Consider the following 228382-nt stretch of genomic DNA (forward strand, 5'->3'; position numbering starts at 1 on the left):
GGCCGGCCGGCGATCGCCATAAGCTTGCGACCCGTCGCGGGTCGTCTCGCGGAGGTGGTGGCCGCGACATTTGGACGGCAAGGTCCGCGACTGACTGCTGGCATCGGCCTGGCTGCGCTTGCTTTTGCCTTCGCTGCATCGACCGCAATTTTCAACGCGACCTATGAGGCTCAGGCTCGGGTCGACGCTGAACTCACCAACGGGGCCGACGTCACCGTCACGGGCACATCCACCGCGCCCGCATCCCGGGCGTTCGACCGCCTTTCCAGGCTGCCGGGCGTGGCGGCCGCCCAGTCGATGCAGCACCGATATGCATATGTGGGAACCGACCTTCAGGATCTCTATGGCATCGATCCGGCGCGTATCGGATCGGTCACGGCGATGTCCGACGCCTATTTCGCCAATGGCGACGCCAGGGCGACACTCACCAACCTGGCACAAACGCCCGACGGCGTGCTCGTATCGCAGGAAACGGTCAACGACTATCAGCTGAGCCGCGGCGACAGCATCAATATTCGCCTGCAAAACGCGGCCGATCACCAATACCGCGTCGTGCCCTTCCACATTGTGGGCGTGGTGCGCGAATTCCCGACTGCGCCGAAGGATTCGTTTCTGGTCGCCAATGCCGCTTACATTGCGAAGCAGACAGGTTCCGCGGAAAGCGAGATCGTTCTCATCCGGTCGAGCGGCGATCCGGCGCGTATCGCACGGGCCGCCCAAAGCGCGACTGCGGGCCTTCCCGGGCTCAAGGTCAGTCAGATCGGTGATGTGGTCGCCTTGATCGGGTCGAGCCTCACCGCAGTTGATCTCGCCGGTCTAACACGGCTGGAACTTATCTTCGCGCTTGTCATGCTGGCCGCGTCGGGCGGACTGGTACTTGGTCTCGGCTTTGCCGACCGCGAACGCTCCTTCGCAGTCCTCGTCGCTCTCGGGGCCAGACCACGACAACTCGGCGCGTTCGTTTGGAGCGAAGCCGCACTGGTCATCGGTAGCGGCATGTTCCTGGGTCTCCCGGCTGGCGCCCTGATTGCCTATGTGCTCGTCAAGCTGCTGACCGGCGTGTTCGACCCGCCGCCCGAGGTGCTTTCCGTGCCTTGGTTCTATCTCGCCGCTCTCGTCGTCACGGCGGCCGGCGCCGCTTTGCTGGCCGCGACCGGTGAGACAATGCGCAGCCGGACACACGTCGCGGAGAAGCTCAGAGGCGAATGAGAACCTGCTTTCCTCGCAACTCATGTCGCCATTGCGGGAAACGATAGATATCGGCGGCAGAAACCTTGAAAGGAAAAAGACAATGAAATCGCGAATGATTATTACCGCGATGCTGGTCCTGTCGCCGATCAGTGCCGCATTCGCCGCCCAGGTGTCCGGCACGATCACCGCAATCAGCAAGAATGCCGATACGATCACGCTGTCGGGCGGCAAAACCTACACCCTGCCCGAAGGGATTGAAGACACCAAGCTCCGAGTCGGCGAGAAGGTCCGGCTAACCTATGCGAATAAGGGCGGTAAGGCGGTCGTCTCGCATCTGGTTCCGCAGAAGTGAGGGTTGCGGCGGCCGGTGTCATTACCGGCCGCCGCTTTCGCGCGCGATTGGCAACTGACCGATTGTCCCCCGGCACCACGCCGACCTCCGTCCTAATTCTCAGCTAATTGAACCCGCGTAATCACGGTGGGCGAACCGACCGTCAACGGCAGAGCAGCGAGCGTATCGCGCTACCGCGGGCGGGCCATTCAACCGGCGAACGGAAGTGATGCCTTCCTTGCATCGCCAGAATTCAGGGGAAATCCACCGATGAGACAGATTTTTCTTGCCATCGCGCTCATCGCCGTTCCGGTGGCGGCCTTTACGAGTTTTGAACTTTACGCCAGTACCGCACCCGCCAAAACGGCGAGCCTCGGCGATCTGTCGCCATTCAAGACGATCATAGCTGATGTCCAGACCCTCGCTTCCAAAGGCGACCTCCCCAGCGCTGCAAAGCGCATCACAGACTATGAAACGGCGTGGGACCAGGCCGAGACCGCAATCCGGCCGCTAAACCAGAATGACTGGAACAATATAGACGCCGCCTCTGACGCGGCGCTGAAGGCACTGCGTCAATCCGCTCCGTCGGCTGACAAAGTCAACAAAACGCTCGCCGCTCTTATGGCGGTTCTCAACAATCCTGCTCAGCCTGCTCAATAGGCGGGCGGCGAACAGCATCACCCCCGCGCCGGAACGGCCCTCCGAGACATTCGACACCCATCCGAGGATACTTGTCATGCCTGCACCGACCGCTAAAGCTGTTGTTTACAATCGCGTTCCTCGCGTCACGGCCGACTTCTGGCTCATCAAACTGATGGCCGTCACCATGGGTGAAACGGCGGCCGACTATCTCAATGTGCAGATGGGGTTAGGGCTAACGGTGACGTCGCTGGTTATGTCCGCAATTCTGGCGGTCGCATTGGTCTGGCAGTTTGCGCAGAGGAAATATGTTCCCGCCGCCTATTGGCTTTCCGTGGTACTGATCAGCATTGTTGGCACATTGATTACCGACAATCTGGTCGACAACTTCCATGTGGCACTGATGGCTACGACGATTGCATTCTCGATCGCCCTGGCGCTGACTTTCCTATTGTGGTTCCAGAAGGAGCGGACGCTTTCGATCCACTCGATATTCACCGGCCGGCGTGAGGCCTTCTATTGGCTCGCTATCCTGTTCACCTTCGCGCTCGGCACGGCGGCGGGCGATCTGGTGGCCGAGCAGTTCGCGCTGGGTTATCTGGCGACCGGCGTTCTGTTCGGGATGATGATCATCTCGCTCAGTATCGGCTACTTCTTCCTCGGTCTCGACCCGATACTCGGCTTCTGGCTGGTCTACATCCTGACCAGGCCTCTGGGTGCTTCGTTCGGCGATCTGATGTCTCAACCTGCGCAATATGGCGGCCTCGGTCTTGGCACGGTCATAACAAGTGTAATCTTTCTCGCCGCGATCGTCACGATCGTAGTCTTCATGAGCATGGGGCATGAAGGCGAGGAACTGGTTGGCGTCGAAGAGGATGGGGAACGGGCAAAGGCCAGCCGAAGCGAGACGTTTACTGTTGCCGAAGAAGAACTCTAAAGCGGCCCCGTACCGTTGTCATCGGGGCGGATCCGTACTTCTCGACCTTTGTGAGCATCGCGCATACCCGATTGGTAGCTAAGGGCTTCCCTATACGCCTGTGTCGGCTTGCAGGCTCTGACATGGATATTCCAGCGGAAGCTTAGCTTAGACCAAAGAGGTGGACGCGCTCCATACCGAGTTAAAGTGCCCCCGGATCCTGCGACCAAACGCATCGCGCTTTGACGGCGGCTGAAGGGAATGGGCGCCGTCTATCTCCAGTACGGGGTCTGCTTGCTACCGAAGACCGACGATCATGTCCGACGCCTGAAGATGCTCGAGAACGATGTTTCTAAAATGGGCGGTGAATCCGTTATCCTGGAGACAATCGCCCTCGACCGCGCGCAAGAGGACAAGGTCTCCCGCTTCAAAGCCGATCGCGACGATCGGTATCGGGAGTTTCTGGGACGGTGCGCCGATTTCGAGGCCGAGATCGCAAAGGAGATCGCGATCAACAAGTTTACTTATGCCGAACTGGAAGAGGAAGACACCGATTTAAGGAAGCTCCAGGGCTGGCTGGAAAAGATCAAGAAGCTCGATTTTTACGGGGCCACGCTCGCGGCAGAGGCGAGCGAGCGCTTGCGAGGTATCGTTCGATGGCTACGCGCAAAGGATCTTCGATGCTCATGACGAGAACCGGTAAATGAGCGGTCAACTGGACAGGCCTGACCGAGCCACGGCGAGCACCGGCAGCTGGCTTATCCGCAGTTCCGGTCTCCCGACGGGGATCTGGGTCCTCGGGTTCGTCTCGATGCTCATGGATATATCCTCCGAGATGATCCACGCTCTGTTACCCATCTACATGGTTACAGTGCTCGGGACGTCAGTATTGAGCGTCGGCATCATCGAAGGTATTGCCGAGGCGACCGCCTCAATCACGAAGGTCTTTTCCGGTGCGCTCAGTGACTGGCTCGGCAAGCGCAAGCTGCTGGCGGCGATCGGCTATGGCTTGGCCGCCTTCACCAAGCCCATTTTCCCGCTGGCTGCATCAATCGAATGGCTCATCGCCGCGCGGTTCATCGACCGTGTCGGCAAGGGCATTCGAGGGGCGCCACGCGACGCCCTCGTCGCCGACATCGCCCCACCCGATCTGCGTGGCGCCAGCTTTGGCCTTAGGCAATCCCTCGATACGGTCGGCGCCTTCCTCGGACCGCTGTTCGCCATTGGCTTGATGTGGCTAACAGCCGACCAATTCCGGGCGGTGTTTTGGAGCGCGGTTATCCCGGCGTTCCTCTCCGTTGGTCTGATCGTCATCGCGGTCAAGGAGCCGGATCGGCCCAAGGAGCAGCGTCGTGTCCGGATGCCGCTGCATCGCGATGAACTGCGCGGATTGGGAGCGACTTATTGGTGGGTGGTCGCGGTCGCGGCTGTCTTCACGCTCGCCCGTTTCAGCGAAGCACTTTTGATCTTGCGGGCACAGTCCATCGGCTTCTCGGTAACGGTGATCCCCGTTGTCCTGGTCGTCATGAGCCTCGCCTATTTCCTTTCCGCCTATCCCATTGGCGTGCTGTCGGATCGCGTCAATCGCACGACGCTTCTGGCAACCGGGCTCGTCCTTCTGCTCGGAGCCGACCTCGCGCTCGCCTTCGCATCAGATCTCGTTTGGGTTGGGGTGGGTATCGTGCTCTGGGGCCTTCATATGGGTTTCACCCAAGGTCTGCTGGCAACATTGATTGCCGAGAGCGCTCCCGCCGAGCTGCGGGGAACCGCCTTCGGCGTGTTCAACCTGGTGACAGGGGTCGCACTGCTCGTAGCCAGCATCGTCGCCGGTGCTCTTTGGGACATGACGGGGCCGCGGGGCACATTCCTTGCGGGAGCCGCTTTCACCATGATGACTCTCGTCGGCTTGTTCATCGTCCGCGTCCGGCTGGGAGATCGGACCCATGTTTGAGCACCTGCCGTCCGCGTGTAATCCCGTCAAATAAATCACAAAGGCAGCGCGTCTTGGGCTGCTTGGGTCAAACTGGAGACTGCCAATGTATGAACTCGACGCCGCTTTAACGCATGCGACCAACGGACTGGCAGGACGCAGCGCTGCTCTCGATCTTCTGATGATCTGGATCTCCAGTGTTGGTGTTCCGCTTATGGTTCTGGCGGTCGCCGTTCAGTGGTGGCGGAGGCCCGACAGACCGCACATACGGCATGTCCTCGTCGCGGCCGGGTTCTCGTTTCTACTGGGGCTCGGCATCAACCAGCTCATTCTTCTCTTCATTCACAGGGCCCGCCCCTATGACGGCGGAATAACCAACCTGCTGATAGAACGAAGCGCCGACTTTTCGTTCCCCTCCGACCATGCAACGGCGACCTTCGCCATTGCGGCAGCCTTTCTCATTCATGGCTCGCGACGAGCCGGACTTGCTTTCCTTGCCGTAGCCTGCCTAATCACTTTCTCCCGTATTTATATCGGCACCCACTATGCCAGCGACGTTCTCGGCGGCGCGCTGACCGGGGTTATCGCAGCGCTCATTGTCCGTGCGGTGTATCGGGAAGGCACCAGGGCCGACCGACTGATCACCAGCATCCTATAGGACGACGGCAATGGCGTCCTTGGTCTCATCGGTAATCGACTGGCTAAGCGCGCATTCGCACATTGCCTATTTCGCAGTGTTCCTGCTTGCGCTCTCCGAGTCGATCCCAATGATCGGTGTCATCGTTCCAGGCACGGCGGTGATACTGGCGCTCAGCGCTCTCGTGCCGAGTGGTGTCTTGGTGCTGTGGCCTTTGCTGGCCGCAGCGACAGTAGGCGCGATCGTCGGGGATGGTGTCTCCTTCTGGCTTGGCCATCGATACCACCGCGAGATTCTTGGGCGCTGGCCATTGAACAGGTACCCGGAACTGATCGAGCGCAGCGAGGCCTTCTTCAAGCGGCACGGCGACAAGAGTGTCTTTATCGCCCGCTTTGCGCCGGGGGTTCGCGCCTTCGTCCCACTTCTCGCTGGGATGCTTGGAATGTCGGTGAGACGGTTCTATGCCGTCAACATCGCGTCGGCCCTTGTCTGGGCGCCGTCACACATTTTGCCGGGCGTTCTCGTCGGCGCCACATTCGGCGCTCTCGGCGCAGCGTCAAAACCACTGGCGATCCTTTTGATCATTCTGCTCGCAGCGGGCTGGGTAACGTGGCGTCTTGTGCACTGGACAATGAGGCGCGCTGTTCCGCTTCTGGACGTTGGCATCGCAGAGATGCGGAGCTGGGCTGAGACCCGCGATACATGGCTCAGCCGCAGTATCGCCAGCCTGCTCGACCCGGAACGTTCCGAAGCGCGGGTCCTCGCCTTGATGCTTGCCCTCCTCGGCGGCGTGGCGTGGCTGTTCTTCGGGGTTCTGGAGGACGTGATCAACGGTGATCCGCTGGTTCTCGCCGATAGCGCCATCTACCATGCACTGCAAGAGGTTCGCACGCCAGCCGGCGATGCGGTCATGGTCGGCATCACAGAGCTTGGCGACACCAGAGTCGTAGTGGCGGTCACGGCGATCGTGTTCCTATGGCTCCTGTGGAAACGTGCATGGCGCACGGCTGTTTTTTGGCTGGTTGCTGTCGCAGGGGCGTCGGCCCTCAACACCGTCATCAAAGTTACACTCCACAGAGCCAGACCAGATGAGCTGCTTTATTCCGGATGGAGTGCATTTTCCTTCCCGAGCGGCCATAGCACGACGAACATGGTGCTCTACGGTTTTCTTGCATTTCTTATTGCCCGCGAGCTTCGTCCCGCGCCGCAGTTGTCCGTCGCCCTGGGCGCAGCGGCCCTGATCTTCCTGATCGCGTTCTCCCGTCTGTACCTCGGTGCGCATTGGTTTTCCGACGTGGTCGGCGGGGCGGCATTCGGATCAGCTTGGTTGATCCTGCTTGGCCTCTTTTATCTGCGGCGTCCGGCCGAACGAATAGGATCCCCAGCATTGCTTGTTGCGGCGTCCGTAGCACTTCTCCTTGCCGGCGGAGGCAACGTTTATCGAAGCCATGCGACGGATGTGGAACGGTATGCAGCCAAGAGCGCGACACAGATCACGGCTGTTGCCGACTGGTGGGCGACAGGTTGGCAGACGTTACCTGAGCGGCGGATCGATCTCACCGGCGAAGTGGAGGAACCGCTGACGTTCCAGTGGGCGGGCAGTCTGCAGGATTTGGAGAATATTTTGCAGCAAGATGGTTGGGCGCCATCCATCGGTTGGACGTCGGCGACCGCCCTCAAATGGCTCACTGCATCCACCGACGCTGCTACTGTTCCTGTAGTTCCTCTGTTTGCAAGCGGCCGTCTTCCGTATCTCACGTTCGTGCGATCTGCTGGCACGACAACCGCGGCCAGTTCGCGTCTCGTTCTTAGACTGTGGGCAACCGGGCTGGGGGTCACAAACGGACAGACCGTACCGCTTTGGATCGGCTCGGTCACGGAAGAGCGTATCTATCACCCCCTCTCGCTGATCACTCTGGTTTCGACGCAACCCGACCTCAACGCGCCGCGGCAGGCGCTAGCGCAATCTTTAGAGGGCGGCAGCCTCGTGTCACGCGCTGCCGATCAAGCAAATGCTGAGTGGGACGGGCGTGTTTTGTTGGCGCACCAAAAATAGCAAAAGATCACGCTGTAGATGCCGTGCAGGAAGAAGTTGCCGCATCGCGAGGCGGCGACGCCAATGTGGACGAGGAATCCCGTTCTATCGAGTGAATAGTGCGGGCTCCGGACGGCTAGCCATCAGCATCGGACTGACGATCATCGCCAGCGAGCGACAGCGAGAAACCAACGTTCGCTACCATGAACGGCGGGACAAACGGCGCCGTCGACGAGCAGGCCCGGGCTCAATCGTGCACTCTCGACTGAAAAGAGTGCCGGCTGCGGCTAAGGTACCAAGGAAATCCTAGATCGACGGTTCTGTTCGAGCTGGCCGGGGCCGAGGGTTTTCCATCAAACTCAAGTAGGCTGTCAGCAAACCGGAAAGCTCGGTCGTCGGCTGCGGGCGTTTCGTGGGAAGGTGCCGTAGCCCTTTGCGCTCAAGGGCGTTCGCAAGCAGGCCGATCAAGGAAGCATGTCCATCCGCCGACAGGATGGACCGTCGCCAAAGCGCGACCACAGCATTGTCATCCTCTATCAGCCAGTCATTCGGTCGCATCGCCAGGCGCACGAAACATCGAATGCGCGCTGACGTGGACAGGCTGACGAGAGATGCCGCCGGATATTGGCTGCAAATGTCCGGAATGGCGAGCAGGCGCCGGATAAGGGAATTACTGGGCACCGCACCGGTGATCGCCTCCAGCCTGCAGATATCGTGAATGCATTGGTCCAGCGACCGCACGGATGGACTGACAGAAACCTTCGAAGCCTGTCGCAGATCGTACCCACAGGTGACACAAAAATGCTGTGGAACGAGCTCAACCTGGTTGAAAGCCGCAATGCGACTGCGACAGGACGGGCATCGATCACGCAATCCACATCGGTGATGCGGGCAAGAGATCCTCGTCGACAAGCGCCATTGCCGGCGAAAATACGGCTGGGGGTCCTCCGCCAGACATTGTGGGCAGAGTTGCAGCCAAGCCGAACTGCGGCGGCGTCCATCATCGCGAAGGGGAAGGAGCAGGCGCTTCAGCGGCGATCCCTTCAGGGACATCGTGAAAAGTTTCGGCAGGGAGATACCGGTGTGCGCGCTGAGGATGTTGACGGCGTCGGTCTGGAAATTCATGTCGAGGGAAGGAGACCACATCCCGGCGCTGAAGCCGAGCACACGACCAAATGGCCGAGGGGCAATGCCGTTCGCGAATGCGAGCCGATGCACCCAACTCGAGAGCAACTCGCCGGGCTGAGGTCGGACGACGACCGGCCATCGGTCCGAAACGAGTTCATCGTAGCGCGCGCGGATGGCGATCGTCGGCCCGCCTTCGAAGGTTGTCATAGCAGGCTCTCGCGCAGCGCGGCATTGCGCCGCTGCGAGATCGGGACATAGCGGAGTTCGTCGAGGCCGGCCTTGGTAACACGTTCCGCTCCCGAGCTTATCGCGGCGATCACCGCCTTCGTGACGATGGTGACCGTCTCGCCGATCAATCCTTCCGACAGGTTGAATATGCGTCGCGCCAAGCGCTCACTGGACAAATCCGAAACCTGCATCAGAGGCAAGGCCGCTTCCAGGCTGTCGAGGAGCATGAGATATTCTTCGCCATATTGCCACCGCGGAACGGCGCAAAAGTCAAACCGGCTTGCCATCTCGCTGGTGGCATTGATGAAGTCGTAGACGGCCACCTCGCCGATTAGCACCGGGGATATATCGTACTGGCGCCCGATCCGCCGCAGGAAGGCAAAGACGGCCTCGACGTCGCGCGTGCGTCCGCGCAGCACATTGTGGAACTCGTCGAAAATCAGCATCCTCGGTTTGAGGGTGGCCAGCAGGTGATCGAGTTGCTCGGCCTTGCGCCCGACGTTGTGAAAGTCGCCGCCAGGGGCTCGCAACGCTTGGAGAATGCTGCCGTAAAAGTGTCCGAGCCCAGCGCCCTCGCGAGTCTGGATCATCCATATTCTTTGTTCGGGCGAGCGCCTCAAATGTTCGACAGCGAACCGCTCGGCAATCATCGTCTTGCCATTGGCGTACGGTCCGACCAGCATCAGACCCTGCGTGCGCAACGATGGTGGTCGCGATAGCAAGTCCTCCAGCCGCCGATGAGCGTGTTGCGCCACCTGATGTCCGATCCATCGCGAAGCACGGACATAGCCGACGCGTTCTTCCAGGTCACGATCCAGATAGGAGCGCGCATGCTCGATGAGATGGTCCGCCATGACTGGTCACCAATCCTCGATCGGCAGGATGCGTTTCGGCCGGACAGGATGGCCATCCGACGCCGGTCCTTGCGGCTGCATGGCTGAATGGGGCTTTACCGCCGCAGCGGCATGTGCGCTGCGAACGGCATCGCGAAGTTGGCTCTTCGAAGGTTTTGCGGCCGTCGCAATGCCGGCGATTTCCCGGCGAAACGCCACCTGTTGGACGCTCGAGCGCTGGTTTGCCGCGCGCCGACGGGCGCGCTCCGCCTCAAACTCCCACAGCGTCAGCGACGTCAGTCGACCATCACGCCGCTCGACAGACCGATATTGCCGGGTTTCCGGGTCTCGGACGTAGACATGGCTGATGTCGCGGGGATCGTATCGGATCTCCAGTTTTCCAAGCCGGTCGCGCTGCGGAACGAGAACGCCAAGCCAAGGTGCATAATAGTCCAGGGCGAACATGCTGATGCCCTGCGGGGACAATTGTCTCTCCGTTCCCGGCAGAAACGACAACAACACACGTTGCGGGTCGTCATCGAAGCGCGGCAAGTTCTTGCTGTTCTGCCGCCATTCCATGATCGGCACCTTCAGCGTCTTGGAATTTTCCTGAAGATTGTGATCGATTACGGCCAGAGCGACGCAACGCTCCAGATCCGTAAAACTCAGTCGGGCGTGCTGCCCGGCAGGGTACCCGTCACGATCGGCCACCGATCGGCCGGACGACCCCGGATAGGTGGTGAGAACCGCGTTGAGCTTGCCCAGAAGGCGTTCGACCACGCCGCCCTGATGTACCCGGCCGCGATCACGGTAGCGGATCCGGATGCCATAGTCGTCGCAGCCGCGTTGGAACGCGTGCCCCTTGAATTCTTTTGCCGAGTCCGTGACGAGCAGCCGCGGCCGACCGAACGTCGGCCATGGGTGATCAAAGTTCCGTGCGGCAAGCCAAGCCTCCTTCGGGCACATGGCATGGGCGAGGCAAAGCGCGACAGACAGGACCGACGGCTTTTCCAGCGTTAGGCAGAAGCCGAGGATCGATCGTGTCGCGACGTCCGTGACGATCGTCAGATAGGGACGACCGACAAACACCCCGCTTGTGTCGATGACCTCCACGAAATTGATATCGGCCGGCGTATGGTCGATTTGACAGACGTCCAGCGGGTGCGCTGCGTGGATGTAACCCGGCCGAGGTTTCAGGCGCAGCAGGTGCTTTGGGTTGGCCGATCGCTTCCTGGCGATTTCTTCGGGTCCGAACAATGCCGGAATTCGCCGGGCGACGGAAACGTAAGACGGCAGGACCAGGCCGGCTTCTTCGCAGCGGGCACGGATTTCGGCAACGACGGGCGCAAGAGGCGGCGCCTCCAGTACCAGCCATTGCTCGCGCAACGTTGCGCTGATGATCGCCTCCACTTCGGCCGGAAGCCGCATGCGCCGGGTCTCGGCGGTGCGTGGCAGCAACGCCGTCACTGTACGGGCAACGCGATAGCGTGCGAGCAGATTGTAGACTTGTCGGGTGGTCAGGCGCAGCTCGGCCGCGGCCCGGGCGATAGCTTTTTGCCTTGGACCACCATCATCGAGAACCTTATCCAATTCACGGGCGGCACGTCGCGCTGCCGACCATTGTTCGTCCGTGACCGTCGGGGCCGCCTTGGTTGCTCGATCGCGCAATTGCTTTGGCAAACGGCAACTCTCGCTGAAGTCGTTAGCGGAAAATCGCGTCGTATTTACCGGCTAAACTTAACAGAGGCGTGACATTTTCTAAATTGAAATAGCAAGGTAAAAGCCACAGTCGCTCTCACCCGTCTCGACGAGCGGATTGCCCGCTCGCCGGTCGGTCAGGGATGGGTCGAACGCCAAAACTTCGCCGATGCCTGCGCCTCGCTGTGGATCGACGGCGAGCTCGTCCATCTCGAAGACCTCGTCCTCCATGACGCCACCCGCGATATCCGCACGCCGACCCACGAACTCACCATCGCCCGCGACGTTCTTCGCACCCGCCGGCGCATTTCTGGCCAGACACCAAAGTGGGCCCTATCGCCTGACGGTTTGCGGACGCTCCGGCAGACATCGGAAATCACATCGGTCGTCCCTAACGATGCGCCGAAGGCCGACATCATCCGGCGCGCAGTTCCAGAGCGCACGGAAGGGGAGGGGGATGATGGTGATGACGCCAAAGATCTGCCCGGTGTCGACTATGCCGCCATCGATGCGGTGCTCGCCCGATCGGAGGCCGCGATCGAGGACGCCAAGCGGCCTGGCCGTGGAAGCGTTCAAGACAAAGATCCGATGATTTACGATCTCGATTGGGACGAGGACGCCCGGCTCAACGAATGGCGCGGCGTATTGCGCCAGGCCGAAACCATGCCGGCGATATTGCAGGCCATCGTCGCCCTCGATGCCTGGAACGAACTGTCCGTGCTTCAGCACGCGCCCTGGCTCGGCCGCCTGTTGTCTGCGTCGATCCTTCGGGAAGCCGGCATCACCAGCGGCTCTAATCTCGCCGCCATCAATCTTGGCCTGAAAACCATTCCCGTCGATCGGCGCCGCCATCGCGACCGAGAGACAAGGCTGCTCGCCATCGCCCACGGGCTTTTGGCGGGCGCCGAGATCGGCATGAAGGAACATGACCGACTCGCCTTGGCTCGGCAGCTGATGGAACGGAAATTGTCGGGAAGACGAACGTCGTCAAAATTGCCGGAGCTGGTCGAGCTGGTGATGGCAAAACCACTGGTGTCGGCCGGGATTGTGGCGAAGACGCTGGATGTGACGCCGCAGGCGGCGCGGCGGATCGTGATGGAGCTCGGCCTCAGGGAGATGACGGGGAGGGGGAGGTTTCGGGCATGGGGGATCGTTTGATGGCCCTATCGAGGGGCCAATATGAAATTGGCTTTGTTTGTGACCTAAAATGGCAATGGTTCACGCACTAAAGAAATCTTTATTTCATCCTTTCCATAATTCAATAAATCCAGCTTGTCGGAAAGCTGGAAATCATTATATTGATCTAATCCGATGACTGCGCGAACTCTTTGCATGAGGTTTCAAGATTGGCTCAGGCAGACAAAGATAACGTTCGCGACGTGGCTGACGCGGATAGCAAGTCTCTCAATTTCAAAGTAAGCGACGATTTCAAACGTGAGTTCAAGGGCTTTGCCGTTGCTCATGGAATAACGATGACGGACCTCCTGAAAGAAGGGTTCGAGCTGGTCAAGATGAGGCGCAAAGGTGCTTGATCGTCTTCGCCAAACACCGCGCAGCGACGTACTTTTGGTGCGGTCATGACGCCGGTCGCTGATGCAGCCGCTGCAAAGTCGGCTGAGTGGCTTTTGCCATCGGTGAAAACAACACTCTCCCTCCCGTTGATGGGTTGGTCGCTGTCAGAGACTTTGACGCGACGAGTCACCTGCCAGAGGTCGTCGCAGTAATCGAGCGTGCTCGCAGCTACGGTGCTCGGGCCGTGTTTTTCGAAGCGCAGCGAAACGGCCGTCCTCCTATCGCTCAAGCATTAATATTCGACGCAAAAGATCATCCTGACGAAAAGCAATTCGCCGAGCTCCATAAGCGTCTTTGGAGCTGGGGGGGCGTTCCACTGCTGTATCGGGTTGGACCTGGAGTGATCCAGCTGTTCAGGTGCGCGCATGCGCCGGACTTCTTGGGGCCGAACGATGTCCCCGTTTGCAATCCTATCCGAACGCTCCAGTTGGGTGCCGATATCACCGCGGCGGAAATCTGGTGGGATGCGAAACGGATTCGCAACGGCGCCATCTGGGACGATCCTGACGCTTGCGAGTTAATGCTCTCGGCCACAAAGTCAGCACATCGCAAGCTAGTGGCTGGAGTACGGGTGCTGGCTGGTCAGCTCACAGATAGCCATCTCCTCGATGCACAGCTGCGCCGCCGGCTGCTTATCCTTACCTTGTTGATCGCATATTTGGAGGAACGGTCGGTCTTGCTTCCCGATGATTTCGGGAAAGTGCTTCCTGGCGCGGAGCATTTCTTTCAGGTGCTGGCTGACGCTCCGGCCTTAATAAAGCTCTTGGAGATGCTGGAGGCGCGGTTTAACGGACATGTCTTCCGACTGCAGGACGAGGAGCGCGTTGCGCTGCAGAGAAGCGTGGACTTATCTCGTTATGCGAAGCTTGTGCAAGGATACGAGGATGAGAACGGGCAAGGCAATTTTTGGCGGCTCTATTCGTTTCGAGACCTACCCGTCGAGCTTATAAGCAATATCTATCAGCTCTTCGTCAAAGACGCCGCGAGTTCTATATACACCCCGCCAGCACTCGTTCGGCTTATGCTTGAAGAGGCACTCAGCTGGGATAGGTTGGATGAGCTCATGGCGAGCGACGGCGTGTTGCTCGATCCGGCATGTGGCTCGGGTGTTTTTCTCGTCGAAGCATATAAGAGGCTTGTCCTTCATTGGCGATCGCGCCACGGCTGGAGAAAGCCAGACGTCGGTACACTCCGACAATTGTTGCTTCGTATACACGGTATCGATTTAGAAGATGGCGCGGTCGAGCTCGCTGCGTTCAGCCTATGCCTGAGCTTATGCGACGCGCTTGACCCCGAGGAGATCCGAGCAAGCATCAAGCTTTTTCCGCAATTGAACGGTGTCTCATTGCATGGAAGCTGTTTCTTCGAGGCCCGAGAGAAAGGTCTCCTCACAGACCACGTAGCCGTAATTGTTGGCAACCCTCCGTTTGAGTCTTCTCTAACCACTGACGGTGCGAAGCGCGCGTACAAGCGTTACAGTGAACAATACGGCGCTCTAGCTGACAATCAACTTGCCTACCTTTTCCTGCATGAGGCGATGGTTTCTTTGCGGCCCGGCGGCATCTTGGCGATGATTGAGCCAGCAGGATTTCTTTACAATCAAAACGTTTCTTCGTTCCGAAAACGCTTTTTCGCGAATTGGCGTGTACGAGAAATTCTGGATTTCGTTTCGGTTCGAGGACTGTTCAAAAAAGGCGAGGCGGATCCGAAAATCGTTGTGGTTTTAGCTGAAGCGCAAGAGGCGACCCCTGACGGCAAGCTGCTACATGCTGTGTTTCGCCGTAACGGCAGAGCCACCGCTGAACAGGGCTTTGATATTGATTACTACGATCTTCATTGGCTGAGGAATGCGGACATCGGTGCATCTGGCGATGTCTGGCGCGCAAATCTGCTAGGCGGAAGTCGCGTGAGAGTCTTGATTGAACGGTTGCGGAAGTTCCCCACGCTGCGCGACTATGCAGTTGAACATGGATGGGACTTCGGTGAAGGTTACATTGCTGGTCTGAAAGGGATCTCGAGGCCGGCTGATCACTTGGTGGGAAAACCCCTCCTGCCGACGGAGGCCCTCTCGGAGGACGGTATTGACACTGAGGCAATCGTCAGTGTTCCCGATCGGCCAATCAAGGATACCAAAACCGCGCGAAGATTTACGCCGCCTTATCTCTTGATCAAAGAAAACGAAGACCTTCATCACGGGCTTTGGGAAGGTCATTACCTCGCGTACAAGCATCGTATCGTCGGCATAGCTTCTGGCCGAAACGACTTGTCCCAACTGAAGGCGATCGAGTCGTGGCTACAGAAAGAGCGTGTCGTGTTGAAAGCTTACGTTGCAGGCGTGAGTGCAAGCTTGTTCGTCCAGCGAGCCACGGCGATTTTGAGCGCGGATATACTGTCTCTCCCCTATCCCGCTGATCACGACCTTGATCTAAGCGAAAATGAGCGGATCATTGCCGAGGATATCGTTGAGTTTCAGCGCGATTTCATTCGTCGCGGGACAGACGCCGCCCTGATGCGCAGGGCTCCGGAGCAGGCCCTTGTTTCGTTCGATAAGATTTTGGCAGGGCAAGTAAATGCCGTCTATCGGCGCAATCCACTGCGGTCGTTGCATAGCTATCACTGGGCTGGAGCTATCTGCAAAGCCTATGCTTTCGGCGATGGTGCCGTCGATTGGTCGGGCGCGGAAGAGCTTCATCTGAAGCTGGATAAGTTATTGCATGAGCGCCGGCAGTCCGGGCTTACGATTGCGAGGGTGATGAGGCTCTATGATCGCAACTTCGTCTTCCTTTTGAAGCCGGACCGTCACCGGTTTTGGACACGTTCTGTAGCGTTGCGCGACGCTGACGATATGCTCGCCGATTTAAGGGCTCAAGGTTTCTGATATGCTGGCCGAAAACGGGGAGTATTCAAGCCAAGCCGGCGCTCTTAATGCCGACGTTCAGGTTACCGGCGAGTGGCTTTCGTCCCTTCTTGAGTTCATCGCTGCCGCATTACCCGCCTGGCGAGATGATCCTGCGCGGGAAACCGTTCATGGTGAGACCCGATTGACGGCACAACTGTGCGCAAGACTGAACAGCCTGACCCGTCATTCTCCAGGCTGGGATATTCTTCAGTTCCGCCGTGAAGAGCCAGACGACACTGATGCGAGACGCGCGGTTGATCTGGTCGCCGCGCCGCGAGGCCAGATCATCTGGTTAGCGGGGCGTGAGTACAACGAATATCAGACGCTCCTTCCAATTGAGTGCAAGCGGCTGCCAACTCCACCAGGCGTCGATCGTGATGAGCGCGAGTACCTGATCAGCCAGTACACTTCCACTGGCGGAGTCCAACGCTTCAAGGCGGGTCACCACGGCGCAGCTCACTCACGGGCGGCAATGATAGGCTACATTCAAGAAGGCGATGTCCATCACTGGGTTCGGCAAATAGATGCTTGGATTGATGCCATCGTCGCTGAGCCGACGGTCGGATGGTCCGCAGACGATAAACTCGCGTTGATCCAGAGTTATGACCCTGAACGTGTGTCTGCATTGCAGTCGAAGCACGTTCGTCGATCAGGCCTTCAGCCGATTAGGATTGACCACCTCTGGATAGAAATGTGATCCGACGTCTCGCGCCGCGTTGCAGCCGTTTGCAACCCGTCGCCACCAGATCTCTGGTTCGGACGCGAACGTTTCCAATATCTACCGGCGGGATAGAGTTAGCAACCTTTGGAACCGAATATCCGACTCAAGACGCGGGCTCTTCGAAGCGATATGCTTTAGGGCTTTATCGAGTCCATTCGGGATAATTGCGCCATCCTCAGCACCAACCGTTTTATCCAGTACTGATAGCAAAGCGCTCGCATCTCTCGCGGAATCTACACCCGTGATTGTTCGCTCATCAGCACTGCGGTCAAGTATCCCGTAATCCCAGAGCGACCAACACTGAAATGGTGTAAGATACGGCAGGATGAGTTCGGTGGCCTCAGCGTAGTTGTCGCCGGCTGCCGCCGGGAAATCGGCGAAAGCGTCCGACAATGTCGGAGATGAGAGCGTCAATTCCTTTGGCCAAACTTCCTGAAAGAGCTTCTTGACTATCCCAAACTTTTCACCGGGATCCTTTGGCTCTGCCTTGTCGTCTTTGAGATAATTTTTCATCGCATCGAGCGCACGGGTTCGTACCGGATCTCCCCCGATACGCAGCATCTGCTGCGTCAGGTGAGAGGGAATTGTCAGCTTCTGGCCGTCGCGCATATCAATGATCGTCGAAAACACCACCCGCTGGCTGAGCGAGCCCCGAGCTTCGTCCAGCAATTCGTCTCCTGCCGCCGCGGCGATCATGTGCGGTCCCAACTCTTCCAGGACGCTTTTCGGAGGCAGGAAGCGACTGTGGACGAAACCATGCCAGAGTTCGATACTCGCACCAGCGGCCGAGATCAGAGGCTCAAGGAGGTTCACTCGTGACCAAACTTCGTCGGCCGCCCAGTAGTAATTGAAGCTGCTGAGCAACTGATATTGTGCCTGTAGCTTCGCTTCGCCTTCCGTCTGTTCGATGCCGGCCAACGCGTCGCGCCATGGTGAGTCAGATAGCGGTTTCGTGTCTTTCTTGAAGCTCGGGCACGCTTGCATAAAAGCAGAAACGAGATTGCCGACAGCGCTAGAGTAGCTGCGGTCTCGCAGGGGAACATTCCTTTCGGCGTTTTGGTTCGTCTTTTTAACTGCGATGGGCCAAAGAGCCAACCAAGCCCGGATGAGATCGTCCTCGCCACTCAATAGCCGGGCCCAGATCGACATCCAGGACGAGAGTCCCTGGAGCGCGTTTTCGATCGTCGCCTCGTCTAGACGGGCAATCTCGATACAGGCTTTGAGGGCCACGGGGATCAGCTCTTTATCTTCAGGGCTTGTCGTGTCGATCGTAACATTCAGATCGGAGGGCCTGAAACCATAGCCGAAGGCCTGCCACACCTTTTCACGAGCCAGCGACTTCGGCGCTTCGGCAAGAAGATCAAGAATCAGATCAGGATTCCGTCCAATGAAGTCTGAAGCGGCGCGGCTTTTGCCTTCCCATCCTTCGTCACTCAGATGACGCGCAAGTTCGTCAATAAGTTTTGCAGAAGGAACATCTCCAAAGGTTGGATCGCCGCTTCGATCGTCGATTAGTGTTCTAACGCCAGGATTGAAGCCGTCGGTGACGGAGGCCACGTCACCTTCTCGGGGGTGCTGAAGAAGAGTCTTCGCTAGCCATGCTTCAGTCGGTATCGAAAGATGACCACCCCCAGCCTTAATTCGCTGCAATTCGGTGACGCTCCTGCGCGCAACCGCTCTTTGGGCGTTGTCTTTTCCCATTCTCTTTTTCAGTCTTGCAATCGGTTCGCCATTGACGAGCCGCCGCTCGATTGGCGCAACCACATCATCGGGAAGCGAAGACCATCGGACTGCACGGAGTTCCGCAAACTCGGGAAACGCATCCGTCCACCAGAACTCAATATCGTCCAAGGAAGCCAGGAATCGACCGACCTCGGTGGCGCTGACGAGGGCTTCATCTCGGGCAGCAGCTGCCCAAAGCCGCTTGTACAATTTCCAGCGATCGGCATCCCAGACTGTCATTACCCGCAGTGCAGCTGGACGATCAATCTCGCCCAAGCGTTCGAAAACCGCGTAAAGCAGCTTTGTGGTCGGTGCAAACCCTTTGCCGTAGCGGTCCGGTTCTCCTCCTCCTTCAGCAAACTGACCCGCGGGCACGAAATAGACGCGATGAACGAGCCAGACCGTCGAGTCCGCATCGCTAGCAATCATCCCGATCCGCCGCGCTTGGTTAAGCCCAGTGAGCAGAACAGCGTTTAGCGCGGTCGCCAGCTCGAAGAGAAAGTCGCGGTCGTTGATCTCCGCCAAACCAATCTCTTCGGGGGTAAGCCGCTCCCCGCCATCAATCGAAACCCAGAAGATATCTCCTACGGTTTTGGGATGCTTTGCGCGCTTGCGGCCGAACGCTTCGTATTTTTGGCCGCTCTGGACTTTTATCCGCGGCCGAACAGCTTCGGCAATGAGCTTGATTATTTGAGATGGAGAGGCGCCTGATTTCAGTTCTCGTTTAAGAAGCAGCCGATCATATGCACCGTCAGTCGTTGAATCGTCCCAATACTCGAGTAGGTAAACCCAAGCCTGCCTGTATGGTTCTGCAACATCTGCGACGCGGAACTCGAGAAGGTCCTTGAGGGCAGCGCGTTCCGCCAGCTGATCGTACCGCAACGCGAGCGCCCATTCGAGGAATTCGCGGTCTTCGAGACGTTCCATCGCAAACACGCGCGTGTTCTGCGCGATGATTGCATCGTTATCCGACAATCGCGGTGCTCTCACCTAACGTCTCCTCGGCGCATCGCGAACCACCTGGTTCATCGTCGTGAGCCATTTCGGTGATGCCTTGCAGGAGGCAAGGAGCCGCGCGAGTTCTGCTTGTTCGCTTGGGTTGCACCGGCTGATATAGTATCGAAGGAAGGATTGGGCTGCGACCCCGTCTGGCCCATCAGGATCCAGCTTGGCGACGGTTTTCAGATAGGTTTGCACGCGCGCCGTGTTGCGCTTGTCCGGGATGATCTCCGACCACCGTGACAATACCTCAGTCAACGCCTTATGTTTATTGGCTCGATCGTAGGGTATCGGCGTAATACCGCGCGACTGCCATTCGATCGCCGTGCGGTCATCTCCCGGTGCGCAACCGACGAACGCGTAACGAGGCTTGAGGTCATTGAAGTGCCTCTCGTCGGCGGCAATAGCGTTCAGTAGGTAGCGCACGGGGGAGTCATTGGCGCTGTAGCCGACTAGAACTAGGTGAAAGATGCGGGCTGCGTCGTAGAGAAAGGATGTGACGATATGGCGCCTGAGATATGCGTCGCCAAAGTCCTGGTCCGTGAGTATCAGCGCCGAGCCCCTTTGCGATTTGAGCGGCAGCATTCCGTGGACGTGCAGAATTCCTGCAAATTCAGTGTTTCGGCTGGGATTTGGAATCTCACCGAGGGCAAAGGCGGAATCCGAATATCTTTCGCGTCTAGCGGCTATGCTAAGAAGACGATCGAAGTTGGTCGTCACTAGCAGCGTCTGGCCGAAGCGTTGACCAAGACGCACGAGGGCCGAGTGCAGGGGGTTAGGCTCGACCGTCCGGTCTAGCACCGTCTGCGCTGCCCGCCGAAGCGTACTGGCTTTGCTCGGGTCGCCATCAATGCGACGCTCCAGCATGCCAAGAACAACATCATATTCGTGTTGCGCAAAAAACTTTAGCTCCGTGCGCTGTTGGTGGGTTAGAAGATCCGGCACGGTGTCCCAGCTAGGGCCGCCCTTCTTCTGCACGGCCGCGAGTGGTCCGCTCATCGCGGGATCTACTTCCGCGTAGATGTCTGCGACCAAACCGCCGAAATCCGGAAGTGAGGAGGGGGCCGGGTAAGAGGCTCCGGCGCCGACAATGAACAACACTTCGCCATGATCTCTCGCCGTGAGCAAATCCATGGGCAGGGGCGGAAGGTCTTTGCCGAGAACAATGGAGGTGGTCACGTGCGGCTTTCGTGTGAGAGGGGATGTGGTTGCACCTTAGACGCGAGCAGCGCTGTCCGCAACGCAGTGGATGGTATTCCTCTCGTTGAACCCAAATCGCTTTGATCCGCTCGTGGACAAGCGGGAGCAAGATTTTTCAATAGTTTGGTAGTGCTGAACAGCGGGTCGCTGGTTCTGATTCCTTCAAGAGCATTGCAACCAAGTCCGCTGCCACTTCCCTTATTCAGCTTCTTTAAAGCGCACGTCCCAAGGCGTCGGGTTTGGGAAGATCTCCGCCAGAAAGGCAACGAATGCCTTGACGTTTGGATTGCTGCGCCGGCTTTCGGACCAGTAGGCACTGATATGGCTGCGGTCGACGGAAAACTCTTTCAGGATCGGCACGAGCCTGCCGTTTTCCAAAAACGGTGCCGCAATATATGTAGGAGAAATGCCGATCCCGCCACCGGCGGCAACCACAGATGCAACAGCATCACTGTTGTCCAGGATGGTGACCGCATTCGGAATGATCTCAAGAACCTTGTCACCGATCTTGAAGGGCCAACGCAGGGTTTGGCCGCTGCTTTGATAGCGGAAGTTCACGCAGTCGTGGTCGATGAGGTCCTCTGGCTTTTGCGGTACGCCGCGAGCGGCAAGGTAAGCGGGTGACGCGAACGCGCAGATCCTATTCGGCGCCAGCTTCTTGGCGACTAGCCGGGAGTCTGCCGGCTCTCCGACCCGGATGGCGACATCAATTCCTTCCTCGACCAGATCGGTGAACCGGTCTCCAAGACGAAGATCGACGATCACCTTAGGATATCTTTGCCTGAACGCGGGTAATGCCGGCGCGATCAGATGGACTCCGATCGGGAGCGGCGCCGTCACCTTCATGAAGCCCGACGGTTCCGCGCGTGCGGCAACAGCGGCCTGTTCGATGTCCTCGGCTTCCCGCAACAAGCGCAATGCTCTCTCATGGAGATCCCGTCCCTCCGGGGTTAGCGTGAGGGATCGGGTCGTTCGTGTGAACAGGCTTATGCCGAACTGCTGTTCGAGCCTCTGGACGCTTTTGCTGACTGCCGACGGCGACACGGCCAATGATCGCGCCGCTGCCGCAAAACTGCCAAGCGAAGCTGTCCGCGCAAACGCGATAACACCGGTTAGTCTGTCGAATTGAATTCGTTCCACCATGGAAGGAGTAAAGCGAATTCGAGCCTGATTATCAAGATCGATTACCCGGTCTACCTTCTCTCCATCGCGCCAGAAAAGGCGCCAAATGGAGATCGAGATGTCTGGCAATCGGCGCCGGTCGAGTGGGCGTGCGCCTCTCCCCGAATGGCGAAACACAAGGGGTACGGGATAGCGACCCGCTCCCGCTCTTCACGAAGGCCCTTGAGACACTCTCCGAAATTGGCATCGCCCATGTCGAATTGAGGGAGCCGCCGGTCGATGGGACATTCGGCGTCGGAGAGATCGATCCACTGGCGCGGTATCTGCGGCCGGCATTCAAGGGGCCGTTGATCCTGAACTCGGATTTTGACGCGACCCGTGCCCAAGCAGAGCTTGATGCCGGAATAGGTGACGCGGTGGCCTTTGGCCGACCGTTTATTGCAAACCCGGATTTTCCAAGACGCGTGGCTGAAGGTCTGCCGCTGGCACAGGATGACCCCCAAACATGGTTTACACAAGGAACGGAAGGCTATCTGGACTACACCAATTGAGCCGGTGATGTTTCTGCGGCGGCGACGTGCATTGAGGGGATCGAACGGCTCTTGCGTTGGTATGGCATTTCAGCCTGCGGGGTAAGGGCGGGCTCTTGTAGTGGAATCGTGATGTGACCGAGGACGCGCTGCTGTCGCCGACGGAATCGGGCTCCAGCTACTGAAGCAGACCATCGGCGTCGAACTCTTGCCAACCAGGCAAATCGCTGGCCTCGGCATCAGACAGGCTCTCGGCCGTCTTTGGCTTCTTCACCGCCTTCTTGAGCGAACGGGTAATCTTCGCCCGGTAGGCGGCCTGCCTTCTATTCTCCGCTCTCGCGGCGATATCCTCTTCACGCCATTCATCGACGACGGCCCGGTCAAGCAGATCCTCCACAACACGGGGATCGAACACATGGAAGGTGATCTGCCTTGCGCGGCCGCTCAGTCGAACAGTGCGTGTTCCGGCGCTCGGAAGGCGGCCGTCCTTCAGCCAGCGATGCCGCTCGCTTGCGGAGATACCAAGTATGTCTTGGATTTCGCGCGGAATGACCGGGAGGTTTTCGATCCCCTCCAGCGCCCAGGTGACGGCTGCTGACGTCGAGGCGAACTCGTGCTCGCTGTCTTCCGCCATCCCAAGAACGAGAGACATGCCGCTTACTTCGAGAGATTTCCGAACGGCCACGGGCAGACGAGCCCGGACTTCCAGAAGAATACCTTTGGCGCGGACAAAGGAGCCGAAAGTGGCGGCGGGCGACAGTGTCCAGGTCTCCATGAGCGCGGGAGCGATGATGATCTTCTGTTTCGGCATCCAGCGTAGATGGGTTTGGCGTTGCTCGGGATCAACAAGGAAAACGCGGTAGTTCCGACAGGCGTTTTCGCAGCATCAACACCAGGGAACTTCGAAGAGGGCATATCAAGGTTGTCATCTTGAGATCGCCGCCGGCGTAACTATCTCGAGTCATATCCTCGACCTGGAGCATCGAGATGGAAGAAGACACCCTACGCCTCTTCGAAGACGCCGAGATTGAGATTCTGCCGCCGCCGGAGACCCTTTCGGCTGATCCGGCGATTCCCTCATGCGCCTGTTGCGGAGGGCCCGCATCGACCGAGGAAGACTGTTACGGGATCTGCGAGGAATGTCTATCGCCGTGATTTTCACGCGCCGGGCGTCATCGCCCCAAGTTGGCGATCGTTGATCGCTCTCCTGAAATTAGGGCGGCCACTAAGCTGATTTCATTGCGAAAAGACCTTGCTGCGACCATCTCACGCTATACATTGAGCACTGGGACGAACGTTTGCGACGTCGCAACGATTTAGAGTGGGCGCCGATGCAGAACGAAACGGGGAAAATTTTCTCGGGGCAAGACGAAATTTCTCGAATGCTTGAGCGGGGAGACTGGGACCAGTCCATGCTTGGCCCGCCTTCGGTTTGGCCTCCGTGCCTGAGATCCGCTGTCGACATTATGCTGCCTTCCATGGCGCAGATCGTTTTGTTCTGGGGGCCGGACTTCGTCGCCCTGTACAACGCACCCTATGCACCGTCGATCGGACAACGGCACCCGAAGGCTTTCGGTCGCCCGGCACGAGAAAACTGGAGCGAGCTATGGGACGACCTCGAACCGCTCCTGCGCCAGGTCTTGGATAGAGGCGAGACAGTCGCCGCCAAGGACCGCCCATTTTATATCGAGCGGCACGGTTACCCGGAGACTGTCTATTTTGACATTTCTTATTCGCCTATCCGCGATGAAAACGGGATCGTTCGCGGGGTCTTCTGCATCGTCAACGAGACGACGGACCGGGTTCGCGCCGATCGAGCGCTCCAGGCAAGCGAAGAACGCCTGCGGGCGGTAATATCGCAGTCGGCGGCCGGCATCGGCCAGGCGAGCCTCACTGGCGAGATCCTGCACGTCAACAATCGGTTTTGCGAGATCGTCGGCTACGAGGAGCAGGAGCTGCTCGGCAAAAACATCCGCGACATCACCTACGCTGACGATATGCCCGAGCAGACCCAATTGTACCAGCGGCTTGTACAGACCGGTGAGAGCTTCGACCTCGAAAAGCGATATGTCCGAAAAGATGGCAGTCTCGTCTGGGTGAACAATACCGTCTCGCCGCTTCGAGACGATAGCGGCAGGATTCGCCAGGTTGCGGTCGTCTCGATCGATATAAGCGAACGCAAAAAAGGGCAGGAGGTCGAGCGCCAGCTGGCGTCCATCATCGCATCTTCCAATGATGCCATCCTAGGCATCGATCTCGATATGACTATCACGTCCTGGAACGCCTCGGCGGAGAGGCTCTACGGTTACAAGGCGGACGAGATCATCGGTCAGTCTGTACTGATCCTTGTGCCTGCTGATCGGATCGACGAGGAGCCGACGCTGTTGAGCCGCGTCAGGGCAGGATCGACGGTGGAGCCTTACGAAACCAGACGCCGTCACAAAGATGGCCATCTCGTCGATGTTCTTCTCAGCGTGTCGCCAATCTACGACAGCGTCGGCCGGATCATCGGCGCATCTAAGATCGCTCACGATATTTCTGCGAAAAAGGAAGCGGATCGGCTTCAGGCAGTGCTAATTGGCGAGTTGCACCACCGGGTGAAGAATGTCTTTGCGACGGTCATGGCGATTGCCCGTCAGACCTTGGCAAAAGATGCTGAGGCCAGCGGTGCGGTTACCGCTTTCGAGGCTCGCCTTTCGGCCATGGCACATGCCCACGACCTTCTTGCAGAGGGGCATTGGCAGAGTGCCGATCTCAAGGCTGTGGTAGAGCAGGCTATCGCTCCGTATCCTTCAGAGCGGTTTGATGTTTCTGGTGATCCCGTCTTGCTGCCGCAAAAAGTCGTTGCCTCCCTCTCGCTCGCTCTGCACGAACTCGGCACAAATGCTGCCAAATACGGTGCACTCTCCAGTCCGACAGGCAGAATTGCCATCAGCTGGTGCTACGCTGAAGAGACCGGAGATCTCCGCCTCGTCTGGAGAGAGATGGGCGGACCAAATGTCGTTGCCCCGACACGGAAGGGTTTCGGATCTCGCCTTGTAGAACGCTTGTTGGCCGCAGAGCTGAACGGCAAATCGACAATCACCTATGATCCGTCGGGTGTGATTTGCGAGATCAAGGCGACGCTAAATTCTTTGCAGTGACAAGGACGGGAACCAATTCATTTGTCGCAGCATTTGTCGCCCGACAAACGAGCAGGACCTCCATGCAAGAAAAGGATCAATATCGGACCGATGCCCGCAACGCCGGCGACCGTCTCGTCGCCGGACATGTAAGCGAGGATCCATTTGCGGCCGCGTTCAAGGCAACCCGCATGCCAATGATCGTCACCGATCCGAACCAGTCCGACAATCCGATCATCTTCTGCAACGAGGCTTTCCGAAGGCTGACGGGCTACAGAGATGACGAGATAATCGGGCGCAATTGCCGTTTCCTGCAGGGTCCAGAGACTGACAAAGCAACGATAGCGAGGATCCGAGAGGGCATCGCGGCCGGCCACGATGTTGCTGTCGATATCCTCAATTATCGAAAAGACGGCACTACGTTTTGGAACGCGGTATTCATCAGCCCCGTCCGGGACGAGGCAGGGACAATCATCTATTTCTTTGCGTCCCAGCTCGATTTCACAACGGTCAAGAGCCGGGAAGCTGACCTGGCGGCTGCGCGCCATGAGGCGGAGGCGGAGGTGGCAAAAAACACCGCGACCCTTCAGGCGGCGCTGGAGGCTCGCTCGCTGCTTGTCCATGAGGTCGATCATCGGGTGAAGAACAACCTGCTGACGATGGCTTCCATCGTAAAAATGCAGGCACGCATCACCACCGATTATCGGCAAAGGCAGACACTCATGTCGGTCCTCAACCGAATAGAGGCCCTCAGTACAGTTCAGCGAAAGCTGTTCACGCTCGACGACGTGTCGAAGTTCGATATCTCAGAGTTCACAAAGGAATTGGTGACAGATCTTGTCGATGCCACTGGCCGTAACGACATCCGTCTGTCTTGGGATCTTTCGCCGCTGCTCGTGCCCGCTGTCAAAGCCACGCCTTTGTCGCTGATCGTCAATGAGCTGGTCGGCGATGCAGTTCGACGGGGCCTCATGGACGGCGGCGGCGACATCCACGTGCTGGTCAAACGCCTCAACGGTCATTTTCTGATCCGTGTCGAGGACACATCCGAACCAGTTGAGCCTGATATTGAAAGCACCGAGCTCGGACGCATGTTGATCGAGGCGTCTGCTTTGCAGCTCGGCGCCGAAATCGAACGTAAACAAGATGGACGAAAGACGGTTGTCGATGTGGTGCTGCTTGTCGGCGACCATCAGGAGAATACACATTGAAAGTTATGATCGTCGAAGACGAAATGCTGCTCGCCATGGAGCTTGAAAGCGAGGTGGAGATGGCGGGCCATCAGGTTACAGGCCTCGCCATGAGCAGCATCCAGGCGCGCGAGCAGATCAACGCGTCGAAGCCTGATTTCGCATTCGTCGATATCCATCTCATGGATGGCCCGACCGGGATCGACGTGGGTCGCGAACTAGCAGCTGCGGGCATCCCCTATGTCTTCGTGAGCGGCAATATCAAGAAGATCCCGGAAGGGTTTGCCGGCGCACTCGGTGCAATCGAAAAGCCCTATACCATGAACGGAATGAAAAATGCCCTGACTTACATTTCCGCAATCGTCGGAGGCGACGAGAGTGGGTCGCCGCCCGCAAGTCTGGTTTTGGCAGATGACGCGAATGCAGGGAAGCGGTTTGGCTAAGACCCAAGGAGGAGCGTCGGCCAACACGGAGCAAAAATGGGAGGAATTGATGAGTGACAACCAAAACATTTTGAAAGAGGTCAGACCGAGGCTGCACGCGTTGATCGATGAGCTCGTCGCTAAAGGTGCCGAGAGATCCGCGGTGATCTACATGATCGAGAAGGAATCTGCCCAGCTTCGTGATACGATGGAGATCCCAGATCATCAGATCGACGAGCCCTCAAACGATTGGCCGTCGGCGACCAACTAAGCTTGCCTTGCCTGCCTTCAAGGTAATGATCGCATCGGGCATCATGGTGGCGGTTGCGATTTGCAGAGTTGCTAGCATCGGCATCCTTGGCTTGACGGTCTCGCTCAGCTTAGGACCTCATCGTGTTAGATCATTTCGCGTATCGCGTGAATCACACGTGACGGATCATAGGGCTTACTGAAAAAGCGGCCGACGAACGGAAGGGTATCGTCGCTCATGTGGCGATGACCCGATGTCACGATGATCTTGACAGGTGGCCATCGATCTCGAACCGCGGCCGCAAGTTTCAAGCCATCCATGCTGCCAAGCATATCGATATCGGTGAACATCAGACGAACCTCCGGATGTGCGTCGAGCAGGCTGATGGCGTCGTCAGCGTTCGATGCTTCCAGCACATAAAAACCTTCGTCCTCTAGCAATAGCGCAATGTCCATCCGAACGAGAGCCTCGTCCTCCACGACAAGGACCGTTATACCGTTGCCGCCCATCCCCAACGCTCCATCATGATTTACAGGCAGATAAAATGGTCCAAGAGTATGATAGCGTCTCTCGTACGAATATGATCCGCCAGGTTCGGGAATGTCTTCAGTAAGGTGTTTAACTCTTTCAATGACGGATACTGTATCAAACAGCTTCCGCCGGCTGCCGCACAAGTCTTGCTAGCGGACCCGCGGCTTGGCATCGAAATCCATTACGATCGAACGTGATCGTTGGCGCTGCCCCCAAGAGCGAGGCGAGAGCCGAGCGAACATACTTTGTGCCGTAGCCCTGCCGCGTCGGTTGCACGACTTCGGGGCCGCCGGATTCGGTCCAGTTCATAGAAAAGACCGGCGGATATTCCTCCGAAACGGACCAGGCAATGTTTATGCTGCCATCGCCCTGAGACAGTGCGCCGTACTTGATCGCATTCGTCGTGAGTTCGTGGAGGCAAAGGGCGATGGTCGTCGCAGCGATCCGTCCGACAAGGAGGTCTGGGCCAACAATATCAATCCGCTTCAGGCTATCACCGTTATAGGGTGCGACGGTTGCCGCGATCACGGATAAAAGTGAGATTTCGTCTCCGCCTGCTTCGAACACTGCGGTGTGGACGTCGGACAGAGCACGAAGCCGGCCTGTGAAATCTGCCGCAAGCTCATCAACCGTACACGCGCCGCGTCGCGTCATTTGAAAGATCGAGGTGACGCTGGCAACAATGTTCTTAATCCGATGATTGAGCTCCAGCCGCAGCTCGACCTCGCGCTCAATGGCATCGCGCACCTGTTTCTGGCGCAACCGGACGAGCAGATTGGTCTGGATGCTATTGGCCAGCTCCAGTCGCGCGACTGGGCGTGTATAGAATTGGAGGCGAGCGCTCGGCCAGGCGTTTTGAAGCTGAGTGCGGATCCGTGCAACGGGAGCCGCGCGCTCAAGCAGGACCAGGATTGGGACTTCGGACCAATCAGGCTGGCCGGCGAGATGATCGCCAATGGTTGCGACGACGGGCGGGCTCAGCGCCTCATGGGTGATGAGGATGACGCCCGGCGAAAGCGCTAAATTTTCAGTCAAATCCTCGCCAATCTGGCCATGCCTGACTGCGACGTTCTGCTCCTGCAAGGACGCCGCGATGTAGTCGGCATCCTTGCGAAACGGGGCAAGTATGAGCACCCAATCCAGTTCACTCGGCGTTTCATTCATTTCGGGTCAGGAAGGGGGTTGTAGGAAACGACGCTGACACTGCCGCTTTCTATCAGCAGTTCCTGAATGTTAAGATCATGTGGACCGTGGCGCTTTTTGACAACGGTGATGTTACGGCGCAGCCGACCTTCATGCTCCATGATCCGCAGAAGAAGCACGGTGTCGCCGAGGAAGCTGACATCCACGTCGATGCCGACATTCTGACCGATCAGGCCGTGCTGAGCGACAATTAGCATCGTCAGCACACCCGAACGAGCCAGGAATTTGAGAAGGGATTGGATGTCGCGGACCGCCTTTTCCCGATGAGGTAGCGAGTTCAGATAGCCGGTCAGGCTATCGATGACGACGACGCGGACCTTGTTTTGCGTCACCGCGTCCTGGACGATCTGCCCAAATTCACCCGGTGAGATTTCGTTCGGATTGAAATCCCGCAGGATGAGCTTGCCATCCTTATGGAACTGCCGAAGCTGCATTCCCAGGCCTTCCGACCGGCGGAAGAACGTTTCCATCCTCTCTTCGAACAAGAACAGCGCAACGTTCTCGCCGCGGTCGAGTGCTGCGGTAGCATAGAGTGACGACATGGTCGACTTGCCAGTGCCCGACTGTCCTATGACCAGCGTCGTGGTTCCAGCCTCCTGGCCGCCGCCAAACATGTCGTCGAGCGCTGCGACACCTGACTTGATCAGTTGCGGCTTGGTGGTCTCCGACGCAGTATTGGGCATAATGCGAGGAAAAACGATGACCCCTTCACCTTCCCGGATTGCCATGTCGTGATAACCATCGGCAACGGGGACACCGCGCATCTTGGAAACTTCCACACGACGCCGCACAGCGCCGTACTCCTCCAGTGACTTGTCGAAACGGATGACCCCATGAGCAAGCCCCTCTACTTCCTCGCCACTGCGGTCATAGCCGGTTGTCTAGGTGTCAAGAAGAAGTGCGACGACGTTGCGCTTGGCCAGAAAGGACTTGAAACCGATCAGTTCACGACGAAACCTAGGAGAGTCACCGGTGATCAGGCGGATTTCGAGGAGGGAGTCGTAAACAAGGCGCCGCGGCTTGTGTTCGTCGATCGCTGCCTCGATCGCCTTTCGCGTCTCGTCGAGCCTGAGGTCTGCAGTCAGAAATATGCTCTGGTCATCGGCTTCGCTGACCGAGCCGGATGTCGACAGTTCTTCGACCCGAATGCCATCGAGTGTCCAGCCGTGTGAGACAGCAATGGCTTCGAGCTCTGCCGCCGTCTGCGACAGTGTCACGTAAATACAGCTCTCTCCCGCTTCCACCCCGGCGCGAAGGAACTGTAGCGCTGCTGTCGTCTTTCCGGAGCCCGGAGCGCCTTGCAGCATATAGAGATTGGATGCCGGCAGACCACCACGCAGAATTTCGTTCAATCCGGAGATGCCTGTGCTGACAACCGCTGGCGCTTTTCGTTTCGGCATAACTCATCTTTCAAAACTGTTAGCGTGATCCGGGCCGGAGCGCGCGCATCATCGTCGTTGAAAGATGCCTGCTCGTTATATTTAGGTTTCTCGAAACATCAATGACAGGCTGGTTGTGGTGAAGCCGCAGACCTGCCTAAAGGTAGTGTTACGGCTTTACAGCAGGCTCGCTCTCATCGCGGCGGACGAACCTCGTCCTCGCGCTCATCGTTCTTGTCCAACGTCTCCAGCGCCTCAATGGTGTCGTCATAGGAACATCCGCCACGAGATTGCTTTCTTACCTGCCGCGAATCCTCTCACATTCGCCAAATGGTGTGGAGCTTGTCCAGAGCTGCTACCAAACGTTGTTGGACTGCAACATCCTCTCCGCTGACGACCGTTACGATGTCGCGCATCGCGCCGCGCATGCCGTGAAGCTGGTCGACAAGATCCATGACAATATCAACTCCGGCTTCGTTGACGCCCATGCCGTGCGTCAGATCTAGGATCAGCCGGGCGCGAGCTAGATCGGCATCCCGGAAGCGCCGTTGGTGCTCGGCGATCTGCGGCGCCAGCCAACCTTCCCGGATCCACAGTTCGAGCTCGGTTACTTCGATTTTGAGGCGAAGACAGAATTCATGATCGTCCATGGTCAGCCCTCCATGCCCTTTCTCGGATTTTGTGTCGTTCCAGAAGCCCAGCGTTTGATGAAGCTGGTCAGCTCTTCGTCCGGACGGTCGGGCAACACGACCTTCACAGTCACATAGACGTCACCGGCGCTGCCATTTCCGCGCGGCACACCCTTGCCCTTGATACGCAAGACCTTGCCGCTGCTGGAATTGGGGGGGAGGGCTAGGTCGATTGGGCCGGAGGGAGTGGGCACGCGCACCTTGCCGCCAAGCACGGCCTCGCTGAGCGTGACCGGAAGTTCGAGGCGGATGTCGTCACCGTCGCGCGTGAAAAAGCGGTGAGGCCGCACCCTGATAACGATCAGCGCGTCGCCGGCGGCACCGCCCCCGAACCCGGGTTCGCCTTTGCCCCGCAGCCGCAGCGTTTGGCCATCACGTGTCCCGGGGGGAACCTGCACTTCGATAGCCGGACCCTCGGGTAGCTTAACCTGGGTTTTGGTACCCTTCATCGCATCGAGAAAATCGATCTCCATCGAGAAATGGCGGTCACGTCCGGGAGCGCGGAACGGGGACCCGCCGCCAGGGCCGGCGCGGCGCGAGAAGAAGCTCGCGAAAATATCGTCCGAATCGCCAAAATCGGCAAACCCGCCGCTATTGTGGTAGGGCTCACCGGGACCGCTGGCCGAGGCATAGTCGCGATAGAAGTTGCGGGGCGCCTGTTCGGCCCCCGTCATATCGATCTCGCCACGGTCGAAGCGGGCGCGCTTCTGCTCATCGCTCAAAAGCTCGTAGGCCGCGGAAATCTCCTTGAACCTGGCCTCGGCATTTTTATCGCCGGGGTTCAAGTCGGGATGCAGCTTCTTGGCCAGCTTGCGGAATGCACTCTGGATTTCCTTTTGCGGCGCATCCCGTTTCACGCCCAGAAGCTCATATGGATCTCGGCTCATGCATATCTCCTGTCACAGGTAACATACACTGCGATCAATTCTCCTCTCATATAGGCGGCGGCCCGGTTTCCGGTTGGAGGGCAAGACGAAAGGTCGATTGGGTCCCACTTCGCAAGTGAGCGGGACCGTTTAATCATCGCTCCGCTATCGGACGACGAGAAGGAGAGGATCGCCATCTCGGATCAGTTCAAGCGCGAGGATTGCCGGTTTGTCGGCAAGCGCCTTACGCAAATCCGCGACGGAAGAGACCGGCGAGCGATTGGCCGCCACGATTATGTCACCGGCCTGCAGTCCGCTGCGGGCCGCCATGCTACCTGAGCCGAGACCCTCGATCACAACGCCGGGGGCACCGGCCTGGCGAGCCTCTTCGGCAGATGCTTCCCGCATTTTGGCGCCATCGAGGGGCGTGCCGGAGAGGTCGGCGGACGACCGGTCTTCCGATGTGATCGCGACGGCGATCACCCGCTCGCCATCGCCGCGCTTTACCGTCACATTGATCCTGGTTCCGATCGGGGTGAGGCCGATCCGGTTCCTGAGATCCGTTGCACTGTGGACGGGGCGATTGTCGATCGCGGTAACCACGTCGCCGGTCCTCAATCCGGCCCGCGCGGCCGCTGAGCCAGATTCGACGCTGCCAATCAGTGCGCCGCGCAGCTCACCGAGCTTGAGTGCCTCGGCGACGTCGGGCGTCAGGTCCTGGATGCCGATGCCGAGTCTGCCGCGGCGCACCTCGCCTTGGGTCGCCAGTTGGTTCATCACCGATAGCACCATGTCGCTCGGGACTGCGAAGCCGATGCCGACATTGGCGCCGGCCGGGCTGAGGATCGCAGTGTTGATCCCGATCAGCATGCCGTCGAGCGTCACGAGCGCCCCACCGGAATTGCCGGGGTTTATCGAGGCATCGGTCTGGATGAAGTCCTCATAGCCTTCGATATTGAGCCCGCTGCGACCGAGTGCGCTGACGATGCCAGAGGTAACCGTCTGACCAAGTCCGAAGGGATTGCCGATGGCGACGACATAGTCCCCGACCTTAAGGGCATCGGAATCCCCGATCTGAATGGCTGTGAGGTTTTTGGCATTGATCTGGAGCAGGGCAATGTCGGTCTCCTTGTCGCTGCCAATCAGTTTTGCCGGGAGCTGTCGGCCATCCTTCAGCGTGACCGAGATTTTTGATCCGCCGTCGACGACGTGATGGTTGGTCAGCACATATCCTTTGTTGGCGTCGACGATGACACCGGAGCCGGCGCTCATCCGAGCCTGCTGCTGTTGCTCCGGCAGATTGAAGAACCTTCGGAAGTTGGGATCGCTATAGAGCGGGTTGTCTTGCGCCGGCGCTCGGGAGACGACCGCGATATTGACGACGGCGGGTGTGACCTGTTCCAGCATCGGCGCCAGCGTCGGCAGGCCGGTGGACGAAGAAGCCTGTCCTGTCATTTGCGCAGGCAATGGGCTTGTGGTGAAGAAAATGGCTCCGGCGGCGACGGCTGCGGAAATGGCAATCGTGCGAAGCCTCGGGGTGAGATCGAACATCGGTTGCTCCTTGAATCTGATGATGGGTGTGCCTCCTGGCGTGACCGACGGAGGATTGAAAAAAGAGGCGGGTCCGGATGTCCAGATCCGCCTCTCTTGATCGGCTCACGCAGTCGAGAGCGGGCGGCTATGGCTGAACCAGATGTTGCCGGCGGCGAGCACCGCGACGACAAGACCGGCAACAACATGGACCCACGTTGCGGCCGTCACGGCCGAGAAGCCGAGAACCCATGGAGCAGCTACCGCCCAAATGCCGAGCACTAGGTTGACCCATTCCTCCGCCTCATAGAAGGCATAGAGAGCCACAGCGGCGATCACGGCGATGGCCGCGCCGACGAGCCAGGCATTCCAGGCGGCATAGGTTTCAGCGGCGAAGCCAATTAGCCACGGTGAGACAAGAAGACCAAGACCGGCAACGATATTGACGATATCGAAAGCGGTCCGGTTGTTGGAAGACAGGGACTTCAGCATCGTTCATTTCTCCTCATCGGTTGGTTGCATCATCATTGAACCGTCTCCTGCGGACAGAAGGCGGGTGCGGCGGCGGCGCTTGCCGCGCCGTCGCCGCGAAGCTCGGTTGTGGTTGGATTAGGAGCCGGAGGAAGCGTTGTTGCTGCCAATTCGGGCAAGAACGGCGCGAGCTCGTCGTGGCTGAACGCGCCACGGGCGATCTCATGCAGCGCAAGATCGCTTACACTGGCATGCGGCAGATCAAGCCTCGGCCCCGCACCGCGGTTGAGGGCACGGGCACGGGCAGCTGCGGCCATCGTCAGCGTAAACCTGTTCGGCACAATCTCCTGGCAACCGAAAACGACATGCGGGTCCATGGGTGCACCTCATGCAGCTTTCCGATCGGCAGTGGTACGGTCCTGCCTGCGCTCAACGTCTCCTTCGAGCGCAAGCAGCGCCTGCTCGACCTCATTAAGGCGGGACGGACGATTGTTCACCGGCATGCCTTCGTTGGTCGCCTGGTCGATCAGATATTCGATCCATGCCCAGTTCATCAGGATCGAGCGCTTTGCTTCGAGAGACAGCGTCGGATCACGGATGACATCTATGGGCGATGACCATGTGGCGGGACCGGAAGCATCGTGCCGTTCCGCCGCCTCGACCATTGCCTGACCGTAGCTCTCCTGAAGCGCGGCGAGGCCGAGCCGCTCCAATGTCGCATCGGAGAGGGCGTGAGATGGCCGGTTCAATCGGCGACGAATTCCTTTCTTTGTCAGGGCCGCAGCTTTGCTTGCCGAACCCTGCACGACATAGGTCAGGCCTTGCCGCTCGGCATAGCGGATGGCGGATCGCAGCGTTGGAAACTCCAGCTCCACCTGCGTCAGCGTATCTGTGGTGCCCGTATAGCCCATCAAAGGCTCAATGAACGGCGCGCTGCGGCGCTCGAAGACAAGCAGCCAGCCGTTCATTCGTGCTTTGCCCGATGTCATCACCGAGTGTGATGGTCTGAAGATGCGGGCGCCGACGTCTTCGGGAAACACGGAGCGGCCGAAAGCGAGACGCTTCCGCCGGTTATCATTGGAGGCCTGGCTAACGGAAGCGAGGCTTTTGCTTGGTTTGGTGTGTGTCTCTCTAATAATCTCCATCATTTTATCCCTCCCTATTGGCGAAGGATGCCGGCGGCCCCCCAATAAGGCCGGCCGCCGGGCAGGCTGGTTCGGTTAGCTCTTGATGGCGATGCGCTTGACCTGCGTCTGCGCCTTCTCGGTCTTCGGCAGGGTCACGGTCAAAACGCCGTTCCTGAAGCTGGCATCGACCTTGTCTTCATCGACCTCGACGCCGAGCGGGATGCGGCGCTCGAAACGGCCGTAGTAGCGCTCGGAGAACTGACGATCCTTGTCTTCGTTCTCGGAGCGCTTCTCACCTCTCAGCGTCAGCACGCCGTCGTTGAGCAGGACTTCGATGTCCTTTTCTTCAAGGCCGGGCACCTCGGCGGTCACCTTGATCTCCTTGTCGGTATCGGCGATCTCGACGTTCGGCCAGCCGGCGCCGAAGGCAGAAGCGCTTCCGAAGGCCGGCAGGCCGGAGCCGAAGCCGCGGAAGACGTCGTCGAACAGGCGGTTCACCTCGCGATGCAGCGACAGGAAGGGATCCCGGTCGTCGTCGCGCAGGACAGTTGGGGCCTGGTTGCCATTGTTTCGGCCCCAGGGAATCAGATCACGAACACTCATGGTTTTCTCCTTTCCGTTGGTTCGATTGGCAAAGCTTCTCTGGTGGCGCCGGACGATATACCCGGCGCCGTCTTTCCCGACTATGCTGTTGCTGGAGCTTAAGCCGCGTGCTTCTCTGCTTCGATCTGCTTGATCTCGGCCTGCGGCATAGCCGTGTCGGTCGAAATCGCGATCTGGCGCGGCCTCATCGCTTCAGGGATTTCGCGCTTGAGATCGATGGTCAGCAGACCGTTGACGAGACCGGCGCCGACGACCTTGACGTGGTCGGCAAGTTCGAACCGGCGCTGGAACGAGCGGCCGGCGATGCCGCGATGCAGATACTGCACATCGTCGGCATTCGCCTTCTGACCCGATACGAAGAGCATGTTCTGCTCTTGCGTGATCGTCAGTTCGTCCTGCGTGAAGCCCGCCACTGCCATGGCAATGCGGTACTCATCCTCACCGGTCTTGACGATGTCGTAAGGCGGCCAGTTGTCGATCGTCTCGATGCGGCTTGCAGCCTCGAGCGCGTTCAGCATTCGGTCGAAGCCGATGCTCGACCGGAACAGGGGAGAAAAATCGAGGTTTGTCCTCATAACCATATCCTCCTTGTAAGCAACATGGATACAAGGAGGCGCCAAGAGCACAATGGCGCCTCCTGGACCTGTCGATCCCATTGGGCGATCGAACAATATCAATATAATTCAGTGGCTTGCAGTTTCAAGAGCTGTGGAATTGCCTGGTGTAAAAAATTTGATTTTTTTGTTTGGGCCACCAGATTCGTGTGGTGATACAAAAGGAGGAATCGGCATGACAATGACCTCCGAAGACGTCATCGACATCCTCGGACCTGTCGACGAAACTTTGATAGCTGATGTCGTGGCCACTGGTGCCAGTCAGGCTGAACTGGCGGAAGCTTTCGCATGGGTCAACAATGACGAAGCGTTGATGAATGAACGACGGCCGCCACCCACGGGCAAAATCGCCTTGTTGATTGACCTGCTGGTCTCAGACAACGACGAACTGGACTAGGCAAGACGCCTGTCTGGAAGCGGCTTGCCTAAGCGGTGGTCAGTACGCGAACCTCGCCCCGTCGACCGAGGGTGTCTACCACGGCGCTGCGTCCCGAGCGGCGTAAGGCAATGTCGGCCGAGCCGTTTCCGACCTGCAGGTGTCGGAGGATCACCTCATCCATGAAGGAGGGCAGTTGCGGCTCCGTGAAGCTGATGAGCAGGGCGTTCGGTTCGAAGTCCAGGCCGAGGCAGGATTGCAGAAGAAGCAGCGGTGCTGCGGCCGCCCACGCCTGCGGAGAGCAAGCAACAGGATAGAAGGTCGGTCCCTGAGCCCGCTGGCGTGGCAAGCCGCAGAAGAGTTCCGGAAGGCGGCGCAGGTCGATATATGTCGACGAGGCAAAGAGCCCCTCGAAAATGCGCGCCGCTTCAGCCCGGTAGCCATATCGGGCGAGACCGCTGGCGATCATTGCATTGTCATGCGGCCAAACCGAGCCATTGTGATAGCTCATCGGATTGTAGCGTGCCTCGGTGGAGGCGATGGTTCGGATGCCCCAACCGCAGAAGGACGAGGCGCTCATCAGTGTCCTGGCAACCTGGACGGCTCGCTCGGGATAGGCGATACCGGTGAACAGGGCATGACCGGCATTGGAAGAGCGGACCCTGCAAGGCCGCTTATTCCCATCGAGCGCGAGCACAAAGGTGCCGAGTTCCTCATCGAAGAAACTCGTATCGAAGGCACGACGCAGGCCTTCGGCCCGTGCCAGGAACTTTGCCGCGCGTTCAGGTCTGCCGAGCCGGCGGAAGATCTCGGCTGCGGACTGCCAGGCACCGTAGACGTAGGCCTGAACCTCGGCAATGGCGATCGGGCCTTTGGCGAGCGTACCATCGGCGTGGAATACCGAGTCGTGGCTGTCTTTCCAGGCCTGATTGATTAAGCCTTCTTGCGTTAACCGCCCGTATTCCACGAAACCATCGCCGTCGCGATCGCCGTGCGCGTCGATCCAGGTGAGCGCTGCCTCGATATTCGGCAGAAGATGGTTGATCGTGGCAAGGTCGCCTGTTCGCTTCAGGTACTCCCCTGCCAGCAGGACGAACAATGGCGTGGAATCGATGCTGCCGTAATAGCGGCGGAAGGGCACTTCACCCAGTTCAGCCATTTCGCCATAGCGCACTTCGTGGAGGATCTTTCCAGGTTCGGCGTCTGCAGCCGGATCGACTTCCGTGGCCTGGTTTGCGGCCAAATGGGCAAGGACACCGCGGGCAATGTGCGGATCAAGCCACAGCGTTTCGAGCGCGGTAATCAGCGCATCACGTCCGAAAACAGTGCTAAACCAGGGGATGCCGGCATAGGGGTAGGGACCTTCGGGCTTATCGGTCGTTAGCATATATAGATCGGAGACACTGCGCCGCGCCACCTCGTTGAATATTTCGTTGGACGTGACGATCGATGCCGCGCGGGAGGAAGAGGAGCGCAATGCACGGCGCGCATCCCGTAGGCCCAGAAAGAAAGACTGGTAGCCGAGAGGCCGGTCTTTGTCTTGGTCGCAGCAGATCTGGATGAACAGCGACCGCGTTTCATGTGGCGCCAGATCAAGATCATAAATGACATGATCACTCCCAAGTTCGTCTGGGCGGGGATCGAACGACAACTGCGTGACGCGCTTCAGATCGTCGAGGCCGATATAAGAGAGAAGAACGCGATCCTGTTCCATCACGGACGGAAGATGGCGGCCCCTCCTCGCCCTGACGGTTCCGCGAACTTCGAACAGATCGGCGAAGTCCGCCCCGAACGAAATTTCGATACGCACTTGTTGTCGTCGCTCGTCGTAGTTCCTTACGGCCAAGCGCTCGTAACAACCGGCATTCCACAGAAAGCGTGTCCTGCGCATATGAATGAGATCATGCTCAAGTGTGAGCTTCCCCGTCTCATCAAAGAGGTCGGGGTTGGTGAGATCGCAGGTCAGCGTCGCATTGTCGTCGCGCAGCGTCGACGAGAGAAGCATCGGGCGCTTGCCGTTGATCGTCAGATGGAGATGGGAGAGGTACCGCGTGTCCCGATGGAAAACGCCTTCCGGGCTGCCGGGCCCAGAAAGCGCGTCACCATTGTGGTCGAAGACGGCGAATGTATCGCCGTGCTTCAGGGTGCGCGGCCGTCGCTCTTGCAGTGATGCTGTGGCCGGAATGAAAAATTGCGCCATCGGTGCCTGCCCACCTGCTGGCGCGGAAGCGTCGTGTACAGAAGCGATCGACATGCTACTGGCCTCCGGATTATGCAACGACCTGCAGATCGAGGTCCTGCCCGTTGGCACGGCGCAGTGGGGCCGCCTTGGTGCGCACGCCAGGAAGGTTCCGGTAGATGTCCAGATAATCTCGTGCCATCCGCTCGGCGCTGAAACGCGCCTCGAATGTCGCGCGGACTTTCTTTCGATCCATCTTGAGCGCCCATTCGATGTTCTCGGCCGCGTCGGCCACGCTATCGATGAGGATTCCAGAGATACCGTTGTCGATGACCTCCGGCACGGAGCCGCATCCGAACGCGATGACGGGCGTGCCACAGGCCATCGCTTCGATCATCACCAGTCCGAACGGCTCGGGCCAGTCGATCGGGAAGAGCAAGGCGCCGGCGTTGCCGAGGAAATCGGCCTTCTGATGCTCGTTGATCTCGCCGATGAATTCGACGTTCGGATGGCTCCTGACCATCGGCTCGATCACCGTTTCCCAATAGACCTTGTCAGCATTGTCGATCTTTGCGGCCATCTTTAAGGGCATGCCAACTTTCGCAGCGATTTCGATTGCCCGGTCAGGCCGTTTCTCCGGCGATATTCGTCCGAGGAAAGCGAGATAATTGCCCTTCGGCTTTTCGGTGAACGGCAGAAGATTGGCGGGCAGGCCATGATAGACCGTTCCGGTCCAATTGACCGGCGGCATCGGGCGGCGCTGATCGTTGGAGATCGATACCAGCGGAATGTCGGGGAATGCCTTGTAGAAAGGCTTGAGGTCCGGCAGGTCGAGCCGGCCATGCAGCGTCGTGACCGTGCGGTCTGCAAAGTCCCGGATCAGCGGGAAATGTAGTAGATCGATGTGGAAGTGCAGCACATCGAATTCGTGCGCCCGCCGGCGAATTTCCTCCAACATCACAACCTGATGGGGCAGATGATCTTTAACGGCAGGATTAAGACGGAGCGCCACATCTGAGCACGATACGAGCTTCGCGGCGGTGATCGAATCTCCGCTGGCAAAAAGTGTGACGTCGTGACCTTGGGCGACGAGTGCGTCAGTGAGATAGGATACGATGCGTTCGGTACCGCCATAGAGCTTGGGCGGAACACTTTCGGCAAGTGGTGCGATCTGAGCGATCTTCATCGGCAAAACCTCCTCTATTGAGCAAAGAGTCGTCGGCAAAAACCAGATCCGCGTCCTCAAAGAGGCACGCGGCACGTCAGATTGGATTTCTATATCTCGAATGGTTGTCGGTGGCGTCCTCCTTTCCGATAGCTGCACAGACCAAGGCCGCCAAACCGACGTGATTGAACTCGGCGACGGCGGCATCTTTGATTGTCTTGATTACGGGATGCGTCCTGCTTTCCGGGCAGCATATCAGACCGGTCCAACGTCTTCAGCGCTTCGATGATCTCGTCATAGGAGACGGCCTTATCCGTACCTGGATAAAGGCGAAGGGCCGGAATGGATTCGATGGCGAAGATGTCGGATGCCCAGGACGCAAGAATGGCGCGTTTCTCGTCCCTGCCGATTTCGTCGGCCGCAAGAACGTCGCGCGGATGAGCAAAATGCCTGCCCGGATGCAGCAGATGAGCAGCGCTGATTGCTGCTGCCGCGTTCACTGGTGTTGAATTTTCGAAGCTTTCCTTTCTCATAGCTTGACCCCATGTGATGCCAAATTGACGTTGTTGTTTGGCTCAGCTTTGTAAAATTCCCTGGCGCCCGAACAGACCTCGCGCGGACTCGACCATTGTTCTGAGATGGCGCGGCTCGCGAACACCTTGCCTGTACAATTCTATCGTTATGGCCGCCATGCGCTCCGCTTCCTCGGACTCCTTCGCAATCCCAGCGCCCGACCGGATTTCATCGAAAACCCTCTGGCAGACGGCGAGATCACGGCTGTCGAAGGGAGTTGGCAAAGGTTTTGTTATTGCATGAACCATTCTTTCACCTCCTTATCGGAGCTCGCCCGCGTCGACGGGCGAGCCCCAGCCATTACCTCTTAGAAGTCCATGCCGGCGCCAGCGGGCAGTGCAGGTGAGGCGTCCTTCTTGGGCTTCTCGGCGATCATCGCTTCCGTGGTCACCAGCAGACCGGCGACCGAAGCAGCATCCTGGAGTGCGGTCCGCACGACCTTGGCTGGATCGATGACGCCCTGAGCATAGAGATCACCATATTCGCCGGTCTGCGCATTCCATCCGAAGGAGAAGTCGGTTTTCTCGCGGAGCTTGCCGACAATCACGGAGCCTTCCGCGCCAGCGTTTTCGGCGATCTGGCGCACCGGGGCTTCGATGGCGCGGCGGACAATCTCGATGCCAACCTTCTGATCCTGGTTGGCGGTTGCAAGATTGTCGAGTGCCTTGACGGCCCGCAACAACGCAACACCACCACCCGGCAGGATGCCTTCCTCGACGGCAGCGCGGGTCGCATGAAGGGCGTCGTCGACGCGATCCTTCTTCTCCTTGACCTCGACTTCGGTCGAGCCACCGACACGAATGACGGCGACACCACCAGCGAGCTTTGCGAGACGCTCCTGCAGCTTCTCGCGGTCATAGTCGGAAGTGGTCTCCTCGATCTGCGCCCGGATCTGCGCCACGCGGCCGTCGATCTCTGCCTTGGAACCAACGCCGTCGATGATCGTGGTGTTTTCCTTCTCGATCGCCACCTTCTTGGCGCGGCCGAGCATGTTCAATGTGACGTTCTCCAGCTTGATGCCCAGGTCTTCGGAGATGACGGTGCCGCCGGTCAGGATGGCGATATCTTCGAGCATCGCCTTGCGGCGATCGCCGAACCCCGGCGCCTTGACGGCAGCAATCTTCAGACCACCGCGCAGTTTGTTGACGACGAGCGTAGCAAGAGCTTCGCCCTCGACGTCTTCCGCGATAATCAGCAGCGGTTTGGAGGACTGCACGACGGCTTCGAGGACCGGCAGCAAGGACTGAAGGTTCGACAGCTTTTTCTCGTGGATGAGGATATAGGGGTCCTCGAACTCGACGCGCATCTTGTCCTGATTGGTTACGAAGTACGGCGAGAGGTAACCGCGGTCGAATTGCATGCCTTCGACAACTTCGAGCTCGGTCTCGGCGGTCTTGGCTTCCTCGACGGTGATGACGCCTTCGTTGCCGACCTTTTCCATCGCCTCTGCTAGATATTTACCGATCTCTTCGTCGCCGTTGGCCGAGATGGTGCCGACCTGGGCGATTTCGGAATTGCTGGTGATCTTGCGGGCGTTGGTCTTCAGTTCCTTAACGACAGCGTCGACGGCAATATCGATGCCGCGCTTAAGGTCCATCGGGTTCAGACCGGAGGCGACGGCCTTGGCGCCTTCCTTGACGATCGCCTGGGCGAGGACAGTTGCGGTGGTGGTACCGTCGCCGGCGAGATCGTTGGTCTTCGATGCCACCTCGCGCAGCATCTGGGCGCCCATGTTCTCGAACTTGTCTTCTAGTTCAATTTCCTTGGCGACCGAAACACCGTCCTTGGTAATGCGCGGCGCGCCGTAGGACTTGTCGATGACAACGTTGCGGCCTTTTGGGCCAAGCGTGACCTTCACGGCGTTGGCAAGGACATCGACCCCACGCAGCATGCGTTCGCGTGCATCGGTGTTGAATTTGACTTCTTTCGCAGCCATTTGTTCACTCCTTCAATAGGCAGCTTTTTGACTGATGGGCGGTAATGCGTGATTACGCGGCCCGCTTCTGCTCGGCCTGAGCTTCTATAATGCCCAGGACGTCGCTTTCCTTCATGATCAGCAGATCTTCGCCGTTGATCTTGATTTCGGTGCCGGACCATTTGCCGAACAGAATGCGGTCGCCAGCCTTGACGTCGAGCGCCTGGATCTGGCCAGCCTCGTTGCGTGCACCAGGGCCAGCGGCGACAACTTCGCCTTCCTGTGGCTTTTCCTTGGCAGTGTCAGGGATGATGATCCCGCCCTTGGTCTTTTCTTCGGATTCGACCCGGCGGACAAGAATGCGATCATGAAGCGGTCGGAACGACATGTTTTCCTCCATTGGACAAAAAAGATGACGCAAAATCCCCTACCGGACCGGGTGACCAATCCGGACGGGGGCGAACCTCACTCGAGCGTTCGCGGGGAAAATTTATTTTCGGGATTTTTTGATTTCAAGGGGGCAGGAGAAAAAATTAGCACTCGATGTCGTTGGCTGCTAACATGCTGGAAAGGAACAATAAACGCCTTTGATGGTTTAAGAATACCGTTGATAGATGGATGATTTTACGTCACCTTCGCAGTGTCATGAAACGGAGATGAAGCATGCAATTCTCGTCGGATCTGGAGCGTCAACTCAACGGCTACGGTCTCACCACCGCGCACATCCTCTACCGCATTCCCGATTTTGAATCCGTCCTGCAAACCTACGTTTGGCAAGACTACGATCTCGCTCCTGATTTTCCCGAAATGCGCAAGTTCCTGGACTTCTGGCGCGACAGCCTCGACGGACCGCTGCACTCCGTCCGCTATACACACCAGCGTCTGATCGGACCGAACGAATGGCGACGTGTTGAGGGCGAGTTCAAGCTGAACTAAGCTCTTGAAACGGAAATTTCCGCTTCCTAGCTCACCCGGCGATCGGGGCTTGATCAGTCCGGTCACTTTCCACGTCTATCCGGAGTGAGATCGAGAATGGAAGAGAAGATCAAAATCATCGAAGACCTCAGCATCGAGGAGCGCGAAGTGGTCTTTGCCGATATCGCGCATGTCCTGGAGGCAGCTGCACGCGAGGCATATGTCGAAGGCAACCGCCATTTTGCCGCGCTTTCCGCCAATATGGCACAGGCGATCTTCATCAATGCTGACGAACTGGCGCGTGACGACGAGCGTAAAGCCGAGCGCGTGTTGCAGCAAGCAACCGCCATGATCTCGCAGTTCAAGGCCGTGCATCCTTATCGTATGGTGAGCCACGCAGGCCACTAGAGGTGTGAAACCGCTAGGCTTCTGATGCCGTCTCAATCCCGAATGAAGACCAATGTTGTGACGGCGATATCGGTTTCGGCGCTCCGGGGTGAGGATGGCCGGATCCGACAAGTTGGGTTCATTGCCATCGACATCTCGGCAAGCAAGAATGCGCAGGAGGCTGAACGCCACCTGGCTGCCATCATCGAGTCCTCGAATGACGCGATCCTTGGCATCGATCTCGACTTGACGATTACCAGCTGGAATGCCCCCGCCGAGAAGCTTTACGGTATTGACTGGCGAGCTCAATCATCGCGTGAAGAACGTCTTTGCCACCGTCATCGCAATCTCGAAACAGACCCTGGGGCGGGAGGGGACGGGGCAGGACGAAGTAGACGCCTTCCGGGAACGGCTGACCTCTATGGCGAAGGCGCATGATCTCCTTACACATCGAGACTGGCAGCGCGCCGATCTTTCAGCGCTGGTCAGGCAAGTCCTGGAGCCCTATCCCGCAGAATGTTTCGAGATCGAAGGCATCCCTGTGCTTCTGCCGCAGAAGGCAGTCGTCTCGTTTTCTTTGGCTATCCACGAGCTCGCGACGAATGCTGCAAAGTACGGCATTGTCGGTTGCTCAACGCAAGATCTCGATCTCCTGGCGGCTTGGCGACGGTGATGAGAGCACGAAAGCAAGGCTACATTTCAGGTGGGCAGAACACGGTGGTCCCGCAGTGAAGCCCCCAACGAAAGGGTTTCGGATCGCGTCTGGTTGAGAGGCTTCTTGCCGCCGAGCTGAACGGCCGGTCGACAATCAGTTACAACCCCGCCGGGGTCGTCTGCGACATCGACGCGGTGCTGGATATAGATGCATGATCAGCAGACGATCCGGCTGAGTGGCGACGACCGGTGCCTCGCGCATCGGCCGTCGCCCCAGGTCCACCGCGAGCTCAAGGAGCGCTTCTTGGTACGCTTTGGCTTCAGATCTGTGAATCCCTGAATTCGAGAATTTTTGGCCGGTTGCCACTCCCGGCAGTCGTAAGTTGGTAGTCTACCGGCTGAACCCCTGCAGGACACAGTCAAAACGCGCTGCGGCGGGGGACGATGGAACTTTCATTTCTTGCCTCAGTTAGCTTCGATCATAGGAGGAAGCGAACATGGGTATGAATTCACCAAAGGACGGGGCTCCGGGCACGACGGATCAGTCACCACGCTGGGAAGGTCCCCAGGAAAATACTCCGAGGGGCTACCTTCGCGCGAAGGACGATCCCGACCGGGACCGGGATGCGAATGGCGAAAGCAACAGCGACCCTGAGGTCAAAAAGGTTTCTGACGCTTTCAAGACGAAAGACGACTGATCTTGTCACACTCGGGAGCTGCGCGACCTCGGGCTATGAATTTTGCCCCGGCCACGCTCGGGAAAATGGCTCTCGTCGCCATTTTGTGCGCCGGCACCGTGGTTGCGGCCGGCTGGTATATAAGCGCAGCCCGCCCGCCGTTTTCCCAAGGCGATCCGCAGTTCAAGGGTGCCGGTGACGCGGTGCACGGGCAACTGATCTTCGCGGCTGGCGATTGTGCGTCCTGCCATGCGACCCCTGGCGAACCCGATCGACTGCGACTTGGGGGCGGCATGGCGCTCGGCTCACCGTTCGGCACCTTTCGGCCGCCTAACATTTCTCCGGATCCGGTGGACGGCATCGGCAGATGGACGGCCGTCGATCTGGCGAACGCGCTCGTCGGCGGGGTGTCGCCTGAGCAAGAGCATTATTATCCCGCTTTTCCCTATACGAGCTTCACTGGAATGACGGCTGGCGACATCCGGGACCTCTACGCGTATCTCATGACGCTTCCCAAAGTCTCGGGGCGGGCACCGCCGCATCACCCGTCTATCCTGTTTCGCATTCGCCGGTTCGTCGGATTTTGGAAGCTGCTGTTTTTTCGAGAGGGCCAATCGGAGGCCCGACTGAGTGGCGAGCCGATCCATGATCGCGGCGCTTATCTAGTCGAGAACGTATCCCACTGCGCCGAATGCCACTCCAGTCGGAACGTCTTCGGTGCCATCAAACCCGACACCCGGTTTGCCGGAGGAGTCGATCCGCAAGGGACGGGGTTCGTGCCCAACATCACGCAGCAGAACCTGGGCAAGTGGACCGAGCGAGACATTGCAACAATGCTAAAAACAGGCGACACGCCTGACCATGGCCGTGTCGGATCGTCGATGGCCGACGTCGTGACCAACACGGCCATGTTGCCCGACAGCGATCGTGATGCGATTGCGCGCTACATCAAGGCCCTCCCGGCCTTGCCGACGCCCCATCCCTAACCTCAATGTGCGTAGAGATAGGCGGCCAGGTCCTTAGCTTCCTGCTCTGAGATGCCCGTCTTGGGCATCGCCGTCTGCGGCGAAAAGCTCTGCGGCGAAACGATCCATGCAACAAGGTTGTCGGAGCGGTTTTCCAGCACACCGGCAATATAGACGTGTTTGGATAACCCGGTGAGTGGCGCGCCGGTTTGGCCGTCCGCCCCCGGTATGCCCGGAATGGTATGGCAACCCGAACAACCATAGCGACGAAAGAGTGCGGGAGCGCGCGCCGGATCGCCACCGGTCAGCGCCACAGCTGCGGCCGTCCTTGTCTGACTGTCGCGTATTGTATTGGTAACCACAAAGGCGCTCAGCCCGGCAGCAACAGCGGCGGCAACCCAGACTATGGGGCGAGGGGCCAAGCCGGCAACATCAGGCATTTCGCGCTCCTCTCTCGCTGGAACCGCGGATCCAGAGCGCCAGCATCGTCATCGCCGCAGCTGCATAGATGGTACCGGCCGGCACCCACATGATCATGCCGGCCAGTTGCTGATCCTCCAGGGGTGTCAGCCCCCAGGCAGAATCGGTTTGCGTCTGGGCGATATAGAGAACGCGCGGTGCCAGCGCCATCAAGGCGCCGAGGATGCTCGTGTGTAACATCGTCAGGAACATGTGCCAGGCAGCGGCGCCGTAGTCGCTTTTCCAAACGACCGCCCACCAGAACAGGACCGCCGTTGCAAAAAAACTGAGGTGCTGGAGGCGATGCATAGCGGTATTGGTCACGGCTGCGTCGAACAGGAAGGGCAGGTGCCAGCCCCAGATGGCGACACCATGGATGGCGGTGGCGCTGGTCGCTCCCGTGCTCCAGTCCCATGACCGCCGGATGAGGGGAGTTCGCATGGCAGCGCCTAAGCCAAGACGCGCTCGTTTTGGCAGACCCCATAGAAGGAGGCCGACCGGGCGCGCAAGCACGATCAACGGTGCCGAGACGGCCATGACGATCTCGTGTTCGATCATATGAAAGGTAAAAAGGTGTTCTCCGAGCCAGTGGAGCGGCGAGATCAGCGCGCCCGCGAGAGTCAGCATGCCGCTGTAGAAGAACAAGCTTTGGCGGTGCCTCGCTCCAAGCCGGCGCGCCCGACCTGAAAGCCTCACGATGCCGAACGTGTAGAGTGCGCTGATCACGGTGATTGGTAGCACGATCCACGGATCGAATGTCCATGCCGACGCAGCCGTATGAGGATCGTCTCCATGGGCCAGCGCCGGAGCGGCCATCATCAGTGAGATCAAGGTGCAGATCAGCGCTGACATGGGTCCAGCAGCATCGACGCCGCCCCCTGCAATAGCAGCGCAAAGACAAAGGCGGAGGCGATCACAAATCCCGCATCGATGACAAACCGCTCGGTCCGGCCGACGGGTCTTGGCGCGAGACGAGAGGCAGCAGCCCCTGCAATCGACATCAACAAGAGGGCCGAGCAAAGGGCGGGTGTCCAAACCATCTGTCGCCGGCAATCGAGGTAGGGGGTGATCTGCCCAAGCTGCGTCCCCACGGCCCAGGCCAGCGGCGGCACGACAAGTCCGCCATATCGCATCCAGGTTCTGGTCATAGGCGCGGTACCCAGTAGAGACAGACATACATTGGCAACCAGGTTGCCACCACGAAGTTCCAGTACATGGCGTTGTCGCTGACATCGCCGTAGCGCCGCGGATTGTCGCCATGCCTGGAAAACATCAGGCAGGTCAGCACCAGCGTGTCGAGCAGGTCGGTTATGATATGGGTCGTGTGCAGTCCAAGCATCACCCAAACGATCGAGCCGTAGGCATTCTGGTCCCACGAGACGTGCATGGCCGGAAATTCGAAGATACGAACGATGAGCGGCGCCACCCCCAGCAGCGACATGATGATCAGGCCGACACGGACCTTCGCCAAATTCTGCTGCCGTGCCCAGCGGGCAATCAGGACGTTGGGAAGCAGGCTGGCAATCAGCAACGCCGTCAAGGCCGTTCCGGGCAGCAGATCGGGGGGCGGTGCATTCGACGGCCAGTGCGGTGCCAGGCTCATGAGGTAGAGGTAGACAACGATCGAAAGCGCAAAGCCTGTTCCCTCGATCAGCATGAAGGCAAGCGTTCCCCACCAGGTCAGGCTTGCGGTGCCAAGCCCATGCGGGGGCAGTTTCGTGAGATCGAGTACGACGGATTGTTTCATGAGTCGTCCTCCGGAGTGCCTTTCGGCCAGAACCATCCGATCAGGGCAATCGACACAGGGATCGATCCCCAGACGACTGCCCAGGGCGTGAAGATCGACCAGATCAACAGCACCGTGGTTGCGAGTGCCGACCAGAGCGGCCAGATCGAGTTGTCAGGTGACGACTCGCGCGCCTCTGGAAGCGCTTCGACGACGCTGCTGACGATCAATTCGCGACGGTCGACCGACAGGCCGGAGGCAACGGGAAGCGTTTCTGATTTCTCTGACAAGGGCGCGAGACTACTGACCACCGGCAAGCGCGAGAAATTATAGGATGGCGGCGGCGACGAGGTCGACCATTCGAGCGTCGATGCGTCCCAGGGATTGTCAGGCGCGGCCGCACCGGAGACGGCGCTACGGATGGCATCGATAAAGAACAGCAGGAAACCGGCCGCAAGGATGACGGCACTCAGGCTAACGAACATGTTCAAGGCAGACCACGGCATTTCCGGCTGATAGGTATAGATGCGGCGCGGCATGCCCTGCAGCCCGAGGATATGCATGGGAAAGAAGGTCAGGTTGAAGCCGGTAAAGATCAGGCCGAACGCCCAGCGACCGAGCCTCTCGCTCATCATTCGGCCGGTGATCTTTGGGAACCAGTAATAAATCGCCCCGAGCAGCGGAAAGACCGCGCCACCCACAAGAACGTAATGGAAGTGAGCAACCACGAAATAGGTGTCGTGAACCTGCGTGTCGAAGGGCACGGAGGCCACCATGACGCCTGTCATCCCGCCGATGACGAATATCACCATGAAGCCGATGACGAACAGGAACGGCGTCTTAAACACCGGTCTGCCGGCCCACATCGTCGCCAGCCAGCAGAATATTTGCAGACCAGCAGGAATGGCGATCGCCATGCTCGACGCCGTAAAGAAGCTTTCGCCCAGACGCGGCAGCCCGGCGACGAACATATGATGCACCCAGAGTCCGAAGGCCAGAACCCCTGTCGCGACCAAAGCCATTACCATGGCAAGATAACCAAACACGGGGCGCCGCGTAAAGGTCGCGACGATCGTCGAGACCATGCCGACGGCCGGCAGGAAGATGATGTAGACCTCCGGGTGGCCGAAGAACCAGAACAGGTGCTGCCACAGCAGTACGTCGCCGCCCTCGGCCGGATTGAAGAAGTGCGTGCCGACCAGCCGGTCGAGGATCAGCGCCGAGCTGGCGATCATGATTGCCGGCATCGCCATGATGATCAGAAAGGATGTGACCAGCATCGACCAGACGAACAATGGGATCCGGTCGAGCGACATGCCGGGTGCGCGTTGCTTGAACACGGTGACAACGATCTCGACCGCGACGGCCAGCGCCGAGACTTCGGTAAACGTGATCATCTGCGCCCAAATGTCGGCGCGTTTTCCAGCAGCATATTGCGGTCCAGATAGCGGCACGTAGGCAAACCAGCCGACGTCAGGGCCAGTATCGACCGCAAAGGCGATCCACAGCAGCAGCCCGCCGGCCAGATACATCCAGTAGGAAAACGCGTTGAGGCGCGGGAAGGCGATGTTGCGGGTGCCGACCATCAGGGGCACGAGATAGACCGCCATCGCCTCCATGACTGGCACGGCAAACAGAAACATCATGTTCGTGCCGTGCATGGTAAAAATCTGATTGTAGCGATCGGGACCGATAAACCGCGCTTCGGGCTCGGATAGTTGCAGCCGCATCGCCATCGCCAGGAGCCCACCGAGCGCCAGAAACACGAAGGCCGTCACGATGTATCGGCGGCCGATGATTTTATGGTCGACGGTCGAAAGCGCGCCCCACACCCCCGCAGGTGTCGACCAGGTCTGTGAGAGACGGCGGTCGAGCTCGATCTCGCCCAATCCGGTATCGCGCAGATCCTGGCCGTCCTCCTTGATGGTCATTTAAGGCTCTCCATATAGGCGGAGATATTCCGGAGCTCCACGCTTGTTAGGGGAACCATCGGCATGTTGTTGCCCGGCTTGAGGGTCTGCGGATCGGCAATCCAGGCCGCGAGCGACCCGCGTGTGGTTTCGAGAAGCCCGGCCGCAATCGTCTGACGGCTGCCGACATGGGTCAGGTCGGGGCCGGTGGTGCCGATGGCCGGAGTACCGCGAACCGTATGGCATGCAGCACAAGGTTTTGACAGAAAAGCGAGCTTTCCGGCGGCAGCCTCGGGGTCCGTCGGCATCACGCCGTTTTCGCGTTGGACCGCAATCCACCGCTGATAATCCGCAGGCTCATCGGCAATGACCATCATCGCCATGTGAGTGTGCTGCAGGCCGCAAAATTCGGCGCACTGGCCGCGATAGTTGCCGGGCCGTTCCGCTCGCAGAAGAAGACTGTTGCTGCGGCCCGGCACGAGATCCTGTTTGCCCGCAAGGCTCGGCACCCAGAACGAGTGCACAACATCCGCACTTTCGAGCTGGATCCGAACATCCTGACCGACCGGGATATGGATTTCGTTGGCAGTCTGGAAGCTGAGCGCCGGATTGGCGTCGGCATAGATGACCTGCCACCACCACTGCTGCCCCCTGACGGTGATCGTCAGCGCTGCGTTTTCCGGCAAACCGATGCCGCGTGTGGTGTAAAAGCTTGCGATCGTCAGACCTGCGATAATCATGACCGTCGCGGCAACGGCACTGCCAACGCTCATCGTCAAGGGCCGTTCACGGGCCTCGCCGCCGTCGCCGGACCGTTTCCGCAGCAGTGCCCAGCCGAGCACGATCATGACCAGTAGCCAGACGACCGTGCAGATGACGGTTATGCCGATGATCAGGTGCTCGACATGGATCGCCGGAGCGCCCTGAGGATCCAGAGCCGACTGGTTGCCGCTACAGCCAGCGACAGCAGCAATCATCGACAGCGCAAGGATCCGAGCGGTTCTCAAGGGGAGGGCCCCTGGTCTGGGTGGGCGCCGACCGGTCCTTCGTTGAACAGGATCTTCGCCGGCGCCCGGTTTTCGGCCGGCCGCGTGTGGCGGTCGTCCCTGCGACCCGTCGCCGCCATTTTGGCCGAATAGTCGCCGATGGTCTGGACATAACCGGCCAGTTGCCAGATTTGCTCGATCGTCATCCGGTCACGAAAGGCCGGCATGCCGTGCGGGCGACCGTCGCGGATCGACGCGACAATCGACACCATCTCCGGACCATACAGCCACCAACCGTCGAGGAAGGAAGGACCTACGTTTCCGCGCCCGTCGCCGTGACACTCTTGGCAGCGGAACCAGCTATAGAGTCGCTGGCCCTGGCCGAGATTATACGCGTCGCTTTCGTAAGGTTTCCCCTCAGCGAAATAACTCTCGGGCGGCGCACCGCTGATGCCATTGGACATTAGCCGGAACCGGTCGAGGTCGGCGACGACGGGTGGATCCGTACGGAGTTCCCGCGGCTGCCGAGCCCAGCCGAGAAGCGCGGCCCCGGCGGCGACCAGCAGAAAGGTTGCCAGAAACGACCACTTTGCGTCGTTGATGCTCCCGAACATCATGTGCTCACCCGGTCACCCCCTCAATCATCTGGAACTTCTAAGGATCGACCGAGACGCACCGGAAGGAGCTTGTAGGAGGGCGTTTTCGATTTCGGATCATGGTGAGCCAGCGGAAAGAGCGGGTTCGTCTCAGGATAATACGCGCCGCAACATCCCCTGGGAATATCATAGGCAACGATCCTCAACGCCGTCACAGTCCGAACGTAGTCTGTATCGATAGCAGTGGTCAGATCGACACTGTCGCCATCCTTGAAACCAAACCGAAGGATATCCTCCGGGTTCATGAACACCACCTTGCGAGTGCCTTCCACACCGCGAAATCTGTCGCTGTACCCATAAATCGTGGTGTTGAACTGGTCGTTAGATCGCAGCGTCGCCAGGTGGAGGACGTCGGTGCTCCGCGCCGTCGAAAATTCCGGAAAGAGTTTCTCCGGCGTCAGGAAGTTCGCCTTGCCGCTCTTCGTCACCCACTTGCGTTCGCGCGCCGGCAGCGGCCTGACAAACCCACCCGGCGTAAACAGGCGTTTATTGAAATCCTTGAACGTCTCCGGGTAGGTTCGCTCGATCGCATCGCGGATCTCCGCGTAATTCCCGACCCAGCTTTCCCAGGGTACCTTGGTTTCGCCGAGGGTCGCCTTGGCAATGCCGGCGACGATTGCCGGCTCCGAAAGGAGTTCCGGGCTTGCCGGTCTCGTCTTGCCGCGGGAGCCGTGGAAATGGGCGATGGAACTCTCCATCGATACGGCCTGCGGACCGGTCGCCTGCTCGTCCAGTTCGATGCGACCGAGACACGGCAGCAGATAGGCAATCTCGCCATGGACGACATGGCTGCGATTGAGCTTGGTGGCGATCTGCACGCTAAGCCGCAGCCTACGCCACCCTTTTTCCATGGCAATCGTGTCGGGGACGGCTCTCAGGAAGTTGCCGCCGAGACTGATGAAGGCTCGCGACTGCCCGCTCATGATCGCCTCACAGGTCTCCACCGTCGAGCGGCCCGTCCAGCGCGGCGGTTCGAAGCCGTAGAGTTCAGAGAGCTTGTCCAGCGGCGCTAAGCCCGGCTTCTCGGTGATGCCGACAGTCCGCTGTCCCTGGACGTTGGAGTGACCGCGGACGGCACAGATGTTGGCGCCCGGTTTGCCGATATTGCCGCGCAACAGTGCCAGATTGCAGACCATATGGACGTTCTGGACGCCCATAAGCTGTTGCGTCAAACCCATGCCATAAACCAGCATCACCGCCTCGGATTCGGCGTAGGTGGCCGCTGCCTGCGTCATCTCATCACGGCTGAGACCTGAAACCCGCTCCAGCTCCTCCCACCGATGGCCGCGTGCGGCGTTGGCGAATTCCTCGAAGCCGGTGGTGTGCTCCTTGATGAAGTCATGGTCGAGGACATGCTTCTTGTCGGCGGCCGCAATCGAGGCCGCAAAGGCAACCATTGCAGCGTTATCTGGATCCTTTGGTTTGCCGTCGTCACCGGCGACACGGCTTTGATGGGAGGCTTTCAAGGCATCGTCGGCTTCGATCAGCGCCTTGCAGACGCCAAATAGTGCGGCGATATCGCCACCGTTGTTGACCTGATAATATTCGGAGGAAATCTTCGTTTCGTTGCCGGTGAGCATCTGCGTCGGCGACTGCGGGTTGACGAACCGCTCAAGGCCGCGTTCGCGCAACAGATTGAAAGTGACGATCTTGACGCCGCGATCGACGGCATCCTGGAGATCGTGCAGCAAGCGCGGCGACGACGTACCAACGTTCTGCGCGATGTAGAAGATGCAGTCGGTATTCTGGAAGTCCGAAAGGACGGCTGTTCCAACAGCGGCCCCGATGCTTTCCGGAAGAGCGACCGATGAGCTCTCGTGACACATGTTGGAGCTGTCGGGCATGTTATTGCTGCCGTACATGCGCGCAAACAGCTGGTACATGTAACTCGTTTCGAGCGATGCCCGACCCGACGTGTAGAAATCGACCTGATGCGGGTCGAGAGCGCGTAGCTCCCGACCGATCTCTTCGAACGCCTCGGCCCAGGTGACCGGAAGATATTGATCGGTGGCTGCGTCCCAGCGCATCGGATGCGTCAAACGACCTTGTTCTTCGAGGTCGTGATCGTTCCAAAGCTCCAATTCGCGAAGAGGATGTTTATCGAAGAATGCCCGGTCGGCACGTCGCGATGTCACCTCCCAGGCTGTGGCTTTGGCCCCATTCTCGCAGAACTCAAGAGGGTGAGTCTTGGCAGGTTTTGCCCAGGCGCAACTCACGCACATATAACCTTCCGGCTTGTTCTGCGCCGATAGCAGCTTCGGCCCACGCAGAGCGACATGCTCTTTCAGGGTGATCTCGGCCACGGATTTTGCAGAACCCCATCCGCCCGCAGGTCCGGAATAGGGCTTGATTTTGGGAGAGCGTGTTTTCGACGTCATGGATGCCTCAAGAGATACCACGAGGCGAGCCATCTCGGTTGAGGCTCCTCGGTTATAGTAAACCTTCGATGTCGCACCAAGTTCCGCTGCGCCGGGAAGGCGCAGCTTGCTTCATAGCTCTATCCTCGAAACTCGCCCTCGTTCATGTCGCGCTCGTCATAATTGATGTGCCAGTCCGCGGAGTCTTTGCCCTTGCCGGGCGTTTTCTTGTTGACCGTCGCGTCGTCGGAATGAGTGATCACGCGCGGCTTGGCGCTGCTGACGCCGTTGTTGGATCCACCAGCATGGTTGCTTTCGGACTGCCCTCTGGCGTCCTGTTCAATCTGCGCCTTGGACGGTTTGCCATTTTTTGTCATGATTGAGCTCCTGAGCGTTCGGACCGGCGGTTTCTCACATCCTCCTCGGCCTGCGTCTCGCCCACCGCGCGGCGCAGTCCCTTTTCTGCCTCTCGAGCCAGACGCGTGCGACGCCGGGCGGCGGTCGGATTATCCGCAGCGCGAGAAGCATCCGTTTCGGCTGGAACCGTCTCGAGATCATTATTTTCGAGTGCCCCCCATGACGGATCCCATTCGACGCCTTCTGTCAGCTCCACGAAGATCGGCTCGCCGCAACCTCCATTGTGGGATTGGGCCAGTTCGAAAGCAGCCTCCGGCTCCATCTCCTCACCAGGAAATATCGAATCGTCTTGCCCGGTCTCGGCGATCTTGCGGACATATCCGCGAACTTGATTGCCGGAATGATAGAACTTGATCACCAGTGACCCGGCAGACGCCGCGCCAGCAGAGTAAGGCATGTAGTGAGCGCCTTGACCTGTAGCGCTGGCCTCGCCGTCTGCCGCCTGATACCAGTGCGCAAGATCCCGTCCTTCCGGCCGCCCCTCGCTTTCCCAGATCTGATAGGCGCGCAGTCTTTTTTCCTCTTCGTCGATCATGACTGCCTCCTGACTTTTTCACAGCACTACTTGTTGAGGTCCTTTGCCATCATCAGATGGTGTTCCAGAGCTGGACGTGTACTGGCGGCCCACGCTTTCAAATCGGCATTGTCGCCTTCATCGCCATATCGCTTGAACAGATCGACCGCATCTTCATGCACGGACTCCTGATCAGAGTGGTATTGCTTGTTGAAGTCGGCGCCCTGAAGGCCGTTCAGCTTGTCGAGCATGCTTTGCTGACTGGATGTCATCGCTGCCGGAAGCGGTGCTTTGACCTTGCCGCTGGTCACCAAGCCCTTGAGTTCATCCGTGGTCTTCTGGTGATCGGTAAGCATCTGCTGGGCAAAGGCTTTCGTTGCTTCGTCACCACGCTCCAGGGCAAGCTTGCTCGAGGCGATCTCGAACATATCGCTGGTGGCGGCTTCCTTGACGAAGTCTTCCGTCTTCGGCGCGACGCCCATCAGCGAATTGACGCCTGTTTTTTCGGCGGCAGATTGCGCGAAGGCCGGACCGGCAAGCACGAGGGCAAGCGAAGCGATAGCAAGATGTTTCATAGGGATCTCCTGAATTGTCATCGCCTAAAAACGGATTTGCCAGCCTGACTGTTCCACGGAAAATCGACCGAGCGGAGCGCGGTGCCCGCTGCCAAGATATCGACAAGAGAGACGCGCCCGGATGAAGGGTCTCCAGGTGCGCCTCCAGATCGGTGGATTAATCCACGACTTTCAGAACGACCTTGCCGCGGATATGGTTCTCCTTGAGGGCTGCCTGCGCTTTTGCGGCCTCGCGAAGCTCAAAGGTGCTCGCGATCACCACCTTGACCTTGCTCTCATCGATCAAGTCCGCGATTTGCTGCAATTGAGCGCCGTTCGGCTGCGCGGTGTAACGGGCAGCGCGAATGTTGCAATCAGCAGCGCGCGCCTCGTCCGGCTCCTGCAGCGTGGAAATCAACGCGCCTCCCGGTTTCACGACTTTGAAGCTGCGCTCCTGGGTCTCACCGCCGACCAGGTCGAACACGAGGTCCACAGGCTCAACGAGGTCCTCGAATTTTTCGGACTTGTAATCGATCACCTGATCGGCGCCGAGGTCTCTGGCGAACTCTTTGTCGGACGCCGATACAGTGGTTGCGACCCAGGCGCCCTTTGCCTTGGCGAACTGAATGGCGAAATGTCCGACCCCGCCGGCGCCACCGTGGATAAGAACGCGCTGGCCCTGCCGCAGACCGCCCTGGTCGAAGAGACCCTGCCAGGCGGTGATGCCGGCAAGCGGCACGGCGGCCGCGCCGACCGCATCCAGTGATTTTGGCTTCGCGGCGACTTCGTCAACTCGTGCTAGGACGAATTCCTCGTAGCCGCCATGTTCTGGCGAGAGAAACGCAAAGACCTCGTCGCCGATGAGGAAGCTTGAGACATCGTCGCCGGCGGCCGCGATTTGTCCGCTGACATCGCGCCCGAGCACATAGGGCAAGTCCTTCTCGGTAACCACAGGACATTTCCCTTCGCGCATCTTGGCATCGACCGGATTTGACGCTTGCGGCAAAGACTTTGATGAGGACTTCGTTAGCAGACGGGATCGGACGGTCAATTCCCTCGATTGCCATGACCTCCGGTCCGCCGAAGCGATGAATGCGCACAGCCTGCATGATGAAACTCCTTTGATGTTCGGGATTTTTTGTTGTTCAAAACGGAAACCGCACCGCAATGCGATCGTTCCCTTGCAGTCGGCGCGCAGGGAACAACTCGGCTGATGATCGGTTTCGCTTTGCGAGTTGGAGGTACCAACGCTTCCCGAACATCAGGCTGTTGGAACAGCCGGCCCATTTTCACAGCAGGAGCAACTATGTCTTTGAAAGCACTTGCCTTGAACGGCACTCTGAAATCCTCGGATGCCTCAGAGCCATCCTCCACCGGCAAATTGCTCGAACTCATTGCCGAAGAGTTCAAGACGCACGGCGTCGAAACCGAGAGCATTCGGCTTTCCGATCATAACATCAAGCCGGGCGTGACGTCGGACGAAGGCGAAGGAGACGCGTGGCCAGCCATCCGCAAAAAGGTTCTGGAAGCCGATATTCTGCTGATCGGCACGCCGATTTGGCTCGGGCAGCCGGGAAGCGTTTGCAAGCGGGCTCTCGAGCGGATGGACGCGTTTCTCGAAGAGACCGACGATCAGGGCCGCATGGTGTCCTATGGCAAGGTCGCAGCAGTTGCGGTGGTCGGTAACGAGGATGGCGCCCACCTCGTTTCCGCGGAAGTGTTTCAGGCCCTCAACGATGTCGGCTTCACGATTCCGGCCAATGCGGTTGCCTACTGGGTCGGCGAGGCCATGGGATCGACGAACTTTGTCGATCTCAAAAAGACCCCGGAGGCGGTTCAGACGATGATATCGATGCTGGCGCGCAATACGGTTCATCTCGCCAAGCTTCTGAAGAAATCCCAATATCCGGGCGAGGAGGGCTAGCAGGCAATGCCGACGACCACCCGCAAGGCGCAGGTCCCGCCTGCTCTTGCAGAACCCCATCCACAGGCAACAAGTTTGAGCGCGTTGCGGCACCAAGCTGAGGCCTGTGAACGCTGTGATCTCTACCGGGATGCTACCCAAACCGTGTTCGGCGAAGGCCCGTCCGAGGCAAGGGTTGTGCTGATTGGCGAGCAACCGGGAGATCAGGAGGACATCGCCGGCAAGCCTTTCGTCGGCCCCGCGGGTAGGCTGCTCGACGAATGTCTGCAGGAAGCCGGCGTTGATCGATCACTCTGCTACGTGACCAATGCGGTCAAGCACTTCAAGTTCGAACGACGCGGCAAACGGCGCCTTCATGCCAAGCCGAACGCCGGTGAGATACAACGTTGCGCCTGGTGGCTGAGCGGCGAACTTGAGCTCCTGCGGCCTGACCTTATCGTGGCGCTCGGGGCGACAGCCCTCTACACTCTGATGGGTCGATCGGTCGGACTGACCAAGGAACGAGGCCACGTTCTACCGGCGGCAAGCGGCACGCCTGTCCTGGTCACGATCCATCCGTCCTATCTGCTCCGGATCCGCGATCACGATGATCGTGAGAGCGAGCGCCAGCGCTTTATCAGCGACCTCAAGAGCATTGGCGACCATCTGAATGCGTCACTGATAACGGCACGGCAAAATGCTTAAGGATCGAAACTCCCGACGGCCGGTAGTTCCGGTTGCGGTCCGAGCTGTTCCTCATCGGTCCAAAGGTTATCGGCGAGATCGCCCAGCGATTGCAGCACGAGGCGGCGGGGCCAGCCGGCAGCAACGGCTTCCTCGATGATCGACAGAAACGACGGTTCCAAAGCCTGCTGGCATTCGAGATCGTCGTCGCGCGGATTGTCATTCGGCGCTTTTATGACCGGCATAGCCACTCTCCCTTCAGCATCAAACGAGAGGCTCTTTAGCGCTTCGGCTGCTTGCCAAAGTCCTTGCGCAACTCGTCCTTGGCGCGATTGAGGGTCGCCAGGCGTGATCGAGACAACTGCTTACCGGCACGATTGATATAGAAGGTAAGCATCGACATCGCAGACTGGAAAGGGCTGGCCTTTCGCCGCGGGCTTTCCTCCGCGGAATGCTTGAGCGAATCCGCGATCTTCTTGGCGCTGCGCTGCTTGAACACCCCGCCTTCGAGGTCCATCGCATCGCTGTTGTCGGTCACGTCCTGCGACCATTTCTGCTTGGGTTTCTTTTTCGGCATCGGATCCTCCGCATGTGAAGCGGCGCCCTGGGTCAGGCGCCATATCAGGGTCAATGATGGGCGTGGTGCTCATTGCGTTTGCGAGTGGCAGCGGCCTTTTTGGCCGAAGCGGAACGCTCTTCCTTGGTCCGCGATGCAGCAGCGGCACCACCCCTGCGCCCGCCTTTTTCGGAGGATGCATGGTTTTCGGCATGGCCACGGCCCGATCCGGACTTCTTGCCACCGCCGCTCTCCTTGTTGACGGTGGCCCAGGCGCGGCGCTCGGCTTCCTTTTCGGAAACGCCACTATCTTTATAGCCTTCCTCGATATGCTCGGCCTTGCGCTTCTGCTTGTCGGTATAGGCGGACTTGTCACCTTGGGGCATGGAACATCTCCTTGACTGACATGAGATTTGACGCAGGGAAAACTGCGGTTTTCGACCAAAGTTCCGCTGACTGTGAATTGTGATCGCGTCTCTGCGACTGACGCTCAGGACGTCCGGATCGAACCGCTCCAGATCGGATTTTCGGAGCAGAAGGGATCTGCCGCCATTGCGGAACCAACACCCGGAAACAAGGGTTTGTTGCAGACCTATTTTGATGTGACCCAAGAGGCATCGATATGACACAGACCGTCGGCGATTTCGTCGTTTCCCGTCTTCACGTGTGGGGCGTCCGCCGCATGTTCGGCTATCCCGGCGATGGCATCAACGGCGTGTTCGGCGCGCTGAACCGTGCCGGCGACAAGATCGAGTTCATCCAGGCACGCCATGAGGAGATGGCCGCGTTCATGGCGTCTGCCTATGCGAAATTTTCCGGCGAGCTCGGCGTATGTATCGCGACCTCAGGCCCAGGGGCGGCACATCTCGTGACAGGCATGTACGATGCGCGAGCCGATCATCAGCCGCTTCTTGCCATCGTCGGCCAGCAGGCAAGGGGTGCACTTGGCGGACACTACCAGCAAGAGGTCGATCTCGCGGCTCTTTTCAAGGATGTCGCCGGTGACTTCGCGCACCAGGCATCGACACCTGCGCAAGTTCGCCATCTCATCGATCGCGCCGTACGCATCGCGCTGGCAAATCGAACGGTGACGGCGCTGATCCTGCCCAATGACTTACAGGAAATGGCTTACGAAGAACCGGCGCGCGCCCACGGGACCGTCCATTCTGGGTTTGGCTATCGAGCCCCCAAGATCGTGCCATACCAAGAGGACCTGCAAGCCGCAGCGGATGTCCTCAACGCCGGCGAAAAGGTTGCAATCTTGGTGGGTGCCGGCGCGCTCGGCGCAACCGACGAGGTGATCGCCATCGCCGATCGGCTTGGTGCCGGGGCTGCGAAAGCATTACTTGGCAAGGCCGTACTTCCCGACGACTTGCCCTGGGTCACAGGGTCGATTGGTCTTCTCGGAACTGAGCCCTCCTGGGACCTGATGCGCGACTGCGACACGTTGTTGATGATCGGTTCCGGCTTTCCCTATGCGGAGTTTCTGCCCGAGGAAGGACAGGCGAAGGCGGTCCAGATCGATATCGAGCCGGGCATGCTGTCGCTCCGCTATCCAATGGACGTCAATCTCGTCGGCGACGCGAAGGAAACGTTGAACGCATTGCTGCCCCTGCTTGAGCAGAAAGATGGCAAATGGCGCAACCGCATAGAAAAGAACGTTGCCGCCTGGTGGAAGCTCCTTGAGGAACGGGCCCACGCCGAAGCCAATCCCGTCAACCCGCAATTGGTCGCTTGGGAGCTGTCGTCACGCCTGCCTGACAACGTCATCTTGACCAGCGATTCCGGCTCCTGTGCGAACTGGTATGCGCGCGATATCAAGATTAGGCCCGGGATGATGGCGTCGCTTTCGGGCGGACTGGCATCGATGGGTGCGGCAGTTCCCTATGCTATTGCTGCCAAATACGCCCATCCGGACCGTCCTGTCATCGGTCTCGTCGGCGATGGCGCCATGCAGATGAATAACATGGCGGAGCTGATCACCGTTTCAAAATACTGGCGTGACTGGGCCAACCACCGCTTCATCATCTGCGTTTTCAACAACGAGGATCTGAACCAGGTGACCTGGGAGCAGCGGGTGATGGAGGGCGATCCGAAGTTCGAGGCCTCACAAGGCATTCCGAACGTGCCGTACCACCGGTTCGCCGAACTCATTGGCCTCAAAGGCCTGTTTGTCGATCGCCCGGAGAACCTGGGGCATGCTTGGGACGAAGCACTTGCCTCGGACCGGCCGGTGCTACTCGAAGTCAAGACCGACCCTGAAGTCCCGCCGATGCCGCCACACCTGACGTTCGAGCAGGTCAAGAACCTCACCTCGACGCTGATAAAAGGTGATCCCAATGAAGGAGGCATTATCCGCGGCACGGTGCGGCAGGTATTGAGCTCGGTGCTTCCCGGAAAGAGCGACGGGTAGTGTCTGTGGACCTATTAAATCACCCTTCAGAACAAGGTCGCAAGCAAATCGGTCAGACAAGAGGAAGACGCCCTGGCAAGGGCATCAGACGTCTCGGTCGATGGATCTATGCAGAGGCTATTCCGTTTGGAGCGCTCGGCTAAGGGCCGCACTGACCTGGTCGGGCGACGCCGGTTTTCCGAGCATTTCGCCCTTGCCAAAGACCGCTCGTTTTCGATCAGCGAATCCGGTTCTCCGGAGTAGACGACAAAGGGAACGCCAAGATCTGAAAGGCGTCGAACGACGGTGGTGCAGATCCCGTCCGACAGTCGCGGGTCGATGATCGCGGCGGCTGGTGTGTGGGCGTCCAACCAGGCCGAGGCGTCCTTGCACGTCGAAAGTGTCACATGGTCCTGATGGCCGCTTTCAACCAGCGTCTCCTCAAGGTCCAGCGCGATAAACGGTTCGTCTTCGAGGATGAGGATCGTGGACACATGAATCTCCTGCCACCGCCGTACGCACGTTTGAGGCCGGGGCTGTAAAAAGTGGGCTCCGGAACTTGTGCCGCCGACGGGAATTTTGCCGTAGAACTGTAAAATTAGGAAGTAGCATGAAGCCCAAAGTCCTGGTCGTCGAAGACGAACCCCTCTTGCTCTTGGCCGCCGTGGATCTGGTCGAAGAAGCCGGGTTCGAGGCGCTTGAGGCAATGAACACCGCGGATGCGGTGCGGATCCTGAAGACTGTGCCAGAAGTCTTTATCCGGTTCACCGATATCGACCTGCCGGGCTGGATGGACGGCCTGAAACTCGCCGTCTCCATCCGCGACCGCTGGCCAATGGAGATCATCGTGGTCTCCGGCATGAAAATGCCGCGCCCAGACAAACTGCCGTCGCGAGGCGTATTTTTCGCCAAACCCTGTGACTCCATTGCTGTCACAAAAACGCTTGTGGCGATGGCTGCGTAGGGAGACCAGAATGAGAGGGCCCTGGATCCATCTCTGCATCGACATGCAACGGATCTTTGCAGAGGAAACGCCCTGGCACGTGCCGTGGATGAAGGAAGTTTGTCCGCAAGTCGAGGAACTTGCAGGGCGCTTCCCGGAGCGCACCATCTTCACCCGGTTCATTACCCCCTCGCGCTCCAGTGACATGCCCGGCATGTGGCGGGACTATTATGAAAAGTGGTCGCAAATGACGCGCGAGCGTCTAGACCCCCAGATGCTCGATCTTCTGCCCATCCTGCAACGACTGGTCCCTCCCGCGCGCGTTTTTGACAAGATGACCTATTCGCCGTGGATGGGCGACACGCTTCATGGGATACTTTCGGCCGAGGGCGTCGGCACCGTGGTTTTGACCGGCGGCGAGACTGACGTCTGCGTTCTATCGGCGGCACTAGGAGCAATTGACCTCGGTTATAGCGTTATCGTTCTTCGTGACGCCGTCTGTTCCGGCGCCGACGAGACCCATGATGCGTCGCTCGAACTGCTGGGCGACCGTTTTTCGGTGCAGCTCGAACTCCTCATGACAGAGGAATTTTTGCAATCAGTCTAACCCGAATTCGCGTCGAGTTCATGTGGTTCACGCTGCTCGGCGCCGATCATCGATTGTGTTGGCTATCGCTTCAACGGATCATTTCGTCAGTTTTGGCCTGGAGCGCCCTCAGGTTTCGGTTTTGAGAATGCTCCATCAGGAGCAAGAGGAGCAAAACGACAAGGGTCAGAGCATGTTGTGAGAAGAAACCATTTCTGCCGAAAATCAAGCCCGACACCGACCGCGCACCAACCCGCCGCCGACAGAACAGCTGCCGCGACATCATGACGATGTCGCGCGAGTGCAACGGCAATCTCTGGATCCGAAGAAATCGTGATCGTCCGGCCATGGCGGAGAAATGCGCAGCCTGCCTCCAGGTTCTGCTCTCTTACAACCATGCGAAAGGGAACAACTTCTCGAAGTCGTGGTTTCCGTCGCAGCACGGCATGACGGCCGCGGGAGGAAGATATGAAAGCATTAACCTGGCACGGCAAGCACGACATTCGATGCGAAAGCGTTCCTGACCCGCAGATTGAAGAAGGCCGCGACGCGATCATCAAGGTCACCGCCTGTGCAATCTGTGGCTCCGACCTCCATCTGTATAATGGGATCATGCCCGATATGCATAGTGGCGACATCATGGGACACGAAACCATGGGCGAGGTTGTCGAGGTCGGCAAGGACAACAAGAAGCTCAAGCTCGGCGACCGCGTCGTCGTTCCCTTCACCATCTCCTGCGGCGAATGCTTCTTCTGCAAACGCGGATTTTTTTCTGGCTGCGAACGAAGCAATCCCGATCCATCGAAAGCGAAGAAGCTTTGGGGAAGCTCACCTGCGGGGCTATTCGGCTACACGCATCTGCTCGGCGGCTATAGCGGGGGGCAGGCAGAATATCTGCGCGTGCCCTATGCCGATGTCGGTCCGATCAAAGTGCCCGAGGGACTGACAGACGAGCAGGTCCTTTTCCTGTCCGACATCTTCCCGACCGGCTACATGGCGGCCGATTTCTGCAACATCCAGCCGGGTGATACGATCGCCATCTGGGGCTGCGGTCCCGTCGGTCAGATGGCGATCAAGTCCGCGTTCATTCTCGGCGCCGAGCGGGTCATCGCCATCGATACAGTGCCGGAAAGATTGGCGCTTGCCGAAAGATCCGGAGCCATCACGCTCGACTACATGGACAAGGATATTTATGACCGGATCATGGAGCTGACCAACGGCCGCGGCGCGGATGCCTGCATCGACGCTGTCGGAACGGAGTCAGACCCATCCGCCAGTTGGGACGCGCGTCTCGATCGCATCAAGGTCGCGACCTTTATGGGCACCGATCGTCCGCATGTGCTGCGTCAGGCGATCCATTGCTGCCGCAACTTCGGGACTGTCTCGATCGTCGGCGTTTACGGCGGCTTCCTCGACAAGATTCCCATGGGTTCGGCGATCAACCGCGGCCTTACCTTCAAGATGGCCCAGACGCCGGTGCAGCACTACCTGCCGATCCTGATGGACCGCATCCAGAATGGCGAGATCGATCCATCGTTCATCATCACCCACACGGGAAGCCTGGAAGATGGACCGGATCTTTACAAGACGTTTCTTGAGAAAAAGGACGGCTGCATCAAGGTCGTTCTGAAACCCTGAGGAAGAGGAGCATGATCATGGGAAGCGCACAACAGAAAACCGGCCTCGCCGTCGTCACCGGCGCCTCGAGTGGTATCGGTTTTGAACTCGCAAAGATTGCTGCATCGAAGGGTTACGATCTGATCATTGCTGCCGACGAGGAGGAGATCAATGACGCGGCCGCCGAACTCCGCCGGATGGGAGCAAACGTCGATGCTGTCGTCACGGACCTCTCGACTGTCGAAGGCGTCGATCGGCTTGCCGAAAGCATCGAGGCCGACGGCCGCTCTGTCGATCTGCTGCTGGCAAATGCCGGGCGCGGGCTGGGCAAGGGCTTCCTCGACCAGGACTTCGCAGAGGCTCGCAAGGTCATCGATACGAACGTCGTCGGTACGGTCTATCTGATCCAGCAGATCGGCAACCAGATGCGGGCAAGGGGCGCGGGTAAAATCCTCATCACCGGATCGATCGCCGGGTTCATTCCGGGCAGTTATCAAGCCGTCTATAACGGCAGCAAGGCTTTCCTCAACAGCTTCTCGTTTGCCCTTCGCAACGAGCTTCAGGATACCGGCGTGACCGTCTCGTGCCTGATGCCGGGCCCGACGGACACGCGCTTCTTCGAGCGCGCCAACATGCTGGATACCGACGTCGGCCAGGCCGAGAAGGACGATCCGGCCGACGTTGCCAAGGTCGGATTCGATGCCATGATAGATGGGGAGGGCGATGTGGTCGCCGGTTGGAAGAACAAATTCCAGGCGGCGATGGCCAACGTCACGCCGGCGTCAGTTCTGGCGGCTCAGCATGCGAAGATGGCGGCGCCGGGAACGGCAAAGAACTGAGCAGACACCACTGCTCGGCTTCGGGAGGTCTGGTGCTATTGAGGGCCCCACCTGAGTGAGGCTCTCCTCTGCTTTCGCTAGTACTACATTCCTCGGAAGATTGTAATCGCCATTGCGAATCCCCATATGCGGGACTTGCTGAGCAAACCCTAGGGTTTGACTGCAGAGTTTGCCTGCGGCAGCAAACGCTTACCCTCCATGTTTTGTGACGGGCGAATCCCAATCAAATTGATGCCAGCCGACTGGCCGGCAAAGGAAACCCATTGAAAAAAATAAACATCGCTTCCGCGCCCGCGGCGGCGAAGCCGCGCGAGCGCGATGAGGCCGTTACTCGGCCGACTAAGAATAGGAAAATCTCTCCCTGTCTCCTCACCCGTCGTGAACTGCAGGAGCTGATCGCTGAGCAGCTCGGCTGACGGGAGAAGACTGGATCAAAAAAAGGAGAATTCGATGCAAGTGCTCGTCAGAGACAACAATGTCGACCAAGCCCTCAGGGTGCTGAAGAAGAAAATGCAACGCGAAGGGCTGTTCCGAGAAATGAAGGAACGGCGCGCTTACGAAAAGCCGTCTGAGCGCCGCGTTCGCGAAAAGGCGCAGGCAATCAGCCGCCACCGAAAGGCCGCACGTAAGAAGATGCAGCGTGAAGGCCTCATCGCCACACCAAAGCGGAAAGCATCCGTGCGTTAGTACTTTAGAAATCGCTCCGCCATGGGCGGAGCGGCATTCCGTGAAGGGTAAAAGATGGAAGAGCTCACCAGCATAACAATTTCCGAAGAGCGTCTGGAGGATTGTCGTGACGTCATCGAACCTGAATTGCAGGATTTGATCCGGGATGCGCTGCGGGCGGGTTTCTCGCGCGAAGAAATCCTGATTGCCGTCAGCGAACTGGTCGCCGAGGACTTTGCGACCGTGATGAAAACGCCGAGCGTCCATTGAGACGACAGGCAGCTTGAGAACCAGATATGTGCGAGATGGAACAGCATGACCTCTTCGGCGCGATCGAGCCGGCATTTCCGGACGGTTTTCGCTATGCACCCGATGTCATCCCCGACGATCTGCAGCAGGCCCTTCTCGAAAAGATGCCCGGGCTGCCGTTTAAAGCTTTCGATTTCCACGGTTTCGAGGGCAAACGCAGGACAGTTTCATATGGCTGGAAATACGACTTCGATACGGCGCGTGTCCGAAAAGGCGAAGACATCCCGCCGTTTCTTTTTCCCGTCCGCGCGATGGCAGGCAGTTTCGCTGGAATCGACCCCAACCGGTTGGAACAGGCCTTGGTGACCGAATATGGTCCCGGCGCTCCGATCGGTTGGCACAAAGACAAATTCGTCTTCGGTCGCGTGGTCGGTATTTCGCTTCTCTCACCCTGCACGTTCAGACTAAGGCGGCGCCAGGGCGGCAAGTGGCAGCGCAGCTCGGTCATAGTCGAACCAGGATCGGCCTATGTGATGGCCGGCGAGGCCAGGACCCTTTGGGAGCATTCTATCCCGCCGGTCGATCAGCTTCGTTATTCGATCACCTTCCGCGAACTAAACAGCGCGGCATGAGGTCGGCGTGCAGCGGGCATATTACGGCGTCGACTATTCCCAAGCCGGATCGCCATTCATCTGCACAGTGAAACCTTTACCCGACAAAGATGTTACCTGCTCACCGAGACAATGAGGTAAGCAGTTGGCAGTATCAGAGACCCCGGTCCACGGTGATCAGCCGACCGTCGCATCCCCTACGGGCCAGCGGGATCACAAGGAGCTTAGCGCGGCAGCGTTCGAGCGCACCAGGATGCCGATGGTCGTTGCCGACGCAAGACAACCCGAATATCCGATCGTTCTCGCCAACCAGGCATTCCTCGATCTGACAGGTTATGCAGCGGACGAGATCGTCGGTCGTAACTGCAGGTTCCTGCAAGGGACGGGGACCTCGCCTGCTGCAGTGGCCGAAGTCCGTTACGCGTTGACGGCCGGCAAGGGCGTGGATGTAGAGCTTCTGAATTACAAGAAGGACGGGTCTTCGTTTTGGAACCAGCTCCACGTTAGCCCTATCCTCGACGACGACGGAGAAGTCGCTTATTTCTTCGCGTCTCAGATCTACGTGACGAAGTACCGAAAAGTCCAGGCGCTGGAAGCCTCTGAACATCGGCTGCTGATGGAAGTCGACCATCGAGCCAAAAATGTTCTCGCGATCGTCGACAGTATCGTGCGGCTCAGCAACGCTGATAATCCTGCGGCATACGCCTCCGCCGTACAGGAGCGTGTTCAATCGCTGGCGCGGGCGCACGCGCTCCTGTCCGAGAATTCCTGGAAGGCGATCGACATACGAAATGTCATCGAGGCGCAGATCTCACGCTATCCAGGCAGCCACATCACAATGAGTGGACCAGGGTATCTCGTTGTTCCCGAAGCCGTCCAGCCGCTTTCGCTGGTCATCCACGAGCTCGCGGTCAACGCCGTAACCCATGAAGCTCCTGTCACGGCACGGTCACGGACGTCTCGCGATAGCGTGGGAGCCAAGCCCGGAGGACGGTCGCCTCATCTTGATATGGACCGAAAGTGGGGGTGCTCCCAGGCCGCAGGAGCTAATCAAAGGCTTCGGAACCATTATCGTTGGAGCGCTCATCGAAAAACAACTCCGAGGCTCCATTACCCGCGATTGGCGAGACGACAGCCTGGCGTTCACGCTCGAAATACGGCCCAGCTAGGTATCGACCATGGGTACCGGCTCATCAAGCGCGCTGCCGAGGCGTTTTTCAGCATTAAAACGGTGATCTGAGAGGTGAAAGCGCGTGGAAATTGCTCCCACGCACTGTTTCAATGTTATTTGATCGGGGGCGATGTCTTGCCGAGCTTGACCGACGGCTCCCTGCCCCAGACACGCAATTTGCCAAGTTCGGCAACGAAGGTGGAAAGTCCTTCTTCCCCCGGCAGGGAACGAACGCCCTCATCAAGTGAATCGGCAATCCCGGCCTTCTCCAACAGCGGGACTGCTGAGTGATCGTAGCCGATGAATTTGCAGTGCTGGAAGGCGTCCGCCACGAAGTCGCGCGCCGCCGCCTCGTTTACGAGATCCTCTATGCCAGAGGCCGAAGTCAGGATGGCAACAGCATCGAACAAAACCGAGGGACCGCCATCGATCATATGATGTGCCGCTATCAATGTACCGTCAGACGCCGTCACGCCGCCGACCTTCGGCGCGATCAGTTCGAAGACTGCTTTCTCCTTGGTGATGGCGTCGGTCAACCCCTTCAACAGCTTGGCATCCACACCATCGGTGATCAGAATGCCGAGCTTGCGCCCTTCGAAGCGTTTGGGACCGCGTTCGACGATGCTGAGCGCCGGCGACGGTTCTAGATCCTGGCGGGTCGGCATCGCCGCATCGGCCGCCTTGGGCATGGACTTGAAGCCGAGCTTTTGCGCAACCGTGGTTGCCAAAGTTTCATCGATATTTAGGAGATGCGAGACCATGCGCTCGCGGATAACGAGTGCTTCGACCTTGCTCAGTTCGAAGGTCAAAGCAGATGCGATGTGGCGTTGCTCTGCGCCGGTTTGGCTAATGTAGAACTGCCGTGCCTGGCTGTAATGGTCGGCAAAGCTTTCCGGACGCAGGCGTGCCTTGGTGCCCTGTTCCTGGGCCGGAAAATGGCGATAGCCCTGCATCGGCGACTCGCGCGGTCCCTCGTTGCGCGAATTCGGTTGATAATTGGTTCGGCCGACGGGACTGCGCATCGCCATATGGCCGTCCTGCTGGAAGTTGTGCATGGGACACTTCGGGGCATTGATCGGCAGATGGGTGAAGTTCGGACCACCCAGCCGCTTCAGCTGCGTGTCGAGATAGGAGAAGTTGCGGCCCTGCAGCAGTGGATCGTTGCTGAAATCAATGCCCGGCGGCACGTTCTGGGTCATGAACGCTACCTGCTCGGTTTCCGCGAAGAAATTGTCGGGCATGCGATCGAGCACCAGCCGGCCGATTGCGATCGGCGCCAGGACTTCCTCGGGGATGATCTTGGTCGGATCGAGCACGTCGAAGTCGAAACTGTCGGCGAAAGCCTGGTCGAAGAGCTGGACCTGCAGCTCCCATTCAGGGAAATTGCCTGACTGGATTGCGTTCCAAAGGTCACGGCGATGGAAATCCGGATCGGCGCCGTTGATCTTGACTGCTTCGTTCCAGGCAACCGACTGAAGACCGAGCTTTGGTTTCCAATGGAACTTGACGAAGGTGGATTCGTCCCTGGCGTTGACGAATCGGAAGGTGTGGACACCGAAGCCTTCCATGAAGCGAAGCGAGCGCGGGATGGTGCGGTCCGACATGATCCACATGACCATGTTCATGCTTTCCGGCGTCAGGCTGATGAAATCCCAGAAATTGTCGTGCGCTGTCTGCGCCTGCGGGAAAGCCCGATCCGGTTCCTGCTTGGCGGCATGGATCAGGTCGGGGAACTTGATGGCGTCCTGAATGAAGAAGACCGGGATGTTGTTACCGACGAGATCCCAGTTGCCCTCCTGCGTATAGATCTTGACGGCGAAGCCGCGGACGTCGCGGGCCAGATCGGCCGAGCCCTTGTTGCCGGCGACCGTGGAAAAGCGCACGAAGGCGGGCGTCTTCTCGCCCGGACGCTGGAAAACGTCGGCCCTGGTGTATTTCGCCAGCGATTCATAGGTCTCGAAATACCCATGGGCGCCGTAGCCGCGCGCATGCACGACGCGTTCTGGAATGCGCTCGTGGTCGAAGTGAAAGATTTTCTCGCGGAAATGGAAGTCGTCTACAACAAGCGGACCGCGCGGCCCGACACGCAGCGAATTCTGGTCATCGGCCACCGGCCCGCCCTGGGCGGTCGTCAGGACGGGCGTCTCGCCTTCCGCAAACTGGTGAAGTTCTCCTCCAGCGCCGCGCTGGAGCTTCTGGTCATGGATGGTCGCTGTCGCAAGTTTCGGCGCGGACGAGGCGGTAGCTGGTTTCTTGGCCATGGGATGGGCTCCTCAGTGCGGCGGGGTTCGTTCGGGACGCTCAATGCAAAAAGGCCGCCTCGAAAGGCGGCCTGATCATTTACGCGGACAGTTTAACTGGCCTTTTTCATTGCACCCTTGGCGCTGGTCGAACCTTCGCCCTTGGCGTTGGCTGAACTTTCACCGAGTGCCGTCAGCTTCTGGTCAGTGGCGATTTCTTCCTGCAAGGTGGCATCTAGCAGAGCGACGGCTTCCTTCATGCCCAGCTGCTTCGCCCAGGACTTCAGGGTGCCGTAACGGGCGATCTCGTAATGCTCCACGGCCTGAGCCGATGAGATCAGGCCGGCGTCGAGCGCCGCGGTGCCCTTATATTCCTCCATGATCTCCTCGCCCTCGGCGAGGATGCCCTGGATCGCTTCACAGGTCTTGCCGCGAGCCGGCTTGCCGAGGAGTTCGAAGATCTGTTCGAGACGTTCGATCTGCCCCTGGGTTTCGTCGCGGTGCTGCAGGAAACCTGCTTTGCCTTCTTCTGACTGGGCGGCGCGGGCCATCTTCGGCAGAGCCTTCAGGATCTGCTTTTCGGCGAAGTAGATGTCTTTCAGAGTGTCGAGGAAGAGATCGCTCAGGGTCTTTTCAGTGGCCATGGTGGGCTCCGATCACAATTTCGAGAGTGGGGACCCGAATAACACCCATGGCGCGTCGAAGTTCCTTTGGATCCTTCGAACGTATAAGATCGCAGAAGGATTGGCCTGAGGAAGTGCTCCGGGTTAGATGCAGGCGCGCCATTCCACTTTCCATCCTTCCACATATTGTTTTCGCTTCGTGTTACTCCTGAGACTCACTTATGCGGGGCCGACCGCACGCTGGCGCCTTGTGACCTCGCCGGGAATCGAATGTCCGCTGTTGGTAGGCTAGTACGTGGCGACTTCCGCACTGCTCCGGGTTTACTGCATTTTCTCGCCGCCTAGCAGGCATGCTCGGTCTTCGGCCTCCTTGCTTAACCGCTGCGGTCTTCAGAATTTTTCGCCAATGTGGCGGCGTGTGGGTTCCTGCTTGACTATGCGGACATGACATTCCGCCTTTGTCGAAGCCAGGACGAGCGTAACGGCTCAGAAAATCCATTCGGCAACAGGCTTCGAGGAACAATGGTAGGAAGCGGGCGTTCGCAAACATGCATTTCACGCAACCGCGAAACCATTGGGTGTCACCATGCACGACAAAACATCCTTGAACGATCCTCACAAGCTCTATCCCGCGCCGCCTTTTCCCGACCAACCACAGCCTGCGCCCGGTCTCGCTCGCAAAATGGATCCCGTCCCGGATCACGGTGAGCAAAGCTATCGCGGGTCGGCAAGGCTCACTGGCCGCAAGGCGCTCATCACCGGCGGAGATTCCGGTATCGGCCGCGCCGCCGCCATCGCTTTTGCTCGCGAGGGCGCCGATGTCGCCATCGCCTACCTCCCTGACGAAGAAGCCGACGCCAAAGAAGTGATCGGTCTTATCGAAGCCGAGGGGCGCAAGGCCGTTGCGCTCCCGGGCGACATCAAAGACGAAACTTGGTGCCGCGAACTGGTCGAGAAAGCCGTTTCCGGCCTTGGCGGTCTCGATATTCTCGTCATCAATGCCGGCCGGCAGCAATATCGCGAAACGATCGAAGAGTTGTCGACCGAAGATTTCGACAAGACGATGAAGACCAATCTCTATGCGCTACATTGGATCGCTCAAGCCGCTGTGCCCCATATGCCGGCGGGATCTGCCGTGATAACGACCGCCTCCATCCAGGCGTATCAGCCGTCGCCGATCCTGCTCGATTATGCCACGACCAAGGCTGGTATCGTCGCCTACACCAAGGCGCTCGCCAAGCAACTGATCGAGCGCGGCATTCGCTCCAATGTCGTCGCACCCGGACCGGTCTGGACGGTGCTGCAGCCGAGTGGCGGGCAGCCAAACGAGAAGGTGAAGAACTTCGGCAAGGACAGCGATTTCGGTCGTCCCGGCCAGCCGGTCGAGCTGGCTCCGGTCTTCGTCCTGCTTGCGTCGCAGGAGGCCAGCTTCATAAACGGCGAGGTTTATGGTGTCACCGGCGGCAAGGGCGTCGCCTGATCGGACCGACTTCACGGGTTGACCATGTCGCTAGAACCAACTCTGAAACATGTTTCCGCGGGCGTCCTGAATATTGCCTATTACGAGTCAGGTCCCGCGGACGGTGTCCCAACGATCCTACTGCATGGCTTTCCCTATGATGCTCACGCCTATGACGAGGTCGCAGTCGACCTTGCCGCGACAGCTCACCATTGCATCGTGCCTTTTTTGCGTGGTTATGGTCCGACGCGCTTTCTCGCGGCGGAAACGCCGCGTTCGGGGGAGCAGGCGGCGCTGGGCGCCGATCTGCTGGCGTTGATGGACAGCCTGTCGATCGAAAAGGCGATCCTCGGAGGATACGACTGGGGCGGACGTGCTGCCTGCATCGTTGCCGCCTTACGGCCGGAAAGGGTGTTGGGGCTGGTCAGCGCCGGGGCGATCTATAACATCCAGGATATCGCCGGCGCCGCGAATCCGGGTTCGCCGGATCAGGAGGCGCGGGACTGGTACCAGTACTATTTCCATACCGCTCGAGGGCGGAAGGGCCTTGAGCAAAGGCGAAGCGAGATAGCCCGGCTTCTCTGGCAGACATGGTCGCCATCTTGGCATTTCGAAGTGGACGCATTCGAGCAAAGCGCGGCTTCCTTTAATAATCCTGACTTTGTTGACGTGGTGATCCATTCGTACCGGCACCGTTACGGCGTGGTGCCGGGTGATCCCGCTTACGCGGCCCTCGAAGCGCTATTAGCGACGCAGCCGCCGATCTCGGTTCCGACCATCGTGCTGCTCGGTGCAGACGACGGCGTGGATCCTCCGCCCTCACAAGACGAGGAGGCCAAGCATTTCACGGGGCCATACATGCGTCGTGTGCTGCCGCGTGTCGGTCACAACGTGCCACAGGAAGTCCCGACCGTGTTCGCGGGTGCAATGCGCGAACTGCGCGAGATGGGCTAAGGACAGGAGTGGTGCGTTAACTCACTGCATCTTCGCCTCAATCGCCTGACCGACGATCGTAAGCTGCAACCTCGGTTCGCCACCGAGGAAGCTCTCTTCGACAAGCTGCATCTTCTCCAGACGCTCGACAACCCTTTCGGACAGCCGCTTGTCGCCGACCAACCAGCCCCTGCCGGCTTTGCGCTGCCGGCGGAAAAAGGCGATCGCCTCAAGTGCTTCCCGTTGTGCCCGGGTGAGGGTTTTGAGTGTTTCGCTCGTGTTCGGGTGTTCGGGGTGAAGCAAGCGATCATTCCTTCTGGTCGGGACGCCGATCGGCGGCGGGCCAGTCATTAGAGGGCTCATTAATTGAATCTTCCGCTGGGTCGGGATCACGATCATAAGCAAGCAGGCGCTTTGCCAGCACGTCCTGAAGGGTCTCGATCACCACGGCCGTCCCATGTCCCTCGCTGGCGAAGCGGTCAATGACATCGGCCACGAGATCGTCGAGTTGTTTGAACAGTCGTTCCGAGGTGTCAGGATCGTTGGTCATGGACCGCCCCTTTCAAACCGTGGTTCGCCGTTGTTGCCATTCCTTGTAAGGTGCCAGCAACTGACCGGGAAAGCGATCTTCGATCGCGGTCTCGACGAGCGCGATCTTGGAAAACACATCGCTTGTCTCCCGGACATCGACCGCGACGTCCTCGCTCTCCTGTTCGAGCGTTTGCATGAGAGCAAACAGCTCCTCATCCGTCATCATTGAAAGGTTGTCCGCGAAGTCCGCTGCATCGAAATCCTGTCGCTCGGCCATGGCGTTTTGGTTCCTCATGTGCAAACATGCTCTCGGCGATAACGACTTAGTCGTCATCGAGTTCAATCCAGACTGGCGCATGATCGCTGGTGTGCTCCCAGCCGCGGGCGAACTTGTCGACGCCGCAGATCTGCAACCGTTCACGCAGGGAAGGACTGAGCAGGAAATGGTCGATGCGCAGACCGGCATCACGAGCGAAGGCGTTCCGGAAATATTTCCAGAAAGTATAAATCCGCTCGTCGGGATGCAGTGATCGGATAGCATCGGTCCAGCCCATGGCGATGAGCTCGGCATAGGCAGCGCGTACTTCTGGCCGGAACAGGGCGTCGTCCCGCCAGCGTTCCGGCGCGTAGACATCGAGATCCGTCGGCATGACGTTGAAATCGCCGACAAGGGCGACCGGCACCTCGAGTTCGAACAGCTCGGCAGCATAGGCGTGCAGCCGCTCGAACCAGCGAAGCTTGTAATCGAATTTCGGGCCAGGCGCTGGGTTGCCATTCGGGAGGTACAGGCACCCGATCACCATTCCGTCGATCGCCGCTTCGATGTAGCGACTGTGGCTGTCGTCGGGATCGCCGGGAAGCCCGCGACGTGTCTCGCGCGGCTCTTGATCGCGGGTGAGGATGGCCACGCCGTTCCAGGCTTTCTGGCCGTGCCAGATAGCACCGTACCCGGCGCGCTCGATCTCGCGGCGAGGAAACTTCTCGTCCGGCGCCTTCAACTCCTGCAGGCAGACGACGTCAGGCTTTGCCTCGGCAAGCCAGCGCAGCAGCACCTCGAGGCGGCCATTGATGCCATTGACGTTGTAGGTGGCTAGCTTCACCGCTTTTTACCGGCGCTTGTGATCGCCCTTGTCGCCCTGGCCGAGTTTCGCATCATGCTTGGCGTCATGCCGAGCATCGTCCGATAGTGACCGCGAAACGTCGACGCTTTCCTTGAACTTACCCTCTTCATCGCGGCGGACGTAACGTTTGTCGGTACCGGTATCGATCAGTTCGCGCTTAGTCATGGCAGGGCTCCTTTGTGGTTGCTGCTGGAACAAACGCGCGTCTTCACCAAAAGATGCATGTGAATCAGGACTCTAGGGAAGACTCTCAAAACGGGTGCGACCGAGGAGCTAAGTCATTGAAAAATGATTCGTTTCGACTCGGAACAATTACATGTCGATTCGCTTGAATCGCATTGGTTGTGTCAGGAGCCTGCGTCATGGTTGCCCCGCGTGCGAATTGGAAGGGTTTCATCAAGTTCGGAGAGGTCGCCTGTCCGGTGGCGCTCTACACAGCGGCATCCTCGTCGGAACGCATCGCCTTCAACACGCTCAATCGCAAGACCGGCAATCGGGTGAAACGCGAGTTCGTCGACAGCGAGACGGGCGATCCCGTCGAGCGCGACGACCAAGTCAAAGGCTACGAGATCGAAAACGGCCAGTACATCATTTTCGAGCCGGACGAAGTCGCGGCTGCCGTCCCCGACAGCGACAAGACGCTGAAGATCGATGCCTTCATCCCCTGCCACGAGATCGATGACGTCTATTTCGACAAGCCGTATTACCTGGCGCCGGACAAGATGGGCACCGATGCCTTCGTGCTGCTCCGCGACGGCATGAAGAAGGCCAAGGTCGCTGCGATCGCGCGCACAGTACTCTTTCGCCGCATGCGCACAGTGTTGATCCGGCCGCACGGCAAAGGTCTGATCGCCACGACGCTCAACTTCGATTATGAAGTTCGCTCCTCTCAGGAGGCCTTCGAGGAACTGCCCGACCTCAAGATCGAAGGCGAAATGCTGGAGCTTGCCCAGCATATCATTGGCACCAAGACGGGAAGCTTCGATGCCAGCACCTTCGATGACCGCTATGAGGCCGCCGTCGCGGAATTAGTGAAGGCCAAGATCGAGGGTCGGTCGCTTCCCAAGAAAAAGGCGCCGGCGGTTTCCAAACAGAGCGATCTGCTCCAGGCCCTGCGCGAGAGCGCCGGTATCGGCGGCAAGGTGGGATCGAAGCCCACAGCCGCCAACGTCAACAAGGGTGCTGGCCGGCAGAAGGCGACAAAGCCTGCTGCCGCGGCCAAGGCGAAACAGGCCGTTGCGCCAACCCGCCGCGCCGGCTGATCGGAGGATACCATGGCTGTCCGTCCCTACTGGAAAGGCTATCTCAAGCTATCGCTGGTCACCTGCCCGGTGCAGATGATGCCGGCGACCTCCGAAAACGAGAAGGTTCGCTTCCATACCCTCAATCGGGAAACTCAAAATCGCGTGGTCAGCCATTACGTGGATTCCGTGACCGGCAAAGAGGTCAAGGACGAGGACGAAGTCAAGGGCTACCAGCGCGGCGAGAACGACTATGTCATGCTGGAAGAACAGGAGCTCGAAAACGTCGCTCTCGACAGCACCAAGACCATCGATATTTCCACCTTCACACCGAGAGACAGCATCGAGTGGATTTGGCTGGACATTCCCTATTATTTGTCCCCGAATGATCCGGTTGGTCAGGAGGCGTTCTCGGTCATTCGCGATGCAATGGAGTCCCAGGACATGGTGGGCATCTCCCGGCTGGTCATCACCCGCCGGGAGCGCGCCGTCATGCTGGAGCCACGCGGCAAGGGTATCGTTCTCTGGACGCTACGTTATGGGGATGAAGTCCGTGACGAGGACACCTATTTTGGAGGGATCGGTGATGAGACGGCAGACAGCGAGATGATGCCCTTGGTGCAGCAGTTGATCAAAAAGCAGACCCAGCATTGGAATCCGAAGATGGTGATCGATCCGGTGCAGGATCGGTTGCTCGATATCATTGCCGATAAGAAGAAGGCGCTGAAGAAGCCATCGAAGGCCAAGGCGAAAGCACCGGCCTCGGCGCCCGCCCCGAGTAACGTCATCAACATCATGGATGCCTTGAAGAAGTCGGTCGCCGCTGAAGCCCGGACGGGCAAATGAAAAGACCCTCCAAGCCCCTCCTGCAGGACGACAGTCTTTCCGCCAAATCGCAGCCGCGTCGAAAGCGCGATCCGGCGCAGCCGAACCTTCCCTTCGATCCGATGCCCGATCGGGTTGAGCCATGCCTGGCCTTGCTAAAGGCAGCTCCACCGGTCGGACCGGATTGGGTCTACGAGATAAAGTGGGACGGGTACCGTCTGGCGATCCACATCGAGCCGAAGGGCGTGCGGATCATCACGCGGGGCGGCCATGACTGGACACATCGCTTTCCCGCGATTGCGGCAGCTGCCAAAGAGCTCGGGGTTGGAACCGCGATTCTCGATGGAGAAGCCGTCGTGCTCAATGCGCAAGGCCGCTCCGACTTCGGCGCCCTTCAGCGATCGCTCGGCGGACGTGGCGGTAAACGAACCTCTACCGAGTCCGTTCTCTTTGCTTTCGATCTCCTGTATTTCGACGGACATGATCTGACGAAGACCGAACTCTCTGTCCGCCGGCATCTCCTGACAGATCTGCTCGACGGAGCCGTTGGCGCGATACAGCTTTCCGAGGAGGTGCAGGGTGACGGCGCCGAGCTCCTGGAGAACGCTCGCTCGCTTGGGTTGGAGGGCATCATCGCCAAGCACCGGGATCGTCCCTACCGCTCGGGCAGGACCGGCGACTGGCTGAAGATCAAATGTATTCAGAGTGAAAGCTTCATGATCGTCGGCTACGAACAGTCAGCCGTTGCACGCGGCGGGATCGGCAGCCTCCTGCTGGCTGCCCGGCGCGGCCATGATTGGATCTATGTCGGTGCCGTCGGCACAGGCTTCAAGGAAAAGGACGCCACCTATTTGAAGAAGACGCTCGACATGCTGAAAACGAGGACGCCGGTCGTTCCGCTGAAAGGCAAGAACTATGTCTTCGCGCAGCCGACGCTGATCGCCGAGATCGAATTCCGCGGCTGGACCGACGACGGCAACCTTCGGCATGCGTCCTACAAGGGCTTGCGCGAGGTCCAGGATAATGCCGCAGTCCATGAGCTTGATTGAGCCAGTGTTGGTGACGAAAAAAGTGCCGAATTTTTTCTCTGTCCGCTCTTGAATCGCAAATTCTCCAAAACCAAATCTTTTGCCGCCAGCCGCTGATGACAGGGCTGGCCTTGCTGGGAGCGTCGCTTTCGGCGCTTCTGTACCCATGTTGCTTCAAGGAGGATATGGCTATGGCAACATCTTACGACTATGCACCTCTCTTCCGCTCGAGCGTCGGCTTCGACCGGGTCTTCAACCTTCTGGAAAATGCCCAGCGCGCCCGCTCGTTCAGTGACTGGCCGCCCTATGACATCGTCAAGACGGGCGATGATACCTACCGGATCTCTATCGCTGTGGCAGGCTTTGCCCAAGACGATCTCGACATCACCTTCCAGTCCAACCTTCTGACCGTCACGGGCAAGAAGCAGGAGGCGGCTGCTGACGGCTATCTGCATCGCGGTATTGCCGGCCGTCCATTCGAACACCGGTTCGAACTTGCCGACCATGTCCGGGTAAACGGAGCGGACCTGAGCAACGGTCTACTGTCGATTGATCTGGTTCGCGAGATCCCGGAGGCACTAAAGCCGCGAAAAATTACCATCGAAAGCGCCCCAGCTTTGGCATCTGCACCTCCGGCACAGATCGAAGCGCAGCAGGCGGCTTAATCGACACTTTCCCTCAACAGGGGCGCCGTCGCGACGGCGCCCATCGACATTCCGGGTTGGGAAGGAGAGAACGATGAAACCCGATATGTTCAGACAGCCAGTTTCCATTCTAGTCGGCCTCGGCTTTCCGGCAGAGGTTCGCGGCGTGATGGACGCCTACCGGCATCTTTCAGAGTGGCCGGCCTCAAGCCGGGACACCGCGCATTCGATCGCGCTCAAGGCATGCAGTGCCGCGCTGCGCGGCGAGATCGAAGCGGAAACCGCGCGGGGCTTGTTCGCAGCTTTTGCCGCAAAGCATGATCTGCTTGCGCCTGAAACCAATGTGATCGCCGCAACGCGCTTGCGGCGAGACAAAGATCCTCATGTGCAGTGAGGTTGTGGGATGATGCACGATTTGCTCCAGCAGGCCACCAACAATGCGATGGCGATGGGACCGACGGTCCTGCTTCAGGGCATGCAGCTTCGGCGACCGATCGACGTAGTGAGAGTGCGTGCTCTTTCAGTTGACGATAAGCGTGCGGTCCTCGCCGCTTGGGCTTCGGACTTTTACGCCGTCGATTCCAAGCCTGCCCTTCGTCAGCTACCGGGAACAACTCCAGTCTCGATCGATGAGGTGCAGGCTGCGCTGGAAGAGCTCGATCGGCGCTACGGTTTTTGATGGCTTGCGCGTTCAGGCGGCCTGCTTCATCGACTTGGCGAGCCGCTTGATTGCCTGCTCCAGCGAACGCTGTCCGTCGCAATAATCCTGCCAGGCGCTCGTCTTCTCAAGAAGAGCCGGCACGGTGCGGATGGTGAAACGCTTCGGATCGAGATCTGTCTTCACTTGAGCCCATGTCAGCGGCATCGATACGGTGGCACCGGGACGGGCACGCGGAGATAAAGGCGCAACAGCGGTCGCCATGCGGTCATTGCGCAGGTAGTCGAGGAAGATCCGGCCGTTGCGCTGGTTCTTGGCCATCTTGATCAGATAAAGATCAGGGTTTTCGCGTGCCATCTGTTGGCAGACATCGTGGGCGAACCCTTTCGCCTCCGGCCAGGTGAGCTTTTTGCCCTTCGCCACCGCCAGCGGTGTTACGACGTGCAGACCCTTGCCACCGGTGGTCTTGCAGAAGCTGACAAGGCCCAGTTCCTCCAGCCGGTCGCGCATTTCCCGAGCGGCTTCGACCACGGTGGAGAAGGGGACGTCCGGACCGGGATCAAGGTCGAAGACGAGACGACCGGGCACTTCCGGTTGGCCCGGTTCGCAATTCCAGGGATGGAGCTCGACGCCGCCGATCTGGGCGATGGCCGCAAGACCCTCGACGCGATCAATCTGCAGATAGGGCTTCTTGTCGCCGAAGACCGTTACCAATTCGAGCAGGTTCGACGTTCCCGGCATCGCATGTCGCTGGAAGAACTGCTCGCCGCCGATACCGTCAGGCGTCCGGATGATCGAGCACGGCCGGCCCTTGATATGATCGATCAGCCAAGAGCCGACAGCCTTGTAGTAACGAGCCAGTTCCACTTTCGTGACCGGCTCGCCATCATTGGCGTCCGGCCAAAGCGGCTTGTCCGGGTTGGAGATCAACACGCCCATGACATCTTCCTTGCCGCCTTTGCGCGGCGTCTTTGCGGGCCGTTTGGGTTTGGCCTGTGTCTCCGGATCGGGCGTTTCCACCTCAGCTGGTTCGACCGGCTTCTCGGCGACGACTTCCCCTGCTGGCTTGTCTTCCCGCAGTCCCTTGAAGGCCGCCTGGCGGACGAGCCCGTCGGCGGTCCAGCCGGCGAACTCGATTTCCGCCACCAGTTCCGGCTTCACCCAGACGACGTTAGGATCCTTCTTCGGCGCCCCGATACCGGTAAATGGTGACTTGGCCGTTTCCAGCGCGCGCAGCTTGGGCAGCAGGACGTCGACCTTGCCGGCGCCATAGCCCGTGCCGACACGGCCGACGTAGACGAAATGGCTGCCGCGGTTGACGCCGACCAGCAGCGAGCGGAACTTGCCGTTGGTCGTGGCGTAAGCGCCGATGACGACTTCATGGCCGGCCCGGCATTTGGATTTGGCCCAGGTCTCGGTGCGGCCGGATTGATAGGGAGCATCCGCCTGCTTCGAGACGATGCCTTCGAGCCACAGCTTGCAGGCTGACTTCAGGACGGCATCTCCGCCGGTTTCGAAATGCTCGACGAAGCGCAGGCGCGGATCCTCGCCAGCCTTATCAAGCAGCGTCTGCAATCGTTCCTTGCGCTCGGTTAGCGGCAGTTGCCGAAGATCCTCGTCGCCCTCGAACAGGAGGTCGAACGCGAAATACACCAGAGCGTCGGTCTTGCCCTCCGACAGCGCCGCCTGCAGCGCGGCGAAGTCCGGCGCGCCGTGCTCGTCGAGAGCGCATATCTCGCCGTCGATGATCGCGTCGGGCAAACTTGCGGCCGAGGCTGCGATGGCCGGATATTTGGCCGTCCAATCGAGGCCCTTGCGCGTTTTGAGCGTGACCTCGCTGTTTTCGATGCGCATCTGGATGCGATAGCCGTCGAACTTGATCTCATGGATCCAGCCATCGGCGGAAGGCGGGCGTTCGCGCGTTTCGCAAAGTTGTGGCGCGATGAAGTCGGGCATTGAAGACTTAGCAGCCTTGGTCGATGCCGGCTTCTTTTTGGTTTTGGTTTCGGCTTTGCGTTCGTCAGCGGCTAAGCCGTGGTTGCTGTCCCAGACAGCGTCCGCCTGGACCTCGCCACTTTCAATCATAAACGCTTTCGGCTTCTTGCCCTTGCCGGCGGCGATCACTTCCATCGTCCGGCCGGACGCAACGGAGGTTGCGTTGTCCTCAAGGACTGCAGCGCCATTCTCTTCGACGGAAAAGTCGTCGTGATGCTTGATCAGCAGCCAGTTGGTGCGCTTGCCGCCGTCACGGTCGTTGCGCATTCGGACGAGCACGAAGCTGCCATGCAGCCGCTCGCCCTCCAGGGTAAACTTGAAATCGCCTTTGGCCAGTGCCTGCTCAGGGCTCTTGTTGCCTTCCGGCTCCCAGTAGCCGCGATCCCAGAGCATGACCGTACCGCCACCATACTGGCCTTTCGGGATCGTGCCTTCGAAGTCGCCGTAGTCGAGCGGATGATCCTCAACCTCGACGGCAAGACGCTTGTCGTGCGGATCGAGCGACGGTCCCTTGGTCACCGCCCAAGATTTGAACACCCCGTCAAGCTCAAGCCGGAGATCGTAATGCAAGCGCGTTGCGTCATGCTTCTGGATGACGAAGCGCCTGCGGTTCGATGCCTTCAGCTTCGTTGCGCCGCTCGGTTCTTGCGTCTTCTGAAAATCGCGCTTCTGCTTGTAGGTCGAGAGCTTGTCGCTGGCCATGGCAGTCCCCGGTAAAATCCCCCTCCCGTCTCGGATGAAGACGGGGACGAGGCGCGGGCCGGACAGGTAAGACGCTCGGCTGCCGTTTCGTTGGCCGCGATGAGAAACCGGAAAAATCATCGCGTTCGTCATCCCTGTCACGTCCGGTTGACACAGCACGCGACCTCAACAAGCAAAAGGCAAGAGGTAATCGTTTTGTTCCACGGAGTTGAGCAAGAGGAGTTGGACAGGAGCGCCATCTCTTCTGAACGATCGACCTTGCCCAGCCGGAATTGGTATGCGCTCTCGGCATAACTGCGCTGCAGTAAAGTCTATTTAATAGGCGGGGAGAACCCGTATGATGTGTCTATCGAAGCGATGCACCTCCTCCCGCATCGGTTCGATTGGCAGACGTCCTCTCCTCCTCCCAAGGGCGTTTGCGGGAACAGCAACACTCCTCCTCCCAGTTGCTGTTCGGATATTTTCGGAAAGCCTGCCGCACCTCCTCCCGCGGCAGGCTTTTTCGTTTCGGCCGGTGTCTAGCCCTGCATCTTTCAGGCCCTTGTGCAAAACACGAAAAAAATGAGGCCGCAGAGTCACTTGGCTCCCACAGCCTAGGCTCCTGATTCGTTTCATCATTTCGCCCACACCGCTTTAGCGGAGGCTAAATAAGCTCATTAAGACCGGCTTGACTCCTTCGAGAACACGGAACAAAAGAAGAACATAAACAATTTTCGGGGACATGAGGTCCATGCAACACGAGCCGAGGAGGTCCGTGAACGATGTCGCGCGCCTACAATCCTCGGATGATCGAGGAACTCAGAGACCGGATCGCGCATCTGGAGGGCAGTGCGTCAAGAAAAGCCGTCGTGCTTCCCTTCGGTGTTCGCCAAATGGACGAACGGCTACCGGGCGGCGGACTGGCCTATGGTGCCGTGCATGAAATTGCCGGTGGCGGCTCTGGCACTGTGGATGGCGCGGCGGCAGCGTTGTTCGCCGCCGGCATTGCCGCGCGCTCGAAAGGCAAGGTGCTCTGGTGCCTGACGAGACCTGACCTGTTTTTCCCCGCCATTGCCCAGGCCGGCCTGCATCCCGACCGCGTGATCTTCTGCGAAGGCGACAAGGAGGAAGATGTCCTGGCGTCCATGGAAGAGGGACTTTCCTTTGGTGGGCTGGCAGCAGTGGTCGGGGAGCTGGTTCGATTGCCGATGGTGGCATCCCGGCGGCTGCAGCTGGCTGCCGAGAAAACCGGGACCATGGGGCTCGTTGTCCGCAGGTGGCGGCGGCAGACGGAAGCCTCGGACTTCGGCAATCCGACGGCCTCGACGACACGGTGGAGGGTGAGCGTGCTGCCGTCGGAGGAACTGCCAGTGGCTGGGGTCGGCCGGGCTCGATGGCTGTTGGAATTGATGCGCGTGAAAGCAGGCGAGTGTGCTGAGTTTGAAATAGGAGCCTGTGATGCCAAGGGTCGTATGTGTCTACTTCCCCACTCTGCCAACAGACCGGATACGTCGACATGGAGAGGGAGCCGTGCCAGCTGATCAGCCCCTCGTCGTGATTTCGAAATCGGGCTCGAAGCGCTGGATCTCGGCGGCCGACACCGCCGCGCGCAAGCTCGGCCTCAAGCTCGGCATGCCGGCGAGCAAGGCCCAGGCGATCGTTGCCAATCTGACGATGATCGATGCCGATCCCAGCGCCGACGCCGCTGCCCTCGAGCGCCTCGCGCTGTGGGCGCTCCGCCAGTACAGCCCGGTTGTTGCCGTCGATGGCGTGGACGGGATCGTCATGGACACGGAAGGCGCCGATCATTTGCAGGGCGGTGAAGATCTACTGATTTCAGGCCTGGTCAATGGGCTGAGGGGGCGGGGCCTGACCGCACGTGCCGCCGTTGCCGATACATGGGGAGCAGCGCATGCGATCACCCGCGTGACGTCGGCTGAAACAACGGTTGTCCCGGTCGGCGGCGTTGCGAGAGCGGTGACTGGCCTGCCGATCCACTGTCTACGACTTCCACCAGACACAATCCATGGACTGCGGGTGATGGGCGTCGAGACTGTCGGCGAACTCTCCGCGCTGCCGCGCGCGCCCGTGACGCTCCGATACGGTCCCGAAGTCAGCCGGCGGCTGGACCAACTGTTCGGACGGATGGCTGAACCCATCGAACCGCTGCGCACTCCAGAGCTTGTCGAGGCAGCGAAGAACTTTCAGGAACCGATCGGTGCGGCGGAGACGATCGCGAAATATGTGCGTCGACTAGTCGGCGAAATGACCACCAAGCTGGAGACACGCGGTCTCGGCGTCAGGCGTTCCGATCTTGTCATCCACCGCGTCGACAATACCCGCCAGTGCATCCGAGCCGGATTGGCAAAACCGGTGCGTGACCCCGCCCGGCTGTCAAAGCTGCTCTGCGATCGCATCGAGAAAATCGACCCGGGCTTCGGCATTGAACGTCTGGTGCTTGTCGCCATCATGGCAGAGCCACTCGAGGAGCGGCAGGCCCTTTCCTCTCTGATCGAAGAGCCCGTCGTCGACGTGACGCCGCTTGTGGACATTCTCGGCAACCGCGGTCAGCGTCTATACAGGGTTACGCCCGTTGCCTCCGACGTTCCCGAACGGTCGGTGATGCGCATCGGCCCGACGGCCGACGAAACCGGAGCGACATGGGCTGCCAGATGGCCAAGGCCCTCGCGGCTACTGGTGAACCCGGAGCGCATCGACGTAACCGCTCTGCTCCCCGATCAGCCCCCGGCTGTGTTCACCTGGCGCGGAAAGCGCCGTCGGGTGAAGCGCGCAGACGGGCCGGAGCGGATATTCGGCGAGTGGTGGCTTCGGCCGAGAGAACATGCCGCCGTTCGCGACTATTTCGTCGTCGAGGACGAGGCCGGCGAACGCTACTGGGTCTATCGCGCCGGTGATGGGGTGGATGCTGACACCGGCTCACACCTCTGGTTTCTGCATGGGGTGTTCGGATGAGATATGCCGAGCTCCAGGTCACCACGCATTTCTCGTTCCTGCGAGGAGCGAGTTCAGCCGAGGAATTGTTTGCCACCGCGGCCGCGCTTGGCATTGACGCCCTTGGTGTGGTCGATCGCAATTCGCTTGCCGGGATCGTTCGGGCATGGGAGGCAGCAAAGACCACGGGCGTGAGACTGGTCGTCGGCTGTCGGCTCGACCTTTCTGATGGCTTGTCGATCCTGGTCTACCCGACCGATCGGCCAGCCTATTCGAGACTGACCCGCCTGCTGTCGCTCGGCAAGAGCCGGGGCGGCAAGGGCAAGTGCATCCTCGATCTATCTGATGTCGAAGCCTATAGCGCTGGCCTGATCGCGATCCTTGTCCCGGATGAGGCCGACGAGACCACTGCAGGCCAGCTCAGGAAGATCGCTGCGATTTTCGGCGACAGGGCCTATGTCTCACTCTGCCTGCGCCGTCGCCCGAATGATCGCTTGCGGCTTCACAATCTCTCGAACCTCGCCGTTCGCAACAAGGTCAAAACGGTCGTCAGCAACGACGTGTTGTTTCATGATCCAAGCCGACGACAGCTGCAGGACATCGTCACCTGCATCCGCAACCGCACGACCATCGACAGCGTCGGCTTCGATCGCGAGCGGCATGCCGATCGCTTTCTGAAAGCGCCGGAAGAGATGCACCGGCTGTTTTCGGAGTATCCGGAAGCGCTGGTACGAACCCGCGAAATCGTCGAACGCTGTCGTTTCGACATGAGCGAGCTGCAATACCAGTATCCGGAAGAGGCGCTTGTGCCGGGTCTCGACGCCCAGCAGTCGCTGACCAAGTTCGCCTGGGAGGGCGCTGCTTCCCGATACCCAGAGGGGATCCCCGACAAGGTCCGCAAGGCGATCCTGCATGAACTCGAACTCATCCGGGTGATGAAATACGCACCATACTTCCTCACCGTCTACAGCATCGTCCGGTTTGCCCGATCGCAAGGAATTCTCTGCCAGGGCCGAGGATCGGCGGCGAACTCGGCTGTCTGCTACTGCCTCGGCATCACCGGCATCAACCCGGAAACCGGTGACCTGCTGTTCGAGCGTTTCGTCTCGATGGAACGGGACGAGCCGCCGGATATCGACGTCGATTTCGAGCATGCCCGCCGCGAGGAGGTCATCCAGTGGATATACGAGACCTACGGCCGCTCCCGCTCCGCGCTCTGTTCCACCGTCACCCGCTACCGCGCCAAGGGCGCGCTGCGTGATGTCGGTAAAGCCTTGGGACTGCCGGAAGATCTGATTACTCAGCTTTCATCTGGTGTCTGGGGCTGGTCGGAAGGTGTCGGCGAAAAGCAGCTCAAGGACAACAACATGAACACGGCGGACTACCGCCTGAAGCTGGCGCTTGACCTTTCAGCCCAGCTGATGGGCGCGCCCCGCCATCTCGGCCAGCATCCGGGGGGATTTGTCCTGACCCAGGACCGGCTCGACGATCTGGTGCCGATCGAACCGGCGACCATGAAAGATCGTCAGGTGGTGGAATGGGATAAGGACGATATCGAAGCGCTGAAGTTCATGAAGGTCGACGTGCTGGCGCTCGGCATGCTGACCTGCATGGCGAAATCGTTCGAGCTGCTGAAGGAACACAAGAATATTCCAATGGGCCTGTCCGATGTAGAGCAGGAGGACCCGGCCACGTACGCCATGATCCGCAAGGCCGATACACTCGGCACGTTCCAGATCGAAAGCCGCGCTCAGATGGCGATGTTGCCACGCCTGAAGCCTCGGACGTTTTACGACCTCGTCGTGCAGGTGGCCATCGTTCGGCCCGGACCCATTCAGGGTGACATGGTGCATCCGTATCTGAGGCGGCGCGAGGGCAAGGAGACGGTCGAGTACCCGACGCCCGAGCTCGAAGCCGTTCTGGGAAAAACGCTCGGCGTCCCGCTGTTTCAGGAGAGCGCGATGAAGGTCGCGATGACCTGCGCGGGCTTCACCGCAGGCGAGGCAGACCAGTTGCGGCGCGCGATGGCGACGTTTAAGTTCACAGGCGGCGTCTCGAAGTTCAAGGACAAGCTGGTCGAGGGCATGGTCAGGAGCGGCTATACCCGCGAATTTGCCGAAAAGACATTCACGCAGCTCGAAGGCTTCGGCTCCTATGGCTTCCCGGAAAGCCACGCCGCGAGCTTCGCGCTGATCGCCTACGCCTCCAGCTGGATGAAATGCCATCATCCAGACGTTTTCTGTACGGCGCTCCTCAACAGCCAGCCCATGGGTTTCTACAGCGTCGCCCAGATCGTCCAGGACGCCAGAAATCACGGCGTCGAAGTCCGGCCGGTCTGCGTCAACCGATCCCGCTGGGACTGCACCATGGAACGGATCGGCAATTCCGATCGCTTTGCAGTAAGGCTTGGCATGCGTGTCGTCAGGGGTCTGTCAACCAACGACGCCGCACGCATTATCCTGGCGCGTGCCGAGCATCCATTTGTCTCGGCCGACGACATGTGGCGACGCTCCGGCGTGTCACCGTCCTCGTTGGTCAAACTGGCTGAGGCAGATGCTTTCCTGCCATCGCTGCAACTGGAACGGCGACAGGCACTTTGGGATATCAAGGCGCTGAGGGATGAGCCCTTGGAACTCTGGGCGGCTGCCGCGGAGCGAGAAGCCAAGGTGATCGCCGAGATGCAGGAGCCTGAAGTGGCGCTGAAGTCGATGACGGAGGGCAGGGAGGTTGTCGAGGACTACTCGCACACTGGTCTTACCCTGCGAGCGCACCCGGTCTCGTTTCTTCGAAGAGACCTCGACCGCAAAGGCATCGTCACCTGCGCCGAGGCAATGGGACAACGCGACGGGAGATGGCTTTGGACTGCCGGCCTGGTTCTGGTGCGACAGCGACCGGGATCGGCGAAGGGCGTGATGTTTCTCACGCTGGAAGACGAGTCGGGAATCGTCAACGCCGTGGTCTGGCCATCGCTGTTCGAACGCCAGCGGCGGGTCCTGATGACCGCGAGCATGATGGCTATCAATGGCCGCATCCAACGGGAAGGCGAGGTCGTTCACCTCGTTGCCCAGCGCCTGTTCGATTTCTCCGCCGACCTGTCGAGCGTTGGTAATCGGGACGGCGGCCTGGGCAATTTCCCGCTTCCCCATGGTCGCGGCGACCAGGTCAAGCACGGGGGAGGGCCGGATCCTCGGGACAATCCGAAGCCCGTCGTGCAAGCGCGCGAGATCTATATCCCTGACCTCCATATCGATAATCTAAAAATCAAAACCAGAAACTTCCACTGAGGAGATCCATGTGTCGCGCCTGTTTGCAGTCACCAAAAGCCTGGAGGAGATTGTCGCCCATTTTTCGGTCGACATGGCTCCGGCCCTTGAGGTGCCGAGCGAAACTGTCGAAGGCACCCCCGGACTGATCGTGTTGGAGAAGGATGGACTGCGGCTGCTGAAGTCGATTCCGTGGGGCTTCCCGCGGCAGACACGCGACATGCGACGGGAAGGCGAGCCCCCGAGCCGCATAGGCCTCGTTGCAGATCTGACCAATCCGCTTTGGGATCGCATAGTCGTTCATCCCAGATATCGCTGCCTGATCCCCCTGACACACTTTGCAAACCCCGACGGTGTAAAAGGGGCAAAAACCCGATCGTGGTTTTCGTTGAACCGCCAACCCCTGATGGCCTGGGCGGGGGTCTGCAAGAACACCCCCGACTTCGGCCCCGTGTTTGCCGGCATGACCATGACCGCCAATGAGAAGATCAGGCCGTTCAACGACCGCATGCCTGTTCTGCTCAAGCCGGAGGAATACGACCGCTGGCTTCACGGTTCGATTGAGGACGTCATCGCATTCCAGTTTCGCGATCCACCGTCATCCGATGACTTCGAAATCCTGCATACGCGCGATCGCTGGCAAAGCGGCGTCTCGCCCTCCAAGGCTTCACCGCGTCGGGACAACATGCTTATGTAGCCAAGGTTTCCTGTTGAAAGGCCTGCCATATGTGTTGGTGTGGACGGCTCTGAGACCTCGGCGATCCATGGCATACTCGCCATGGAATTACGAGCGAGAGGAGCGCTTCATGAAACCCGTTGTAAGGATCGGTATGGACACGTCTAAAAACGTGTTTCAGTTGCATGGTGTCGATGAAGCTGAAGAGCCTGTACTGCGACGCCAACTTCGGCGACGGGAGATGATGAAATTCTTCGAAAATATGCCGCCGACTTTGATTGCCATCGAGGCCTGCGGCAGCTCACATCACTGGGGGCGTCTACTTACCACTTTCGGTCACAACGTCCGCTTGATCCCGCCGCAATACGTCAAGCCATATGTGAAACGAGGAAAGAACGATGCAGCGGATGCTGAAGCTCTATGTGAAGCAGTCAGCCGCCCGTCGATGCGGTTCGTTCCGATAAAATCGAAGGAGCAGCAGGCCGCCTGCATGTTGATGAGCGTTCGGGAACGGATGGTTGGCGTGAAGTCGCAGCTCTCGAACGCAATCCGTAGCTATGCGGCTGAGTTCGGCATCATTGGTCCGCCTGGTCGCCAAAACGTCACCGCATTGATCAAACGAACTCTTGAAGATGATACGCTTCCTCAGCTCGCGAAAGAGCTATTCAGTCTTCAGGCGAAAGAATACCAGGCAGTGGAAGCTAGGCTTGAAGAGGTAGAAGCCAAGCTCATGAAATGGCATCGAAACGATGATGTCAGTAGGCGGATTGCGACCATTCCAGGCATAGGGCCTATTGGGTCAACGATGTTGAGCGTTAAAGCACCGCCGGCCGAGAACTTCACCTCTGGCCGCCATTTTGCTGCTTGGCTTGGTTTGACACCCAAAGACCACTCGACCGGTGGTCGGGTTAAATTGGGTGGTATCACAAAGGCAGGCGATCCGTCGATCCGATCAACCCTGATTGTCGGCGCAACTGCGCTACTGAGACATGTCAGAAAGGGACGAACTAAACCCTCGCGTTGGCTGGCTGCAATGCTGGAGCGGAAGCCGCCGAAATTGGTCGCGGTCGCGCTGGCGAACAAGTTCGCCCGTATCGCTTGGCGGCTCATGATCTCCGGGGGTGTCTATGAAAGGCCGAGCGATCTTGAACTGTCTGCTGCGGCATAGACTAAACAGTCCGGCCAGCTTTCCAGAGCGAACAGCCGAGTAACCGAACTTGCAGGAACGAGTAGATGGAACGACCGATTGGTCGGTACCCGCGACAGTCCGTAGATTGCACTGGCACAAAAATTGTCGCGTATGTGTTTGGGGCGTGGGTAGCGAACACCATCTTGGCCAGCAGATTTAATCTGCATCAATAGGCCGGACATCTGATTGCAAGCAATCGCGTTGTCCGTATACTCAAAGCCTGACGAGGGAGGAGCCGTCCACATCTGCAACTTGTACACCGTCCGTCTTTCCGCCGCGGAAGTGGCTGCGCACTTTCGCGTGCCGAACCCGATGCAATCGAACGCTCCCGAGGAAGTCTATCCGGGCACGCCCGGGATGGTGGTGACGGAGAATGAAGGTGTTCGCGAGCTTCGCTCGATGGTGTGGGGCTTTCCCCTGCGCCTTAAAGGCATGAAACCAGAAGCCAAGCCAAAGCCTGTCAACAATATTGCTGACCTGGCGAAAGGCATGTGGATCGGCTTGGCACGTAAACCGCAATGGCGTTGTCTTATCCCCGTGACGGGTTTTGCCGAAGCCGAGGGTGAAAAGGGCAGGATGACCCGTACCTGGTTTTCGCTGAAGGACCAGCCGGTGTTCGCCTGGGCAGGGCTGTGGCGTATCAGCGACGAGTGGGGTCCAGTTTACTCCGGTGTCATGACGGACGCCAACGAGGCGATCCAGCCAGTCCACAATCGCATGCCGGTTCTCCTGCATGCTGACGAATACGAACAATGGCTCCATGGCAGCTTGGATGATGCGCTCGCATTCCAAAAGCGAACATTTCCGCCAGAGTTGGTGACGATGGAGCGGACAAGCGAGCTATGGGCGAAAAAGAAAACGGCACCGGAAGCGCCTCTGCTGCTATGAAGCAGGCTGCTGACTTTACCCAAATCGCTGGGGCACTGTTTCTCGCTGCGCGCCCCTTATAATCCGGAGCTTCTTACCGCCCCGGACCGACACAGATCGGACAAAGTCGGTCTTCACTAAGCTCCTGCTCATGCAGGATGACCGAAGACCTTTAACCCGCCAGCGGTTCAAGTTGGTTCAAGAGCAAAAAGAGCTTCAGCCCCGTTATGTCTTAAACGTAAGCTTCATATGCCGGTTCACATCCTTATAGAGCAGATATCGAAACCGTCCGGGGCCGCCCGCGTAGCACGCTTGTGGGCAAAAAGCGCGGAGCCACATGAAGTCGCCGGCCTCGACTTCCACCCAATCCTGATTGAGCCGGTAGACTGCCTTGCCCTCGAGAACGTAGAGCCCGTGTTCCATCACATGGGTTTCCGCAAAGGGAATGACGGCGCCGGGCTCGAAAGTCACGATCGTGACATGCATATCGTGGCGCAGATCCAATGGATCGACGAAGCGGGTCGTCGCCCATCTGCCGTCCGTCCCCGGCATGGGAGTTGGCGCGATCTCCTGTTCGTTCGTGAAAATTGGCTGCGGGCTGTCGACGCCTGGGACCTTCTCGTAGGCTTTGCGAATCCAATGAAACCGTGCGTCTGCTGATCCACGGTTGTAGAGGCGCCAGCCGCTGGACGGCGGGAGGAATGCATAGCCCCCGGGGTTCAATATATGCGCCTCTGTTCCGAGCTTGATGGTGACAGTGCCTTCCATCACGAAGATGACGCCTTCCGCTTGTGGATCAAGCTCCGGCTGCTCGCTACCGCCGCCGGGCGCAACTTCCATGATGTATTGCGAGAAAGTTTCTGCGAAGCCGGAGAGCGGGCGAGCGATGACCCAGAGGCGCGTGCCAGTCCAAAAGGGCAAATAGCTCGTGACGATGTCCATCATCACGCCCTTGGGCATGACTGCATAGGCATCAGTAAAGACGGCGCGGCTGGTGAGAAGGTCCGTCTGGGCCGGCGAGCCGCCGCGTGGCGCGAAATAGGTTGGCTTGGTCACTTTGCACTCCGATTATTGTGCTTACGTCGTTCCGCGATCTATGGCATTGCGCCGCAGCAAAGGGAACTGAGTGTCGATTTGCGATCGTCCGACCGCTTTTTCCCTTTTTTCAGAGGATTGCCGCTCCAGCGCCGTTCGCGCCAACGCCGCAAATCACCGGATCAAAAAGGGCTCCTCGTAGAAATGCTCTTCCAGATTGACGCCGTCGCCGGCGCGGTCGATGACTGCGAAATCCGAGCGGGTCCCGAGAGGTGTGAGGATGCCATGCCAGACGTTGCGCCCGATATTGACGCCCTGTCCCGTCTTGGTCCGGAACGCCAGTGGCTCGCCGGGGCCGGCTTCCGTAGCCTCCGCGACGATCACCAGAAACTGGTTGTCGCTCAGCGGAATGAAGGCCTGGCTTCCCAGAGGATGCCGCTCTACCATCCGGAGCTCAAGCGGCAGGGTGTAGGGCTCGCCGCGCAGCAGGCTGATCATGGGCCGTGCGTTCTCACCCGTGGTCTCGACCTTAGCAAGGTCGTGATACCGAATGCATTTGCCGGAATTGATCGGAAAATTTCGAGCGGCTTCCATTTCGATCACCTCGCCGAACCCGGCAAAGGCGGTTCGCGTCAAAGGTTGGATATCGATCTCTTTCATTTCCGTTCTCCTTACGCTGTGGTCTGCTTCTTGGACGATGACAACAGCTTCCCACTGGGCAGCATGGCGGAGAGGCGCAGCAGGGCGATCCGTTCCACCTGGCAGCAGGCGGTGGCGAATTCCGTGTCGTGGTCATTGTCGATGCGGGTCTTGAAGGCGGCGAGTATCTCGCCCTTGCCCAAGCCCTTCACCGCGATAATGAACGAGAAGCCGAATCTTACGACATAGCGGCTGTTGAGCTCGGTAAACTGTGCACGTTCCTCATCCGTCAGCGCGTCGAGGCCGGCTGAAGCCTGCTCTTCAGTCGAGCTGGCGGTAAGCCGCTTTGCCTGCGCAAGCTTGCCGGCAAGATCTGGATGGGCGATGAGCACGCGTAGCCGCTCCTCCTTGCCGGCGGCGCGGAACTGGAAGGCAAGCGCCGCATGCAGGCCGATAGCGGTATCATTGGCCGGCGACAGTTCGCCGGCCCAAGCCCGGCGCGCGATCCAATCGGAATGTTCGAAAACGCCGCCGAAACGCGCGACGAAAACCTCTTCCGTGAGCTGCGAAGGCCGTTCCGTGGCGGGCTTCGGCGGATGCGCCTTCGCCCAATGCTCGGCAATATCGATGCGCCTGGCGATCCAGACCTTCTCGTGGCTCTTGATATAGTCGATGAAGCGGGCAAGCGCCATGATGCGGCCCGGCCGGCCGATCAGGCGGCAATGCAGGCCGATGCTCATCATCTTCGGGCTGCCGGCTGCGCCTTCCATGTAAAGCGTGTCAAAGGAATCCTTGAGATAGCTGAAAAACTGGTCGCCGCTGTTGAAGCCCTGGGGTGTGGCAAAGCGCATATCGTTGGCATCGAGCGTATAGGGAATGACCAGCTGCTGGTGGCCCTCATGCTCATGCCAGTAGGGCAGGTCGTCGGCATAGGCGTCCGAGATATAGGCGAAGCCGCCTTCCTCAGTGACGAGGTCGACGGTGTTGGCCGAGCATCGACCGGTATACCAGCCCGTCGGCCGTTCGCCGGTCACGAGCGTATGCAGCCGGATGGCTTCTGCGATCGCCGCGCGCTCGGCGGACGGCGTCATATCCTTGTGCTCGACCCATTTCAGCCCATGCGAGGCGATCTCCCAGCCTGCCTCCTGCATGGCTGCGACCTGGCCTGGCGAGCGCTGCAGGGCGGTGGCAACACCATAGACCGTCACGGGCACGCCCTTCTCGGTAAGCAGCCGGTGCAGGCGCCAGAATCCGGCCCGCGCACCATAGTCGTAGATCGATTCCATGTTCCAGTGCCGTTGGCCCTGCCACGGAGTAGCGCCGACGATTTCGGAGAGAAAGGCTTCGGAGGCGGGATCGCCATGCAGCACGCAGTTCTCGCCGCCCTCCTCGTAGTTGAGCACGAATTGCACCGCGATCCGTGCGCCGTCAGGCCACTCAGCGGCCGGTGGCGATGCGCCATACCCTTCGAGATCTCGGCAATAGCGCATGAAAATTCCTCCCGACTGTGTTGATGGCGGATTTGTAAACTCAAATCACGCGCGCCATTCCCCCTGGAAAATTTGAAAGTCTCGAAGAATCTCGCTGCTTTTCATAGAAATGCACCCGTCGGATAGTGGAGACCGGAAAACTACGTTCGAGAGAAAATATGCAGTCTCACTCGCAAGAAATCGGCCGACTGACGACCCATGTGCTGGATACCGCACAGGGCAAACCCGCCGCCGGGCTGCACATCGACCTCTACCGCATCGAGGACGGCAAGCGCCGCCATCTCAAATCCGTGGAGACCAATGATGACGGCCGCTGCGATGCGCCGCTTCTGGCGGGTGAAGCCATGGAGCCCGGCATTTACGAGCTGCGCTTCCACGCGGGCAGTTATTTCCGCAGTTTGGGCGCGCCCGCCGAATTTCTTGATCTGATCCCGATCCGCTTCGGCATTACCGAAAAGCAAGCGCATTATCACGTGCCGCTCCTGCTCTCCCCCTACAGCTATTCCACCTATCGCGGGAGTTAAAGATCATGACCGCCATTCCGACCCGCTCCAAACTGCGCTTCATCCTCAACGGTCAGGACATCGCTCTTTCCGATATAGCGCCCAATCAAACGCTGCTCGACTGGCTGCGCCTGTCGCGCTCCCTGAAGGGCACCAAGGAAGGCTGCGCCGAAGGCGATTGCGGCGCCTGCACCGTGCTCGTCGGGCGGCTGACGTCGGCGGGCCGGCTTGTCTACGAAAGCGTTAATGCCTGCATCCGCTTCATGGGATCGCTCGATGGCTGTCACGTGGTGACGGTCGAGCATCTGGCCGGGCGCGATGGACGATTGCATCCGGTACAGCAGGCGATGGTCGACCACCATGGCTCGCAATGCGGCTTCTGCACGCCGGGCTTCGTCATGTCGCTCTACGGTCTGTGGATGCAGACGCAGGTGCCATCGGACAGGCAGATTGAAATCGCCCTTCAGGGCAATCTCTGTCGCTGCACCGGCTATGAGCCGATCCTGCGCGCCGCGCGCGCGATCTCGAACTATGGCGGCACCGAGAAGGATCCGTTGCTTGTCGAGCGTGCGGCGATGATCACACGTCTGCAGGCATTGCGGGACGGCGCGCGGGTGGAGATCGAGAGTGGGGACGGCAAGCTGATCGTGCCTGCCGATCTCGATGATTTCGCCGCGCTTCGGGATGCCCTGCCGTCCGCCACTGTTGTCGCCGGCTCTACCGATGTCGGCCTCTGGGTCACCAAGCACATGCGGCGCATTTCTCCAGTGATCTTCATTGCCGGGATCAACGAGCTGAAGACCCTGGCGGTGAAGGACGGCGTCATCTCGATCGGCGCCGGGGTCACCTATTCCGAGGCGATCGAAACGCTGTCGCAATACATTCCGGCGCTCGGCGAGCTAGTCAATCGCATCGGCGGACAACAGGTGCGCAACATGGGCACGATTGGTGGCAACATCGCCAACGGCTCGCCGATCGGCGATACGCCGCCGCCGCTGATTGCGCTGGGTGGAACGCTGACATTGCGCAAGGGCGCGGAGCGGCGGACGATCCCGCTGCAGGATTTTTTCATCGCCTATGGCAAGCAGGACCGCCAGCCCGGCGAATTCGTCGAGGCAGTGCATGTGCCCATACCCGCAGCCGACGAGACATTCGCCGTCTACAAGGTGACGAAGCGGCGTGACGAGGATATCACGGCGACGCTGGCGGCCTTCTGCCTCAAGCTTTCGGCCGACGGCACCGTGGCTGGAATCCGCATCGCCTATGGCGGCATGGCAGCGACGCCGAAACGGGCGTCCGCGGTGGAGGGAGCCCTGCTTGGGCAACCCTGGAACGAAGTCGCGGTCGAACGGGCGATGGAACGCTACGCGGAAGATTATGCGCCGCTGAGCGACATGCGCGCCACTGCCGTATACCGGGCGCTGGTCGCGAAAAACCTTCTTCTCAGATTCTACCTGGAAACGACATCGGGCGCCGAACAGGCGCAGGTGTCCAGATACGAGGCTGCGTGAGCCATGAACAAGCACACTGCCGACATCAAGGCCGAAACGATCACTGGTGGCGTCCATACCAGCCCGCGCCATGATTCCGCCCACAAGCACGTCGCCGGTACGGCGATCTACATCGATGATATCTCCGAACCCGCAGGCACGCTGCATGCCGGGCTCGGCCTGTCGAATGTCGCACACGGCGTCCTGAAGGAGGTCGATCTCTCGGCCGTCGCTGACGCACCCGGTGTCGTCGCGGTGCTGACCCATGAGGATGTGCCGGGGGTCAATGACATCTCGCCGTCCAATATGAACGACGATCCGGTGCTCGCCGTCGGCAAGGTCGAGTTCCACGGCCAGCCGATCTTCTGCGTCATCGCCGAAACCCGCGAGCAGGCGCGCCGCGCAGCCCGCCTTGCAAAGATCACCTATGAGGAGCTGCCGGCCGAGATCGATATCTGGGATCTCGATGTCTCCACGCACCGCCAGGTCGTCACCCCGCTGACGCTGAAGCGCGGCGATGCGGCGGCCGGGCTCGAAAGTGCACCGCGCCGCGTCCAGGGCCGTATGCGCCTTGGCGGCCAGGATCATTTCTATCTCGAGGGACAGGTGTCGCTGGCGCTTCCCGGCGAGGATGACGAAATCATCGTCTATTGCTCGACCCAGGGGCCGAGCGAGACGCAGCACATGGTCGCCCATGCGCTCGGCGTGCCGAGCAATGCGGTGACGATCGAGGTGCGCCGCATGGGTGGCGGCTTCGGCGGCAAGGAAACCCAGGCTAATCAATGTGCCGCGCTCGCCGCGATCGCGGCCAAGAAGCTGAAGCGTGCCGTCAAGATCCGGCTCGACCGCGACGAGGACATGACCGCCACCGGCAAGCGGCACGACTTCGCGATCGACTACGATGTCGGTTTCGACGATGAGGGGCGAATCCTGGCGATCGATTACACTTTTGCACTCAGAGCCGGTTTCTCCGCCGATCTCTCCGGCCCGGTCGGCGACCGCGCATTGTTTCACTGCGACAACGCCTATTTCTTCCCGGCGGTTCATGCGAAGTCGGCGCCGCTCTACACCAACACCGTCTCGAACACTGCCTTCCGCGGCTTTGGCGGGCCGCAGGGCATGGTTGGCGCCGAGCGCGTCATCGACGAGGTCGCCTTTGCCGTCGGCAAGGATCCGCTCGATATCCGCAAGCTGAATTTCTACGACGCCATGGGCGTCGAGGGCGAACGCAACCTGACGCCCTATCACCAGAAGGTCGAAGACTGCATCATCCAGCGGATCGTCGCCGAGCTGGAAGAGAGCGCCGACTATGCCGGGCGCCGCCGGGCAATTCAGGAGTTCAATGCCCGGAACCGTGTCGTCAAGCGCGGCATGGCGCTCACACCCGTCAAGTTCGGTATCTCCTTCACCAAGACGGAATTGAACCAGGCTGGCGCCCTCGTGCATGTCTATACCGACGGCTCTGTGCACATGAACCATGGCGGCACGGAGATGGGGCAGGGGCTTCACCTGAAGGTCGCACAGGTGGTGGCGGAAGAACTTCAGATCGACCTCGATCGGGTGAAAATTACAGCGACCACTACGGCAAAGGTGCCGAACACGTCGCCGACCGCTGCTTCCTCGGGGTCAGACCTGAACGCTATGGCGGCGCAGAATGCCGCTCGCCAGATCAAGGAGCGCCTGATTGCGTTCGCTGCCGAAACCTATCATGTGCCTGCCGAGCAGGTGACCTTCCTGCCCAACCGTGTGCGCGTCGGCGCAAACGAGATCACCTTCAACGATCTGGTCAAAAAGGCCTATATGGCGCGTGTCCAGCTCTCGGCGGCCGGATTCTACAAGACCCCGAAAATCCACTGGGACCGCGCCAAGGGCCGCGGCCACGCGTTTTATTATTATGCCTACGGTGCCGCCTGCTCGGAGGTCTCCATCGACACGCTCACCGGCGAATATATCGTCGAGCGCTCGGATATCCTCCACGATACCGGCCGTTCGCTGAACCCCGTGATCGATATCGGCCAGATCGAGGGCGGGTTCATCCAGGGCATGGGCTGGCTGACGACCGAGGAACTGTGGTGGGATGGCAAGGGGCGGCTTCGCACCCATGCGCCCTCCACCTACAAGATCCCGCTCGCCTCCGATCGGCCGAAGATCTTCAACGTGGCGCTGACCGACTGGTCGCAGGCCTACGAGCCGACGGTTCATCGTTCCAAGGCGGTCGGTGAGCCGCCGTTGCCGCTCGGACTTTCCGTGTTGCATGCCCTTTCGGATGCGGTGGCGAGTGTCGCCGGCCACAAGATTTGCCCGCGCCTCGATGCGCCGGCAACGCCCGAGCGGGTGCTGATGGCTATCGAGCGCCTCAAGTCGGCAAACAAGGCGGCGAAGGGGGAGTGAGGCGATGCGTTGGGCGCGCGAAGATATCCGCGATTTTCTGCGCCGCGAGCCGGTCTCGGTCCTGATCGAGGTCGAGGGCGTGGCAGGATCGACGCCGCGCGATACCGATGCCTGGATGCTGGTGTCGGAGCGAGCGATCTTTGCCACCATCGGCGGCGGCCAGCTCGAACATATGGCCATCGACCAGGCACGTCGGGCATTGCGGCTCGGCGTACCTGCCGCGTCGATGAACGTGCCGCTTGGTCCGGAAATCGGCCAGTGCTGCGGCGGTCGCGTCAATCTTTCCCTCACGGCATTGGTTCCGGACCTCGAAAGCGAACTCATTGCCCGCAGCGACCGGGAAATGGTGGCGCGGCCGCATGTCTATGTGTTCGGGGCCGGCCATGTCGGCGATGCGCTGGCACTGGCGCTGTCGCTGGCGCCGCTGCGCGTGGTGCTCGTCGATACGCGCGAAGATGAATTGGCCGCCTCGACGGTGCCGCATATCGAAACATGCCTGACGGCGATACCGGAGGCCGTCGTCCACGATGCGCCTGCTGGCAGCAGCTTCGTCATCCTCACCCATGATCACGCACTGGATTTCCTGATCGCCACCGAAGCGCTGCGGCGCACCGATGCCGCCTATGTCGGGATGATCGGGTCCGCCACCAAGCGGGCGACATTCCGCAGCTGGCTGCTGCGCGAGGTTGGCCAGCCCGAGCTCTTCGACAATCTGATCTGCCCGATCGGCGGAACCGTCGTGAAGGACAAGCGCCCGGCGGTCATCGCCACGCTGGCGGCCGCCGAGATCATGACGGCGGCGCTGACTTGGTCGGCAAAGCGGACTCAGGCCCCTTCGGTTTCTCTGGGTTCTTCCTCGAGCAGCTTGCCGATCAGCCGCTGACAGCGGTCGGCCATGAAATCGATCATCAGGCGCACCTTCGGGTCCTGGAAGCCCTTGTGCGGATAGATCGCGGCGAGCTGCACGGGGGCGGGCGGGCTGTCCTTCAGAATCTCTACCAGCCTGCCCTCGTTGAGATAGGCCTTCACCTCAAAGAGCGGCTTGTTGATGATGCCGCGACCCTCCAGCGCCCATTGCGTCAGGACATCGCCGTCGTCGCTATCATAGGGACCGGCGACCTCGTATTTGCGCGGACCTTCGGCGGTCACCAGCGTCCAGAAATATTCCTTCGAGCCGGGATAGCGCAGCAGCAAACAGTCATGTTTGTCCGCGATCAGCGCATCCGCACCTGCGGGTGTGCCGTGGCGCGCGAGATAGCTTGGCGAGGCGCAGAGCACGCGCTGGCAATTGAGGATGCCGCGCATGCGCAGGTTGGAATCCTCGAGAACGCCGAGCTTGAAGGCGACGTCGACGCCTTCGGCGAGAATGTCGACATTGTGGTCCGACAGACGGACACGTACCTCGATGTCGGGATACTTGTCGTGAAACTCCGGAATGCCCGAGGCGATCAGCCGGCGGCCGATACCGAGTGGCGCGGTGATTCTGAGTGACCCTTTCGGATTGCGCGACAGGTCGGCGATCGCCGCCTCCGCCTCGTTGACGGCTTCGATGATCTTGGCTGCACCCTCATAAAAGACGCGCCCATGCTCGGTCGGCGACAGCTTGCGAGTCGTGCGGTTGAAGAGCCGGACGCCGAGATGGCGTTCCAGCTCCTTGATGCGGTTGCTGGCGACCGCTGGGGTCACGCGTTGATCGCGCCCTGCGGCGGAAAGCGTACCGAGTTCGATCACGCGAACGAAGACGCGCACATTATCGAGATAGGACATAGCGCTTTCTACCACAGTGTTGGGCGGGGAGCATCGGGGGCGATTTTATAGATTTTTTTGAAAGTGTTCGAGGATTTCACGGGATTTCCGGGGAAGTCCCGCGATGGCAGAACCGTATCTGAGAATCGGGAGATCACGATGTATGAATTTGCCATTGCCTGGGATTGGCTGACCTTTGCCGTCCGCTGGCTGCACGTGATCACGGCGATCGCCTGGATCGGCTCGTCCTTCTATTTCGTGGCGCTCGATCTCGGCCTGAAGAAGCGTCCCGATCTGCCGCCCGGGGCCTTCGGCGAGGAATGGCAGGTCCATGGCGGCGGCTTCTACCATATCCAGAAATATCTGGTGGCGCCGGCCAACATGCCCGACCACCTGGTCTGGTTCAAATGGGAGAGCTATGTCACCTGGCTTTCAGGCTTTGGCATGCTCTGTCTCGTCTACTATGCCGGGGCCGATCTCTACATGATCGATCCTCATGTGCTCGACGTTTCCAAGCCGATGGCGATCGGCATCTCGCTCGCAACGATCGCCGGCGGCTGGATCATCTACGACCTGATCTGCAAGTCGCCCTTCGGCAACGATAATACGCGGCTGATGGTGGCGCTCTATTTCATCCTGGTTTTCGTCGCCTGGGGCTATACTCACCTCTTCACCGGCCGCGCCGCCTTCCTGCATCTTGGCGCCTTCACCGCGACGATCATGTCGGCCAACGTCTTCTTCATCATCATTCCGAACCAGAAGATCGTCGTCGCCGATCTGCTGGCCGGCCGCACGCCCGACCCAAAATACGGCAAGATCGCCAAGCAGCGCTCGACACATAACAATTACCTGACGCTGCCCGTTCTGTTCCTGATGCTGTCGAACCACTATCCGCTGGCCTTCGGCACCCAGTTCAACTGGATTATCGCCTCGCTGGTGTTCCTGATGGGCGTTACCATCCGCCACTACTTCAACACCCGCCATGCCGATGCCGGCAATCCGACCTGGACCTGGCTCGTCACCGTCGTGCTGTTCATCATCATCATGTGGCTTTCGACCGTGCCGAAGGTGCTGACGGGCGAAACCGAAAACGTGCGGATTTCGGTCATCCAGCAGCCGTTCATCTCGGCGCAGGCCTTCCCGAAGGTGCGCGACACCATCATGGGGCGCTGTTCCATGTGCCACGCCAAGGAGCCGGGATGGGAGGGCATCGTCCGGCCGCCCAAGGGCGTCGTCTTCGAAACGGATGCCGATATCGCCGCCCACGCCCGCGAGATCTACCTGCAGGCGGGCCGCTCGCATGCCATGCCGCCGGCCAATGTCTCGCAGATCACCGACGACGAGCGGCGCCTGCTGGTGTCCTGGTATGAAAGTGCAACCAGTGGGGAGAACACCCAATGAGTGAATTGCTGATCCGCGGCCGTGTGCTGACCTTCGTCTCCGAGCCGCAAGGGATCGATGACGCTGCCTCCTATCGCTATATCGAGGATGGCGCCGTCTTCGTGCGCAACGGCAAGGTCGTCGAGATCGGCTCCTATGGCGACATCCGCAAACGCGCCGGCGCTAATGCAGATGTCGCGGATCACCGGCCGAACCTCGTCCTGCCCGGGCTGATCGATACGCATCTGCATTTTCCGCAGACCCAGGCGATCGCCTCCTATGGCGCCCAGCTGCTGGAATGGCTGAACACCTATATTTTCGTCGAGGAACAGAAGTTTGCCGGCGCCGCCCATGCGGCCGAGGTCGCCGACCGCTTCATGGACGAGCTGCTGTCCAATGGCACGACGACGGCGGTCGCCTATTGCTCGGTGCATCCGGAAAGCGTCGATGCCTATTTCGCGGCGGCCGAAGCCCGCGGCATGTGCGTGATCGGCGGCAAGGTGATGATGGATCGCAATGCGCCGGAGGCGCTGCGCGACACGCCTCAGCGCGGCTATGACGAGACCAAGCGACTGATCGAGAAATGGCATGGCCGCGGCCGCAGCCATTATGCGATCAGCCCGCGCTTTGCCATTACCTCGACGCCTGAGCAGATGGAGATGAGCCAGGCGCTCGTGGCCGAGCATCCCTCCTGCTACGTGCAGACTCATCTTTCCGAGAACCGCGACGAAATCGCCTTTGCCACCTCGCTTTATCCCGAGGCAAAGGACTATACCGATATCTACGCGCGCTACGGGTTGCTAAACGATCGCACGCTGCTCGGCCACTGCATCCATATGAGCGAGCGGGAAATCTCGGTGCTGGCAGAAACCGGCGCGGTCGGCGTCTTCTGCCCGACCTCTAACCTCTTCCTCGGCTCCGGGCTCTTCAACGCCGCGGAATTCGACAGGCTCGGCGCCCGCTGGTCGGTTGCGACGGATGTCGGCGCCGGCACCAGCTTTTCCATGCTGGAAACGATGGATGAGGCCTACAAGGTGCTGCACTTGCAAGGACAGCGGCTGACGCCGTTCAACTCCTTCTATCGCATGACACGCGGCAACGCGCTGGCGCTCGGTCTCGAAAAGCAGATCGGCTCGCTGCAGGCGGGTGCGGATGCCGATATCGTCGTGCTTGATTCCAGCGCCAAGTCGGCCATGGAGTTCCGCATGCGCACCGCGACCTCATTGGCCGAAGAGCTATTCATCCTGCAGACCATGGGCGACGATCGCTGCGTTAGGGAAGTCTATGTCGCCGGCAAGGCTATGAAGACAAAGCGTAAGAGTGCGGACACGATCGCACGCGAGCAATTGCAGCTCGCCTAACCCAATTGTGTGGTGGACTGTCGACGCCGTCGTCTCCGGAGAGGGGACGGCGGCGTTGTCGTTCAGGTTCGCTTCAACCGTCCGCCCATCACCTTCGTCAACTCTTCCGCTGCCACCCGCACAACGGGGCCAAGCGCTGCGACCCTTTCGTCCGGCAGCCGCACCGCCGGACCTGAGATCGAGATGCCGGCAATAGCTTCGCCATATTCGTCGAAGATCGGCGCCGCGACGCAGCGCATGCCGAGCGTGTGTTCCTCATCATCGATCGACCAGCCGCGAGACCGGATCTCGGCCATATCCACAAGCAGCATGGGCAACGTGTCGCGGGTTTTATCGGTGAAATGCTGCAACGAGCGTCCTGCGAGCAAGGCCTCGATCTCGCCGTCCGCCCAGGTGGAAAGGATCGCTTTGCCGATACCTGAAGCATGGATCGGCCCACGCCGACCGGGGCGGAAGAAGGCGCGCATCGGCGCATGACTTTCCGCTTGAGAGATGAAGACGACATCGCCATCTTCCTCTATGGCGATATTGGCGGTCTCGCCGGACGCCTCCATCAGTTGTTTGAGGAACGGCCGGCTGATCGTGCCAAGCTTGCGGAAGCGTAAGTAGGCCGTTCCGATCTCGAAGGCTTTCACCCCGATCGTCCAGGCGCCGGTTTCATCGTCGTGGGCGACCATGCCGTGCTGGGCAAGAGAAGTCAGCAGCCGGTGCACCGTTGAAGGCGCCATGCCGGATCTGTCGGCGAGATCGGTCAAAACCGCCCCATCAGCCTCGGCTACCAACTCCAGCAGTTTCAGACTGCGGTCGAGTACCTGCACGGACGAGGTTGCCGCATTCTCCGCGGCTTTCCGGCCCGGTTTCCCCCTCGTCTTTTCCCGATTTTCCGCCATAACGCTCACTTTTGACCAAGGCGCGCCGCGCAGCTTGACGCAACCCGCTGTGGTTTCACGACATATCCGCTTCGCTCCGATTGTTCTAGTTTTCTTGAAAATGTTTATTTCCACAGAATGGGATTGATTTCCATTTTATAATTGCACCCAGAGCCAGATCCGGTACCTTCGTCCCAGAGATACGGAGGATACCCCCATGGCCAAAATGCGTGCTGTCGATGCTGCTGTGCTGGTGCTGGAGCGGGAAGGCGTCGATTGCGCCTTCGGCGTTCCGGGCGCTGCAATCAACCCATTCTATTCGGCGCTGAAGGCGCGCGGCTCAGTTCGCCATATCCTCGCCCGCCATGTCGAAGGCGCAAGCCATATGGCAGAGGGCTATACCCGCGCCCGCGCCGGCAATATCGGCGTCTGCATCGGCACGTCAGGCCCGGCCGGCACCGACATGATCACCGGTCTTTATTCGGCGTCCGCCGATTCGATCCCTATCCTGTGCATCACCGGCCAGGCGCCGCGCGCGCGCCTCGACAAGGAGGATTTCCAGGCGGTCGACATCACCAAGATCGCGGCCCCCGTCACCAAATGGGCGGTCACCGTCATGGAGCCGGCGCTGGTTCCCTTCGTGTTCCAGAAGGCATTCCACACCATGCGCTCCGGCCGTCCCGGCCCGGTTCTCATCGACCTGCCGATCGATGTTCAGCTTGCCGAGATCGAATTCGATATCGAGACCTATGCATCGCTCGGAGCCTATAGACCGGCTGCCACCCGGGCGCAGGCCAAAAAAGCCCTTGCCATGCTGAACGAGGCGGAGCGCCCGCTGATCGTTGCCGGCGGCGGCATCATCAGTGCCGAGGCATCCGACCTTCTCGTCGAATTTGCCGAGATCACCGGCGTTCCCGTCATCCCGACGCTGATGGGCTGGGGCACGATCCCCGACGATCATCCGCTGATGGCCGGCATGTGCGGCCTGCAGACCTCGCATCGCTATGGCAATGCCACACTGCTTGCCTCCGATTTCGTCTTCGGCATCGGCAACCGCTGGGCCAACCGCCATACCGGCAATGTCCCGACCTATACGGAGGGTCGCAAGTTCATCCATGTCGACATCGAGCCGACCCAGATCGGCCGCGTGTTTGCGCCCGATTTCGGCATCGTCTCCGATGCGGGGGCCGCGCTGAAGCTGTTCCTCGATGTGGCGACGGAATGGAAGGTCGGCGGCAAGCTGCGCGACTGGTCCGCCTGGGCCGAGGAGTGCCGCGGCCGCAAGCGCAGCATGCTGCGCAAGACCCATTTCGATCAGGTGCCCCTGAAGCCGCAGCGGGTCTATGAGGAAATGAACAAGGCGCTGGACCGCGACACCTGCTATGTCTCGACCATCGGGCTTAGCCAGATTGCCGGCGCGCAGTTCCTGCATGCCTACAAGCCGCGCAACTGGATCAATTGCGGCCAGGCCGGCCCGCTCGGCTGGACGCTGCCAGCCGCTCTCGGCGTGCGCGCCGCCGATCCGGACCGTACGATCGTCGCGCTCTCCGGCGACTATGATTTCCAGTTTCTCATCGAGGAGCTTGCGGTCGGCGCGCAGCATAAGCTGCCCTACCTGCATGTGGTCGTGAACAATTCCTATCTCGGTCTCATCCGCCAGGCCCAGCGCGGCTTCAATATGGATTTCGAGGTCAGCCTTGCCTTCGAGAATATCAATGCTTCCGACGATGCCGAGCCGGGCTACGGCGTCGACCATGTTGCGGTGGCCGAAGGCCTAGGCTGCAAGGCAATCCGCGTGCGCAGCCCGAACGAGATCCAGCAGGCTTTCGTTACGGCAAGGCAGTTGATGAAGGAGTATCAGGTTCCGGTCGTCATCGAATTCATCCTCGAGCGCGTCACCAACATCGCCATGGGCGCCGACATCAACGCCGTCGTCGAATTCGAAGAGCTTGCCGAACACGGGCAGGATGCTCCGACCGCCACGCTGGCCTTGCTGGACTGAGAACAGGCCGTTTCAGGGAGACAATCATGCCGAAATTCGCGGCCAATCTAACCATGCTCTTCAATGAGGTGCCGTTCCTCGAGCGCTTCGCTCTGGCCGCCAAGGCCGGCTTCGAGGCCGTCGAATATCTCTTCCCCTATGATTTCGACAGGGAGGCGCTGCGCGCCGCCCTTGATCTCAATGGCCTGACGCAAGTGCTGCACAATCTGCCGGCCGGTAACTGGGCCGGCGGCGAGCGCGGCATCGCCATCCTTCCGGATCGTATCGACGAGTTTCGTCGCGGCGTCGCCTCGGCCATCGATTATGCGACGGCGCTCGGCTGCACAACGGTCAATTGCCTGGCAGGCATCGCGCCGGTCGGCCTGTCGGACGAGGTACTGCGCACCACCTTCGTCGCCAACCTGAAGCATGCCGCAAACGAGCTCAGCAAGTTCGGTATCCGGTTGCTCATCGAGCCCGTCAATCGCTTCGATATTCCGGGCTTCTACCTCAACACGCCGGATCAAGCCGCCTCCATCATAGAGGAGGTCGGCAGCGACAATCTCTTCATCCAGTACGACCTCTATCACCAGCAGCGGACTGAGGGCGAGCTGATCGGCACGTTCAAAAAGCATCAGGCGAAAATCGCCCATGTCCAGCTGGCCGATAATCCAGGCCGGGGTGAGCCGGGCACCGGTGAAATCGCCTATCCCTTCGTCTTCGAGGCCCTCGACGCACTCGGTTATGACGGCTGGATTGGCTGTGAATACAAGCCGCGCACCACGACGGAGGCTGGGCTCGGTTGGTTCACTTCGGCCGGCCGGCAGACCAGAAGCGCAGACATTCTCAAGATCAGGAGTTAGATCATGGCAACCATCGGATTCATCGGCCTCGGCATCATGGGCACGCCCATGGCGCGCCATCTGCAGGATGCCGGCCACACCATCGTCACCTCGACATTCTTCATCCCGCCGCGCCAGGAACTCATCGACAATGGCCTGAAATTCGTCGACACGCCGAAAGCGCTTGCCGAGGCCGTCGATACCATCATCCTCATGCTGCCGGATACGCCGGAGGTGAAGGATGTGCTCTTTGGTGAGAACGGCGTCGCCTACGGTCTTTCCAAGGGCAAGCTGGTCATCGACATGAGTTCGATCTCGCCGATCGAGACGAAGGAATTTGCCAAAAAGGTCCGTGAAACCGGCGCCGAATATATCGATGCGCCGGTATCCGGCGGCGAGGTCGGCGCCAGGAATGCGTCGCTCTCGATCATGGCCGGCGGTTCGCAGGAGAGTTTCGACCGGGCGCTGCCGCTGCTCCAGCTGATGGGCAAGAACATCACGCTGGTCGGCGATTGCGGCGATGGCCAGGTCACCAAGGTCGCCAACCAGATCATCGTCGCCTTGACGATCGAGGCGGTGTCCGAAGCGCTGGTCTTCGCCTCCAAGGCTGGAGCCGATCCGGCGCGGGTGCGCGACGCGCTGATGGGCGGCTTTGCTTCCTCGCGTATCCTCGAAGTGCATGGGGAGCGCATGATCAAGCGTAGCTTCGATCCGGGTTTCCGCATCTCGCTGCATCAGAAGGATCTCAATCTCGCTCTCCAGGGCGCCAAGGCATTGGGCGTTTCACTGCCCAATACCGCAGCGACACAGGAACTCTTCAACCAATGCGCCGCGAACGGAGATAGCGGGCTCGATCATTCCGGCCTCGTCAAGGCGCTGGAGCGCATGGCAAATCATACGCTCAGGTCATGCGTTGCTCTAATTTGAAACGCCCCAAGATTTTTTGCGATGTTGGGACCACTTTTCACAGCACTGTCGCGGGAGGCCGTCATCGTCGGCGGCATCTATTTCATCTACGCGTATACTTTGATTGTGGCTGCGACATGCTGTTTTCGGTCGCCAAGCGAAATACCTTCGCCCCGAGGGGTATCAGGAGTCTGATGGGTTGGCTTCTTGGTGTGCGGGAGCCGCATCTCGAAGGACATCACCGAGCGATCGTGAGCCGGTGTGCTCCCGCACTTCCTTTAGAGTATAGCTGCGCAGAATTTCTCCCTGGTGTCTTTCCGCAAGATTCTTCGCCTCATCGATACGTCCACTTTCGATAAGGTCAAGCATTCGGGCATGGTCATGCATCAGCAGACGCCCTGACTTCGCCTGACCATAGATTGCGGCCAGCAGTACTGCCTTTTTGTTTAGGCGATCGTAGAAGTCGCTGACGAACTGGTTTTGCACCATGGCGGCAAGCTTCAAATGAAAGACCGCCGCGCTGACAGGATGATCGTGCTTCAAACACAGTTCATGGTCCGCGTGCACCCGAAGGTCCGTCCACGCTTCAGTGTGAACGTAGTCGGCAGCTTTCTCGATGATCGCCCGCTCAATCATTATCAGTGCGTCGAATAGAGCGACCACTTCCCCGAGTTCGGGGAAAGCCACAGATGCCCCCTTGTTTGTCTGCCATTTTACCAAACCTTCTTCCGAAAGCCTGATCAAAGCCTGCCGGGCGACAACACGACTGACACCCAACGATTCGACGATCTCGCGCTCAATCAATTTGTCGCCCGGCAGCAGCTTGTGGCTGGTGATGGCGTCGCGGATGATGCTGGCCACTTCGTCGGAACGATAACCCATTACGATTTCCTTGCAACTTTTCGATTTCACTTTTTGACACAGCGATGGCGAAATGGAAATCTCTGATTTCTGCTTGCCAAAAAGAAGCATTGTGGCTAACACTAACACAAAATTGACTATCAATATAGTCGAACCAAAAAATACGAATAGATTGGGAACGCGCTGCTCGTTTGAACAGCCTCGAACAGCGCATCATCATGGAGGAGAAGAAGAAATGCTTTCATCAAGATCGATCTGGCTCGCTGCTGGCCTCTCGGCAATTGCGATGAGTGCCGCCCATGCCGCTGCGCCCGTCGTAGTCTACGTCTCACCGAACCCTCTGGGCGTAAATGAATACCTCAAGGGCGGAGCAGCCGGCGCCCAGGCAGTCGCTGCGGAAATTGGTGGCACTGCGAAGGTGTTCGAGAGCGTGGATCCGATCACCCGCAAACGCGACCTCGACGCTGCGGCACGCGAAGGGGCGAAGTATGTCGTCTCCATCGGCTTCGAATTTTCCGACCTGCTCGCACCGATCGCCAAGAGCAATCCGAACACCACCTTCATCGCTATCGACTACTGCCCGAAGGATCGCGGCGACAACATCTATTGCGTGACCTTCAGAGAGTATGAGGTCAGCTTTTTAGCTGGTGCGGAAGCGGGATGGATGAAGCCCGGCGGCGGTTTTGCAGCAATCGGCGGCGTGGATATTCCTTTGATACACCGTTATACCGACGCGTTCCTGGCGGGCGTCATGCATGCCAGCCCAGAGGCGGCGGTTCGCCCGGTTCAGTGGGTTGGCGGCTCCAATCCATTTTCTGACCCAGCCCGCGCGTCGCAGATCGCGCAGTCGCTCTATTTCGACGGCGTGGACACCATTATCGCTGCCGCCGGCGCCTCGGGTGAGGGTGTGGTCGATGCTGCCAAATCGATGCCCGGCAAAACGGTTGTTATGCCCGACATCAATCATTGCCCGTCTGCTCCCGCCGCAATTCTCGATAATGTCGAAAAGCGCGCTGACGTCGCCATCGAGATCAGCGTTCGCGCTGCTGAGAAGAAGGAACTGAAACCTGACACGGTTCTGGGCCTGAAGGAGGGCGGTGTCGCGCTCACGACGACCTCCGAAGCGGTCAAGCCGAGCCAGTGCTTGGCGGCGACCGATAAGGACGTCGTGGCCAAGGTCGAGCAGCTTCGCAAGGATATCGTCGATGGTAAGGTTTCCGTGACCGATCCAGCAGCCGCGAAGTAACTGCTGCGCTTGAGAATCCTTATCGGCTGACCGCTCTCCACACACATCGTTCGCGCGGGGGAAATCCGCGTGCGAACGAAAATATTTTCGCTAGGCCGCAAGATTAATAAACTCTGAGGTACGTACCGCAATCTTGCGCCGAGATCGAAAGGAAAAGGAACTGCAATGAGCACCGGATTTTTCGGCGACATCCAGAAGATCAAGTATGAAGGCCCTGACAGCACCAATCCGCTGGCCTTCCGCCACTACAACAAGGACGAAGTGGTCCTCGGCAAGCGGATGGAAGATCATCTGCGTTTCGCCGTTGCCTACTGGCACACCTTCACCTGGCCGGGCGGCGATCCCTTCGGCGGCCAGACCTTCCTGCGCCCGTGGTTCGAAGACACGATGAAGGCGGCCAAATTGAAGGCGGATGTCGCCTTCGAATTCTTCCAGCTGCTCGGTTCTCCCTACTATTGCTTCCACGACGCCGATGTGCGCCCGGAAGGCAAGAACTTTGCCGAGAACACCAAGAACTTGAACGAGATCGTCGACTACTTCGCCGAAAAGCAGGCCGCGACCGGCGTCAAGCTGCTTTGGGGCACGGCGAACCTGTTCTCCAACCGCCGCTATATGTCAGGCGCGGCCACCAACCCCGATCCTGATGTCTTTGCGTTCTCGGCTGCAACGGTGAAGACTTGCTTGGATGCGACGCACAAGCTCGGCGGTGAAAACTATGTCCTCTGGGGCGGCCGCGAAGGCTACGAAACCCTTCTCAACACCGACCTGAAGCGCGAGCTCGACCAGATGGGCCGCTTCCTCAACCTCGTGGTCGAGTACAAGCACAAGATCGGCTTCAAGGGTACGATCCTGATCGAACCGAAGCCGCAGGAACCGACCAAGCATCAGTACGACTACGACGTCGCGACCGTCTATGGTTTCCTGAAAAAGAACGGCCTCGAAAACGAAGTGAAGGTCAACATCGAGCAGGGCCATGCGATTCTGGCCGGCCATTCCTTCGAGCATGAACTGGCACTTGCCAATGCGCTCGGCATCTTCGGCTCGATCGACATGAACCGCAACGACTATCAGTCCGGCTGGGATACCGACCAGTTCCCGAACAACGTTCCGGAAATGTCGCTCGCATATTACCACGTGCTGGCAGGTGGCGGTTTCAAGACCGGCGGCACCAACTTCGACTCGAAGCTGCGCCGTCAGTCGCTCGATCCGGAAGACCTGCTGATCGGCCATATCGGAGGCATGGATTGCTGCGCCCGCGGGCTGAAGGCTGCGGCGAAGATGATCGAGGACAAGGCGCTGTCGCAGCCGCTCGCTGACCGCTATTCCGGCTGGGATTCGGCGGAAGGCCAGAAGCTGCTGCGCGGCGAATACTCGCTCGAGCAGATCGCCGACTGGGTCGAAAGCAAGGACATCAACCCGCAGCCGAAGTCCGGCAAGCAGGAATTCCTGGAAAACATCGTGAACCGTTACGTCTGATCGTAGGGATCGCACCGACCCAATCCAAAGAGAATGAGGATATTCATGAAAAAGAAAGTCTTGATCGATTCCGACACCGGCCTCGACGATGCAATGGCCTTCGTCCACGGAATGCTCTCCGACGAAGTCGAAATCATTGGTGTCACCAGTGCGTTCGGCAACGCCGAAATGATCGACTGCGCGTATCACGCCCTTGAAATCATCGAACTGATGGGCAAGAAAATTCCGGTCGTGAAGGGAGCTACCGACCCCTTGATTTCGGGCTGCGGCCCGGCGGCCCACGTCCACGGCCAGTATGGCCGCGGTCCCCTTGGCAAGCAGGATCGCGAAAGCGAAATTACGCCCGGCTACGCTGCAATTTGGATGCTTGAGCAAATCCGCATGTATGGTGACGAGCTCGTAATCGTTGCAATGGGCCGTTTGACAAACATCGCGATCGCGACACGCATCGATCCGGAACTGATGCGGACGGTCGGCCAGATCTACTGGCTGGGCGGCGCGATCACTGCCTCCGGCAATACCAGCCCTGTCGCCGAGGCGAACGTTGACGGCGACGCGGAAGCTGCCAAGATCGTCTGCACGTCAAAGCTTCCTCTCACGATCCTGACGCTAGACGTATCGATGAATGCTCGGATTTCGGACGAAGATGTCGAGAAGATGAAGAGCGTCAGGCATCCTGGCGTACAGCATCTGGTCAAGGTGCTCCCATACTACATCGACTACTATGAGACGATCTATGGCATCAGGGCATGCGCGGGCCACGTTGGCCTGCTTCTCGCGCTGGTGATGGATCCGACCCTGATCAAAAAGGTTCATCACCTGCCGGTGGATGTGGAAACGAGGGGCGAACTCACCCGCTCGATGCTCGTCGTCGACCGTCGGAAGCTTCGTGCGCTTTCGGAGCCCGACACGTCGAAGGATGGCGGCGTCCGGATCGTTGTGGACGCTGATACCGATCGCTATCACGAGATGTTCATGAACGCTCTTCTGAGCGCCGACAAGACCGCATCTGCGGTCTGATCGTCTTGACGTCATCGGAGCCGGCAACCAATCTTGGCGGTTCCATTTCCGCATGTTCTTGTCGCACGGTTCCATCCGCGCCGACAACCGATAGCGGCGGACACTCGCACTATTCGAGGAGACACGGGAATGCAGTGCGCTCTCCAGGCGGTTGGAATAAACAAGAAATACGGCGCTCTCGTCGTCAACAAGGATGTGAACCTCGATATCATCGCAGGTGAAGTCCATGCGGTCATGGGCGAGAACGGCGCGGGTAAATCCACGCTGATGGGAATGCTTTTCGGCCTCGTAAAGCCGACGGGTGGGACGATCAAGCTGAAGGGCAAGGACGTGTCCTTCTCATCTCCGCTGGATGCCATTGCAGCGGGCATCGGCATGGTTCACCAGTCATTCAAGCTATTCAAGTCGCTCACCGTTTGGGAGAATATCATTTTCGGTTCGGAGCCGACCAGCATGGGGCTGATCGCAAGGCAACAGGCCCGGCAACGAGTCCTCGAACTTGCAAGGCAACACAATTTGCCGATTGACCCAGATGCCACCGTCGGGAAGCTTCCGATCGGAATGCAGCAGCGTGTCGAGATTCTCAAAGCGCTCTATAGGAACGCTGACATTCTGATACTCGATGAGCCGACGGCGGTTCTCTCGCCCTCAGAGCGAGACGGTCTGCTCGCGACGATGCGTTCGCTCGCCGACAGTGGCAAGGCCCTCGTTTTCGTGACTCACAAACTCAACGAAGTCATGGCGGTGTGCGACCGGGTGACGGTGCTGCGAAAGGGCGTGGTGACCGAACGTTCGCTCGTCAAGGAAACGACCGCCGACGAGATCGTCAACGCAATGACTGGCCGCGAGGTTAGCAAGCATCTAGATCGTCCGTCGCCTAACTTGGGCGATGATGCGCTTGTGGTTGAAGGGCTGACCGTTGGTTCTGGTTACAAGCCATTGGTGGACGGTCTTTCGCTCACGGTGCGTTCCGGCGAAATCGTCGGCGTCGCCGGCGTCGCCGGGAACGGGCAGACGGAACTGGCAAACGCAATAACCGGCATCGGAGAGATGGCGAGCGGGAAGATCCGTATCAAAGGCACGGACATCACTGCGCTGTCCGTGAAGAAGCGCCGCCTGACAGGTCTATCGTTCATTCCAGAAGACCGTCATGATGTCGGTTCGGTCTGGAACATGGGAGCGGATATCAACGTCGGCATGGGCAGCCTTGAAAAGGCGCCTCAAAGCCGACGGGGGATCGTCGACCGTGCGGCACTACGTGAAAAGGCCAAGAGACTGATCTCTGCCTTCAGCGTCGCTATTGCGGGGCCCACGACGAAGGTCGGAAAACTCTCCGGCGGAAATCTTCAAAAGCTGATCGTCGCGCGGGAATTGGACTACGGCTCTCTGGTCTTGGTCGTGGAGCAGCCGACCAGAGGCGTCGATGTCGGCGCGATCGAGTACATACATCGCGTCCTCCTGGACGAGCGGACGAATGGCAAGGCCATCCTGCTTATCTCATCTGAGCTTCCTGAAATCCTGGCACTCAGCGATCGGATCCTTGTCATGTACGAAGGCAAGTTCGTCGCCGAGTTGGATCCTCGCAGGACCGATGAACGGGAAATTGGTTTCTACATGGCTGGTGCCAAGGGAGAAGGGAGAAGCGAGAATGCTCGCTAGTGTTTTCGGAAACCGTTGGATGGCTGCGCTGGGAGCGCTGGTATTTGGGACGGTACTTGCTCTGGCCATCCTTGCTGGATCGGGCACGAACCCGTTCGTCGCGATGGCGTCCTTAATCAACGGCAGTCTGGCGCCGGAGAGCCTCAGCGACACCATCAACTGGGCCGTGCCCCTCGTCGGAATGACCTTGGCGGCCGCCATTCCACTTCGCGCGGGCATCATCAATCTTGGAGGCGACGGACAGGTCGTCGCCGGTGGCTTGGTCGCAGCACTCGTCGCGATCTACGGTCCTCAGATGGGCGCTTTCACGACGGCGCTCGCAGTCCTCGCTGCTATCGTCACCGGAGGGCTAGTGGCGCTGGTCGCGGCGTTGGGGGAGACACGGTTTCGGATTCCGCTGCTGATCTCAAGTCTTCTCCTTAGCTATCCCATAGTCGGCGTCGCCTCTTACCTGGTGACCACGCCGCTGGCCGACGTCGGTTCCGGTCTGGCTCAGACCGTCCAGGTGCCTGAAGGGGTTCGGCTCGGCCTCCTTGGCGGATCGGTCAACGCTGGAGCGATCCTCATCTTATTGATCTGTGTCGCCGTCGTCATCATCGACCGCTTCACCGTCTTCGGAATGCATGTTCAGGTGCAGGGCAGGAACAGCAAGTTCGCTCTCTATTCGGGCGTGAACACCGAAGCGCAGACCCTCCAGCTCATGGCGGCCGGTGGTGCTGTCGCAGGTCTGGTCGGTGGCGTACTTGTGCTGGGAAGTTTCTATCGCTTCATCGACGGCGCGCTTCTGACGCCCGGATACACCTACTCAGGTCTGATGGCCGCGCTAGTCGGTAACGGGCATCCGCTTCTTTCAATCGTCACGGCTCTATTCTTTTCGGCTCTGCAGACCGGCGGTTTCGCCATGCAGCGCGCTACCGGCGTCCCGAGAGTGTTCACGACGATGATGCAGGCCGCAGTGGTGCTCGTCCTCACCTTGAAACCCGGAAAGCACGAATCCCATGACTGACATCATCTCACCATTTCTTGTCTTCTCCGCAATTCAGGCCGCGACGCCTTTGCTTCTCGCGGCTCTTGCCGGGCTCCTTTGTTCGCGTGCCGGCGTCTTCAATATGGCGCTGGAAGGGCAGATGCTGGTCGGCGCCTTCGCCGCGGTCTTCGGATCCTATGTCACCGGAAGCCAGCTGGGTGGCGTCGCCCTTGCGATGGTTGCTACGATGGCCTTCTCCATCATCCTGGGCGGCGGAGCCACCTATCTGCGAGGTAACCCGGTCGTCATCTGCGTGGGAATGAATCTGCTGGCGTCGGGGCTCACCGCTTTTCTACTGCGCAGCATATTTGGCGTAAGTGGGACATTCACCTCGCCTCGGATCGCGCCGCTTTCGAAAATCAGGCTGCCCTTCCTCGAGGCTCTAGGATCATACGGCCGGGCCTTCAGCAACCAGACTTCGTTGACCTACCTGGCGTGGGTGCTGCTCATCGTTTGCACTGTGGTGCTGTTCAAGACCGCCGCAGGACTTCGCATCAGAGGTGTCGGTCAGAATACTGCCGCTGCAACGACCCTTGGAATAAACGTGATGAGATTTCAGCTCCTCGTGGTCGTTCTAACCGGAGCACTTGTAGGCCTGGCGGGAGCGCAGCTCTCTTTAGGCGCGGTCACCTTGTTCTCCGAAGACATGACGGCTGGGCGAGGATGGATTGCTCTCGTGGCGATCATGCTGGCGCGTGACAATCCGCTGGGGGCCGCGGCCGCAGCGCTCCTCTTCGGTCTGACGGACGCACTGGGACTGAGGCTGAGCTCATTTGGCGTGCCCTACCAGTTGACAAACACGATTCCGTACGTGGTCACGCTGGTCGCTCTCGTCTTGCTCTCCCGCGACAGAAGGGCGCCTGCCACCACCTGAACATCTACTGACGCTTCTTTCGGTTTGACGGGGCCATGGAGAGGGCATTGCAGCATATGCGTAGCCATAACTGTATTGCGCGATCAACTACGGTCCGATCAAGAGCGACTTGGAGTGCGCCAATCGGGTGCTCAAGACGCGAGAATTTAGTGGATACAAAGGCAAGACATTAAACCCAACCGTCGTTGCTGTGAATGCGGTTAAATCGAACGGGTTTGGGCATCACCGATATTTTGACGACGACACAGAACTGGAGGTTCAAATGTACATTCCTGCGCCAGATCGCTATCAAGGAACCGAGTATAGGAGGTGCGGAACTTCCGGGCTAAAGCTCTCTCCTATCTCCCTTGGTCTCTGGCAAAATTTCGGCGGGACGGACGTATTCGAGACAGGAAGAGCAGTCATCCGTCGCGCCTTTGACCGTGGCGTCACGCACTTTGACCTGGCGAACAACTATGGTCCCCCCTACGGTTCGGCAGAGGAGAACTTCGGCAAGATCCTGAACTTGGATCTTCGCTCGCATCGCGACGAACTGCTCATTTCGACAAAGGCCGGCTATGATATGTGGGGCGGACCTTACGGATCTGGCGGATCGCGGAAGCATTTGATCGCTTCGCTGGAACAAAGTCTCGATCGCATGGGCGTTGAATACGTCGATATATTTTACTCACACCGCCCGTCAGAAGATGTTCCACTGGAGGAAACAGTGGCAGCTCTAGCTCAGATCGTCAGACAGGGGAAAGCACTCTATGTTGGCGTATCGTCCTATAGCCCCGAGCGCACTCGCGCAGCGTTCGAAAGCCTGAAAAGAGAAGGCATTACGCTGCTCATCCACCAGCCATCTTACTCCATGCTCAACAGATGGATCGAGGAGAAGTTGTTGGCGGTACTTGACGGCCTTGGCGTCGGCTGCATCGCGTTCTCTCCCTTAGCTCAAGGGCTTCTGACTTCAAAGTACCTGAATGGCATACCGGCAGACGCTCGCGTTACGCGCTCCACATCTTTCGGTGAGAGCCTCCTGAATGGAGACGTCATCGAAAAAGTCCGTGGCCTGAACGATATCGCAAAAAAACGCGGTCAAACACTTGCGCAGATGGCTATCGGCTGGATATTACGGTCTTCGTCGGTGACGTCTGCATTGATTGGCGCAAGGAATGTCGAACAACTCGATGACTCGCTTGATGCATTGAAGAATGTTGCTTTTTCCGACGAGGAACTTTCTGCGATCGATCGGCTCGCCACAGAGGGCGGGGTTGATCTTTGGCGAAGCCAGTCTCGCATCATCTAGCTCCAAACGCTTTTCGTCCTCGTCGCTGGTCTCGCCGGCGATCCGACGGAAGCAATCGAGCAAGGAAGTCTGTTCTGTTGCCCAGTAATGTTTATCACAGATCTGAACGCGGGATGATTTGACCCCGTTTGCAACAGCACCTATCGAAAGGCGGCGCCACTCGAGGCTTTGTCCGGGCATGTAACTCATAGTGCGCCACCAACGATTTAGTCTTCATGCAAGCTTCGAGAAAATAGCCAAGTCATTGGACCACCCTCACGGTAATTATCGTCGAGGTATCATTGATCGGAATCAGGCCGGGAGTTTTATCTTTCATCTCCCGGCCCTCTGCCCATCGATAACCGCGTCGTCGCCCCACTTTAACCCGAATTCCGAAATGACGGCCAATTCTGTCGGCGTCGGCTCACCACACTTCGCCAAGTAGCGCGCTGAAGCGGCCGGGACCATATTGGCACCCCGTAAGACCAGCTACCGTGCCATCAGGATCATGGAAGCCGTGGCGGACACCTGTGTGACAGCCGTCTTGTACGATATCGATCGGTCGGTCTTCGTATGGGTAAGTCTTACATCAGGGCAATTTTTCGCTAATTCGGCCAGTGCCCGGGCTACCTCGGTACCTGAATTTTTAGTCATTTGGCTGGACGTCCGCGACACCGGAAAGAGATTCTACCAGAATTTCCGTCGTTGATCGCAAATGGGTTTCCATCAGTGCGACAGCGAGATTTGCATCGCCAGCAATGACGGCGTCGAAGATCGCCTTGTGTTCCGCAGCCACGTCGCGATCATGCGTACGCATAGGTACGGAAAGACGTCGATAGCGCTCCGTTTGAGCGTAGAGCACTGCCCGGATTTTCATCAACGACGGGCTGTTGCATGCCGCAACGATGGCCAGATGAAATTGCTGATGCGCCGAAGCCCAGCGTTCGCTGAGGATGAGCTTGCCGCCGTCGGTCTCAGTCTCCGGGAGGCGTTGCAGGCGGTGGAACGCCGCCACAAGAGCTGTCTCCCATTCAATGTCGCCATTCTTGACTGACGCACGTATGCAGAGTTCTTCGATTTTAATGCGGGTGTCCGTCAGGTCCAGGAGATCGGCGATCGATACATCGGGGACGCTGAACCCCTTTTGTGCGGTCGCGACCGCCATGTCTTCGGCAGCCAGCCGCGACAGTGCTTCACGCACCGCCCCCAGGCTGACTTCAAAATCGCGCGCGACCTCATTGATGCGTATCTTCGCTCCGGGCCGCAGACGGCAACTCAAAATGTCGGCCTTGAGCCGCTCATAAACATTGTCGGCCTGGGTAAGTGCCGGCTGCGTTGCCATGGTCTTCTCGCATTTGATACTAAAATCTATTTCAAAGGCAGATATAGGTTTTTAATGCGAATTACCACCACGGCGTGACCGAACCCACCCTATCCCCTCAGAAGCCGATGGAACCGGGGTGCGGACGAAATTGCCACGGCAAAGAGCACGGCTGACAGAATGACCTGCTGGGCGGTCGGCGAGACGCCGAGCGCATTCAAGCCGGCATTGAGCAGGCAAAGGATGAGGGTGCCGAAGGCTACTCCTAACGGGCTGCCGCGGCCGCCGGCGAGCGAGACCCCGCCGGTGATCGCAGCCGAAATGGCCGGCACCAGGACATCGGTGAGACCTGAGGGCGATGCGACCGACAATCCGTAGCTGAGCAGCACGCCGCTTGCCGCTGCAAGCCCACCGGAGAGGGTGAAGACTGCAGCGACCATCAGCCCTGTCTCCACGCCGGCTGTTCTGGCCGCAGCGCGGTCCGATCCGGTTGCGACAAGATCCACGCCGATGCGGGTCCAGCGGAAAATCAGGCCGGCGGTGGCAACACAAGCGACGGCAAACAGGCTACGCCAGGAAAAGATGACGAGGAGCGGCTCGTTGATCGCGGCCGACAGGTCCGGCCGCCCGAGCGAGACGGTCAGGTTGCCGGTCACGATATAGGCAAGGCCTGCCGTCGTCATCAGCGTCCCGAGGGATACCGAAATGGAACTGAGGCCAAGCCCGGTGATGGCCAGGCCTTGCAGCAATCCGATGACAAGCCCTGCCACTATACCTGCAATAGCCCCGGCCACCGGATCTCCGGCACCGATGGTGACCGCGATACAGCCGGCGAGGCTCATGACGCCGCCGACCGACAGGTCGAATTCGCGGGCGATCATCGTCAATCCGAGCCCGAGCGCCACCGGCGCTATCGTCGCGAAATATTGCAGGATGCTGAAGAGCACGAATTGCGATGAAGCGGTCCCCTGTATGGCGAGCGCCAGGGCAAGGATGCAAGCCACGACGATAAGAATACCGCCGGCGCTTCTTTCTTCGCTAAACCAGTTACGCATCGTTAGGTCCTCCGCCCAAGTCCTTGGAGAATGACGACCGCCAGCACGGCAAGACCGATCGTCAGCCGCTGAAATTCCATGCTGAATCCCTGGAGCAATGCGAGAGCATTGATGACGGCAATCGCGGTCATGCCGAGAAACGTCTGGATCATGGAGCCGCGGCCACCACCAATCGCCGTCCCGCCGATCAGCACCGCGGCGATGGCCGTATATTCGAAGCCGCGCGCCGTCTGCATGTCCGCCGTCCCGAAACGGGAAGCGATCAGAATGCCACCGATGCCCGCCAGAGCGCCCGCCAGAGCATAGGCGATGATTGTCACGCGGGTGACGTGGATTCCTGCGGCCTCGGCTGCGCGCGCATTGCTGCCCACGAGCATGAGTTCATGGCCGAAACGCGTGAACGTCATGATCAACTGCGCCAGGATCGCCAGTGCCGCGAAAACCAGGAAGGAGATCGGTATGCCGGCAAGACGTCCCTTGAGAAACTGATAATCGAGGTTCGGCGCGTCCATCTTGGGACCGACGATGATCTGCGTCAGACCGATCAGCAGAGCGTAGGCAGCCAACGAGACGATGATGGGATTGGCCCGCAGCGCTCCGATGATCCCGCCTTGAAGGGCGGTAATGACGATACCCGCCAGAACCGCGGTCACGGCGGCAAGCGCGAAACCGTGGCCGAGCATTGCCATGAAGACGATGCCGGTCACCGATGCCGTCGCTCCGAGGCTGAAGGACATGATGTAGCCGCCGAGTGTCACGAATGTCATTGCAAGCGCGACACAGCCGACAAGCGATATGGCGTTGGCAAGCGCGATCAGACTGGGCCGGGTGAAAAACCCCGGCGTGGCCAATGCCACACCGATGAGAAGGGCGATCGCAAGCAGCTTTGCAAGATTTGCCAGGGACGGGGTCTTCACCCGCCTGACTCTTCCCGCCTTCGCGGGTGATGGAGAGATTTCGCTGACCATGCTCATGCCGCCGCCTCCTGTGCGTTGGTGATTTCAGAAAGGATGGCCGTCTCGGTGAATGCGCCACGTTGATGCACGCCGACGATCCGGCCACGGAACATCGTGACGACCCGGTCGACGAGGCCGACAACCTCTTCGAGGTCGGTTGACGCCAGGAGAACGGCATTGCCGTCATCGCATAATCGCCTGAGCGTCTGGTAGATTTCGGCACGCGCGCCCATATCGACGCCGCGCGTAGGTTCATTCATCAGGATGACGCCGGGCATCCGGCGATCGGAGCATCGGCCGATGGCGAGCTTCTGCTGGTTGCCACCGCTGAGGCGACCTGCCGCGAGGTGCAGGCGCGAGGGATCGAAACCGACCTGCTGGGCAAGCACGCCGGCGATGCGGCCTAGACGGCCTGCCGGCAAAAGCCCATTGCTCGACACTTCCGCAAGACGTGTCGCGACAAGATTCGTATGCGCCGGTTTGTCGAGAAACACGCCCTCGCTCGCACGGTCCTCTGAAACGAAACGCACGCCTGATCTCAGAACGCTTGCCGGCGCCCCAAGGCGCAGTTTTCGACCGTCGACGGCCACGTCACCACGGGCGTTGTGAACAAGGCCGGCCAGGGCACGGATGCTTTCCGTTGCGCCCGAGCCGATCTGTCCAACGACGCCGACAATTTCGCCGGCGCGCAGCGTGATATCGAATCCGTCGATCGTGCCCGGCACCTGCAAACCCGAGACATCCAGCATCACCTCGCCCGGCTTGCGGGTGGCTTGCGGGTAGACATCGGTCAGCTCCCTGCCGATCATCAGTTCCAAGAGACGATCGCGCGGCATTTCCGTGACCGGCTGCGTGGTGACGACACGCCCGTTGCGCATCACCGTCACGGAATCGCACAGCTCGTAAACCTCGCCCATGCGATGGGTGATGTAGATGACCGAGCAACTCCTTGCCTTGAGTTGGCGGACCGCATCGAAAACCTTGCCGATTTCCCGCTCAGACAAGGTAGCGGTCGGCTCGTCGAGGATCAGGACGGAGGCATTGCGCACCAGTCCGCGTGCGATCTCCAGCAATTGTCGCTCCGCCAGGGCGAGGTCGCGCGCCTTGACATCGAGGCTGGTCGATTCCAAACCGACGGTATCGAGCGCTTCCCTTGCCATGGCGGTACTTTGAGCGGTGCGCCGCACGAACGGGGCGCTCGCGTGGCCGAGCCAGAGATTGTCATGCACCGAAAGGTCGGGCGCCAGGCTGAGTTCCTGGGCGACGAGCGTCAGGCCGGCGCGCTGCGCATCGATGGGGTTGCGGAAATGGCGTGTTTGACCGTCGACATCAAGCGTGCCTTCGCTCGGGATCAGCACGCCCGTCAATATCTTGACGAGCGTACTCTTTCCCGCACCGTTTCCACCACACAATGCCCGAACTTCACCTCGCTGCAGATCGAGCGACACGTCCTCGATCGCCGTGATGCTGCCGAAGCGCTTTGTAAGCCCCCGTACCGAAAGGCATACGGAATCGGCCGAACCGTGTTCGTTCGTCATGGTGTCCTCCTGTCGATGGTACGCGGTTTACGCTGCTTAAAAGCTGCAGGACTTGGCGTAGCTGTCCAGATTGCCGCTGGAAACGACTTCCAGCGGCGTGGTGACGCTGAGTTTCGGGATATCCTTGCCGGAGAAATAGTCGGTGATCAGCTCTGCTGCCTTCGGACCATCATAGGAAGGAAGAGGGCCGCTCAGCGTGGCATATTGCTTGCCCGCCTGCATGTTGCGGATCCCGGATTCCTGGCAGCCGCCGCCAATGACGAGCAGTTGTCCGGAAGCTGTTCCCAAGTCGATGCCGGCACTGTCTGCCGCCTGGATAATGGCATTCGCCATGGCATCATTCATGCCGTAAATGGCATCCAGGCCGCCATCGGCCGCATATTTGGTGAACATCTGGCCGGCAATCTGCTCGGTCGCCGGCGGGATCCATTGCGCATCCTCGACCTGAACAAGCGTGATCCATGGCTCTTTGGCGAGGCGTGCCTTGAAGCCTTCAAGACGCCTTGGAGCAATACCCTCTGCCAGCGATCCGGTGATCGCAGCCACTTTTGCCGTTTGGCGGCCGCCAGCCTTCAGACCGGCGATCATGGCCTCTGCCGCCAGCTCGCCCGATTTCACATCGTCGAGTGCCATCGTGCCCACGGACAGTCCGTCACCCTTTTCGACCTGCGAAATGACGAGAAAGACGGGAATCCCGGCAGCCTTGGCCCGCTGCAGGCCCGGCGTAACAGCACCTGAGCTGAGCGGCTGCAGGACGATCATATCGGGCTTCTGGCCGATGGCGTCGTCGAGCTGCTGGGCTTGCAGGGCCGGGTCGAACGGGCTGGTCAACTGGGTGACCGTCATTCCGGCCGCTTTCGCCTTATCATCGAATTCATGCGAAAAGGCGCTGATCAGACGATCCTCGGTCGGGCCGGTCAACAGGGTGAGCTTCTTGCCCGCCGCTTCGGCATGGGCAAAGGATGCTACGCTCGATGCGAGCATTGCGGTATAGAGTATCGTTCTGACGATCATGGTTTTCTCCTCCACTTGATCCAATGGCCGGCTCCCTCCGGCAATTCCGCTCAGGCGCCCGTTGCCTCCAGCCGTTCGGCATTCATCAGCAATGGCGACCGCAACAGGATTTCGCTTGTTCGCATCAGGTGCGTACGCATGAGCGCGCAGGCACTTTCGGCATCGCGGGCAAGGGCAGCCTCGCATAGCTGGCGGTGCTCGCCCGCCACGTCGCGATCCCCTGTCCGCAGAGGCACCGAAAGGCGGCGGTAGCGCTCCGCCTGCCGGTAGAGCGAGCTGCGAAACTTGTTCATCCACACGCTCCGAGCCCCGGAAACCAGGGCCGTATGGAAGCTGTCGTGGGCCTGCGACCAAGCCATGCTGAGCTGCAGGCAATCACCGTTCTCGAATTCCGGCATCCGCAGCAGGCGATGCAGTGCGGCGGCCAGCGAGGCTTCCCATTCCACGCTTCCCTCGGCGATCGAGGCTCGGAGACAAATCTGCTCCAGTGCAATGCGCGTCTCGGTCAGGTCATTCAGTTCCTCGGCCGAAAGCGATGCGACCCGATAGCCGCGCTGCGCCGTTGCGATGACGATCTCCTCTGCCGCGAGACGGGAGAGCGCCTCCCGTACCGCGCCCAGACTGACCGACTTATCCGAGGCAATGAAGTTCATTCGAATCCGCTCCCCGGGAGCGAGCGCTCCGCTTAATATGGCCGATCGCAATTGGCTGTGAACCTGATCGGCCTGGGTGGTGGATTCGATGACTTCGTTCATTCATATTTTCTACAACATTAAAAACATTATGTCAAAGAAAATATATTTTATGAAAGATAAGATATTTTAGCGTGGTCTTCCGACTCCTGCGGAGTCGGGCAGCGCGACATGAATTTGCCCACTCAGAATAGGTTTTTGCGGGTTGCTGCGGTCTGCCTTGCAGACACAGAGAAACAGCGTCTTGCGATCTTCGCCGCTGCCCATGCAGGCAATGGCATTCATGCCCGGAAAACCGATCGTTTCGATTTCCCGTCCGTCCGGCGCGATCCGCACGAACTCGCCCAAAAACAGGAGCGGCACCCAGAGGCAACCTTCGGCGTCGAGGGAAAGGCCATCAGGTTCGCCGCGCAGCTCGGCATGAATGCGCCTGTTGTTCAGGCTGCCATCGGCGCCAATGTCGAAAACTGAAATCCGCTTGCCGAAAGTTTCGGCAACATAGAGCGTCGCCCCGTCGGGGCTGACAACAAGACCGTTCGGAAAGAAGATATCCGTGGCGACCTGCTTCAACCCCTTCTGCGGGTGATAGGCCCAAAGGCTGCCATTTTCCTGTGGCGTATCCAGGCCGAAACGAAAGCCTGTTTCTCCAAACCAGGCCCATCCATCAGGATGCACGACAAGGTCGTTCAGGTAGGAACTCTCCACTGGCGGAAGCGATGCCTTGAGGTCCATGACCCCTGTTGCGGGATCGACGCTGAAAAGCTGACGGCCGATCCCGGTTGCCAGCAGCAGACTGCCGTCCTCGGTGAAGTCCATGCCCGCAGGGCGTCCCTCGACCTTGCACAAGGTTTCTACCCCACCGTCTGCGGATAGTTTGGCGATGCGAAAATTGTGCACATCAGAGATATAAAGCACATCGTCACGCCAACGCGGCGATTCCGGCCAGGCAAGGCCTTCGGCATGGAGCCGGGTTTCAATAGGCATTGGCACGATCCTCATATGTTGTTCCCGTCTGCAAGGCGCGGGTATCGGTGGTTAGATGCAATTGGTTCAGGAGGTCGTCGACGAGCGCGCTGAGGTCGCTGAGCTTCTCGCTGGCGCCAAAGACGTAGAAATCCGGACGATGAACCACTGCCTCGATATGGTTGTCGCGGAAATAGGCGGTATAAGTGCCATCGACATCCTGCACGTCAGCATCCGGACCAGTGCCGACATGGACTAACCAGATCCCGATCGCCTCAAGCCTGTCGATCTGGCTGCGTGACAGGACGGAAGCCGGATTGGCCACAGTGCTGACGACAACGAAACGGGTGCTGGGGAAAAAGTCGTCGAATAGCGCGACCCTGCCATCCTTTTTCACCGAGGCCTGCAGACCGAGCGTGCCGTTGAGATGGGTTGGCGAGCCGGTTTCCGGTGAGGCCAGAATGCCCTCGACAAGCTTCGGGAAGTCCGGCATCGGCGGCATCCAGCCATCGCGGAACTTCTCATCGCGAAGACGCGCTTCTTCCGGGTCGAGCGTGCAAGGCACTTTGCCGGCTTCGAGCGATATGATGGTCCAGTCCCGCGTGTGGGGCGAGCGCTCCTGCTCGTAGGTGTCGAGAAGAGATGGCTCGGAAATGCCGCGGACGATCAGGTCCAGCTTCCAAGCGAGATTCTTCGCGTCCCGCAGGCCGGAGCACATGCCCTGCCCCATGAAGGGAGGCGTGGTGTGGGCGGCATCGCCGGCAAGGAAAATTCGCCCTTTGCTCCATTGCTGGGCATGGCGCGCCTCGAATGTGTAGACGAGCTGGCGAATGATTTCGACATCGTCCGGAAAGACGTTCTGTTCGGCAAGCAATTTCCACGCTGCCTCGGGCTTTTCGAGATCTGCGGCGGTTTCACCCGGCATCAACGCCCATTCCCAGCGGCGATGGCGTTTGCCGAGCGGCAGCACGGTGACCGGACGCTTGGGGTCGCAGATCTGGCCGCAATCGAAATCCAGCGAAAAGTTGCGCTTTTTGCGGGCATCGACGACGAGCCATTTCTCGTTGAAGCCGAAATCGTCGCGTTCGATCTCCAGCATGCGGCGGACACTGCTGTTGGCGCCGTCGGCGGCAACCACGAAGCGGGCGCGGATCGTCTCGATCTCGTCCGTTGCGACAGGACGCACCTGGCCCGGCACCATTTTCGTACGCGCGAGCTGCATCTCCACGCCATCCGCATCCTCGGTCAGTGACCGGGCCTCCCAGCCGAGCATCTGGTCCACCGTTTCGGCGGAAGAAAGCTTTTCGCCAAGAGCCGTTTCGAAAACCGGCTGGAACTGCATGTAGTCGGAATTGTAGCCGGAGATACCCTTTGCGCCCCAGTCGAATTCGAGCAGCAGTTCGCGCTGCGCGTTGACCCAGACATACTCGGTCGTGGGATAGCTGTCGGCCAACATGGCGTCCGCTACGCCGAGAGACTGGAAAAGCCGAACGATCTCGTGATCGACATGCCCCGCACGCGGCAAGGCATACAGATCCCGATGCTTTTCGATGACGACCGCCTTCAGCTGCAGCTGCGCTGCAAGCGCTGCCAGGGCAAGGCCAACCGGTCCGCGCCCGATAATGGCAAGATCATAGTTTTTCATGATTGCTCCTCCTGATGGCCGCACCTCCGGCGGTCGACATGACATGATCGATAACACAGGCTCATCGAAAAGAAAATATATTTTTATTTGACAAATCTTTTATTGTGATGGATATCTATCGCATCAGATGGAGGACACATCATGAGATTTGTAAGATTTGCACGCGATGGTAACGAAGGATTGGCCATCGAAGAGAATGGCGCGTTGCGCGGGCTTTTCGTCACCGATCCGGAATTTCCCGGAACGTTGGATGCGCTGGTCGCCGCCGGCGGGCAGGACTTGACCGCTGCCGGCGAGGCCCTGCGGAAGGGAAAGGTGATCTCGCGGGAGGAAATCCGCTACCTGCCACTTCTGTCACGGTCGCCGAAGATCCTCTGCGTCGGACTGAACTATCGGGATCATTCGGCAGAATCCGGTTATGCGCAGCCTAAATATCCGACCGTCTTTGCGCGTTTCGGCTCCAGCCTGATCGGACATCGCGACGAGATCATCCGGCCGAAAGTATCCGATACGCTCGATTTCGAGGGCGAACTCGTTGCCGTCATTGGGCAGGGCGGCTCCAAGATTTCCGAAGAGGACGCCCTTCGACACGTCATCGGCTATTCCATTTTCAATGACGGCTCGATCCGCGAATACCAGCATGCAACGCCACAATGGACGATCGGCAAGAATTTCGATTCCACCGGCGCGTTCGGCCCCGTCTTCGTGACGGCCGATGAACTTCCGCCGGGCTGTGCGGGGCTGGTCCTCGAAACCCGTCTGAACGGTCAGTCGGTACAGCGTGCCAATATCGACGATATGGTCTTCAGCGTTGCCTCGCTGGTGTCGATCCTCAGCCAGACGATGACGCTTGAGCCCGGTGACGTGATCGTCACTGGTACACCCGCCGGCGTGGGTGCCGGCCGCAAGCCGCCGCTCTACATGAAGGAAGGCGACATATGCGAAGTGGAGATTGAACGGATTGGCCTGCTGGTCAATTCTATCCGCGATGAAGTTGCCGTCGGCAGGGAGGCCGCCTGAACTTCAGGCAGAGCAGGGAAGAGGAGGAGCTTCAATGACGGCGATCAAAGGCTTTGTTAATGCGAGCCGTAGGCCGGGCGTGCTCGGTATCCATTCGATGGACGGCTTCAACATCCGGGTTCCGGACCTTCGGGTTGCGAGTGATTTTTATTCCGCTTTCGGTCTGGACGTGCGCGAAGAGGGCAATTCGCTTGGCCTCTATACCCATGGCCATACACACCGCTGGGGATGCCTGTCGGAAGGGCCGCACAAGCGGCTCGGCTTCTTGTCCTTCGGTGTATTCGAAGACGATTTCGACGTGTTTCGCAAACATGTGGAATTAAGCGGCGTGGCTTTGATCGATCCACCCGCAGGCTTCCAATCGAACGGTATCTGGTTCCGCGACCATGATGGCAATATCGTCGAAATCCGCGTGGCGGGGAAAACCTCGCCAAGCGAGAAGTCCGACTTCCGAAATGTTTCTGTGCCCGCCAATCAGGCGTCTGCCCCCTTGCGATCGCGCGCTCCGCTCGTCCAGCCGCGCAGGCTTGCCCATATCCTGATCTTCACGCGGGACGTCGACAAGGCGGTGGCGTTCTATTGCAGGGTTCTCGGCCTACGGCTCTCAGACAGGTCCGCCGATGGGATCGCCTTCCTTCATGGTGTCCATGGCAGCGATCACCATCTTGTCGCCTTTGCCAAATCCGACGCGCCAGGCCTGCACCATCTCAGTTGGGATGTCGGCTCGATCAATGATATCGGGCTCGGCGCCATGCAGATGGCCGACAAGGGGTTCTCGCGAGGCTGGGGCCTTGGTCGTCACGTGCTTGGCTCCAACTATTTTCACTACATCCGCGATCCATGGGGCAGCTACGCGGAATATTCGGCCGACATCGATTTCGTCTCGGCGGAATATGACTGGCCGGCGGCGGACCATGCGCCGGAAGATGCCTTCTATGTCTGGGGGCCAACGCCACCTGAAGATTTTACCGTCAACTACGAGAGTGATTGGCAGCGTTAGCGATAGGCCGGGTATTCAACCGGTCATTTTGCAGGTGCTATGACGTGAGCCGGGCCTCCTGACGCTTGGCACAAGGGCCGTCGCGTCTGTCCGTATGCAATCGGACACGGCGAGGCGCCGTTGGAGAAACTCCTATGGAGAATCAGACTGAGGATTGTGGCACCGTGAAAGTATTTGAATGCATATGGAGTTTTGCTCAGCTTAATAAGTGGCGCTCCAAACCTGACGCCGCATGAACTCGCGGACCTGAACTTCAGTCCGCTCTTGCTTTAGTCGATGCACCGGTTGCCTTCGCAAGGATTGCGGAGTGGCTTGTGGTTTCATTCGAATGATGGACATCCGTGTTGATGACGTCGTCACTCGGACGTTGACCTTTCACAGAGGTCCTCTGTCCCGAAGAAACCATTGCAACTCAATTGTTTGGTAGAACCTCCCTGAGACGCGTCGCGTCTCGGCCAGGCGGGAACCCAAACAGACGAGTGTATTCTCTGCTAAATTGTGATGGACTATCGTAGCCGACGGCGAAACCGACCGACGCGACATCACCGGACCCTGCCAGAAGGCGCATTCGTGCTTCCTGCAAGCGGACTTGCTTTTGATACTGGATCGGCGTCATAGCGGTAATTGCGCGAAAATGGCGGTGAAACGTTGATACGCTCATGCCAGCTTGATCGGCCATCTCCTCGATGCGGATGAGGTCAGCATAGCGACTCCGTAGCCAGCGGAGGGCATGACCGATTTCTGACAATCGGCCGCCGACCGATCCGATCTGGCGAATGAGACCGCCATGTTCGTCGCTGAGCAGGCGCCAAAGAATCTCTCGTTCCAACCCAGGCATCAAAATTGGAATGTCGGCCGGCGAATCGAGCAGACAAATCATGCGCAACATAGCGTCGAGAAGCTCAGGCGAGGCAGTGCTGACGCCCAGGCCTGAGAACTCCGTCGGGTTGCGTTGCGGTATAGCCGCATCGACGAGAAGTGATGCGATCGATGTTGAACGCAATGTCAAGGCAATAGCCAAGAATGGCTCTTCCGCGTTGGCGGACGCGATACGACTGACGATCGGTAGCTCGATCGGGACCACGAGGTATTGACCGACCCCATAGTCGAAGATTCGCTCGCCGAGCACTGTCCGCTTTTTCCCTTGAATGACAACCACCACCGCCGGCTCATAGACGTGGCCGATTGGATCGGTCGTGATGCGGCAAATAGAGAGTTTGAGGCCGGCGATAGCAGTCTGGATCGTTGCCAAGTCCGCTGAGCCGGAATGGTAGATGATGCGTTTTCGAAGTTCGACGAGAGTATCCATAGTCAGCATTCGAGCAGCAATCAGATGGCTGGGCAAGGCAAATGCGCCGGTCGCGCGTCTATGACAGGATCGTGCAAGACTTTGCAAGTATCGGTCTACCGCGTCACACTCGTCGACTGGCTTTATGGCGCACTAGGCGGTGCGTAGCGCGCTTCACGTATATCCGCGCCTGTGGACCATTCGACGCTAAACGAATTCAGAGGAAGGAAGATTTCATGAGACAGATCCCACTCGGGACTCAGGGACTGGTTGTAAGCGCCCAGGGATTAGGTTGCATGGGAATGAGCGCGGCTTACGGGTCTGGCGATGAACAGGAAAGCCTGAGGACGCTGGCACAGGCGCTAGATCATGGTGTAACTTTTTTCGATACTGCTGAGGTTTATGGACCTTTCACCAACGAAGAATTGCTGGGGACCGCGTTCGCGGGGAAGCGAGATGCCGTTGTCCTGGCAACCAAAGTTGGCTTTCAATATACCTCCAATGGTGATCTCGCTATGGTGGATGGCAAACCGATTGTTACCGGGAAACCGTCCGAGATTCGCGTGGCTGTTGAAGGATCGCTTCGCCGACTCCGGACGGATTTCGTCGATCTTGTCTACCTACACCGCATCGATCCGCTTACGCCTATCGAGGAGACGATAGGTGAGCTAGCGACCCTTGTCCGGGACGGCAAGGTGCGCACGATTGGTGTCTCAGAAGCAAGCGCCATAACCATCCGTAAGGCCCATGCTATTCATCCCCTCACTGCCGTCCAGAGCGAATTTTCGTTGTTCGAGCGCGAAGTTGAACGCGATGAGGTCCTGAAGACAATTCGCGAATTGAGGATCGGTTTCGTCGCTTACTCGCCGCTCGGCAGGGGCTTGCTCTCCGGCGCCTTGACGGATCTAAACCAACTTGCGCCAGACGACTTCCGGCGGTTTGACCCGCGTTTCCAAGGCGGCAACTTACAGGCAAATCTCCGTTTGGTAGAACGAATCAAGGAGATAGCTGTGGCAAGGAACGTGACACCATCTCAATTGGCCATCGCCTGGACGATGAACGTAGGGGCGGTCCCGATCCCTGGAACAAAACGATCAAAATATCTAGCGGAAAATATTGCCGCCGCCGATTTGATTCTAAGACCGGACGAGTTGGCGGCGCTCAACGAAGCAGCTCCGATCGGCGCCGCGACGGGGGACCGCTACTCTCCCGCTATGATGGAAACACTGGGACACTAATTGGAAAACTGAAATCATAACACCATCGCCACCGCGATCAGTCAATCTGGTCGGCAGTCAAGCGCGCGGTGCTGCGGCGGCAACCACTGTAAGTAATCTTCTGATTATTTAAGCTCCCCTTTATTATACATTCAATGGGGACGCCCGATGTGTTCGGGCGTCGCTACCGGCTGCAAAATTTACGTTCTGACGAACGCGAGGTCGCGGGCGAGTATGAAAGGCGTCAGATATCCGCAAAGATTGCTCATCGGCATCACCTCCTCTTTCAGGTTGATGCCTAGATAATCGACCATGAACTCCCTTCGAGCCCTCATCCTTTCCCAGCAATCGGGATACTTTTCCCGAATTTCGGCCCGCCCGCGTTCATCCAACAGCACAATGCCATCTTCCGCGTTCGCCGTTTGATAGGCCGATCCTGTCGCAGGAATAATGTCCATTTGAAGCGCTGAATGGCTGTGAAGGGTCTCCACGCTGTTCGGATAAATTGGCGAATTTATCCACTCCTCCAGGTGAAGTAGATGTCCTGGGTTGAGGAGGACGTTGAAGAAGGGATCACCGAGCCGTTCACGCACCAGCGCGTCAAGCCGGCCACCCTCTACGCCGATGCCGACAGTCGAGTACCAATCACACACAGTCTCGAAATAGGGAGCTGCGAGACGCTCTACGTAATCTCGAATGTTGTCATCCAAGTCGTCAGGACCGTCCGCAACGAAGCCGGCACGCGCCGTTAGCGCACCAACATATGAGAACGCAATCAGAAACGGGTCACCACGCTGAATCGTCTTGCTGGAGGGGCTTCTCAATCCGTCCGCCACGGACTCCCCCGATGTCAGCAGTGTATGTGCGCTGAGCGGCAAGCCGATCGGTGCGAGTAACTGGCTCGCCTCAAGCTCGGTAATGCCCGGCTTCACGTTCCGCAGAAGTCGACGGACAGCCTCGGAGCCATGGGTTGCCGCGAACTCGAACTGAGCAATCTCGTCGACCTCAATATGAGTTCGAAGGCCAGTACTCGAATCCATGAGGACATCGGCCGCATTACCGACCGGGCCAAAGCCACGGAGAGCATCTGCAAGATAGGAAGGTATGTCTAGACAAGTCGAGGGCTTGGGATGCTCCCTGTGCGTATAATATTTCCAACCGATCGCAGCAATTCTTGACCCGGTCTCCAACCCAGCTTCTGCTAAATAATCCGGCAGGAACTTGGTGTCCGTCCGATCCTGACCAAGCAGACCGAACGGCTTGTAAATGACTACCTCAGCATCGATTGCGGACTTACGGGCCACACCCTGGTTCTCTATGCCCGTCAAGAGCACCGGCTTTTTTCCCTTCGCGACGATAAGCAGCGCTTCCTCGAACCGCGGGTCAAAGCCAGTGAGATAGGCGATATTGGCGCAATGCTCTCTGTCGCCGTAAACGGCTACCGCATCGAAACCGCGCGCCCAAATTGCAGTCAAAAATCGATGAAAGCGGTCTTCATAGACGGCCTTAGCAATCTCCGGTCTTATTGTGGGCGTTCCGAAATCTGGTAATTCGATATGTCTCAATTCGACGGGCATATGCCCCTCCATTTTTTTGAATTTACTGCAGCCGCCCTTCTCGCGAAAACCACAAGGATCGGCACGTTGGTGACGACTTTCGACAGCAATGACCAACCTCTTCCGGTGGGAACCGGAAGAGCGAAAAATCTATTGACGCATGGCTTCTAGAGGAGGCGCTCGACCACCGAATTGAGCGCGATCACGGCCCGGCGAATGTCGTCGTCGTCCGTAAATTCCGCAGGCGAATGGGAGATCCCATCGCGGCTTCTGACAAAAAGCATAGCCGTGGGGATACCTGCCGCGGCCACTTCGGCGGCGTCGTGGAGTGGTCCGCTTGGGATCGTTATGCTCTTGCCTTGCTCGTTCCCAACCACTTCTTCGAAAATCGATACCAGATGCGGATCAAACCTGACGGGTGGCGTCGACCAAAGATCGTCAAGCCGGACATCGACACCTTCTTCGGCCGCGATCTGCCGTATTGCGTTTCTGACTATGCGACCAGTCCTTTGCAGTACTTCTACATCGTCGTGCCCGTGCTCGATGATGATGGAGGAGCCTTCCGCCACTGTCGTTGTGAAATTGGGGGTAACTTCGCACCGCCCGACGCTTCCCACTCCCCCCAAGCGCAGTGCCGTGTCACGGACAAGAGTGATCACTCTGGCCGCTGCGACAAGTGCGTCCTTGCGGCCGATCATCGGGCTTGCCGCAATGTGATCCAACCGCCCACTGAACGTAGCCTGGTATCGGTCAGCACCATAGGTTCCGCTGACTGCGGCAAGGGGCTTGCCGAGACGCTCTAGAACCGGCCCTTGCTCTATATGTAACTCGACATAGGCTCGCGCATTCTTGAGCCACCGTCCCGTGCGCTCAAACTTTTCAATCGAGGCACCGTAGGCATTGATCAGTTCCTCAACGCCCTCACCCTGGAGTGATCGCAGCTTTCGAATGTCCTCAAGCCGAAGCGTTTTTGCAACCGCGCCAGAACCTATCAGACTTCGGCCGAACTGAACTCCCTCTTCATCCGCAAAACTCGCTACCCTGAACGTCTTGCTCGGCCTTTTCCCAGTCTCAGCGAGCGTTCTACCGATCTCAAGTCCGGCGAGCACACCGAGTGCCCCGTCGTATTTTCCGCCGTCCCTCACTGAATCGAGGTGGCTGCCCACAATTATGGTCTCTTCGCCTTCGCCTGTAAGTGTGAGCCACTGATTTCCAGCTTCATCATTCTCGGATTGCATGCCGATTTCGGCCGCTTTGTCGCGCAGCCAAATGCGCGCCTTCTCCCACGTTGGCGTCCAGCACAATCGCTGCGCGCCACCGGAGTTGCCGGTCAGTTGGGCGAGTTCATCGAGATCGCGAAGGACACGTTCGGGATTAATGGTCATGTTTCACCTATTTTCTACGCTGACCCAGTCCCTGCAGCAGAACTGCAATGACGATCAGCACGCCTCTGGCGATGCGTTGAAGGAAGGGGTCAACCCCTGTGAGGTTAAGGATGTTTGCGAGTACGCCAAGGATGGCCGCTCCAACGAACGTGCCGGCGATCGTCCCCTGTCCGCCGAACAGGCTGGTCCCGCCAACGACGGTTGCCGCGATCGCGTCGAGCTCGGAACCGTCACCTGCCGTACCGCTTCCGACGCCAAGCTGGGACGCGTACAAGACGCCTGCAAGCGCTGCGCAAATACCCGATATGACATAGACTGCGAGCTTGGTGACACGCACGTTGATGCCGCTGAGGCGTGCGGCTTCTTCGCTCGATCCGATCGCGTAGACTCCTCGGCCAAAGACGGTGTTGCGTAGAATGAAGTGGGCAACGACAGCCAGGAGGAGAAAGACAACAGTCGGATTGGGGACGCCAAATGTCTTGCGGTTACCGAGCTCGTACAGAAAATCCGCGTCGATCGGAATGGCTTCGCCGCCGCTCAATATCAACGCTAAGCCGCGCCCGGCTGCAAGCGTTCCAAGCGTCATGATGAACGGCTGAATCCGTCCAAACGCGACTCCCACGCCATTGACACCACCAAGCAACGCTCCCGATAGAAGGGCTGCCGCAATGCCGGCGGCGGCACCATAATCCTTGGTGACATGCGCGATGATGACCGCAACCACCGCCATCATGGACCCCACTGACAGATCGATTCCCGATGTGAGGACAACGAATGTCATGCCAACCGCGAGCACGCCGACAATCGCAATTTGGCGTGATACGTTGAGGAGGTTCGGCTCGGTCAGGAACTGCGGCGACGCGAGCGCGGAAAAGAGGAGAAGTGCGATCAGACCGACAACGGACCCTTTTGGTACCTTCACGCGCCAGCGCCTCTTGGCAACGGGCAGTTCTTCAGATTGAGTTTGCATGGGCTTTGTCCTCCACGTCTTCGGAAAGTGCGTATCTGCTGATGCTGTCCTCTGAGATCTGCGGGCGATCCAAGATGGCCCTGCTTCTTCCTTTCCGCATGACCATCACGCGGTCACAAATTAGAATCAGCTCGTTGATCTCGCTCGACACGACCAGGACCGTGACGCCCTCTGAAGCTAGTTGATGGATGATTTTGTAGATGTCCGACCGGGCCCCCACGTCGACACCCCGCGTTGGTTCATCAAGAATAAGGAGCCTCGGCTTCGTAATGAGCCAGCGAGCCAAGAGCACCTTTTGCTGATTGCCGCCCGAAAGCTCCCGCACCGCCTGGTCGACGTCCTGGTATCGCGTCTTGAGTGGCTTGAGGGCTTCAATCGCGAGATCTTTCTCCTTTCGGCGGGTGATCCAGGACAGGGGTGACCGCCCGAACATCCCAGCGAGTGAGACGTTCTCTCGGATGCTGCGGTCGAGGAGGAGTCCGTCGGTCTTGCGGTCCTCCGAAAGGAACGCCATTCCCAGCCTCCGCGCCTGGTTGTGATCGCCAGAGCGCATAAGCTTATTGCAGAATAGCACATCGCCGCTGCTCCATTTCTCAAACCCGGATACCGCTCTCACAAGCTCGCTTCTGCCCGAGCCGACCACGCCGGCGATCCCGAACACTTCGCCTGCCTGCAATTCGAAACTGACATTTTCGAACATCTTGCCGCTCAAGGCCGACACTTTCAGCGCTGTTGCGCCAGCGAGGCTCGCTTCGCGTATCGTCTGAACAACATCTCGACCGGTCATATGTTTAATGAGTTGCTGTTCCGACATCTCCTTGGTCGGCCAAGTTCCAACACAGCGGCCATCTCGCAGGACGGTCACCCGGTCCGCCAATTTGAAGACTTCATCAAGATGGTGCGTGATGTAGACCACCGTGACACCTTTGGCCTTCAGCCGCATCACGGTTTGATGAACGATCTCAATGTCGTGTTTGCCCAACATCGCCGATGGCTCGTCAAGAACGAGGATCTTGGCATTTCTGAACACAGCCCGAGCGATTTCAAGGAGCTGTCTTTGACCGAGGGATAGCTCGGAGACGAGCGCGTCAACGTCGAGGTGGATCTTAAGACGAGCGAGCGCCTCCGTTGCTTGCTTCCTAGCCTCGCGCCAATTCACGACGCCGAACCGGCTGGGCAGCTGCCCAAGCAATACGTTTTCAGTAACCGAAACGCTTGGACACGCTGTCAACTCCTGGTGAACCACGCTTATGCCCTTGCTGAGCGCTTCGCGTGGACCGAAGGATTCGACGCGGCCGTCATAGAGCCAGAGCTCGCCTGATGATGGAGCGACACTTCCTGACAAGATATTGATCAAAGTACTCTTACCTGCGCCATTCTCGCCGGCGATGGCATGGATCTCGCCGGCTTGGAGCGAGAGGTCGATGCCGCTCAAGGCAAAGACCCCTCTGTACTCCTTGGAGATTTTGCGCAGTTCAATGACCGTAGTCATGATTGCGCAACTCCTCAGCAGGGATTCGACGGAGGTGCGAAACGCCCCCAGCCCGTTTTGATTGCTTCGTTTGCGTTCGACTTGGTTACAGGGTCACCGTTCGGAAGGCGCAGTCTCAAACCTGGCTGGTCATATTTCTCGGCGTTCGGAAATTCTTGGCCGCGAAGGGCATAAATTGCCGCGCGAAGGCCGATGTCGCCGATCAGCGCGGAATAGCCGATATTACCTGCAAGCTGGCCGTCAGCGACCGACTGCATGCCGGCCCGGGAGGCGTCGATGGTGTAAACACCGATCTGCTTGCATTTTCCGGCACGAGCGACCGATCGGGCAGCAGCCCAACCCATATCCTCGCCATGCGTGAAGATCGCGTTCAGGTCCGGAAACCGAGAAATAAAGTCGTCCGTCACCGAGGCTGTTTTCTCCCGTTCCCATTCTCCGTCGCCGCGGGCGACAAGCTGTACGTCCGGATGCTCCTTAAGAGCTTCCGCTAGACCTTTGCCCCGGTCAATTGCCACGGAAGTTCCCGACAGCCCCGTAATTTCCGCAATCTTGCCCTTGCCCCCGATGTCAGTGATCATCTGCTCAGCTTCCGCCTTGGCCAGCGAGATGTTGTCTTGGCTGATGAACAGGGTTTTGGGACCATAGATATCTCGGTCGATTGCGATCACGGGCTTTCCCGCGTCCATGACCCGGCGAACGGCATTAGACAATCCGTTTGCCTCGAGGGGACTAACGATCAAAGCATCGACGCCCTTCGCAAATAGGTCGTCAATATCGTTGCTCTGCTTTGATAGATTGCACCCGGCATCTGTGGTGATAATTTCGACATCGGGATGGCGCTTAGCCTCTGCGAGCACGCTTTCAAGCATGGCGACGCGATAAGGAAACGTGAAGCAGGTCTGGGAAAAGCCTACGAGGATCTTCTTCTTGCCTTCGATCTTCACTGGCCCTTCCGGAAGAGGAAGGACGGACGTGTAGGGCAGATCGGCGTATGTCTCCACCGACTTTTCTTTAACGAGGGCCTCTCCATTGCCGGCCTCTTCCCCATGGGCTGAGGCAAATGCAGCGCAGACAAGTAGAGGTGCCGCGAAACCGAGCCAAGCCCGGCGCGTCTGAATACGAATGTTCATTTCAGTGCTCCCAGTTATGATAAGTTTTGCCAGTATACAAATGAGAGGCGCTTATTAATGGGCCTTTCCCACAGTATGAACGGCAAAATCACCTTGCAATTTGGAGCATAAGTTGATTGAATAAACTAAGTCAAGCGGGTTCTGAATTTTTGTTTTGCGAATGGTCTGAAAAGCGGGAGGCGCCAGAGCGTGCGTTTTGTCTGCTGGTGAATGACTGCGGTTTCGGATAACTGAGATGGACTGGCATCTGTGATCCTGCATGAGGAACTGCCGTGGCAGGTAAGCACTTTCATGCAGGCGACAAGGAATTGAATGTGGACGATTTTATCAGAAAGGGAAGACCATCCCACCAGATGACGATGGACAGGGAAGGCATGCGTCGGGCTAACCTTGCCGTAGTTCTCAAGGCGATTGTGCTATCGGGGCCAATTTCGAGAGCACAGCTTACGAAGCTGACGGCTTTGAACAAGGCGACCGTTACAAATCTCACGGACGAACTGCTTGAGACGAACTGGATCCGGATGAGCGGTACGAACCGTGGTCCGGTGGGGCGGCCTCAGGAACTGTTGTCCCCTAATCCCGCCAAAGGGGTTATTATCGGCGCGGAGATCAACGTCGATCACGTGAAGGTTCTCGTCTCCGATCTATCGGGAAGAGAGAGGATTGTTTCCAAAGTGGAACGGGCGCTAGGGGAGATCACGTTTGGGGAGAGCATTCAACTCGTGGGCGAAACAACGCGTTCTGCCCTCAAGGAACTGGACCTCTCGCCGTCGTCGGTGCTCGGCATAGGGTTGGCCGTGCCCGGCGTGGTGGACGAAAGAAAGCAGTTGCTCGTTGCCGCGAACCTGGGATGGCGCCGACAGGACGTGCAACGCCTCCTTCGGGCAGAATTGCAAGATTTGATCCACCCGCACGTGATCATCGCGATAGACAACGAGGCAAACCTCGCGGCCATTGGGGAGCAAGTCTATGGTCCGTTAGGCTCACTGGAGAATTTTATATATCTTTCTGGCGGACCTGGAATCGGAGCAGGGGTTATGGTCAATGGTCACATCCTACGTGGCGCACACGGTGCCGCGGGCGAAGTGGGCCACATCACCATCCAGCCGGATGGGCCACAATGCGAGTGCGGAAAGAAAGGCTGTTGGCAGGTCTACGTCGGTCGAGACACGCTGGCGCGCCGATACGCGGAAAAAATGCGGGCTGCGGGAAGGGAAGCTGTCGGCCCTTTGACCCACCTTGATATTCGGTCACTTTCCAACGCAGGCGATAAGAACGCCGTCGAGGCGATGCGCATTCTTGGACATTATCTCTCGGTGGGACTTGGAAATCTGGTTGAGATGTATGATCCGTCCGCAATCGTCCTTGGTGGGTTTTTCGCAGAAATGTACGATGATGATTTTGGGGAATTAAAGGGCGAGTTTGTTGACTGGTTGATGGATAGCTTTGGGCGAAATGTCGATTTGCGGGCCGCCGTGAAGGGGCAGAATGCTGCGGTCTGGGGGGCGGCTGGCGTAATCACCGGATTGCTTCTACAGGACCCACGATCATGACATCTCGTGTCTGTGACCGGATTGCTCAAAATCAGGTCCGCGCGCTCAGCCGCCGGGGAGAACCCGACATAAGTAACGCGAAAACGCGATCAAGTCGGCCCCCCTTGAAAATGCTCTGATCAAACGTGGACGTGTCACATAGGCACATAATGCTCCCTAGAACGAAGGAGCGAGCCCTGCCATGATCAGGACGTGGCGCGCATGCCCGGTTATGAATGATTGGCGGCAGACTACCCAGATCACTCTGCTATTTTGGGCGTCTCTGTCGTGCATGCGCAAGGTATTGCTCGAAGTCGGCCATTGCACCCAATTCACCGCCTTCTATCCAACGGATTTTATCGTAAAGATAATCCGTCATCGCCGATAGCTCGATGGCCTTCTTCTCCAAAAGATTCACTTGTCCACGCAGAATGTCGGCGCTGCGGCTTTGCGTCATACGGCCTTCGCGCCGTTCTTTAGCAATAGCGGAGATTTCTTTGAGCGACAGGCCGAGTGATTGAGCCGTGCGGATCATCTTGGCCGCTGTGACGTCCCGGGCGGAGAAAATCTGGTAGGGGTGACGAGCGCCACCGCTTCGCTTCTGCGGCTCAATTAGGCCCAATCGAATGTAAAAGCGGATTGTATCCCGGCTAAGGCCGGTCGCGGCTGCGAAAGCAGAAATCAGCATAATTTTCCTATTGACCGTGGAGTATGCTCCACCCTTACAAGGGATGCCATCTCATAGCTCCAAGATACGGGGAAAGATATGATGGTAGAAAGTTCAGTGGTGCGGATTGGCGGTGACCTGCCGGTTTGTCGTATGGGTTTCGGCGCAATGAAGCTGACCGGACCAGGCGTGTGGGGGCCGCCGGATGATGAAGACAATGCGCGTTCTGTGCTGCGTCGGGCAATAGATCTCGGCGTTAATTTCATTGATACGGCAGATGTCTATGGTCCAGGTGACAACGAACGAATCATCGCCGACGCCTTATCGCCCTATCGTGAAGGGACTGTCATCGGGACGAAGGCCGGGCTGGTGCGGAGTGCTGGGCCTGCGACCCGTGAAAACCCGGGCATTTCTATGAACGGTTCTGCGCAGCACATCCGAACTTCGATCGAGGGTAGCCTCAGAAGGCTTAGGCTCGAATGTATCGACCTCTATCAACTCCATCGGGTGGATCCAAACGTTTCTATTGAGGAAACGATCGACGTATTCCGCGCTCTTCGTGGTGAGGGTAAGATTCGTCACATCGGTCTATCTGAGGTCGACGTCGACCAAATTAAGCGCGCGCAATCAGTGGTGGAAATTGCGACTGTTCAAAATATATACAATCTTGCCACGCGCAAGCATGAGGACGTCCTTGCCTATTGCGAAGCAAACGCGATCGCGTTCATTCCATTCTGGCCGCTGCATTCTGGGGACCTAGCGAAATCAGAGGTGGTCCAAGATGTCGCGAGACGGCTCGATGCGACCGCTGCACAAGTTGCGCTGGCTTGGCTGCTTCAAAAATCACGATCGGTGATTGTCATTCCCGGCACATCGTCTATCGACCATCTGGAACAAAACGTTAAGGCCCTGGAAGTTCAGCTGTCCCCAACAGACCTGGAGGCGCTTGAACAGATGGTTGCCTGACCGCCGTCGAGCTCTACATCGGAACGAGCGCGCCTGTCCGAGGTGCGATGCAAGAGGCCATCCATGTGCCAGTGTCCTAGCTCGCTTCCCGCCGACAGCTTGGCCGGCGGGAGGTGGCATATTCGCCGTTTGTCATCCGGACTTCAACGCGACGCGTTTTGCAGTCTGGCCTGGATTTCCTCTAAGAAGCCGGGCAGTGGGTACCAGCTGGAGTGCACGAGATGAAGCGATCCGTTGATCGTTGAGACGCCGATGGTTTGCTCCGCGTCGTGGCCTCGAAGAACCACAGGCGCCCACAAGGCCTCAATGGTCAGTTCGCCGATCGAAGACGAGAACGGGACTTGCCCCAAGTTAGACACGAGCATGGTGTCCGAGAAGGCGTCTGCATTGAAACGGGCGCCATCGGTTTCATCCATGTCGGTCGACAACGCTTCATAGATCGCACTGAAGACCGTGGCTCCACCCTCGAGTGTCTTCACTGGAAGTAAGGAGGCAGTGACGGACCTAGCCATCTCCCATATGTCGCTAGGCGCTTTGGGTTCTATCACGGTTGATGTCTTGCTTACTGCGACAACACATTCGTCGTTTAGCTGGAGCAGCTTTCGAAGATCAACCGGAGAGAAGATGCTAACGGCTCGATCGCGCCATGCCGCGTCAACGGCGCGCCCTGCCAACGTCGCTGCGGCACAGACAATTCCGTGCATGGTCGTGCCTTCCCGTCGTGCGCGCTCCCTTAACAAGTTAGTCGTTTCGGACGCGACGGCTAAGCCTTTTACGTGCACAGGCTTCTTCAAGCGTTCAACCGCCAGCGCGTGCGACAGCCGCTTGCCGGGCGCTGAAGTCGGTCTGGTAGGGGCCCCCAATATCTGGTCGATTGACGGCGGAAAGTCATAAGGGGCCAGCTGCTGCCCTGACAGTGCCTCCAGCAAATCTCGAAGCATGTAGATCGACGACAACCCATCGGAAATGGCGTGATGAGTGACAAGGAGGACGAAGGCTCTTTCGCTTTCATGGATCAACACTACACGAGCGAGCGGCCCCTCGGTCGGATCGAACAATGTCGCGATTTCATGTTCTGCTTCCCGCTCCCAAGTCGTTCCTAGCGGAGCGATCCGCAAGGGAATCCTGCCACCGTTCTTGTAAAAGTGGGGAACCCGCTGCTGCGAGGAGTCGATAGAGACGGACAGCATCGGGTGCCGCGCCTGGAGCGCATCCACTGCAGCCCGCCAATCGGCCACGCGCGTCCGCCCCTTCACCTCCGCAGCGATGCAGAAATGCATCGGGGAACTATGATCGAAGAGCCAGAAGAACTCTTCAATGACCCCGAGCGGGCGTACAATAGGAAAACAGGTGTCCATCGCAGTATCCTCATCATCCTGATGATTGTTTGGTGTTGTCGGTTGTCGAGTGCTTATCTGAGGGCAAAGTGCGAACTTCTGGGACGTCTCCGTCGGTACTGACGTGCCCAATAGGCCGACGTCGCTTAGAACAAGTGCTGTCCTTCAGAACGACCGTGATCTCAGGTTCATTGTCCTGAAGATTGCTGTCGTGCACTCGACCAATCCTATAGCCCCGCCGTCGGCGGGTTCCGAACGCCCTTATGTCATTACAGGAGTGACCAACAATCATTGCCACGCATCAGGAACGGGCTAGGCCCACGGGCATCGAGTTACCAGCACTCGGTTATTATGGTCGTTCAAGGCTAGGTGGTTTTTGTTGTGATGGTGTAATGGCCGTGATCAGGTGCGGCATCAGCGTTTTGCCTAGCAGCTGATCTGATTGGTAATTCTTGGGAGGATGCTGATACTTTCTTCGTCACATTACAGACGAGCCGCTCCCATCTTCGAAAACGGCACGTCTATTCCGTCAAAGCTTCAGCCCTCGCTGACCGCAGCGCGACGGGAGTCGGCGGAGATCCCCCGAGCGATCGCGAGCCGTGGTGGCCGGGACATTGCGAGAGCACCATCAGAGCCCAGGTTAGCGGATCGAGATCCTAAATCGAACCGTGAGACAATCCGTCGAAGTGTTGTGACCTCCGCCTCCAGAGAAGCGCTCGCGGCATTACTTTCCTCAACCATGGCCGCGTTTTTCTGAGTAACCTGATCCATGTGATTGACAGCCGTGTTAACCTCTGAGAGTCCGAGGGCCTGCTCTTTGGCGGATGTCGCGATCGCATCCATGTGCCGATTAATATCAACGATGCCGGCGCCAATACTCTCCAGTGCCATCCCCGTCTGGCTGACAAGCTTCACTCCGCCGTCCACTTCCTCGGTAGAATTTCGTATCAAGTTCGAGATTTCCAGGGCCGCCTGTCCCGATCGCTGCGCCAACTCGCGCACTTCTTGAGCGACCACCGCGAACCCTTTGCCAGTCTCGCCAGCGCGCGCGGCTTCGACTCCGGCGTTGAGCGCGAGAAGGTTTGTCTGAAAAGCGATTTCGTCGATGACGCCAATGATAGTAGCGATCTGCCGGGACGAATTTTCGATCTTACGCATGGCTTGGACCGCGTCTGAGACGATTGCACTAGATCGGGTGGCACTGTCACTCGTCTGCTGTGCAAGTTTTCTTGCATCATCCACTCTGTTGGTGGCATTGACGACATTTGTCGTGATTTGATCAAGAGCGGCCGCCGTCTGCTCAAGCGATGCGGCCTGATGCTCAGTGCGCTTTGACAGGTCATCGGCACTCGCACTGATCTCCCTCGTTCCGATCTCAATGGAGCTTGCCGCATCCTGTACAGTCGCGAGCGTTTCTTTTAGCTGAGCTGCGGCAGCATTGTAGTCGCGCCTGAGACTTTCGAAGTCATCGGCGAGTGGTTCGATAAGCTGGAATGTCAGGTCCCCCGCGGCCAGCCGCTGTAGGCCCTGAGCCAGGCTGCTTGTGGCGGCTTGCAGTTCTGCCAATCGCGTTCCCTCAATCGCCGCCCTTTCGGCGCGTTCTCTCTCGTTGCGATCCCGCAGTGACTGTGCTTCGCCCTCGATCAGACGCGCGCGAACACCATTTTCCTTGAAGATCTGCACAGCTCTCGCCATGCTCCCAACCTCGTCACTGCGCTCTGCGCCAACTACAGATACCTCAAGATCGCTATCTGCAAGTCGGTTCATAGCGTCAGCTAGTTGCTTGATCGGTCTCACCAAGGATGATCTTGCCGCAACGACCGCGATGATCATCAAGCACGCGAGACCCGAAACAATGGTCAGCAAGGTTTTGGTGATTACCGCCTTTGAAACAGACGACAGCTCAAGGTTCCCAGCTCTGACTTCCTCCGCGAGATGCTTTGCTTCTGTACCGATTTCGACACTCAGGGGCGGGAAAAGCGGTTGGCAGTCGCGCAGAAATGTCGCCTGGGATGCTGCGACATCAGACGAAGCGGTGGCGCTCATGGCTGCATTCATTGTGGGGCGGCAGCGGTTATCAAGGACATCAAGGCCTTTGGCTTTTAACCTTGGTAGCGCGGTTTCAGCCGGTGCTACTGCGATCGCATTGTCCATCTCCGCCAGAAACGCGCGGTGCGCCTCGTTCAATTCGGCGATCGATTGCGTGTTGAGGTCATCGTCGGTCAACATAAGCAAATCGCCGATGGCGGCTCGGCTATTCTCGAATGCCTTGTCAGCTTTTCCAAGAGCGAGTGCCGCGGCCGATTCTTGATTCAGGAGGCTCGTATAGCTCACATTGATTTTCGAGATTTGGTTGCCAGAGTAAGTTGCGACAAGAACCGTAAACGCACCGAATGCCCCGAGCAGAACGGTCAGCTTGCCGACAATGGGGAGATCTTTCATAGGTAATCCTTCCGCTTCCACCCGTTGGGGCAGCTAGCTGATCATGGTCGAGAGGTTGGATCGGGCCACTAGCGGATTCATTCAGCCGTGGTTGCCGGGCGAGGCTAGGAAGGACATGCCTCGTCGATTGGTGGAGCTTCCCTGGCAGTTGCTACCCAGCCAGCCACGAGACAACGAGGGGCCTCGCCGATATAGGTAGCGACAGACCAAATCATTGCAGCATCGCAATCTCGGCGATGGGACGCGGCCGATCGAAAAGATATCCCTGCATGTTGTGGCAACCGAGCCGAGAAACCCATTCTCTTTGCACTTCTGTTTCTACACCTTCGGCGGTGATCGGCACCTCGAGGGAGGTGAGGAGTTCAATCATGGTCCGAAGTATTTTTTCGGATTGTGCTGATTCTCCAATTCGCTTCACGAACGAGCGGTCAATTTTCACGATATCGAAAGGGAAGCTTTGAAGGTAGCTGAGCGAAGAAAAGCCAGTTCCGAAGTCATCGAGCGCGATAGCAACACCTTTGGCACGTATTTCGCGCAAGGCATCCAAGTTCGCGTCGCTCTCGCGAAGAAGCACTGTTTCTGTGATTTCAAGCACAAGCCGGTTTGCTTCGAGACCTGTTGTGGCCAATGCGGCTTCGACTACCGAAGGAAAGCCACCATCGAGGAACTGTCGCGGTGAAACGTTGACCGATACCTTGATCGTTTCGGGCCAAGCCGCCGCATCTCGGCAGGCCTGGTGAAGCACCCATTCACCGATCGACGAAATCAGGCCGGATTCCTCGGCGAGGGGTATAAAAACCGTTGGTGAAATTATCCCCTGCAATGGGTGGACCCACCTCAGCAGTGCCTCATATGCACAAATCTGGCCCGACTTGCAGTGAATTAGCGGCTGATAATAAACGCGAAATTGTTCAAGCCGCAGTGCCTGACGCAGATCCTGGAGAAGCGTTGTGCTACGCGAAAAATCTTCCTCCATGCTTGCCGAATAGAATAGGAAGCAGCTTCCGCGCTCGGATTTCGCGCGGTAAAGAGCGAGATCGGCCATGCGTAGGATTTCACTCACCGTCTCAGTTCCGGAAATCTCAACGATACCAATCGAGAGCTCTGGCGTGAGGACCTTATCATCGATCTCAATCGGTTCACCAATCACGGAGATGATGCGACGCGCAGTAGCTGCGAAATCGCTCCCCCTCGCGCTTTCATTGAGGATGACCGCAAATTCATCGCCGCCAAGACGGCCGACAGTTCCGTTCGTCGGAACGGCGTGAAGCATTCGGGTCGAAACGATCCGCAGAAACTCATCTCCCGTCGCATGGCCGTAGACGTCATTGATTTTCTTGAAATGGTCGAAGTCCAGCATCAGGACGGCACTACGCCTATCATTTGCTGGCGCAGATGCGAGGGTACGGCCCAGTCCCTCCTCAAGCGACCGTCGGTTCTGCAACCCGGTCAAGCTGTCGTGATACGCAAGATGTCTAGCGCGTTGTTCGGCGATGATACGGCATTCTATCTCACGTCGCTGAGCGATGTATTGCCAGGCTCCAAAGAGCAGTAAGGCTGTGGTGATCATCAGGCCAAGATAAAGCGATTCATTGAGCTGTATCGTAACGTGACCAGGGCTCGCTTGATTGTGCTCGTCCAGAACATTGATGCCCCACGCAAGGTAGGTGATTGTCGTTGCGCCAAGGAAGAGGAGCGTGCGCAGCCAGGGTGTCGTTTTCCTGGCTGCAAAGGTGTGAACTGTCAGCATTTGACTGCCCGCATAGAAGGGTACGATTTACATTGCGTCTTGGCGCGGCCACAAGTGTGACTGCAACCTCAGACGCTGGCAGTCCAGTCACACGCGAACGGCGGGTTTACGTAGCGCTGATCCTTCGGGAATGCCGCGATCAATGCGAGGTCTTCTTCATCAAGGTTGACCGCGGTCGCCGACAGATTTGACGTTTGACTTTCAATTTTTGCGGCCTTTGGGATCGCGATCACACCTTCCTGGCAAAGAAGCCAAGCGATAGCGACTTGCGACGCGCTGACATTGTGTTTCCGGCCGATCGACTGGAGGACTGGGTCACTCGCCGCGCGGCCCTGCGCCAGAGGAGCGTAGGCTGTGAGCGCAATTCCTCTAGCGCGCAGATATTGAAGCATAGGCGCTTGCGACAGATACGGATGGTACTCGATCTGATGCACCGCAATCGGAACCTGGATTTCCTCAACAACGCGCCTGATCATCGGCATGTTGAAATTGCAGACACCGATTGCTCGCGCGTACCCGTGTTCACGAAGCCGCTCCATGGCGGTCAGGGTCGCGGCTATGTCCATGTCAGCCGATGGCCAATGCACAAGAAAAAGATCGACATAGTCCATCTTCAGCTTTTCGAGGCTTGCAGCAAAGGATCGCTGAAGAGCCTCCGGAGCCAGCTGATCGTGCCAAACCTTGGTTGTAACGAAGAGTTCGCGGCGATGAATTCCCGAGCTTGCGATCGCCGTACCGACCGCCGCCTCATTCTCATACATCGCCGCAGTGTCAATATGCCGATATCCGAGCGAAAGCGCGCTTTCCACCACCGGCTGCGCACTAAGGCCGGGCATCCGGAACGTCCCGAGGCCAAGGCGAGGTATCGACACGCCTTTCGTTTCGATTGCGTCCATTGGAAATTCTCCTTCCACCACATTAAAGCTGGAAATGCAGGCGGAAGAGCCGCCTGCATCGTGGTCGTTCTCTCAGGCGCGATCGTCGGTGTTATCACCGGACACCAGCGCGTCCACGACCTGCTGCAGCGAGGTATTTCCCTTTCGTGCGAGGCGACCGCCGTCTTTGAAGTCGATCCAACTTTCATTGAAGCCGTCCAGCATGCGAATCCGTGGCGTCGGGTTCTTCATCCCTTGCGAGCGGAACAGTTCCTCCCAGGTTTCGCGGTTGACAATCTCGACCTTCACCGGCCTGTTGAGCGCAACTTCGAACGCTTTTGCGAGGTCATTTGGCGACACACGTTGAGCAGCCTCCAACTCGACCACGCGTTTTCCGCTCCAATCCTGCTGGATTAGCTCCGCCGCCAGGATGCCGATGTCCTTCGTCGCGATCATCGGGAATTTTTTGTCCGAGGGCTGCAGGAAGCTGTAGAGAATGCCCGTGTCGCGCGCCGTGCCAACGTCCCAAAGCGCATTTTCCATGAACCATGCGGGCCGGAGGAAGGTGACAGGTAGGTCAAGATCGTTGAGCGCATTTTCAAGCATCGTACGCTGGGAGAGCAGATTGTCCTCCTTCGCGTCTGCGCCGATCGTCGACAAGCAAAGGACCTTTTTCGGGCGCGCGGTTTTGAGAGCGGCGACGACACTGTCGATCACCTTCTGCGCCTCGGGATAGCCGGGTTCGGGGTCGAACTCGGACGGCGGAAGAATGAACACTGCTTCGGCGCCGGCGAAGGCCGCCGATAGCGCCTTTGTGTCTTCCATCTCGGCTAGCGCGACCTCGCAGCCGAGAGCAGCCCATGAAGCGCCCTTGGCCTGATCGCGAACAATCGCACGGACGGCCTTGCCGTTTGCAAGCAGGGTCCGCGCAAGCGCGCCGCCGACTTTGCCAGTAATTCCAGTGATAGCGTACATGTCTGATTTTCCATTAAAAAGAGGAGAGGTTAAGCGAGGCCGTCATAGAGCCCGCGTTCGAAATCGCCGTAGAGAGCAACGACACGGTCGTCATAGAAGGGAAGAAGCTGGGTAAAGAGCGATCCGGTGACCTTGCGAACGGGATCAATCCAAAAGTAGCAATTGAGCAGCCCGGCCCAGGATGCGCTTCCTGCTGAGCGGCCGTACGGGCCTGCCTCGGTGTTGATGTCGAAGGAATAGCCCCATTTGTGCTTCTGCTCGGGGAACTGGTCAAAGCTGTTGGAGTAGGCTGGCGCCGACGAAATCATCTTGCGAACATTCAGCTCGCCGATCTGGTTCTGCATCATCATCGCGACCGTCTCAGGCTTCAGGATCTGAGCGCCGTTGAACTTGCCGCCATGCAGAAGGGCCTGAAGCAACATCATGTAGTCACGGGGTGTGCTGTATGCGCCGCCACCGCCCATGAAGAATTCGGGACGCTGAGGCATTTCGAATGGCATTGCTTTCAAGCCCCCATCGCTCTCACGGCTGAAGCATGTCGCGACGCGACGCTTCTGTTCGCTGCTGATCAGGAATCCTGAGTCCTTCATTCCCAGCGGCTGGAAAATATTCTCCCGGAAATAGACCTCCAGAGACTGATCGCTGACCGCCTCAACCAGCTTGCCAGTCCAGTCCATGCTGATGCCGTACTGCCAGCGCTCGCCGGGTTCGAACTCGAGCGGTACATTGAAGGCCGCGTTCTCACAGGTTGCGATATCAGGCAAACCGGTGGCCGTCTCGTAGCGCGGTATCACGTCACTCCAGTTCGCATAGGTGTAACCGGAGGTGTGGGTCAGCAGGTGATGAACCTTGATCGTATTCTTGGCCGGGCGCAGTTGCGGCTGACCGTTGGCGTCAAACCCCACCAGCACCTTGGGTGCGGCCAGCTGCGGCAGATATTTCGATGCGTCGTCATCCAACTTGAGCCGGCCCTGCTCGATCAGCTGCATGCATGCCGTTGCGGTGATCGCCTTCGTCATCGACAGCAGCCAGAACACCGTGTCGGGCTGCATTGGCGCGCCGGCTTCCGGGTTTGCCTTGCCGAAGAGACCTTCATAGATCATGCCCTTCTGCGTTGCCGCCATCGCGACAGCGCCAGCAACTGTGCGGTCGCTCACGGCCTTCGACATTGCAGCATCGATGGATTTGAATTTTCCATTCGAGCGGCGCGGGGCTTCGCCGGCTGCCGCCTGCACGGCTGTCGCCCCGAGATAGGCCGCCGCAGCCGCCATGCTGCCGCGCGTCAGCACGGCTCTTCTCGTCATCTCATTCATGATTTTCACCTTCAACCCAGACGTATGGCGGGTCTGGTAAACCGCTCGCCTTCTCGAGGCGGACGGAAATTTGCTAACACAGCGATGTGCGTTGCTAAAAGATCATAATAGTCATAATCAAAGTGATAAAAAATCACTACCATTCGTGTTCACGGGATGCGAGACCATTTGCATGAGCTTTGATGGACGTCTTCTAACTGGAGTGAGTGTCTTCCTGGCGGTTGCCGACGCCGGCAATTTCGCCAAGGCCGCTGACGTATTGGGGGTGACGCCTTCCGGTATCAGCCGGGCGATCGGACGACTTGAAACCAGAATGGGCGTGCGTCTTTTTGACCGCACTCCTCGTTCCGTCGCCTTGACCGAAGAGGGTCGTCTGTTTCGTCTGCAAGCCTTGCCGCTCGTTGCGGGTCTCGAAGAAGCGGCCGCGACCGCCGCGGGATCGGCAGCTGCGGTTGCTGGGAGGCTGCGTGTTTCGATCGACCCATGGTTTGCAAGGACAGTGTTGGCGCCTCAGCTACCTCGCCTTAGCGAGCAATATCCCAATCTGAAGATCGATTTGATGACAGCCAATGGTCGCGACGACATGATGAGCGGGTTTGATGTTGCCGTCCGCTTTGGCTCGACTAACGCCGGCTCGCTGATCGCGAGAAAGCTTCTGGACGTCCGCGTCGTCACCTGCGCGGCGCCTTCCTATCTTGAAAAGTTTGGCGTTCCGGCGCGACCCGAAGAGATAGCCAATCATGAAGCGATCCTGTTTCGAGACCCCGAGACTGGCCGAGCTTTCCCATGGGAATTTCACCGCGGCGACGAAATCGTCAGGGCGAAAGTCGAGGGTCGGATTGTTTTTGACGACCCGTCTGCCGCTGTCGCTGCCTGTGTCGCCGGTCAAGGGATCTTTCAAAGCCTCGAAATCGGCCTTGAATCATGGTTGCAAACCGGTCATCTCAGACAGATTCTAAAAGACTGGCCGGATGAACGTTACCCACTTTATGCTTACCATCCGGCGCGCCATCTGCCTCCGGCAAAGGTTCGCGCGTTCCTCGATTTTGTCCAGCAGATTACAAGGGAGAAGGCGCGTCGGAGCTGACGACAGAAGACGGAGGGCGGCCTCGTGGTTTCGATCCGTCTGTACCGCGCCGAACGACGCAACTTTGAGAATCGAGTCAACTGCTGTTTCTGAGGGTCAGGGATCCCGTGAGCATTCGGGTGATGCCGTCATCGGTCGGCTTGATGTTTGGATCATCAATTAGGCTTAGAGCCTCCTGTACCATGAGTTCCACCGGCTGCCTCACCGTCGTCAGCCTGTATGCGTTCCATGAGGCCATGGGAATGTCATCGAAGCCGACCACAGCAAGATCGTCTGGAACCCGAATGCCTCGTTCGCGAGCAACGTCGATCAAGGCAAGCGCCATGATGTCGTTGCAGCAGAAAATTGCGCCCGGAGGGTCATTCATGGAGAGCAAGGCCTGTCCGGCTCGGTAGCCGCCAGGATATTCGAAGTCGCCCAGGGCCTGGGCGTGGATTCTCACCCCTGCTTCAGCAAGGACCTCACGAAATCCCCGTGCCCGCTCCGCATGCGTTGATGTATTGGCAACCCCGCCGATAAATCCAATCTTGCGATGACCGCGCTCTAGCAAAAGTCGGCCAACATCTCGTCCCCCTTGATAGTTGTCGCAAGCAACCGCGTTAATTCGAATGTCTCTTTGCACCCGGTTGAGGAGGACCACTTTGATCTGATGTTGGCGGCAAGCTCGTGCCATCGTTGAGGTGAGCTGTGCCGAGGTCACGATGACCGCCGATGGTCGCGACGCCAAAATTTGATCTGTAGCTGCGTCAACATCGGAGTTGGCGGGAAGGGCATAGACCACGAGCTGCCGCCCGCTCTCTTGAACCCGCCGTGCCAGAAGATCCAATACGGTGGGGTAGAAGGGATTCAACAGGTCGCCAGCGACAAGGGTTATTGTCCCCTCTGCGATGATCTCAGCAGTTCTTCGGGCAGGGCTGACGTACCCGATAGCTTCTGCCGCAGCCAATATCCGCTTCCGCTTTTGATGATCGATCGGCGCATTTGGGCTGAAGGCGCGTGAGACAGCTGAAATAGAGACGCCGGCAGCATGGGCCACTTGCTTGGCGGTAGGCTTGTTGGTCAGCGGCATTGAAAATTTTTCACTTTCTCGATGAAAACTTGCAATGAACTTTTAGCACCGTAATCTCTGTGCCGGAAGGGAGAACATTATGGCTATTACCTACCTTAAGCACGGCAAACCTCAATCTGAGCGCTCCGAGGATGACACCAAGGTCAGCAACGTTGTCGCTGACATCCTGAAGAACATTGAAACCCGTGGCGATGCGGCGGTTCGGGAACTGTCTGAGAAATTCGACAATTACGCACCACCATCGTTTCGGCTCTCCGCCGGCGAGATCGAAGCCCTCGTAAGCAAGGTTTCGGCGCGTGATATGGCAGACATCGAGTTCGCCCAAGCGCAGGTGCGCAATTTTGCGCAGGCACAACGAAATTCGATGGTCGACATCGAAGTCGAAACGCTTCCTGGCGTCATCCTCGGTCATCGGAATATCCCTGTCCAATCGGTCGGCTGCTATATTCCTGGTGGCAAATTCCCTATGGTGGCCTCTGCACACATGTCGGTCGTCACCGCCGCCGTTGCTGGCGTACCACGCATCGCAGCGGCTACACCTGCTTTCAAAGGGGCGCCAAACCCTGCCGTTATTGCAGCGATGCATCTCGGCGGCGCCCATGAAATCTATGTTTTCGGCGGCGTTCAAGCGATCGGTGCGTTGGCCCTTGGCACTGAAACGATCAAGCCTGTCGACATGCTGGTCGGCCCAGGCAACGCCTTTGTCGCGGAAGCCAAACGCCAGCTCTACGGTCGCGTCGGAATTGATCTCTTTGCGGGCCCAACTGAAACGATGGTGATTGCTGACGAAACAGTGGACGCCGAGCTTTGCGCGACCGACCTGCTCGGTCAGGCTGAGCATGGCTACAATTCGCCCGCTGTTCTGCTCACCAACTCGCGCAAGCTTGCTCAGGCTACGCTTGAGGAAATTAAAAGGCTTCTTGCAATCCTGCCGACAGCTGACACCGCCTCGCGAAGCTGGAATGATTATGGCGAAGTTATTCTGTGTGACAGCTATGACGAGATGCTCGAAGTTGCCAACGACATCGCCTCCGAACATGTGCAGGTCATGACTGACCGCGACGATTGGTTCCTCGCCAACATGCATTCCTACGGCGCGTTGTTCCTCGGCCCGCGGACAAATGTCGCGAACGGCGACAAGGTGATCGGCACAAACCATACGCTCCCCACCAAGAAGGCTGGTCGCTATACTGGCGGACTATGGGTTGGAAAGTATCTTAAGACGCACTCCTATCAGAAAGTGCTCACCGACGAGGCCGCGGCCAAAATCGGGGAATACTGCTCGCGCCTCTGCATCCTGGAGGGTTTCGTGGGGCATGCCGAACAGGCCAACGTGCGGGTCCGGCGATACGGCGGTAAGAATGTGGCCTATGGCGCGGCGGCTGAGTAGTCGCCGCCAAGAGAGGGTTTAGGTGATCTGATGACCTTAAAGTTGCCCCGCACCCCGTCCTTCAGGCTGGACGGCAAAACCGCGCTCGCCGTTGGAGCATCCTCGGGGATCGGCCAGGCGGCCGCTGTGGCGCTCGCCGAGGCTGGTGCCAATGTGACCCTTGCGGCGCGCTCGATCGACAAGCTCGATGAAGCCGTTGACGCTCTGCAAGCCCTAGGGCTCTCCGGCACCGCTCTCGCGTTGGATGTTGGAAGCGTCGAGGCTTTGGAGGAGACGATTGCGTCTCTTCCTGCCTTCGACATTCTTGTCAACAGCGCGGGACTTGCGCGTCATGGTCCTGCGTTGACAACAACTCCCGCGGATTTCGACGCGGTCGCTTCGATCAATCTGCGAGGAGCCTACTTCCTGACACGGGCGGTCGCCAAACGTCTTATCCAAGCTGGACGGCCCGGGTCGCTCATCAACGTATCCTCCCAGATGGCCCATGTCGGCGGGATAGATCGTGCTGTCTATAGCGCCACCAAGCATGCCATTGAGGGTTTCACGAAGTCTATGGCGATTGAGTGGGGCAGCCACGGAGTTCGGGTCAACACCATCTGTCCGACTTTCATCAGGACGCCGCTCGCTGAACAGACGCTTTCCAATCCTGACCGCCTCCGCTGGATCCAGGAGAAGATCAAGCTCGGCCGCATGGGCGAGCTTGAGGACATCATGGGACCGGTTACCTTTCTCGCCTCCGATGCATCCTCGATGATTACGGGAACAGCGCTGATGGTCGATGGCGGCTGGACGGCGGGTTAGCAAAGAACGGGACTACAAAATGAAAATCGGTGTTCCGCGAGAGCGAGCCGAGGGTGAGGCGCGTGTCGCGTTGACGCCCGAAAGCGCATTGCAACTGCAAAAACTTGGTCATGAGTGCTTCATTGAGGCTGGAGCTGGTCTGGGGGCCGGCATTTCGGACGACGCCTATCGTCTGGCAGGTGTCCAGGTCCTGAATACGATGACAGCGCTGGCGGCGACAAGCGATGTGATTGCCAAAGTTCGTCCCCCGACCGCCGATGAGATCGGACACTACCGAAATCGACAGACGCTGATCTCATTCTTCTATCCAGGGCAGAACGGTGACCTGCTGCAAGTCGCTTGCGCGAACGGCGTGAACGTGATTGCCATGGACATGGTGCCGCGCATTTCCCGCGCCCAGAAGATGGATGCCCTGTCGTCGATGGCAAATATCGCCGGCTACCGGGCGGTGATCGAAGCGGGCAACAGTTTCGGGCGGTTCTTCACCGGCCAGATAACGGCCGCGGGCAAGGTGCCGCCAGCTAAAGTTCTGGTTATTGGCGCCGGTGTCGCCGGCCTTGCGGCGATCGGCACTGCGACCTCGCTCGGGGCCATCACCTACGCCTTTGACGTTCGTCCGGAAGTGGCCGAACAAATCGAAAGCATGGGCGCCGAGTTTGTCTTTCTCGATTTTGCCGACCAGGCGACAGACGGTGCTGCGACCGGCGGTTATGCGGCTCCCTCATCGCCAGAATTCCGCGAGAAACAGCTTCAAAAGTTCCGTGAGCTGGCGCCCGAGATCGACATCGTCATCACCACCGCGCTGATCCCCGGCCGCGATGCGCCAAAACTCTGGCTCGCCGACATGGTGGCGAAAATGAAGCCGGGTTCCGTGATTGTCGACCTTGCCGCTGAGCGTGGCGGCAATTGCGACCTGACTGTCCCGGACCAGAAGGTCGTGTCCGACAACGGTGTCGTGGTAATCGGGTACACGGATTTCCCGAGCCGCATGGCTTCCCAGGCCTCGACGCTTTATGCCACCAATATCCGCCACATGATGGCGGACCTGACACCGGGCAAGGACGGCAGGCTCTTCCACAACATGGAAGACGACGTCGTCCGCGGTGCAACGGTGGCCTTCGAAGGGGCGATCACCTTTCCGCCGCCGCCACCCAGGGTGCAGGCGATCGCCGCCCAGAAGCCACGGGAAAAGGCGAAGATACTGACGCCCGAGGAAAAGCGGTCTGCAGAGGAGGCCGCCTTCAAGGCACAAACGCGCAACCAGGGGGGGCTGGTTCTCGCGGGCACCGCCCTGCTGCTGCTGGTCGGTGCCTATGCGCCGGAAAGCTTCATGAGCCATTTCGTGGTCTTCATGCTCGCCTGCTTCATCGGCTTCCAGGTGATCTGGAACGTCTCGCATTCGCTGCACACGCCGTTGATGGCGGTGACCAATGCCGTGTCCGGCATCGTCATCCTCGGCGCGCTGCTGCAGCTCGGCTCTGGCAACTGGCTGGTCGTGGCTCTTTCCGCTCTCTCCGTGCTGATCGCCACAGTCAATATCGTCGGCGGTTTTCTGGTCACGCGGCGAATGCTCGCCATGTTCCAGAGGTCCTGACGGCGGCATAAGGGAATATATCATGACCATCGGAATCGTTTCGGCTGCGTATATTTCCGCGGCTGTCCTCTTCATTCTGTCGCTCGGCGGCTTGTCCGGCCAGGAGAGCGCCAAACGTGCCGTCTGGTACGGCATGGGCGGCATGTCGCTCGCCGTCATTGCCACAGTCTTTGGGCCCCAGTTTCTCGGATCTTGGACTTCTGGGTCCCCGGCTCTTGACCCAGATATCGGCAAGAGCGTTGGCGCCTGGCTCATAGCCCCGCTGATGATCGCCGGCGCTCTGCTCGGAACTACTGTCGCAAAGCGGGTGCAGATGACCGAGATGCCGCAGCTCGTAGCAGCGCTGCACTCCTTTGTCGGCCTGGCGGCTGTCTTCATCGGCTTTAACGCGCACATTGAGGCGGCACACATCTCCGGTATGGATGGAATGGCGCGCGCGACCATCGAAGGGTTTGCAGGCATTCTCGCCCACAAGACACCGGTCGAGCTTGCGATCATGAAAGTTGAGGTGTTTCTCGGCGTCTTCATCGGCGCCGTCACCTTCACCGGATCAGTCGTCGCGTTTGGCAAACTCGCCGGCAAGGTGGACGGAAAGGCGAAAAAACTGCCCGGCGGCCATGCGCTGAATGCCGCCGCCGTCCTTCTCGCTTTCGTCCTTCTTATCATTTATGCGAATGACGGCACCGTCGGAGCGCTGATTGCAATGACGCTCCTTGCTTTCTTCATCGGTTATCACCTGATCATGGGCATCGGCGGCGCCGACATGCCTGTGGTAGTATCGATGCTGAACTCCTATTCCGGTTGGGCTGCCGCTGCGATCGGCTTCACGCTAGGCAACGATCTTCTGATCGTCACGGGTGCGTTGGTCGGTTCGTCGGGTGCCATCCTCTCCTACATTATGTGCAAGGCGATGAATCGCTCTTTCGTCTCGGTCATTCTTGGCGGTTTCGGAGCAACCAGTGGCCCGGCGATGGATATTATCGGTGAACAGATCGCCATTGACGCCGACGGGGTTGCAGCGGCGCTGAACGAAGCGGACACCGTTGTGATCGTCCCGGGCTACGGAATGGCGGTGGCGCAGGCCCAGCAAGCTGTGTCCGAGCTGACCCGTAAGCTGCGGGCAGCCGGCAAAACGGTCCGTTTCGCGATCCATCCTGTAGCCGGCCGGCTACCCGGCCATATGAACGTGCTACTTGCCGAGGCCAAGGTGCCCTATGATATCGTGCTCGAAATGGACGAGATCAACGACGATTTCCCCGCCACTGACGTCGCGATCGTCATCGGCTCGAACGACATTGTTAATCCGGCCGCCCAGGAGGATCCAAACTCGCCGATCGCAGGCATGCCGGTTCTCGAAGTCTGGAAGGCTAAGCAGGTCTTTGTGTCAAAGCGCGGGCAGGGCACCGGTTACTCCGGCATCGAGAACCCGCTGTTCTATAAAGATAATACCCGCATGTTCTATGGTGATGCGAAGATGTCGATTACAGCGCTCATTAGCCAGATCTGACACATCCAGTGCTTAGGGTTTTCTTGGTCTTCGCCGACACTCGGCGTGGCCATCTCTGATGAGCCTGGTTCCCTTGCCCCCGACGCGCCTCTGGCGTCACGTCCGGCAGAACACGGCCGGCGTGCCCGCTTGTGAGAAGTCCTGATAACCAGCGGCAGCGTGGGTCCAGCTGGGTGATCGGCCGAAGACCAAAACCGGCCATCCACACTCCTAAGTGTCTAATTACCGGACTCCGGAGGAACGCTATAAGCGCTGAGCATGCGTAGCTTTCAGGTCTTGCCAAAATCAAAAAGTCGAGCTAAGTTATCAATCGATAACGAAAGAGGAGCGCCAAGATGGCGTTTCGTTACCACTGACAACCAATGGGAGGAAGTTATGAAAATTTCTCACACTATGGCGCGTTGCCTCCGGGGGGTAGCATCTGTTGCTTTGATGGCAGCGTCATTCTCCGCTGGCACAGCCTACTCTGCGGATCAGAGCTTGATTGATGCAGCGGTGAAGGAAGGGCGCCTTACTTACGCGACGAACATGACCGCCCCTGAAACGCAGAAAGTCCTCGAAAAGGCATTCCGCGAGACATACAAGCTTCCCGATTCCTTCCAGATAGAAGGTTATACGGCGGACTCCTCGGGAGTGGTTGCACGCGTGGGACAGGAGATGGCGGCCGACAAGGTTTCCATCGACTGGGTTGCGGTGAATTCGGAGTCGTTCTGGCGGGGACTGGCGAAGAAGGGTGCCTTGCTCGAATATTGCTCCGAGAGTTACAAGACCCTTGTTTACCTGAAGCAATCCAAGGTCTTGGATGGCGGGTGCTATTTCCAGGCCGCATCAGTTATCGTCTTTGGGGTGATGTGGAACCCTGCTTTCGTAAGTGAGGACATCACCAGCTGGGCTCAGCTCGCTGACCCCAAATACAAGGGACAGATCATCATTGGTGACGCCCGAAAATCTGCTGGCTACCTCGACCAGTACGCCGGTCTTCGTCAGGCAAACGTCTGGACCGACGAATGGCTGCAAAAGATGAAGGCGCAGGATCCCTTCTTCGTTGTCCGATCGACGGATATCAGGGACCGCGTCATGTCGGGCGAGTTTCCAATCGCGATCTTCGGCTTTGGCCCCCGCGCTTATCAGGTGCGTGATCAGGTCCCCTTGAAGATGGGCTGGCCGAGCGAAGGGATCGTGGCAACCGGCAGCTATGGAGGAGTGCTGGCCAAAGCGCCTCACCCAAACGCAGGGAAACTCTGGACCGACTTTATATTCAGCGAAAAGGGACAGGAGATCCTTGTCGAACAGGAAGGAATTTCGTCCATTGCAAAGGTCAAGGTTCCCGACGACGCTGTACCGTTCATCGCTGCCGTCGATAAAATTAAAACGGTGTCGGTTGACTGGGACGCGATGACCCAGGAAGCGCTTGATAAATGGCGCGCTGATTTTCGTCGAGTGTTCGGGGAGTGATGGCCATGCTTAGCGAGGTGATGATCGAGGGGAAACGGTCAAGGTGGCCGAATATACCGAGCGATCGCATCGTTCAGGTTCTGGCCAGCGTCTTTGTATGCGCCATTATCCTGCTGCCGATGGGCGTCATTCTTCAGCAAGCTCTGTCAGTCGAGGGCCTCGACGGCACGAAAGAGCTTGGTTTGGGCAACTTTGCACGGGCGTTCCAGACGCCCGTGTTCTTGAACGCTGTCACGAATACGATCCTGATCAGCACTGGAACGACATTGCTCGCCTCATTGGTGGGCGTGTCGCTCGCGTGGTTCGTTACCCGGACGGATCTTCCGGGAAGGCGACTGCTCCATGTCTGCAATACGATCCCATTCTACCTTTCGCCCTTCATAGGCGCGATCGCATGGACATACCTGACGGCACCTCGCGTTGGTTTGCTTAACGTCGCGGTCAACAGCCTCCTCGGGGTGTCTGCGAACCCGTTCAACATCTACAGCCTGTTCGGGATCATGTGGGTTCAAGGTATCTTCTTTGCGCCAGTGGTCTACATCATGACCTGCGCAGCATTGCAGCAGATGGACCCGTCGCTGGAGGAGAGCTCGCGTTCCTGTGGACGCGGAATCATGTATACGATGTTGCGGGTCACACTTCCTTTGGCAATGCCATCGATCCTATCCTCGGTCATTCTGACGTTTGTCGCCTCGGCAGGGGAGTTTGGCGTTCCGTTGACGATCGGCATTCCGCGAAACATTGAAACGGTCAGCACGCAGATTTTCGAGGTGTTGCAAAGGGCGCAACCCGACTACGGGATGGCGGCCACCCTTGGAAGCCTGCTAGGGGCGGCAACGATCGTTTGCGTACTCTTCTATAGACACATGATCCTTCGCCGTAACTACATCACACTGACCGGCAAAGGTTTCAGGCCGTCGACCCTTCGGCTTGGGGCATGGCGGTGGCTCGGGTTCGCTTTGAATGCTGTCTTTTGCCTCGTCGCAGTCCTCCTTCCTCTCGTGGCATTGGCCCTTCAGTCATTCCAAAACATCTGGCTTGGATCATTCAAGTGGTCACAGTTCACTCTAGGCAACTATAAGTACGTAATTTTCGAGAACGAGGTGACGATACGCGGTTTTGAGAACTCGCTGGTTCTTGCTCTTGTCGGGGCAACGGTCGGTGTTCTGCTGAGCGTGATCATCGCGCAGACCATCTATCGAAGCCGGCTTCCCGGTCAGCGCTTTATCGACATCGTGACGTCGTTGCCGGTCGGTATTCCAGGTATCGTTCTTTCGATGGGATTTCTGCTGATATCCCTGCGTAGCCCTCTATACGGCACGCTGGTCGTCATGCTGATCGCCTACCTTTCTCGTGACTTGCCGCTGGGACTGCGAAGCGTATCTGGCGTCATGCTATCGGTTTCTCCCGAACTTGAAGAGGCCTCGCGTTCGTGTGGCGCGGCTTACAGCCGTACCTTCCGTCGGGTCACACTGCCACTACTGAGGCCCGGACTCCTGGCTGGCTGGGTTCTGCTTTTTGTCCTCTTTCTTCGAGAGTTGCCGATGTCCATCCTTCTCTGGAAGCCAGGTACGGAAGTGACCTCGGTAGCGCTTTGGCAGCTACTTGAGCACGCAACAAGCGGAAAGGCGGCGGCCTACGCCATGCTGCAATCGTTCGTCATCCTTGGCGTTGTTGTAATTTTCCAATTCGCCACCAAAACAAGCAGGGAGAAGTGAGATGAGAGGAGCGGAAACAAAGGGATTTTTGGAAGTCGACCGCATCGAGAAGAACTACGGCGCGATGAAAGCCGTTGACCGCGTCAGCTTTTCGCTTGCCAAAGGAGAGTTTCTGACGTTGCTCGGACCGAGTGGCTGCGGGAAAACAACCTCCCTGAGAGCAATCGCCGGCTTCGAGACCATCAGTGGCGGAAAGATATCCATTGACGGCGAGCCTGTCTCCGACCCTGCGAATAACATCCATCTGCCACCGGAACGGCGACAGTTCGGAATGGTTTTTCAGTCTTACGCGGTCTGGCCTCATATGTCGGTCGCGGAAAATGTGGCCTACGGTCTTCACAATCTTAAGCTAAGCCGCGCTGAAAGGGATCAACGCATTCGGCGCGTTTTGGCGAAGGTTGGTCTGGAGGCGCAGTTGGATCGGCCAGCGACGATGTTAAGCGGTGGACAGCAGCAACGCGTCGCGCTTGCGCGGGCAATTGTTTATGAGCCAAAGGTGCTTCTTTTCGACGAGCCGCTGAGCAATCTCGATGCAAAGCTGCGTGAGGCTATGCGCCTTGAATTGCGGCGGCTGCAGGCGGAGCTCGGTATAACATCTCTATACGTAACCCACGATCAGGAAGAGGCCATGGTCGTATCGGACCGCGTCATCGTCATGAGAGGGGGCCACATTCAGCAGATCGGTTCTCCTTCAGATATCTACGACCGTCCGGCCAACCGGTTTGTTGCCGATTTCATCGGATCGAGCAATTTGCTCGAAGCAAAAGTGTTGCGATGCCAAGGGAACGCGGCGTTTGTCGAAACTGCCGTCTTGCCTGGCGCTGAAATCGCTTGCGCAACTGTCGGTGCGATTGAGCCGGGTTCCAACGTCACACTGAGCTTCCGCCCAGAGCACGCTACACTCAGTGTAGAGCCGTCGAGCGGGGATCAGAACGTCTTGTCTGGCCATGTGAGCGGAAGAATCAACATGGGAAGTCACCTCGACTATCGCGTCGCGATCGGCAAAGCTGAAGTGCGCGTCAGTGCTCCCAGGAGTGTCGAGATCCCGTTGTCGCAAAATGTTGCCGTCGTGCTCGACCGCAACAGGAGTTTGGCGCTGGCTTCATAAGGGACGGCGCGCATCAGCCTAACCGAGGTTCAACAATGGGAAGGTGATCGACGCTCATCTTCCCATTTCGGGTACCGGTCACCATGGGAATAGCCGAGGCCCCTGACCTAGGACCCGCGTTAGTCGCATTATCTATGGCGCGGTTCAGCCGCAGCAATTTCCCATTGTTGCTTGGAAAGTTTTACTGCGAAGCACGAATGAACCATTTGGCCGCGCCGTCGACAGATCTGAAATCCGCGAACGACCGCGATTTGGTATCTGGCTGCCGCTCGCGGGCTATCGCCGCCAGGTCCGTGCCCGGGAGCAATTCAAGCAGCACCTTGCATCCGCGCTCCTCTAGGGTTGAGAGACATGTCATCCAGTCAATACGGGTGTTCAATTGCCCCGCTAGCTTCTCTATCGCTTCGGCCCTGGTGCGGACCCGTGAGCCGTCAATCCCGGAAAGGATCGGAAAGGCGGGGGCATGAAATGTCGTCTGTTCCAGCACCCGACGAAACGGGTCAACGGCATTCGTCATAAAAGGGGTGTGGGAGGCAATCGAGATCGGCAGCGAAATCGTCCGAGCCCCCATTTTCTGAACGGCTCGGTCCATGTCACCCAAGGCGTCGGTCCCACCGCCTACCACGAACCGATCCATCCCGTTGCAGATGGCGATGTAAGTGTCGTGTTGCCTGCATATTCTCTCAAGGGCTTGTTCAGACATTCCCCTGACAGCCATCATTCCGCTTGGCGCAGACCAAGCCTTGTCCATCAATTCGGCTCGGAGAACTGCAAGCCTGATAACATCAGCCGTATTTATCGCACCAGCGCATCCATAGGCAGCCAGTTCGCCGATACTGTACCCCGCGATACAGCTTACTATAATACCCGGTCGGGAAATCGCGAAGAACGAGGCCATTTCGATCGCGCAAATGACCGGTTGGGCGACTGCGTTTCGATGGAGGTCCTCGCTGCTCACGACGGCTCCAATAGACCGTCCCATCACGCTGTGAAACGCCTCAAAAATCGGCTGAGCTTCTGGTTGCGCGAACAACAGGTCGACAACTGACGCCGATTGAGCGTTCTGCCCGGGGCACAGAACGCCGATGCTCATTGGCTAGCCTCAACGTCAAAGAGAAAGGTGGTGCAGGCCAACATATCCGCGGCGCCTCCCGGGGAGAGCCGCCGCCGAGAAAATTCCTTGTGAAGCTCGATCGCGTACTCGTATGCCCCTCTCGCATAGATGCCGCCGTGAGATAGGAATTCGCGAGCTGCGTCTTGAACGAACGAAAGTCCCGCCGGGCCACCGCGATGTAGAATGTTGGTGTCTTGCAGAACTGCCATCACCGAAAACAACGCATGAAGTGAAGCATCTTCGCGTGTCGATCCGTTCGCCAGCATCGACCTGAACACCGGTAATGCTACCTCCAAGACGACAGGGAAGCCGGTAGCCGCGGCCTCTCGGGCTCCGGTGCCGCCGTAAAGAGCGCGCACTCGCAATCCATTAGACACGGGGGCGCCAACAGAAGATGCCAGAATGGCGGAACCCCACAAATTTGCAACCGTACCGCAGACAGCTTCAGCAGTCGCCGCCAACCCGTTCGATCGACAATAGCCAGCCGCAGCAGAGAGTAGGCCGAGGTTGAATATAGCGCCGCGATGGGTGTTAACTGATCTGGTCGCACGCATCATCCGGTTCTCCGCTATGATCGCCAGAGACCGGAGTGAATGGAATTCTTCACCTCGAGCGCCGGCCTCGGCGATTCGGGGAAAATAGGATCGTAGCGAAAACAGACTGCGCATGAAGGTTGTGATGTCCATGTCAGCGTGAGCGCCCGCGTCGATTGGACTAACCAGGCCGGGCTTGGGATAAAGGGAGAGCTCACCATATAGCGCTCGTATTGCGAGGCGCCCGATCGACTTACTCAAAGACGAAAGCTCGTAGACGCTCGGTTCGTCGTTTGCAGTGAGGATCTGGCTCATTGATTTGCGAGCGCCCGAATAACCGCCGATGCAGCAATCATCATCGGTCCACCATGACGCTTCAGCAGTATATGTTCGGGCATCATTGCGAGCTCGTTGAGATTTACGCCCCCGCGACCGCTGAGGCAGAGCTCAGGGTCAAGTCGAGGCGACCCCTCGATTGACAGAAGCGCATTCGCAGCTGCCACGATATTCGTTGCGGAGTGGCACAGAACGGCCAAGTCCAGGTCGGAGCTTTCCCGGAGATAGGGTTCGCCGGTCAGATGGGCCCAGGCGACTGAACCGAATACCGTCAAAGTCAACCGTTGCTGTGCGGCTACTTCCAATGTTTGAGTGATTTTGTTCCGCCAAGAGAGCGGCGTCGAGGCAACGACCGCCTCAAGTCCAAGCTCAGGTAAGAGTCGATCGACTGCGGCCGGACTGATAACGATTCCAAAGCGTCTTTTGTCGGGCGTTGCAATTCCGAGGCGAATACTGCCGATGGGATCACATTTCGCTGACGCGGCCACAACCAGAGGCCGTCCTGCGTCAATCCAATCCTCAATCAACCCGGCCGCAGGCTCTTGCGCCAAAATCGTCGGTTCCACAACGTGATCCCGCCAAGCTGGGCCTAAAAGGATAAAGCGGTGACGATCAGGCCGGATCATAGCGGACTCGGTCCGAGACTATTTTCGCCAGGGATCGGCCATGCCGCTCCTCTCCATATTGCCGACGCCGGTCGGTTGAACCGAAATCGACATCCAGTGCGTCAGCGAGCGATTTGGAAAGGTCGCCGTCCCAGATTTCGGCGATTGCCCCCATTGCATAGTAGTTTGAAATTCCCGGCGCAAAGACGGGGCTGCGCTCAGAAAGGATTTGCAGGCGCTCAACGGGGATTTTCGTGACGCGGGACATGGCCTTAAGGTTCATGACCCGCACTTCTGCGCTGGGCAGTGCGTAGCAAGCATCGGCAAGCATACTGGTTGACAAGAATCCCGCGCTGACAGCTTCGCCTGATACCAATCCGAGGATTTTGTGTCCCCGCCGGCGCGCGACCTCGAGGCATTTGGCGACATGCGCAATATAGCCATTCAAGCCCAGAAGCTCATCACGACGGCTCATCTTCTGTCCTGCGGTGTCGATCAACAGCAGAATTGTCGATCCGGGATGGTCTCTCATTACTGTGACAATCTGACTTGCGATCCGCAAAGCTAGATCAACACCTATAAGCGCGCGCTCTCGAGTGCCTATCACACTGATTTGCTTTTCTTGCACCGACCCAACGCCGTGGAAGAACTCATCTTCAAAAGTGATGGAGTGACCATCGGGGAATAAACGATCAGCAAGATCTTGAACGATCACGACACAATCCTCAACTTATCCGCGGCCTCATGAAACTCTTCAACATCAAGACTTGGTATGGCGTCCGGGTTTGGAACGCCGAGTGCCGCCCATATGTCCAATGCGTCGTTCGACGCTCCGAAACGTGCGAGTCGGTCCTTCAAGCGCTCATGTTCCGCGTCGACTTCAGCAAGGTCGAGGACGGAGTCTCTGCTCAATCCACAAATAGCTTGCTGACGAAAGGCTGCGATCTCGTCTGACACGAGCGCCGATGCCTCACCTATGAGGTAGCGGTGTTTGCCGCCTACTGTTCGCCAAACGAGCGGCCGATCTGAGGCGTCGAATTCCTCAACACCGGCTGTTGCCTCGATGACTTCCGGCCCGGACAACCCAAGCCGGCCTTGCTCTGACATGACGATGCAAGAAGCAAGACGTGCAGCAATGCCCATTCCGCCGAAAACGCCGTAGCGGCCACCATCTAAGACGACAACAGGCAGGGCAGCGGCCCGCAAATTGAGCATAGCCCGCATGATCTCTGAGACGGCGACTAATCCGGCATTCGCTTCATGAAGTCGCACCCCGCCAGATTCCAGCAGTAGAAGGACACCGTCCGGCCGCTCGTCCAATGCACGCTCAAGCAAGCCAGTGATTTTTGCTCCGTGTACCTCCCCAACTGCTCCACCCATGAAGCCGCCTTCTTGTGCCGCCAGTAGAACCGATCGGCCGTCAAGCACACCCCTGCCAACGATCACACCATCATCGAAGGCGGCAGGCGAGCCGAGAGGTTCCAGATGCGGACTACGCAATCGGCTTTCGGGCGGGAGAATTTCAATGAAACTCCCTGGATCCAATAGGCCTGCGATTCTGTCGCGGGCCGTTGCCTCATACCAGCTCGTTTTCATCTTCTTGCCCCCACTCGATCCCGACTGTATGCAGTCAGCGCCTGGTCGAGCCGCAGCGCGACCACAGCCGGCGTCGCACCAGCATCATTGATCGAAACGACAACGTCGCCGATCTTCCACCGGTCGAACACGTCGGTGAGGACCGCCTGCCAAATGTCGGCGAATCCAGACGCCGAGGTTTCAATCTCGACACGGCAGACCCCTCCCAAATCCGCGGCTTCCACCATGACTTCAAGGTTTCCGGAACTTACGACGCCGCATAAGACAGACTTCGTGCTTGCGGCGAATTGCTCTGTGGCAGTGAAGTCAAATAATAGTTTTTCCATCTCAACCTCACCAGTTTCTAAAACGCGTAGGCGGTCGGTAAAGCCCGTGGGACTCTCGGACGATGTCTTTCATTGATCGCGCTGCCAGCAAATCACGCGTTGCGAGAGACACATCAATGCCCAGATCGGCAGGCCGGCGGACGACGCCTCGATCCCGTAAATTCTCCACCATCTGCTTGTCCCGCGACAACCCAACCGGCGTATAGCCTGCGACGCCCCGGATCGCCTGTTCACGTTCTTCCGGCGTTCGGCAAAGCAGCAGGTTGGCAATGCCTTCTTCGGTGAGAATGTGTGTAACATCGTCGCCGTAGATCATCACCGGAGGCAGATCCAAACCGGCACTTTCGGCCAACTCCCAGGCGTCAAGTGTCTCGACAAATGCAGGAACCATATGCTCCCTGAATGACTCGACAATCTGGACAACCAGTTTGCGCCCGCGTGGCATGGGACCGGTGGCAGCCTCGCGGCCCGCCTTTAACCACGCAGGAGAAGCATGCCGCCTGCCGCGGGCGTCCGATCCCATGTTCGGCGCGCCCCCGAAACCTGAAATCCGATCCAGGGTGGCTGTGGAGCTATTGCCCGCTAGATCAATCTGGAGTGTCGATCCGATAAACAGATCGCAGCCATATAGGCCGGCAGTCTGGCTGAGGGCGCGGTTAGACCGCATCGAACCGTCCGGACCAGTGAAGAAGACGTCAGAGCGAGCGCGGATATAGTCCTCCATCCCGAGCTCAGACCCAAATGAATGGACACTCTGGATGAAACCGGCTTCAATGGCAGGTATGAGTGTCGGATGGGGGTTAAGTGCCCAATGCGTTGCGATCTTCCCCTTGAGCCCTAAACTATCAGCGTAGGTTGGTAACAGAAGCTCGATTGCTGCTGTGTCGAAACCGATGCCATGATTGAGGCTTTTTACCTCGTACTCTTGGTAAATTCCCCTTATCGCCATCATCGCCATGAGAACCTGGATCTCAGAGATGAGCGCCGGGTCGCGCGTGAACAGGGGTTCGATGTAATGAGGCTTGGGGCTGGGGACAACGTAGTCAATCCAATCAGCGGGAATATCTACCCGGGGAAGAACGTCGACCACCTCATTCACTTGAGCGATAACCACCCCTTGCCGAAACGCCGTCGCTTCGACAATGACGGGTGTGTCTTCCGTGTTTCCACCGGTATAGAGGTTGCCATTCTTATCAGCAGCCTGAGCGCATATGAGTGCCACCCTCGGCGTCAGATCTACGAAATAGCGGCCAAAGAGTTCAAGATAGGTGTGAATCGCGCCGACTTGAAGACTTCCGCTTCTTATCAATCGCGCCAATCGGGTCGCCTGCGGGCCTGCGAAAGAGAAATCCAGCCGAGAGGCGATGCCAGTTTCAAAAATGTCCAGGTGCTCCGGCAAAGCGAGCACGGACTGCACTATGTGTAACCCGTGCACTACAGCGGGGTCGACCTTGCTGAGTGCCGCGGCGAGAAAGTCCGCCTGTTTTTGATTGTTTCCTTCCAGGCAAAGACGATCGCCGGGCTCTATTACAGCCTGCAGGAGCGCTGTCGCGTCCGAGGAAGCGACCAGCTTGCCTGAAGCCAATCTCGCTCCCCGCTGCAATCGATCATGCTTGTTTCTGCTGAGCTCGTTCCACATGTGCTATCCCCGATACGACCCATAAAGTATACATTAACGCCTAATGTCGGCAATAGAGAATTTTTAAACAGGCATATGTTGCCTGAAAATATACACATGTGCTACTGGACCGCTTGTCATAGGGGAGGTGAGATTGCAAAAATATCCGAACGGCGAGGGAATGCGGGTGCGGAGAGCAGCTCTGATCGACAAGGCAACATACGAGAGCTGGTATCGGGAAAGCGTGGAGGATCCAGACGAATTCTGGGGCAAGCACGGCAAGCGCATCGATTGGTTCGAACCATACACCAAGGTCAAGAACACGACCTTTGTCGGTGACGTCACCATCAAATGGTTCGAGGACGGGGAAACCAACGTTTCCTACAATTGCATAGACCGCCATCTACCCGAGCACGGCGAGCAGGTCGCGATCATTTGGGAAGGTGACGATCCGTCGCTTGACAAGAAGATTACCTATAACGAGCTTTACGAGCATGTCTGCCGTTTGGCGAATGTGCTGAAGAAGCATGGCGTCAAAAAGGGAGACCGGGTGACCATCTATATGCCGATGATCCCCGAGGCCGCCTATGCAATGCTCGCCTGCGCGCGCATCGGCGCGGTGCATTCGGTGGTCTTTGGCGGCTTTTCGCCGGAAGCGCTGGCCGGCCGCATCGTCGATTGCCAGTCGACCTTCGTCATCACCTGCGATGAAGGCCTGCGCGGCGGCAAGCCGGTTCCTCTGAAGGAAAACACCGATACTGCGATCCATATCGCCGCAAAACAGCATCTTATCGTCGACAAGGTGCTTGTGGTTCGCCGCACCGGCGGCAAGATCGGCTGGGCTGAGGGCCGCGACCTCTGGTACCATCAGGAAATCGCCACGGTGAAGCCGGATTGCCCGCCGGTGAAGATGAAGGCGGAAGATCCGCTCTTCATTCTCTATACGTCTGGCTCGACCGGTAAGCCGAAAGGCGTCCTGCACACGACGGGCGGCTATCTTGTCTATGCGGCGATGACGCACGAATATGTCTTCGACTATCATCCCGGCGATATCTACTGGTGCACGGCCGATGTCGGCTGGGTCACCGGTCATTCCTATATCGTTTACGGCCCGCTCGCGAACTGTGCCACCACGCTGATGTTCGAAGGCGTGCCGAATTTCCCTGATCAGGGTCGCTTCTGGGAAATTATCGACAAGCATAAGGTCAACATCTTCTACACGGCGCCGACGGCGATCCGTTCGCTGATGGGCGCCGGCGACGAGTTCGTCACGCGCTCTTCGCGCTCCTCGCTGCGGCTGCTCGGTACGGTCGGCGAGCCGATCAATCCCGAAGCCTGGGAATGGTACTATAATGTGGTTGGCGACAAGCGCTGCCCTGTGATCGACACTTGGTGGCAGACGGAAACCGGCGGCCACATGATCACGCCGCTGCCGGGTGCGATCGACCTGAAGCCGGGCTCGGCAACGGTGCCGTTCTTCGGCGTCAAGCCGCAGCTGGTCGACAATGAAGGCAGGGTTCTCGAAGGTGCAGCCGACGGCAATCTCTGCATCACCGACAGCTGGCCGGGCCAGATGCGCACCGTCTATGGCGACCACGAGCGCTTCATCCAGACCTATTTTTCGACCTACAAGGGCAAGTATTTCACCGGTGACGGCTGCCGCCGTGATGAGGACGGATACTACTGGATCACCGGCCGCGTCGACGACGTGCTGAACGTTTCCGGACACCGCCTCGGCACCGCCGAAGTGGAATCGGCCCTCGTCTCGCACAATCTCGTCTCGGAAGCAGCCGTTGTCGGCTATCCGCATCCGATCAAGGGCCAGGGCATCTATTGCTACGTGACGCTGATGGCAGGCCACGAAGGCAACGACGAGCTGCGCCAGCAGCTGGTCAAGCACGTCCGCAGTGAAATCGGCCCGATCGCTTCGCCTGACAAGATCCAGTTCGCTCCCGGTCTGCCAAAGACCAGGTCCGGCAAGATCATGCGCCGCATCCTGCGCAAAATCGCCGAGGACGATTTCGGATCGTTGGGTGATATATCGACACTCGCCGATCCTGCCGTCGTCGATGATCTTATCGCCAATCGCCAGAACAAGGCGACATACTACACAAATGGGAGGTAGCGCGATGAGACTGATCCTCTTAGGTCCTCCCGGCGCAGGGAAGGGCACACAGGCCAAACGGCTTGCGGAACGGCACCAGGTCCCTCACTTGTCGACGGGCGATATCTTGCGTTCGGAAGTGAAGGCCGCAAGTGAACTTGGGCGACAGGTTGACAGCAAAATGCGCGCCGGTGAGCTGGTTGATGACGATACAATCTCGTCTGTCGTCGACAGGAGGCTTGCTCAGCCGGACGCGGCGAACGGCTTTATATTAGACGGCTATCCGCGCACCATCCGACAGGCGAACGCTCTTGAAGGGGTCTTGGGCTCGCAGAGCCTCACAGCAGTCGTCGAGCTCATGATTGACGAGGAGGAGTTGTTTGCTCGTATTGAGGCAAGAGCAAGGGAAGCTGGGAGTGCCGGTGTACGGGCTGACGATAATTCGGGAACGCTTCGCAAGAGGCTTGCGGCGTTCATCAAGGAAACTCAACCTTTGTCAGCGTTCTATAAGCACCGCGGTCTGTTGTTCAAAATCGACGGGAGCGCATCGGTTGAGGAGATAGCGACGACTATCGATGACCATCTCACCGACATACGAGCGAGCCAACCATCCGCGGCGCGCAAGGGTGAGTGAATATAAACTAGTACGGTCCCGATACTGATGTGAAGAAATTCAGAACGGCTCGAAGGCCTATCGTGCCACATTGGCTCCGGTCTTGGAACGGGCGAGCTCGTGGGCTCGTTCCCGCATCAATTTTGGATGGCGCACGACATCAAGCTGATCGATCGTCGCAATGCAACGTCGCCAGTCTACCGAATGGCGCCTAGGCTTCCTGAGACGCCGCCTGTATGAAATGGGAGACTAGCAGGTGCATGTACCAACAAGCAGAGAAAGGGAATTCCATGTCGGGAAACGAGGACGGTCGATCCTTAAGCCAACGAATCCGCGTCTCGCTGATGGATGACATATCAACCGGCAATATCGCGCCTGGAACGGTTTTGGACGAAATTCAGCTGGCCGCACAATTTTCGGCCTCGCGCACACCCGTTCGAGAAGCTCTAAAACAGTTGGAAAGTAGTGGTCTTATCGAAATTCGGCCGCGGAGAGGAGCTGTTGTGCTTCCGTTGACGCTTCTAAAGCTCATGGAAATGTTCGAGGTGACAGCTGAGATGGAGGCGATGTGCGTAAGGTTGGCAACACATCGCATCACAGGGGACGAGCGGGCTCTTTTGTGGGAGATTCATGATGCGGCTGCACTCGCCGTTTTAAACAAAGATCTTGATCTCTATGATGAGTCGAACCTCCGCTTTCACGATCAGCTCTACAGCTCCGCACACAACGCCTTTCTTTTTGAAGAGCTTCTCCGCTTAAGGTCGCGGCTCATGCCTTTTAGGCGAACCCAACTCAGACATGAAGAGCGGCTGGAAAAGTCGCATTCGGAGCATGCCGAGATCCTGAGAGCGATCATGCGCGGCGACGGAGATGAAGCGGCTCGAGTGATGCGGGAACACATGTTGAACGCAGCAGTGACTTTGGCGCGATTCATGTCCGACGGCTCTCGGGGCAATGAACCACCTGATCCATGACGTCTGTCTCACGAATTCGCATCTTCTTTCGGCCACGAAGCCACGAATATATTCACGACGTCATCAATGACGACGTTTCTCGGAACACTTGGGTCCAATTCGTAGGCATATTTTCTGACGCCGTAGTAGAAAATGCTTCCCTGTAAGCTCCAAGCTATCTCCATATAACGTGCCTCGCTGGACTTTGAAATCTGAATGCCATGGGCCGCGCAGATCTCCATTGCAATCCGTCGGATGACGCGCTCTTCCACCAAGCGGATGTATGAGCTGGTAATTCCCACGTTTTTCAAACCCGCAAACAGATAGATCCGCATCCAGCCGCGATTCATAATCACGTCGGTGTAGCTTCTGTAGAACCGGATAAGCCGCTCCGTTATCGGTTGACTGCGGTCTACCAAAATCTCGTCCCATGCAGTGTCCCAGACGTCCAAGAACACCCGCTTGTAGACTTCTTCGATCAGATCGTCCTTGGTTTTGAAGTACTTGTACATCAAAGGCTGCGTGGTTCCCAGGTGACGAGCCAAATCTCGGGTGGTTGCGTCGAACCCACGTTCAGCAAAAACGTCTACAGCTTTCTTCAAGATCATCTCACGACGCTGCTCGAACGGCAGGCGTTCCGGTGAACGCACCGGTTTAGATCGAGGCTTCTTGACAGCCTCAACCTTCGATACTTGAGACTTCTTGACCGAGCCCAGCGAGAGTTGCGCCTTATTTTTAATGTCCATCACTTCTGCCTTGTTTTGCTGGTGCTCGCTTTGTTGCTCCAGCGTCGAAGATTTCAATAAATTGAAATGTGTCGATAACCAAGAGATTAGAACGTAACATAACACAAAGATTGAGGTTTTTTGGCGAAAATCAGGATCAAAGCATTTATTGATAACCTAAACGCAAACCGCGGGTTGTTTCAAGAAGAAAGAACGGCTTTGGAGAGGCGTATTGACGGACAGGCCACCTTCATTTAAGTTATCAATCGATAACCAACCGAGTGGAGGATACGATGAAGGTTGACCTGGCTGCAATTCAAACGGCATCTCGCGAACTGTCCAACTGGGGCCGCTGGGGGGATGACGATCAAATCGGAACTCTGAACAACATCACTCCGGAAGCCATTGTCGACGCAGCGCGGCTGGTGCGCAAAGGAAAGGTTTTTGCGCTGGGTCTCTCCCTGAAGGAGCCCATTCAGTCCGGCCTATTTGGTGGTCGCTGGAACCCGATTCACACGATGCTCGCTACCGGTACGGACGCGGTGCTTGGCAATCAGGACGAACCTGCACCGTATTTGCGATATGCGGATGATGCGATCAACATGCCGTGCCAGGCGTCGACCCAATGGGATGCATTGTGCCACATCTTTATGGGCGACAAGATGTACAATGGCTTTGATGCAAGTTTGGTCGATGTAAAGGGCGCAAAGAAGAATGGTATCGAACACGTTCGAGACAAAATGGTCGGCCGGGGCGTTTTGTTGGACGTAGCCCGCTACAAGCAGGTTGAGTCCCTCGATGACGGATACGCTATTTCGCGCGAAGACTTGGACGGATGTGCTGCTTCGCAGGGCGTTGAAATCCGAAAAGGTGATTTCGTCATTGTCCGAACCGGTCATCAGGAACGCTGCCTCGCAAAGGGTGACTGGACCGGCTATGCTGGCGGTTCTGCTCCAGGCTTCGGCTTCGAGACTTGCTATTGGCTGAAGGAAAAGGACGTCGCCGCTATCTGCTCCGACACCTGGGGCTGTGAAGTTCGTCCCAACGAAACGAACGAGGCAAACCAGCCCTGGCATTGGGTGGTCATTCCCGCAATTGGGATCTCAATGGGCGAGATTTTCTACCTGAAAGAGCTGGCACAGGACTGCGCCGAAGATAAGGTCTATGAGTTTTTCTTCTCCGCGCCGCCGCTCCACCTCCCAGGCGGCGCCGGCTCCCCAATCAATCCTCAGGCAATCAAGTAAGACCTTGGCGGATAACCAGTCTGGAGGAACAACAGGAATGGCCCAAGAAGTCGAAGAAACCAAAGATGGCATGCACATCGTTTGGGATCAGCCAATCGTAATGGACGATGGAGTAGTGTTGAGGGCGGACGTTTTTCGTCCTGTAAGGGACGGATCATATCCGGTCATCATGACCTACGGTCCCTACGGCAAAGGTCTGCATTTTGAGGATGGTTACAAGACGGCCTGGGATCGCATGTGCGCTGAAGATCCCGACGCAGTCAGCAACACCTCCAACAAATATGCGAATTGGGAAGTCTCCGATCCGGAGAAATGGGTGCCAGATGGGTACGTGGTCGTTCGCGTCGACTCACGTGGTGCGGGACGTTCTCCGGGTTACCTTTGCCACAACAATGACCGCGAGCAGCAGGACTACCACCAGTGCATCGAGTGGGCGGGCACTCAGCGGTGGTCAAACGGCAAGGTTGGTTTGAACGGGATTTCCTACTACGGCGCCAACCAGTGGCGCGCCGCGGGAACGCAGCCGCCGCACCTCGCCGCAATCTGCGTCTGGGAAGGGTGGCACGACAACTACCGCGATGGTAATCGCCACGGAGGTATTCTCTGCACCTTCCGAAAGCATTGGCAGGACATGCAAGTCAAGACTGTGCAGCATGGCGTAGGCGACCGAGGGCGACGGAGTAGGGTCACCGGGGAGCTGGTCTGCGGGCCGGAGACTTTGAGCGACGACGAATTGATCGCAAATCGTGAAAACATGCACGAGGAGATGCTCGCTCGCGAATTGTTGACGGATTACTACGTCGAGCGCTCGGCAAAACCCGATAGAATAAAAGTGCCGGTCCTTTCCGCCGGCAACTGGGGCGGAGCAGGTCTTCATGCCCGGGGCAACTTCGAAGGGTTCCTCGCGGCGGCCTCTGAACAGAAATGGTTGGAGGTTCACGGTGGGTCTCATTGGGCGCCGTTCTATACGGACCGTGGGGTGTCCTTACAGAAGCAGTTTTTCGATCACTTCTTGAAGGGACATGACAATGGTTGGAGCGAACGTCCGAAGGTTCAGCTGTTGGTTCGACATCCCGGCGAGCGCTTCGTCGAGCGTTTCGAAAATGAGTGGCCTTTGGCAAGGACATCGTGGCAGAAGGTTCATCTCTCGGACCTTGGCGAGCTTAAGCCAGCCAAATCAGTTTCCGAAAAGCAGTTGTCATTCGACGCCCTGGGCGATGGTTTGACCTTCCTGACAGAGCCGACAAAAACCGACACCGAAATCACAGGTCCTATCGGTGCTCGATTGGCGATCTCGTCTTCTACTGTGGACGCAGACCTATTTCTAGTCGTGCGTGTATTCACGCCCGATATGAAGGAAGTCACCTTTCAAGGTGCGCTCGACCCGCATACGCCCATCGCACAGGGTTGGCTTCGTGCGTCTCATCGTAAGCTCGATCCAGAAAGGAGTCTTCCTTACAGACCGTGGCATACTCACGACGAAAAGCAGCCACTTGAGCCAGGTCAGATCTATCAACTCGACATCGAGATATGGCCGACCTGTATCGCTATCCCCAAAGGCTATCGGCTCGCTCTCAGCGTAAGAGGTAAAGACTACGTCTATCCGGGTGGCAGCGGAGGGCGTTTGTCAAACATGAAGAACGAGTTCACCGGATGCGGCCCGTTTCTTCATGATGATGAAAGCGATCGGCCACCGGAGGTATTTGGCGGTACAACGACGATCCACTTTGGAGAAGGACACGAAAATTATGTCTTGCTTCCATACATCCCTGCGGCGTCCTAGGTGCCGCAAAAGGTACACTAGAATCCATGGGTTGAGTCGGCGCGACCTGACCCGACGCCTTTCCTTCATCAGTGCGTTGGTATTTGGGGGCGGGTGGTGTCTGTTCCGCGAGTGGACGGCGGACCTCGCACAAGCACATTGCTGCTATGACGGGGAACTCGACAGGCAGGGGCAGGCAAATCATAGGACGCGGGTCCCTGCGATAATTCGCGGCGCATGAGACTTTACTAATCTACCTTATGCAGTCGACTTTCAACGTCGATTGCATAAGGTGATTCATTGTCCCAGCCATGGCACGAAGACCTTCAAAAGCTTTGCCGAAACACGATGAACCCCTCGGTTCCGGCCGTGCAGGAGCGGGTGATCCGCTTTGGGACAAAGCCCCTTCGGCCGCGGCATTCAGATCCGCACCGCGACATGTCCCATTGAATGTATTGCCGTTGATCTGAACGGACAAAAAGACGTGATCCCTGTTGTTTACGGCTCCTAATTGGTCTGCGGCAGTTCGCCCCGGAAACTTCAGCCGGTAGTTGAAACGGCCTCACGTTCGCACCCGTCGTTGGGGTTCATGATGGAGCCCACGTAAACTAAGGTACTTCTGCCACGGTGGACGCACGCTGCATTTTCGTCAGCACCCTGAGCGAATGATTGCGCTGCTCTTCCGCCCAGACTCTCAGTAACTTTGTGATCATAGAAGATGGCAAGGAATGGGAGCAGCGTAGTGCAGGACAACATCCAGGACTTCGAATGTGATCGCGTAGGCTACTCCTACAAAACAAGGGGTCGCACGGTCACCGAGTCTGACATCGTGGTTCACGCCGGCCAGACCGGTGACCTTTTCCCTATCCATCTCGACGCAGAGGCGGCCAAGGCGAGTCCCTACGGACAGCGCATTGCGCACGGAACGCTGACGCTTTCGATCGCAGTCGGCCTCAAGTTCACAACTGATCCAACAATGGGATTGCGGATTTCGTACGGCTACGACCGGGTCCGCTACCGGAAGCCAGTTTTCATAGGCGACACAATCCACTGCGAGGTGGAAGTAACGAAGTCAGATATTGATCCGCAGCGTCCAAACATGCGGCGCATCATTGAGCAGACAACCGTGATGAACCAGCGCGGCGAAGCAGTGTTGTCGATCGACCATATCCTTGTCCGCTGGCTCTGACCGGGCAAAGCCGCCGAAGTCCATCCTCGCATGTGCCGGCCATTTCCTTGGCCGCAAGGGCCGTGGCGGAACCGTGTCCCCCCGTCTCGTGCGCATAAGTCTGAACCTTACCGTGAGCCGACCGAGTAGCAGTTGGAGGAGAAACAATGCTCAAAAACGATATCTATGAAGAACCGACTGGTCCTGTTCCTGTCGTCGCGTCGACCGATGTACTCGTTGTCGGCGGCGGCCCATCGGGGATTGCGGCGGCAGTCGCCGCAGCTCGCAACGGGGCGTCCGTTACGCTGGTGGAGCGCTATGCCCACCTCGGGGGTCTCGCTGCCGGGGGGATGGTCCTTGTCTTAGACGACATGAACAATGGTACCGAGATCAGCGTTCGCGGCATTTGCGCAGAGATGATCAAACGCATGACTGAATACGGGCTGTGCGTTACGCCGCCAGCCGAGGAATGGTCTTCAGATCAAGCGGTGTTCGAGAAATGGGCGCGCTGGGGTTTATACGACTTCCATTCACATTCGAAACCTCAGCCAATCTGTTACGCTTCGGCTTTCGACCCGGATGCCTTTAAGCGTGTCGCGACCGAGATGGTAAACGAAGCAGGTGTCAATCTTCGCCTCCATTCCTGGTTCTCAAAGTCGATCGTCGAAAACAATGTCGTCAGGGGCGTGGTCTGCGAGACGAAGGCAGGTCGGCAGGCACTGCTTGGCAAAGTAGTGATCGACGCGACCGGCGATCTGGACGTTGCGGCTTCTGCGGGTGCCGATTTCGCCCATGGCAAGTTCATCGTGACAACGGTCTTCCGGCTTGGCGGGGTCGACGTCGAGAGGGCCGAAAAGTTCGAGTATGGAAATCCGGAGGAATTCGCTGCTCTCGACCGAGAAGCAAAGCGGATCATGGGCGGTTCCTGGGAACGTTGGTGGCTGAAAACGCCTCTGCCGGGTATTGTGTGGTGCAATTGCCCTCACATGTCCGGCTACGACGGGCTGTCGGTCGAGGATCTGACAAGCGCGGATGCTACGGGCCGTCAGAAGATTGCAGAGCTTGTAGCGTTCATACGGAACAAGATGCCAGGCTTCGAGGAAGCGTTCGTCGTAGATGTGGCTCCGCAACTCGGCGTCCGACAGACCCGTGTGCTCGAAGGAGAATATGTCGTTACGAAGGAAGACGTGATCGGACGACGCCATTACGCAGATACAGTCGCCCGCGGCCGAGACTACTATTATCCCTACCGCGCATTGCTTCCCAGGAAGATCGATCAGTTGCTTGTCGCGGGGCGGCACTATTCCGCAACGCCGTCTGCGCAGCGTATCTCACGCGAGATCCCTCCGTGCATGGCGATGGGCGAGGCAGCGGGGACCGCGGCAGCAGTCGCAATCCTAGCATCCGCGAGAATACGCGATGTGGATGTCGTTGAAGTACAGCGGCGGCTGAGGAGCCAGGGGGCCGATCCTGGCGATCTTCCGGCCGCCAATGCCACCTTCCAAAGCGATGCTGCGGAGTAGGGGGGGCGAGCCATGCATAGCACACTCACCCAGCCACTGGCCGGTGTCACGGTAATCGACTTCACCCAGGTCATGATGGGGCCGTGTTGTACTCAGATCCTGGCGGATCACGGAGCACGCGTCATCAAGATCGAGCGCCCGAGGCACGGTGATCTGTCCAGAGGATCGAGACCAAACGATCCGGAGGGCGCGAACAACCCAGTCTTCAAGAGCCTAAACCGAAACAAGCTCTCGCTTGCAGTCGATCTGCGTAGCGAAAGCGGTCGTAAGATAATCGACGATCTCGTTCGCCAGGCCGACGTTGTAGTAAGCAACTTCCGCCCTGGCGTGATCGAACGGCTAGGCTATGGGTTCGAGCGCATCTCCTCCCTTAATCCGCGAATCATCTCGGCCGAAGGGAGCGGTTTCGGCCCAGGCAAGACGCTATCGCACAAAGGCGGTCAGGATGTGCTCGCACAGGCAATGACGGGAGGGATTTCCCGGCGTTCAGATGACAATCACCCTTTGACTGTCTACCCGCTTGCGATTGCAGACTATTCCGCGGGTATGCACCTCGTCCAAGCAATCCTTATGGCACTGCTGCAAAGGGCTCAGACGGGCCGAGGGCAATCGGTATCCGTATCGCTATTCGAATCTATGCTGAACCTACAGATGCAGGAGGCGGCGGTCCTGTTGCAACGTGGAGAAGATCTGAACTGGGCCGCCTATCCGCTGACCGGGGTATTTCCAACATTGGATGGGGCCGTTGTGATCGTCGGGGCGTTCAAGGCAAACCCGTTGCAAGACATTTGCCAGGCACTCGATATGAGAGATCTTTCGCAGCTGCCCGAGTATTCAGATTTCCATGCGATGAAGACGAACAGGTCCGCGCTGCAGGACGAGATTCGTCGTCGTTTGCGAGAAGTGCCAACGGAAGAGGCTATCGGGCGCCTCGAGGGACAGGATATCCTGTGCGCGCCAGTCCTCAACTTAGCGCAAGCACTCCGCCACCCTCAGACCGTCGAGAACTCGACGGTCGTTGATACGCCCTCGGGCAAACTGATTGGGGCGCCCTTTCGGATGGAGAAAGGATCCTTCGCGATTTCACGTGGGGCTCCTTGCCTAGGCGAGCATTCGGCCTCCGTTCTCGCGGGGATCGGATATTCCGATGACAGAATCCGCCAACTCCTCGACGACGGCATAGTCGAAGGCCCCGAACTCGGCGATCAGCCCTCGCGTGCTGCTGGTTAGGGGTTCGAGATGACCTACGTGATTACGCAACCCTGCATCGATGTGAAAGATGGCGCATGCCAGGTGGCATGCCCCGTGGAATGCATCTACGAGGGCGGCCGGATGATGTACATCCAGCCATCCGAGTGCATCGCCTGCGGGCTCTGCCTGTCGGTCTGTCCGGTAGATGCAATCTTCGAGGACAGAGACATTCCAGTCGATCGTCGCCACTTCATCTCCGCGAATAAGGAGTTTTTCGAAGACGCCGTCACGGGGTGGGGACAACCAGGAGGCGCAGGACCGAAGTATCGCAGCGAGATGGACCATCCACTCGTGACAAGCTTCCAAGGGGGAGAACACTGATGTTGAAGTTGATGAACTACGTGGCTGGAGAATGGCTCGGCGGTGGAAGCGATCACCGCGATGAAAACCCCTCGGATCACAACGACGAGTTTGCAACTTATCAGGTAGCGAATTCGGACAATGTTTTGCAGGCAATCGCCGCCGCTCGCGCAGCATTTCCAGCGTGGTCCAGAAGCAGCCCTATCGCCAGGCATGATTTGTTGAAGCGGGTAGCCACCGAGATTTTCACGAGGAAGGAAGAACTCGGTGCCATGCTCGCACGCGAGGAAGGAAAGACGATTGCCGAAGGCATCGGCGAAGTTACGCGGGCGGCTCAGGTGTTCGAGTTCTTTTCCGGAGAAGTTCTGAGAATCCCCGGGGAGCGCATAGCCTCGGTTCGCCCTGGGATCGATATCGACATCACTCGTGAGGCCGTCGGGGTAGTCGGGTTGATAACGCCCTGGAATTTTCCAATCGCGATCCCTGCTTGGAAGATAGCACCGGCACTCGCATACGGAAACTGCGTTGTCTTCAAGCCTGCAGAGCTTACGCCCGCATCCGCTTGGGCGCTGGCTGACATAATCGTGCGGGCAGGCGTGCCGAGCGGGGTATTCAACCTTGTCATGGGCAGTGGTTCGTCGGTGGGACAGGCGATCATAGATTCTCCCGATATTGACGCGGTGTCCTTCACCGGGTCGGTCGGGACCGGGAGGCTCGTTGCGAGCGAATCGACTAAGCACATGAGACGCTTCCAGCTCGAGATGGGTGGAAAAAATCCGCTTGTCGTCTTGGACGATGCTGATCTGACAACTGCCGTCGAATGCGCGGTCAATGGCGCCTTCTACTCAACTGGGCAGCGATGCACGGCGTCGTCGCGTATCATTGTGACGGACCAGATCCGGGGCAAGTTCATCGATGCGGTCGTCGAACGCTTGGCGTCACTAAAAGTCGGGGATGCTCTCGATGCGACAACGCACATAGGCCCCGTCGTAGACAGCCGCCAACTCGAACAGGATCTTAACTATATTAAACTGGGCAAGCAGGAAGGAGCCACTCTGCGCTTCGGCGGCGAACTGCTGAAGCAGGAGAAGCGAGGACACTACCTTCAGCCAGCGTTATTCACCGATGTGAGCAGCAACATGCGTATTGCCCGGGAAGAGATTTTCGGACCAGTCGCCTCGGTCATCGCAGCCAAGGACTACGATGAAGCGCTTGCTATCGCCAACGACACCGAATTCGGCCTGTCTGCCGGGATCTGCACCACTAGCCTGAAATACGCCACGCATTTCAAGCGCAATGCCGAGGCCGGAATGGTCATGGTCAACCTGCCAACGGCTGGCGTTGACTTCCACGTGCCATTCGGAGGCCGAAAAGGTTCGTCCTTTGGAGCAAGAGAACAGGGGCGCTATGCCGTCGAGTTCTACACGGCGGTAAAAACAGCCTACACGGCAGCCTGATCAACGGGCGAGGGCGGTTACTCATCCGCCCTCATACTCGTCTAGAACCTGGCTGGCGATCTTCACAAACGCCTGCTCAGCCGCATTAATGAAGCGGTTGGAGGGGATGAAGGTTGCGATCCGGTATGAAGACATCGTTTCGTTATCTAGCGGTAGAAAGACCACTCTTCCGGTTTTGATGAGATCCCAGAAGCCATATTTTATGTAAATCCCGAGCGCGGTTCCGTTCTCGACCAACATCTTCGCCACGTACATCGAGTTTGTGAAGACCACCGAGTCCAATCGTATGCGCTCGCGTGTCAGTACTTCGTCGAGGAACATGTTCTGCCCTGTCGGGTGGTAATGCTTCACCGAGGGATGGCTCGCGATGTCGTCCAGCGACACCGAAGGGTTTCCCGCAAGCGGATGACTGCTGTTCAAAAGGACGCCGAACGGCGAACGGATATCCTTCACCGGACGAACCGAATTCCGCGCGAAGCAGGTGAACGTCAGGCCGATGTCGGCGAGGCCCTCCTCGACCGCGTGGACCACTTCGTTGGCAGGATCCTGTCTTATCGTGAGCGAGATGTTTGGATAGTCCGCCCTATAGCGCCTAATAATTTCAGGCACGAGCGACATGTTTAGCGAATCTATTGATGAGATCGCAATATTGCCTGCCTGCAGATCCCGGACGTTGGCAATTTGAGGTCTCAGTTTCTCATATTCCTGCAAGGTCCGGTTAGCGTGATCGACCAGAAGCTTGCCGGCGGCCGTGAGCACGACGCCATCAGGTAGGCGGTCAAACAACCTCACGCCCAACTCCTCCTCAAGCTTGATGATCTGTCGATTCACTGCAGAGGATGCGACGTTCAAAACAGGGCCGGCCTTGCGGATCGATCCCTGCCTGGCGACTTCGATAACGTACCTCAGGACAATTGAATGCATCCCAGTTTGGACCTCCCCCTGTTTGGCTCTATGTCTTAAGTAAGCCCTTTCCGCTCGCGAAGCTTCGATGGGTATAGGGAAGTTGGCAAGGGCTTCCGCTTCGAAATCTACTTTCAGGCGCTCCGAAAGCGAGTGCACCCTGTTCGAATATTGATGGCACCATATCGGCAAGATTTGTGAAAAGCTCTCTGTCTGACGCGGACCAACGTGTCGAACAAGGGAACGGCCAAAACGGCCACAAAACTGTGAGGAGATATGCCATGCATAGACGTCAGTTCTTGCAAACCCTTGCCGCTGCGGCGGCGGTGCAAGCGTGCAGTACGGGCTTTGCGAAGCAGGTATATGCCTCCGAGGCAGGCGACATCGTCATGCAACTCGGCTGGCTCGGCAGCAACGGTGTGCTTGGAGAGGCTGCCGCGCTCAAGCACGGCTTCTTTAAAGATGCAGGACTTAACCTCACAATCACTCCTGGCGGGCCGAATGTCGACGGCATTGCAAGCGTCGCGTCTGGTAGGGCCCAGGTAGGACAGTACAGTTCAAGCCCGCCGATCATGATGGCAAGAGCTGCAGGAATTCCTATCAAGGCAATCGCTGCTGGTTTCCAGCGGCATCCGTTTGCACTCTTCTCGCTGCCGCGCGCCCCGGTGCACAAGGCACAAGACTTGATAGGCAAGCGCATTGCCGTCCAAGCTACAGCAGTGATCCTTGTCAAGGCCGTCCTGGCCCTGAACAACATCGCCGAGAAAGATGTCGAGATCATCGTTTCCGGCGCCGACGTGACCCCGGTCTTGAACGGACAGGCCGACGTGGTCACCGGTTGGGAAACGAATGTCCATGGTATCAGCGTGCTCGGCGCAGACCGTGTGGTGCTTCCGCTTTGGGACACCGGGGTCCAGCTCTATGCAAATCTCTACTACGCAAGCGACGACACGATCGAGAAGAACCAGAAGGTACTCGAGAGCTTCCTATCCGCCACCGCAAAGGGATGGCAGTTTGCGCGCGACAATCCGGAGGCCGCCGTGGATGCACTGGTCGAACTCTATCCAAATCTCAATCGCAAGGACGAACTGGAAGCGGTTGGCGCAGTCGTTGAGGCGAGCTTCAACTCCACCAGCAAACAGGCAGGATGGGGTGCGATGGATCCCGCGAACTGGGACAAACAGATCAAGCTCTTTGATGAACTCAAGCAGTTCAAGTCGGCGCCTCCGACTGTTGCCGACATCATGACAGATGCCGTCCTCGGCGCCACCAAAACCATTCGGATGGGATGAGCCGATGGGACTTGTAGCCACCTTGAACACTTCGGCGATCAAACCCGATATGAATCCTGCTATTTCCATCGATAAGGTCAGCATTTCCTTCGGTGAAGGTGCCGGAAAGGTAATTGCAGTTTCCGCCGTTACTCTGGATATCCCGGAGGGAGCGTTCGTTACGATGATCGGGCCTTCGGGCTGTGGAAAGTCGACCCTCCTGCGGGCGATCTCCGATCTCGTTCCGACAAGCGGCGGAAACGTCAGGATCTTCGGAAAGCCGCCGGCGAACGCGCGCGCGGAACGGTCGTTCTCATTCGTTTTTCAGGATGCGACCCTCCTGCCGTGGAGAACGGCCATCGAGAATGTCATGCTCCCGCTTGAAATCGGGAGCAGGAGAGCCGCTTCAAGCCGCGACAAAGCCGTGGAGCTACTCGATCTCGTCGGTCTGAAAGGACGGGAAAACGCGCTCCCGTCAGAGCTGTCTGGCGGTCAACGCCAGCGTGTTTCCATCGCGCGGGCGCTTGTCACGGCGCCCAAAATACTCCTCATGGATGAACCGTTCGGAGCGCTAGATGAAATCACGCGCGACAAGCTCAACGAGGAACTCCTCCGGATATGGAAGGAGACGGGTACGACGATCGTGTTCGTCACCCATTCCATCGCGGAGGCGGCTTTCCTTGGCCAAAAGGTTGTCGTGATGGCGGCGCGTCCAGGGCGCGTTCTGGAAGTCGTCGACGTGGATCTAAGTCAGGATCGCAAACTTGCTGACCGCGACACCCTCGGTTTCGTTCAAATTGCCGCACATCTGCGCGAGCTTCTGGAGAAATGCTAATGACCGTCATCGGCGACGAAAGCGTCAAACTCAGATCATGGTCTCTTCGCCTTTCAGATCTGATCAGCGGGAATGCTGCCGCCATGGTGGTGGGCCTTATGATCCTTATCATATGGGAAGTCGGTGCTCGGGTATTCGGCTTGCCGTCGTATATCGCACCTAGCCCGCTTCAAGTCGTCGAGGCTTTTCGGGAGAACTGGTATCTACTCCTGACCAACATTGGTCCGACAATGTTCGAGGCGCTGCTTGGCTTTTTCGTCGGCAACGCGGTGGCTATCGTCTTTGCGATCTGTTTCATCCATAGCCGCTTTGCCGAACGTGCCTTCTATCCGCTTTTGGTCTTCTTCCACACTGTTCCCGTGTTGGCGATCGCTCCAATACTCGTGCTGATTTTCGGCAACGGAATAGTGCCCAAGATCCTGATTGCGTCACTCATCTGCTTCTTTCCAATGCTCGTGAACATGGTCCGCGGACTGCGCGATGTATCACATGGAATGCTTGAGCTCATGCGGCTGATGTCTGCGACGAACTCGGAGATCTTCTGGAAGGTTCGTGTCCAAAGTTCTCTTCCGTATTTCTTCGCGGCGTTGAAAATCTCGAGCACCACTTGCGTGATCGGCGCGATTGTCGCCGAGTGGATCGGTTCCAGCTATGGGCTAGGTGCACTGATCATCGATGCGACCTATAATTTCAAGTCGGCACTTCTGTACGCCGTCGTGTTCTGCTCAGCGATGATGGCAATCCTCATCTTCAGTGTCGTGACGATCGCCGAACGCCGTCTGATCTTTTGGAGACAGGCGAATGGGTAACGAGGCCTTCAACGTCGCCTCAGCAGGCTTTGCCTTAAAGAAACTTGAGGTTCCTGGAACGGTTGGGGGTGTCTGCCTTCCCTTGTCAGGTGTACGGGTCATCGACTTCAGCCAGGTGGTTCTGGGTCCTGTGTGCACCCAGATGCTCGGCGATTTCGGGGCCGAGGTCATCAAGATCGAAAAGGAACTGATCGGCGATCTCACACGCTGGTCTCTCGGAAACGATCCGGAGGGTGGGCAGAATCCAATCTTTTCCGCATTGAACCGCAACAAGAAGAGCGTTTGCGCAGATCTAAAGGATCCCATCAGTCGCGAGCAGGTAAAATCGCTCATCGAAACGGCGGATGTCGTTGTGACCAACTTTCGTCCTGGTGTGATGGAGCGCCTTGGGTTGGGTTACGAAGACCTCTCGATCCGCAACTCCCGTTTGATCTTCGCTGAAGCCACGGGCTACGGTCCATTGGGTCCATTCAGGCACAAGGGCGGCCAGGACATTCTCGCCCAAGCACTCTCCGGGCTGATGGCGCGCAAACCCGCTCCGGACGCGGAGATTTCAATCTACCCGACCGCCATCTGCGACTACACGGCCGGAATGCATCTAGTGCAAGGTATTCTGCTTGCTCTGCTCCATCGGGAGAAGACTGGTGTGGGCCAGAAAGTCAGCGTTGACCTGTATAGTTCGATGGTCGCTCTCCAACTCCAGGAGGCAACTTTGCAGATGATGCGCGGACGTGACTTGAACTGGGCTACGTTCCCGCTCACCGGAGTCTTTCAAACCAAAGATACACCAATTGTCGTCGTCGGCGCCTTCAAGGAGTTTCCCCTTCGTGACATCTGCAAGGCGCTGGAGCTCGAAGATCTCTCGTTGGATCCACGTTTCGCCACTTTCGAAACTCAGATGGCGCACCGCGAGGAAATCCAGGGAACCCTGCGCAGAAGGTTCGTCGACATGACCTCCCGAGAATGGCTAGCAAGGCTCGAGGCCGTCGACATTCTCTGCGCTCCTATCCTAACCCTTCCGGAAGCGCTCGAGAGCGAGCAAATGGCGTCTACAGGAATGCGAATGAAGTTACTTCGCTCCGATGGCTCGCTGCTGGAGACAATAGGCACGCCAGTTCGGTTGTCGGATGTCCCGGAAATTGCCACCAAGCTTCCGCCTCGCCTGGGCGAACACACCGACGAACTGCTCCGCTAGGGCACTCGCAACTCAAGACTACCAACTTCTCGAATGCGGCTTCGGACTGGCAGGTCTCGACGCAGCACCGCAATCACTGTGAACATTTTGGGATAGATACATGGATCTTCAACTTAAGGGAAAGACCGCTCTGGTCTTCGGCGCTGCCGGCGGTCTCGGCAGCGCGATTGCAAAGACGCTGGCAAGCGAGGGTACCTCGGTCATTGTTGCCGATATCGACGCCGAAGGTGCGGACGCAATCAGCAAATCCATCAGGGCCGCGGGAGGGCAGGGAATGCCCATGCATTGTGATCTCTCTGACCTCACTTCCATCTCTTCGATGATTGCACGGATTGGCGCCGCCTTCGGTCCTGTCGATATCCTTGTCAACAACACGGGCGGCCCTCCGCCGACCCCGGTATCGGGTCAGTCGTCGGACGAATGGCTTAAGTATTTCAATATGATGGTCAGATCCGTAATCGCGGTAACCGACGCGCTGTTGCCCTCGATGCGCGAGCGGAAATGGGGGCGCATCATCACATCGACGTCCTCCGGAGTCGTCGCACCCATTCCGAATCTCGGCATGTCAAACAGTCTCCGCCTGGCGCTCGTCGGGTGGTCCAAGACGTTGGCGCGTGAAGTCGGTAGAGATGGCATTACCACAAACATTGTGCTTCCCGGACGTATCGGTACCGGGCGCATCAACTTCCTGGACGAACAGAAGGCGAAGCGTGAAAATCGACCGGTGCAGGATGTCATTCAAGAAAGCATCAATACAATCCCAGTGGGTCGTTATGGCGACCCGCAAGAATATGGGGACACAGTCGCGTTCCTTGCTAGCCCACGAGCTTCTTACATCACAGGCTCGGTCATTCGGGTGGACGGTGGTTTGATCAGTAGTATCTGACGAAAACTGGCGGCTCGAAGCTATTTTCGAGCGCTGGATCGGGTTCCAATAAGGACTATGACATGAGCTTCAATGTAGATTCCAAAGGCGTCTATGCCATCGCTACGACACCATTTTCCGACGACGGATCAATTGATTACAACTCGATCGACAGACTGACCGACTTCTACCAGGAAAGCGGGTGCACGGGCATTACGATCCTAGGTATTATGGGCGAAGCTCCGAAATTGGAGCCGGAGGAGAGCAAGGCGATTGTCAAACGTGTTGTGTCCCGGGCAAAGGTCCCCGTGATCGTTGGAGTTTCATCGCCTGGCTTCGCGGCCATGGGGTCGCTGGCGCGCTCGTCAATGGATATGGGCGCGGCTGGAGTGATGATTGCGCCGCCGCCCGCCCTGAGAACAGACGACCAGATCGTGAATTACTTCTCCGGTGCTGTGGAGGCAGTAGGCGAAGACGTGCCGTGGGTGCTGCAAGACTATCCGCTCACACTTACCGTTGTCATGTCGCCAGGTGTCGTCGCGAAGATCATTTCGAACCATCCGTCGTGCCTTATGCTCAAGCATGAGGATTGGCCGGGTCTCGAGAAAATCTCGAGGCTTCGCGCGATGCAGAAGGCAGGGGATCTGCGGCCATTCTCAATCCTTTGTGGCAACGGTGGGATGTTCCTAGACTTCGAACCGGAACGCGGCGCGGATGGAGCCATGACCGGATACGGTTTCCCGGACATGCTGACGGAATTGGTCAGCTTGTCTGCTGCGGGCAAGCGGGACGAAGCACACGATCTCTTTGACGCGCATTTGCCCCTGATCCGGTATGAGCAACAGTTGGGGATCGGCCTGGCCGTGCGAAAACACGTCTTGAAGCGTCGCGGCGTGATCGCCAGCGATATCCAAAGGAAGCCCTCTCAGCTGCTCACGGCCGCTGCGAAGGCGGAAGTGGACTATCTTCTGGCGAGGGTATGCAGACGGGATCCGCGAGCGCGCCTTTAGGGCTCATGCAAAGTACAGTAGTCTTTAAATACATTACGGGCTCATGGGCACGGCACATTGCGTGCCCTGAGCAACTCCTCGGTTCGCGGTGTCCTGTAAATAGGACTTTTTGATAGTGAACGAACGGATTTCCACCTCGCGTTTGTCGAACGCTGAAAGACTAGCATGGACACCAGCTGTTTTCCCTGCGTTGCGATTTTTTGACAGGGGGACCCTCGCGGACGATCGCGCACTCGAAGCATTGCCCTAGACAGCGTTCGCGATCAGAATCTTGTCAAGGCTTGCAAAAATGGCTATCAGTTCCTAGATAATGGCAGCCAAATATACCTGGGCCTGTCTAACAACGAGCAACTGCAGTTCCATAAATTAGATTATGCGATTCAATTCCTGATTGAAATATTGGCCGCTTATTTCTTGGCGGTACGGGCGCTCCGCTTTCTCTTAAGCCGTTATTTAATCACACTTTATTTACTATTTTCGCACCAACCTTCTGCGCATCCTACACACGCAGGAGCTGTTTTTTTCTTTTCGCCCGGACATTCTCGGTATATAAAGCTGTCACCAAGCAGCGCCGACTTCGCTCTGACGGACGAGGAGTCGTCTGTGGCAGTTTCCCCATTGCTTCGATGAGGACGAGAAGGGACTCCACGGCACCGATCGGAAGGGCATCACAAGGCGGAGGGCCCGCTGTGCATATGGGAAAACTGAACACATTTGAGCGTCTGAACCATTGGAAAAGAACGGGAAGATATTTGTCGCTCCGCCCAAGGACGGCAGCGACTTCAAAGAACTGTTTAAGCAGTTAGCTGCTGTGGGTGCGGGCCGTCCGGTCGGCATTGACGGCTTTCCACAGGGGCCATGGACTCCGGAGCTCCTGGCAGAGGCGATTACGCAGATCGACTCCAATCGGGCCGGAGTCGATTTACGCACGGTCCAACTATGGTTTCAAGAGAACGACAAGGGGATCAGTCCTTCCAATATCAACTGGTTGGCTCGGATCTTCGGCTGCGATGATAGGGAAGCGACGAGCGAATGGCTCCTGGAGATTAGCGCGGCTCAAGCTCGTCTCACTGCCAAGAGACGAGGTTTAAAGAAAGCGACTTCTGCTGCAGATCCCGGCCCGGTGACAGGGCAAATTCAGATGCAGCCTGCGGACGCCGAGGGACAAGACGACGAGCGCGTTCCGCAAAAAAAAGGCCTCAGCTTGGCCCAACGAACGGAGGCGCTTTTTGGCAGCGGATCTCCCTTGAACCTCCCCGCGTCCACATTCGCTGGCGCCTCTGCCCTCGGATTTTTGTCGTACATCGTGGGGATACACAGCGTTACATATAGTCGGCCAGATGGGGTCGTAAAGCAGGTCGGCTTCCTGTGGGCTCCGAACTGGACGTTCCTGTTCATGATACTTTTACCGCTATTTTTTTCGTTTGTGACAGAGCTGCTACTCCTTTGGAAACAGGACGCGCGCTACAGGCTGTTGGCGCAAACAAACAGGTTTGAACGCAAGGTCTCCTGGGCGCGCAACGTCCAGGCCTATTCTTACTCGTACGCGGCGGTTTTCGTGATTTGCGTGATATTCGCCGGTGTTTTTCAATGGATTGGCGTGTGCTTGATCCCACTGTTGCAAGGTGGTGGCGACTACGCCACGAGTTGGGGCACGGTGGCAAACGTACAACCTGATCTCATATCAGTGCCGGTGGAGATCGTTTTCACTGGGCTCGCGTACCTGTACATGTGCCTCTGCTTCTATCTGTTCTTCGCGGGTCTTATTTTGCTCCACACGATCATCCACGATTTCTGGAGAATAGAAGAAGGATTGATGCCGCTGCTTGGAGGGGAGCATCATCCAGACTGCGTAGTCCGCATCAGAGTCATGCGGGGAATTTTCCGGTGCACCATCGTTGGTATCCTCGTTGCCATATGTATGAAAGTTCAAAGCTCATACCTGAGCTCGGACGGAGCGGATATTGTAACCTGGATAGTCCACGATTTGTTTTCGGTCGTATATCGTGACCATCACGCCGCCAACACCTTCGGCTACAGAATGCCGACGCACTACAGCAGTCTCCTTGTCGCCATTTCGGCGTGTGTCGTCTTTCTTTACGGCTCCATCCGCCTGAACGTCGGAGCGCGGTTCCGTGAGGCTTTGTGGAAGATGTCGGCGGTCGTTGGCCTGCTCTTCGCCACTTATTTGTTGATCGATGCCTTTGACGGCTTTTCAATCATTCTCATCGCGGGAGTGCTGGTTGCGACATACGGCCTCTTTGATCCAGAGTTCGGGCTGCCGCGATCGCGCAAATCGGAGAGCAATCAGGGTGTATCATAGGTGGCTGGATCGTTGGGACGAACGTCGAGCCCAACGCGGTGAAGAAGTTAAGGAAGCGACGGATTTCATCCTCGACTCCGGCCGCGCCTTCCCCGGTGCGGAGGAGGCAGACTCTCTCGAGGAGTTTTGTGTCCTTGCGGACCACGCTGTGTCCGATCCAAGCTTTTACGATGAGCCGGGACGGAGCGTGCAAGGGTTTGAAAGGCACGACGGGTGGCTCACGTTCCCTTCGGAGATCGCCACCGACGTGGACGAGAACAACACCGTTTGGGCAAAACTCACCGAAAGTGGCTCGCGCGATCAGGTTCTGGTCATTTTCCATCATTGGAATGCCCGCGCCCGACAACGCCAGATCGCCGGATTCTTCTCGAAACGTGGGATCACGGTCGTGGAGATTGCTATGCCCTATCATTTCGAACGCAGCCGACCCGGCGCGCTGTACGCCGATTATATGCTCAGCTCAAATCTCGGCCGCACGATCCAATCTGTAAGGCAGGCTGTATGGGATGGGCGGAAACTCATCCGGTGGCTGAAGAGCGAAGGCTACGGAGAGATCTCGGTTCTTGGCATGAGTCTGGGTTCGTGGGTGGCGGGTCTGATCGCAGCGCATGAACCGGCCGTATCGAAAGCTTCGCTGTTTTTGACGGCTGGAAGTCTTGCAGACATGGTTTGGACTGGACGCGCGACGCGCTCGATCCGCGAGAGCTTAGAACCGGCCATTGGACTCACGGATCTGCGGAGGGCATGGGGTCCGCTGAATTTGGAGAATTTCGCGCACAAATTGGCACGGCCCGAACTCGCGCTTCACGTGGTCTTCGCAACAAGAGACAAAGTAGTGTTGCCCGCGCTAACCAAAAGCTTCATCCGAAAACTGCAACAAGCAGGAGCGAAGCCGAGCGTTCTGAAGCTGAACTGCGGTCACTATTCGCTCGCGACGCCCCCGTACATTTTCTTGGCAGGTTGGAGCCTGAAGCGTTTTTTGTCGCGCGCCGCTACATCATAGATTGAGACGTCCAGACGCCCACGTACATGAGCCGGTTGGTTTTAGCGACCCGTCTTTGCATGTACTTTGGACAATCCCCTTACCCGGAGAATTTCCTGCCAAGCCCGGAAGCCAAGAATTTCATCTGGGGCCAGACTCGAGGCCCAAAAAAAGGAAATCTTCCCCGAGCCGTCTCTGTAAAAATGTAAGCGGTGTTTTCCTCCCACATTGACTAAGCGCGAAAGATCGTACCGATTATCATCGCTGCTTGATTGATGGCATGAATGCACCGACCGGGACGAGCCTTTGCGCGTTGATGAAGGAGCTGTTCCACCCCATCCCGGTCGTAAAGCTGCAAGCAAGCGGGGCCTGCAAGCAACCGATTCATAAGCACAGTAGTGCCGTCGTGGCTAAGCAACAGCGCCAGCGCGTTTTCAGGGCTGCGCCTTCACCGGAAGTCGGAATGGCGCGCCTAGACGGTTGAAGGCGTTCATAGCTGCGATCGTGATTGTAAGGTCTACCAAATCTTTAGGCTCGAAAACTGCCGAGACAGCAGCATAGGCTCGGTCAGAAGCATGTGTCTCGCTGACAAGCGTTACCTCCTCGGCCCAGGCCAGCGCCGCGCGGTACTGTTCGGAGAAAAGATACGGCACCTCTTCCCATACCGGGACCAGAGCGACCTTGTCGGCTGCCATGGTCTTCAGCAGATCGCGGGTGTGCAGGTCGATACAATGTGCGCAGCCGTTGATCTGCGATACGCGCAGGAACACGAGATGGATAAGTTCCTCAGGCAAATTTGTGTTGTGTGTGACGTAGTGATGGACGCCGAAAAGGGCCTTGGCTCCAGCGGGTGCTACCTCGTACCAGTTGAGGCGCGTTGTCTCATTCATGATGGTCTCCTGTGAGTTGCGCCAACAGCCGGCGCTGCTCGAGTGACGACACGGCGATGGGAGGCGTGACATCTCGACCTGATTTTATTTTGGCATGTGCCATGTCACACTTGCACGAACTCGCTCGTCCACGAGTCAAGCGAGCGAGTGCGAGGAAAGTGGCATGTGGCACAACGGCAGGAACGCAACGAATCGGTCTCATGACATCCGCGAGGGGGTGATGGCCAATGAAGCGAGCGCTGATGTGCCGCTTAGCGACCAAAGAACCGTAGAATTCGAACTGGATCGCAAACGCTTGCTGCGTCTGAGCTACCGGATGCTAGGGTCGATCACGGAGGCGGAAGATGTCGTGCAGGATGCGTGGTTGCGTTGGGTACGCGTTGAAGACGAAGTCCGTACTCCGACCGCCTATCTCACTCGCATCGTCACCCGACTATGCCTTGATCGGATGAAGTCGGCGCGAGCGCGCCGCGAGATCTATGTCGGCCCATGGCTACCAGAGCCTTTGGTCGAGCCTCTTGATGGGCAAGAAGCCATTGCTGACGATGTCACTGTGACGCTGATGTTAGCGTTGGAGCGACTTTCGCCGCTAGAACGAGCGGCCTTCCTGCTCCACGAAGTGTTCGACGTGGCGCTGACCGAGGTCGCGGTCGTGCTTCATCGTGAACCTGCCACCGTTCGGCAACTTGCTTCTCGCGCACGCAAGAATGTTCAGAATGCACGACCACGATACAGCGTCGGGGCGGCAGAGGCTGATGGAATTGCGCGCGCTTTTTTTGCGGCTTCGCGTGACGGCGATGTCACCGCGCTTTCGGCGTTGCTTGCGCGCGATGTCGAGATACATAGCGACGGCGGCGGCAAGGTGCTGGCGTTCCGAGAAGTCATCCGCGGCTTGGAACGTGCACTGCGACTCTTCGTTTCCGCTCAGCGAAAGGCCGCGACTCCGCCCACCTTGCTGCGAACCGCAACTATTGACGGCCTGCCCGGGTATGTAAGCCTTGATTCAAATGGTGGGCTGCAAACAACAGCTCTCGGCATTCGCGACGGTAAGATTTTCGCGATCTATATCGTCAAAAACCCGAATAAGCTGACGCATATTGACGTTTAAGATCGCCGCTGCGGCCTTCGAGCGCCCGGCCGCACAGCATTCATCTAAGCGGTATTCTCAGGCCACGGGCTTGGTTTCTGGCTGGTCGGCGAAGGCCCAAGGCAACAGGTCGTCGAGCTGACTATTCGGGTGGCCATTGACGATTTTGCTGATGACGTCGGCCAGATAGGCAAGTGGCTCAACGTCATTGAGCTTGGCCGTTTCGATGAGCGAGGCGATCGTTGCCCAGTGTTCGGCCCCGGCGTCGGAGCCTGCGAACAAGGCATTCTTCCGATTGAGGGCGATCGGCCTGATGGAACGCTCGACAGTGTTGGAGTCGATCTCGATGCGACCGTCATCGATGAAACGGGTCAACCCGTCCCAGCGTGAGAGCGTATAGCGGATGGCTTCGGCGAGCTTGGTCTTCTGGCTGATGAGGGAGAGTTGTTTGGTCAGCCAAGGCGCAAGACTGTCGATGATCGGACGGCTCGTTTCCTGTCGGACGGCGCGGCGTTCCTCATGGGTGATGCCGCGGATATCGTCCTCGATTTTGTAGAGTTCGGCGATACGCCTGAGCGCTTCGCTGGCAATGGGTGCAGGACCGGCGGCCGACAGCTCATAGAAGCGCCTGCGCACATGGCTCCAGCAGAACGCCAGAGACACGCTGTTGCCGGCGGCGAGCGCGCGATAGCCCACGTATCCGTCCACCTGCAGGACACCGACGAATCCATCAAGATGCGCCATCGGGCGTTCGCTCTTGCGATCGGGCGCATAGACATAAATGACGCCGGGCGGATCGGCTCCCTGCCATGGCCTGTCGTCGCGAGCATAGGCCCAAAGCTGCCCAGTCTTCGTCTTTCCCCGACCCGGGTCGAGCACTGGAGCGGTCGTCTCGTCGGCGAAGAGCTTGGACGAGGCCTTCAGATGCTCGAGCAGCCTTTGGTGAACCGGGCGCAGATGCCAGGCGGCTCGACCGACCCAGTCAGCGAGTGTTGAACGGTTGAGATCGATCCCCTGTCGCTTGTAAATTTGCGCCTGCCTGTAGAGCGGTAAGTGGTCGGCATATTTAGAGACAAGCACCTGGGCAACGGTCGCCTCGGTCGGAATGCCACCCTCGATCAGCCGCGTGGGAGCTGGAGCCTGGACGACGACTTCCTCACAGGCGCGGCAAGCGTATTTGGGGCGGCGCGTCACCAGAACGCGGAACTGGGCCGGCACGATGTCGAGCTTCTCGCTGACGTCCTCGCCGATCCGGTGCAGGCCGTTGCCGCAGCAGGGGCAGTCATGGCTCTCGATGTCGATGACCACATCGATGCGCGGCAGATGGGCAGGAAGTGAGCCGCGGTTTATCCGCCGTTTTGCGACCCGCTCCCGGTGCAGATCACTGGATGCATGCTCCTTCTCCTCCAGACCGTCCGTCTCGACCTGTTCGGCTTCTTCGAGCCCAAGGAGAAGCTGATCCTCCGGAAGCGTCTCGGCTCTGCGGCCGAAGCGGTGGCGCTGCAATTCCTTGATGATCTGGCGCAGCCGGGCATTCTCCGCCTCGCGCGAAAGCACCATGGCTCTGAGCGCGTTCAGGTCGTCCGGAAGCTCGTCGGCCGTCATCGTCATGGAGCGACAACAGCATAAACCGGCGACCAAAACGAGGGCGTGGGTGAGCCTGATTCAATTGGTCGCATTGGCTATCCAGCCTTCTCCGGGGCGCGCGTCTCGATGGGCGCATGAACGCGCTTCCAATCCAGCCCCTCGAACAATGCCGAGAACTGAGCGGCCGTCAGGCGCATCGCACCATCCTGCATCTTGGGCCAATGGAACTCGCCATCCTCAAGGCGTTTGGACACAAGGCACACCCCGCTGCCATCCCAGAAAACCAGCTTGATCCGGTCCGCGCGCTTGGCCCGGAACACGTAGATCGTGCCGGAGAACGGGTCAGCACCCATCTCGGCCTTTACCAGCGCAGCCAGGCCCTCCGCGCCTTTGCGGAAATCGACAGGCCGGGTGGCGACCATGACCTTTACCGCTCCCGACGGCCCGATCACGACTGTGCCTTCACGGCTTGAATGACGGCGGCAATCGTGGCCGCGTCCGCTCCGGATGCGATCCTGACGAGCGTCCCGCCGATCTCCAATTCGATTGCGCCGCTGCTCGACTTCTTTCTCGATGCACGCGCCGGTTCAGGCTCTTTCGCCACAGGCTTCGTCGGCACATCCAGGATCGCCGACGCAAACATCGGAACATCCTCGACATCAGGTACAGTGTCCAGCGGCTTCCGGGCGAGCCGACGCCAGGTGAACAATTGCTGCGGGGTCAATCCATGACGCCGCGCCACGGAGCAGACCGTCACTCCCGGCTCATAACTCTCCGCGACGATCTGCGCCTTACGCTCGTCGCCCCACTCGCGCCGCCGGCCGCTGCCTGTGAAAACCTCGAACCGCCGCACCGGCTCTTCATCGCTGGATGTAAGCGTAAGCTGAGAAATCGACATATGTCCAAGCCCTTGTTCGGGGCTCAACATCGTCAATCACGCACTGATCCGGAAGGTGCGGTCAAAACACCGCTTACGTAAAAATTCGAAAATATTAACAAGGACTTGCTGGCGCCATTTCGTTTCGTTTCGGTTGGTTTCGCATCATATCGTGCAATCTGCGGTAATCGTCGTTTTTATCAATTATCAAAAACTGGAAGGCGTCTCGCAACTCAGTCGCGGTTCGGACTAACCCAATGTTACACGGCCACCGACTGCGGATTGCAGCGTTTGAAGGAAGCGAAGCCGGTATGAGAGCAGCTATGGAGACGGTCGTACTCGACGATCGCGGCATTCAAAGACGAGAGGGTTCAGTTGGCTTAGTCATTTTTGAGCGTGATGACTTGCTGCTACGGCACAGGCCGGAGTTTGGAGACCAGACGCTGGGAGATATCGACACAAGATTCCTGGCAATGCTTCAGGAGTTGCGCGACATCAACATCCGCTTCGGGTTCATTTCGTACCATACGGCTTCCCCATTCGATCGTAGCGCACGCATTGATAGTGCAACGCTTACGCGGTTGCTCGACGATCTTCTGAAGGTCTCGGGCGCCGTACCCGACTTCTGGATGGAGGCGATCCATTCACCGAGCCAGGGTCAAACCCGGCACTGGCCCTCGACCTCTGACCTCGATGTGATATTGAAACTGACTGAATGGTATGAAGTCGATCCGACGATGACGGTCGTGGTGCGCAAAGGAAATTTCTCTCGTTTCAGCAAAAAGACGCCTGTTTTCACGGAAATTCTTTATCCAGGATCAAGTGCCGCTGGCTCCTCCGACATCGATACGCAGGCCACAATGGTCTGGCTTAAAACGACGATCAAGCACGCTTTGAAACTGCCGTAAGTCTCATTTCGGCATCAGGGCCAGTTCTACAAAAGCGGCCTTGCTCACGCAGGCCATTCAGCTACCGGCTTCGATCCCGATCCTTATACTGTGGTGGGCGAAGTTTGATCGATTTTGACTGATCGCGGTCACGCCGTTGATTACCTTGGCGTTCCGTGCGATTTTTCTCAGAGCTATCGTGGTCGGCATTTGAGCGTGCTATGCGGGATTGATCGACGGTACGGTTGCTCGAAGTCTTGTTATCGAGTCCCTGCTCCGCTACGTGGTCGCGACCAGTCGCAGACTTCGTTTCCAAGCTATCCGAAGAGCGTTTCGCCTTACCGACCTCTGCGCGATCTCGATTCTTGGTTACACGAGAGTCGAGTTGCAGCCCGACGACCTTGCCGATGACATTGGTCGCTTGCTCGAAGAGCAGCCGATCGGCGGGATTGGCAATCTTTGCCGCAACGCTGAGGGCAGTGGTCGCCAGCATCTCCTTCGCCGCTTTCGACTGAGCAGCACTGATGGGTGTGGATCGCAGCATGTGTTCTTCTCCTTTCATTCTGGTAGGATCATGTCCGTCGCGCACGGCTACTTCCAACCGACGGTATTCGCGCTGCAGGCCGAGCGACAGATCGTGGCTCAGTTCCCGCGCCGTGCTCGGTGCACTTCGGTCCTTAGCAATGCCTTCCAGCATTTGGATGGCGCGCCCAACTGAGTGTCGGGTCTGATCAAACCGCTTCCTCGCGTCTTCCAGCTTCGGCGCGGTGGGCGTGTCGCGAAGCTTGGAGATCACCTTGTCGACAACATTCGTGGGTGCTGTCGCGCCCATGCGGTGAAACATCTCCCATTCCCATCGTTTGATGGGCGGTGGACCAGCACGCTCGACACGCTTTTGACGATCAATCGCTATTCCGCGCTCCCGCGCCTTTTCGGCGAAGCGGGTGCGCCACTCGGTGAAGTCGCGGATATTGGGGTTGAGCATCTTGCCGCTGGCATTGCGTAGCGCGACGATCACATGCAGATGCGGATGCTTCTCAAGGTCGTTGCGATTGTGGACAGCATAGGCATATCGGTGGCCGGAGAACTGCTCTTTTAGAAAGTCACGACCAGCCAGGACAAATCGGTCACGGTCGACATTGGCTGGGCCCGACAACAACAGATGCATGAAATCGCGCGGCTGACGGGTCTGCATCAGCGCGGCGACTATCTTACTCTCGACCGTAAGCTGCTTATGATCGCTTGTCGTCATCTCGCGCCGGTCCGTGGCTTGATAATAGCGGCCGCTCCTGCCCGGGCGCTCCTCGATGTGGGCCTTCGTCGAAAGCGTGACCTCCGCGCCTTGCCGCTGCATCGCATGGAGCGTCGCGGCCAGCCCCTTCGGACCGCTCGAAAACTCCACCGGATAGCGCGAGACTGGCGCCACTCCTTCCATCCGCAATGCTCTGTCCACACGCGCATCGATCGCGTGCACGTCATCCATTTCGGCGGCTATGCGATTCTGGCTGCCCCGATCGGATCGGTCCCTTTTCTCGTGCGCGATCACCAGCGCCAGGTTCAGACGGGTTTGTCCCTTTACGCCCTCGCTAACGCTGAACGCGTAGGTCCGATCGGAATCACCAACATCGCGGAACCCGTCGGACGCAAGCGAACTCAATGCGCGGGCAACGTGTTCCCGGTCGGTACTCTCCAGCTCATAGGTCAACCGTAAAACGTCCTTGCTTCCTTTCCTGTTTCCGAACTCCCGCTCCCAGGATCGGACTTCTTCGCTAAGATCGGTGACCTCACGGCCATCCTGATCATGTGCCTTTTCCTCCTTGCTTTGATAGGCAAGCACGTTGCGAGCCGAGGCCGCACCTGCTCCATACGACAACACCTTGACGACGACGGCGTTATTGCCACTCGCCCGACTTAAGGCTGTCGCCGCGCCGGCGTTCCGCCCAACCGAGGGGACCCCCACCTTTGCCCTCACCGGCGCCTTTTTGGTTCCACCGCCACCGCCGCCGCGGCGTCGAAGCTCATCCTCGATGAGGTCGAAATAGCTCGGTAGTCTGCGGCCTTCAGGCTTAGACCCCGAGCGACTTCTGGAGAGGTCGTTCATCGTGTTTCCTGATCAGGTCGGCGATAAAAGTGGATGGTCTCACAAAGGCTGCATCGCGGATCGAATCCACGGCGGCCATCACCTCGCCCAGCTTGGTCATGATGGCGGCGGCGAGGATGGCTTGGTCGCGCTCTTCCGACAGAAACTCCTCGTTCCGGAAGGCGAGCTCGCGGAGGAACTGGTGCATGTTTGCCAGCTGCCGTTCGTGCTCTTCGAGGATCGCAGGTATATGCATAATCTCCCTGGTGACGATGAGCTTTGCGACAAGATTGACGGAAATATCGAGCCGGCCGGCAAGCAGCTCCACGTTGCTCAGGACATGGGCCGGTAGACGGAACATGACGGCCGGTTCGCGCATCTGCCTACAGCCCCCTCGCCTTCAGCGCTTCGAGGATCAGTCTGTGGGTCGCCGATGAGAGCTGCTCATGCCGTTCCAGCGATACGCGGAAAATCTTCGTCAGCACGTCATCGTCGAGGTAGAGGGAAATACGCTTCCTCTTCACGGATCCCGTAATTTCGTCGGCTTCTATCGCCTGCTCTTCCGGAATTTCTCTTCTGGCTGGAGGACGGCCGAGCTTTGACCTTGGCTCCGTATTGACGCTCGGCTCCTGCGCCTGGGGAGGATCCTCCGGCATCAGCTTGTCGAGATCGAGGCTTGTCGGCATGTAGGAGGTCGCATCCTCCTCCACGTCCCTCGCCTGATCCTCTCTCGATCGGGCAAGGGCGAGAATATTGCCAGCCGGCGTTCTTTCCCTCGACATCGCGCTCAGGCAGCCTCCGCCTGCAGAAGGCCGATGAACTCGTTATTGATCTTTTTTACGAGATCTATCGCGTCAAGCACGCTTTCTGAGGCGCGCCGCTTGGCCGACGGCGTCAGCGTCGGATTGTTCTCGATGCTGGCGAGCTTGGAATAGAGCGACCCGAAGCCGGCGCCGACATCGCTGAAATGATTGCTCTTCCGAATGACCGTGTCGACCATCGGAATTCGGCCGCTTGTCAGGATGGCATGGACTTCCGGAAGGGAGCGATTGTGCTTGAGGGCGATCATGTCCACGTAGTTCCAGATCGCCGCATATGGAATTGGACCCTGCACCCGCTTCCTGGAAATCTCCTTGAGGATCGTCGCCACCTTGATGGCTGAAGTCGCGGCCGTCGGTTCGGGTATGACAGGAATGAGGACTGCATCGCATTCGTGATAGACCTCGATTGCCCGCTGGTGAACGTATCCGCCGACATCGTAGATTCGAATATCCGCCGCAGGTGCCTCCGCGAGGCGATCTGCAAACCGGTCATCCGGCGCGACCCGCAGATGCAGCAGCGTGCCGTCGGTGGGGAGCAATCCCCGTTTCATGGAGACATTGTACCACCGCGTCGACGATTCCTGCTCGTCGCAATCGATGAGCAGTGTCCTGTGGCCCTGCTGGGCGAACTCGGCTGCAAGATTGACGTTCAAGGTTGATTTGCCGGCGCCACCCTTGAAGGTCGAGATCGCGAGCGAAAGTGGTTTTCCTGTCATGGAGCCCTCAGCCTCGAAGATTCGCTTGGCTCTGCGCCTGCTGGCGGGCCGCGACCAGATCATCGTTGAGCCTGTTGGCTTCGCGCTCCCGGGCTGCATCTGCCTTGGGATCGCTCCCCGGCCAGAACTTCAGGATCGGCAGGAAAAGGAGCACGAAGAAGGTGATTGTCGCGCCTTTGAACCAGTGGGACTGCTCGTAAAGGTCCGCCGCCCATTGCCAGAGCGCCCGCGTCCATTCCGTCGGTAGCAAGAGGTAAGATAGCGTCAGCGCAAGGCCGTAGGCCAGGAAGGCGGCGATCACCACACAGGCAGCCGTGACGACCAGAAGGTTGGCGACTAAGACCAGAAACCACATTGCCCTGAAGGGAAAAGTCACGACCCTGATGGCCTTTCGATGTGCTGACATCTACCTTCTCCGTGCGCACATTTGAGTGTCAGACCAAACATATCGCAATCCTCGCGGTATTTCCAGACTTGCACTGCAGTATAATTTTGTGCATGCTTCGCGACAGCCAATTGATGACGGATTCACGCATGAACCCCGGCGCGCGGCGGCTTACTCGCCTCCTTTTTTGCACCATTGCATGCACGCAGGACGCCCTGGCGATTGCCGCGGAGGACGATGCTGCTTCGAGAGTCGTCAACTCCTATCAGAAGGCTTACGCAGAGGGGCGCGATCTGATCCCTCCTCCCGAAACAATCCTCGATACCTCATCGATAGTCGAGCGGCTCGACCTGCAAACGATCATGCCTGAGGGCGCCCTGAGCGGGAGCGCGTTTCTTGCCTCCGATGGGACCATCGTCAAACTGGCGGGTGTCCAAGGCTGTCTCTCGGTCGAAGAGGTGGAATTCGCTGGCCTGCGGACGACATGCGCGATGGTTTCACTCGCCGGTTTGACCGCCACGCTCGGCGAAGCCAAGGCGGTCGCTGGCAACGCATTTCCGTGCCATTTCCTCGGGCAAAACACAGGCACGCCGACTGTGCGCTTTGCCGAGTGCTTTTTCGTGAAGGACGGCGACGCACAATCGCTTTCGGAGGTGCTTATCGCCAAGGGATTGGCGTTTGCTGCCCGTGACCGTGCCGGCCGCGCGATATTCCCGGAATATGCGCAGGCAGAGGAAAACGCGAAGAGAACAAAGACTGGAATCTGGGCGAACGCCCACTTCACGCATCCCTACGGTGAGCGCTATCGCGCCAATCCTTCCATGAACTGATCGCGATGAGGTTCCTGATGTTGATGTCCACGCTCGCAGCTTCCGGCCTCTTTGCAGGCATATCGATCATGCCGATGCTCGCCGGGACGAGCCACCCAGAACCTCCTCGCCTCCAGGCGCCGATCATCCCTATTCAGGCGCTTAAGAGCGAAGGTACTACCGCAGGCAGCCAAGAAAGCGATCGAACCCAATTTGTCCCGTTTCCGGTGCAAGCGCAATTCGAAACCGGCGACACCTGGCTTTCCGCCGGGCGGCGATATCGTCTTTACGGCCTGCAAACGTGTCTCCGCGGAACCTCTGTCACGATTTCTCCCGGCGTCATCAGGGACTGCGGAGAGCTCAATCTGATCATGGCACAGGCATTGATCAAGGACACGAAGCCCGTCTGCGCGACGATCAAGGATCTCGACCAAAACAATGCTGTGGTGGCCTGCCAAACGACATCAGGCCAGCGGCGTTATGATCTGGCGACCTATATGATTGCCGAGGGGTGGGGATTCGCCGCCGTCGACACCAGCGGCCATTTGATCGTTCCCGGCTACAGGGTGGCTGAAGAAAGTGCAAGATCGGCACGCGCAGGCCTTTGGGCCTACTCCGACATGCCTCATCCCGTCGCAGTCCTGGCCGGCCAAGCGGGAGCGCAGCGATGAGAGGTGCATCATTGTCGATGTTGCTGATGATGATGACGGCGACCGCCGCTTCGGCGCAAAACAGACCGGCCGATATCCCCCGGCAGATCTTCGGAAAAGTCCAGGTCGTGGACGCCACAACCTTTGAATTCAGGAAGAGCGGACAAACCGTGCGGCTTGCAGGATACGAAGCCCCTCGCCTCGAACAAACAGCAACAAGCGATGGCGTCGACTGGCCGGCAGGTCAAGTTTCGCGGGCCTGGATGATCCTCCGCACACTTGGGCAGGACGTCAACTGCGCACCCATTGCTCGCGACGCGAACGGTCTGGTCCTCGCGCACTGCTTTGTTGGTGAGACGAACCTCGCCGCCACGGCTATTGCAGAAGGCATTGGCTACGCGTTCAACTACCGCGGCGAACCTCAGGTCCCCGCCTATTTCGATATCGAGAGGAAGGCCCGCGGCCTCGGATACGGCGTCTGGTCGTCGCCGGATCTTCTTCCTCCTTGGCTCTACACCGCGTCGGTGGCGACCGGGGACAAATCGAGGGCCTCTTCACTGGAACCTGACGGCGACTTGCCCCTGCCCTTGCCCGTGGGCCCCGCCAAGTCACTGACACCTAATGAAGCACATGGAGGTTGAATGAACCGCATTATTGGAACCGCTGTAGCGCTCATATTGATGTCCGGCTCCGCTTCGGTAGCGATCGCGCAGGACGGCGCCACACAGAAGCAGATCGAGCAGCGCGATCCCGGCTTTTGCGGAGCCGGAGGGGCGGGTTGCGATCCTGCCGAGGTGCAACGGTGGAAAGCTGTCGGCAACAGGCTTGCCGATCTCTCATCAGCCGATCTCAGCCAGTACGCCTATGCCTGTGCAAAGCATAGTGAGTGGAAGAGAGACTGCGAGACCGATCCGGCCGCCATCCTGAAACGCCTTGGGATCGAGGGATACTGAAGCTGGCGATGAACAAGCTTTCCGGTGGCGCGGTCCTAGCGGCGGTAATCGCCTTCCTGTTAGGCGCATTCGGCGGCTATGCGATCAACGAAGTGAGGAAGAGCGGCCAGGAGATCGATCTCGAACACGAGATCACCCGGCTAAAAGACGAAGCGCTACAGAAGACGAGCGGTGACGCTCCCAACGACGATGAGGCGAGCGCCGCAATTGCGAAGTCGGGGCGGTCAATGCGGATTTCTGAATGCAAACCGCGTCAAGCCGCGCCGGGTGTGACGTGCGCTGGCATCATTACAACGACGACGGGGTCATTTTCCGGGGCCAGGCAACCGGGCGTCCTTTCCTTTGCGAAAATTGACGGCGCCTGGACGCAGATTCAATGAACAATCTGAAGGAGCGAACAATGAGACCGACGCTGATATTGGCCGCAATCATAGTTAGTTCGGCCTCTGCGCCATCGGCGACCCCGGCGAATGCCGAGGATGCATCCTGGGGATGCCAAGTTCTCCTTTGCGCGGCGTCGCAGAACCCGTCTTGGCACGGGGTTCCCTACTGCGTTCCGCCCATGACAAAGCTCATTGCGGCCATGAAGGAGCCGGGGTTTTCGTGGCCAATCTGCCATGAGGCCAATGCCGGCAAGCCGGGTCACGAAACCTACGAAGACTGCCCGGTAGGAACGACGGTGGGCTATAGCTCGCAAGGAAACAACGGCGGGGGAGGCGAGCCCGATCAATGCATCAAGACCGTCGATATTTGCCGGTCTGCCGGTCAGCGCGCTTCTGACGCCGACCTAAGGGGAGCCGTGATACGGCGGACCTTCGGCGATCGAGGCGATAGCTGCACTGAGCAGATCGCGACGCGGCGGCCGCGCCGCGCGGATCCCTATTTCTTCGATATTCCTGACGAACAAGGCGTGAAGCAAAGGTTCTGGTTCAACCTGAATCACTAGCCCGCGTCGAATGCGTGTCACGCGCCAGAACTTACGTCGGCTCGTCAGTGGCTTTCTTTTTCCTGCGACGGGCTCGCCATGCCGCTATCCGAGCAAGGTCACTGTCCGAAACCCTGAACAAATCCTCGATCGTGACATTCCACTCGCGCTGCATCTTGTCGAGGGTCGACAGCTTGACATCCCGCATGCCGCGGGTGACCTGAGACATATAGGCTTCCGACACGCCGAGCTGCTCGGCCAGGTCCTTGTTCGTCAACCGGCGCTGGGCCTTCAATCGCATCAGACCGATGGCGAGCCGCTCCTGAAAGGAGAGCGACTTCAGGTCAACCATGTTCGAAAGCTGATCAGCGCCATCGTCCCTCACCCGCGTCATCGAATGATATCCTCACCCGGAGGGTCCATGAACGCGTCGCCGTACGGTAGGCGCCGATAAGGGGAAGCGAGAGCGCGCCGACAGCTGCTTGAATATTTCAGAGTTCTACCGCTCATTCGATGCATGACGTTATTCTGAGACCAAGAAGGTAAGCGCAAACGGTTGTTGTTCATCTCTAGCATGCGACTGTTCACAAGTCCGTTACGCTCAATACACCGCGGCCGACAGCCGGTGCAAGAGACCGATTGCACGCCGCGAGAAGGATGCTCCAGTCAGGCCCTGCTTCCCGCTGTTATTGATGTTTCCCCGTGTTTGTACACCAATCTCCAATTGCGCCAAACTTTAACTGCGGTTAAATTTTTGTCGGTTCTATCAAAGGGAGAAAACTGATGGTGTGGCTCGAGCGGTTTGGCTATCGGTTTGACACGCGGCGGTTAGGAATAGCGGCCCTGTTCCTGGCACTCGCATTCGTCGCTGCTCGGGTGGCCTTTAGAGATAGTCTGACCCTGGGCTATGCGATGGTCATCCCCTCCTACATCTTCCTGTCCGTTGCGATTGAAGGTGCTCGCACAGGGAAAGGCAGCTTTTGGGACATTCGCGGTTGGGCGGAGACGGCCATCGCCGTCGCTGGTGCCGCGGGTGTCGGATATCTCGGCTTCAGCCTTTGGTCGATCGGATATTGACGGCAAACCATGCGTATCGTGGTCCGCAACAGCTCGACCCATGTGTTGTCTGAACTGAGCGACCGCGAGGCGGTCGCGTTACGGGCATGGTACGGCAACGCTGCCTCCAACGACGACGAGGTGATCGCGCTTGCGATTATCCGGCGCGTCAAGGTTATGAATGGCTGGATCGAATGCGACTGTCTGGGCGGGCGACACCAGCCGCTACTTGCCCCGATCCAGCAGGAACGCACGTTTACCCTGCGACGGCTAACCGCGAAGGATGAGGTCCCCGGCCGACACGACAAGCGACCAAATCACGCGCCATCCTGTCCATTCCATGTCGACAAGGACGCCGACCCCGCCCTCTTCGATCGTAGCTTTCATCTTCGCCCACTGCCGAGATCGGATCGCACCTACATCGATGCACTTCCCGCCATTCCCATCCGCCTTGCCGATGTCTCAGGTCAAGATCCCTCCCGGTCGACAGAACGAAACGACCGGCCATCACGACTCGGAGGCATCCTGTGGCGAATGCTCGAGAAGGCGGGCACCAACGTGGTCCCGCCGCTACAGGACGAGCCCGATCTCAAACTCGGCAATCAGCTCGCCCGGCTGCGCTCGGCCGCGAGGGAACTCAGGGTGCTCAGGACCTGGACACTAAATGCGCTTCTATCGACCTGGGCTGCGGACTATTGGAATCCCGACAGCCGTTGGCAACGGTTGCTTGCGACCTCCCGCCCCGACTGGCTTGAAGGACTTCGCCGCACCGGGTTCATGCTGCTGTTCTCAACCAGCGTATCCACGCAGGCGATCATGCCAGCATCTTCCTCGCGAACAATGGACATCCTTGCGAAGGTTCGACAGCCGCTCCGCGGCGATCCGGCAAGTCGAGGGCCATTTCTGACCCTTCTGAACGTGGATTTTCAGGAAGACGATGAAGGCCCGGCTCGGGCTGTGCAGGCCTACGCCCAGCCGGTCTACAACGGCGATACGCTTTTCCCCGTCGAGTCCGGATTTGAGCGTGACGTTTCCCATCTGCTATTCTGGCTTCAGCAATCGCTCTTCGACGCTGCGCCAGAACTCCGGATCTCCATTATCAAGCCACTCTTCGCGTCGGAAACGCCCATAGGTCTTTGCAGACCAGACTTCGTCTTGGAAATTGCATATAGAGATCACCCACCGCGCAGACTCCTCGTTGAGGCCTTCGGGATGGAGACGGAGGAATATCGGGAGGCCAAGGAAAAAACCATTCCGCGAATGAAGCACCTCGGGCCAATCTTCGGCATTTTTCCGGAGGACCTTACCGGACCGAATTCTGAAAATACTGGGCGGCGGCTGCAGGCGTGGGTCGTCGACAAGTTAGGAGATCGCTGAAACTTGCGGCGGAACGCCGGGTCGATGATCCACGTGGTAGAAATATCTTGGGCGGCTCTCAGGCGCCCCGGGATGGGTGTGCCCACTCGCCATCAAGCTCGGATTCCGCTGCCTCGATCAGAGCCACCTGAGCACGGGATCGTATCTCCGGTGGGCAGCTGCCGAATATGGCGGACACAAGCCCTTCCGCGAGTTCGGCGATCCTCGGCGTCAGGTCCGTCGGAAACAGGTGGTCCTCATCTACACCTACTCCCCGGCGTAAAAGTTGTGCCTTGATAGCGCGCTTCTCCACGACACGCTCCTTGATCATCAGCCAGCGGCCGGCGTTAGCCTTGGCTGCCGCGACAATCCGTTCGAAACCGTCGTCTTTATAGAAATCTCGATTTGCGAGGTATCTGATTTCGGCCATGCATCTTCTCCTTCCGTCAGCCCAAATTAAAACTGGCAAATGTTCCATCCCAATCTCAGGCGCGTATTCCCCATTTCGGCACTTACCGCCTATTCAACCCGGTCGGCGTCGTCATGTCGCGCGCTGTCTTCGCGCAGCGGATCGCGAGCAAGATTGGCAAATTCGCGCAGAAATGCCTTCGAACTGTCCTCAGCCAAGCGTCCGGAGAGGGTTCCGATCAAGAGCTCGACATCGGCGTTCAACTCCATCGGGTCGAGCGAGCCCGCGTCAGCCTGCTCAAAAATTGCGTCGTTCAAGGCCTTGATGTCCGCTCCGAATGCGCCCCGGACCTCCTGTCGCCGCAGGAGGACCGATCCAGGGGAAGTTCCAGCCTCGTCTTGGATATCCGAAGTGCGATCAAGCCGATGTCGAGGTCGTGGAGATCCCTGATAGACATTACGATCCAGCTTCGCCTGATCTATCTCGATACGGACGTTCTCGACCTCCATGGGACCGGAACCGCGCGCAGCTGGGCGCGTTGCTGGGGGATTGGCCGTCGTACCGGGTCGCTTGTTCTGCTCAGCTTTCTGGTTTTCCTCCCGAGGCTCGTCCTCCGAGACGCCGGCTTCGCGCGTTTCGTCGAGATCCAGACGCTGACGAAGTTCATCGAGCGACGAGATATAGACATGACGTACGCCCTCCTTGACGATGAAGCGGACGCTCTGTGCCTCCCGGGGTCGCTCGATGGCACCCAAATCGACGTCCATTCCGGCGCCCGACAATTGGCTCGCCGTTCTTGCGAACGGCGTTGTTTCAGGCGCTGGCGCGCCGGGCCAGACGGCCTCGCTATCAGCGATCGTCCACTCGACCGGCTCCATGCAGGGCCTGATTACTGGCTTGAACTTCTGAACCTTCGAAAACATCCGCTCGCCACCCGAGTCGAGCTTCATGATGCGCATGAGCGGCATGCCGGTGACCTGAAGGATCGCTTCCTCCGGCTTCATCATCATCAACGTGTTGACGGGAAGAAGGTCGACCGACACCGGCACCTTCGAGATCGATCGTTGCCTGCGACCATGCCGATGGGAATAGGAGGACTGCTCTACCCACTCCGTCGTCCTTCCGGCGGCGGCTGAGACGGCGGCCGCGTCCTCCTGGTTCTGGAAGTTCATGAACAGCTTGATCGTCGAAGCTCCCATCAGAATCTTCTGGCCAGAGCGCTGGTAAAGCCGCTCGAGCTGGGCACCGTCCTGCAGGATGAAGACGAAGCGAACGCCGTTCTTGCGGATCAGCGGCGCAAGAGTCAGCACGGTGTCTATGCGGCCGCCATTGCCGAACTCGTCGAGCATCATCAGCACTTCGTGCTCGCCATTGCGTAGCGGTCCCATCTGCACGAGCTTGTCGGCCATCTGCTGGATGAACATCGAGATCAGTCGCTCGTAGATCTGCATCGCGTTCCAGTCAGCCTGGATGAAGATCACCAATTTTCGCGTTCTGATCGTGTCGATCGGGATCGTGGTAATCGAGGTCAGCGCCTCCACGAGAGGGTTCTGTAAGAAATTGAGCTTGGCAACGATCTCCGCCGCGATACCTTCCCCGAGTTTTTCGTGCCGGCCGGCAAACTTCGTGAGCTGCATGCGGGTCTGGTCGGAAAGGACCGCCTCGTAGTTTTCCAGCAGCTGGATGATCGCCTTCCGCTCGTCCGACATCGAATTGAGGATGCGGTAGAGTTCGCTCAGCGACTTGCGGGTATCAGGGCATTCAAGCACGAAGCCGAGCATCGCCGTGAGCAGAATTCTGGCACTCTCCTCCCAGAAGTCGGAGGAATCGGACCGCAGGCGCTCCGGCAGCAACATCTGCGTCAGTTTCTGCAGGTCGGTGATCCGCTGGTTGGGATCGGCACTGATCAGGTCGAGTGGATTGTAACCGTCTGTAAATTTGGATCCTGGTGCCAGCAGGAAAATCTCGTAGCCCCGGTCCTTCAGATAGCCCGACGTCTCCTCGAACAGCTCGCCGCTCATGTCGAGGACCATCTGCGATCCCTTGAAGCTCATCATCGTCGGAATGACGAAGCCGCGCGACTTGCCCTGTCCCGGCGAGCCGATGACCATAACATGCTGGTCGCCATCGTTGCGCAGAAGAAGGCCCTGCTTGAGACCGAGCACAATCCCGTGCTTATCGCGCAGCCGGAAATCGGCGGCATCTTTCAGGGTCGCCAGCCGCGCCTTGCCCATGATCATGCGCTGGCGTTTCTGGATCGCCGCCCCAATCGGAAACCCGACCAGCGCTCCCGCCGCGGCCAGACCGGCGAGCGCCGCAAGCACTATCTGGCGTGACGGCCGCTGAAACGTACCGGCCGCGTCGGTGGCTCCAAAGGGGACCTGATACATCGCCGCGAGATGGGCCCCATAATAATCGGCGATAGCGGCATACCCACCAGCTCTGCTTGCGACGAGATAGAAGACAACGCCGTAGACGATCACGGCGGCATAAGCAGCCGCGAAGATGAGTGCGGTATGCGCGATCAAGGTGAACATCGACCGGATATGCAGGAGGTAGAGGATCTTGCGCGACAGCGCCCTGCCGCCTTTGAGCATCCACAAGCACAAAAGGAAAAACAGAAACGGCGAGGCCAGGACTAGAGCCAAGATCGAGAGTCCGACGGTGTTTCGCGCGCGGATGACCGACCATGTGTAGGCAATACTGTCGAGAACGCGGGCCTGCGCAATGTAGTCGTAATAGGAGGTCGACCCGAAGGATGTGACGTACAGGTCGTAGATCAGCGTGAAGAACAGCAGCCATATCAGCACGGCGCCGAGAACGGCGACCGGGAATGTGAAGGCCGAGACCTCCTGAAACTTCGTCCACTTCGGGCGTTCAGCCTCTGCGCCCGTGGATACGCTTGCCATCTTCGTCCACCTCGTCTGCAAAATAGATCTCGCTGACACCGCGGCCGCCGGCAGCATCGCTCTTCTTCAACTGGACCACGATCGGGATGATCGAGCGGATGTAGCGGATGATGTCGTCGCGCTCCATGCGAACATTGCTGTTGAGCACCAGGGTCGACAGCCGGTTGAAGGCATGATGCGGAGAATTCGCGTGGATGGTCGACATCGATCCCGGATGACCGGTGTTGATCGCGTTCAGGAAGTCGAAAGCCTCGTCGCCGCGTAGTTCGCCCATGAAGATCCGGTCGGGCCTGAGGCGCAGTGCAGAGGCCAGAAGGTCGGTCATCGTGACTCGCGCCTCGCCCTGGCCGCCTTTCGAGACGAGCAGCGAGACGACGTTTTCCTGGCGCGGTTCAAGCTCGGCCGTGTCCTGCATCAGGATAAAACGCTCATGGTCCGGGATCGCCGTCAGCATCGTATTGAGGAATGTCGTTTTGCCGGTGGACGTGCCGCCCGAGATCAACATGCTGCGATGGTTGATCGCCGCGAGCTCCAGAAACGCGCGCGTCCTTCCGGCCCGCAGCAGGCGCGATAACTCGATATCGACATCATCGATATAGTCGTCTCCCGTCACCTTGGTGAAGCGGAAAGCTCCGGCTCTCTCGTAATCGTCGAGGTCGAAGCGTCGGATGAATTGCTTGCGGATGGAAAAGGCGTGACCAGTGGCCGACGTCGGATTGAGCACGAACTGGACGCGCTCGCCGTCGGTGAGCGTCGCCGAGAGCAGCGGACGTTCGGCATTGACGGTCTGCTTGGTGAACGAGGCAGCGCGGGACGCCATATGGCGGATCGCCTCCTGATCAAGCCCATCGATCTCTTGCCTGATCATGCTGAGCTGGCCGATCCGCTCGAGCCAGATTTCGTTGCTGCGCTGGCAAGAAATCTCGACCACCACGGGATCGTCGAGAAAAGGTCGGATGGGTTCGAGCGCCTCGGAGAGAAAATGCTGTTCGGCGGAGATCGACAGGCGCGCGTTCATTTGGCGGCCTTCTTTCTGCGCAAGCGGTCGAACTCTTCGCGCACCGGGTCCGGATAGAGATCCGAGAAATCAAGGTCCCGCGTCACGAACACCGTAATATCGGAGCCCTGAGCAATATGGATCGTCGGCTTGATGTTGCGCGTATCCTGGAAGGCCTCGGTCGCCAATTGCTGGATGCCCGATGCGATGGTCTCGGAGGCGATCTCGCGCGCGCGATCCTGTGACGTGGTGCCGTTATCCTGGGGAATGCTGGTCACGGTTCCGTCCGTATTGACGATCGTGATGTTGCGATCCTGTTTCTGACCGAGCTGGGCAATGTATTGCGTCACCCCGCCGATCATGGTCAGGAGCGCCGGCGGTCCGAACCGCTCCCAATATTTCCGATCGACGACACCTGTCATGCCGGAGCGGCCGAGACGGTCCGTACCGTAGGAGCCGAGCTGGACCGAAACGCCGTCGCCGCGGATCATGCGCGTCCAGACGATGAACAGGCGTTCCTGGCCGCGTTCCACACCAGACTTGTAGTCGCCGATCAGCGAGGAGCCGGCGGGTATCAGGATGCGCCGGCCGTCGAAGGAATAGACATCCTCTCGGACGATCGCCTTCACCATGCCGGCAAGGTCGGAATTGACCGCCGTCTCCAGCGTGCCGCGGATCATCGTGCCCTGCGGGATCCAGGCATCGATACGGCGGTTCTCGGCGGCGACCGAGACCTCCACCCCCTGGCCACCCATCGCTTTCAGAAAGGCGCGATCACCATCGACCGCCCCGCCAGTGTCCCCAATCGCCGTAGATGCTCCGGCCGTGCTGTTCGCCCCGAACAGACCAGCTCCTGAAGTATCGGACGAAGCCCGTGCTGCACCGTTCGTTTGTTCGGACTGATCGAAGACAACGGCTGTAGAGCGCACGCGCTCGAGAAGCTTAGCCTGCCGGGCGAGCTCGATGCATTTTGGATTGTCCGGGTTGTTTCCCCTTGAGCAATCGACATCGACCGGCGGCGCGATCTGGACCGGGGCCGGGATCACAGGGGCCGGCGGAGGGGGTGGTGGCGGAGGTGGCGCCTCGGGCACCTGGACAGTCGGCAAGGGCGGCGGCGCCGGCGGATTGAAACCTTCGTTTCTCGGCGCCTGGACCGGACGGAACTCTTCCCGTGGGGTGTTGTCGACTGTCGGTTCCCGCTCCCCGCCGGAAAACAGGAAATAGAGAACGACGCCGATGCCGGCGATCGCCGCCACCACGGCGACCGGCCGCATCAGCCCGATGCCCGAGCGCCTCACCTGCCCGCCAATCGCTGTGTCGTTTTCGATGGAGTGATAGTTCGGATCAGACATCGTGCCTCCCTATCGTGATTTTGATGCGGCGCTGACGCCCGCCGAGCCCAGCCGCTTGGGCGCCACCGCTCCCTCTATCGGCGCCGGCACATCGGCTGGAGCGGTCCTGAGATTGAACAGGCAGGTCTCGTTCTCGGTGCCGTAGCGCAGCGTCCACTGCCGCGAGACCGTGTCGATGACGATGTAGTCCGCCTCACGGCGATAATTGACGAGGCTCTCCCGCCGTTTGTTATCGACGATAAAGATCGCCGGCACATCGCCGGTGAATTTCATGAAGGTCTTCAGGCCGTCGTCGAACACCCACAGTGGCTTGGCGGCATCGCTGCCCTTGAAGCCATAGTCGTAATTGACCTTGTCACGGCGGATGTTCTTGATGTTGGGATTGCGCTCGGCGTCCTGCGCCTGCTTCCAAAGCTCGGCCGTGCCCTTCAAACCAGCGTCTTCTGGGTACATGAACTGCAGCTTGAAGGTCTGGTTCTGGATGGCCTTGCTCTCGTTCACCTCCAGATCGAACGAATAGGTGCGCTTTGTGGTCACGACCGAGAGGTTGGTCGGCGCGTCTTTTTCCATCGGCTTCAGGGTGAGGGAGCGCCTGTCAGCCGATGTGAGTATCTGCCAGGAGACCGTGTCACCGGCGACGACCTGCGTGATCTCCTCATCGGCACCGAACAGGATGGTCGTCACCATCCCGTAAGTGCCGGTCACGACGAAGACCTGCTCGGCCGAATAGGGCAAGGTCCGCACCCGAGGATCGAGCCTGCCAGGCCGGGCAATGAGCTCGGCCTGCGCCGATGATGTTGCCAGGAGCAGTGACATGATCATTCCAGCCATCCTCCGACTCATTGAACGAGCCCCGAAGGCATGGTTTCAGGAACTTTCACATATTCGGTGACCACGAAGCCGAGCGGGTTATAGAGCCTAACCCGATTGCTGGCAGGCAGATTGATCTGCCGGTAGCGAACCGTCGCGGACCACCGATTGACGACCTCGCCTCCCCGCTCCCGCTCTCTCGTCTCGAAGCGCACTGACATGGTCGAGGCGTTGAGCGGATTGACCGACAGGATTTCCGGCCGGATCTCGCCAGTCGTTCCCATGGTCTTGACCGGGCCTCTCGGATTGGAAGGGTTCATCCACTCCGAATAATCCTTGAAGGCTGCCGCATCGGGATCCGACCAGAGGGCGATCATGTCGAAGTTTTCGGAGAGATAGCGGGGATCGTAGGTCTCGCGGCGGATGACGTAGTTACCCACAAACGAGGCGCGAACGGCCTGGATTTCGGAGACGTTCGAGCGGTCCTTGTCGAGCGTCGTCACTGTCTCCATGTAGCCGGTGTTCTTGTCGACGATCAGCGGCACGACCTCGGTTCGAACGAGCGGAAAGAGCTGCGCAACGGAAAAGGACAGAACGCCCGCGACGATCCAGCCTGCCACTGCAAAGACCAGCAGGATGAGACCGATCAATGTCCGCAGCGAGCGGTTCTTCTCCCCCCATGAGAGGTGTTGATCGTAGATGTCTTGCGGGCCGGGGACACGATCGGCCGGCGCCGGCTTCAATTGCCTTTTGAACAATGCCAAATCTCAAACCTCGAAGTCGCAATGAGTAAATCTCTGATCCTCGTCGCCACAGCCTCATTCGCTGTTGCGACGGCGATTGGTAAGCATACGGCCGAGAGCGCCGGCGCCCGCGACACTGCCGCGACCCGCAAGTGCCGCGGCCGTCACGGCGCCCCTTGGGCCGGCTAGCGTGCTAAGTGCTATTGCCGCAGCCTGGCCGGCGCGGGAATTACTGGAGGAGAGGCGCCTGCGCGCGGTATTGTAGGCCGTGTCCACGCCACCCCCGCCCGGAACGCTGGAGAAGGCCGCGCCGTAGGCGAAGGTCCGGGCGAAATCCGGTACCTGGAAGATGAAATAGGAGATCAGCGCGAGGTAGAGCACCATGGCGAGCACGATCGCCAGTGCGTTCTCCTTGGTGGCCATGTCGCCGTTGATCGTATCCATCATGCCGATCAGGAATCCGAACGACAGCCCGGCCATGATATAGGTAAAGAGCAGCATGAACATGCCGTAGGCAACGCCCCTCACCCAGGCGTCGAAGACAAAGCGGGTAATGCCGAAGAAATAGCAGAGAATGGCGATCGGACCGATTGCAAGCATGACGGCGGTGATCATCTTGGCAAAGAGCGTGACGCCTGTGAGGATCAGCAGCATCGGCAGCAGTCCGAAGACCAGCACGATAAAGACGACGACGGCGCCTGTCACATTCGGCAGCCATCCGGACTCGTAGGAATTGAAGAGCTGCATGGCAAAGTCGTAGACTTTTCGCGACATGCTGGCGACTTGCTGGGCGATGTCCGTTCCGGCCGATTGCCCACCCATCGCTGAAGATATCGCGGATCCCAGATCCTGGGGCGCCGACAGCACGAACTGGCCGATATTGTCGTAGAAGAGCGCCCAGGACATGATGAGGGCATAGGCAAGCGTGATCTTGAATGCTGTGATCGCCATGTCCTGAAGCGAAACGCTAGACAGTCCGAGCGCGCCCCAGAGGAAATAGAGGATCAGGAATATCGCGAGGATGCCGGAAACGAGGTTGCTGTTTTCGGCAAACAGCCCCCAGGCCCTTTCCAGAGAGGCCTCGTTGATCTTGTCGAAATATCGAAGCGCGTCGCCATAGAAATTTATTGCGTAGCTGACGGGATCCATGTGTCATCCTGAAAATTATTGACCGGTCGCATCGGGCCGCAATCGTGCTTGACGGCGCCCGCGACCGCATTCTCAACGGCCGTGGTCGTGGGCTCGGATACGAAACCGAGTGCCGGCACAGGGTTTTCGTCAGCCGAGCATTTCGCGAGCTGCTCGTACTTTCCGGCGCAACCGGCGAGCACTGCACCGGTGAACATCAAGACAAGAAACGCCCTCACTGGTTTTGATCCTCAAGGGCCTTCAGCTGATCGCGAACCGAAGCGCCTTGCGTCTGCGTCGCACCGTCACGCATCACGCTGTCGGGAAGCGGGGCGAAGGTCTTGAGGTTCTGCGACGACGTTGCAAGGGCTGCCTTGTACTGCTGGTTCAGGAGCATGACCTGGTTGTTCAGCGAGCCGACAGCCTCGTTGGCGGTCTGGTTGCCCTGAAGCACCATCTGGGTGTTCTCCTCCAAGGCCCCTTTCAGATCCTTCGCCGTTCCGATCTGCTGTGTGGCCTGCATGAACGAGTTCTGCCGATCTTTCGTGGCGCTGTTCATCGCGTCGGTAAGGGCCGTCAGCGTCGTCAGGGCATTGATCCCCTGCGAATAGGCCTGGTTTGCGCCCGAGAGTTCGCCGCCCTTGACGGTATCGACCACCATCTTCACGAGGTTGAGGCCGTTGATCAGTTTGGCTGCGGTGTTCTGGAACTGGCCGCCGATCCCACCGAACACTGCGGCGTTGCTCGATAGCACCGTGCTAAAGTCTGGCGCCTGTCCCATGCTGAAGCCATTGCCGGTCGCGAGCTTTGCAAACTGGCTGGCATCCTGCGTCCGGTCTCCGGTGATCGCTTGAAGGGTTTTCGTCGTGTTGTCTTTGACGACGGAGGTGTCCTGCTGGATCTCGGAGGACAGGCGCTTAATGTCCTGACTGATGGAGATGTTCTCCGAATCTTTGACGGGGACCTGCGCATGTGCGTGTGAGACGAGTAGGATGGCGAATGCCGGTGCGATCACTGCTGTCTTCATATGCCTAACCTCACTTCGTTGTTCAGTTTGCTGTCGGCCGGGAATCGACGACCGTGACGAGGCCGAGTGCTGGATCCTGCATCGCCGTGAAGGTCGCAACCGTGCCATTGCTGCGCGCCTCATCCTGCAGGTCGGACAGCCAGCGCTGGATTTGTTCGGTGGTGGCAGAGGTCGGCACGGCAAAACAGCGCGTGCCACCGGTGTCGATGATGTTGGTCGGGCACCGAATCTCGGCCATGACAAGCGAGCCGTCGTGATCTCCGGAATTTCCACCACCACTGCCGCGCAGGCTTGCCGACGACGATTGCAGCCCCGCCTGCAGGCGCTGGAGATATTGCTGGTTCGCTGCGATGGATTTTCCAAGCAGATCGTTCCACACCGAACCTCGCTCGACCTGCGCCTGCGTGTTGCGGTCGACGGCCTTCTTCAACTGCTCGCCGCAGCCATTCCCGTAGCTGGCGGTTTCGGTCTCGGTTGGGGCCTCCGTTGGCGTCCGATCGCCATTCTGAGCCTTGTTGCGGGCATAATAAGCAGAGACCTTTTTGACGTAGTCCTGGGTCTCCGGAATGTTGGGAATCTGGCCGTTCTGCAGCGACAGCCGATAGGGGCCGGCATTGTAGCCGGCGGCGATCAGGTCGTAGCGGTCGCCGAACATCCCCTGGAGCTGCTTGATGTATTTGACGCCGCCGCGAATATTGTCGCGCGTGTCATAGGGGTTGACGCCGAGCTGCGCGGCGGTACCCGGCATCAGTTGCATGACACCGGTGGCGCCGACCGCCGACCGTGCCGATTGGCGGAAGCGGGACTCCTGCTCGGCGATCGCCAGTGCGAAATTCGGATCGACACCCTGCCGGATCGCCTCCTCTTCGACCATGCTGGCGACTTCCTGCTGGCTCGGCGTCCGCTGGGCTGGCGCAGCCGGTGCAGCGTTTCCACCCATGCCGTCGGCCGAGCAATCGGCGGGCGCCCCCGAACCCTGACCGGGCGCGAAGCTATCGGTCGTGCCGCCCGAGGCACCTTTGACCTTGCGAGTATCGGCCTGATAGGACTGATACCAGTTCAGGGTCGCCTGCTGGATCTTTTGCCGAGCGTTGTCGATCACCGGTACCTGCGCATGGCCCGCGGTTCCGGCGAAAAGTGCGACGATGGCGAAAGCGCCGGCCGCGGCTCTCTCAAGACGCTTTGCGTTGCTCATCGACCGCCACCCCATCCCAGTCGCAGAATTTCGACAGCCAGTTTTTTGGATCGTCGCCATATTCGTCGAGCAGCATCTCCACCTCGCGGACCGTCTCCTCGCGACCGGACAGCACCTTGATGAAGTCCGGCATGTGAGACATGTCCACGCGGGCGATCACGCTGTTCTTTGCCTGCTTGATCAGCATGAAACGCGAGCTCGGATCGCCGTTCTTCACCCATTCGAACTCTGCCCGCGACAGGCCAAAGTGATCCATGTAGGAGCCTTCATCCGCCTTCGGATTGGCAAAGAAGATGTTCGTCGATGTCTGTTCGATGATCGTCCGGCTGACGCTGGAGCGCACCACATCGTCGGCCGACTGCGTGCCGAAGATGACGAGACCGTTCCGCTTTCGGATGGTTTTGAAGTAGTCCTTCATGGTGCGCTTGAACTCGTCGTCGTCGAGCAGCTTCCAGGCTTCATCCATCAGATTGATGATCGGCGCCCTGCCGTCGTAGATCTCGTCCAGCCGGTGAAACATGTAGAGAAGGGCTGCGGTGCGCACCGTCGGATCGTCGAGGATCGACGTCATGTCGAAGCCGATCATCGGTCGCGAGATATCAAGATTGTCCTCGGCATTGTCGAAGAGCCAGGCGTAAGGCCCCTTGTCGACCCATTTGTCGAGCCGGGCGATCAGGCTGCCCTCGGTCCTCTCGCTGCCGGCGAGCAGTGCGCGCAACGACGAAAGACGGCGGTACGACCTGTCCTTCGTCTTGAGGACGGATTTGATCGCATTGCGGATGATTGATTCTTCTTGCGGCGTCAGGCTTTCGCCTTCCTTAGACGGCTTCAGCATGAAGCTCAGGAGCCCGTAGAGGAAAACGCAGTTCTCCTCAGTATCCTCGAGCAGCAGCGGGTTCCAACCTGACGGCTGGCCGGGCTCCAGCGTCATGTAGGTTCCGCCCGCCGCCCGCACCATGATGTCGAGGCCGCGATCCTTGTCGAAGACGATCGTCTTCAGGTGGGGACTAACGCGGTAGGCCTGCAGGATAAGAAAGGACATGATGACGGTCTTACCCGACCCGGTCGGGCCGAAAACGGTCGTGTGCCCGACGTCACCCTGGTGGAAGTTGAAGAAGAAGGGCGTGCCTGACGTCGTCTCGAAGATCGTGATCGCCGGCCCCCAGTGGTTGCCGTCGGGTTTGCCATAGGGATAGGCGTGAAAGCTGCTTAAGCCGGCGCAGTTCAGCGTTGAGATCAGTGCGCGGCGCGCGATGTAGGCCTGGTTGCCAGGCAGTTGCGCCCAGTAGGCGGGCTCCGCATTCAGGTCCTCGCGGACATAGGAGGCGCCGAGTGCGCCAAGTTCGTTGCCGATCAGGGCGACCGCGTCGTCAAGCTGGGCTGTGGTTTTCGCGATCGGCATCACGGTGAGATGATGCTCGGTGAAGGCGACCCGTTTGCGGGCAAGTTCGTCCCGAGCGATGTCAAGGTTGGCCTGAACACTCGATCCGCCTTCGTCGGCCTTCGTCATCTGGCGGTCCAGCCGTTCGATCCGGCTACGCGCCGTCATATCGTCGACAAAGGACATCGACTGGGTCAGCACCAGCTCGAATGGCAGTTTAAGGACATAGTCGAGCATACCGGCACCGGTCTCTGGCGGATATTCTTTAAGAGAGACCATCGCCGCGTAACGATCGTCGTCCGATCTGTCGCCCTGCAGGTGAATGACGCGGTTGCCGATCGATGTCCTGCGGGCCGGCAACATCTCGTCGATCGGAATGTTTCCAAGCCGGATCGGCCGGACGCGTCCGCCATTGAGGAGCGTATAAAAGAACTCGCATTGTTCGGAGAACCAGACTTTGCGGGCTGCTTCGTCAATCACCATGTCTTCTGAGACGTCGCGGAAGATCGTCCTGTTGTCGCCGACGTCAACCTGTATGCGTTGCACGTCGCGCAGAACCTTCGGGGCATAGACGGAAAGCGATTTCTCCAGTGCCCGCGTCGCCTCGATCAGCTTGTCGCGCATTGCCCGGAATTGTTCCTTGCGCACGATCGTGCCGCCGGCGCCCATGAGGCGGGAAAGCGCCGAGCCCTTCCGGAACATTGGGCGCACGACGAGGGAAACATAAGTGTCGTTCACGAACATCTCGTTCTTCGAGATGCTGGCCTGATAAACGTGATCGAGGCGCTGCATAAAGGGATCGGCGAAGACGGACGGCAACGACGGCGCGACCTTACGTCTGACCACATGCGTATAGAGTGCGAAGCTGCCGATCGAGGAGATCGCACGGAAGCCGGCGTTACGCTGCCGCTGCAGCATGTTGATCGTTTCGATATCGGCGGTCTCGAAAGAAAAGCCGGTGAGCTTCAGGGTCGAGACGAGGCAGTCGTTCTTCAGGCGAATGATGCCGTTTTCGATCGGCACATAGAAAGGGACGTGGGTTGCGACACGGCGATCCGCGAAAATTTCCCAACCCTTCGATAGACTGCCTTTCAGCGATCTCGCCATCGTGTTCATCGCTCACACCCCGTAGGTTCTGACGCCACCACCGAGCTTCCGGCCAAGCGGGTTGACGCCACACATGCTGAGGCGTCCGACAATCTCGAAGAACCAGAGGTCGAGCTTGACGGTGAGCACATAGAGAATGCCGTGCAGGACGACGAACGAGACCGGAAACCAGAGGATGGATCCAAGGATCATGAAGGCCATCAGCGAGACGAAGCACTCAGCGAGGAAATAGGTGTAGGGAATCCCCATGACCGTCGGCGGGCGGGTCAGCGCGAGGATGACGGGATAGGATTCGATATAGTCGTCACCACCGTCAGCGTCGTTTCCTGCCGCCATGGTCATGCTCCCCCGCCGGCGAGGAAGTCGACGAGCTCGGCTGCGGCAAACATGCCGGCAAGGCAACCGGCGACGCGCAGGAGGGCGCCCCAGGACCAGTATCCGAAGGCAGCGGCGAGAAACATGCCGATGAAAGCGATTGCTCCGACAGATCGACCGAACGGGCCGGTGAAGAACTGCACCAGGCGATCTGCCGCCTGTTGCAGACGATCGAGGTTTTGCGCCGCTGCCGGCTCGTATTGACTGATGAGCAGGATCAAGCTCGCGGCAACCACGATAGCGGCGTTGCCGAGCCATTTTCGCCTGGCCATGGAGGACCAGGCAACGCTGCTGTAGAGAATGGCCGTCTGGACTGCCAACGCGATCGGATTCATCTAAACACCTCTTCCTTGACAATTTTGACCGGCCCACCGGTGTTCTTCCGCTCCTCCTCATGTTGAGGACGAACGTCTGGCGGGATCGGCGTTGCGGCTGAGAAAACAAGCATGGGGGATTTTGCCCGCTCGGCAGGCCCACTGTGGCGCGGCGAGCTGGAAACATTCGCCGAAGTTCGGGTTGTGGGCGAGACAATCGGCGTGGCCGCTGTGCCGGTGTAATACCCGACGACACGGGTGACGTAGTCGGCGGTTTCGCGGATCAACGGCAGGGAATGGCGAAGGTCCACGTTGGGCTCGCCTGCATTATAGGCGGCAGCGACCAGCACAGGATTTCTGTACTTGGCGATCAGAACGCGAAGAAACCGCGTGCCCGCGCGGATGTTCTGTTCGGGATCGGTCAGATCAGTCGCACCGAAAGCATCACCGATCCGCGGCATAACCTGCATCAATCCGACGGCGCCGGCGGGGCTGACGAGGCGTGGATCGAAACTGGCATTCTCGGCTCGCATGACCGAAAGCACCCAATTCGGGTCAACGTCCTCCTTTCCGGCGATTGTCAGTGCGAGCCTGGCATAGCCCTCCGGGACTCCGGATAGAAGACTGGGACGGGCCTGTGTCGGCGTCGCGCTGACATCGATCTGAGGGTCAGTTGCCGGGTCGTTGATCGGAGGACCGGACGACTGATCGTGCGCGTAGACGCTGATAAGCGAATGCACGGCGCTGTCGCGCCGTGCATTCGTGCTGCCAGCCGCATCTCCGGATGATCGCCCAGCCCTGTCCGACCCTTCGATCACATCCAAGGGGGCAGCGCTGGATCGGAACAGATCTTCAACGATCGGTCCGTTAAATCGCTCGTCGAAGTTGGTGGAATCGATCGTCGGCACATCCTGCGACGAAGCAACAAAACCAGATGACGCCGGATTTGGTGGCGGTAGGACCGCGACCTTGTCCGCCTTCGGCTCAATGCCGCTCGAACGATGATCGACCTGTGGCGATATTCCCGAACTAATATGACCGCTGCTGTCGTCTGAGCCGGAGGCAAAACCTGTAAGTAATAAGGCCGATGTTCCGGCGATCCACAGTGCGCTTCGCGACCGTGTGTTGTGCGGTCTGTTTTCAGGCGAAAGCGGGACGCGTTCCATGGCTGAACCAGTGCAAATTATACTGCGGTATAAGAATTTGAACTGCATTCCTCCACGGAAATCAACCCAAAAATTTAACTGGAGTGTAATTATGCCGTCGTGGCAAAAGGTAGGAGCGACGGTTTCCCGAGAAGAATCAATCGCGTAGGCGTGACCATTTGTCTGGGTTCCAGCGATACTGGAGCTGTTCGCGGTCACCCAAAATGCGGGCGAGACGTACGGCCGTCCCGCCCTTGACCAGGACCGAACCAGCATCCGCACCTGATCGGGCGACAGAGATTCGGCACACGAAATTGGGCAATTCCGGTTGTATCCTCGTCACCTGATAGCAGGACTCGACTTGGTAGCGTTGGCCATCGTCGGCAATCGACAGGCCCCTCTCCTGGACGGGACCAAGACGCTGGCGTCCGATTCGGTGCCATATTCCAGCACGCATTCGACGATGTTGTCCCGATAGGCTTTGCAAGCTGTGAGGCTGAGATACGCAAACGGCGCCCGCGGCTGTGGTCGCGGCCCCTCAACCTGATGAGCACATCCGGCCAGCACAGTAATCGCCGCCAGAGATCCGAAGAGCTTCGTGAAAGTCCGCATAGTGTTGCTTTCTAGCTTGCCTGCCGATAACCGGCATTTTCGAGGGCTTCGAGAAAAAGATCGCGGGCAAGCCCGCAATAGGGTGAGGATGGCTGAGCTAGGTGAAGCTGGGTGAGCATCAAACCGAGGTCGAAGATGGTTGTCACGACGTCCTTCAGGTCATCGTTGAAGGCGTCGCGCAACATCTCGCGGCCCTCGTGGCCTTTGACCACGATGGTGTAGTCATCACGTGCAACGCTATGCCAGAGTTCGATCGTGCCGGTTTCGCCGATTTCGCTTTCCGTGTCGCAGACTAGCAAGAGTGCATAATCCGGATCGCGCATTGCGCTTTCCTCTATAGAGGTCTCCCCACAAAACTCCGTCAGCACCGCGTCAGAGGCAAAGAGTAGCAAGCGCTCATTCACTAGAAGGCGCTCTTGGCCAAGTCGAACAAAGCCGTTCATGACCGCGGAGCGGATTGCAGCGGGTGGAAGATTTTCTGCGCAGTGTTCGCAAATCGATGTCAATTGGCCGCCCAGAAAAGCGAAGGCGCTATGGAAGCGGTTGACGACGGATCGCTCAACATTTTCGGTCTGGCCGCCCAGCGCCTCGACGAATGCGAATGCATCAAGTGGCCCGTGGGACTTCACCAGTATTTCGCATCCCGGCGCGGACCCTGCGTCACCCAACAAACTCGAAGGGCCAACCACGACAGCGGCGGACCGCGTCTGTGCACCACAGCCCGGGCAGTCCGCTGAAAATGGCACCTTGTACCATTCTTTCGTCAGGAGGGATCGATTGTGTATCAGTGTCAAACCCCATTCTTGAAGAAACTGAATACCGCCTGGTCCCCAGCTTTGACCGAATGAATAACTTATACTCCGGTATAATTTTATCAGTAGCAGATGGCTTGCTCAAGCGGGAAAAAGCCTGAGACTTAGACATGTCGGGGTCCGTGGTAGATATGTAGATGCTCGGTTGATCACGTCGCTCAGTTGGCCCCGCTAACGCTGACGGTTTCAATAGAGGCGTTGCCGAAGTCATGTTGTCGCCGTCTTGGTTGTTGCGAAAACCGCAGCAACCAGGATTGCGATTATAACCTTGCCAATTGAGGGAATGTCCAAAGACGCAGACCGCGGGGACGCGCTTTCACCGTTTCGCGAAATGGGTGAATCCCTCATTCACCGATGCGCCGGATCGCTCAAATGCCTGTTCGCAGAATGAGCTGTTCGCTGAGCCGCCCAATCGCGCGCCCACGCAAACACCCATTGAGCGATCTGCGTATTCACCGATTCGCTGATTAACGGGATCGCCTAAACACGCATTCGCCGGATCGGTGTCTCACCATTTCACGGATTTGCTGCTTCGCCGATCTGCCGTTTCACCCGATGGCCCAATCACTGCTCCACTCATTCGCCGACGTACCGATACGCCCAAACGGTGACGCACCTATTCACATATGCACGGATTCGCCTATTCGCACATTCGCAAGCCGGTCCAATCGGCGAACCACCTATCGACGGGTTCGCCCATTCGCCGATTAGCGCAAGCGCCTGATCTCCTAGATGCTGCTGCATTTCACAGCGGCCGGAGACTCTTGCCCCAAAGAGCCGGCTCCCAGCCTCCCCTCCTACCGGCTCGACGTCTCTCCCTCATGGCCTTGTTTCGTTTGAGAAATGAAAGACCGGGAAACCCTCGCTCGCCTTTGAGGCGATCGCCCCTCGGGCGAAACGGCTAATGGTATACCAATAGCCTATCCTGCCATCTTCTAACCAATCGGCCTGGCCACCGTGCCCGAGGCGCCGATGCTGTTGCGAGTCGTCAGACAAAGCAACAGCGATCACAGGCTATGGCCTGTGATCCGCGCCCGAGGAACAGCACGGTGGCCAGGCCGATTGGTTAGAAGATGCTGAAGCGAGCCGTCGTCGTGAGCAGTCGAGAGAACCGTCACCGGAGGTGACGGGTATCAACGACATGCGAACGATGAGACGGCGAGCGCCCCGCAGGAGAGGACGAGCACCTGGAGCGAATGCCCGAAGCATGAGGGCGTAGCGCAAGGTACTCGTCCTCTCCGTCTTGTTTGGGGAAGTCGCGGCAGCGTCCGCTTAACCGGCCCGAAAGGCCGGGCGGGTCTCGACCCGCACCACAGGGAGAGGGGAGTTTGAGGGGAGAGGCGGCAAGTCTTTCTCCTCAAAACCGTGCGCAGGCTCGATGCCTGCAAGCGGTCAAGCCAACGCAAAAGACGAAAGGCGAGAGGCGGCTCCGCCGCCTCTCGCCCTGCAACCTCAATCGTAGACGACGCGCGCAACGCTGATGGCGATGCCGGTCTCGCGCGCAATATCACGGATGATCGTAGCGAGGGGACCGATCTCCGTATCGCTCACAGAGACGGTCGTCGGATAGCTGATCTCGATGCCGTCGCAGTCTGCCGACAGTGCGTTATACCACTCGCCGCCGTCGACCCGATATTCGTGGGTGTCGAAATCGATCTCCAACTCATCCAGCAGGACAATCCTGCAGCGGGCGAGGATTTCTTCCGCACCTTGAAGCTCGCACGAGATCATGCCGTCTGGATCATCTCCAGAAAGCAGCTCGCGCTGCAGATCCATGATGTGGCGCGTCGAGTCGATCGCTGCATCGAGACCGGCCAGCAGGCGGTCGTGGAGCGTCTTTGAGAATTCATCCTCGCAACCGATACGGTTTGCGCTCACGAGAAGCTTGAAGCCAGCGAGCTTGGCATAGAACATGAGAAAGTTGAAATCAGACATAAGAAGCCTCCTTTTCGTTCTGACGAAAAGGCGCCCGCATTGGCGACCCAAGGGGTCAAGGATCGCGATTAGCGACCGCCAGCGGCGGCGAGCGGAGGAACCGATTTTTTCGTCGTGTCGCGTCAGCGGCGCGGCGGAAAAATTGGAGGGGCCGCGATGTCCTTGAGGCCGCCGGGGCGAATGCGACAATAGGAAGTCAGAGAGAGATAGACCACGGCGCCGGCAGGCGCCGTGACCGCTTGCCGAGCGCAGCCGGCCCTGCAGTCTTTCCGCTTCCCCTGACGCCCGACAATCGCGCTAGGGCGCGGCAACCGCGAGAGGGGCGTGACCCGAATGGGCGGAGACCGCCTGCGGACTCCGTGAGCGAAAGTGAATAGCACCGTCCGCCGCAAGCGGCTCGCCCGGGTCATCCACCAATCATCATCGCCGTGAATCAATCAACACCGGCCGATTCAAATATGTCGTTGGACGCAAAGAGTTCCGTGTCCGATTCTGTGTTCCATGATCGCGCAGCGCTACCAGCTCTATGTCGAACGCACGGACGCCAGGAAGAACATGGCGCGCTACTATGCGATGTCGATCGAGCACAACCTGTTCGGCGAAGCCTGTCTGATCCGCCGATGGGGCCGCATCGGTGCCAGAGGCCAAAGACTGATCCATCATTTCGAGACGGAAGAGGAAGCGGTTGGGCTCTTCCTCCAACTCCTGCGGCAGAAGCGGAGGCGCGGCTACGGCCCGAGATCACGTTTACCGCGAGAGGTGATTGCTTGATCGATGACGGATGGAGGGACGGCCAAGCGATGCTTCGGGCGTGACGCGCCGGTCGACCCGGCGCATCACACCAGGCGACATGGCAAAGGCCTCCCTCAGAAGGGTGGCTCGGCGTCGATTGCGCCTTCCTGCTCTGCGGTGATCACGGCCAGTTCGGCGCGTGCTAGCTCCAGCTCGGATTCGATTTCGCGGCGTTCGGCCGGGTCGATTGCTTCGCGCAGTTCGAGGCAAAGCTCTTCAATGTATTGTTCCAGAAGCATCGTCGTCTCCTTGACGTTTGTGAAAGACGACGCGCGCGGTCATGGGGGCGTGGCGGGGTCAAGGATCGCGCCAGCGACCGGCGGAGCCGGCGAGTGGGGGAGCCGATTTTGTCGGAGCGCAGGGAACCGGAGCGGAGGCAAAATTGGGGGCACCGCTCGTCCTTGATGCCGTCATGCACCCATGACATCCTCGGACGGACTGAGCAGACATTTCCTCTCCGTATCGCACCCGAAACCGAAGGCGGGCTCGATGCCCGTCTTCGGGTCATCTGACCTGTCGCACGTGAATAACTGTGGAGATCCCGGAGTTTCCGGCCATTTGCAGCAGCGTGTCGATGACAGTTCCTGATGGCGATGGCAGGGATTCCGGGTCAAACACGATGCGGAGACATGAAATGACCACCACCAATGAAATCGCCGACAAGATTGCAGGCGAGCACGGCCTTACAAAGGTTCAGGGAAAAGCCATCGTCGAGGCGGTCATCGCCTCGATCACCGCGGCGGCGGTGGCCGGCAACGAGACCTCCCTCCCCGGCTTCGGCAAGTTTAAAGTCAAAGAAACGCCGGAGCGCGAGGCTCGCAATCCCGCGACTGGCGCGACGATCAAGGTTGCCGCCGCGAAAAAACTGGCGTTCACGCCAGCCAAGGCTCTCAAGGATGCGCTGAACAAGTAATCTTGCCAGACAAGCAAAAAAATAGTCCGGCGCCGTGCCGGGCTATTTCCGTTCTGAATTTGCATCAGCGCGCGGACGTCCGCTCAAGGAGATCCTGGATGATCGTGTCGCTGACCGCGTGATGCGCTTCGCGGGCATGGTCGTCCAGCAGCTTGTGAAGAATGCCGGACGCCAAGGGTATGAAGTCGAAACCGCGTGCGATTGCCGCGGTCCTCAGTTGCGACAGTGTTTCGAACTCCCGGAACTCCGTGCCCAGCCAGAGTTCAAGATCCTCGCCATCCGCGTCCGGAAATGCTTGGAGGAAGAACGTCTGAAGCGGGCGGTCGTAGCCGATAGTGGCATCCGGGTCAGCGTGGCGGGATGCGGTTCGGGTGACAGTGATCGTGTAGCGGCTCATGGCGGCCTCCTTTGGAATGAGGACGCCGGCCCCGATTTCGGGGCCGGCGGTCCGGTTCAGGCCGGGCTGTTCCAGAGGATGACCTTCTTGCCGGGCTCGCCACCGGGGGCGGGGGCGACGTTGCCGAAGATCACGCCGATTTCGGGTGCTTCGAGCTTCGTAGAGATGTACTCCTCGCCGGTCTGGCGGGAGATGCGGTTCCAGCCTGCGCCGATCTCGAAGCCGGTCTTGCGGTGGATGATGCGGTAGTCCGGGGCTTCCTCGCTCGCCTTGTTGGCGTTCGGGACGAGGGCGATCGGGGCGTTGACGCGGATGGTGGCGAAGATGCCTTCGAGTGTGCCGTCGGTCTTTTCGGTGAGGGTTGCGATCGTGGTAGCCATGGTGGTGTCTCCTTCGTTGCATCGGGACCATTCCCGATGGCGCCCGAAGAAGGGGCCGCGCCGCAGGCGTCACCGGAGCGCAGCGCAGGGGAACCCCTTGCGGGTTGACGCTGGTCGCGGCCGGTCCCTTAGAAAGGCGACATGAAGAACGGGAATGGTCTCTGAGTGCGACGTCGGCGGGAGTCCTGTCGTGGCGACCGGTTTGCGGCCCGCCGGACGTGCAGCGCTCGTGTCGGGCATTGCCGGCGTTCAGGTCAATGCACTCTCGCTGTCAATGGGCTGAACTAGATGCGTCTGATCCGCCCGACCTAGCCTATCGCCGTCTGCACAGATCGCTTCGGTCAACGCTGCATTCGAATTGCCATCCACCCTGACGGGACTTCAGTTGCACTGAAGCTCTTGTGGGTGACCGGGCATGATTTCGGGGCGTTGCTCCGGCGTCCGGTGATGGAGAGGTGCCAAGATCGGTCGAGAACGGCCGGCAGCCTGCCAGCCGACGCTGCCAGGGTCGGCATTGAGCATCGACGGCGCGCCAGCGATACCCAACGGCGGAAGACACACCCGGGATGCCGGCACGCCTCAATCGAGGCGGTTGACTCGGCCGGATCGGCTCCGCGCCTCAGCGAACATGCCGGCAATCTTCACCATGAAGGACTTGCTGAAGCGGCCGAGGATGTCCTGATCGGGCTCGATGTACCAGGAGCGCTCGACGATATCGTAGTTGTACTCGTCGACCATGATCCAGCTCTGCTTCAAGTCGCCAAGGCCGGCGCGCTTGCGCTCGATATCAGGGATTTCGAGAGCGCTCCGGCCTGCCTGCGGCGGCTGGGTGGTGATGGCCAGAAGCGCCAGATGCGTGTTTCCGTCGCTAGTGCCACGGATCGCGATGACGACGCAGACCGGGCGCTGCTTGCGCCCCTCGGTCTCGCCGCGCTGCTGCTGCCATGCCCAGAGATAGGGATAGGAGATGACCTCACCGGGGCGGAATTCACGGCTCATCGTCGTAGCCTTCGCCGCGCGCCAACCGATCGAGCGCCTCGTCGAACAGTGCGACATGCTCGTTGGGCATTTCAGAGATATGATAGGCACGGCGCGGATCGCCACCGGTGCGCATGCGCTCATAATGCTCGTAGCTCATCAGCACAAAACGCGGCTTGTTGTGACGGGTGAGAACGACCGGCTCGCGGCTTGCCGCATCGGTGACGTCGCCGACTTGTTTGTTGAGATCGCCTGTCGTGAACTGCTTCATCAATATGGTCTCCGCTTCGGTTTCCATATACTCCATGTTTTCCATATTTTCAAGAAATGGCGCTCACGCGCCGTCTCCTGTCTTCTGCCAGACCGGGATACCAAGGCGACGTGCCTTGTCGGCGAGGTTGCCTGATATACCCGAGCCGGGAAACACGATGACGCCAGCCGGCATGACGGAGAGCATGTCGTCGTTTCGCCGGAAGGGCGCGGCCTTGGCGTGTTTCGTCCAGTTCGGCTTGAAGGTGATCTGCGTCACCTTGCGGGCCTCGGCCCAGCAGGCGGCGATGCGCTCGGCGCCCTTCGGAGAGCCGCCGTGCAGCAGCACCATATCAGGGTGCTTGGCATGCGCCTGGTCGAGCTTCGCCCAGATCAGTTCGTGGTCGTTATAGTCCATACCGCCAGAAAACGCGATCTTGGTGCCGGCCGGGATCAGCACCTCGGTCTCGGCGCGGCGACGGGCGGACAGGAAATCTCTGCTATCGATCATCGCCGCCGTCATGTTGGCGTGGTTGACCTTGGAGCCGGTGCGCGGACGCCAGGACGAACCGGTCTGTGCCTCGAACAGGTCGGCCGAATAGTCGCGCATGAACTCGAACGCGTTACGGCGCTCCAAGAGCGTGATGCCTTCGGCAATGAGGCGTTCGAGTTCGACGCTCTTCACCTCCGAGCCGTCCTGCGCGCGCTGGCCGGTACGCTGCGCCTCCTCGTTGCGGTCGAGTTCGCGCTGGATGCGCTCGCCGGCGCGATGGAAGAGGTTGGGGATCGACCAGAACAGGTCTTCGAGATCGGGCTCCAGCCGGGTGTCGCCGAGCATTTCGGTGAAGCCGTCGAAGATCGCGGTGATGGCCGACTGGACTTGCGGCTCCTCCGGCAATGGCCGTGGATCGGGCTCGTCCTGGAAGGGGCGATAGCCGAAGACCTGCATCTCATAGATGAAGCGGTCGGTGGGAGACGAAGCGTGGTGGGGCTCGAAGGTATCGTCGGGGTTAAGGATCAGGTTCATGATGATCTCCGTTCGCTGGGCCGCGCCTCTCGCGGCCTGACGGCGAACCCGGTCACGCGGGCCGAGGCCGGAACCGCAAGCAAAGCGCAGCGGCCCAGCGAAGCGCCGGGCGGCGGAAGAAGGGTTTCTTGCTTCGCGAGGAATGCCG

General features: G+C 58.7%; 224 protein-coding genes and 2 pseudogenes. 109 read left to right on the forward strand and 117 right to left on the reverse strand.

Annotation, left to right across the window (positions count from 1 at the left end):
• The 8 genes from FHT29_RS25915 to FHT29_RS25950 form a co-directional block, all read left to right on the forward strand.
• Positions 1 to 1209: FtsX-like permease family protein (locus FHT29_RS25915; protein ID WP_168600372.1), on the forward strand; the 1209-nt coding region annotated here is incomplete at its 5' end.
• 82 nt (positions 1210 to 1291) lie between these two features.
• Positions 1292 to 1543, forward strand: coding sequence for a DUF1344 domain-containing protein (locus FHT29_RS25920; RefSeq protein WP_168600373.1), 252 nt, complete (start codon positions 1292 to 1294; stop codon positions 1541 to 1543).
• 249 nt (positions 1544 to 1792) lie between these two features.
• The gene (locus FHT29_RS25925) at positions 1793 to 2182 is read left to right on the forward strand and encodes a hypothetical protein (RefSeq protein WP_168600374.1); all 390 of its coding nucleotides are present in this window, start codon (positions 1793 to 1795) and stop codon (positions 2180 to 2182) included.
• A gap of 76 nt (positions 2183 to 2258) precedes the next feature.
• Entirely contained in the window at positions 2259 to 3098 is an 840-nt protein-coding gene (locus tag FHT29_RS25930; protein WP_168600375.1) for a hypothetical protein, read from the forward strand.
• A gap of 240 nt (positions 3099 to 3338) precedes the next feature.
• Entirely contained in the window at positions 3339 to 3767 is a 429-nt protein-coding gene (locus tag FHT29_RS25935) for a Chromate resistance protein ChrB (protein ID WP_246703120.1), read from the forward strand.
• Positions 3768 to 3780: 13 nt separating this feature from the next.
• On the forward strand, positions 3781 to 5028 hold the full coding sequence (locus tag FHT29_RS25940; RefSeq protein ID WP_168600376.1) for an MFS transporter: 1248 nt from the start codon (positions 3781 to 3783) through the stop codon (positions 5026 to 5028).
• Positions 5029 to 5113: 85 nt separating this feature from the next.
• Positions 5114 to 5665 (forward strand): phosphatase PAP2 family protein, encoded by a 552-nt coding sequence (locus tag FHT29_RS25945; protein ID WP_168600377.1) that lies wholly within the window; start codon positions 5114 to 5116, stop codon positions 5663 to 5665.
• A 10-nt stretch (positions 5666 to 5675) separates the two neighbouring features.
• Positions 5676 to 7700, forward strand: coding sequence for a bifunctional DedA family/phosphatase PAP2 family protein (locus FHT29_RS25950; RefSeq protein WP_168600378.1), 2025 nt, complete (start codon positions 5676 to 5678; stop codon positions 7698 to 7700).
• Between the two features lie 285 nt (positions 7701 to 7985).
• On the opposite strand, the gene FHT29_RS25955 is transcribed toward FHT29_RS25950, so the two are convergent.
• From FHT29_RS25955 to FHT29_RS25965, 3 genes are read right to left on the reverse strand one after another with little or no spacing between them, the layout of a single operon-like run.
• Positions 7986 to 9014: a TniQ family protein gene (locus FHT29_RS25955; protein ID WP_168600379.1), complete on the reverse strand. Its 1029-nt coding sequence runs from the start codon at positions 9012 to 9014 to the stop codon at positions 7986 to 7988.
• Positions 9011 to 9889, reverse strand: a complete 879-nt coding sequence (locus FHT29_RS25960) for a TniB family NTP-binding protein (protein WP_168600380.1) — start codon at positions 9887 to 9889, stop codon at positions 9011 to 9013. The genes FHT29_RS25955 and FHT29_RS25960 overlap by 4 nt, the downstream gene beginning before the upstream one ends.
• Positions 9890 to 9895: 6 nt before the next feature.
• Positions 9896 to 11548, reverse strand: a complete 1653-nt coding sequence (locus FHT29_RS25965; protein ID WP_168600381.1) for a Mu transposase C-terminal domain-containing protein — start codon at positions 11546 to 11548, stop codon at positions 9896 to 9898.
• A gap of 108 nt (positions 11549 to 11656) precedes the next feature.
• On the opposite strand from FHT29_RS25965, the pseudogene FHT29_RS25970 reads away from it, so the two are divergent.
• The 4 genes and pseudogenes from FHT29_RS25970 to FHT29_RS25985 all read left to right on the forward strand — a co-directional run.
• Positions 11657 to 12724 (forward strand): annotated as a pseudogene (locus tag FHT29_RS25970) (RHE_PE00001 family protein); the annotation flags it as partial.
• A gap of 188 nt (positions 12725 to 12912) precedes the next feature.
• On the forward strand, positions 12913 to 13098 hold the full coding sequence (locus FHT29_RS25975) for a hypothetical protein (RefSeq protein WP_210255539.1): 186 nt from the start codon (positions 12913 to 12915) through the stop codon (positions 13096 to 13098).
• Between the two features lie 224 nt (positions 13099 to 13322).
• Positions 13323 to 16016 (forward strand): N-6 DNA methylase, encoded by a 2694-nt coding sequence (locus FHT29_RS25980; protein ID WP_348644891.1) that lies wholly within the window; start codon positions 13323 to 13325, stop codon positions 16014 to 16016.
• Position 16017: 1 nt separating this feature from the next.
• Positions 16018 to 16734 carry a hypothetical protein gene (locus tag FHT29_RS25985; RefSeq protein ID WP_168600383.1) on the forward strand — a complete coding sequence of 239 codons (717 nt, stop codon included), beginning with the start codon at positions 16018 to 16020 and terminating at the stop codon, positions 16732 to 16734.
• Positions 16735 to 16815: 81 nt separating this feature from the next.
• Here FHT29_RS25985 and FHT29_RS25990 read toward each other — a convergent pair whose 3' ends face one another.
• From FHT29_RS25990 to FHT29_RS26000, 3 genes are all read right to left on the reverse strand, one after another.
• Positions 16816 to 19470: a hypothetical protein gene (locus FHT29_RS25990; RefSeq protein WP_168600384.1), complete on the reverse strand. Its 2655-nt coding sequence runs from the start codon at positions 19468 to 19470 to the stop codon at positions 16816 to 16818.
• On the reverse strand, positions 19471 to 20658 hold the full coding sequence (locus tag FHT29_RS25995; protein ID WP_168600385.1) for an SIR2 family protein: 1188 nt from the start codon (positions 20656 to 20658) through the stop codon (positions 19471 to 19473).
• A 219-nt stretch (positions 20659 to 20877) separates the two neighbouring features.
• A complete protein-coding gene (locus FHT29_RS26000) occupies positions 20878 to 21822 on the reverse strand; it encodes a LysR family transcriptional regulator (protein WP_168600526.1) in 945 nt (314 codons plus the stop codon).
• A gap of 122 nt (positions 21823 to 21944) precedes the next feature.
• On the opposite strand from FHT29_RS26000, the gene FHT29_RS26005 reads away from it, so the two are divergent.
• Positions 21945 to 22352, forward strand: a complete 408-nt coding sequence (locus FHT29_RS26005) for a hypothetical protein (RefSeq protein ID WP_210255540.1) — start codon at positions 21945 to 21947, stop codon at positions 22350 to 22352.
• Between the two features lie 157 nt (positions 22353 to 22509).
• On the opposite strand, the gene FHT29_RS26010 is transcribed toward FHT29_RS26005, so the two are convergent.
• Complete coding sequence (locus tag FHT29_RS26010) at positions 22510 to 23142, reverse strand: hypothetical protein (RefSeq protein ID WP_168600386.1); 633 nt, start codon at positions 23140 to 23142, stop codon at positions 22510 to 22512.
• Positions 23143 to 23713: 571 nt separating this feature from the next.
• Between FHT29_RS26010 and FHT29_RS26015 the strand changes: the two genes are divergently transcribed.
• From FHT29_RS26015 to FHT29_RS26030, 4 genes are all read left to right on the forward strand, one after another.
• Entirely contained in the window at positions 23714 to 25474 is a 1761-nt protein-coding gene (locus FHT29_RS26015) for a PAS domain S-box protein (protein WP_168600387.1), read from the forward strand.
• Positions 25475 to 25536: 62 nt separating this feature from the next.
• Positions 25537 to 26664, forward strand: a complete 1128-nt coding sequence (locus tag FHT29_RS26020) for a PAS domain-containing protein (protein WP_168600388.1) — start codon at positions 25537 to 25539, stop codon at positions 26662 to 26664.
• Positions 26661 to 27086: a response regulator gene (locus FHT29_RS26025; protein WP_168600389.1), complete on the forward strand. Its 426-nt coding sequence runs from the start codon at positions 26661 to 26663 to the stop codon at positions 27084 to 27086. The genes FHT29_RS26020 and FHT29_RS26025 overlap by 4 nt, the downstream gene beginning before the upstream one ends.
• On the forward strand, positions 27079 to 27336 hold the full coding sequence (locus tag FHT29_RS26030; RefSeq protein WP_168600390.1) for a hypothetical protein: 258 nt from the start codon (positions 27079 to 27081) through the stop codon (positions 27334 to 27336). Before FHT29_RS26025 ends, FHT29_RS26030 begins: the two co-directional genes overlap by 8 nt.
• Positions 27337 to 27461: 125 nt before the next feature.
• On the opposite strand, the gene FHT29_RS26035 is transcribed toward FHT29_RS26030, so the two are convergent.
• The 11 genes and pseudogenes from FHT29_RS26035 to FHT29_RS26085 form a co-directional block, all read right to left on the reverse strand.
• A complete protein-coding gene (locus FHT29_RS26035; RefSeq protein WP_168600391.1) occupies positions 27462 to 27824 on the reverse strand; it encodes a response regulator in 363 nt (120 codons plus the stop codon).
• Between the two features lie 136 nt (positions 27825 to 27960).
• Entirely contained in the window at positions 27961 to 29010 is a 1050-nt protein-coding gene (locus FHT29_RS26040; RefSeq protein WP_168600392.1) for a sensor histidine kinase, read from the reverse strand.
• Positions 29007 to 30449, reverse strand: a pseudogene (locus tag FHT29_RS26045) (ATPase domain-containing protein). Before FHT29_RS26045 ends, FHT29_RS26040 begins: the two are co-directional and overlap by 4 nt.
• A gap of 296 nt (positions 30450 to 30745) precedes the next feature.
• Entirely contained in the window at positions 30746 to 31078 is a 333-nt protein-coding gene (locus FHT29_RS26050) for a chaperone modulator CbpM (RefSeq protein WP_112445718.1), read from the reverse strand.
• 2 nt (positions 31079 to 31080) lie between these two features.
• Positions 31081 to 32004 (reverse strand): DnaJ C-terminal domain-containing protein, encoded by a 924-nt coding sequence (locus tag FHT29_RS26055; RefSeq protein ID WP_112389069.1) that lies wholly within the window; start codon positions 32002 to 32004, stop codon positions 31081 to 31083.
• Positions 32005 to 32148: 144 nt separating this feature from the next.
• Positions 32149 to 33534: a DegQ family serine endoprotease gene (locus FHT29_RS26060; RefSeq protein WP_168600393.1), complete on the reverse strand. Its 1386-nt coding sequence runs from the start codon at positions 33532 to 33534 to the stop codon at positions 32149 to 32151.
• Positions 33535 to 33639: 105 nt separating this feature from the next.
• Complete coding sequence (locus FHT29_RS26065; RefSeq protein WP_112389071.1) at positions 33640 to 34005, reverse strand: SPW repeat protein; 366 nt, start codon at positions 34003 to 34005, stop codon at positions 33640 to 33642.
• 32 nt (positions 34006 to 34037) lie between these two features.
• Complete coding sequence (locus tag FHT29_RS26070) at positions 34038 to 34361, reverse strand: DNA-directed RNA polymerase subunit omega (protein WP_112389072.1); 324 nt, start codon at positions 34359 to 34361, stop codon at positions 34038 to 34040.
• Positions 34362 to 34370: 9 nt separating this feature from the next.
• Positions 34371 to 35132 carry an NADH dehydrogenase ubiquinone Fe-S protein 4 gene (locus tag FHT29_RS26075; protein WP_168600394.1) on the reverse strand — a complete coding sequence of 254 codons (762 nt, stop codon included), beginning with the start codon at positions 35130 to 35132 and terminating at the stop codon, positions 34371 to 34373.
• A gap of 72 nt (positions 35133 to 35204) precedes the next feature.
• The gene (locus tag FHT29_RS26080) at positions 35205 to 35714 is read right to left on the reverse strand and encodes an Hsp20/alpha crystallin family protein (protein WP_168600395.1); all 510 of its coding nucleotides are present in this window, start codon (positions 35712 to 35714) and stop codon (positions 35205 to 35207) included.
• Positions 35715 to 35812: 98 nt separating this feature from the next.
• The gene (locus FHT29_RS26085; RefSeq protein ID WP_168600396.1) at positions 35813 to 36289 is read right to left on the reverse strand and encodes an Hsp20 family protein; all 477 of its coding nucleotides are present in this window, start codon (positions 36287 to 36289) and stop codon (positions 35813 to 35815) included.
• A 214-nt stretch (positions 36290 to 36503) separates the two neighbouring features.
• Here FHT29_RS26085 and FHT29_RS26090 point away from each other — a divergent pair, with 214 nt between their 5' ends.
• Complete coding sequence (locus FHT29_RS26090; protein ID WP_112389076.1) at positions 36504 to 36725, forward strand: hypothetical protein; 222 nt, start codon at positions 36504 to 36506, stop codon at positions 36723 to 36725.
• Between the two features lie 28 nt (positions 36726 to 36753).
• Here the strand turns inward: FHT29_RS26090 and FHT29_RS26095 are convergent, their stop codons facing one another.
• From FHT29_RS26095 to groES, 6 genes are all read right to left on the reverse strand, one after another.
• The gene (locus tag FHT29_RS26095) at positions 36754 to 38958 is read right to left on the reverse strand and encodes an amylo-alpha-1,6-glucosidase (RefSeq protein WP_168600397.1); all 2205 of its coding nucleotides are present in this window, start codon (positions 38956 to 38958) and stop codon (positions 36754 to 36756) included.
• 16 nt (positions 38959 to 38974) lie between these two features.
• On the reverse strand, positions 38975 to 40069 hold the full coding sequence (locus tag FHT29_RS26100; protein WP_168600398.1) for a glycosyltransferase family 4 protein: 1095 nt from the start codon (positions 40067 to 40069) through the stop codon (positions 38975 to 38977).
• A gap of 89 nt (positions 40070 to 40158) precedes the next feature.
• The gene (locus FHT29_RS34690) at positions 40159 to 40581 is read right to left on the reverse strand and encodes a hypothetical protein (protein ID WP_113297425.1); all 423 of its coding nucleotides are present in this window, start codon (positions 40579 to 40581) and stop codon (positions 40159 to 40161) included.
• A 42-nt stretch (positions 40582 to 40623) separates the two neighbouring features.
• A complete protein-coding gene (locus FHT29_RS34695) occupies positions 40624 to 40869 on the reverse strand; it encodes a hypothetical protein (RefSeq protein ID WP_168600399.1) in 246 nt (81 codons plus the stop codon).
• Positions 40870 to 40928: 59 nt separating this feature from the next.
• The gene (gene groL / locus FHT29_RS26110; RefSeq protein ID WP_168600400.1) at positions 40929 to 42557 is read right to left on the reverse strand and encodes a chaperonin GroEL; all 1629 of its coding nucleotides are present in this window, start codon (positions 42555 to 42557) and stop codon (positions 40929 to 40931) included.
• 52 nt (positions 42558 to 42609) lie between these two features.
• Entirely contained in the window at positions 42610 to 42924 is a 315-nt protein-coding gene (groES, locus tag FHT29_RS26115) for a co-chaperone GroES (protein WP_168600401.1), read from the reverse strand.
• Between the two features lie 275 nt (positions 42925 to 43199).
• On the opposite strand from groES, the gene FHT29_RS26120 reads away from it, so the two are divergent.
• The 6 genes from FHT29_RS26120 (at position 43200) to FHT29_RS26140 (ending at position 46155) form a co-directional block, all read left to right on the forward strand.
• A complete protein-coding gene (locus FHT29_RS26120) occupies positions 43200 to 43472 on the forward strand; it encodes an usg protein (protein ID WP_112445863.1) in 273 nt (90 codons plus the stop codon).
• Between the two features lie 96 nt (positions 43473 to 43568).
• The gene (locus FHT29_RS26125) at positions 43569 to 43859 is read left to right on the forward strand and encodes a hypothetical protein (protein WP_168600402.1); all 291 of its coding nucleotides are present in this window, start codon (positions 43569 to 43571) and stop codon (positions 43857 to 43859) included.
• Positions 43860 to 43901: 42 nt separating this feature from the next.
• Positions 43902 to 44276 (forward strand): PAS domain-containing protein, encoded by a 375-nt coding sequence (locus FHT29_RS34700; protein WP_246703121.1) that lies wholly within the window; start codon positions 43902 to 43904, stop codon positions 44274 to 44276.
• A complete protein-coding gene (locus FHT29_RS34705) occupies positions 44200 to 44511 on the forward strand; it encodes an HWE histidine kinase domain-containing protein (protein WP_246703139.1) in 312 nt (103 codons plus the stop codon). Before FHT29_RS34700 ends, FHT29_RS34705 begins: the two co-directional genes overlap by 77 nt.
• 478 nt (positions 44512 to 44989) lie before the next feature.
• Positions 44990 to 45190, forward strand: a complete 201-nt coding sequence (locus FHT29_RS26135) for a hypothetical protein (RefSeq protein WP_112445861.1) — start codon at positions 44990 to 44992, stop codon at positions 45188 to 45190.
• 35 nt (positions 45191 to 45225) lie between these two features.
• On the forward strand, positions 45226 to 46155 hold the full coding sequence (locus FHT29_RS26140; protein ID WP_246703122.1) for a cytochrome c: 930 nt from the start codon (positions 45226 to 45228) through the stop codon (positions 46153 to 46155).
• A 2-nt stretch (positions 46156 to 46157) separates the two neighbouring features.
• Here FHT29_RS26140 and FHT29_RS26145 read toward each other — a convergent pair whose 3' ends face one another.
• From FHT29_RS26145 to FHT29_RS26200, 12 genes are all read right to left on the reverse strand, one after another.
• Entirely contained in the window at positions 46158 to 46574 is a 417-nt protein-coding gene (locus tag FHT29_RS26145; RefSeq protein ID WP_112445860.1) for a c-type cytochrome, read from the reverse strand.
• Complete coding sequence (locus FHT29_RS26150; protein ID WP_112518398.1) at positions 46567 to 47445, reverse strand: cytochrome c oxidase assembly protein; 879 nt, start codon at positions 47443 to 47445, stop codon at positions 46567 to 46569. Before FHT29_RS26150 ends, FHT29_RS26145 begins: the two co-directional genes overlap by 8 nt.
• Positions 47433 to 47741 carry a hypothetical protein gene (locus FHT29_RS26155; RefSeq protein ID WP_132526517.1) on the reverse strand — a complete coding sequence of 103 codons (309 nt, stop codon included), beginning with the start codon at positions 47739 to 47741 and terminating at the stop codon, positions 47433 to 47435. The genes FHT29_RS26150 and FHT29_RS26155 overlap by 13 nt, the downstream gene beginning before the upstream one ends.
• The gene (locus FHT29_RS26160) at positions 47738 to 48340 is read right to left on the reverse strand and encodes a cytochrome c oxidase subunit 3 (RefSeq protein ID WP_168600403.1); all 603 of its coding nucleotides are present in this window, start codon (positions 48338 to 48340) and stop codon (positions 47738 to 47740) included. The genes FHT29_RS26155 and FHT29_RS26160 overlap by 4 nt, the downstream gene beginning before the upstream one ends.
• Complete coding sequence (ctaD, locus tag FHT29_RS26165) at positions 48337 to 50250, reverse strand: cytochrome c oxidase subunit I (RefSeq protein ID WP_168600404.1); 1914 nt, start codon at positions 50248 to 50250, stop codon at positions 48337 to 48339. Before ctaD ends, FHT29_RS26160 begins: the two co-directional genes overlap by 4 nt.
• Entirely contained in the window at positions 50247 to 51236 is a 990-nt protein-coding gene (gene coxB / locus FHT29_RS26170; protein ID WP_246703123.1) for a cytochrome c oxidase subunit II, read from the reverse strand. The genes ctaD and coxB overlap by 4 nt, the downstream gene beginning before the upstream one ends.
• Entirely contained in the window at positions 51233 to 51832 is a 600-nt protein-coding gene (locus tag FHT29_RS26175; RefSeq protein ID WP_246703124.1) for a cytochrome c, read from the reverse strand. The genes coxB and FHT29_RS26175 overlap by 4 nt, the downstream gene beginning before the upstream one ends.
• Positions 51833 to 51852: 20 nt before the next feature.
• A complete protein-coding gene (locus tag FHT29_RS26180; RefSeq protein WP_168600405.1) occupies positions 51853 to 54249 on the reverse strand; it encodes an FdhF/YdeP family oxidoreductase in 2397 nt (798 codons plus the stop codon).
• Between the two features lie 119 nt (positions 54250 to 54368).
• A complete protein-coding gene (locus tag FHT29_RS26185; protein WP_112445852.1) occupies positions 54369 to 54605 on the reverse strand; it encodes a hypothetical protein in 237 nt (78 codons plus the stop codon).
• Complete coding sequence (locus FHT29_RS26190) at positions 54602 to 55180, reverse strand: DUF2934 domain-containing protein (protein ID WP_132526525.1); 579 nt, start codon at positions 55178 to 55180, stop codon at positions 54602 to 54604. The genes FHT29_RS26185 and FHT29_RS26190 overlap by 4 nt, the downstream gene beginning before the upstream one ends.
• A gap of 26 nt (positions 55181 to 55206) precedes the next feature.
• On the reverse strand, positions 55207 to 55734 hold the full coding sequence (locus FHT29_RS26195) for a DUF4142 domain-containing protein (RefSeq protein WP_132526527.1): 528 nt from the start codon (positions 55732 to 55734) through the stop codon (positions 55207 to 55209).
• A 157-nt stretch (positions 55735 to 55891) separates the two neighbouring features.
• On the reverse strand, positions 55892 to 56665 hold the full coding sequence (locus FHT29_RS26200) for an NADP-dependent oxidoreductase (protein WP_348644892.1): 774 nt from the start codon (positions 56663 to 56665) through the stop codon (positions 55892 to 55894).
• A 354-nt stretch (positions 56666 to 57019) separates the two neighbouring features.
• Here FHT29_RS26200 and FHT29_RS26205 point away from each other — a divergent pair, with 354 nt between their 5' ends.
• Positions 57020 to 57637: an NAD(P)H-dependent oxidoreductase gene (locus FHT29_RS26205; protein ID WP_168600406.1), complete on the forward strand. Its 618-nt coding sequence runs from the start codon at positions 57020 to 57022 to the stop codon at positions 57635 to 57637.
• A 6-nt stretch (positions 57638 to 57643) separates the two neighbouring features.
• Complete coding sequence (locus FHT29_RS26210) at positions 57644 to 58321, forward strand: UdgX family uracil-DNA binding protein (protein ID WP_168600407.1); 678 nt, start codon at positions 57644 to 57646, stop codon at positions 58319 to 58321.
• On the opposite strand, the gene FHT29_RS26215 is transcribed toward FHT29_RS26210, so the two are convergent.
• From FHT29_RS26215 to FHT29_RS26225, 3 genes are read right to left on the reverse strand one after another with little or no spacing between them, the layout of a single operon-like run.
• Positions 58318 to 58545 carry a hypothetical protein gene (locus FHT29_RS26215; RefSeq protein WP_112445847.1) on the reverse strand — a complete coding sequence of 76 codons (228 nt, stop codon included), beginning with the start codon at positions 58543 to 58545 and terminating at the stop codon, positions 58318 to 58320. The two genes, FHT29_RS26210 and FHT29_RS26215, sit on opposite strands and share 4 nt — an antisense overlap.
• A 35-nt stretch (positions 58546 to 58580) precedes the next feature.
• Positions 58581 to 58877 (reverse strand): DUF3175 domain-containing protein, encoded by a 297-nt coding sequence (locus FHT29_RS26220; protein ID WP_112518394.1) that lies wholly within the window; start codon positions 58875 to 58877, stop codon positions 58581 to 58583.
• Between the two features lie 50 nt (positions 58878 to 58927).
• A complete protein-coding gene (locus FHT29_RS26225; protein ID WP_168600408.1) occupies positions 58928 to 59242 on the reverse strand; it encodes a plasmid stabilization protein in 315 nt (104 codons plus the stop codon).
• Positions 59243 to 59478: 236 nt separating this feature from the next.
• On the opposite strand from FHT29_RS26225, the gene FHT29_RS26230 reads away from it, so the two are divergent.
• On the forward strand, positions 59479 to 61269 hold the full coding sequence (locus FHT29_RS26230; protein WP_168600409.1) for a thiamine pyrophosphate-requiring protein: 1791 nt from the start codon (positions 59479 to 59481) through the stop codon (positions 61267 to 61269).
• Positions 61270 to 61295: 26 nt separating this feature from the next.
• Here FHT29_RS26230 and FHT29_RS26235 read toward each other — a convergent pair whose 3' ends face one another.
• The gene (locus tag FHT29_RS26235; RefSeq protein ID WP_246703126.1) at positions 61296 to 61742 is read right to left on the reverse strand and encodes a hypothetical protein; all 447 of its coding nucleotides are present in this window, start codon (positions 61740 to 61742) and stop codon (positions 61296 to 61298) included.
• Between the two features lie 116 nt (positions 61743 to 61858).
• On the opposite strand from FHT29_RS26235, the gene FHT29_RS26240 reads away from it, so the two are divergent.
• The 9 genes from FHT29_RS26240 (at position 61859) to FHT29_RS26280 (ending at position 67999) form a co-directional block, all read left to right on the forward strand.
• Positions 61859 to 62212, forward strand: a complete 354-nt coding sequence (locus FHT29_RS26240; protein WP_113300442.1) for a response regulator — start codon at positions 61859 to 61861, stop codon at positions 62210 to 62212.
• Between the two features lie 10 nt (positions 62213 to 62222).
• Positions 62223 to 62798, forward strand: coding sequence for a cysteine hydrolase (locus FHT29_RS26245; RefSeq protein WP_113300443.1), 576 nt, complete (start codon positions 62223 to 62225; stop codon positions 62796 to 62798).
• Between the two features lie 447 nt (positions 62799 to 63245).
• A complete protein-coding gene (locus FHT29_RS26250) occupies positions 63246 to 64415 on the forward strand; it encodes a zinc-dependent alcohol dehydrogenase (protein ID WP_168600410.1) in 1170 nt (389 codons plus the stop codon).
• Positions 64416 to 64432: 17 nt separating this feature from the next.
• Positions 64433 to 65233 carry an SDR family NAD(P)-dependent oxidoreductase gene (locus FHT29_RS26255; protein ID WP_168600411.1) on the forward strand — a complete coding sequence of 267 codons (801 nt, stop codon included), beginning with the start codon at positions 64433 to 64435 and terminating at the stop codon, positions 65231 to 65233.
• Positions 65234 to 65496: 263 nt separating this feature from the next.
• Positions 65497 to 65649, forward strand: a complete 153-nt coding sequence (locus FHT29_RS26260; RefSeq protein ID WP_168600412.1) for a hypothetical protein — start codon at positions 65497 to 65499, stop codon at positions 65647 to 65649.
• A 34-nt stretch (positions 65650 to 65683) separates the two neighbouring features.
• Positions 65684 to 65920 carry a 30S ribosomal protein S21 gene (gene rpsU, locus FHT29_RS26265; protein WP_112445838.1) on the forward strand — a complete coding sequence of 79 codons (237 nt, stop codon included), beginning with the start codon at positions 65684 to 65686 and terminating at the stop codon, positions 65918 to 65920.
• A gap of 54 nt (positions 65921 to 65974) precedes the next feature.
• Positions 65975 to 66169 carry a hypothetical protein gene (locus tag FHT29_RS26270; protein ID WP_112445837.1) on the forward strand — a complete coding sequence of 65 codons (195 nt, stop codon included), beginning with the start codon at positions 65975 to 65977 and terminating at the stop codon, positions 66167 to 66169.
• Positions 66170 to 66195: 26 nt separating this feature from the next.
• Positions 66196 to 66780, forward strand: coding sequence for an alpha-ketoglutarate-dependent dioxygenase AlkB (locus FHT29_RS26275; RefSeq protein ID WP_168600413.1), 585 nt, complete (start codon positions 66196 to 66198; stop codon positions 66778 to 66780).
• Positions 66781 to 67018: 238 nt separating this feature from the next.
• Positions 67019 to 67999 (forward strand): PAS domain-containing protein, encoded by a 981-nt coding sequence (locus FHT29_RS26280; RefSeq protein WP_348644893.1) that lies wholly within the window; start codon positions 67019 to 67021, stop codon positions 67997 to 67999.
• Between the two features lie 44 nt (positions 68000 to 68043).
• On the opposite strand, the gene catE is transcribed toward FHT29_RS26280, so the two are convergent.
• Together catE and FHT29_RS26290 are read right to left on the reverse strand one after the other, a co-directional pair.
• Complete coding sequence (gene catE / locus FHT29_RS26285) at positions 68044 to 70191, reverse strand: catalase C (protein WP_168600414.1); 2148 nt, start codon at positions 70189 to 70191, stop codon at positions 68044 to 68046.
• A gap of 92 nt (positions 70192 to 70283) precedes the next feature.
• Complete coding sequence (locus FHT29_RS26290; protein ID WP_113300450.1) at positions 70284 to 70814, reverse strand: ferritin-like domain-containing protein; 531 nt, start codon at positions 70812 to 70814, stop codon at positions 70284 to 70286.
• A gap of 565 nt (positions 70815 to 71379) precedes the next feature.
• Here FHT29_RS26290 and FHT29_RS26295 point away from each other — a divergent pair.
• Both FHT29_RS26295 and FHT29_RS26300 read left to right on the forward strand, forming a co-directional pair.
• Entirely contained in the window at positions 71380 to 72273 is an 894-nt protein-coding gene (locus FHT29_RS26295; protein WP_168600415.1) for an SDR family oxidoreductase, read from the forward strand.
• A gap of 24 nt (positions 72274 to 72297) precedes the next feature.
• Positions 72298 to 73206, forward strand: a complete 909-nt coding sequence (locus FHT29_RS26300; RefSeq protein WP_246703127.1) for an alpha/beta hydrolase — start codon at positions 72298 to 72300, stop codon at positions 73204 to 73206.
• 21 nt (positions 73207 to 73227) lie between these two features.
• Here the strand turns inward: FHT29_RS26300 and FHT29_RS26305 are convergent, their stop codons facing one another.
• The 5 genes from FHT29_RS26305 to FHT29_RS26325 are packed head-to-tail and all read right to left on the reverse strand — an operon-like array spanning position 73228 to position 75002.
• Entirely contained in the window at positions 73228 to 73488 is a 261-nt protein-coding gene (locus FHT29_RS26305) for a hypothetical protein (protein WP_149343781.1), read from the reverse strand.
• 4 nt (positions 73489 to 73492) lie between these two features.
• Complete coding sequence (locus tag FHT29_RS26310) at positions 73493 to 73735, reverse strand: hypothetical protein (protein ID WP_210255549.1); 243 nt, start codon at positions 73733 to 73735, stop codon at positions 73493 to 73495.
• A 12-nt stretch (positions 73736 to 73747) separates the two neighbouring features.
• Positions 73748 to 74011 (reverse strand): hypothetical protein, encoded by a 264-nt coding sequence (locus FHT29_RS26315; RefSeq protein ID WP_246703128.1) that lies wholly within the window; start codon positions 74009 to 74011, stop codon positions 73748 to 73750.
• A gap of 28 nt (positions 74012 to 74039) precedes the next feature.
• Positions 74040 to 74816: an exodeoxyribonuclease III gene (gene xth / locus FHT29_RS26320; protein ID WP_168600416.1), complete on the reverse strand. Its 777-nt coding sequence runs from the start codon at positions 74814 to 74816 to the stop codon at positions 74040 to 74042.
• A 6-nt stretch (positions 74817 to 74822) separates the two neighbouring features.
• The gene (locus FHT29_RS26325; protein WP_148182232.1) at positions 74823 to 75002 is read right to left on the reverse strand and encodes a hypothetical protein; all 180 of its coding nucleotides are present in this window, start codon (positions 75000 to 75002) and stop codon (positions 74823 to 74825) included.
• Positions 75003 to 75199: 197 nt separating this feature from the next.
• Between FHT29_RS26325 and FHT29_RS26330 the strand changes: the two genes are divergently transcribed.
• From FHT29_RS26330 to FHT29_RS26355, 6 genes are all read left to right on the forward strand, one after another.
• Positions 75200 to 76099 (forward strand): Ku protein, encoded by a 900-nt coding sequence (locus tag FHT29_RS26330; protein WP_168600417.1) that lies wholly within the window; start codon positions 75200 to 75202, stop codon positions 76097 to 76099.
• A gap of 12 nt (positions 76100 to 76111) precedes the next feature.
• Positions 76112 to 76924 (forward strand): Ku protein, encoded by an 813-nt coding sequence (locus tag FHT29_RS26335; protein WP_168600418.1) that lies wholly within the window; start codon positions 76112 to 76114, stop codon positions 76922 to 76924.
• Complete coding sequence (ligD, locus tag FHT29_RS26340) at positions 76921 to 77952, forward strand: non-homologous end-joining DNA ligase (RefSeq protein WP_168600419.1); 1032 nt, start codon at positions 76921 to 76923, stop codon at positions 77950 to 77952. Before FHT29_RS26335 ends, ligD (FHT29_RS26340) begins: the two co-directional genes overlap by 4 nt.
• A gap of 170 nt (positions 77953 to 78122) precedes the next feature.
• Positions 78123 to 78596 (forward strand): Hsp20 family protein, encoded by a 474-nt coding sequence (locus FHT29_RS26345; protein WP_113300457.1) that lies wholly within the window; start codon positions 78123 to 78125, stop codon positions 78594 to 78596.
• A 73-nt stretch (positions 78597 to 78669) separates the two neighbouring features.
• Positions 78670 to 78969 (forward strand): DUF982 domain-containing protein, encoded by a 300-nt coding sequence (locus tag FHT29_RS26350; protein WP_092717979.1) that lies wholly within the window; start codon positions 78670 to 78672, stop codon positions 78967 to 78969.
• Between the two features lie 9 nt (positions 78970 to 78978).
• Positions 78979 to 79254: a hypothetical protein gene (locus tag FHT29_RS26355; protein WP_113300458.1), complete on the forward strand. Its 276-nt coding sequence runs from the start codon at positions 78979 to 78981 to the stop codon at positions 79252 to 79254.
• Between the two features lie 12 nt (positions 79255 to 79266).
• Here the strand turns inward: FHT29_RS26355 and ligD (FHT29_RS26360) are convergent, their stop codons facing one another.
• On the reverse strand, positions 79267 to 81930 hold the full coding sequence (gene ligD / locus FHT29_RS26360; protein WP_168600420.1) for a DNA ligase D: 2664 nt from the start codon (positions 81928 to 81930) through the stop codon (positions 79267 to 79269).
• Positions 81931 to 82691: 761 nt separating this feature from the next.
• Between ligD (FHT29_RS26360) and FHT29_RS26365 the strand changes: the two genes are divergently transcribed.
• The 6 genes from FHT29_RS26365 to FHT29_RS26390 all read left to right on the forward strand — a co-directional run bounded on the left by FHT29_RS26365 (position 82692) and on the right by FHT29_RS26390 (position 90877).
• Positions 82692 to 83450, forward strand: coding sequence for an ImuA family protein (locus FHT29_RS26365; protein WP_168600421.1), 759 nt, complete (start codon positions 82692 to 82694; stop codon positions 83448 to 83450).
• The gene (locus FHT29_RS26370) at positions 83368 to 84882 is read left to right on the forward strand and encodes a DNA polymerase Y family protein (RefSeq protein WP_210255541.1); all 1515 of its coding nucleotides are present in this window, start codon (positions 83368 to 83370) and stop codon (positions 84880 to 84882) included. The genes FHT29_RS26365 and FHT29_RS26370 overlap by 83 nt, the downstream gene beginning before the upstream one ends.
• Complete coding sequence (locus tag FHT29_RS26375; protein WP_168600423.1) at positions 84879 to 88145, forward strand: error-prone DNA polymerase; 3267 nt, start codon at positions 84879 to 84881, stop codon at positions 88143 to 88145. Before FHT29_RS26370 ends, FHT29_RS26375 begins: the two co-directional genes overlap by 4 nt.
• Positions 88146 to 88155: 10 nt before the next feature.
• On the forward strand, positions 88156 to 88821 hold the full coding sequence (locus FHT29_RS26380) for an SOS response-associated peptidase family protein (protein ID WP_168600424.1): 666 nt from the start codon (positions 88156 to 88158) through the stop codon (positions 88819 to 88821).
• A gap of 109 nt (positions 88822 to 88930) precedes the next feature.
• Entirely contained in the window at positions 88931 to 89968 is a 1038-nt protein-coding gene (locus FHT29_RS26385; RefSeq protein WP_168600425.1) for an IS110 family transposase, read from the forward strand.
• A gap of 207 nt (positions 89969 to 90175) precedes the next feature.
• On the forward strand, positions 90176 to 90877 hold the full coding sequence (locus FHT29_RS26390; RefSeq protein ID WP_246703129.1) for an SOS response-associated peptidase family protein: 702 nt from the start codon (positions 90176 to 90178) through the stop codon (positions 90875 to 90877).
• Between the two features lie 204 nt (positions 90878 to 91081).
• Here the strand turns inward: FHT29_RS26390 and FHT29_RS26395 are convergent, their stop codons facing one another.
• From FHT29_RS26395 to puuE, 3 genes are all read right to left on the reverse strand, one after another.
• Positions 91082 to 91912, reverse strand: a complete 831-nt coding sequence (locus FHT29_RS26395) for a bifunctional allantoicase/(S)-ureidoglycine aminohydrolase (protein ID WP_168600426.1) — start codon at positions 91910 to 91912, stop codon at positions 91082 to 91084.
• A 153-nt stretch (positions 91913 to 92065) separates the two neighbouring features.
• Positions 92066 to 92551, reverse strand: a complete 486-nt coding sequence (locus FHT29_RS26400) for an ureidoglycolate lyase (RefSeq protein WP_168600427.1) — start codon at positions 92549 to 92551, stop codon at positions 92066 to 92068.
• Positions 92552 to 92562: 11 nt separating this feature from the next.
• On the reverse strand, positions 92563 to 94020 hold the full coding sequence (gene puuE / locus FHT29_RS26405) for an allantoinase PuuE (protein ID WP_168600428.1): 1458 nt from the start codon (positions 94018 to 94020) through the stop codon (positions 92563 to 92565).
• A 158-nt stretch (positions 94021 to 94178) separates the two neighbouring features.
• Between puuE and uraH the strand changes: the two genes are divergently transcribed.
• Genes uraH through xdhC form a run of 4 tightly spaced genes read left to right on the forward strand, consistent with a single transcriptional unit; the run spans position 94179 to position 99287 of the window.
• On the forward strand, positions 94179 to 94544 hold the full coding sequence (gene uraH, locus FHT29_RS26410) for a hydroxyisourate hydrolase (protein WP_168600429.1): 366 nt from the start codon (positions 94179 to 94181) through the stop codon (positions 94542 to 94544).
• Positions 94545 to 94549: 5 nt separating this feature from the next.
• Entirely contained in the window at positions 94550 to 96034 is a 1485-nt protein-coding gene (xdhA, locus tag FHT29_RS26415) for a xanthine dehydrogenase small subunit (protein WP_168600430.1), read from the forward strand.
• A 3-nt stretch (positions 96035 to 96037) separates the two neighbouring features.
• On the forward strand, positions 96038 to 98404 hold the full coding sequence (gene xdhB / locus FHT29_RS26420) for a xanthine dehydrogenase molybdopterin binding subunit (RefSeq protein WP_168600431.1): 2367 nt from the start codon (positions 96038 to 96040) through the stop codon (positions 98402 to 98404).
• Between the two features lie 4 nt (positions 98405 to 98408).
• Positions 98409 to 99287, forward strand: coding sequence for a xanthine dehydrogenase accessory protein XdhC (xdhC, locus tag FHT29_RS26425; RefSeq protein WP_168600432.1), 879 nt, complete (start codon positions 98409 to 98411; stop codon positions 99285 to 99287).
• On the opposite strand, the gene FHT29_RS26430 is transcribed toward xdhC, so the two are convergent.
• Positions 99230 to 100171 carry a LysR family transcriptional regulator gene (locus tag FHT29_RS26430; protein WP_168600433.1) on the reverse strand — a complete coding sequence of 314 codons (942 nt, stop codon included), beginning with the start codon at positions 100169 to 100171 and terminating at the stop codon, positions 99230 to 99232. The genes xdhC and FHT29_RS26430 overlap by 58 nt on opposite strands.
• A 138-nt stretch (positions 100172 to 100309) precedes the next feature.
• Between FHT29_RS26430 and FHT29_RS26435 the strand changes: the two genes are divergently transcribed.
• Complete coding sequence (locus tag FHT29_RS26435; protein WP_168600434.1) at positions 100310 to 101551, forward strand: urate hydroxylase PuuD; 1242 nt, start codon at positions 100310 to 100312, stop codon at positions 101549 to 101551.
• A complete protein-coding gene (guaD, locus tag FHT29_RS26440) occupies positions 101548 to 102891 on the forward strand; it encodes a guanine deaminase (RefSeq protein ID WP_168600435.1) in 1344 nt (447 codons plus the stop codon). Before FHT29_RS26435 ends, guaD begins: the two co-directional genes overlap by 4 nt.
• 62 nt (positions 102892 to 102953) lie before the next feature.
• On the opposite strand, the gene bhcR is transcribed toward guaD, so the two are convergent.
• Positions 102954 to 103781, reverse strand: a complete 828-nt coding sequence (gene bhcR, locus FHT29_RS26445; protein ID WP_168600436.1) for an HTH-type transcriptional regulator BhcR — start codon at positions 103779 to 103781, stop codon at positions 102954 to 102956.
• Between the two features lie 196 nt (positions 103782 to 103977).
• Here bhcR and gcl point away from each other — a divergent pair, with 196 nt between their 5' ends.
• The 3 genes from gcl to glxR are packed head-to-tail and all read left to right on the forward strand — an operon-like array spanning position 103978 to position 107510.
• Positions 103978 to 105762: a glyoxylate carboligase gene (gcl, locus tag FHT29_RS26450; RefSeq protein ID WP_168600437.1), complete on the forward strand. Its 1785-nt coding sequence runs from the start codon at positions 103978 to 103980 to the stop codon at positions 105760 to 105762.
• 26 nt (positions 105763 to 105788) lie between these two features.
• Entirely contained in the window at positions 105789 to 106604 is an 816-nt protein-coding gene (hyi, locus tag FHT29_RS26455) for a hydroxypyruvate isomerase (RefSeq protein WP_168600438.1), read from the forward strand.
• A gap of 3 nt (positions 106605 to 106607) precedes the next feature.
• Complete coding sequence (glxR, locus tag FHT29_RS26460) at positions 106608 to 107510, forward strand: 2-hydroxy-3-oxopropionate reductase (RefSeq protein ID WP_168600439.1); 903 nt, start codon at positions 106608 to 106610, stop codon at positions 107508 to 107510.
• A gap of 162 nt (positions 107511 to 107672) precedes the next feature.
• On the opposite strand, the gene FHT29_RS26465 is transcribed toward glxR, so the two are convergent.
• Positions 107673 to 108371 carry a GntR family transcriptional regulator gene (locus FHT29_RS26465; protein ID WP_168600440.1) on the reverse strand — a complete coding sequence of 233 codons (699 nt, stop codon included), beginning with the start codon at positions 108369 to 108371 and terminating at the stop codon, positions 107673 to 107675.
• Positions 108372 to 108423: 52 nt separating this feature from the next.
• Between FHT29_RS26465 and FHT29_RS26470 the strand changes: the two genes are divergently transcribed.
• The 7 genes from FHT29_RS26470 (at position 108424) to mgrA (ending at position 116940) form a co-directional block, all read left to right on the forward strand.
• Positions 108424 to 109596: a BMP family ABC transporter substrate-binding protein gene (locus FHT29_RS26470; RefSeq protein ID WP_168600441.1), complete on the forward strand. Its 1173-nt coding sequence runs from the start codon at positions 108424 to 108426 to the stop codon at positions 109594 to 109596.
• Between the two features lie 165 nt (positions 109597 to 109761).
• Positions 109762 to 111072, forward strand: coding sequence for a xylose isomerase (xylA, locus tag FHT29_RS26475; protein ID WP_168600442.1), 1311 nt, complete (start codon positions 109762 to 109764; stop codon positions 111070 to 111072).
• Between the two features lie 45 nt (positions 111073 to 111117).
• Complete coding sequence (locus FHT29_RS26480) at positions 111118 to 112092, forward strand: nucleoside hydrolase (protein WP_168600443.1); 975 nt, start codon at positions 111118 to 111120, stop codon at positions 112090 to 112092.
• Positions 112093 to 112221: 129 nt separating this feature from the next.
• A complete protein-coding gene (locus FHT29_RS26485; RefSeq protein WP_168600444.1) occupies positions 112222 to 113751 on the forward strand; it encodes an ABC transporter ATP-binding protein in 1530 nt (509 codons plus the stop codon).
• 19 nt (positions 113752 to 113770) lie between these two features.
• A complete protein-coding gene (locus FHT29_RS26490) occupies positions 113771 to 114757 on the forward strand; it encodes an ABC transporter permease (protein ID WP_168600445.1) in 987 nt (328 codons plus the stop codon).
• Positions 114750 to 115652: an ABC transporter permease gene (locus FHT29_RS26495; protein WP_168600446.1), complete on the forward strand. Its 903-nt coding sequence runs from the start codon at positions 114750 to 114752 to the stop codon at positions 115650 to 115652. The genes FHT29_RS26490 and FHT29_RS26495 overlap by 8 nt, the downstream gene beginning before the upstream one ends.
• 262 nt (positions 115653 to 115914) lie before the next feature.
• Entirely contained in the window at positions 115915 to 116940 is a 1026-nt protein-coding gene (mgrA, locus tag FHT29_RS26500) for an L-glyceraldehyde 3-phosphate reductase (RefSeq protein WP_168600533.1), read from the forward strand.
• A gap of 625 nt (positions 116941 to 117565) precedes the next feature.
• On the opposite strand, the gene FHT29_RS26505 is transcribed toward mgrA, so the two are convergent.
• The 8 genes from FHT29_RS26505 to FHT29_RS26540 all read right to left on the reverse strand — a co-directional run bounded on the left by FHT29_RS26505 (position 117566) and on the right by FHT29_RS26540 (position 126103).
• Positions 117566 to 118261: an FCD domain-containing protein gene (locus tag FHT29_RS26505; protein ID WP_168600447.1), complete on the reverse strand. Its 696-nt coding sequence runs from the start codon at positions 118259 to 118261 to the stop codon at positions 117566 to 117568.
• An 89-nt stretch (positions 118262 to 118350) separates the two neighbouring features.
• Positions 118351 to 119295, reverse strand: coding sequence for an ABC transporter permease (locus tag FHT29_RS26510; protein ID WP_168600448.1), 945 nt, complete (start codon positions 119293 to 119295; stop codon positions 118351 to 118353).
• 2 nt (positions 119296 to 119297) lie between these two features.
• Entirely contained in the window at positions 119298 to 120269 is a 972-nt protein-coding gene (locus FHT29_RS26515; RefSeq protein ID WP_168600449.1) for an ABC transporter permease, read from the reverse strand.
• Entirely contained in the window at positions 120266 to 121789 is a 1524-nt protein-coding gene (locus FHT29_RS26520; RefSeq protein WP_168600450.1) for a sugar ABC transporter ATP-binding protein, read from the reverse strand. The genes FHT29_RS26515 and FHT29_RS26520 overlap by 4 nt, the downstream gene beginning before the upstream one ends.
• 36 nt (positions 121790 to 121825) lie before the next feature.
• Positions 121826 to 122803 (reverse strand): sugar ABC transporter substrate-binding protein, encoded by a 978-nt coding sequence (locus FHT29_RS26525; protein ID WP_168600451.1) that lies wholly within the window; start codon positions 122801 to 122803, stop codon positions 121826 to 121828.
• Positions 122804 to 122853: 50 nt separating this feature from the next.
• On the reverse strand, positions 122854 to 123558 hold the full coding sequence (locus FHT29_RS26530) for an FCD domain-containing protein (RefSeq protein WP_168600452.1): 705 nt from the start codon (positions 123556 to 123558) through the stop codon (positions 122854 to 122856).
• Between the two features lie 66 nt (positions 123559 to 123624).
• On the reverse strand, positions 123625 to 124479 hold the full coding sequence (locus FHT29_RS26535; RefSeq protein ID WP_168600453.1) for an SMP-30/gluconolactonase/LRE family protein: 855 nt from the start codon (positions 124477 to 124479) through the stop codon (positions 123625 to 123627).
• Positions 124469 to 126103: a bifunctional 3-(3-hydroxy-phenyl)propionate/3-hydroxycinnamic acid hydroxylase gene (locus FHT29_RS26540; protein ID WP_168600454.1), complete on the reverse strand. Its 1635-nt coding sequence runs from the start codon at positions 126101 to 126103 to the stop codon at positions 124469 to 124471. The genes FHT29_RS26535 and FHT29_RS26540 overlap by 11 nt, the downstream gene beginning before the upstream one ends.
• Positions 126104 to 126244: 141 nt before the next feature.
• Between FHT29_RS26540 and FHT29_RS26545 the strand changes: the two genes are divergently transcribed.
• Together FHT29_RS26545 and FHT29_RS26550 are read left to right on the forward strand one after the other, a co-directional pair.
• On the forward strand, positions 126245 to 127123 hold the full coding sequence (locus FHT29_RS26545; protein WP_168600455.1) for a fumarylacetoacetate hydrolase family protein: 879 nt from the start codon (positions 126245 to 126247) through the stop codon (positions 127121 to 127123).
• A gap of 34 nt (positions 127124 to 127157) precedes the next feature.
• The gene (locus FHT29_RS26550) at positions 127158 to 128123 is read left to right on the forward strand and encodes a VOC family protein (RefSeq protein ID WP_168600456.1); all 966 of its coding nucleotides are present in this window, start codon (positions 127158 to 127160) and stop codon (positions 128121 to 128123) included.
• Between the two features lie 412 nt (positions 128124 to 128535).
• Here the strand turns inward: FHT29_RS26550 and FHT29_RS26555 are convergent, their stop codons facing one another.
• Positions 128536 to 129432: an AraC family transcriptional regulator gene (locus tag FHT29_RS26555; protein ID WP_168600457.1), complete on the reverse strand. Its 897-nt coding sequence runs from the start codon at positions 129430 to 129432 to the stop codon at positions 128536 to 128538.
• Positions 129433 to 129647: 215 nt separating this feature from the next.
• On the opposite strand from FHT29_RS26555, the gene FHT29_RS26560 reads away from it, so the two are divergent.
• On the forward strand, positions 129648 to 130649 hold the full coding sequence (locus tag FHT29_RS26560; RefSeq protein WP_168600458.1) for an aldo/keto reductase: 1002 nt from the start codon (positions 129648 to 129650) through the stop codon (positions 130647 to 130649).
• 179 nt (positions 130650 to 130828) lie between these two features.
• Here the strand turns inward: FHT29_RS26560 and FHT29_RS26565 are convergent, their stop codons facing one another.
• From FHT29_RS26565 to FHT29_RS26585, 5 genes are all read right to left on the reverse strand, one after another.
• A complete protein-coding gene (locus FHT29_RS26565; RefSeq protein ID WP_210255542.1) occupies positions 130829 to 132205 on the reverse strand; it encodes an aminopeptidase P family N-terminal domain-containing protein in 1377 nt (458 codons plus the stop codon).
• 146 nt (positions 132206 to 132351) lie between these two features.
• Entirely contained in the window at positions 132352 to 133569 is a 1218-nt protein-coding gene (locus FHT29_RS26570; RefSeq protein ID WP_168600459.1) for a Zn-dependent hydrolase, read from the reverse strand.
• 7 nt (positions 133570 to 133576) lie between these two features.
• Positions 133577 to 134539: an ABC transporter permease gene (locus FHT29_RS26575; RefSeq protein WP_168600460.1), complete on the reverse strand. Its 963-nt coding sequence runs from the start codon at positions 134537 to 134539 to the stop codon at positions 133577 to 133579.
• The gene (locus FHT29_RS26580; protein WP_168600461.1) at positions 134523 to 136031 is read right to left on the reverse strand and encodes a sugar ABC transporter ATP-binding protein; all 1509 of its coding nucleotides are present in this window, start codon (positions 136029 to 136031) and stop codon (positions 134523 to 134525) included. Before FHT29_RS26580 ends, FHT29_RS26575 begins: the two co-directional genes overlap by 17 nt.
• Positions 136032 to 136045: 14 nt before the next feature.
• On the reverse strand, positions 136046 to 137161 hold the full coding sequence (locus tag FHT29_RS26585) for a substrate-binding domain-containing protein (protein WP_168600462.1): 1116 nt from the start codon (positions 137159 to 137161) through the stop codon (positions 136046 to 136048).
• 272 nt (positions 137162 to 137433) lie between these two features.
• On the opposite strand from FHT29_RS26585, the gene FHT29_RS26590 reads away from it, so the two are divergent.
• On the forward strand, positions 137434 to 138714 hold the full coding sequence (locus FHT29_RS26590; RefSeq protein WP_168600463.1) for an ROK family transcriptional regulator: 1281 nt from the start codon (positions 137434 to 137436) through the stop codon (positions 138712 to 138714).
• 247 nt (positions 138715 to 138961) lie between these two features.
• Here the strand turns inward: FHT29_RS26590 and FHT29_RS26595 are convergent, their stop codons facing one another.
• Positions 138962 to 139381 carry a MerR family transcriptional regulator gene (locus FHT29_RS26595; RefSeq protein WP_168600464.1) on the reverse strand — a complete coding sequence of 140 codons (420 nt, stop codon included), beginning with the start codon at positions 139379 to 139381 and terminating at the stop codon, positions 138962 to 138964.
• 81 nt (positions 139382 to 139462) lie between these two features.
• Between FHT29_RS26595 and FHT29_RS26600 the strand changes: the two genes are divergently transcribed.
• Positions 139463 to 140326, forward strand: a complete 864-nt coding sequence (locus tag FHT29_RS26600; RefSeq protein ID WP_246703130.1) for an aldo/keto reductase — start codon at positions 139463 to 139465, stop codon at positions 140324 to 140326.
• A gap of 143 nt (positions 140327 to 140469) precedes the next feature.
• Here FHT29_RS26600 and FHT29_RS26605 read toward each other — a convergent pair whose 3' ends face one another.
• The 6 genes from FHT29_RS26605 to FHT29_RS26630 all read right to left on the reverse strand — a co-directional run bounded on the left by FHT29_RS26605 (position 140470) and on the right by FHT29_RS26630 (position 149018).
• Complete coding sequence (locus FHT29_RS26605) at positions 140470 to 141684, reverse strand: condensation domain-containing protein (RefSeq protein WP_168600466.1); 1215 nt, start codon at positions 141682 to 141684, stop codon at positions 140470 to 140472.
• 516 nt (positions 141685 to 142200) lie between these two features.
• Positions 142201 to 144105 (reverse strand): methyl-accepting chemotaxis protein, encoded by a 1905-nt coding sequence (locus tag FHT29_RS26610; RefSeq protein WP_168600467.1) that lies wholly within the window; start codon positions 144103 to 144105, stop codon positions 142201 to 142203.
• A 211-nt stretch (positions 144106 to 144316) separates the two neighbouring features.
• Positions 144317 to 145855, reverse strand: a complete 1539-nt coding sequence (locus tag FHT29_RS26615) for a GGDEF domain-containing phosphodiesterase (RefSeq protein WP_168600468.1) — start codon at positions 145853 to 145855, stop codon at positions 144317 to 144319.
• Positions 145856 to 145923: 68 nt separating this feature from the next.
• Positions 145924 to 146751: an aldo/keto reductase gene (locus FHT29_RS26620; protein WP_168600469.1), complete on the reverse strand. Its 828-nt coding sequence runs from the start codon at positions 146749 to 146751 to the stop codon at positions 145924 to 145926.
• 72 nt (positions 146752 to 146823) lie between these two features.
• A complete protein-coding gene (locus tag FHT29_RS26625; protein WP_168600470.1) occupies positions 146824 to 147705 on the reverse strand; it encodes an NmrA family NAD(P)-binding protein in 882 nt (293 codons plus the stop codon).
• Between the two features lie 29 nt (positions 147706 to 147734).
• On the reverse strand, positions 147735 to 149018 hold the full coding sequence (locus FHT29_RS26630; RefSeq protein WP_168600471.1) for a serine hydrolase domain-containing protein: 1284 nt from the start codon (positions 149016 to 149018) through the stop codon (positions 147735 to 147737).
• A 91-nt stretch (positions 149019 to 149109) separates the two neighbouring features.
• Here FHT29_RS26630 and FHT29_RS26635 point away from each other — a divergent pair, with 91 nt between their 5' ends.
• On the forward strand, positions 149110 to 150105 hold the full coding sequence (locus FHT29_RS26635) for a LysR family transcriptional regulator (protein ID WP_245513111.1): 996 nt from the start codon (positions 149110 to 149112) through the stop codon (positions 150103 to 150105).
• A 76-nt stretch (positions 150106 to 150181) separates the two neighbouring features.
• Here the strand turns inward: FHT29_RS26635 and FHT29_RS26640 are convergent, their stop codons facing one another.
• Entirely contained in the window at positions 150182 to 151174 is a 993-nt protein-coding gene (locus tag FHT29_RS26640; protein WP_149344141.1) for a substrate-binding domain-containing protein, read from the reverse strand.
• Positions 151175 to 151253: 79 nt separating this feature from the next.
• On the opposite strand from FHT29_RS26640, the gene hisD reads away from it, so the two are divergent.
• The 7 genes from hisD (at position 151254) to FHT29_RS26675 (ending at position 160747) form a co-directional block, all read left to right on the forward strand.
• Positions 151254 to 152564, forward strand: coding sequence for a histidinol dehydrogenase (gene hisD / locus FHT29_RS26645; protein ID WP_168600472.1), 1311 nt, complete (start codon positions 151254 to 151256; stop codon positions 152562 to 152564).
• Positions 152565 to 152594: 30 nt separating this feature from the next.
• Entirely contained in the window at positions 152595 to 153365 is a 771-nt protein-coding gene (locus FHT29_RS26650) for an SDR family oxidoreductase (protein ID WP_168600473.1), read from the forward strand.
• Positions 153366 to 153384: 19 nt separating this feature from the next.
• On the forward strand, positions 153385 to 154959 hold the full coding sequence (locus tag FHT29_RS26655) for a Re/Si-specific NAD(P)(+) transhydrogenase subunit alpha (protein WP_168600474.1): 1575 nt from the start codon (positions 153385 to 153387) through the stop codon (positions 154957 to 154959).
• A gap of 22 nt (positions 154960 to 154981) precedes the next feature.
• Positions 154982 to 156466, forward strand: a complete 1485-nt coding sequence (locus FHT29_RS26660; RefSeq protein ID WP_168600475.1) for an NAD(P)(+) transhydrogenase (Re/Si-specific) subunit beta — start codon at positions 154982 to 154984, stop codon at positions 156464 to 156466.
• A 375-nt stretch (positions 156467 to 156841) separates the two neighbouring features.
• Positions 156842 to 157921, forward strand: coding sequence for an extracellular solute-binding protein (locus FHT29_RS26665; protein WP_168600476.1), 1080 nt, complete (start codon positions 156842 to 156844; stop codon positions 157919 to 157921).
• Positions 157922 to 157926: 5 nt separating this feature from the next.
• Entirely contained in the window at positions 157927 to 159639 is a 1713-nt protein-coding gene (locus tag FHT29_RS26670; protein ID WP_168600477.1) for an iron ABC transporter permease, read from the forward strand.
• A 1-nt stretch (position 159640) separates the two neighbouring features.
• The gene (locus FHT29_RS26675; RefSeq protein ID WP_168600478.1) at positions 159641 to 160747 is read left to right on the forward strand and encodes an ABC transporter ATP-binding protein; all 1107 of its coding nucleotides are present in this window, start codon (positions 159641 to 159643) and stop codon (positions 160745 to 160747) included.
• Positions 160748 to 160928: 181 nt separating this feature from the next.
• Here FHT29_RS26675 and FHT29_RS26680 read toward each other — a convergent pair whose 3' ends face one another.
• The 7 genes from FHT29_RS26680 to mdcA are packed head-to-tail and all read right to left on the reverse strand — an operon-like array spanning position 160929 to position 166896.
• On the reverse strand, positions 160929 to 161840 hold the full coding sequence (locus tag FHT29_RS26680) for an acyltransferase domain-containing protein (protein ID WP_168600479.1): 912 nt from the start codon (positions 161838 to 161840) through the stop codon (positions 160929 to 160931).
• Entirely contained in the window at positions 161837 to 162709 is an 873-nt protein-coding gene (gene mdcB / locus FHT29_RS26685) for a triphosphoribosyl-dephospho-CoA synthase MdcB (RefSeq protein ID WP_168600480.1), read from the reverse strand. Before mdcB ends, FHT29_RS26680 begins: the two co-directional genes overlap by 4 nt.
• Positions 162706 to 163356, reverse strand: coding sequence for a malonate decarboxylase holo-[acyl-carrier-protein] synthase (gene mdcG, locus FHT29_RS26690; RefSeq protein ID WP_168600481.1), 651 nt, complete (start codon positions 163354 to 163356; stop codon positions 162706 to 162708). Before mdcG ends, mdcB begins: the two co-directional genes overlap by 4 nt.
• Positions 163343 to 164050 (reverse strand): biotin-independent malonate decarboxylase subunit gamma, encoded by a 708-nt coding sequence (locus FHT29_RS26695; protein WP_168600482.1) that lies wholly within the window; start codon positions 164048 to 164050, stop codon positions 163343 to 163345. Before FHT29_RS26695 ends, mdcG begins: the two co-directional genes overlap by 14 nt.
• On the reverse strand, positions 164047 to 164931 hold the full coding sequence (locus FHT29_RS26700) for a biotin-independent malonate decarboxylase subunit beta (RefSeq protein ID WP_168600483.1): 885 nt from the start codon (positions 164929 to 164931) through the stop codon (positions 164047 to 164049). Before FHT29_RS26700 ends, FHT29_RS26695 begins: the two co-directional genes overlap by 4 nt.
• Positions 164928 to 165257: a malonate decarboxylase acyl carrier protein gene (mdcC, locus tag FHT29_RS26705; protein WP_168600484.1), complete on the reverse strand. Its 330-nt coding sequence runs from the start codon at positions 165255 to 165257 to the stop codon at positions 164928 to 164930. Before mdcC ends, FHT29_RS26700 begins: the two co-directional genes overlap by 4 nt.
• Before the next feature lie 7 nt (positions 165258 to 165264).
• The gene (mdcA, locus tag FHT29_RS26710; RefSeq protein ID WP_168600485.1) at positions 165265 to 166896 is read right to left on the reverse strand and encodes a malonate decarboxylase subunit alpha; all 1632 of its coding nucleotides are present in this window, start codon (positions 166894 to 166896) and stop codon (positions 165265 to 165267) included.
• Positions 166897 to 167056: 160 nt separating this feature from the next.
• Here mdcA and acs point away from each other — a divergent pair, with 160 nt between their 5' ends.
• The 3 genes from acs to FHT29_RS26725 all read left to right on the forward strand — a co-directional run bounded on the left by acs (position 167057) and on the right by FHT29_RS26725 (position 170566).
• Positions 167057 to 169000, forward strand: coding sequence for an acetate--CoA ligase (acs, locus tag FHT29_RS26715; RefSeq protein WP_168600535.1), 1944 nt, complete (start codon positions 167057 to 167059; stop codon positions 168998 to 169000).
• A gap of 4 nt (positions 169001 to 169004) precedes the next feature.
• Positions 169005 to 169613: an adenylate kinase gene (locus tag FHT29_RS26720; RefSeq protein ID WP_168600486.1), complete on the forward strand. Its 609-nt coding sequence runs from the start codon at positions 169005 to 169007 to the stop codon at positions 169611 to 169613.
• Between the two features lie 239 nt (positions 169614 to 169852).
• Entirely contained in the window at positions 169853 to 170566 is a 714-nt protein-coding gene (locus tag FHT29_RS26725; protein WP_246703131.1) for a GntR family transcriptional regulator, read from the forward strand.
• Between the two features lie 8 nt (positions 170567 to 170574).
• Here FHT29_RS26725 and FHT29_RS26730 read toward each other — a convergent pair whose 3' ends face one another.
• Positions 170575 to 171291: a TetR/AcrR family transcriptional regulator gene (locus tag FHT29_RS26730; RefSeq protein ID WP_168600487.1), complete on the reverse strand. Its 717-nt coding sequence runs from the start codon at positions 171289 to 171291 to the stop codon at positions 170575 to 170577.
• Positions 171292 to 171563: 272 nt separating this feature from the next.
• Between FHT29_RS26730 and FHT29_RS26735 the strand changes: the two genes are divergently transcribed.
• The 7 genes from FHT29_RS26735 to FHT29_RS26765 all read left to right on the forward strand — a co-directional run bounded on the left by FHT29_RS26735 (position 171564) and on the right by FHT29_RS26765 (position 179975).
• Positions 171564 to 172514 (forward strand): cyclase family protein, encoded by a 951-nt coding sequence (locus tag FHT29_RS26735; RefSeq protein ID WP_168600488.1) that lies wholly within the window; start codon positions 171564 to 171566, stop codon positions 172512 to 172514.
• A 37-nt stretch (positions 172515 to 172551) separates the two neighbouring features.
• On the forward strand, positions 172552 to 174297 hold the full coding sequence (locus FHT29_RS26740) for a CocE/NonD family hydrolase (protein ID WP_246703132.1): 1746 nt from the start codon (positions 172552 to 172554) through the stop codon (positions 174295 to 174297).
• A gap of 721 nt (positions 174298 to 175018) precedes the next feature.
• Positions 175019 to 175465: a MaoC/PaaZ C-terminal domain-containing protein gene (locus FHT29_RS26745; protein ID WP_348644894.1), complete on the forward strand. Its 447-nt coding sequence runs from the start codon at positions 175019 to 175021 to the stop codon at positions 175463 to 175465.
• Between the two features lie 146 nt (positions 175466 to 175611).
• The gene (locus tag FHT29_RS26750) at positions 175612 to 176967 is read left to right on the forward strand and encodes an FAD-dependent oxidoreductase (protein ID WP_168600490.1); all 1356 of its coding nucleotides are present in this window, start codon (positions 175612 to 175614) and stop codon (positions 176965 to 176967) included.
• A 12-nt stretch (positions 176968 to 176979) separates the two neighbouring features.
• Positions 176980 to 178197, forward strand: coding sequence for a CaiB/BaiF CoA-transferase family protein (locus FHT29_RS26755; RefSeq protein ID WP_168600491.1), 1218 nt, complete (start codon positions 176980 to 176982; stop codon positions 178195 to 178197).
• Between the two features lie 9 nt (positions 178198 to 178206).
• The gene (gene fdxA, locus FHT29_RS26760; protein WP_168600492.1) at positions 178207 to 178539 is read left to right on the forward strand and encodes a ferredoxin; all 333 of its coding nucleotides are present in this window, start codon (positions 178207 to 178209) and stop codon (positions 178537 to 178539) included.
• Positions 178539 to 179975 carry an aldehyde dehydrogenase family protein gene (locus tag FHT29_RS26765; RefSeq protein WP_168600493.1) on the forward strand — a complete coding sequence of 479 codons (1437 nt, stop codon included), beginning with the start codon at positions 178539 to 178541 and terminating at the stop codon, positions 179973 to 179975. Before fdxA ends, FHT29_RS26765 begins: the two co-directional genes overlap by 1 nt.
• Positions 179976 to 179996: 21 nt before the next feature.
• Here FHT29_RS26765 and FHT29_RS26770 read toward each other — a convergent pair whose 3' ends face one another.
• A complete protein-coding gene (locus tag FHT29_RS26770) occupies positions 179997 to 180899 on the reverse strand; it encodes a LysR family transcriptional regulator (protein WP_168600494.1) in 903 nt (300 codons plus the stop codon).
• A 278-nt stretch (positions 180900 to 181177) separates the two neighbouring features.
• Between FHT29_RS26770 and FHT29_RS26775 the strand changes: the two genes are divergently transcribed.
• The 8 genes from FHT29_RS26775 to FHT29_RS26810 all read left to right on the forward strand — a co-directional run bounded on the left by FHT29_RS26775 (position 181178) and on the right by FHT29_RS26810 (position 190189).
• Positions 181178 to 182170, forward strand: coding sequence for an ABC transporter substrate-binding protein (locus FHT29_RS26775; protein WP_246703133.1), 993 nt, complete (start codon positions 181178 to 181180; stop codon positions 182168 to 182170).
• A 4-nt stretch (positions 182171 to 182174) separates the two neighbouring features.
• Positions 182175 to 182984 (forward strand): ABC transporter ATP-binding protein, encoded by an 810-nt coding sequence (locus tag FHT29_RS26780; RefSeq protein ID WP_168600495.1) that lies wholly within the window; start codon positions 182175 to 182177, stop codon positions 182982 to 182984.
• Positions 182984 to 183793: an ABC transporter permease gene (locus FHT29_RS26785; RefSeq protein WP_210255543.1), complete on the forward strand. Its 810-nt coding sequence runs from the start codon at positions 182984 to 182986 to the stop codon at positions 183791 to 183793. The genes FHT29_RS26780 and FHT29_RS26785 overlap by 1 nt, the downstream gene beginning before the upstream one ends.
• Positions 183786 to 184988, forward strand: a complete 1203-nt coding sequence (locus FHT29_RS26790; RefSeq protein WP_168600497.1) for a CoA transferase — start codon at positions 183786 to 183788, stop codon at positions 184986 to 184988. Before FHT29_RS26785 ends, FHT29_RS26790 begins: the two co-directional genes overlap by 8 nt.
• Before the next feature lie 100 nt (positions 184989 to 185088).
• Positions 185089 to 185874, forward strand: coding sequence for an SDR family oxidoreductase (locus FHT29_RS26795; protein ID WP_168600498.1), 786 nt, complete (start codon positions 185089 to 185091; stop codon positions 185872 to 185874).
• Between the two features lie 62 nt (positions 185875 to 185936).
• Positions 185937 to 186863, forward strand: a complete 927-nt coding sequence (locus FHT29_RS26800; protein ID WP_168600499.1) for a dihydrodipicolinate synthase family protein — start codon at positions 185937 to 185939, stop codon at positions 186861 to 186863.
• Between the two features lie 730 nt (positions 186864 to 187593).
• Positions 187594 to 189186, forward strand: a complete 1593-nt coding sequence (locus FHT29_RS34710) for a hypothetical protein (protein ID WP_168600500.1) — start codon at positions 187594 to 187596, stop codon at positions 189184 to 189186.
• Positions 189176 to 190189 (forward strand): alpha/beta hydrolase family protein, encoded by a 1014-nt coding sequence (locus tag FHT29_RS26810; RefSeq protein WP_047636005.1) that lies wholly within the window; start codon positions 189176 to 189178, stop codon positions 190187 to 190189. Before FHT29_RS34710 ends, FHT29_RS26810 begins: the two co-directional genes overlap by 11 nt.
• Positions 190190 to 190602: 413 nt before the next feature.
• Here FHT29_RS26810 and FHT29_RS26815 read toward each other — a convergent pair whose 3' ends face one another.
• The gene (locus tag FHT29_RS26815; protein ID WP_095433221.1) at positions 190603 to 191058 is read right to left on the reverse strand and encodes a carboxymuconolactone decarboxylase family protein; all 456 of its coding nucleotides are present in this window, start codon (positions 191056 to 191058) and stop codon (positions 190603 to 190605) included.
• A gap of 220 nt (positions 191059 to 191278) precedes the next feature.
• Between FHT29_RS26815 and FHT29_RS26820 the strand changes: the two genes are divergently transcribed.
• Positions 191279 to 192166 carry a sigma-70 family RNA polymerase sigma factor gene (locus FHT29_RS26820; RefSeq protein ID WP_168600539.1) on the forward strand — a complete coding sequence of 296 codons (888 nt, stop codon included), beginning with the start codon at positions 191279 to 191281 and terminating at the stop codon, positions 192164 to 192166.
• Between the two features lie 57 nt (positions 192167 to 192223).
• On the opposite strand, the gene FHT29_RS26825 is transcribed toward FHT29_RS26820, so the two are convergent.
• The 3 genes from FHT29_RS26825 to FHT29_RS26835 form a co-directional block, all read right to left on the reverse strand.
• Positions 192224 to 193756 carry an IS66 family transposase gene (locus FHT29_RS26825; protein WP_168600501.1) on the reverse strand — a complete coding sequence of 511 codons (1533 nt, stop codon included), beginning with the start codon at positions 193754 to 193756 and terminating at the stop codon, positions 192224 to 192226.
• Between the two features lie 71 nt (positions 193757 to 193827).
• On the reverse strand, positions 193828 to 194184 hold the full coding sequence (gene tnpB / locus FHT29_RS26830) for an IS66 family insertion sequence element accessory protein TnpB (protein ID WP_095433219.1): 357 nt from the start codon (positions 194182 to 194184) through the stop codon (positions 193828 to 193830).
• Positions 194181 to 194660, reverse strand: a complete 480-nt coding sequence (locus FHT29_RS26835; RefSeq protein ID WP_348644898.1) for a transposase — start codon at positions 194658 to 194660, stop codon at positions 194181 to 194183. Before FHT29_RS26835 ends, tnpB begins: the two co-directional genes overlap by 4 nt.
• Positions 194661 to 194932: 272 nt before the next feature.
• On the opposite strand from FHT29_RS26835, the gene FHT29_RS26840 reads away from it, so the two are divergent.
• A complete protein-coding gene (locus FHT29_RS26840; protein WP_047636006.1) occupies positions 194933 to 195517 on the forward strand; it encodes a hypothetical protein in 585 nt (194 codons plus the stop codon).
• Positions 195518 to 195578: 61 nt separating this feature from the next.
• On the opposite strand, the gene FHT29_RS26845 is transcribed toward FHT29_RS26840, so the two are convergent.
• The 5 genes from FHT29_RS26845 to FHT29_RS26865 are packed head-to-tail and all read right to left on the reverse strand — an operon-like array spanning position 195579 to position 199519.
• On the reverse strand, positions 195579 to 197597 hold the full coding sequence (locus FHT29_RS26845; protein ID WP_047636007.1) for a hypothetical protein: 2019 nt from the start codon (positions 197595 to 197597) through the stop codon (positions 195579 to 195581).
• Positions 197563 to 197955, reverse strand: coding sequence for a hypothetical protein (locus FHT29_RS26850; RefSeq protein WP_047636008.1), 393 nt, complete (start codon positions 197953 to 197955; stop codon positions 197563 to 197565). The genes FHT29_RS26845 and FHT29_RS26850 overlap by 35 nt, the downstream gene beginning before the upstream one ends.
• Before the next feature lie 4 nt (positions 197956 to 197959).
• Positions 197960 to 198358, reverse strand: coding sequence for a hypothetical protein (locus FHT29_RS26855; RefSeq protein ID WP_047636009.1), 399 nt, complete (start codon positions 198356 to 198358; stop codon positions 197960 to 197962).
• Positions 198359 to 198363: 5 nt separating this feature from the next.
• A complete protein-coding gene (locus tag FHT29_RS26860) occupies positions 198364 to 199113 on the reverse strand; it encodes a ParA family protein (protein WP_168600503.1) in 750 nt (249 codons plus the stop codon).
• A gap of 7 nt (positions 199114 to 199120) precedes the next feature.
• Positions 199121 to 199519 (reverse strand): hypothetical protein, encoded by a 399-nt coding sequence (locus FHT29_RS26865; RefSeq protein ID WP_047636011.1) that lies wholly within the window; start codon positions 199517 to 199519, stop codon positions 199121 to 199123.
• Here FHT29_RS26865 and FHT29_RS26870 point away from each other — a divergent pair.
• The 6 genes from FHT29_RS26870 to FHT29_RS26895 all read left to right on the forward strand — a co-directional run bounded on the left by FHT29_RS26870 (position 199510) and on the right by FHT29_RS26895 (position 202856).
• On the forward strand, positions 199510 to 200328 hold the full coding sequence (locus FHT29_RS26870) for a thermonuclease family protein (RefSeq protein WP_348644895.1): 819 nt from the start codon (positions 199510 to 199512) through the stop codon (positions 200326 to 200328). The genes FHT29_RS26865 and FHT29_RS26870 overlap by 10 nt on opposite strands.
• 68 nt (positions 200329 to 200396) lie before the next feature.
• Positions 200397 to 200978: a thermonuclease family protein gene (locus FHT29_RS26875; RefSeq protein WP_244509921.1), complete on the forward strand. Its 582-nt coding sequence runs from the start codon at positions 200397 to 200399 to the stop codon at positions 200976 to 200978.
• Entirely contained in the window at positions 200975 to 201598 is a 624-nt protein-coding gene (locus tag FHT29_RS26880; RefSeq protein WP_047636013.1) for a thermonuclease family protein, read from the forward strand. The genes FHT29_RS26875 and FHT29_RS26880 overlap by 4 nt, the downstream gene beginning before the upstream one ends.
• Positions 201599 to 201910, forward strand: a complete 312-nt coding sequence (locus FHT29_RS26885) for a hypothetical protein (RefSeq protein ID WP_047636014.1) — start codon at positions 201599 to 201601, stop codon at positions 201908 to 201910.
• Positions 201911 to 201918: 8 nt separating this feature from the next.
• Positions 201919 to 202290, forward strand: a complete 372-nt coding sequence (locus FHT29_RS26890; protein WP_168600504.1) for a hypothetical protein — start codon at positions 201919 to 201921, stop codon at positions 202288 to 202290.
• A gap of 182 nt (positions 202291 to 202472) precedes the next feature.
• Entirely contained in the window at positions 202473 to 202856 is a 384-nt protein-coding gene (locus FHT29_RS26895) for a hypothetical protein (protein WP_343287069.1), read from the forward strand.
• Positions 202857 to 202887: 31 nt separating this feature from the next.
• On the opposite strand, the gene FHT29_RS26900 is transcribed toward FHT29_RS26895, so the two are convergent.
• Positions 202888 to 203229, reverse strand: a complete 342-nt coding sequence (locus tag FHT29_RS26900; protein WP_047636016.1) for a helix-turn-helix transcriptional regulator — start codon at positions 203227 to 203229, stop codon at positions 202888 to 202890.
• Between the two features lie 389 nt (positions 203230 to 203618).
• Between FHT29_RS26900 and FHT29_RS26905 the strand changes: the two genes are divergently transcribed.
• Complete coding sequence (locus FHT29_RS26905; RefSeq protein ID WP_047636017.1) at positions 203619 to 203912, forward strand: hypothetical protein; 294 nt, start codon at positions 203619 to 203621, stop codon at positions 203910 to 203912.
• Positions 203913 to 203921: 9 nt separating this feature from the next.
• Positions 203922 to 205268: a hypothetical protein gene (locus FHT29_RS26910; RefSeq protein ID WP_047636018.1), complete on the forward strand. Its 1347-nt coding sequence runs from the start codon at positions 203922 to 203924 to the stop codon at positions 205266 to 205268.
• Between the two features lie 58 nt (positions 205269 to 205326).
• Here the strand turns inward: FHT29_RS26910 and FHT29_RS26915 are convergent, their stop codons facing one another.
• The 16 genes from FHT29_RS26915 to FHT29_RS26990 all read right to left on the reverse strand — a co-directional run bounded on the left by FHT29_RS26915 (position 205327) and on the right by FHT29_RS26990 (position 223498).
• A complete protein-coding gene (locus tag FHT29_RS26915) occupies positions 205327 to 205677 on the reverse strand; it encodes a hypothetical protein (protein ID WP_168600505.1) in 351 nt (116 codons plus the stop codon).
• Between the two features lie 89 nt (positions 205678 to 205766).
• A complete protein-coding gene (locus FHT29_RS26920) occupies positions 205767 to 208565 on the reverse strand; it encodes a type IV secretory system conjugative DNA transfer family protein (RefSeq protein WP_047636020.1) in 2799 nt (932 codons plus the stop codon).
• Positions 208534 to 209583 (reverse strand): P-type DNA transfer ATPase VirB11, encoded by a 1050-nt coding sequence (gene virB11 / locus FHT29_RS26925; RefSeq protein ID WP_047636021.1) that lies wholly within the window; start codon positions 209581 to 209583, stop codon positions 208534 to 208536. Before virB11 ends, FHT29_RS26920 begins: the two co-directional genes overlap by 32 nt.
• Positions 209580 to 210914 (reverse strand): type IV secretion system protein VirB10, encoded by a 1335-nt coding sequence (gene virB10 / locus FHT29_RS26930; protein WP_047636022.1) that lies wholly within the window; start codon positions 210912 to 210914, stop codon positions 209580 to 209582. The genes virB11 and virB10 overlap by 4 nt, the downstream gene beginning before the upstream one ends.
• A 9-nt stretch (positions 210915 to 210923) precedes the next feature.
• Positions 210924 to 211736, reverse strand: a complete 813-nt coding sequence (locus FHT29_RS26935; protein WP_246703134.1) for a TrbG/VirB9 family P-type conjugative transfer protein — start codon at positions 211734 to 211736, stop codon at positions 210924 to 210926.
• A gap of 17 nt (positions 211737 to 211753) precedes the next feature.
• Complete coding sequence (locus FHT29_RS26940) at positions 211754 to 212488, reverse strand: type IV secretion system protein (protein ID WP_047636024.1); 735 nt, start codon at positions 212486 to 212488, stop codon at positions 211754 to 211756.
• A 54-nt stretch (positions 212489 to 212542) separates the two neighbouring features.
• Positions 212543 to 213616, reverse strand: coding sequence for a type IV secretion system protein (locus tag FHT29_RS26945; protein WP_047636025.1), 1074 nt, complete (start codon positions 213614 to 213616; stop codon positions 212543 to 212545).
• Positions 213592 to 213834, reverse strand: a complete 243-nt coding sequence (locus tag FHT29_RS26950) for a hypothetical protein (RefSeq protein ID WP_052227961.1) — start codon at positions 213832 to 213834, stop codon at positions 213592 to 213594. Before FHT29_RS26950 ends, FHT29_RS26945 begins: the two co-directional genes overlap by 25 nt.
• Positions 213831 to 214622 carry a hypothetical protein gene (locus FHT29_RS26955; RefSeq protein ID WP_047636026.1) on the reverse strand — a complete coding sequence of 264 codons (792 nt, stop codon included), beginning with the start codon at positions 214620 to 214622 and terminating at the stop codon, positions 213831 to 213833. The genes FHT29_RS26950 and FHT29_RS26955 overlap by 4 nt, the downstream gene beginning before the upstream one ends.
• Positions 214623 to 214644: 22 nt before the next feature.
• A complete protein-coding gene (locus tag FHT29_RS26960; protein WP_168600507.1) occupies positions 214645 to 215817 on the reverse strand; it encodes a lytic transglycosylase domain-containing protein in 1173 nt (390 codons plus the stop codon).
• Complete coding sequence (locus FHT29_RS26965) at positions 215795 to 218314, reverse strand: VirB4 family type IV secretion/conjugal transfer ATPase (protein WP_047636028.1); 2520 nt, start codon at positions 218312 to 218314, stop codon at positions 215795 to 215797. The genes FHT29_RS26960 and FHT29_RS26965 overlap by 23 nt, the downstream gene beginning before the upstream one ends.
• A gap of 3 nt (positions 218315 to 218317) precedes the next feature.
• Positions 218318 to 218641 carry a VirB3 family type IV secretion system protein gene (locus FHT29_RS26970; RefSeq protein WP_244509917.1) on the reverse strand — a complete coding sequence of 108 codons (324 nt, stop codon included), beginning with the start codon at positions 218639 to 218641 and terminating at the stop codon, positions 218318 to 218320.
• Positions 218642 to 218643: 2 nt separating this feature from the next.
• Positions 218644 to 219015, reverse strand: a complete 372-nt coding sequence (locus FHT29_RS26975) for a TrbC/VirB2 family protein (RefSeq protein WP_047636030.1) — start codon at positions 219013 to 219015, stop codon at positions 218644 to 218646.
• Positions 219012 to 220160, reverse strand: a complete 1149-nt coding sequence (locus tag FHT29_RS26980; RefSeq protein WP_047636031.1) for a transglycosylase SLT domain-containing protein — start codon at positions 220158 to 220160, stop codon at positions 219012 to 219014. The genes FHT29_RS26975 and FHT29_RS26980 overlap by 4 nt, the downstream gene beginning before the upstream one ends.
• 602 nt (positions 220161 to 220762) lie before the next feature.
• Positions 220763 to 221419 (reverse strand): hypothetical protein, encoded by a 657-nt coding sequence (locus FHT29_RS26985; RefSeq protein ID WP_246703135.1) that lies wholly within the window; start codon positions 221417 to 221419, stop codon positions 220763 to 220765.
• Positions 221420 to 223015: 1596 nt separating this feature from the next.
• Positions 223016 to 223498: a hypothetical protein gene (locus FHT29_RS26990; RefSeq protein ID WP_047636033.1), complete on the reverse strand. Its 483-nt coding sequence runs from the start codon at positions 223496 to 223498 to the stop codon at positions 223016 to 223018.
• A 501-nt stretch (positions 223499 to 223999) separates the two neighbouring features.
• Here FHT29_RS26990 and FHT29_RS26995 point away from each other — a divergent pair.
• Positions 224000 to 224269, forward strand: a complete 270-nt coding sequence (locus tag FHT29_RS26995) for a WGR domain-containing protein (protein ID WP_047636034.1) — start codon at positions 224000 to 224002, stop codon at positions 224267 to 224269.
• A 95-nt stretch (positions 224270 to 224364) separates the two neighbouring features.
• Here the strand turns inward: FHT29_RS26995 and FHT29_RS27000 are convergent, their stop codons facing one another.
• Positions 224365 to 224529, reverse strand: coding sequence for a hypothetical protein (locus FHT29_RS27000; RefSeq protein ID WP_168600508.1), 165 nt, complete (start codon positions 224527 to 224529; stop codon positions 224365 to 224367).
• A gap of 380 nt (positions 224530 to 224909) precedes the next feature.
• Between FHT29_RS27000 and FHT29_RS27005 the strand changes: the two genes are divergently transcribed.
• Positions 224910 to 225203 carry an HU family DNA-binding protein gene (locus FHT29_RS27005; RefSeq protein ID WP_281408399.1) on the forward strand — a complete coding sequence of 98 codons (294 nt, stop codon included), beginning with the start codon at positions 224910 to 224912 and terminating at the stop codon, positions 225201 to 225203.
• A gap of 64 nt (positions 225204 to 225267) precedes the next feature.
• Here the strand turns inward: FHT29_RS27005 and FHT29_RS27010 are convergent, their stop codons facing one another.
• The 5 genes from FHT29_RS27010 to FHT29_RS27030 form a co-directional block, all read right to left on the reverse strand.
• Positions 225268 to 225600 (reverse strand): hypothetical protein, encoded by a 333-nt coding sequence (locus tag FHT29_RS27010; RefSeq protein WP_168600510.1) that lies wholly within the window; start codon positions 225598 to 225600, stop codon positions 225268 to 225270.
• A gap of 56 nt (positions 225601 to 225656) precedes the next feature.
• Positions 225657 to 225980, reverse strand: coding sequence for a DUF736 family protein (locus FHT29_RS27015; RefSeq protein WP_047636037.1), 324 nt, complete (start codon positions 225978 to 225980; stop codon positions 225657 to 225659).
• 579 nt (positions 225981 to 226559) lie between these two features.
• A complete protein-coding gene (locus tag FHT29_RS27020) occupies positions 226560 to 226979 on the reverse strand; it encodes a hypothetical protein (RefSeq protein ID WP_047636038.1) in 420 nt (139 codons plus the stop codon).
• A complete protein-coding gene (locus FHT29_RS27025) occupies positions 226969 to 227229 on the reverse strand; it encodes a type II toxin-antitoxin system prevent-host-death family antitoxin (protein ID WP_047636077.1) in 261 nt (86 codons plus the stop codon). Before FHT29_RS27025 ends, FHT29_RS27020 begins: the two co-directional genes overlap by 11 nt.
• 63 nt (positions 227230 to 227292) lie before the next feature.
• Positions 227293 to 228234 carry a DUF2493 domain-containing protein gene (locus FHT29_RS27030; RefSeq protein WP_047636039.1) on the reverse strand — a complete coding sequence of 314 codons (942 nt, stop codon included), beginning with the start codon at positions 228232 to 228234 and terminating at the stop codon, positions 227293 to 227295.
• Positions 228235 to 228382 lie beyond the last annotated feature (148 nt).

Source organism: Rhizobium sp. SG741, from assembly GCF_012275435.1.
Classification (GTDB): Bacteria; Pseudomonadota; Alphaproteobacteria; order Rhizobiales; family Rhizobiaceae; genus Rhizobium; species Rhizobium lusitanum.

Bases quoted from the DNA above. Each gene is read 5' to 3' on its own strand.
- FHT29_RS26230 (WP_168600409.1), top strand. From the start codon at position 59,479: ATGACACAGACCGTCGGCGATTTCGTCGTTTCCCGTCTTCACGTGTGG.
- FHT29_RS25930 (WP_168600375.1), top strand. From the start codon at position 2,259: ATGCCTGCACCGACCGCTAAAGCTGTTGTTTACAATCGCGTTCCTCGC.
- FHT29_RS26000 (WP_168600526.1), bottom strand. From the start codon at position 21,822: ATGGTGGAACGAATTCAATTCGACAGACTAACCGGTGTTATCGCGTTT.
- FHT29_RS26565 (WP_210255542.1), bottom strand. From the start codon at position 132,205: ATGCCCGTCGAATTGAGACATATCGAATTACCAGATTTCGGAACGCCC.
- FHT29_RS27020 (WP_047636038.1), bottom strand. From the start codon at position 226,979: ATGAGCCGTGAATTCCGCCCCGGTGAGGTCATCTCCTATCCCTATCTC.
- groL (WP_168600400.1), bottom strand. From the start codon at position 42,557: ATGGCTGCGAAAGAAGTCAAATTCAACACCGATGCACGCGAACGCATG.
- FHT29_RS25925 (WP_168600374.1), top strand. From the start codon at position 1,793: ATGAGACAGATTTTTCTTGCCATCGCGCTCATCGCCGTTCCGGTGGCG.
- FHT29_RS26510 (WP_168600448.1), bottom strand. From the start codon at position 119,295: ATGCGTAACTGGTTTAGCGAAGAAAGAAGCGCCGGCGGTATTCTTATC.
- FHT29_RS26330 (WP_168600417.1), top strand. From the start codon at position 75,200: ATGGTTGCCCCGCGTGCGAATTGGAAGGGTTTCATCAAGTTCGGAGAG.
- FHT29_RS26955 (WP_047636026.1), bottom strand. From the start codon at position 214,622: ATGAAGACAGCAGTGATCGCACCGGCATTCGCCATCCTACTCGTCTCA.
- mgrA (WP_168600533.1), top strand. From the start codon at position 115,915: ATGTACATTCCTGCGCCAGATCGCTATCAAGGAACCGAGTATAGGAGG.
- FHT29_RS26960 (WP_168600507.1), bottom strand. From the start codon at position 215,817: ATGAGCAACGCAAAGCGTCTTGAGAGAGCCGCGGCCGGCGCTTTCGCC.
- FHT29_RS26915 (WP_168600505.1), bottom strand. From the start codon at position 205,677: ATGGCCGAAATCAGATACCTCGCAAATCGAGATTTCTATAAAGACGAC.
- FHT29_RS26275 (WP_168600413.1), top strand. From the start codon at position 66,196: ATGTGCGAGATGGAACAGCATGACCTCTTCGGCGCGATCGAGCCGGCA.
- gcl (WP_168600437.1), top strand. From the start codon at position 103,978: ATGGCCAAAATGCGTGCTGTCGATGCTGCTGTGCTGGTGCTGGAGCGG.
- FHT29_RS25950 (WP_168600378.1), top strand. From the start codon at position 5,676: ATGGCGTCCTTGGTCTCATCGGTAATCGACTGGCTAAGCGCGCATTCG.
- glxR (WP_168600439.1), top strand. From the start codon at position 106,608: ATGGCAACCATCGGATTCATCGGCCTCGGCATCATGGGCACGCCCATG.
- FHT29_RS26190 (WP_132526525.1), bottom strand. From the start codon at position 55,180: ATGATCGACGAAGAGGAAAAAAGACTGCGCGCCTATCAGATCTGGGAA.
- hisD (WP_168600472.1), top strand. From the start codon at position 151,254: ATGGCTATTACCTACCTTAAGCACGGCAAACCTCAATCTGAGCGCTCC.
- FHT29_RS27015 (WP_047636037.1), bottom strand. From the start codon at position 225,980: ATGGCTACCACGATCGCAACCCTCACCGAAAAGACCGACGGCACACTC.
- mdcA (WP_168600485.1), bottom strand. From the start codon at position 166,896: ATGTGGAACGAGCTCAGCAGAAACAAGCATGATCGATTGCAGCGGGGA.
- virB10 (WP_047636022.1), bottom strand. From the start codon at position 210,914: ATGTCTGATCCGAACTATCACTCCATCGAAAACGACACAGCGATTGGC.
- FHT29_RS26550 (WP_168600456.1), top strand. From the start codon at position 127,158: ATGACGGCGATCAAAGGCTTTGTTAATGCGAGCCGTAGGCCGGGCGTG.
- guaD (WP_168600435.1), top strand. From the start codon at position 101,548: ATGAGTGAATTGCTGATCCGCGGCCGTGTGCTGACCTTCGTCTCCGAG.
- FHT29_RS26495 (WP_168600446.1), top strand. From the start codon at position 114,750: ATGACTGACATCATCTCACCATTTCTTGTCTTCTCCGCAATTCAGGCC.
- FHT29_RS25960 (WP_168600380.1), bottom strand. From the start codon at position 9,889: ATGGCGGACCATCTCATCGAGCATGCGCGCTCCTATCTGGATCGTGAC.
- FHT29_RS26900 (WP_047636016.1), bottom strand. From the start codon at position 203,229: ATGACGCGGGTGAGGGACGATGGCGCTGATCAGCTTTCGAACATGGTT.
- FHT29_RS26245 (WP_113300443.1), top strand. From the start codon at position 62,223: ATGAGAGGGCCCTGGATCCATCTCTGCATCGACATGCAACGGATCTTT.
- FHT29_RS26615 (WP_168600468.1), bottom strand. From the start codon at position 145,855: ATGCTGACAGTTCACACCTTTGCAGCCAGGAAAACGACACCCTGGCTG.
- FHT29_RS26210 (WP_168600407.1), top strand. From the start codon at position 57,644: ATGCCGACGACCACCCGCAAGGCGCAGGTCCCGCCTGCTCTTGCAGAA.
- FHT29_RS26525 (WP_168600451.1), bottom strand. From the start codon at position 122,803: ATGATCGTCAGAACGATACTCTATACCGCAATGCTCGCATCGAGCGTA.
- FHT29_RS25940 (WP_168600376.1), top strand. From the start codon at position 3,781: ATGAGCGGTCAACTGGACAGGCCTGACCGAGCCACGGCGAGCACCGGC.
- FHT29_RS26815 (WP_095433221.1), bottom strand. From the start codon at position 191,058: ATGAATGAGACAACGCGCCTCAACTGGTACGAGGTAGCACCCGCTGGA.
- FHT29_RS26220 (WP_112518394.1), bottom strand. From the start codon at position 58,877: ATGCCGAAAAAGAAACCCAAGCAGAAATGGTCGCAGGACGTGACCGAC.
- FHT29_RS26055 (WP_112389069.1), bottom strand. From the start codon at position 32,004: ATGAGCCGAGATCCATATGAGCTTCTGGGCGTGAAACGGGATGCGCCG.
- FHT29_RS26965 (WP_047636028.1), bottom strand. From the start codon at position 218,314: ATGAACACGATGGCGAGATCGCTGAAAGGCAGTCTATCGAAGGGTTGG.
- FHT29_RS26860 (WP_168600503.1), bottom strand. From the start codon at position 199,113: ATGACAGGAAAACCACTTTCGCTCGCGATCTCGACCTTCAAGGGTGGC.
- FHT29_RS26755 (WP_168600491.1), top strand. From the start codon at position 176,980: ATGCATAGCACACTCACCCAGCCACTGGCCGGTGTCACGGTAATCGAC.
- FHT29_RS26630 (WP_168600471.1), bottom strand. From the start codon at position 149,018: ATGAATGAGATGACGAGAAGAGCCGTGCTGACGCGCGGCAGCATGGCG.
- FHT29_RS26300 (WP_246703127.1), top strand. From the start codon at position 72,298: ATGTCGCTAGAACCAACTCTGAAACATGTTTCCGCGGGCGTCCTGAAT.
- hyi (WP_168600438.1), top strand. From the start codon at position 105,789: ATGCCGAAATTCGCGGCCAATCTAACCATGCTCTTCAATGAGGTGCCG.
- FHT29_RS26845 (WP_047636007.1), bottom strand. From the start codon at position 197,597: ATGAACGACCTCTCCAGAAGTCGCTCGGGGTCTAAGCCTGAAGGCCGC.
- FHT29_RS26665 (WP_168600476.1), top strand. From the start codon at position 156,842: ATGAAAATTTCTCACACTATGGCGCGTTGCCTCCGGGGGGTAGCATCT.
- mdcB (WP_168600480.1), bottom strand. From the start codon at position 162,709: ATGAGCCAGATCCTCACTGCAAACGACGAACCGAGCGTCTACGAGCTT.
- FHT29_RS26800 (WP_168600499.1), top strand. From the start codon at position 185,937: ATGAGCTTCAATGTAGATTCCAAAGGCGTCTATGCCATCGCTACGACA.
- FHT29_RS26215 (WP_112445847.1), bottom strand. From the start codon at position 58,545: ATGCCGGTCATAAAAGCGCCGAATGACAATCCGCGCGACGACGATCTC.
- FHT29_RS26725 (WP_246703131.1), top strand. From the start codon at position 169,853: ATGTACCAACAAGCAGAGAAAGGGAATTCCATGTCGGGAAACGAGGAC.
- FHT29_RS26605 (WP_168600466.1), bottom strand. From the start codon at position 141,684: ATGGACACCTGTTTTCCTATTGTACGCCCGCTCGGGGTCATTGAAGAG.
- xdhA (WP_168600430.1), top strand. From the start codon at position 94,550: ATGACCGCCATTCCGACCCGCTCCAAACTGCGCTTCATCCTCAACGGT.
- FHT29_RS26120 (WP_112445863.1), top strand. From the start codon at position 43,200: ATGCAATTCTCGTCGGATCTGGAGCGTCAACTCAACGGCTACGGTCTC.
- FHT29_RS26675 (WP_168600478.1), top strand. From the start codon at position 159,641: ATGAGAGGAGCGGAAACAAAGGGATTTTTGGAAGTCGACCGCATCGAG.
- FHT29_RS26090 (WP_112389076.1), top strand. From the start codon at position 36,504: ATGACAATGACCTCCGAAGACGTCATCGACATCCTCGGACCTGTCGAC.
- FHT29_RS25945 (WP_168600377.1), top strand. From the start codon at position 5,114: ATGTATGAACTCGACGCCGCTTTAACGCATGCGACCAACGGACTGGCA.
- FHT29_RS26095 (WP_168600397.1), bottom strand. From the start codon at position 38,958: ATGTCGATCGCTTCTGTACACGACGCTTCCGCGCCAGCAGGTGGGCAG.
- FHT29_RS26065 (WP_112389071.1), bottom strand. From the start codon at position 34,005: ATGCTGAAGTCCCTGTCTTCCAACAACCGGACCGCTTTCGATATCGTC.
- FHT29_RS26945 (WP_047636025.1), bottom strand. From the start codon at position 213,616: ATGGATCCCGTCAGCTACGCAATAAATTTCTATGGCGACGCGCTTCGA.
- FHT29_RS26485 (WP_168600444.1), top strand. From the start codon at position 112,222: ATGCAGTGCGCTCTCCAGGCGGTTGGAATAAACAAGAAATACGGCGCT.
- catE (WP_168600414.1), bottom strand. From the start codon at position 70,191: ATGGCCAAGAAACCAGCTACCGCCTCGTCCGCGCCGAAACTTGCGACA.
- FHT29_RS26770 (WP_168600494.1), bottom strand. From the start codon at position 180,899: ATGCATTCAATTGTCCTGAGGTACGTTATCGAAGTCGCCAGGCAGGGA.
- FHT29_RS26175 (WP_246703124.1), bottom strand. From the start codon at position 51,832: ATGATGTTCGGGAGCATCAACGACGCAAAGTGGTCGTTTCTGGCAACC.
- FHT29_RS26010 (WP_168600386.1), bottom strand. From the start codon at position 23,142: ATGCCGAAACAGAAGATCATCATCGCTCCCGCGCTCATGGAGACCTGG.
- FHT29_RS26650 (WP_168600473.1), top strand. From the start codon at position 152,595: ATGACCTTAAAGTTGCCCCGCACCCCGTCCTTCAGGCTGGACGGCAAA.
- FHT29_RS26465 (WP_168600440.1), bottom strand. From the start codon at position 108,371: ATGGGTTATCGTTCCGACGAAGTGGCCAGCATCATCCGCGACGCCATC.
- FHT29_RS27010 (WP_168600510.1), bottom strand. From the start codon at position 225,600: ATGAGCCGCTACACGATCACTGTCACCCGAACCGCATCCCGCCACGCT.
- FHT29_RS26075 (WP_168600394.1), bottom strand. From the start codon at position 35,132: ATGATGGAGATTATTAGAGAGACACACACCAAACCAAGCAAAAGCCTC.
- FHT29_RS26570 (WP_168600459.1), bottom strand. From the start codon at position 133,569: ATGACCATTAATCCCGAACGTGTCCTTCGCGATCTCGATGAACTCGCC.
- FHT29_RS26980 (WP_047636031.1), bottom strand. From the start codon at position 220,160: ATGGAACGCGTCCCGCTTTCGCCTGAAAACAGACCGCACAACACACGG.
- FHT29_RS26100 (WP_168600398.1), bottom strand. From the start codon at position 40,069: ATGAAGATCGCTCAGATCGCACCACTTGCCGAAAGTGTTCCGCCCAAG.
- FHT29_RS26750 (WP_168600490.1), top strand. From the start codon at position 175,612: ATGCTCAAAAACGATATCTATGAAGAACCGACTGGTCCTGTTCCTGTC.
- FHT29_RS26195 (WP_132526527.1), bottom strand. From the start codon at position 55,734: ATGAAACATCTTGCTATCGCTTCGCTTGCCCTCGTGCTTGCCGGTCCG.
- ligD (WP_168600419.1), top strand. From the start codon at position 76,921: ATGAAAAGACCCTCCAAGCCCCTCCTGCAGGACGACAGTCTTTCCGCC.
- FHT29_RS26325 (WP_148182232.1), bottom strand. From the start codon at position 75,002: ATGACTAAGCGCGAACTGATCGATACCGGTACCGACAAACGTTACGTC.
- FHT29_RS26250 (WP_168600410.1), top strand. From the start codon at position 63,246: ATGAAAGCATTAACCTGGCACGGCAAGCACGACATTCGATGCGAAAGC.
- FHT29_RS26865 (WP_047636011.1), bottom strand. From the start codon at position 199,519: ATGTCAGCACATCGAAAGGCCATCAGGGTCGTGACTTTTCCCTTCAGG.
- FHT29_RS25985 (WP_168600383.1), top strand. From the start codon at position 16,018: ATGCTGGCCGAAAACGGGGAGTATTCAAGCCAAGCCGGCGCTCTTAAT.
- FHT29_RS26185 (WP_112445852.1), bottom strand. From the start codon at position 54,605: ATGACAAAAAATGGCAAACCGTCCAAGGCGCAGATTGAACAGGACGCC.
- virB11 (WP_047636021.1), bottom strand. From the start codon at position 209,583: ATGAACGCGCGCCTGTCGATCTCCGCCGAACAGCATTTTCTCTCCGAG.
- FHT29_RS26150 (WP_112518398.1), bottom strand. From the start codon at position 47,445: ATGTCAGCGCTGATCTGCACCTTGATCTCACTGATGATGGCCGCTCCG.
- FHT29_RS26620 (WP_168600469.1), bottom strand. From the start codon at position 146,751: ATGGACGCAATCGAAACGAAAGGCGTGTCGATACCTCGCCTTGGCCTC.
- FHT29_RS26790 (WP_168600497.1), top strand. From the start codon at position 183,786: ATGGGTAACGAGGCCTTCAACGTCGCCTCAGCAGGCTTTGCCTTAAAG.
- FHT29_RS26680 (WP_168600479.1), bottom strand. From the start codon at position 161,840: ATGAGCATCGGCGTTCTGTGCCCCGGGCAGAACGCTCAATCGGCGTCA.
- FHT29_RS26225 (WP_168600408.1), bottom strand. From the start codon at position 59,242: ATGCCCCAAGGTGACAAGTCCGCCTATACCGACAAGCAGAAGCGCAAG.
- FHT29_RS26970 (WP_244509917.1), bottom strand. From the start codon at position 218,641: ATGGCGGCAGGAAACGACGCTGACGGTGGTGACGACTATATCGAATCC.
- FHT29_RS27025 (WP_047636077.1), bottom strand. From the start codon at position 227,229: ATGAAGCAGTTCACGACAGGCGATCTCAACAAACAAGTCGGCGACGTC.
- FHT29_RS26880 (WP_047636013.1), top strand. From the start codon at position 200,975: ATGAGAGGTGCATCATTGTCGATGTTGCTGATGATGATGACGGCGACC.
- FHT29_RS26840 (WP_047636006.1), top strand. From the start codon at position 194,933: ATGGAGACGGTCGTACTCGACGATCGCGGCATTCAAAGACGAGAGGGT.
- FHT29_RS26935 (WP_246703134.1), bottom strand. From the start codon at position 211,736: ATGATCATGTCACTGCTCCTGGCAACATCATCGGCGCAGGCCGAGCTC.
- FHT29_RS26295 (WP_168600415.1), top strand. From the start codon at position 71,380: ATGCACGACAAAACATCCTTGAACGATCCTCACAAGCTCTATCCCGCG.
- FHT29_RS26040 (WP_168600392.1), bottom strand. From the start codon at position 29,010: ATGAATGAAACGCCGAGTGAACTGGATTGGGTGCTCATACTTGCCCCG.
- FHT29_RS26560 (WP_168600458.1), top strand. From the start codon at position 129,648: ATGAGACAGATCCCACTCGGGACTCAGGGACTGGTTGTAAGCGCCCAG.
- FHT29_RS26895 (WP_343287069.1), top strand. From the start codon at position 202,473: ATGACAAAGCTCATTGCGGCCATGAAGGAGCCGGGGTTTTCGTGGCCA.
- FHT29_RS26535 (WP_168600453.1), bottom strand. From the start codon at position 124,479: ATGCCTATTGAAACCCGGCTCCATGCCGAAGGCCTTGCCTGGCCGGAA.
- fdxA (WP_168600492.1), top strand. From the start codon at position 178,207: ATGACCTACGTGATTACGCAACCCTGCATCGATGTGAAAGATGGCGCA.
- FHT29_RS26610 (WP_168600467.1), bottom strand. From the start codon at position 144,105: ATGAAAGATCTCCCCATTGTCGGCAAGCTGACCGTTCTGCTCGGGGCA.
- FHT29_RS26060 (WP_168600393.1), bottom strand. From the start codon at position 33,534: ATGTTCGATCTCACCCCGAGGCTTCGCACGATTGCCATTTCCGCAGCC.
- FHT29_RS26035 (WP_168600391.1), bottom strand. From the start codon at position 27,824: ATGGGCGGCAACGGTATAACGGTCCTTGTCGTGGAGGACGAGGCTCTC.
- FHT29_RS26280 (WP_348644893.1), top strand. From the start codon at position 67,019: ATGGTCGTTGCCGACGCAAGACAACCCGAATATCCGATCGTTCTCGCC.
- FHT29_RS26205 (WP_168600406.1), top strand. From the start codon at position 57,020: ATGTCTTTGAAAGCACTTGCCTTGAACGGCACTCTGAAATCCTCGGAT.
- bhcR (WP_168600436.1), bottom strand. From the start codon at position 103,781: ATGGCGGAAAATCGGGAAAAGACGAGGGGGAAACCGGGCCGGAAAGCC.
- rpsU (WP_112445838.1), top strand. From the start codon at position 65,684: ATGCAAGTGCTCGTCAGAGACAACAATGTCGACCAAGCCCTCAGGGTG.
- FHT29_RS26355 (WP_113300458.1), top strand. From the start codon at position 78,979: ATGATGCACGATTTGCTCCAGCAGGCCACCAACAATGCGATGGCGATG.
- FHT29_RS26145 (WP_112445860.1), bottom strand. From the start codon at position 46,574: ATGCCTGATGTTGCCGGCTTGGCCCCTCGCCCCATAGTCTGGGTTGCC.
- FHT29_RS26290 (WP_113300450.1), bottom strand. From the start codon at position 70,814: ATGGCCACTGAAAAGACCCTGAGCGATCTCTTCCTCGACACTCTGAAA.
- FHT29_RS26905 (WP_047636017.1), top strand. From the start codon at position 203,619: ATGGTGTGGCTCGAGCGGTTTGGCTATCGGTTTGACACGCGGCGGTTA.
- FHT29_RS26730 (WP_168600487.1), bottom strand. From the start codon at position 171,291: ATGGACATTAAAAATAAGGCGCAACTCTCGCTGGGCTCGGTCAAGAAG.
- FHT29_RS26995 (WP_047636034.1), top strand. From the start codon at position 224,000: ATGATCGCGCAGCGCTACCAGCTCTATGTCGAACGCACGGACGCCAGG.
- FHT29_RS26855 (WP_047636009.1), bottom strand. From the start codon at position 198,358: ATGTCGAGGGAAAGAACGCCGGCTGGCAATATTCTCGCCCTTGCCCGA.
- FHT29_RS26990 (WP_047636033.1), bottom strand. From the start codon at position 223,498: ATGTCTGATTTCAACTTTCTCATGTTCTATGCCAAGCTCGCTGGCTTC.
- FHT29_RS26085 (WP_168600396.1), bottom strand. From the start codon at position 36,289: ATGAGGACAAACCTCGATTTTTCTCCCCTGTTCCGGTCGAGCATCGGC.
- FHT29_RS26345 (WP_113300457.1), top strand. From the start codon at position 78,123: ATGGCAACATCTTACGACTATGCACCTCTCTTCCGCTCGAGCGTCGGC.
- FHT29_RS26890 (WP_168600504.1), top strand. From the start codon at position 201,919: ATGAACAAGCTTTCCGGTGGCGCGGTCCTAGCGGCGGTAATCGCCTTC.
- FHT29_RS26505 (WP_168600447.1), bottom strand. From the start codon at position 118,261: ATGGCAACGCAGCCGGCACTTACCCAGGCCGACAATGTTTATGAGCGG.
- FHT29_RS26585 (WP_168600462.1), bottom strand. From the start codon at position 137,161: ATGAACATTCGTATTCAGACGCGCCGGGCTTGGCTCGGTTTCGCGGCA.
- FHT29_RS26370 (WP_210255541.1), top strand. From the start codon at position 83,368: ATGCCAAGGGTCGTATGTGTCTACTTCCCCACTCTGCCAACAGACCGG.
- FHT29_RS26520 (WP_168600450.1), bottom strand. From the start codon at position 121,789: ATGACGAACGAACACGGTTCGGCCGATTCCGTATGCCTTTCGGTACGG.
- FHT29_RS27005 (WP_281408399.1), top strand. From the start codon at position 224,910: ATGCGGAGACATGAAATGACCACCACCAATGAAATCGCCGACAAGATT.
- FHT29_RS26270 (WP_112445837.1), top strand. From the start codon at position 65,975: ATGGAAGAGCTCACCAGCATAACAATTTCCGAAGAGCGTCTGGAGGAT.
- puuE (WP_168600428.1), bottom strand. From the start codon at position 94,020: ATGCGCTATTGCCGAGATCTCGAAGGGTATGGCGCATCGCCACCGGCC.
- FHT29_RS26555 (WP_168600457.1), bottom strand. From the start codon at position 129,432: ATGGATACTCTCGTCGAACTTCGAAAACGCATCATCTACCATTCCGGC.
- FHT29_RS26835 (WP_348644898.1), bottom strand. From the start codon at position 194,660: ATGTTGAGCCCCGAACAAGGGCTTGGACATATGTCGATTTCTCAGCTT.
- FHT29_RS26470 (WP_168600441.1), top strand. From the start codon at position 108,424: ATGGAAATCTCTGATTTCTGCTTGCCAAAAAGAAGCATTGTGGCTAAC.
- FHT29_RS26435 (WP_168600434.1), top strand. From the start codon at position 100,310: ATGTATGAATTTGCCATTGCCTGGGATTGGCTGACCTTTGCCGTCCGC.
- FHT29_RS26780 (WP_168600495.1), top strand. From the start codon at position 182,175: ATGGGACTTGTAGCCACCTTGAACACTTCGGCGATCAAACCCGATATG.
- FHT29_RS26600 (WP_246703130.1), top strand. From the start codon at position 139,463: ATGGTAGAAAGTTCAGTGGTGCGGATTGGCGGTGACCTGCCGGTTTGT.
- FHT29_RS26335 (WP_168600418.1), top strand. From the start codon at position 76,112: ATGGCTGTCCGTCCCTACTGGAAAGGCTATCTCAAGCTATCGCTGGTC.
- acs (WP_168600535.1), top strand. From the start codon at position 167,057: ATGCGGGTGCGGAGAGCAGCTCTGATCGACAAGGCAACATACGAGAGC.
- FHT29_RS26820 (WP_168600539.1), top strand. From the start codon at position 191,279: ATGGCCAATGAAGCGAGCGCTGATGTGCCGCTTAGCGACCAAAGAACC.
- FHT29_RS26255 (WP_168600411.1), top strand. From the start codon at position 64,433: ATGGGAAGCGCACAACAGAAAACCGGCCTCGCCGTCGTCACCGGCGCC.
- FHT29_RS26740 (WP_246703132.1), top strand. From the start codon at position 172,552: ATGGCCCAAGAAGTCGAAGAAACCAAAGATGGCATGCACATCGTTTGG.
- FHT29_RS26885 (WP_047636014.1), top strand. From the start codon at position 201,599: ATGAACCGCATTATTGGAACCGCTGTAGCGCTCATATTGATGTCCGGC.
- ctaD (WP_168600404.1), bottom strand. From the start codon at position 50,250: ATGACCATCAAGGAGGACGGCCAGGATCTGCGCGATACCGGATTGGGC.
- FHT29_RS34700 (WP_246703121.1), top strand. From the start codon at position 43,902: ATGAAGACCAATGTTGTGACGGCGATATCGGTTTCGGCGCTCCGGGGT.
- FHT29_RS26430 (WP_168600433.1), bottom strand. From the start codon at position 100,171: ATGTCCTATCTCGATAATGTGCGCGTCTTCGTTCGCGTGATCGAACTC.
- FHT29_RS26575 (WP_168600460.1), bottom strand. From the start codon at position 134,539: ATGCAAACTCAATCTGAAGAACTGCCCGTTGCCAAGAGGCGCTGGCGC.
- uraH (WP_168600429.1), top strand. From the start codon at position 94,179: ATGCAGTCTCACTCGCAAGAAATCGGCCGACTGACGACCCATGTGCTG.
- FHT29_RS26700 (WP_168600483.1), bottom strand. From the start codon at position 164,931: ATGAAAACGAGCTGGTATGAGGCAACGGCCCGCGACAGAATCGCAGGC.
- FHT29_RS26670 (WP_168600477.1), top strand. From the start codon at position 157,927: ATGCTTAGCGAGGTGATGATCGAGGGGAAACGGTCAAGGTGGCCGAAT.
- FHT29_RS26850 (WP_047636008.1), bottom strand. From the start codon at position 197,955: ATGCGCGAACCGGCCGTCATGTTCCGTCTACCGGCCCATGTCCTGAGC.
- FHT29_RS26480 (WP_168600443.1), top strand. From the start codon at position 111,118: ATGAAAAAGAAAGTCTTGATCGATTCCGACACCGGCCTCGACGATGCA.
- xdhB (WP_168600431.1), top strand. From the start codon at position 96,038: ATGAACAAGCACACTGCCGACATCAAGGCCGAAACGATCACTGGTGGC.
- FHT29_RS26660 (WP_168600475.1), top strand. From the start codon at position 154,982: ATGACCATCGGAATCGTTTCGGCTGCGTATATTTCCGCGGCTGTCCTC.
- xdhC (WP_168600432.1), top strand. From the start codon at position 98,409: ATGCGTTGGGCGCGCGAAGATATCCGCGATTTTCTGCGCCGCGAGCCG.
- FHT29_RS26140 (WP_246703122.1), top strand. From the start codon at position 45,226: ATGAATTTTGCCCCGGCCACGCTCGGGAAAATGGCTCTCGTCGCCATT.
- mdcC (WP_168600484.1), bottom strand. From the start codon at position 165,257: ATGGAAAAACTATTATTTGACTTCACTGCCACAGAGCAATTCGCCGCA.
- FHT29_RS25920 (WP_168600373.1), top strand. From the start codon at position 1,292: ATGAAATCGCGAATGATTATTACCGCGATGCTGGTCCTGTCGCCGATC.
- FHT29_RS26375 (WP_168600423.1), top strand. From the start codon at position 84,879: ATGAGATATGCCGAGCTCCAGGTCACCACGCATTTCTCGTTCCTGCGA.
- FHT29_RS26765 (WP_168600493.1), top strand. From the start codon at position 178,539: ATGTTGAAGTTGATGAACTACGTGGCTGGAGAATGGCTCGGCGGTGGA.
- xylA (WP_168600442.1), top strand. From the start codon at position 109,762: ATGAGCACCGGATTTTTCGGCGACATCCAGAAGATCAAGTATGAAGGC.
- FHT29_RS26540 (WP_168600454.1), bottom strand. From the start codon at position 126,103: ATGAAAAACTATGATCTTGCCATTATCGGGCGCGGACCGGTTGGCCTT.
- FHT29_RS26135 (WP_112445861.1), top strand. From the start codon at position 44,990: ATGGGTATGAATTCACCAAAGGACGGGGCTCCGGGCACGACGGATCAG.
- FHT29_RS27000 (WP_168600508.1), bottom strand. From the start codon at position 224,529: ATGCTTCTGGAACAATACATTGAAGAGCTTTGCCTCGAACTGCGCGAA.
- FHT29_RS26070 (WP_112389072.1), bottom strand. From the start codon at position 34,361: ATGGACCCGCATGTCGTTTTCGGTTGCCAGGAGATTGTGCCGAACAGG.
- FHT29_RS26385 (WP_168600425.1), top strand. From the start codon at position 88,931: ATGAAACCCGTTGTAAGGATCGGTATGGACACGTCTAAAAACGTGTTT.
- FHT29_RS26365 (WP_168600421.1), top strand. From the start codon at position 82,692: ATGTCGCGCGCCTACAATCCTCGGATGATCGAGGAACTCAGAGACCGG.
- FHT29_RS26080 (WP_168600395.1), bottom strand. From the start codon at position 35,714: ATGAGTGTTCGTGATCTGATTCCCTGGGGCCGAAACAATGGCAACCAG.
- FHT29_RS26545 (WP_168600455.1), top strand. From the start codon at position 126,245: ATGAGATTTGTAAGATTTGCACGCGATGGTAACGAAGGATTGGCCATC.
- FHT29_RS26825 (WP_168600501.1), bottom strand. From the start codon at position 193,756: ATGACGATGACGGCCGACGAGCTTCCGGACGACCTGAACGCGCTCAGA.
- FHT29_RS34695 (WP_168600399.1), bottom strand. From the start codon at position 40,869: ATGGTTCATGCAATAACAAAACCTTTGCCAACTCCCTTCGACAGCCGT.
- FHT29_RS25955 (WP_168600379.1), bottom strand. From the start codon at position 9,014: ATGACAACCTTCGAAGGCGGGCCGACGATCGCCATCCGCGCGCGCTAC.
- FHT29_RS34690 (WP_113297425.1), bottom strand. From the start codon at position 40,581: ATGAGAAAGGAAAGCTTCGAAAATTCAACACCAGTGAACGCGGCAGCA.
- FHT29_RS26530 (WP_168600452.1), bottom strand. From the start codon at position 123,558: ATGAACGAAGTCATCGAATCCACCACCCAGGCCGATCAGGTTCACAGC.
- FHT29_RS26785 (WP_210255543.1), top strand. From the start codon at position 182,984: ATGACCGTCATCGGCGACGAAAGCGTCAAACTCAGATCATGGTCTCTT.
- FHT29_RS26580 (WP_168600461.1), bottom strand. From the start codon at position 136,031: ATGACTACGGTCATTGAACTGCGCAAAATCTCCAAGGAGTACAGAGGG.
- FHT29_RS26910 (WP_047636018.1), top strand. From the start codon at position 203,922: ATGCGTATCGTGGTCCGCAACAGCTCGACCCATGTGTTGTCTGAACTG.
- ligD (WP_168600420.1), bottom strand. From the start codon at position 81,930: ATGGCCAGCGACAAGCTCTCGACCTACAAGCAGAAGCGCGATTTTCAG.
- FHT29_RS26155 (WP_132526517.1), bottom strand. From the start codon at position 47,741: ATGACCAGAACCTGGATGCGATATGGCGGACTTGTCGTGCCGCCGCTG.
- FHT29_RS26015 (WP_168600387.1), top strand. From the start codon at position 23,714: ATGCTTGAGCGGGGAGACTGGGACCAGTCCATGCTTGGCCCGCCTTCG.
- FHT29_RS26720 (WP_168600486.1), top strand. From the start codon at position 169,005: ATGAGACTGATCCTCTTAGGTCCTCCCGGCGCAGGGAAGGGCACACAG.
- FHT29_RS26310 (WP_210255549.1), bottom strand. From the start codon at position 73,735: ATGACCAACGATCCTGACACCTCGGAACGACTGTTCAAACAACTCGAC.
- FHT29_RS26515 (WP_168600449.1), bottom strand. From the start codon at position 120,269: ATGAGCATGGTCAGCGAAATCTCTCCATCACCCGCGAAGGCGGGAAGA.
- FHT29_RS26125 (WP_168600402.1), top strand. From the start codon at position 43,569: ATGGAAGAGAAGATCAAAATCATCGAAGACCTCAGCATCGAGGAGCGC.
- FHT29_RS26050 (WP_112445718.1), bottom strand. From the start codon at position 31,078: ATGGACGATCATGAATTCTGTCTTCGCCTCAAAATCGAAGTAACCGAG.
- groES (WP_168600401.1), bottom strand. From the start codon at position 42,924: ATGTCGTTCCGACCGCTTCATGATCGCATTCTTGTCCGCCGGGTCGAA.
- FHT29_RS26490 (WP_168600445.1), top strand. From the start codon at position 113,771: ATGGCTGCGCTGGGAGCGCTGGTATTTGGGACGGTACTTGCTCTGGCC.
- FHT29_RS26020 (WP_168600388.1), top strand. From the start codon at position 25,537: ATGCAAGAAAAGGATCAATATCGGACCGATGCCCGCAACGCCGGCGAC.
- FHT29_RS26875 (WP_244509921.1), top strand. From the start codon at position 200,397: ATGCCGATGCTCGCCGGGACGAGCCACCCAGAACCTCCTCGCCTCCAG.
- FHT29_RS26160 (WP_168600403.1), bottom strand. From the start codon at position 48,340: ATGAAACAATCCGTCGTACTCGATCTCACGAAACTGCCCCCGCATGGG.
- mdcG (WP_168600481.1), bottom strand. From the start codon at position 163,356: ATGATCCGGCCTGATCGTCACCGCTTTATCCTTTTAGGCCCAGCTTGG.
- FHT29_RS26640 (WP_149344141.1), bottom strand. From the start codon at position 151,174: ATGCCGCTGACCAACAAGCCTACCGCCAAGCAAGTGGCCCATGCTGCC.
- FHT29_RS26920 (WP_047636020.1), bottom strand. From the start codon at position 208,565: ATGGCAAGCGTATCCACGGGCGCAGAGGCTGAACGCCCGAAGTGGACG.
- FHT29_RS26655 (WP_168600474.1), top strand. From the start codon at position 153,385: ATGAAAATCGGTGTTCCGCGAGAGCGAGCCGAGGGTGAGGCGCGTGTC.
- FHT29_RS26350 (WP_092717979.1), top strand. From the start codon at position 78,670: ATGAAACCCGATATGTTCAGACAGCCAGTTTCCATTCTAGTCGGCCTC.
- FHT29_RS26795 (WP_168600498.1), top strand. From the start codon at position 185,089: ATGGATCTTCAACTTAAGGGAAAGACCGCTCTGGTCTTCGGCGCTGCC.
- FHT29_RS26595 (WP_168600464.1), bottom strand. From the start codon at position 139,381: ATGCTGATTTCTGCTTTCGCAGCCGCGACCGGCCTTAGCCGGGATACA.
- FHT29_RS26625 (WP_168600470.1), bottom strand. From the start codon at position 147,705: ATGTACGCTATCACTGGAATTACTGGCAAAGTCGGCGGCGCGCTTGCG.
- FHT29_RS26180 (WP_168600405.1), bottom strand. From the start codon at position 54,249: ATGACGTCGAAAACACGCTCTCCCAAAATCAAGCCCTATTCCGGACCT.
- FHT29_RS26240 (WP_113300442.1), top strand. From the start codon at position 61,859: ATGAAGCCCAAAGTCCTGGTCGTCGAAGACGAACCCCTCTTGCTCTTG.
- FHT29_RS25935 (WP_246703120.1), top strand. From the start codon at position 3,339: ATGGGCGCCGTCTATCTCCAGTACGGGGTCTGCTTGCTACCGAAGACC.
- FHT29_RS26975 (WP_047636030.1), bottom strand. From the start codon at position 219,015: ATGAATCCGATCGCGTTGGCAGTCCAGACGGCCATTCTCTACAGCAGC.
- FHT29_RS26735 (WP_168600488.1), top strand. From the start codon at position 171,564: ATGAAGGTTGACCTGGCTGCAATTCAAACGGCATCTCGCGAACTGTCC.
- FHT29_RS26400 (WP_168600427.1), bottom strand. From the start codon at position 92,551: ATGAAAGAGATCGATATCCAACCTTTGACGCGAACCGCCTTTGCCGGG.
- FHT29_RS26315 (WP_246703128.1), bottom strand. From the start codon at position 74,011: ATGAGGAACCAAAACGCCATGGCCGAGCGACAGGATTTCGATGCAGCG.
- FHT29_RS27030 (WP_047636039.1), bottom strand. From the start codon at position 228,234: ATGAACCTGATCCTTAACCCCGACGATACCTTCGAGCCCCACCACGCT.